The organism is Thalassotalea sp. SU-HH00458 (assembly GCF_040362795.1).
In the GTDB taxonomy this organism is placed as follows: domain Bacteria; phylum Pseudomonadota; class Gammaproteobacteria; order Enterobacterales; family Alteromonadaceae; genus Thalassotalea_H; species Thalassotalea_H castellviae.
The window spans coordinates 115,343-307,956 of the sequence record NZ_BAABWW010000006.1 but is presented as its reverse complement, the minus strand read 5'-3'; the positions used below and the strand labels follow the sequence as shown (position 1 = coordinate 307,956).

Annotated in this window: 169 protein-coding genes, 4 tRNA genes, 1 other RNA gene and 1 pseudogene (1 of these 175 cut by a window edge); 121 read left to right on the top strand and 54 right to left on the bottom strand. The window is 36.6% G+C overall.

Annotated elements, in window-relative coordinates:
* Positions 1-525 precede the first annotated feature (525 nt).
* The 6 genes from tig (at position 526) to ABXH06_RS11645 (ending at position 9,107) form a co-directional block, all read left to right on the top strand.
* Complete coding sequence (gene tig / locus ABXH06_RS11670) at positions 526-1,833, top strand: trigger factor (protein WP_311577289.1); 1,308 nt, start codon at positions 526-528, stop codon at positions 1,831-1,833.
* 127 nt (positions 1,834-1,960) lie between these two features.
* Positions 1,961-2,560 carry an ATP-dependent Clp endopeptidase proteolytic subunit ClpP gene (clpP, locus tag ABXH06_RS11665; RefSeq protein WP_432280205.1) on the top strand — a complete coding sequence of 200 codons (600 nt, stop codon included), beginning with the start codon at positions 1,961-1,963 and terminating at the stop codon, positions 2,558-2,560.
* Between the two features lie 91 nt (positions 2,561-2,651).
* Complete coding sequence (gene clpX, locus ABXH06_RS11660; protein WP_311577282.1) at positions 2,652-3,932, top strand: ATP-dependent protease ATP-binding subunit ClpX; 1,281 nt, start codon at positions 2,652-2,654, stop codon at positions 3,930-3,932.
* A gap of 145 nt (positions 3,933-4,077) precedes the next feature.
* Positions 4,078-6,435: an endopeptidase La gene (lon, locus tag ABXH06_RS11655; RefSeq protein ID WP_353518323.1), complete on the top strand. Its 2,358-nt coding sequence runs from the start codon at positions 4,078-4,080 to the stop codon at positions 6,433-6,435.
* Between the two features lie 289 nt (positions 6,436-6,724).
* Complete coding sequence (gene hupB, locus ABXH06_RS11650) at positions 6,725-6,997, top strand: nucleoid-associated protein HU-beta (RefSeq protein ID WP_184424172.1); 273 nt, start codon at positions 6,725-6,727, stop codon at positions 6,995-6,997.
* Positions 6,998-7,199: 202 nt separating this feature from the next.
* Positions 7,200-9,107 (top strand): SurA N-terminal domain-containing protein, encoded by a 1,908-nt coding sequence (locus tag ABXH06_RS11645; protein ID WP_353518322.1) that lies wholly within the window; start codon positions 7,200-7,202, stop codon positions 9,105-9,107.
* A 212-nt stretch (positions 9,108-9,319) separates the two neighbouring features.
* On the opposite strand, the gene ABXH06_RS11640 is transcribed toward ABXH06_RS11645, so the two are convergent.
* Genes ABXH06_RS11640 through pspF form a run of 6 tightly spaced genes read right to left on the bottom strand, consistent with a single transcriptional unit; the run spans position 9,320 to position 15,739 of the window.
* Positions 9,320-10,102 (bottom strand): peptide ABC transporter ATP-binding protein, encoded by a 783-nt coding sequence (locus tag ABXH06_RS11640; RefSeq protein ID WP_311577269.1) that lies wholly within the window; start codon positions 10,100-10,102, stop codon positions 9,320-9,322.
* 1 nt (position 10,103) lies between these two features.
* Positions 10,104-11,093, bottom strand: a complete 990-nt coding sequence (locus ABXH06_RS11635) for a peptide ABC transporter ATP-binding protein (RefSeq protein ID WP_353518321.1) — start codon at positions 11,091-11,093, stop codon at positions 10,104-10,106.
* Positions 11,093-11,986 carry an ABC transporter permease subunit gene (locus ABXH06_RS11630; protein ID WP_311577263.1) on the bottom strand — a complete coding sequence of 298 codons (894 nt, stop codon included), beginning with the start codon at positions 11,984-11,986 and terminating at the stop codon, positions 11,093-11,095. The genes ABXH06_RS11635 and ABXH06_RS11630 overlap by 1 nt, the downstream gene beginning before the upstream one ends.
* Positions 11,973-13,004 (bottom strand): ABC transporter permease, encoded by a 1,032-nt coding sequence (locus ABXH06_RS11625; RefSeq protein WP_311577260.1) that lies wholly within the window; start codon positions 13,002-13,004, stop codon positions 11,973-11,975. The genes ABXH06_RS11630 and ABXH06_RS11625 overlap by 14 nt, the downstream gene beginning before the upstream one ends.
* Position 13,005: 1 nt before the next feature.
* Positions 13,006-14,634 (bottom strand): ABC transporter substrate-binding protein, encoded by a 1,629-nt coding sequence (locus ABXH06_RS11620; protein ID WP_353518320.1) that lies wholly within the window; start codon positions 14,632-14,634, stop codon positions 13,006-13,008.
* Between the two features lie 10 nt (positions 14,635-14,644).
* Positions 14,645-15,739 carry a phage shock protein operon transcriptional activator gene (gene pspF / locus ABXH06_RS11615; RefSeq protein WP_353518319.1) on the bottom strand — a complete coding sequence of 365 codons (1,095 nt, stop codon included), beginning with the start codon at positions 15,737-15,739 and terminating at the stop codon, positions 14,645-14,647.
* Between the two features lie 188 nt (positions 15,740-15,927).
* Here pspF and pspA point away from each other — a divergent pair, with 188 nt between their 5' ends.
* The 12 genes from pspA (at position 15,928) to ffs (ending at position 25,744) form a co-directional block, all read left to right on the top strand.
* Entirely contained in the window at positions 15,928-16,599 is a 672-nt protein-coding gene (gene pspA, locus ABXH06_RS11610) for a phage shock protein PspA (RefSeq protein ID WP_311577251.1), read from the top strand.
* Positions 16,600-16,648: 49 nt separating this feature from the next.
* Positions 16,649-16,876 (top strand): envelope stress response membrane protein PspB, encoded by a 228-nt coding sequence (gene pspB / locus ABXH06_RS11605; protein WP_303451290.1) that lies wholly within the window; start codon positions 16,649-16,651, stop codon positions 16,874-16,876.
* Entirely contained in the window at positions 16,873-17,325 is a 453-nt protein-coding gene (gene pspC / locus ABXH06_RS11600) for an envelope stress response membrane protein PspC (protein WP_432280199.1), read from the top strand. The genes pspB and pspC overlap by 4 nt, the downstream gene beginning before the upstream one ends.
* Before the next feature lie 208 nt (positions 17,326-17,533).
* Positions 17,534-18,964, top strand: a complete 1,431-nt coding sequence (locus ABXH06_RS11595; protein WP_311577246.1) for a YcjX family GTP-binding protein — start codon at positions 17,534-17,536, stop codon at positions 18,962-18,964.
* Positions 18,961-19,974 (top strand): YcjF family protein, encoded by a 1,014-nt coding sequence (locus ABXH06_RS11590; protein WP_311577243.1) that lies wholly within the window; start codon positions 18,961-18,963, stop codon positions 19,972-19,974. Before ABXH06_RS11595 ends, ABXH06_RS11590 begins: the two co-directional genes overlap by 4 nt.
* A 269-nt stretch (positions 19,975-20,243) precedes the next feature.
* A complete protein-coding gene (phhA, locus tag ABXH06_RS11585) occupies positions 20,244-21,065 on the top strand; it encodes a phenylalanine 4-monooxygenase (RefSeq protein WP_353518318.1) in 822 nt (273 codons plus the stop codon).
* 9 nt (positions 21,066-21,074) lie between these two features.
* Positions 21,075-21,413, top strand: a complete 339-nt coding sequence (locus ABXH06_RS11580; protein WP_311577237.1) for a 4a-hydroxytetrahydrobiopterin dehydratase — start codon at positions 21,075-21,077, stop codon at positions 21,411-21,413.
* Positions 21,414-21,529: 116 nt separating this feature from the next.
* Positions 21,530-23,080 carry a transcriptional regulator TyrR gene (gene tyrR / locus ABXH06_RS11575; protein WP_353518317.1) on the top strand — a complete coding sequence of 517 codons (1,551 nt, stop codon included), beginning with the start codon at positions 21,530-21,532 and terminating at the stop codon, positions 23,078-23,080.
* 158 nt (positions 23,081-23,238) lie between these two features.
* Entirely contained in the window at positions 23,239-23,877 is a 639-nt protein-coding gene (gene maiA, locus ABXH06_RS11570) for a maleylacetoacetate isomerase (RefSeq protein WP_311577229.1), read from the top strand.
* A gap of 250 nt (positions 23,878-24,127) precedes the next feature.
* On the top strand, positions 24,128-24,979 hold the full coding sequence (locus tag ABXH06_RS11565) for a DUF3014 domain-containing protein (protein ID WP_353518316.1): 852 nt from the start codon (positions 24,128-24,130) through the stop codon (positions 24,977-24,979).
* An 8-nt stretch (positions 24,980-24,987) separates the two neighbouring features.
* Positions 24,988-25,569 (top strand): 1-acyl-sn-glycerol-3-phosphate acyltransferase, encoded by a 582-nt coding sequence (locus ABXH06_RS11560; protein WP_353518315.1) that lies wholly within the window; start codon positions 24,988-24,990, stop codon positions 25,567-25,569.
* 78 nt (positions 25,570-25,647) lie between these two features.
* Positions 25,648-25,744: signal recognition particle sRNA small type (gene ffs / locus ABXH06_RS11555), an RNA gene on the top strand.
* 387 nt (positions 25,745-26,131) lie between these two features.
* Here the strand turns inward: ffs and ABXH06_RS11550 are convergent.
* From ABXH06_RS11550 to ABXH06_RS11540, 3 genes are all read right to left on the bottom strand, one after another.
* A complete protein-coding gene (locus tag ABXH06_RS11550) occupies positions 26,132-26,395 on the bottom strand; it encodes a late competence development ComFB family protein (RefSeq protein ID WP_311577220.1) in 264 nt (87 codons plus the stop codon).
* 100 nt (positions 26,396-26,495) lie between these two features.
* Positions 26,496-27,101 (bottom strand): primosomal replication protein PriC, encoded by a 606-nt coding sequence (gene priC, locus ABXH06_RS11545; RefSeq protein WP_311577217.1) that lies wholly within the window; start codon positions 27,099-27,101, stop codon positions 26,496-26,498.
* 11 nt (positions 27,102-27,112) lie between these two features.
* Positions 27,113-27,889, bottom strand: a complete 777-nt coding sequence (locus ABXH06_RS11540; protein WP_311577214.1) for a TSUP family transporter — start codon at positions 27,887-27,889, stop codon at positions 27,113-27,115.
* Positions 27,890-28,483: 594 nt separating this feature from the next.
* Between ABXH06_RS11540 and ABXH06_RS11535 the strand changes: the two genes are divergently transcribed.
* The 3 genes from ABXH06_RS11535 (at position 28,484) to ABXH06_RS11525 (ending at position 34,831) form a co-directional block, all read left to right on the top strand.
* Positions 28,484-31,348 (top strand): TonB-dependent receptor domain-containing protein, encoded by a 2,865-nt coding sequence (locus tag ABXH06_RS11535; RefSeq protein ID WP_311577211.1) that lies wholly within the window; start codon positions 28,484-28,486, stop codon positions 31,346-31,348.
* 96 nt (positions 31,349-31,444) lie between these two features.
* Entirely contained in the window at positions 31,445-33,085 is a 1,641-nt protein-coding gene (locus ABXH06_RS11530; protein WP_311577208.1) for a tetratricopeptide repeat-containing sulfotransferase family protein, read from the top strand.
* 48 nt (positions 33,086-33,133) lie between these two features.
* Positions 33,134-34,831 carry a tetratricopeptide repeat-containing sulfotransferase family protein gene (locus ABXH06_RS11525; protein WP_311577205.1) on the top strand — a complete coding sequence of 566 codons (1,698 nt, stop codon included), beginning with the start codon at positions 33,134-33,136 and terminating at the stop codon, positions 34,829-34,831.
* 17 nt (positions 34,832-34,848) lie between these two features.
* Here the strand turns inward: ABXH06_RS11525 and ABXH06_RS11520 are convergent, their stop codons facing one another.
* Positions 34,849-35,634, bottom strand: a complete 786-nt coding sequence (locus ABXH06_RS11520) for an alpha/beta hydrolase (protein WP_311577202.1) — start codon at positions 35,632-35,634, stop codon at positions 34,849-34,851.
* Positions 35,635-36,048: 414 nt separating this feature from the next.
* On the opposite strand from ABXH06_RS11520, the gene ABXH06_RS11515 reads away from it, so the two are divergent.
* The 11 genes from ABXH06_RS11515 (at position 36,049) to ABXH06_RS11465 (ending at position 44,873) form a co-directional block, all read left to right on the top strand.
* A complete protein-coding gene (locus ABXH06_RS11515; protein ID WP_311577200.1) occupies positions 36,049-36,828 on the top strand; it encodes a DUF3450 domain-containing protein in 780 nt (259 codons plus the stop codon).
* A complete protein-coding gene (locus tag ABXH06_RS11510; RefSeq protein ID WP_311577198.1) occupies positions 36,828-38,177 on the top strand; it encodes a MotA/TolQ/ExbB proton channel family protein in 1,350 nt (449 codons plus the stop codon). Before ABXH06_RS11515 ends, ABXH06_RS11510 begins: the two co-directional genes overlap by 1 nt.
* On the top strand, positions 38,177-38,701 hold the full coding sequence (locus ABXH06_RS11505) for a MotA/TolQ/ExbB proton channel family protein (protein ID WP_311577197.1): 525 nt from the start codon (positions 38,177-38,179) through the stop codon (positions 38,699-38,701). The genes ABXH06_RS11510 and ABXH06_RS11505 overlap by 1 nt, the downstream gene beginning before the upstream one ends.
* A gap of 12 nt (positions 38,702-38,713) precedes the next feature.
* Positions 38,714-39,115, top strand: coding sequence for an ExbD/TolR family protein (locus tag ABXH06_RS11500; RefSeq protein ID WP_303451342.1), 402 nt, complete (start codon positions 38,714-38,716; stop codon positions 39,113-39,115).
* 4 nt (positions 39,116-39,119) lie between these two features.
* Positions 39,120-39,737: an energy transducer TonB gene (locus tag ABXH06_RS11495; RefSeq protein WP_311577193.1), complete on the top strand. Its 618-nt coding sequence runs from the start codon at positions 39,120-39,122 to the stop codon at positions 39,735-39,737.
* A 2-nt stretch (positions 39,738-39,739) separates the two neighbouring features.
* Complete coding sequence (locus ABXH06_RS11490) at positions 39,740-40,999, top strand: tetratricopeptide repeat protein (RefSeq protein ID WP_311577192.1); 1,260 nt, start codon at positions 39,740-39,742, stop codon at positions 40,997-40,999.
* A 166-nt stretch (positions 41,000-41,165) separates the two neighbouring features.
* Positions 41,166-41,288, top strand: coding sequence for a hypothetical protein (locus ABXH06_RS11485; RefSeq protein ID WP_353518314.1), 123 nt, complete (start codon positions 41,166-41,168; stop codon positions 41,286-41,288).
* 27 nt (positions 41,289-41,315) lie between these two features.
* Complete coding sequence (locus ABXH06_RS11480; protein ID WP_353518313.1) at positions 41,316-41,699, top strand: response regulator; 384 nt, start codon at positions 41,316-41,318, stop codon at positions 41,697-41,699.
* 53 nt (positions 41,700-41,752) lie between these two features.
* Complete coding sequence (gene apt, locus ABXH06_RS11475; protein WP_353518328.1) at positions 41,753-42,301, top strand: adenine phosphoribosyltransferase; 549 nt, start codon at positions 41,753-41,755, stop codon at positions 42,299-42,301.
* Between the two features lie 8 nt (positions 42,302-42,309).
* Positions 42,310-44,481 carry a DNA polymerase III subunit gamma/tau gene (dnaX, locus tag ABXH06_RS11470; protein ID WP_353518312.1) on the top strand — a complete coding sequence of 724 codons (2,172 nt, stop codon included), beginning with the start codon at positions 42,310-42,312 and terminating at the stop codon, positions 44,479-44,481.
* A gap of 62 nt (positions 44,482-44,543) precedes the next feature.
* Complete coding sequence (locus tag ABXH06_RS11465; RefSeq protein WP_311577455.1) at positions 44,544-44,873, top strand: YbaB/EbfC family nucleoid-associated protein; 330 nt, start codon at positions 44,544-44,546, stop codon at positions 44,871-44,873.
* A gap of 83 nt (positions 44,874-44,956) precedes the next feature.
* Here ABXH06_RS11465 and ABXH06_RS11460 read toward each other — a convergent pair whose 3' ends face one another.
* Positions 44,957-45,724, bottom strand: coding sequence for a hypothetical protein (locus ABXH06_RS11460; protein WP_353518311.1), 768 nt, complete (start codon positions 45,722-45,724; stop codon positions 44,957-44,959).
* A gap of 299 nt (positions 45,725-46,023) precedes the next feature.
* Between ABXH06_RS11460 and cysB the strand changes: the two genes are divergently transcribed.
* Positions 46,024-46,998, top strand: a complete 975-nt coding sequence (gene cysB / locus ABXH06_RS11455; RefSeq protein ID WP_353518310.1) for an HTH-type transcriptional regulator CysB — start codon at positions 46,024-46,026, stop codon at positions 46,996-46,998.
* A 91-nt stretch (positions 46,999-47,089) separates the two neighbouring features.
* Here cysB and ABXH06_RS11450 read toward each other — a convergent pair whose 3' ends face one another.
* The 3 genes from ABXH06_RS11450 to pabB all read right to left on the bottom strand — a co-directional run bounded on the left by ABXH06_RS11450 (position 47,090) and on the right by pabB (position 50,658).
* A complete protein-coding gene (locus ABXH06_RS11450; RefSeq protein ID WP_311577177.1) occupies positions 47,090-48,466 on the bottom strand; it encodes an L-serine ammonia-lyase in 1,377 nt (458 codons plus the stop codon).
* Between the two features lie 122 nt (positions 48,467-48,588).
* Positions 48,589-49,179: a CoA pyrophosphatase gene (locus tag ABXH06_RS11445; RefSeq protein ID WP_353518309.1), complete on the bottom strand. Its 591-nt coding sequence runs from the start codon at positions 49,177-49,179 to the stop codon at positions 48,589-48,591.
* A 66-nt stretch (positions 49,180-49,245) separates the two neighbouring features.
* Positions 49,246-50,658, bottom strand: a complete 1,413-nt coding sequence (pabB, locus tag ABXH06_RS11440; protein ID WP_353518308.1) for an aminodeoxychorismate synthase component I — start codon at positions 50,656-50,658, stop codon at positions 49,246-49,248.
* A 167-nt stretch (positions 50,659-50,825) separates the two neighbouring features.
* On the opposite strand from pabB, the gene ABXH06_RS11435 reads away from it, so the two are divergent.
* The 4 genes from ABXH06_RS11435 to ABXH06_RS11420 all read left to right on the top strand — a co-directional run bounded on the left by ABXH06_RS11435 (position 50,826) and on the right by ABXH06_RS11420 (position 55,620).
* Positions 50,826-52,349, top strand: coding sequence for a fumarate hydratase (locus ABXH06_RS11435; protein ID WP_311577171.1), 1,524 nt, complete (start codon positions 50,826-50,828; stop codon positions 52,347-52,349).
* 167 nt (positions 52,350-52,516) lie between these two features.
* On the top strand, positions 52,517-52,741 hold the full coding sequence (locus tag ABXH06_RS11430; protein ID WP_311577169.1) for a TIGR02922 family protein: 225 nt from the start codon (positions 52,517-52,519) through the stop codon (positions 52,739-52,741).
* Positions 52,742-52,829: 88 nt separating this feature from the next.
* On the top strand, positions 52,830-54,236 hold the full coding sequence (locus ABXH06_RS11425) for a DNA recombination protein RmuC (protein ID WP_353518307.1): 1,407 nt from the start codon (positions 52,830-52,832) through the stop codon (positions 54,234-54,236).
* Positions 54,237-54,429: 193 nt separating this feature from the next.
* Positions 54,430-55,620, top strand: coding sequence for a GGDEF domain-containing protein (locus tag ABXH06_RS11420; protein ID WP_353518306.1), 1,191 nt, complete (start codon positions 54,430-54,432; stop codon positions 55,618-55,620).
* A gap of 170 nt (positions 55,621-55,790) precedes the next feature.
* Here ABXH06_RS11420 and ABXH06_RS11415 read toward each other — a convergent pair whose 3' ends face one another.
* Positions 55,791-57,128: a sodium-dependent transporter gene (locus tag ABXH06_RS11415; RefSeq protein ID WP_353518305.1), complete on the bottom strand. Its 1,338-nt coding sequence runs from the start codon at positions 57,126-57,128 to the stop codon at positions 55,791-55,793.
* Between the two features lie 228 nt (positions 57,129-57,356).
* Between ABXH06_RS11415 and ABXH06_RS11410 the strand changes: the two genes are divergently transcribed.
* From ABXH06_RS11410 to ABXH06_RS11400, 3 genes are all read left to right on the top strand, one after another.
* Positions 57,357-58,007 carry an MBL fold metallo-hydrolase gene (locus ABXH06_RS11410; RefSeq protein ID WP_353518327.1) on the top strand — a complete coding sequence of 217 codons (651 nt, stop codon included), beginning with the start codon at positions 57,357-57,359 and terminating at the stop codon, positions 58,005-58,007.
* Positions 58,008-58,020: 13 nt separating this feature from the next.
* Positions 58,021-58,854, top strand: a complete 834-nt coding sequence (locus ABXH06_RS11405) for an ion transporter (protein ID WP_432280204.1) — start codon at positions 58,021-58,023, stop codon at positions 58,852-58,854.
* A gap of 127 nt (positions 58,855-58,981) precedes the next feature.
* On the top strand, positions 58,982-61,798 hold the full coding sequence (locus tag ABXH06_RS11400; protein WP_353518304.1) for a tetratricopeptide repeat protein: 2,817 nt from the start codon (positions 58,982-58,984) through the stop codon (positions 61,796-61,798).
* 37 nt (positions 61,799-61,835) lie between these two features.
* Here the strand turns inward: ABXH06_RS11400 and ABXH06_RS11395 are convergent, their stop codons facing one another.
* The 5 genes from ABXH06_RS11395 to ABXH06_RS11375 all read right to left on the bottom strand — a co-directional run bounded on the left by ABXH06_RS11395 (position 61,836) and on the right by ABXH06_RS11375 (position 64,408).
* Entirely contained in the window at positions 61,836-62,048 is a 213-nt protein-coding gene (locus ABXH06_RS11395) for a helix-turn-helix transcriptional regulator (RefSeq protein ID WP_311577157.1), read from the bottom strand.
* 1 nt (position 62,049) lies between these two features.
* Positions 62,050-62,526 carry a hypothetical protein gene (locus ABXH06_RS11390; RefSeq protein ID WP_353518303.1) on the bottom strand — a complete coding sequence of 159 codons (477 nt, stop codon included), beginning with the start codon at positions 62,524-62,526 and terminating at the stop codon, positions 62,050-62,052.
* 226 nt (positions 62,527-62,752) lie between these two features.
* Positions 62,753-63,298 carry a DUF1697 domain-containing protein gene (locus ABXH06_RS11385; protein ID WP_353518302.1) on the bottom strand — a complete coding sequence of 182 codons (546 nt, stop codon included), beginning with the start codon at positions 63,296-63,298 and terminating at the stop codon, positions 62,753-62,755.
* Between the two features lie 66 nt (positions 63,299-63,364).
* On the bottom strand, positions 63,365-63,670 hold the full coding sequence (locus tag ABXH06_RS11380) for an Mpo1-like protein (protein ID WP_353518301.1): 306 nt from the start codon (positions 63,668-63,670) through the stop codon (positions 63,365-63,367).
* 105 nt (positions 63,671-63,775) lie between these two features.
* Positions 63,776-64,408: a LysE family translocator gene (locus tag ABXH06_RS11375; protein ID WP_353518300.1), complete on the bottom strand. Its 633-nt coding sequence runs from the start codon at positions 64,406-64,408 to the stop codon at positions 63,776-63,778.
* Positions 64,409-64,544: 136 nt separating this feature from the next.
* On the opposite strand from ABXH06_RS11375, the gene ABXH06_RS11370 reads away from it, so the two are divergent.
* The 3 genes from ABXH06_RS11370 to ABXH06_RS11360 all read left to right on the top strand — a co-directional run bounded on the left by ABXH06_RS11370 (position 64,545) and on the right by ABXH06_RS11360 (position 67,427).
* Positions 64,545-65,234 carry a pseudouridine synthase gene (locus ABXH06_RS11370; RefSeq protein ID WP_353518299.1) on the top strand — a complete coding sequence of 230 codons (690 nt, stop codon included), beginning with the start codon at positions 64,545-64,547 and terminating at the stop codon, positions 65,232-65,234.
* A gap of 154 nt (positions 65,235-65,388) precedes the next feature.
* Entirely contained in the window at positions 65,389-65,685 is a 297-nt protein-coding gene (locus ABXH06_RS11365) for a hypothetical protein (RefSeq protein ID WP_353518298.1), read from the top strand.
* A gap of 515 nt (positions 65,686-66,200) precedes the next feature.
* The gene (locus tag ABXH06_RS11360) at positions 66,201-67,427 is read left to right on the top strand and encodes a response regulator (RefSeq protein ID WP_353518297.1); all 1,227 of its coding nucleotides are present in this window, start codon (positions 66,201-66,203) and stop codon (positions 67,425-67,427) included.
* 258 nt (positions 67,428-67,685) lie between these two features.
* On the opposite strand, the gene ABXH06_RS11355 is transcribed toward ABXH06_RS11360, so the two are convergent.
* The 3 genes from ABXH06_RS11355 to mfd form a co-directional block, all read right to left on the bottom strand.
* Positions 67,686-67,979, bottom strand: a complete 294-nt coding sequence (locus ABXH06_RS11355) for a DUF1244 domain-containing protein (RefSeq protein ID WP_353518296.1) — start codon at positions 67,977-67,979, stop codon at positions 67,686-67,688.
* 44 nt (positions 67,980-68,023) lie between these two features.
* Positions 68,024-69,625, bottom strand: a complete 1,602-nt coding sequence (locus tag ABXH06_RS11350; protein WP_353518295.1) for a CsiV family protein — start codon at positions 69,623-69,625, stop codon at positions 68,024-68,026.
* A 70-nt stretch (positions 69,626-69,695) separates the two neighbouring features.
* Positions 69,696-73,271: a transcription-repair coupling factor gene (gene mfd / locus ABXH06_RS11345; RefSeq protein WP_353518294.1), complete on the bottom strand. Its 3,576-nt coding sequence runs from the start codon at positions 73,269-73,271 to the stop codon at positions 69,696-69,698.
* 279 nt (positions 73,272-73,550) lie between these two features.
* Here mfd and ABXH06_RS11340 point away from each other — a divergent pair, with 279 nt between their 5' ends.
* The 8 genes from ABXH06_RS11340 to ABXH06_RS11305 all read left to right on the top strand — a co-directional run bounded on the left by ABXH06_RS11340 (position 73,551) and on the right by ABXH06_RS11305 (position 79,379).
* Positions 73,551-74,216 (top strand): YehS family protein, encoded by a 666-nt coding sequence (locus tag ABXH06_RS11340; protein ID WP_353518293.1) that lies wholly within the window; start codon positions 73,551-73,553, stop codon positions 74,214-74,216.
* Positions 74,213-75,196 (top strand): 2-hydroxyacid dehydrogenase, encoded by a 984-nt coding sequence (locus ABXH06_RS11335; protein ID WP_353518292.1) that lies wholly within the window; start codon positions 74,213-74,215, stop codon positions 75,194-75,196. Before ABXH06_RS11340 ends, ABXH06_RS11335 begins: the two co-directional genes overlap by 4 nt.
* 95 nt (positions 75,197-75,291) lie before the next feature.
* Positions 75,292-75,669, top strand: coding sequence for a putative zinc-binding protein (locus tag ABXH06_RS11330; RefSeq protein ID WP_311577121.1), 378 nt, complete (start codon positions 75,292-75,294; stop codon positions 75,667-75,669).
* A 455-nt stretch (positions 75,670-76,124) separates the two neighbouring features.
* Positions 76,125-76,406, top strand: a complete 282-nt coding sequence (locus ABXH06_RS11325; RefSeq protein ID WP_311577118.1) for a DUF3465 domain-containing protein — start codon at positions 76,125-76,127, stop codon at positions 76,404-76,406.
* A gap of 84 nt (positions 76,407-76,490) precedes the next feature.
* Complete coding sequence (locus ABXH06_RS11320) at positions 76,491-76,901, top strand: acyl-CoA thioesterase (protein ID WP_311577115.1); 411 nt, start codon at positions 76,491-76,493, stop codon at positions 76,899-76,901.
* 356 nt (positions 76,902-77,257) lie between these two features.
* On the top strand, positions 77,258-77,620 hold the full coding sequence (locus ABXH06_RS11315; RefSeq protein ID WP_353518291.1) for a GntR family transcriptional regulator: 363 nt from the start codon (positions 77,258-77,260) through the stop codon (positions 77,618-77,620).
* Positions 77,620-78,477: an ABC transporter ATP-binding protein gene (locus ABXH06_RS11310; RefSeq protein ID WP_353518290.1), complete on the top strand. Its 858-nt coding sequence runs from the start codon at positions 77,620-77,622 to the stop codon at positions 78,475-78,477. The genes ABXH06_RS11315 and ABXH06_RS11310 overlap by 1 nt, the downstream gene beginning before the upstream one ends.
* On the top strand, positions 78,477-79,379 hold the full coding sequence (locus ABXH06_RS11305; RefSeq protein ID WP_353518289.1) for a hypothetical protein: 903 nt from the start codon (positions 78,477-78,479) through the stop codon (positions 79,377-79,379). The genes ABXH06_RS11310 and ABXH06_RS11305 overlap by 1 nt, the downstream gene beginning before the upstream one ends.
* Positions 79,380-79,544: 165 nt before the next feature.
* Here ABXH06_RS11305 and ABXH06_RS11300 read toward each other — a convergent pair whose 3' ends face one another.
* From ABXH06_RS11300 to ABXH06_RS11285, 4 genes are all read right to left on the bottom strand, one after another.
* The gene (locus ABXH06_RS11300; RefSeq protein WP_311577100.1) at positions 79,545-79,835 is read right to left on the bottom strand and encodes a hypothetical protein; all 291 of its coding nucleotides are present in this window, start codon (positions 79,833-79,835) and stop codon (positions 79,545-79,547) included.
* Between the two features lie 144 nt (positions 79,836-79,979).
* A complete protein-coding gene (locus ABXH06_RS11295; RefSeq protein WP_311577097.1) occupies positions 79,980-80,183 on the bottom strand; it encodes a hypothetical protein in 204 nt (67 codons plus the stop codon).
* A gap of 4 nt (positions 80,184-80,187) precedes the next feature.
* The gene (locus tag ABXH06_RS11290) at positions 80,188-81,162 is read right to left on the bottom strand and encodes a methylenetetrahydrofolate reductase (protein ID WP_353518288.1); all 975 of its coding nucleotides are present in this window, start codon (positions 81,160-81,162) and stop codon (positions 80,188-80,190) included.
* Positions 81,163-81,338: 176 nt separating this feature from the next.
* Complete coding sequence (locus tag ABXH06_RS11285; protein WP_353518287.1) at positions 81,339-81,590, bottom strand: hypothetical protein; 252 nt, start codon at positions 81,588-81,590, stop codon at positions 81,339-81,341.
* A gap of 288 nt (positions 81,591-81,878) precedes the next feature.
* On the opposite strand from ABXH06_RS11285, the gene ABXH06_RS11280 reads away from it, so the two are divergent.
* Positions 81,879-82,121 carry a hypothetical protein gene (locus ABXH06_RS11280; protein ID WP_353518286.1) on the top strand — a complete coding sequence of 81 codons (243 nt, stop codon included), beginning with the start codon at positions 81,879-81,881 and terminating at the stop codon, positions 82,119-82,121.
* Between the two features lie 9 nt (positions 82,122-82,130).
* On the opposite strand, the gene ABXH06_RS11275 is transcribed toward ABXH06_RS11280, so the two are convergent.
* Entirely contained in the window at positions 82,131-83,078 is a 948-nt protein-coding gene (locus ABXH06_RS11275; RefSeq protein WP_311577085.1) for a tRNA-dihydrouridine synthase, read from the bottom strand.
* 194 nt (positions 83,079-83,272) lie between these two features.
* Between ABXH06_RS11275 and ABXH06_RS11270 the strand changes: the two genes are divergently transcribed.
* The 3 genes from ABXH06_RS11270 (at position 83,273) to ABXH06_RS11260 (ending at position 84,893) form a co-directional block, all read left to right on the top strand.
* Positions 83,273-83,689 carry an HvfA family oxazolone/thioamide-modified RiPP metallophore gene (locus ABXH06_RS11270; protein ID WP_353518285.1) on the top strand — a complete coding sequence of 139 codons (417 nt, stop codon included), beginning with the start codon at positions 83,273-83,275 and terminating at the stop codon, positions 83,687-83,689.
* Positions 83,690-83,847: 158 nt separating this feature from the next.
* On the top strand, positions 83,848-84,528 hold the full coding sequence (locus ABXH06_RS11265; RefSeq protein ID WP_353518284.1) for an SDR family oxidoreductase: 681 nt from the start codon (positions 83,848-83,850) through the stop codon (positions 84,526-84,528).
* Complete coding sequence (locus tag ABXH06_RS11260) at positions 84,528-84,893, top strand: MGMT family protein (RefSeq protein WP_353518283.1); 366 nt, start codon at positions 84,528-84,530, stop codon at positions 84,891-84,893. The genes ABXH06_RS11265 and ABXH06_RS11260 overlap by 1 nt, the downstream gene beginning before the upstream one ends.
* 28 nt (positions 84,894-84,921) lie before the next feature.
* Here ABXH06_RS11260 and ABXH06_RS11255 read toward each other — a convergent pair whose 3' ends face one another.
* Positions 84,922-85,710 carry an SDR family oxidoreductase gene (locus ABXH06_RS11255; RefSeq protein WP_353518282.1) on the bottom strand — a complete coding sequence of 263 codons (789 nt, stop codon included), beginning with the start codon at positions 85,708-85,710 and terminating at the stop codon, positions 84,922-84,924.
* Between the two features lie 140 nt (positions 85,711-85,850).
* Here ABXH06_RS11255 and ABXH06_RS11250 point away from each other — a divergent pair, with 140 nt between their 5' ends.
* Both ABXH06_RS11250 and ABXH06_RS11245 read left to right on the top strand, forming a co-directional pair.
* Complete coding sequence (locus ABXH06_RS11250; RefSeq protein WP_353518281.1) at positions 85,851-86,648, top strand: alpha/beta fold hydrolase; 798 nt, start codon at positions 85,851-85,853, stop codon at positions 86,646-86,648.
* Positions 86,649-86,696: 48 nt separating this feature from the next.
* The gene (locus ABXH06_RS11245; protein WP_311577070.1) at positions 86,697-87,626 is read left to right on the top strand and encodes a hypothetical protein; all 930 of its coding nucleotides are present in this window, start codon (positions 86,697-86,699) and stop codon (positions 87,624-87,626) included.
* 53 nt (positions 87,627-87,679) lie between these two features.
* Here the strand turns inward: ABXH06_RS11245 and ABXH06_RS11240 are convergent, their stop codons facing one another.
* Both ABXH06_RS11240 and tpx read right to left on the bottom strand, forming a co-directional pair.
* A complete protein-coding gene (locus ABXH06_RS11240) occupies positions 87,680-88,135 on the bottom strand; it encodes an Hsp20 family protein (RefSeq protein WP_353518280.1) in 456 nt (151 codons plus the stop codon).
* Between the two features lie 356 nt (positions 88,136-88,491).
* Entirely contained in the window at positions 88,492-89,115 is a 624-nt protein-coding gene (tpx, locus tag ABXH06_RS11235) for a thiol peroxidase (RefSeq protein WP_311577064.1), read from the bottom strand.
* A 175-nt stretch (positions 89,116-89,290) separates the two neighbouring features.
* Between tpx and ABXH06_RS11230 the strand changes: the two genes are divergently transcribed.
* From ABXH06_RS11230 to ABXH06_RS11200, 7 genes are all read left to right on the top strand, one after another.
* Positions 89,291-90,376, top strand: a complete 1,086-nt coding sequence (locus ABXH06_RS11230) for a response regulator (protein ID WP_311577061.1) — start codon at positions 89,291-89,293, stop codon at positions 90,374-90,376.
* A gap of 3 nt (positions 90,377-90,379) precedes the next feature.
* On the top strand, positions 90,380-91,345 hold the full coding sequence (locus tag ABXH06_RS11225) for a GGDEF domain-containing protein (protein ID WP_353518279.1): 966 nt from the start codon (positions 90,380-90,382) through the stop codon (positions 91,343-91,345).
* 276 nt (positions 91,346-91,621) lie between these two features.
* Positions 91,622-92,245, top strand: a complete 624-nt coding sequence (gene psrA / locus ABXH06_RS11220; RefSeq protein ID WP_353518278.1) for a TetR family transcriptional repressor PsrA — start codon at positions 91,622-91,624, stop codon at positions 92,243-92,245.
* A gap of 129 nt (positions 92,246-92,374) precedes the next feature.
* Entirely contained in the window at positions 92,375-93,400 is a 1,026-nt protein-coding gene (nagZ, locus tag ABXH06_RS11215; protein ID WP_353518277.1) for a beta-N-acetylhexosaminidase, read from the top strand.
* A 1-nt stretch (position 93,401) separates the two neighbouring features.
* Positions 93,402-94,784, top strand: a complete 1,383-nt coding sequence (locus ABXH06_RS11210) for an SLC13 family permease (protein ID WP_353518276.1) — start codon at positions 93,402-93,404, stop codon at positions 94,782-94,784.
* Between the two features lie 178 nt (positions 94,785-94,962).
* A complete protein-coding gene (locus ABXH06_RS11205) occupies positions 94,963-96,795 on the top strand; it encodes a protein kinase domain-containing protein (RefSeq protein WP_353518275.1) in 1,833 nt (610 codons plus the stop codon).
* 60 nt (positions 96,796-96,855) lie between these two features.
* On the top strand, positions 96,856-97,230 hold the full coding sequence (locus tag ABXH06_RS11200) for a VOC family protein (RefSeq protein WP_311577045.1): 375 nt from the start codon (positions 96,856-96,858) through the stop codon (positions 97,228-97,230).
* A gap of 78 nt (positions 97,231-97,308) precedes the next feature.
* Here ABXH06_RS11200 and ABXH06_RS11195 read toward each other — a convergent pair whose 3' ends face one another.
* Positions 97,309-98,382, bottom strand: coding sequence for a patatin-like phospholipase family protein (locus ABXH06_RS11195; RefSeq protein WP_353518274.1), 1,074 nt, complete (start codon positions 98,380-98,382; stop codon positions 97,309-97,311).
* Between the two features lie 74 nt (positions 98,383-98,456).
* A complete protein-coding gene (locus ABXH06_RS11190) occupies positions 98,457-99,803 on the bottom strand; it encodes an anti-phage deoxyguanosine triphosphatase (protein WP_353518273.1) in 1,347 nt (448 codons plus the stop codon).
* Between the two features lie 148 nt (positions 99,804-99,951).
* Between ABXH06_RS11190 and ABXH06_RS11185 the strand changes: the two genes are divergently transcribed.
* Positions 99,952-100,746, top strand: a complete 795-nt coding sequence (locus tag ABXH06_RS11185) for a substrate-binding periplasmic protein (protein WP_353518272.1) — start codon at positions 99,952-99,954, stop codon at positions 100,744-100,746.
* Positions 100,747-100,750: 4 nt separating this feature from the next.
* Here the strand turns inward: ABXH06_RS11185 and cmoB are convergent, their stop codons facing one another.
* Positions 100,751-101,713, bottom strand: a complete 963-nt coding sequence (gene cmoB, locus ABXH06_RS11180; RefSeq protein WP_311577034.1) for a tRNA 5-methoxyuridine(34)/uridine 5-oxyacetic acid(34) synthase CmoB — start codon at positions 101,711-101,713, stop codon at positions 100,751-100,753.
* A 12-nt stretch (positions 101,714-101,725) separates the two neighbouring features.
* Positions 101,726-102,460, bottom strand: coding sequence for a carboxy-S-adenosyl-L-methionine synthase CmoA (cmoA, locus tag ABXH06_RS11175; protein WP_353518271.1), 735 nt, complete (start codon positions 102,458-102,460; stop codon positions 101,726-101,728).
* Between the two features lie 139 nt (positions 102,461-102,599).
* Between cmoA and ABXH06_RS11170 the strand changes: the two genes are divergently transcribed.
* The 18 genes from ABXH06_RS11170 (at position 102,600) to ABXH06_RS11085 (ending at position 119,010) form a co-directional block, all read left to right on the top strand.
* Entirely contained in the window at positions 102,600-105,422 is a 2,823-nt protein-coding gene (locus ABXH06_RS11170) for a transporter substrate-binding domain-containing protein (protein ID WP_353518270.1), read from the top strand.
* Positions 105,423-105,588: 166 nt separating this feature from the next.
* Positions 105,589-107,364, top strand: a complete 1,776-nt coding sequence (gene aspS, locus ABXH06_RS11165) for an aspartate--tRNA ligase (protein ID WP_311577013.1) — start codon at positions 105,589-105,591, stop codon at positions 107,362-107,364.
* A gap of 145 nt (positions 107,365-107,509) precedes the next feature.
* The gene (gene ruvC, locus ABXH06_RS11160) at positions 107,510-108,046 is read left to right on the top strand and encodes a crossover junction endodeoxyribonuclease RuvC (protein WP_311577009.1); all 537 of its coding nucleotides are present in this window, start codon (positions 107,510-107,512) and stop codon (positions 108,044-108,046) included.
* A 119-nt stretch (positions 108,047-108,165) separates the two neighbouring features.
* Positions 108,166-108,783 carry a Holliday junction branch migration protein RuvA gene (ruvA, locus tag ABXH06_RS11155; RefSeq protein WP_311577005.1) on the top strand — a complete coding sequence of 206 codons (618 nt, stop codon included), beginning with the start codon at positions 108,166-108,168 and terminating at the stop codon, positions 108,781-108,783.
* A gap of 43 nt (positions 108,784-108,826) precedes the next feature.
* Positions 108,827-109,831, top strand: coding sequence for a Holliday junction branch migration DNA helicase RuvB (gene ruvB, locus ABXH06_RS11150; protein ID WP_311577002.1), 1,005 nt, complete (start codon positions 108,827-108,829; stop codon positions 109,829-109,831).
* Between the two features lie 504 nt (positions 109,832-110,335).
* The gene (ybgC, locus tag ABXH06_RS11145) at positions 110,336-110,746 is read left to right on the top strand and encodes a tol-pal system-associated acyl-CoA thioesterase (RefSeq protein ID WP_311576999.1); all 411 of its coding nucleotides are present in this window, start codon (positions 110,336-110,338) and stop codon (positions 110,744-110,746) included.
* Complete coding sequence (tolQ, locus tag ABXH06_RS11140) at positions 110,736-111,413, top strand: protein TolQ (RefSeq protein ID WP_311576996.1); 678 nt, start codon at positions 110,736-110,738, stop codon at positions 111,411-111,413. The genes ybgC and tolQ overlap by 11 nt, the downstream gene beginning before the upstream one ends.
* 18 nt (positions 111,414-111,431) lie before the next feature.
* Positions 111,432-111,857 carry a protein TolR gene (gene tolR, locus ABXH06_RS11135; protein WP_311576994.1) on the top strand — a complete coding sequence of 142 codons (426 nt, stop codon included), beginning with the start codon at positions 111,432-111,434 and terminating at the stop codon, positions 111,855-111,857.
* 4 nt (positions 111,858-111,861) lie between these two features.
* Positions 111,862-112,761, top strand: a complete 900-nt coding sequence (gene tolA, locus ABXH06_RS11130; protein WP_311576991.1) for a cell envelope integrity protein TolA — start codon at positions 111,862-111,864, stop codon at positions 112,759-112,761.
* A gap of 30 nt (positions 112,762-112,791) precedes the next feature.
* The gene (gene tolB, locus ABXH06_RS11125; protein WP_432280198.1) at positions 112,792-114,138 is read left to right on the top strand and encodes a Tol-Pal system beta propeller repeat protein TolB; all 1,347 of its coding nucleotides are present in this window, start codon (positions 112,792-112,794) and stop codon (positions 114,136-114,138) included.
* Positions 114,139-114,183: 45 nt separating this feature from the next.
* Complete coding sequence (gene pal, locus ABXH06_RS11120; protein WP_311576988.1) at positions 114,184-114,723, top strand: peptidoglycan-associated lipoprotein Pal; 540 nt, start codon at positions 114,184-114,186, stop codon at positions 114,721-114,723.
* Between the two features lie 26 nt (positions 114,724-114,749).
* Positions 114,750-115,529 carry a tol-pal system protein YbgF gene (gene ybgF / locus ABXH06_RS11115; protein WP_311576985.1) on the top strand — a complete coding sequence of 260 codons (780 nt, stop codon included), beginning with the start codon at positions 114,750-114,752 and terminating at the stop codon, positions 115,527-115,529.
* 147 nt (positions 115,530-115,676) lie between these two features.
* Positions 115,677-115,752: transfer RNA gene (locus ABXH06_RS11110), tRNA-Lys, on the top strand.
* A gap of 60 nt (positions 115,753-115,812) precedes the next feature.
* Positions 115,813-115,888: transfer RNA gene (locus tag ABXH06_RS11105), tRNA-Lys, on the top strand.
* Positions 115,889-115,974: 86 nt separating this feature from the next.
* A tRNA-Lys gene (locus tag ABXH06_RS11100) sits at positions 115,975-116,050 on the top strand.
* A 129-nt stretch (positions 116,051-116,179) separates the two neighbouring features.
* Positions 116,180-117,220: a quinolinate synthase NadA gene (gene nadA, locus ABXH06_RS11095; RefSeq protein ID WP_353518269.1), complete on the top strand. Its 1,041-nt coding sequence runs from the start codon at positions 116,180-116,182 to the stop codon at positions 117,218-117,220.
* Between the two features lie 164 nt (positions 117,221-117,384).
* Positions 117,385-117,472 (top strand) — tRNA-Ser (locus ABXH06_RS11090).
* Positions 117,473-117,780: 308 nt separating this feature from the next.
* The gene (locus ABXH06_RS11085) at positions 117,781-119,010 is read left to right on the top strand and encodes an integrase domain-containing protein (RefSeq protein WP_353518268.1); all 1,230 of its coding nucleotides are present in this window, start codon (positions 117,781-117,783) and stop codon (positions 119,008-119,010) included.
* Positions 119,011-119,327: 317 nt separating this feature from the next.
* Here ABXH06_RS11085 and ABXH06_RS11080 read toward each other — a convergent pair whose 3' ends face one another.
* Positions 119,328-120,209, bottom strand: a complete 882-nt coding sequence (locus ABXH06_RS11080) for a hypothetical protein (RefSeq protein ID WP_353518267.1) — start codon at positions 120,207-120,209, stop codon at positions 119,328-119,330.
* 562 nt (positions 120,210-120,771) lie between these two features.
* Complete coding sequence (locus ABXH06_RS11075; RefSeq protein WP_353518266.1) at positions 120,772-121,452, bottom strand: hypothetical protein; 681 nt, start codon at positions 121,450-121,452, stop codon at positions 120,772-120,774.
* A gap of 157 nt (positions 121,453-121,609) precedes the next feature.
* On the opposite strand from ABXH06_RS11075, the gene ABXH06_RS11070 reads away from it, so the two are divergent.
* The 3 genes from ABXH06_RS11070 (at position 121,610) to ABXH06_RS11060 (ending at position 125,358) form a co-directional block, all read left to right on the top strand.
* The gene (locus tag ABXH06_RS11070) at positions 121,610-122,821 is read left to right on the top strand and encodes a hypothetical protein (protein WP_353518265.1); all 1,212 of its coding nucleotides are present in this window, start codon (positions 121,610-121,612) and stop codon (positions 122,819-122,821) included.
* Positions 122,822-122,981: 160 nt separating this feature from the next.
* Positions 122,982-124,475, top strand: a complete 1,494-nt coding sequence (locus tag ABXH06_RS11065) for an ATP-dependent DNA helicase (protein ID WP_353518264.1) — start codon at positions 122,982-122,984, stop codon at positions 124,473-124,475.
* A 223-nt stretch (positions 124,476-124,698) separates the two neighbouring features.
* Positions 124,699-125,358, top strand: a complete 660-nt coding sequence (locus ABXH06_RS11060) for an inovirus Gp2 family protein (RefSeq protein WP_353518263.1) — start codon at positions 124,699-124,701, stop codon at positions 125,356-125,358.
* Positions 125,359-125,393: 35 nt separating this feature from the next.
* On the opposite strand, the gene ABXH06_RS11055 is transcribed toward ABXH06_RS11060, so the two are convergent.
* The 4 genes and pseudogenes from ABXH06_RS11055 to radC form a co-directional block, all read right to left on the bottom strand.
* On the bottom strand, positions 125,394-125,876 hold the full coding sequence (locus ABXH06_RS11055; RefSeq protein ID WP_353518262.1) for a hypothetical protein: 483 nt from the start codon (positions 125,874-125,876) through the stop codon (positions 125,394-125,396).
* 73 nt (positions 125,877-125,949) lie between these two features.
* A pseudogene (locus ABXH06_RS11050) lies at positions 125,950-126,054 on the bottom strand (site-specific integrase); the annotation flags it as partial.
* Between the two features lie 159 nt (positions 126,055-126,213).
* Positions 126,214-126,633, bottom strand: a complete 420-nt coding sequence (locus tag ABXH06_RS11045; protein WP_353518261.1) for a DUF2787 family protein — start codon at positions 126,631-126,633, stop codon at positions 126,214-126,216.
* 196 nt (positions 126,634-126,829) lie between these two features.
* On the bottom strand, positions 126,830-127,264 hold the full coding sequence (gene radC, locus ABXH06_RS11040) for a RadC family protein (protein ID WP_503012495.1): 435 nt from the start codon (positions 127,262-127,264) through the stop codon (positions 126,830-126,832).
* A 219-nt stretch (positions 127,265-127,483) separates the two neighbouring features.
* Here radC and ABXH06_RS11035 point away from each other — a divergent pair, with 219 nt between their 5' ends.
* The 8 genes from ABXH06_RS11035 to ABXH06_RS11000 all read left to right on the top strand — a co-directional run bounded on the left by ABXH06_RS11035 (position 127,484) and on the right by ABXH06_RS11000 (position 141,690).
* The gene (locus tag ABXH06_RS11035; protein ID WP_353518260.1) at positions 127,484-127,801 is read left to right on the top strand and encodes an AlpA family transcriptional regulator; all 318 of its coding nucleotides are present in this window, start codon (positions 127,484-127,486) and stop codon (positions 127,799-127,801) included.
* 195 nt (positions 127,802-127,996) lie between these two features.
* Positions 127,997-128,722: a ribonuclease H1 domain-containing protein gene (locus tag ABXH06_RS11030; RefSeq protein ID WP_353518259.1), complete on the top strand. Its 726-nt coding sequence runs from the start codon at positions 127,997-127,999 to the stop codon at positions 128,720-128,722.
* Positions 128,723-129,012: 290 nt separating this feature from the next.
* Positions 129,013-131,211 (top strand): hypothetical protein, encoded by a 2,199-nt coding sequence (locus tag ABXH06_RS11025; protein ID WP_353518258.1) that lies wholly within the window; start codon positions 129,013-129,015, stop codon positions 131,209-131,211.
* 175 nt (positions 131,212-131,386) lie between these two features.
* Positions 131,387-131,569, top strand: coding sequence for a methylation-associated defense system helix-turn-helix domain-containing protein MAD1 (gene mads1 / locus ABXH06_RS11020; RefSeq protein ID WP_353518257.1), 183 nt, complete (start codon positions 131,387-131,389; stop codon positions 131,567-131,569).
* Entirely contained in the window at positions 131,566-134,448 is a 2,883-nt protein-coding gene (locus ABXH06_RS11015; RefSeq protein WP_353518256.1) for an SNF2-related protein, read from the top strand. The genes mads1 and ABXH06_RS11015 overlap by 4 nt, the downstream gene beginning before the upstream one ends.
* A gap of 76 nt (positions 134,449-134,524) precedes the next feature.
* Complete coding sequence (locus tag ABXH06_RS11010; protein ID WP_353518255.1) at positions 134,525-137,593, top strand: DNA methyltransferase; 3,069 nt, start codon at positions 134,525-134,527, stop codon at positions 137,591-137,593.
* An 11-nt stretch (positions 137,594-137,604) separates the two neighbouring features.
* Positions 137,605-140,946: a DEAD/DEAH box helicase family protein gene (locus tag ABXH06_RS11005; protein WP_353518254.1), complete on the top strand. Its 3,342-nt coding sequence runs from the start codon at positions 137,605-137,607 to the stop codon at positions 140,944-140,946.
* Positions 140,947-141,690 carry a DUF2971 domain-containing protein gene (locus ABXH06_RS11000; RefSeq protein ID WP_353518253.1) on the top strand — a complete coding sequence of 248 codons (744 nt, stop codon included), beginning with the start codon at positions 140,947-140,949 and terminating at the stop codon, positions 141,688-141,690.
* Between the two features lie 4 nt (positions 141,691-141,694).
* Here ABXH06_RS11000 and ABXH06_RS10995 read toward each other — a convergent pair whose 3' ends face one another.
* From ABXH06_RS10995 to ABXH06_RS10985, 3 genes are all read right to left on the bottom strand, one after another.
* Positions 141,695-141,997, bottom strand: a complete 303-nt coding sequence (locus ABXH06_RS10995; RefSeq protein ID WP_353518252.1) for a hypothetical protein — start codon at positions 141,995-141,997, stop codon at positions 141,695-141,697.
* 84 nt (positions 141,998-142,081) lie between these two features.
* Positions 142,082-143,338: a Y-family DNA polymerase gene (locus ABXH06_RS10990; protein ID WP_353518251.1), complete on the bottom strand. Its 1,257-nt coding sequence runs from the start codon at positions 143,336-143,338 to the stop codon at positions 142,082-142,084.
* Entirely contained in the window at positions 143,326-143,739 is a 414-nt protein-coding gene (locus ABXH06_RS10985) for a LexA family protein (RefSeq protein WP_353518250.1), read from the bottom strand. Before ABXH06_RS10985 ends, ABXH06_RS10990 begins: the two co-directional genes overlap by 13 nt.
* Positions 143,740-144,154: 415 nt before the next feature.
* On the opposite strand from ABXH06_RS10985, the gene ABXH06_RS10980 reads away from it, so the two are divergent.
* Positions 144,155-144,925, top strand: coding sequence for a tetratricopeptide repeat protein (locus ABXH06_RS10980; RefSeq protein WP_353518249.1), 771 nt, complete (start codon positions 144,155-144,157; stop codon positions 144,923-144,925).
* A gap of 205 nt (positions 144,926-145,130) precedes the next feature.
* Here ABXH06_RS10980 and ABXH06_RS10975 read toward each other — a convergent pair whose 3' ends face one another.
* The 3 genes from ABXH06_RS10975 to ABXH06_RS10965 form a co-directional block, all read right to left on the bottom strand.
* On the bottom strand, positions 145,131-145,733 hold the full coding sequence (locus ABXH06_RS10975; protein WP_311576861.1) for an MlaC/ttg2D family ABC transporter substrate-binding protein: 603 nt from the start codon (positions 145,731-145,733) through the stop codon (positions 145,131-145,133).
* Positions 145,734-145,879: 146 nt separating this feature from the next.
* The gene (locus ABXH06_RS10970; protein ID WP_353518248.1) at positions 145,880-146,464 is read right to left on the bottom strand and encodes a TetR/AcrR family transcriptional regulator; all 585 of its coding nucleotides are present in this window, start codon (positions 146,462-146,464) and stop codon (positions 145,880-145,882) included.
* 233 nt (positions 146,465-146,697) lie between these two features.
* On the bottom strand, positions 146,698-148,011 hold the full coding sequence (locus tag ABXH06_RS10965) for a M24 family metallopeptidase (protein WP_353518247.1): 1,314 nt from the start codon (positions 148,009-148,011) through the stop codon (positions 146,698-146,700).
* 216 nt (positions 148,012-148,227) lie between these two features.
* Here ABXH06_RS10965 and ggt point away from each other — a divergent pair, with 216 nt between their 5' ends.
* From ggt to ABXH06_RS10925, 8 genes are all read left to right on the top strand, one after another.
* The gene (gene ggt / locus ABXH06_RS10960; protein ID WP_503012494.1) at positions 148,228-149,979 is read left to right on the top strand and encodes a gamma-glutamyltransferase; all 1,752 of its coding nucleotides are present in this window, start codon (positions 148,228-148,230) and stop codon (positions 149,977-149,979) included.
* 77 nt (positions 149,980-150,056) lie between these two features.
* On the top strand, positions 150,057-150,308 hold the full coding sequence (locus ABXH06_RS10955; RefSeq protein WP_353518246.1) for a hypothetical protein: 252 nt from the start codon (positions 150,057-150,059) through the stop codon (positions 150,306-150,308).
* Positions 150,309-150,511: 203 nt separating this feature from the next.
* Positions 150,512-151,822 carry a surface lipoprotein assembly modifier gene (locus tag ABXH06_RS10950; RefSeq protein WP_353518245.1) on the top strand — a complete coding sequence of 437 codons (1,311 nt, stop codon included), beginning with the start codon at positions 150,512-150,514 and terminating at the stop codon, positions 151,820-151,822.
* A 10-nt stretch (positions 151,823-151,832) separates the two neighbouring features.
* A complete protein-coding gene (locus ABXH06_RS10945; protein ID WP_353518244.1) occupies positions 151,833-153,020 on the top strand; it encodes a FecR family protein in 1,188 nt (395 codons plus the stop codon).
* 58 nt (positions 153,021-153,078) lie between these two features.
* Positions 153,079-156,543, top strand: coding sequence for an Ig-like domain-containing protein (locus ABXH06_RS10940; protein WP_353518243.1), 3,465 nt, complete (start codon positions 153,079-153,081; stop codon positions 156,541-156,543).
* Positions 156,544-156,599: 56 nt separating this feature from the next.
* On the top strand, positions 156,600-157,442 hold the full coding sequence (locus tag ABXH06_RS10935; RefSeq protein WP_353518242.1) for an MBL fold metallo-hydrolase: 843 nt from the start codon (positions 156,600-156,602) through the stop codon (positions 157,440-157,442).
* A 38-nt stretch (positions 157,443-157,480) separates the two neighbouring features.
* Positions 157,481-159,673: a CHASE2 domain-containing protein gene (locus ABXH06_RS10930; RefSeq protein ID WP_353518241.1), complete on the top strand. Its 2,193-nt coding sequence runs from the start codon at positions 157,481-157,483 to the stop codon at positions 159,671-159,673.
* Between the two features lie 10 nt (positions 159,674-159,683).
* A complete protein-coding gene (locus tag ABXH06_RS10925; RefSeq protein WP_353518240.1) occupies positions 159,684-161,306 on the top strand; it encodes an HD domain-containing phosphohydrolase in 1,623 nt (540 codons plus the stop codon).
* Positions 161,307-161,447: 141 nt separating this feature from the next.
* Here the strand turns inward: ABXH06_RS10925 and ABXH06_RS10920 are convergent, their stop codons facing one another.
* On the bottom strand, positions 161,448-163,520 hold the full coding sequence (locus ABXH06_RS10920) for a M13 family metallopeptidase (protein ID WP_353518239.1): 2,073 nt from the start codon (positions 163,518-163,520) through the stop codon (positions 161,448-161,450).
* Positions 163,521-163,801: 281 nt separating this feature from the next.
* Between ABXH06_RS10920 and ABXH06_RS10915 the strand changes: the two genes are divergently transcribed.
* Genes ABXH06_RS10915 through lolE form a run of 3 tightly spaced genes read left to right on the top strand, consistent with a single transcriptional unit; the run spans position 163,802 to position 166,975 of the window.
* A complete protein-coding gene (locus ABXH06_RS10915) occupies positions 163,802-165,037 on the top strand; it encodes a lipoprotein-releasing ABC transporter permease subunit (RefSeq protein WP_353518238.1) in 1,236 nt (411 codons plus the stop codon).
* Positions 165,030-165,719, top strand: a complete 690-nt coding sequence (gene lolD, locus ABXH06_RS10910) for a lipoprotein-releasing ABC transporter ATP-binding protein LolD (protein ID WP_353518237.1) — start codon at positions 165,030-165,032, stop codon at positions 165,717-165,719. The genes ABXH06_RS10915 and lolD overlap by 8 nt, the downstream gene beginning before the upstream one ends.
* Positions 165,716-166,975 (top strand): lipoprotein-releasing ABC transporter permease subunit LolE, encoded by a 1,260-nt coding sequence (gene lolE, locus ABXH06_RS10905; protein WP_353518236.1) that lies wholly within the window; start codon positions 165,716-165,718, stop codon positions 166,973-166,975. The genes lolD and lolE overlap by 4 nt, the downstream gene beginning before the upstream one ends.
* A gap of 141 nt (positions 166,976-167,116) precedes the next feature.
* Here lolE and ABXH06_RS10900 read toward each other — a convergent pair whose 3' ends face one another.
* A complete protein-coding gene (locus ABXH06_RS10900) occupies positions 167,117-167,638 on the bottom strand; it encodes a DUF2062 domain-containing protein (RefSeq protein ID WP_311576816.1) in 522 nt (173 codons plus the stop codon).
* Between the two features lie 29 nt (positions 167,639-167,667).
* On the opposite strand from ABXH06_RS10900, the gene ABXH06_RS10895 reads away from it, so the two are divergent.
* The 5 genes from ABXH06_RS10895 to kdsB all read left to right on the top strand — a co-directional run bounded on the left by ABXH06_RS10895 (position 167,668) and on the right by kdsB (position 174,498).
* Positions 167,668-170,241, top strand: coding sequence for a DNA internalization-related competence protein ComEC/Rec2 (locus tag ABXH06_RS10895; protein ID WP_353518235.1), 2,574 nt, complete (start codon positions 167,668-167,670; stop codon positions 170,239-170,241).
* 325 nt (positions 170,242-170,566) lie between these two features.
* Positions 170,567-172,273 carry a lipid A export permease/ATP-binding protein MsbA gene (gene msbA / locus ABXH06_RS10890; RefSeq protein ID WP_311577428.1) on the top strand — a complete coding sequence of 569 codons (1,707 nt, stop codon included), beginning with the start codon at positions 170,567-170,569 and terminating at the stop codon, positions 172,271-172,273.
* A gap of 15 nt (positions 172,274-172,288) precedes the next feature.
* Positions 172,289-173,386, top strand: coding sequence for a tetraacyldisaccharide 4'-kinase (gene lpxK / locus ABXH06_RS10885; protein ID WP_353518234.1), 1,098 nt, complete (start codon positions 172,289-172,291; stop codon positions 173,384-173,386).
* 102 nt (positions 173,387-173,488) lie between these two features.
* Positions 173,489-173,674, top strand: a complete 186-nt coding sequence (locus ABXH06_RS10880) for a Trm112 family protein (protein WP_311576808.1) — start codon at positions 173,489-173,491, stop codon at positions 173,672-173,674.
* Positions 173,675-173,709: 35 nt separating this feature from the next.
* On the top strand, positions 173,710-174,498 hold the full coding sequence (gene kdsB, locus ABXH06_RS10875; RefSeq protein ID WP_353518233.1) for a 3-deoxy-manno-octulosonate cytidylyltransferase: 789 nt from the start codon (positions 173,710-173,712) through the stop codon (positions 174,496-174,498).
* Positions 174,499-174,584: 86 nt separating this feature from the next.
* Here kdsB and ABXH06_RS10870 read toward each other — a convergent pair whose 3' ends face one another.
* The 4 genes from ABXH06_RS10870 to ABXH06_RS10855 form a co-directional block, all read right to left on the bottom strand.
* On the bottom strand, positions 174,585-175,085 hold the full coding sequence (locus tag ABXH06_RS10870; protein ID WP_353518232.1) for a DUF2059 domain-containing protein: 501 nt from the start codon (positions 175,083-175,085) through the stop codon (positions 174,585-174,587).
* Between the two features lie 81 nt (positions 175,086-175,166).
* A complete protein-coding gene (locus tag ABXH06_RS10865) occupies positions 175,167-175,964 on the bottom strand; it encodes a ribonuclease H family protein (RefSeq protein WP_353518231.1) in 798 nt (265 codons plus the stop codon).
* A gap of 2 nt (positions 175,965-175,966) precedes the next feature.
* Positions 175,967-176,752 (bottom strand): prolipoprotein diacylglyceryl transferase, encoded by a 786-nt coding sequence (gene lgt / locus ABXH06_RS10860; RefSeq protein WP_353518230.1) that lies wholly within the window; start codon positions 176,750-176,752, stop codon positions 175,967-175,969.
* A 160-nt stretch (positions 176,753-176,912) separates the two neighbouring features.
* Complete coding sequence (locus ABXH06_RS10855; RefSeq protein ID WP_353518229.1) at positions 176,913-177,809, bottom strand: prenyltransferase; 897 nt, start codon at positions 177,807-177,809, stop codon at positions 176,913-176,915.
* 109 nt (positions 177,810-177,918) lie between these two features.
* On the opposite strand from ABXH06_RS10855, the gene ABXH06_RS10850 reads away from it, so the two are divergent.
* The 3 genes from ABXH06_RS10850 to ABXH06_RS10840 all read left to right on the top strand — a co-directional run bounded on the left by ABXH06_RS10850 (position 177,919) and on the right by ABXH06_RS10840 (position 181,924).
* Positions 177,919-178,836: an aldo/keto reductase gene (locus ABXH06_RS10850; RefSeq protein ID WP_353518228.1), complete on the top strand. Its 918-nt coding sequence runs from the start codon at positions 177,919-177,921 to the stop codon at positions 178,834-178,836.
* Positions 178,837-178,925: 89 nt separating this feature from the next.
* The gene (locus ABXH06_RS10845) at positions 178,926-179,513 is read left to right on the top strand and encodes a MarR family winged helix-turn-helix transcriptional regulator (RefSeq protein WP_353518227.1); all 588 of its coding nucleotides are present in this window, start codon (positions 178,926-178,928) and stop codon (positions 179,511-179,513) included.
* A 185-nt stretch (positions 179,514-179,698) separates the two neighbouring features.
* A complete protein-coding gene (locus ABXH06_RS10840) occupies positions 179,699-181,924 on the top strand; it encodes an ABC transporter substrate-binding protein (protein ID WP_353518226.1) in 2,226 nt (741 codons plus the stop codon).
* Positions 181,925-181,941: 17 nt separating this feature from the next.
* Here ABXH06_RS10840 and ABXH06_RS10835 read toward each other — a convergent pair whose 3' ends face one another.
* A complete protein-coding gene (locus ABXH06_RS10835) occupies positions 181,942-183,195 on the bottom strand; it encodes an MFS transporter (protein WP_353518225.1) in 1,254 nt (417 codons plus the stop codon).
* A 273-nt stretch (positions 183,196-183,468) separates the two neighbouring features.
* Here ABXH06_RS10835 and ABXH06_RS10830 point away from each other — a divergent pair, with 273 nt between their 5' ends.
* From ABXH06_RS10830 to adk, 7 genes are all read left to right on the top strand, one after another.
* Positions 183,469-186,738, top strand: coding sequence for a WD40/YVTN/BNR-like repeat-containing protein (locus tag ABXH06_RS10830; RefSeq protein WP_353518224.1), 3,270 nt, complete (start codon positions 183,469-183,471; stop codon positions 186,736-186,738).
* A 146-nt stretch (positions 186,739-186,884) separates the two neighbouring features.
* Positions 186,885-187,496: a fumarylacetoacetate hydrolase family protein gene (locus ABXH06_RS10825; protein ID WP_353518223.1), complete on the top strand. Its 612-nt coding sequence runs from the start codon at positions 186,885-186,887 to the stop codon at positions 187,494-187,496.
* Positions 187,497-187,582: 86 nt separating this feature from the next.
* A complete protein-coding gene (gene recR, locus ABXH06_RS10820; protein ID WP_311576777.1) occupies positions 187,583-188,188 on the top strand; it encodes a recombination mediator RecR in 606 nt (201 codons plus the stop codon).
* Positions 188,189-188,352: 164 nt separating this feature from the next.
* The gene (locus ABXH06_RS10815; RefSeq protein ID WP_353518222.1) at positions 188,353-189,156 is read left to right on the top strand and encodes a substrate-binding periplasmic protein; all 804 of its coding nucleotides are present in this window, start codon (positions 188,353-188,355) and stop codon (positions 189,154-189,156) included.
* 56 nt (positions 189,157-189,212) lie between these two features.
* Positions 189,213-190,010: a substrate-binding periplasmic protein gene (locus ABXH06_RS10810; protein WP_353518221.1), complete on the top strand. Its 798-nt coding sequence runs from the start codon at positions 189,213-189,215 to the stop codon at positions 190,008-190,010.
* A 138-nt stretch (positions 190,011-190,148) separates the two neighbouring features.
* On the top strand, positions 190,149-192,110 hold the full coding sequence (htpG, locus tag ABXH06_RS10805) for a molecular chaperone HtpG (RefSeq protein ID WP_353518220.1): 1,962 nt from the start codon (positions 190,149-190,151) through the stop codon (positions 192,108-192,110).
* Positions 192,111-192,399: 289 nt separating this feature from the next.
* On the top strand, positions 192,400-192,614 hold the start of the coding sequence (gene adk / locus ABXH06_RS10800) for an adenylate kinase (protein WP_353518219.1). The gene runs 430 nt beyond the window's last position; only the first 215 of its 645 coding nucleotides appear in the window; the start codon lies at positions 192,400-192,402; its stop codon lies beyond the right edge, outside the window.

The window sequence follows — 192,614 nt, the reverse complement described above, 5'->3', positions numbered from 1 at the left end:
ATTTACCATTCTAGATGAGAACTTGCGAAGCAAGTCAACAAAATTGTCTGGAACAATTTTGCACGCATAGCGTCCCGAAGGGCGAAGTACAGAATGTACGAAGTCATCTTGCATCACCGACCACTTCTACAAAAATTGATAATGCGTATAGAAACGTCCGTAATTACTAAACAGAGACTGGATGATAAAAACATCCTACTTTTACAACTAACGCGAATACCTTATATAAAGCTTAGGAAAGAAAAAATATCATAATTTTTCAATCTTTTTATCGAGATATCGATTTTTTTTACGGGTTTCTGAAAATTAATTGCATTCCCCCCTCGACTCTTGTTGAAACCACCGCTATAATTTTGCGTCATTATTTTTTAATCTGAACATCTTTTATTCGCATCTTTATTTAGGAAGCGGGTTCTAAAGCTTTATTGCTAAAGGATTGCGGACATTTAATATTCTATTAATTGTTCACTATAGATAGATGCGTTATTGAAAGCGTAAAAAAACGCTAAGTATTGAGGTAAGTAAATGCAAGTTTCAGTTGAGACTACACAAGGTTTGGAACGTAAATTAACTATTTCTGTTCCAGCAAATAAAATTGATGTAGAAGTGAAAAACCGTCTTCGTCAAATTGCTAAAACGCAACGAATCAATGGTTTCCGCCCTGGTAAAGTTCCACCGTCAGTTATTCAAAAACGATACGGCGCTTCTGTACGTCAGGAAATTGCTGGTGAAGTAATGCAACGTAACTTTGTTGAAGCTATCATTGCAGAAAAAATTAATCCTGCCGGTCGTCCTCAATTTGTTGCTAAAAGCAATGAAGATGGTAAAGATTTAGAATTTGAAGCAACGTTTGAAATCTACCCTGAAGTAGAAGTAAAAGATGTTGAGAAAATTAAAGTTGAACGTCCAGCGGTTGAAGTAACAGACAAAGATTTAGATGAAATGTTTGTAACGTTACAAAAGCAGCATCAAACGTGGAAAGAAAATAAGCGTAAAACTAAGAAAGGCGACAAATTAACGATTGATTTCTTAGGTCGTGTTGACGGTGAAGAATTTGAAGGCGGTAAAGCTGAAGGGTTCGAATTAGAACTTGGTTCAAATCGCATGATACCAGGTTTTGAAAAAGACATTATTGGCATGAAAGTGGGCGAAGAAAAAACGATTACAGTAACTTTCCCAGAAGATTACCATGCTGAAAACCTTAAAGGTAAAGAAGCAGAATTTGATATTAAGATCATCAAAACTGAAGGTCCGGTATTACCTAAAGTTGATGAAGATTTTGCTAAATTATTTGGTGTTGAGGAAGGTGGTGTTGAAGCACTTCGTGAAGAAGTGAAGAAAAACATGACACGTGAATTAAACCAAGCAGTTAAAGCTAAAGTTAAAGATCAAGTGATTGAAGGTTTACTTGAAGCTAATGACGTTGAATTACCTAGCGCTCTAGTTGCTCAAGAAGTTGATGTATTACGTCAACAAGCGATGCAACGTTTTGCGGGTCAAATGGATCCTAAAAACATGCCTGAACTTCCAGCCGATATGTTTGAAGAGCAAGCTAAACGTCGTGTAAAAGTTGGTCTTTTACTTGGTGAAGTGATCAAAACCAATGACTTGAAAGTTGATGAAGCAAAAGTAAATGAGTTGATTGAATCAGCGGCATCTGCTTATGAAGATCCTCAAGAAGTTATTGAGTACTACAAAACGAACAAAGAAATGAACCAACAAATGCAAAACGTTGCTTTAGAAGAGCAAGCTGTTGACGTATTAATTGCTTCAGCAAAAGTAAAAGATAAGAAATCTAGCTTTCAAGATGTAATGAATCCTGAAGGTAAATAAGCTATTTTCATTGACAATAGCTTAAGCAATCGCTTAAATGGCTTATATGGAAACATATGAGCCATTTTTTTATATTAAGGAAAAATAGTTGTTAACTTCTCAAAATAATTCTCAAGATCTTACGAGTATCACTGAAAGCGCATTAGTCCCTATGGTAGTTGAACAAACTGCCAAAGGAGAACGTTCTTATGATATATATTCTCGTCTTTTAAAAGAACGTGTAATTTTCTTATGTGGTCAAGTTGAAGACCATATGGCCAACTTAATTGTTGCCCAGTTGCTGTTTTTAGAATCAGAAAGTCCAGAAAAAGATATTTATTTATATATTAATTCTCCTGGTGGCTCTGTCACTGCGGGTATGGCTATTTATGATACAATGAAATTTATTCGTCCGAACGTTAGTACGGTTTGTATCGGTCAAGCGGCCAGTATGGGGGCTTTCTTATTATCCGGTGGTGAAAAAGGCAAACGTTATTGTTTACCAAATGCACGTGTGATGATTCACCAACCGCTTGGTGGCTTTCAAGGGCAAGCATCTGACTTTGAAATTCATGCCAAAGAAATTCTTTATATCAAAGAAAAAATGAATAAATTAATGGCTGAACACACAGGCCAACCCCTTAAAAAAGTTTCGGAAGATACCGATCGTGATAATTTTTTAAGTGCCGAAAGTGCTGTTGAATATGGATTAGTTGACTCCATATTAGAACAGAGACTCGACAAGTAATTAAGAAAATAATTACTTCACATTGTTATCTGTGAAATTTATGAAATACTTAACAGTATTAGTGTTTAGAATTTAAGATTAGAGGTACCGTATGACCGATATTAAAAAAGGTGACGGTGATAACGGAAAGTTATTGTATTGCTCTTTTTGTGGCAAAAGCCAACATGAAGTGCGCAAACTCATTGCAGGCCCGTCTGTATTTGTTTGTGATGAATGTGTTGAACTTTGTAACGATATTATCAGAGAAGAGATCAAAGAGATTTCACCCAAGGAAGAAAAAGAAAGTCTTCCTACGCCAGTAGAAATCAGAACCAGTTTAGATGATTACGTTATTGGCCAAGATCACGCGAAAAAAGTTTTAGCGGTTGCCGTGTATAACCACTATAAACGTTTACGTAACGGTGACTCACACAATGGGATTGAATTAAGTAAAAGTAATATCTTACTTATAGGGCCTACTGGTAGCGGTAAAACCTTATTAGCAGAAACCTTAGCAAGATTACTTGATGTGCCATTTACTATGGCTGATGCTACCACGTTAACCGAAGCGGGTTATGTCGGTGAAGATGTTGAAAACATCATTCAAAAACTATTACAGAAATGTGATTACGATGTTGAGAAAGCGCAACGTGGTATCGTTTATATTGATGAGATTGATAAAATTTCTCGTAAATCAGACAATCCATCAATTACTCGAGATGTCTCAGGTGAAGGTGTTCAACAAGCATTATTAAAATTGATTGAAGGAACTATTGCTTCCGTGCCTCCTCAAGGTGGTCGCAAGCATCCACAGCAAGAGTTTTTGCAAGTTGATACGTCGAAAATCTTATTTATTTGTGGTGGTGCATTTGCTGGCCTAGATAAAGTGGTTCAGCAACGTTGCGATGTGGGCACAGGTATTGGTTTTGGCGCTGAAGTTAAATCTTCAGATCAAGGTAAAACGTTAACAGAGCGTTTTCAAGATGTTGAACCCGAAGATTTAGTGAAATATGGTTTAATTCCAGAGTTCATCGGTCGTTTACCCGTCGTGGCTACATTAACCGAATTAGATGAAGATGCATTGATTCAAATTCTACAAGAGCCTAAAAATGCGCTGACGAAGCAATTTACTGCGCTATTTGATATGGAAGATGTTGAGTTAGAATTTAGAAAAGATGCTTTGCAGGCTATCGCGAATAAAGCCATGGTGAGAAAAACAGGGGCGCGTGGTTTACGTTCAATTGTTGAAGGGGTTTTACTTGATACAATGTACGAATTACCTTCGATGGATAATGCTGCAAAAGTTGTGATTGACGAAACGGTGATAAAAGGTGAATCAAAACCGATTATTATTTATGAAACACCGCAAGATAAAGCGGCCTCAGATAGTTAAGCACTTACCTTAAAATAAGATGTAAGCAATAAAAAGAGCCAGATTGGCTCTTTTTTTTATTCATTTGTTGAAAGATAATCTATTATCCCCATATAGATTTTAACATCATTATAATTATCTCCTATTGATTTCCAAGAGAGTACCTATGTCTGAAGAATTAGCTGAAGTAACCCATGTTGCTGAAATTCCTGTTTTAGCCTTGCGTGATGTGGTTGTTTATCCACAAATGGTGATCCCATTGTTTGTTGGACGAGAGAAATCTATTCGCTGTTTAGATATTGCGATGGAAAGTGATAAGCAAGTTTTTTTAGTGGCGCAAAAAGATGCCGCGATTGATGATCCCATTGACGACGATGTTTATCGCACCGGAACCGTTGCGACGATATTACAAATGTTAAAACTTCCTGACGGAACAGTGAAAGTCTTAGTTGAAGGCGTACGCCGTGCTGAAATTAGTGCTTTTATTGAAACCGAAGAATATTTTACTGCCGCGATTGATTATTTATCACTTGAATCAGCGGATGTTGAGCATATTGAAATTTTAGTACGTTCAGCTATTTCTCAGTTTGAAGGCTACGTAAAACTAAACAAAAAAATCCCACCAGAAGTTTTAACGTCACTGTCAGGTATTGAAGATCCTGAGCAATTGGCAGATACCATGGCCGCTCATATGCCATTAAAACTGGCAGAAAAACAAAAAGTTCTAGAGATAAAAAATGTCGCAGAACGTTTAGAGCATTTAATGGCTTTAATGGAAGGTGAAATAGACTTATTACAAGTTGAGAAAAAAATTCGTACTCGTGTTAAAAAGCAAATGGAAAAAAGCCAACGTGAGTATTACCTGAATGAGCAAATGAAAGCTATTCAAAAAGAGTTAGGTGACGATGAAGAAGGCTCTAATGAAGCTGAGCAAATCGAGAAACAAATTGATGAAGCTCAAATGCCAAAAGAAGCGAAGGAAAAAACCTTAGCCGAATTGAAAAAGTTAAAAATGATGTCGCCGATGTCCGCCGAAGCAACGGTTGTTCGATCATATATTGACTGGATGATCAGTGTTCCATGGAAAAAACGTAGCAAACTAAAACGTAACTTAAAACTTGCTGAAGAAGTACTAGAAACTGATCATTATGGTTTAGAAAAAGTAAAAGAGCGCATTTTGGAGTACTTGGCGGTACAACAACGCGTTTCACAATTAAAAGGACCCATTCTTTGTTTAGTTGGGCCTCCTGGTGTTGGTAAAACCTCTTTGGGTCAATCGATTGCCAAATCTACTGGCCGTAAATATGTTCGTATGGCGTTAGGTGGTGTTCGTGATGAAGCGGAGATCAGAGGTCATCGACGTACGTATATTGGTTCTCTTCCTGGTAAATTGATCCAAAAAATTGCCAAAGCGGGGGTTAAAAACCCATTATTTTTATTAGATGAAATTGATAAAATGGCATCTGATATGCGTGGCGATCCTGCATCTGCATTACTTGAAGTATTAGATCCTGAGCAAAATAGCAGCTTTAACGACCATTATTTGGAAGTTGATTACGATTTATCGGACGTAATGTTCGTTGCTACGTCAAACAGTATGGAAATTCCTGGACCATTGCTTGACCGTATGGAAGTGATCCGCTTATCAGGTTATACCGAAGACGAAAAACTTAATATTGCTAAGCGTCATTTACTTACCAAACAAATTGAACGTAACGGCTTAAAAGCAAAAGAAATCGAGATTGAAGATAGTGCAATCATTGGCATTATTCGATACTACACCCGAGAAGCAGGTGTTCGTAGTTTAGAGCGTGAGGTTTCAAAACTATGTCGAAAAGCGGTCAAAGCTATCTTACTCGATAAAACATTGAAGAAAATTACCATAAATCAAGACAACTTGTCTGAATATCTTGGTGTACAACGTTTTGATTATGGCAAAGCTGATGATGAAAATAGGGTTGGTTTAGTAACAGGATTAGCTTGGACTTCTGTAGGAGGTGAGCTCTTAACGATAGAAACCGCCTCTGTGCCTGGTAAAGGAAAACTGTCTTACACGGGGTCTCTAGGTGACGTAATGCAAGAGTCTATTCAAGCGGCAATGACTGTCGTGAGAAGTCGAACAGAAGCTTTACGCATTAATGATGACTTTTATGAAAAGCGTGATATTCATGTTCATGTACCTGAAGGAGCAACACCTAAAGACGGTCCAAGTGCAGGGATAGGAATGTGTACCGCGCTTGTTTCAAGTTTAACGGGGAATCCGGTCAAAGCCGATGTAGCCATGACAGGTGAAATTACATTACGTGGTGAAGTATTACCTATTGGTGGCTTGAAAGAAAAATTACTTGCTGCACATCGTGGTGGCATTAAAACGGTTGTTATTCCAAAAGATAATGAGCGAGATTTAAAAGAAATCCCGGATAATGTGAAAGCGGATTTAGCTATTTATCCGGTAAAATGGATAGAAGAAGTCCTAGAAATAGCTCTTGAACATCCAGTGGAAAAATTTAAATTAGCCAAGTAACCACTAAAAATAGCTGTTTTTTTGTTTAAAAAGACAAAAAAAACGAAAAAAATGCCAAAAAAATGAAAATAGGGCTTTTCAAACGCTGAAACTATGGTAAGTTAATGAAGCTTAAAGCCCTAGACCCCAATGTAGATAAGGGATCTAGTTAAGATAAAAAAAATTGTCTGTTTTTAAATTTCTTTAACTCAGTGCTTGATGTTCAAAAAGAAGCTTGATATAAAAGTTTCTGCAGGACGCTAAAAACAGAAGATAGCGCTGAATAATAACAATTGAAGGGGAATACACTGTGAATAAATCTCAATTAATCGAGAAAATTGCTGCGGGTGCTGACATTTCTAAAGCTGCGGCTGGTCGTGCATTAGATTCATTTATTGAAGCGGTTACAGAAGAGTTAAAAAGTGGTGAGCAAGTTGCTCTAGTTGGTTTTGGTACTTTTTCAGTACGTGACCGTGCAGCGCGCACTGGTCGTAACCCACAAACTGGTGCTACTATCCAGATTGCTGCGGCGAAAATACCATCATTCAAAGCTGGTAAAGCTTTAAAAGATGCATGTAACTAATCACAGTTGCTATTAAGTATTTTTAAGACCACCTACGGGTGGTCTTTTTATTTGAAAATTAAAATTTAATAGCTGGCGATGATAAAATAACTAGTTTTTTACGATTATTGTTATCTGTTACTTCAAGGTCGGCAGTACATCTGATAAGATCGCGCGCAATAAAAATACTTTCGTTAAACACACCTAGTGTAAAGAGAAAAAGATGTTAGAAAAGATAAGAGAAAACTCTCAGGGGTTAGCGGCAAAAATTATACTTGGTTTAGTGATTTTAACCTTCGCACTTGCTGGGATTGGTAGTTATACAAATAGCGTAGATACATCCGTTGCTGAAGTGAACGGTGAAAAAATCAGTCAAGCTGATTTTGAAAAAGCCTATCAAAATCAACGTAACAGAATGGCGCAACAGTATGGCGATATGTTTGAAACACTATCAAGTGATGCAAACTATATGGCTAACTTTCGTAAAAGTGTAGTTGAAAGCCTGATTAACCAAGCGTTAGTTGATCAAGCATCGGCAGACATGTCAATTCGCGTTTCTGATGATCGCATTAAGAAAACTATCCTTGAAATGCCTGAATTTCAAGTGGAAGGTGTGTTTGATAATAACCGTTACTTAGCATTAATTAATCAAGCTGGTTTTTATCAGTCTTCTGATTTTCGTGACTATTTAAGAGTTGAAATGACGCGTCGTCAATTAACTCAAGGCTTAGTTGCCAGTGAGTTTAGCTTGCCTTATCAGGAAACACAGTTAACGGCTTTGCAAAACCAAAAGCGTGATATTCGTTTTGCGAGTATTTCAGCTAAGCAGTTTGAGCAAGGTGTTGAGGTTTCTGATGACGAAATTAATGATTACTATCTTGCCAATCAATCTCGATTTGAAAATCAAGAAAAAGTAAAAGTCGATTATATTGCCATTGATGTAAACGATATTGCTAAAACTATCAATGTTTCTGACGAAGATATTAGCACTTACTATCAAGAATATATGGCGAATTACCGTAAAGAAGTACAACGGAGAATTTCTCATATTTTAATCGAAATTTCAGATGACGAATCGGCTGCTCAAACACAAATCCAATCAATTCAAGACAAGATTGCAAAGGGTGAAGATTTTGCTCAATTAGCACAAGAGTTATCAGCAGATACGTTTAGTGGTGAAAATGGTGGTGATTTAGATTGGTTTGAAGCCGGTATTTTTGGTGACGAGTTCGATGCCGCTGTTTTAGCGATGAATGAAGTGGGCGTTGTGAGCGATGTTGTAAAATCGGATGCAGGCTTGCATTTAATTAAATTAACCGATTATCAAGCGGAAGAAGTTCAAGCGTTAGCAGATGTTAAAGATGAATTAACTGAAGCTGTTAGTAAGCAAAAAGCGCAAGATAAGTTTTTTGAATTACAACAAACAGCAGCCCAATTAAGTTTTGAAATTCCAGACAGCCTTGATGATGCAGCTAATGCTACAGGCGTAGAAGTAGCAACATCAGTATGGTTATCTCGTTTTGGCAACCCCGCTCCTTTTGATAATGCTAAGTTAATTGATGCGGCATTCTCAGATATGATCATTGAAGAGCAATTGAACTCTGACATTATTGAAGTGACTGACAGTTTAGCCGTTGTGTTGAGATTAAATGAGTACCAACCGGCACAAGTTAAACCGTTAGAAACGGTATCTGAAGAAATACGAACCTTGTTAATTGCTCAAAAAGCGAGTGATAAAGCACAAGCGATTGCAGATCAATTGTTAACAGCATTTAAAGCGGGTGAAGATATTTCAGCGCAATTAACTGAAAATGGAACAAGTTTTACTGTTAAAGCTGATGTTGCACGATACGGCAGTGACGTAGACGCTAGTATCACAAGAGAAGCGTTTAAATTACCACACCCTATTGAAGGCGCTATATCGGCAACATCCGTCAATTTATCAAACGGCGATTTGGCGATTGTAGAAGTTCAAGCGGTTAAAGCTGGTGAAAGTACATCACAAGCTAATTTTGCTGAGCAATACTCGCAACAGTTAGCGCAATTTGCTTATCAAAATTATGTTGAATCTCTAAGAGAAGAAGCAAAAATTACGCAACGAAGTGTTGTTGACACAACAAGTCAGTACTAATTAGTTTCTCTTGGTTGAATTATGAAGGCACCTTTTGGTGCCTTTTTTGTTGGTTACTTTATCTTGTTTTGAAAAAATTGATTGGCAATGAGTTTTCAGACATTACAGACAACCACGAGAATAGCAATTTAGTGGTTACTAAAAATAAATTAGAGCGTGTAATACATCGACATTATTAAATCTATAATCTTTAAAAGAACACCATGAACAGGTTAATTTTTAGGCAACTTAAAATGCTGATTCATAATAAGCTTTTTAGTATATTTATGTTGAGGATTCCTTAAGAGTTGTTGAGTATCACCCACTTCCAAAACACGCCCTTTACACAGCACCATCATCTTATCGCTGAAATGTCTCACAATACCTAGATTATGGGAGATCAAAATATAAGCTAAGCCCATTTGTTGTTGAAGATCGAGTAATAAGTTGATCATTTGTGAGCGTAACGAAGGATCTAAGGCGGCAAGTGCCTCATCTAAAATAATTACTTGAGGCTTTAATATTATCGCCCGAGCAAGCGAAATACGTTGTTTTTGTCCACCTGAGAACATGTGAGGGTAAAAACTCATGTGCTCACCTAGTAGCCCGACTTTTTGTAACGTTTCCCTAATTAGCTTATTACGTGCTAATTCCGTTAGATCCGTGTTTAATCGTAAAGGTTCATCCAGTAATTGTTGAATGGTTAAACTAGGGTTTAACGTGGTACCAGAATCTTGAAATATCATCCTAATATGTTGACAACGCTGTTTAAAGTTCCCATGTTGTAACCTTTGTCCGTTTAATTTGATATTGCCGGTTGTTGGCTTTTCAGCACCTACCAGTAATTTCGCTAACGTGGACTTACCTGAGGCTGTTTCACCGACAATCGCTAGGGTTTTATAGGCTTGAATTTCAAAAGATAAGGGTTCAAGTGCGGAGACCGATTTTCGGTTAAACCAAAAGCCATCTAGTTTATAAGACTTACTTAAATTACTTACTTGTAATAATGAAGTCATCTTAATAACTACCTTTTAACGAGTAATGACAACTGACTTGGTGACCGTGATAATTTTTTACTTTAGGGGCTTGCACACAAGCTTTTTGGGCTTTAGGACACCTTGGTCCTAATCGGCAACCAATCGGTAAATGTTGTAAAATTGGTATACTTCCTGGCAAGGTCATTAATCTAGACTTCATCGGAATTTGCATATTTGCTTTTGGACTACTATCAACTAACGCTCGCGTATAGGGATGATAAGGTTTATTAAAAATGTGTTGCGTTGTTCCCGCTTCTACAAACTGACCTGAATACATCACAGTGATCGTATTTGTCCAATGCGTGACGTTCTCTAAATCATGACTGATCAATAATATCGACATATTTTTTAGCTGATTTAAACTGGCGAGAAGGCGAAATATTTGATTTTGATTCGTGCTTTCCATAGCGGCTGTTGGTTCATCGGCAATTAATAAAAGTGGTCTTTTTGCTAATGCCATCGCTATCATGACTCGTTGGCATAAAGCTTCAGTTAACTGATGTGGGTAACTCTTAATACATATTTCATGATGTTTAATACCAACCTTATGCAATAAATTCACAGCAGCGAGTTTACGTTGTTGTTTTTTTTGCCAGAAATAACCCGTGAGTTGTTCATGATCAACGGCTTCTTCAAGCTGAGCACCGATCGTGGTCGTAGGGTCCAAACACGCCATCGGCTCTTGAAATATCATCGCGACATCTTTAGAAATTATTTTCTTTCTTTCTTCTATCGATACCCGCATAAGATCGATACCGCGCCAGTGAAAACGATCAGCATCTACTTGCCATTTATCATCTAATACGCCAACAATTGCTTGAGCTAACAGTGATTTTCCAGAGCCCGATTCACCGACTAAACCTCGAACTTCACCTTCTTTCATGGTTAAACTAACCCGATCAACGGCTAAAATAGGTTTGTGCGATGTGACCAGTTTAATAGATAAGTTACGAATATCGAGTATGTTCATTAACTTTCCTTACGAGCTTTAAGTGCGTGTCTCATCCCTTCACCGACTAAGTTAGCAGCGACTACAGAAAAAAGAATGGCCAAACCAGGTAAGTAAACAGTCCAAGGAGCGATATAAAATAAATCAATTCCATTGGCCAGCATAGCACCCCATTCTGGCATTGGAATAGGCGCCCCTAATCCTAAAAAGCCTAAGGTCGCAATGTCTAAAATTGCAGCAGACTGGGCTAAAGTTGCTTGGCTTATTAATTTTTCAATAATGTTAGGGAAAATTGAATAATGCAAGATTCTTAGTGAGTTAGCACCGTCTAATCGTGAAGCCAATACATAGTCTTTATTAAATTCTTCATCGACGGCATTGCGCGTGATATGAATAAACTGAGGTATTAAAACCATGACAATTGCCCACAGGGTATTATTTAAACCAGGCCCTAAAATAGCAACAATGACAATGGCTAATAATAAAGATGGTATGGATAAAATTACGTCCAGAAAATGATTTAAAAAACTTGATTTTACCCCTTTGGTAAGGGCGGATAACGACCCGATAACAACGCCTATCACTAAAGAGATTAATACCACGACAAAGCTTAAACCGAAGGTTAATGATGTACCATGTATCAAGCGGGATAACATATCTCGGCCAAGGTTGTCTGTCCCTAATAAATAACTTACATCGCCATTATCATCCCATGCGGGAGGAAGAAGTAAGCTGTCTAAGTGATTTTCTACCGGAGAGTATGGTGAAATTAAGGATGAAAATACCGCAAGAAAACACAAAAATAGAAAACAACCAAACCCTACTTTAACGACAGGGGATTGGCGAAAGTGAAACCATAATTGCATTAATGGTGATGGAAATTCTTCTTCTTGATAAATATTATCGCGGGCCACGATGAGTCTCCCGGGCAAGAGGGTTTAAAGTTGCATAAATAAAATCAGTCAATATATGAACAATAAATATAAAGCTTGATAACGCTAACAAGCCACCTTGAATCGCAGTGTAATCTCGTTGATATATACTTTCAATCAACCAACGACCAATGCCAGGCCAACTAAAAATGACTTCGGTGACCATGGCTAAAGTCACTAAATTGGCAAACTGTAAGCCAACATCTCTTATCACATTTACTAAAGCGTTTCGAATGGCATGGCGATAGATAATCTGTCGAAAAGTTAACCCTTTTGCCATTGCCGCTTTGATATAGTGAGTATCTAACACATTAAGCATCGAAGTTCTTGCTAAGCGGATAAAGATTGTTGCGGGAGCTAAAGCAACAACAAATGACGGTAAAATAATATGGCTACTAGCATTTTGAAATGCTTGCCATTTGTACGGACTATCACTTAGTAAAATATCAATAAACTGAATACCCGTGACTTGTTTTATTTCATAGAGCAAGCTGATTTGACCGGCAGAAGGTAGCCAACCCAGTTGAATGGAAAAGATAAGAATTGTCAGCAAGCCAAGCCAAAATATTGGAATGGAATAACCTAACATTGCAAATGATAAAATCAAATCATCTGTTTTTTTTCTATGATTTATTGCAGCAAAAAAACCAATCGGAATACCTGTCACCATTGCAAGAAATAAAGCGGTCATGGTTAATTCAATTGTAGCAGGTAAGTGATTTAATATTTCCCCGAAGATAGGTAATTGACTGGTCATTGAAATACCCCAGTCACCTTCAAATAATAGATTTAAGTAAATCCAATATTGAGTGATAAATGATTCATGTTTGCCGTATTGTAAAGCTACAAGTTCAATTCCAGCAGGACCAGTATTTATTTGCCCAGATATATTGATGATTTGTTCGCCAGGAAATAAGAAACTTAAACTAAAGGATAAAATGCTTAATAACAGCATAGTAAACATAAACAAGTTCAGGCGTCTTAGGGTAAAAATTAGCATATTAGTTTTTACTTACCCCGTTAAAGTCGATACCACCAAAAGCATTTAATAAAGGACCTTTTATTTTGGTTGATCTTGCTTGGAACCGTTTCGAATGAGCAATAGGCAATAAAGGTAGTTCTTCTGCGACAATATTTAATGCTTGAGAATAAAGTTGTTTTCGTTCTTTAATATTCGTTGTCAGTAAAGCTCGGTGGATAATATCATCATATTCTTCATCACACCAAAAGGTTCTGTTATTGCCGGTTTCTGCCGAAGCACAACTTAATAGTGGTTTGAAAAAGTTATCGGGATCAGGATGGTCTGCTGACCAACCAAGTAAAACAGCATGATGCTCACCTAATGCGACTCTTCTTAAAAATTCTTGCCAATTAAAACTGATAATGTTGACCGTAATACCAATTTTTTGCAGATCTGCTTGAATAAGTTTGGCCATTGTTACGGCATCTGGGTTATAAGCTCGTTGCACAGGCATTGCCCATAAATCAATCGAAAAACCATCTGGCAATCCTGCTTTTGCCAGTAATTGTTTAGCTTTAGCAATTGAATAGTTGATCACTGGAATTTTATTATCATAAGCCCAAGAAGAAGGAGGTAAAAGAGAGGTTGCTCCTTCAGCTTTAGCGTCACCAAAATACACCGTATCTAAAATTGCTTGTCGATCGATGGCGTGGGCGACAGCTTTTCTGACTAATTTATTATCAAAAGGGTATTTTGTCGTGTTAAACCCTAAATAACCAATATTAAATGCTGTTACATCGTTAAGCGCAAGTTTTGGGTTTTGTATAATTTTTTCATGAGCAATCGGATAAGCAACAATGTCACATTCACCGGCTAACAACTTAGTGAGTCGTCCAGTATTACTGGGAGTAATATCAAAGACTAATTGTTTTAAAGTGGTATTTGTTCCCCAATACTGCTCATGAGGACTGTAGCGAATAAATGAACCTGCTCGATATTCTTTTAATTTAAAAGGTCCGGTGCCAATAGGATAAAAATCAATATTTTCCATTTGATCTTGTTTAATAAGTTGCTCCGCGTATTCTTTTGACAAGATCACGGCAAAATCGGTGGCTAAATTTGCTAAAAATGAACTATCAGCTCTATTTAGCGTGAACCTAATGGTGTAATCATTAATACGTTCAACCGATTGAATTAAATCTGAAAAGCCAACACTTTGAAAGAAAGGGTACCTTCCTCCTGAAACTTGATGATAAAGATGTTTTTTATCTAATACCCGATTAAAACTAAAAAGAACATCATCTGCATTAAGGGGTCTTGTTGGCATAAAATAGTCTGTTTGGTGAAAATTGACATTTTTTCTGAGGTAAAAAGTTATTTTTTTATTATCACGCGTGACATGCCAAGATTTTGCCAATGACGGAGCAATACTGTTATTTTTGGTATTAAAAGTAATTAGTTGATTGTAAAGCTGTTTTGACGTTGCATCTATGGTTACGCCAGAAGTAACAAGTTGAGGATTAAATAATTCAGGCGCACCTTCACTACAATAAATTATACTATTAGCACTTAATGAGGCTTTATTTTCTGAATTGCAGGCGAATAACCCCAAAGACATCACAATGCATAGCAGATATAAAAATTGCTTATGTGAAAAGTTAGACGTCACGGTTAAATCCTTAATCTTCTTCGTTAGCACTGCTTTCTAATAAATTATATTTTTTCAAATACCCTCTTAATTGATGATAGGTCAATTCTAACGCGTCGGCTGTTTTCTTTTGATTATATTGACAATTTTCCAATGCTGATTTTATCAATTCAACTTCATAGTCTTGGGAAAGTGATTTCAGTGATAACGGAAATTCAAAACTTTGTTTCAAGCTTGTCGCTATTTTTTCTGTGGGTTCGCTGGTTGTTACAGGTTCAACGGTTGGTGCGACCAAAGGCTGACTAACCAGCCGAACTTGCGTTTTTATTCGCTTGGAAGGACGATAAGGAGACTCGAATGGGTCAATAACTAGATCATGAACAGGTAAATGAGGATTGTTACAGCGATAGACACTACGCTCAACGACATTTTTTAATTCACGAATATTGCCTGGCCAATCATAGTCGAGCATGGCTCTTTTTGCTTTTTCGGTAAAGCCGCTAAATAATTCAAATTCTAACTCTCGTGCCATATTTATTGCGAAACTTTCGGCCAGCACCATGATATCTTCTACGCGTTCACGCAAGGGGGGTAAGGTTATAACATCAAAAGCAAGTCTGTCTAAAAGATCCGCACGAAATTCACCGGCATCTGCCATTGATGGGAGATCTTCATTGGTCGCAGCTATTAAACGTGCATTCGTTTTTATTGTGCGCGAACCACCCACGCGCTCAAATTCACCGTATTCCACCACTCGTAATAACTTTTCTTGTATTAAGCCCGAGGTATTCGCTATCTCGTCTAAAAACAATGTACCTTTATCAGCTCGTTCAAATCGTCCTTCATGGCGTTTACTCGCGCCAGTAAAAGCACCGCTTTCATAACCAAAAAGTTCACTTTCTAACAAGTTTTCATTCAATGCTGCACAATTTAGTTTTAAGTAATTTTGATCCCAACGTTTAGAGAGATAATGCAATCGAGCAGCAACTAACTCTTTACCAGTTCCACGTTCACCAATGATTAGCACAGGTTTACTAAGGGGAGCAATTTGCGAAATTTGCTCAAGAACTTCTAGAAAGTTATTGGATTGACCAATGAGATTATCTTGTTGATTGAAGCGAGACATTGTTGACCTAATTATTGGTTTATTTGGCTAACAAATAGTGTATTTTATTAAACGTATGGATGAAAGCATTTTTTAAAAATATAATAAAATTAGACAAAACAAGGTATTAGCTTTTAAATTAAAAGTGGCTCAAATCATGAATAGTATTTTTGCAGTATGAAAAATTTAAATTGAATGAGGAAGTAGTTATGGGTGTTTTTTCAAGGTTTACAGATATTATCAATTCTAATATCAATAGTTTATTAGATAAAGCAGAAGATCCTGCAAAAATGGTGCGCTTAATCATTCAGGAAATGGAAGATACCTTAGTTGAAGTGCGTTCTTCATCAGCAAAAACCTTAGCGGATAAAAAGGAACTTTCGAGACAGGCACAACGCTTTGAAAAAGATGCTGAACAATGGCAAGAAAAAGCAGAATTAGCTTTAAGTAAAGGACGGGATGATCTTGCACGAGCTGCGCTGTTAGAAAAGAAAAAATGCACTGAAAGTGCTGAGGCTTTAGTTGATGAGCTTTCTCATGTTGAAGAGCACATCGCAAAGTTGCAAGGTGAAATATCACAACTTCAAGAAAAACTAGCCGATGCTAAAGCTCGTCAAAAAGCGATAATCATGCGTGAAAAAACCGCGAGTTCTCGCTTGAAAGTGAAGAAAAATATCGACAGTGAACGTGTGAATGATGCACTAAGTCGTTTCGATAGTTACGAGCGTAAAATTGATGATATTGAAGCACAAGTTGAAGCGTATGACATGGGGAGTAAGTCACTTGCCGATGAAATTGCAGAGTTGGAAAATGATGAAAATATTGATGATGAATTAGCTCAATTAAAAGCTAAAATGAATAAAGATAAAAAATCTAAATAAGTCATTAACTAAATTCATCGAAGATCTGTAATAAGTAAGGAGAAGTATCGTGGAAGAGATTATCGTAGCCCCAGTCATTATTTTTATGTTAGTTGTCGCACCTATATGGCTGGTGCTTCATTATCGAAGTAAGCGACAAATTAGCCAAGGGTTCAGTGAAGAAGAGTACATTCAGTTGTCTGAGCTTTCTGAATTGGCTGATAAAATGACTGATAGAATCAAAACATTGGAAGCTATCCTTGATGCTGAAACGCCAGATTGGAGGAATAAAGTATGACCATTAAAGGCCGAGGTGAGTTATATCGAAACCCAAGCCAAGGTAAAATAGCTGGTGTTTGTGCCGGTTTAGCCGAATACTTTGGCTGGGAAACATGGTTAGTGCGTATTTTAGTTGTCTCAGGCGTGTTACTTGGTATGGGATGGTTTGTTGTCATTTACATAGCAGCATGGTTTATCTTAGATAAAAAAAATGCCAAAGCCGGTTCAGCACCGATAAAAGATAAAGTGAAACAAGCCGTAGTTAATGCAGCATCTGCAGCTGAGAAGGATTTTGCATCAGAATCGATTAAAGTGAAATCACGTATTTGGCAAGCGGGTGAGCCACCTAAACAAGCTTTTCATGATATCAGACGCAAATTTAATACCTTAGAACGTGAGCTTAGACAAATAGAAAAATATGTGACATCTCCCGAATTCACCGTTTCAAGAGAAATTAATAATTTATAAATTTATCGTGTATTTACCCTTCAATAAAGCGGCATTAGCCGCTTTTTTATTGTATATAGATCAGACATTTATTTATTAATTATTTCCTGTTGAACTACTGTGAAATTTATCAATAAATCGTTATGATACTGATTAGCGCTTAATCTTAACGAATTCAATAATAACGCTAATCAAAAATAATTCTAACCATAGGTGAGCATGTTCTTTTATGGCATTTATTAATAATGAAACACTCAATGTTTTTAAACAAAAAGCCAATCAATTGGTTAATCGTACTTTTGATAAACATATAAACCTTGCAGTAACAGGCTTAAGTCGAAGTGGAAAAACGGCTTTTATCACATCATTCGTGAATCAATTAGTGAATGAGAATAGCCAATCAAAATTAGATTTTTTTAATGTTATTCATCAAGGGCGCTTTATTGCCGCGAAAAGAGTACCGCAAAAGTCTTTACATGTTCCACGATTTGCCTATGAAAAATCATTGTCTGCTTTTACTCAAACGCCTCCAACATGGCCTGAGCCGACTCATGGCATCAGTGAATTAAGGCTTGCCATTCGCTATCAACCAGAAGATTCGTTGTTAAAATATGCCACCGATTCTGTGACTTTATATGTCGATATTACAGATTATCCTGGCGAGTGGTTGTTAGATTTACCTATGTTAAATCAAACGTTTGAAGAATGGAGTGATGCAACTAATTTATTATTAACACAAACAATAAGGCGTGATAAAGCACAACCCTTTCTGGATAAAATAAACCAATTAGACCCCTTTGAAGCGGTTGATGAAGATAAACTTGCTGAGTTATCTGCAGAATACACAGAATTGTTACTGCATTTTCGTCATCAACTTGGTTTATCTGTTATTCAACCTGGACGGTTCATTTTACCAGGAGATCTTCAAGACGCCCCCATATTGCAGTTTTTTCCTTATACCAATTTTAACAATATCGATATAGATCAATACCAAAATGCTGATGATAATTCTTTAATTGGGATGCTTAGAGCACGATATATTGAATATAAAGAAAGAGTCGTAAAAACATTTTATAAAGAACATTTTGTTAATTTTGATCGTCAAATTATTTTAGCGGATTGCCTAACGTCTTTAAATTCAGGGCCTGAAAGTTTTAAAGATTTACAACACGCGTTGAATTTAATCATGGAAAGCTTTAACTACGGAAAGTCTGGTATATTTACCCGATTGTTTTCACCAAAAATTGATAAACTGCTATTTGCCGCAACGAAGGCGGATCATGTTACACCAGAGCAACATGAACAGTTAACGACCTTACTTAATCAATTAGTTCATCAAACACAACATCAGCTTAGTTTCGATGAAATACAAATGGCAACATTGGCAATAGCATCAGTCAAGTCAACTAAGTCGGGCGTTGGAGAGCACCAAGGAAGAAAAATACCTGTTATTCAAGGACGAAGAGTTGGCGATGATAAGCTCATTACTCTTTTCCCAGGAACCGTACCTAATAAAATTCCACATCAAGAGTTTTGGCAAAATAAAACCTTTAATTATGTATCGTTTGCCCCATTAGACGCTGTGGCAGAAAATCAAGCATTACCACATTTACGTATGGACCAAGTGTTGGAATTTTTGCTCGGAGATAAAATAAAATGAGTGAACAAAAAGAAAAATATCAACAACAGATATTATTTGAAGAAATAAAAACAGAAGAAGATAAATCGGACTTACCTTATCCAAGTCAACAAGTGATATTGGAATCTGATGAAATTGAAATTATTGAGCCAAATGAAGAATTAGCAGACCAAGTCATTGAAAAATCTAAGCCGAGATGGCTTTGGCGCATCGCGTTTTTTATCTTTATGGTCTTAGTGACTCTTGAAGCGGTTGAATTTTTTATGCTTGGTTTTTCACAAGAACCCTTCATTGCAAGCTTATATGCCTTGCTTTTAACTATCATCTCTTTAATCGTTGGCGGCACCGTTATTAAAGAATATCGTGGTTTGCGACAATTTAAACGTCGTGAAAAATTGCAAAAATCTGTTAAGGAAAGTTTATTCAGTGATGACCATCACAAAGGTCAACAATTATGTCAAAAAATTTCAGAAGACCTACCTTGTGATCTCCTTGTTCAAACCGGAGAAACCAATATTGACGCAGATTTAACCGATGCAGAACAGTTACGTTTATATTCAAGGCAAGTATTAACGTCCGTTGATAAAAAAGCATTAGATAAAACTTGTAAGTATTCAACAGAGTCAGTGGTTTTAGTGGCTTTAAGTCCTATTGCTATTGTCGATATGATGTTGATGCTCTGGCGGAATTTAAAAATGATTGATGAAATTGCTCATTTATATGGTTTAAAGCTTTCTTATTGGTCACGTATTAAATTACTTAAACAAGTTTTTATTAATATGGTTTATGCTGGAGCTACTGAACTTATTGCTGATGTTGGTACTGATCTAATTGGTGCTGATTTATTAGGTAAACTGTCTGCAAGACTTGCACAAGGTTTAGGTGCTGGTATGTTAACGGCAAGATTAGGGCTGAAAACAATGCATTTATGTCGTCCCATCCCTTTTGAGCAAGATGCCCCGAAATTAAAAGATGTTCGAAAACAACTCATCGGCCAAATTAAGTCGTTGACTAATAAAGACTATGATTAAGCCTGTTAAAGGTGTTTTTTGTTGGTGGAAAAAGTAGTAATTAATGGTTAAAACTATGAAACATAAGATTAATTACTTTTGATGTAAAAAGAGATGTAACAAAATCAATACAAAAAATCATATCGTATAAAAAACAGCCGAATTATGTTTGGTGATTTTTCTTACAACTCTAGCTTATGATGATCTTAACTAAAATAGCTCAACAGCTACAAAATCATTTAACTTAAAAAAACGGTTGAGTTAATTTAAATTTATTTAAGGTTTGAATCATGGCAAAGGCGACAAAATACGTCTCTAGAGTACCAGACGAACAAGGTATCATTGATTGGTCTGAAGAAGAAAATAAAGTTTGGCAAGAATTAATACAGCGACAATTAGCCTGTATTAAAGGCACAGCTTGTGATGAATATCTTGAAGGATTAGAAAAATTAAAATTACCGACTGATCGTATCCCACAACTGGATGAAGTTAGTAGTGTTTTAAAGAAAACCACCGGTTGGGTATGTGAACCAGTTCCTGCGTTAATTGGCTTTGGTGAGTTTTTCAAATTATTATCCGAAAAAAAATTCCCAGTGGCCACATTTATCCGTTCTCGAGAGGAATTTGATTATTTACAAGAACCCGATATTTTCCATGAAATATTTGGTCATTGTCCACTCCTAACAAATCCATCGTTTGCTAATTACACCGAAGCTTACGGTAAAATGGGCTTAAATGCCTCTAAAGAGCAACGGGTATTTTTAGCGAGACTATACTGGTTTACAGTTGAATTCGGTTTATTAGATACTTCTGAAGGTTTAAGAGTGTATGGCGGAGGGATTATTTCATCGCCAAGTGAAACTAAGTATGCGCTACATGATCAAAATGTTGAAAGAAAAACTTTGACTGCTGATAATATTCTTGATGTGTTAAGAACGCCTTATCGAATAGATATTATGCAACCTGTTTATTATATGTTGAGTAAAGTGAGCGATTTAGACGAAATTAGAAAATACGAAGTTGAAGATATCATGGCGTTAGTCGAGCAAGCGAAATTGTTAGGACTATTTGAAGCCAAGTTTCCACCCAAAGAATCAAAAATAGCAAGTTAAGGAATTAGTATGAGTTCTCAATTATCTGCCCAACAATGCGAAGCATGTCATGTTGATGCACCGAAAGTGAGCGAAGAAGAATTAAGCGAGCTAATGTCTCAGTTACCCGATTGGGTGCCAGAAGTTCGCGATGGTATTATGATGTTAGAACGTGTTTATAAGTTTAAAAACTATAAACAAGCATGGGCGTTTGCTAATAAGGTGGCAGAATTAGCCGAAGAAGAGTTTCATCACCCAGCCACCTTATTAGAATGGGGTAAGGTAACGGTTACTTGGTGGACCCATGCTATAAAAGGGCTACATAAAAATGATTTTATTTGTGCCGCGAAAACAGACAAATTATTGTAATATTTAGTTACAACAAATTATAAAAAATAAAAGCCTCTGTAAATCAGGGGCTTTTTTTTATTGTAAAAATTAGTTTACAATAAGCGGCTAATTAAAAAACTTTTGAGGATTGATAAATGCGTTTGGAAATTGGTTGTCAAGACCGTGTCGGCATTGCCCAAGATGTATTAACTATTTTTGTTGAGCGCCAGATCGATTTACGCGGCATTGAGCTAAAGCAACCAGGTAAAATTTATATTAATATTCCAGATCTTGAGTTCTCAGAGTTACAAACTTTTATGCCTCAGTTGAGGTTAATAGAAGGTGTGGTTGATGTCAAAACCACTCCTTACATGCCATCTGAACGTGAAAAAAATGAACTTTCCACTTTAATTAAAACCTTTCCAGACCCCTTTATTTCTATAGACGCTAAAGGTCATGTACGAATTGTTAATAATGTAACTGCATCTATGATGAACTGCAAAGAACATGACATCGTCGGCGAGCATATTAATCAATGGGTTAAAGGGTTTAATTTTAATCGGTGGTTAGATGGAGGCGAAGTCTTTGCACAAACACGCCGTTTAAAATTTATCGACGATGATTATGTTGCCGATATTATCCCGATTCATGTTTCAGATAACATTGGTGATCCCGTACTTGCCGGAGCTGTTTTAATCCTTAAATCTGAAGCTCGCTTAGGGCAACAAATTAGCGCATTTAAACAGGCTAACGAAAACAACTTCGCAGGAATTCAAGCAAGTAGTGGCAGCATGCGTAAAGTGATCAGAGAAGCTAAACGAATGTCACAACTTGATTCTTCCATGCTTATTGTCGGTGAGACTGGCACAGGTAAAGAGTTATTAGCTCATGCTTGTCATGCGGCGAGTGATCGAGCAGAAAAGCCATTTATGACGTTAAACTGTGCTTCTTTGCCTGATGAAGCAGCAGAAACTGAGTTATTTGGTCTTGGAGCGCCTAATACTAAAAATAGTAAAAAAGGATTATTTGAAATAGCTGATGGAGGCACTATTTTTCTTGATGAAGTCGGGGAAATGTCACCTAAATTGCAAATTAAACTTCTACGTGTCATACAAAATGGTAATTTTAGACGAGTAGATGACGAAAATGAAATATCGGTGAATGTTCGCATTATCAGTTCAACCAATCATGATTTATTAACCATGGTTTCACAAGGTGAGTTTCGTGAAGATTTATACTATCGTTTAAATGTCTTAGGTCTTAATATCCCTTCATTACGAGAACGCCGCTCAGATATTATTCCCTTAGCTGAGTTTTTTATTGCTAAGTTCGGACAACGGATTGGAAAAACTAATATTACTTTATCTGACGATTGTCGTGATTTTATTGAACATTATCCATGGCCAGGCAATGTAAGGCAGTTAGAAAACGTGTTGATTCGTGCTGTGTCTTTAATGGAAGGCAGCGTTATCATGACAAATCATTTACAACTCCCTGCCTATACCCGTGAACATGGTTATTTAGAGCAAGAGTTTGAAGGGACTTTAGATGCTGCTGTGAAAGGGTTTGAAGCTGATTTATTAAGGAAGCTGTATCCAGCCTATCCAAGTACGCGCCAGTTAGCGAAAAAACTGGGGTTAAGCCATACGGCCATAGCCAATAAACTTCGCGAATATGATATTAATAAGAAGACAGTAAAAATATAAACATATCGAGAAAGTCTGAAATCTGGTGTGATTGCTTATTCAAACTCATATGTAAAGGATCGCTAACAATAACGGCTAAGCTATTTAGCCGTTAGCTATTGGTGTTCAATTTTCGCTGTCATACCATAGTCAATTAAACTTCTATTTAAGGTCTTGAAATGAAACTTTATGGATATTGGCGTTCTTCAGCGGCTTACCGTGTTCGCATTGCATTAAATTTAAAAAATATCGACGTTGAATTAATTCCTGTGCATTTAATTAACAACGGTGGCGAGCAACATGAGTCAACTTATGTGAACTTAAACCCAACGCATCTTGTCCCAACATTGGTCGACGGTGATCTTGTGTTAAATCAATCATTGGCCATCATTGAGTATTTAGATAATCAATATCCTGTGACGCCGTTATTCCCCAATAACTATGCTGAAAAAGCTATAGTACAAGGGCTAACTTTAGATATTGCCTGTGAAATTCATCCAGTAAATAATTTAAGAGTACAACAATACTTGGTTAATGAACTTCATTGTGATGAGCAAGCTAAACTACAATGGAGTCATTATTGGATGGCAACAGGATTTACAGCGATAGAGAAAAAACTTGCTAAAACAGCCGGTTTATATTGTTTTGCAGATTCGATTACCATCGCGGATTTATGTTTAATCCCTCAAGTTTATAATGCCAAACGTTTTAACCTTGATATGACACCATTTCCACTTATTAATGGCATAGTCGATCGTTGTAATCAATTACCGGCATTTATAAAAGCTCTTCCTGAAAATCAACCGGATGCGGTGTAAATTTATGAAAAACAAATTATTAGCGAATGCTAACTGGCAACGCCTGACTTAGCTGGGTAATAATTGATGACAGTTATCACCATGAGCAATAAAACGGCTTTTTATCCACGGAAATGGCTAAATGTACTTGCAACGATGTAAAAAAAACGTTGCAATAGCCTTAATATTTTCTTCACCTCATCTAGGTATAAACGTTTGTAAAAACGATAGGGTGATTATTTCGTTATAAAGTAACTTACGAAAGGTAATTATGGAAAACTCTCAATCTACATCATCTTCTGTGCCATGGGGCGTCATTGTTGGCATTATGATTGTTATTATCGCGATCCTTTGGTTCGTTCTGTCGGAAGACGAGGTTGAACCTATTATTCACACTCCTGTGGTAGAAGAACCCATTGTAGAACCAACGCCTGAGCCTGAAATTATTGAACCCGAAGTCGTTGAACCTGCTATCGAAGAAGAAGTTATTGAAAAGCCGGCCCCAGAGCCAGCATCTTTACTACCAACATTAGATGAAAGTGATGCTTGGTTAGAAGAAAAGTTACCTACGATTACTTGGCGTAAAGAATTATTAAAATTAGTGATTGATGACGATATGATTCGTCGCTTTGTCGTTTTTACCGATAATTTTTCACAAGGCATTTTAGCTTATGAACATAGCCCATTAATAAAACCTACGAGTCCATTTTCAGGTCGAGAAATCAATGAAAATGGCAATGTGATCATCAAATGGGATGACACGTCATCGAGACGATTTAGCTTATATGTTGATCTACTTCGTTCTGTTGATAGCGAAACATTAGTGAGTTGGTATTTTGAATTAAAACCCTTAGTTGACGAAGCCTACCAAGAGTTAGGTTACCCAGAAGAAGATTTTACCGATATCTTACAAGATGCCATTACTAAAGTGCTTGATATGGAAATACCTAAAGAGCAAATTGAATTAGTTCGTCCAAGTGTCATGTATCAATTTAAAGATGAAGATATCGAAAGATTAGATGACGCCGAAAAATTAATGTTACGCCTTGGTAAAGAAAACTTATTAGTGATTAAATCGGTATTACTAGAAATAAGTGAAAAAATAGCCAGAGAAAATAATTAGGGTTTACGGTGACACCAAAAATACCTGCTGGAATACCACAAACTAACTATCGACTTGTCAGGCGTTTATCAGCTAAGTTGCTGACATTATTTGGCTGGAAAATAATTGGAAATTTTCCAGCTGAAAAAAAGTTTATTCTCGCTGTTGCTCCACATACGTCTAATTGGGATTTTATTGTTTCTGTTTTGGTGATGTTATCTCTCAATTTAAAAGTAACCTTCATGGGGAAAAAAAGTATTTTTGTTTGGCCATTGCGTTGGTTTCTAGAAAAAATTGGCGGTGTACCTGTTGATAGAAAACATCCTCAGGGGGTTGTTGGTCAGATGGTTGACGTTTTTAATAACAGTCAAAGTATGATTTTAGCGCTATCCCCTGAAGGGACTCGTAGCAAAACTAAACAGTGGAAAACGGGCTTTATTATTATTGCAAAGCAAGCCAATGTACCGATTATTCCGATCAGTCTCGATTTTAGGAAAAAAGAAGTCGAGATCCACCGACCTTATATTGTTCAAGATGATATCCAACAAGCTTTAATGGGAATTAAGAGACAATTTGTCGATGTTTGTGCAAAAAATCCACACTTAGTTTGATAATTGCTAGTAGTGCTTGCATCACACATTGGGATTAGCGATAATCCTCACCGCTAATTAGCAGTTCTATGGTGACTTTTTTGGTCCCTTCGCAATGATACTCTGTGAACTCGGCCAGGTCCGGAAGGAAGCAACCGCAGCAGACGACTCATGTGCCGGAGTGTGGCTGGGAAAGTCGCCACCCAATCCTTACTTTTCAATGGCTTACGCATATTTTTAGCTTTTTGCTACATGGCCTGCTACATACGTGCTACCAATTATTCCCTATCTAGATTGTTGTAATAGTATCTATCGTTTCGAATTACATTGACGGGTAATTAGAAAAATAGACTATTGTTCAAACTAACCATGACTGATTCATAAAGGTTGAGCTTAGTAACAAATCAAAAATCAAGTTTGACAGTGTGTTATGGAGTGTTCTTTAAAAAGAAGTCAGGAGCAAAGTGATTAAGTGTTGAAATAAATGGATAAGAATAGGGCAGTTTAAGGTTTATTAAAGAATAGCGATAAACAAGCATATACTTTGTGACACGCTTGCTTATCATTGAAAAAAGTCTAGAAATTAATCGTTATGTAATTTCATAAACTCAAGCGATTTGTTTACAGCTACCTTTACGTTACTTTCCATTTCAAATCGTTCCGAAGCAGGTAAATAAAAAGCCATATCTACTTCATGTCGAATATATCTATTAGGTAATTGGTTTAAAACCACACAAGTTAAGTCTGCAATAAAGTCTGCATCGTATTTTTCTTCAAGTTTTAATGCTGCAAAATGTTGCATAACTAATTTTTCATAATAATTATGGATATCATCTGAAATTTTCATGATTAACCTCTTGAGTTATTTTGTATTAAGCCTAATGCTAGATGAAATAAAAAGCGAATGATTTCCGCAAGTAAAGTAAATTTTTACCTGTGATGACTCGCTACCGTTTTTCACTTATTTCTATTTGCCTTTCAAGTTTAGAGATAGCTTGACGACACCTGCCTAACCGTTGATGTATGATCAATAGCTCATCTGAAATTTTGTTTTTAGTATGTGGTGTTGCTTGTGAAAACTGATTTTGTTTTTGCTCAAGCATATCAAGCAAACGTCTCTCAAACTCATGCGTTTCGGATAATTTTTGATAAAGTGACTGTGTCGGCATAATCAAGGATTGAGCCGCTTGACGATATTTTTTGTTTTTAAGAATTTGTATATGATGTTTTGAAGCTTTATTTTGTGCATCATTGGCATCAATAGCATTTTTGATTGCTGATATTTGTTGTTCGATTATTGCTAATCTTGCATAGGAAAACTGTACTTTTCTTGTTTTGATTAAAAGTGCTAATTCTTGCGTTTTCTTTTTTATTTCATCGACATAATGAGAGAGTTTATCGCTATTGGTATTAAACAATGTTTCAGAAAATATTGGCGAGTCTTTCCTGATGGAAAAGGATTTATTGTTGCTATTAGCCATATCCACATCAACTGCTTTTGCGTGTAAATCAGATAAAATATGGTTGATTTTCGTTATAGCTGAGTTTGACATACTTGTAATATTTATTGGATCCAAGCTTGGTAGGCTAAGTTACAAGACATACCAAGGATTACGATAATAAAAACAGGACGAATAAATTTATTACCAAATTTAATTGCCCAATGCGAACCAACCCATGCACCAAGCATAATGAAAATCCCCATTGCAACGCCTAATAATACGTTTACATAACCAAGATAAATAAAAGTTAATAAACTAAAAAAGTTACTAACAAAATTGGTTGAACGTGCTAATCCGCAGCTCAGAAGAATGTTAATTCTATATAAAACACTTGAAGAAGAAGTCCAGAAAGCACCCGTGCCAGGACCTGCTATGCCATCATAAAAGCCTAAAATTAAGCCTTGTGAAGCTTGTTTTATTTTTAAAGCTTTTGACGGCTTAGGTAAACCTTGGTCACTATAAACTGTTCCTTTGGCAAATAAGGTATAAACAGCGGTAGAAACAATCAAAAGCGGTAAAGCTTTGTCTAAAAATTCAATCGTTAAATATTTTACTATAACTGTGCCAATGATAGCGCCTATTGCGGTGCAAATGATTGAGATGCGCCAAAAGGCAATATCAAATAGCTTTTTTTTATAGAAAGTGACTGACGCAGTAAAAGAGCCAAAAGTTGCTGCTAATTTATTTGTACCAAGTGCGACATGAGGAGGAAGACCTGCGGTTAATAAGGTAGGAACAGTAAGCATACCTCCTCCGCCAGCAATAGCATCAATAAGACCTGCAAGAAAACCTACACTGCAAAGTGTTATCCATAACTCAACATTTAAAACAACTTCCATTAAGGACAATATTTCCTACTAATTAAAATCAAGTTGTGCAGTCTAACATAATGTTTACTGAACAGAACCAGCTATTTTCAGTGAGCAATCGGGCTTGTTACAATTTAATTTAGTGCTTTTTTATTGAACAATGTCTTTTTATCTTTACGTAAAGGTTATGCTTTGAATTATATGCTTGAATTTAATAGGTTTATTTTTTTTAATTTATATGCTTTCTCGTGTAGTTAAAATTCTATTTTTATCACGTATTTTAAGGATGTAATATTATATGTGTTTTGTTATCTTGTTGATTTTTATACTTTAAACCGATTGGTTTTGCTCGCTTTATTTGTAGTTGAAATTTTATAATCTATGATCGATATAATTAATGTGAAAAAGTTAAGTTATTGAAATATAAGTTTATTAAAAAATATCTATGTGTGTAGATTTGTAATTATTGTTACTGAATAGTTACAAATGGTATTGACCATAAATAGATATTAAGTTTACTATCCATATTGACAGATCAGGTCAATGACCAAAATTATAAACAAACGAAGCAATATAGCTTTGATTTTAAACACTAGAATCACGAAAGTGATCCAGGGAGAAAATATGTATAGCAATAGCAAAATAGCTAAAGCTGTTCGTCTTGCCATGATTTTTGGTGCAGGCGCAGCAACAGCGGTTTCAACATCGGCAGTTTCAGCTGAAGAAGAAGAGTCAGCTGAAAAAGTTGAGCGTATTGAAGTTACCGGTTCTCGTATTAAACGTGCCGACATGGAAACTTCTAGCCCAATTCAAGTAACAAGTGCTGAAGATATTGAAATTTCAGGTTTGACTCGTGTAGAAGATATGCTTAACACATTGCCTCAAATTGAAGCATCTTCAACAATTTTCTCATCTAACGGTGCTACCGGTCGTGGTGGTATCGATATGCGTGGTTTAGGCGCGCATCGTACATTGGTACTAATCAATGGTCGTCGTATGCAACCAGGTGGTGGTTCTTCAGGTTCTGCTGATGCTAACAGCATTCCTGGTGCTTTAGTTAAACGTGTTGAAGTAATGACCGGTGGTGGTTCTTCTGTATACGGTGCTGATGCGGTAGCCGGTGTTGTTAACTTTGTAATGGACGATGATTTCGAAGGTTTAGAAATTGACTTCATTGGTGGTGGTTACCAACATAATAACGACAACTCTTACATCCAAGGTTTAATGGATGAAAAAGATTTTGAATACCCTTCAGGTAGTTCAGATATCGAAGGTCAAAACTACGGTATCGAAATTACTATGGGTAGTGACTTTGCCGATGGTAAAGGTCATGCCGTTGCTTACGCAACGTGGAAACGTAACAATGAAATGAAATTTGGTACTCGTGACTACACTTCATGTGCATTGAATGCGACAGCTACTTCATGTGGTGGTTCTGGTAACGCTGTTATTCCTAACTTCTACTTAAGTCCATTAAATGAATCAGGTAGTTTTGACTGGGGTAACTACGAGTATTTAACATTAACTCCTGATAGTGGTTTCCAACCTTCATCAGGTAACGTGTATAACTACAACCCTGTTAACTTCTTCATGCGTCCAGATGAAAGATTCTCATTCGGTTCATTTGTTAATTATGAAATCAATGACAATTTCATGCCATACATGGAATTCATGTATATGCGTGACCAAACTAAAGGTCAAATCGCAGAATCTGGTACATTCTTCAACGAAGAATACAGAATCGATTACGATAGCCCGCTACTTAGCGACGCACAACGTTCATATTTAACAGATGCGTTTGGTTTAGCTTCTGGTGATCAATTTGCAACTTATATCGGTAAGCGTAACGTTGAAGGTGGTGCTCGTGCATCATTAATTCAACATGACTCTTTCCGTATCGTTTTAGGTACTGAAGGTGAGCTTAACGATACTTGGTCTTACGATACAAGCATCCAAGTAGGTTCTACTACAGTTACGAATGCTTACATTAACGATTTCTTCGCTCCACGTATTACTACAGCATTAAGTGCAAACGGCGAAAGCTGTGCGGATACTGCTGATTGTATCCCATACGAAGTATTTACTTACCAAGGTGTTACAGAAGAGTCGGCTGGCCTATTAACAGGTGTTGCAGCTAGATCTGAGCTTTCTGACCAATTTATCTTCAGTGCGTATGTTACTGGTGAATTAGACTTTACTATGCCAGGTGCAGATACGCCTGTTGCTGTAGTATTTGGTACAGAATACAGAAAAGAAGAATATGAGCGTATCGTAGATGAAGTATACGACAAAGGCTTATTATTAGGTCAAGGTGGTCCAACTCATGCCTTAGAAGGTGGTTACTCAGTTCGTGAACTTTACACGGAAGCAAGTGTACCATTACTTGAAGGTAAAGAATTTGCAGAATCTTTAATTCTTGAATTAGGTTACCGTTACTCTGATTACGACACAACTGGTTCAGAGCCAACTTATAAAATTGCTTTAGATTGGACACCTGTTGATGATTGGAAAGTTCGTGCAAGTTATAACCGTGCGGTACGTGCGCCAAACATTGGTGAAATGTTCGCAAGCCAAGGTTTAGGTTTATGGTCTGGTGAAGATCCGTGTGCGACTGATGATCCTTCATTCACAGCAGCACAATGTGCTAACACAGGTGTAACTGCTGCGCAATACGGTAATATTGCTGCAAGTCCAGCTGGTCAATATAATGGTGTTTACGGTGGTAACCCTGACTTAGCACCAGAAATTGCTGATACTTTATCATTAGGTTTAGTTGGTCAATTAACTGATGAGATCGATTTCTCAGTAGATTACTGGAAAATTGAAATTGATGAAGTTATTGGTACGGTTAGTGAAGACGTAACATTAACACAATGTGCTGAAACTGGTAATGCGGCTTTCTGTGATAACATCAACCGTAACAGTGGTGGTAGTCTTTGGGCTGGTACTCAAGGTTATATCACAGCAACAAACATTAACCTTGCGAGCCGTAAATGGGAAGGTGTAGATATTACTGCAGCTTACAACACTGAATTATCAGGTAACCCATTTAGCGTTACTTTAGTTAGTACTTACATGATGACTAAAGAATATGAGCCGCTTCCAGGTAACCCAGATGCGATTTACGACTGTTCTGGTACTATCAGTGCTAAATGTTTCCCTCAACCAGAGTGGAGAAGCGTGATCAATGCTAACTACGACATGGGCGATATTGGCTTAAATGCTAAAATCCGTATCAATGGCGAAGTTACTAACGGCGATTACGATGGCGATGATAAAGATGATTACTTAGTAGGTACAGGTATTGGTTCTCAAACTTACCTTGACTTAAGTGTTCGTTACACAGTATCTGAAAATATTACTACTCGTTTAGGTATTAATAACATTTTAGATGAAGAGCCACCAATGACTGGTAACACAATGGACCCAGGTGCATTCTATGACCAATTAGGTCGTTACATTCACGGTTCAGTTTCTTTAACTTTCTAATAAAAAGTTAAAAAACTAAATAAAGCGGCAAACTGCAAAGTTAGCCGCTTTTTTTTATGGTAAAGTTTGATCAACGTTGTAATTAAATGTAAATCAATGAAACAAGAACTATCAATTAATCATGCCATTACTCTGCTTAATTCGAATAATCAGCAAGCAGGCATCAAAATTATCGAAGAAATACTTAAGTGTGAGCCAAACAATGTTACTGCTCATCAAGTGATGGTGAAGTTTAGCTTTCAACATAAAAATCATGACTTGGCAGAAAAACATTTATTAGCATTAAGAAAAATTAAACCATCTGCAGACAGCTATCTACAACCGTTAATTGAATTGTATAATTTTCAAAAACGTTGGCCTGATCTAGCCTTAATTTATAAAGAATTAGCGTTAAAGCAACCAAAGAATGCTGATCACCATTTTAATTGTGGCTATTATTTAAAGCTTTGTGGCGAATTTACAGAAGCAATTGAGCACTATAATCAAGCATTGTCGTTAGATGTAAGTGATGCTTATGAAGTGTATTTAAATATCGCTATTATTTATAGTGAACATTTATCAGCCCCCGAAAAGGCTATTGAGCTATTATTAATCGCGATTGAAAAGTATCCCAATCAAGACTCACTAAAATATAATTTAGCGAATGTTTACGAACAATTAGGCAAAAAAGCGTTAGCATTTTCAATGTTTCAAAATGCTTTTATTCAAAACCCAAAAAATGTTGATGCACTTGCTAGACAAGCTGATATTTATAAAATTAAATCGAAAGAAGATGAAATAGTTCTGGCGATGAAAGCAGTTTTCTATTCCAAAAATTTTGCCGATAAAGAGAAAGTTAATATTGCTTATGCATTAGGTAAAGCTCATGACGATTGTCAGGAGTACCAATTAGCCGCTTCGTTTTATCAAAAAGCCAATACATTGGATCAGGCCTACTTGCCTCGTTATGAACCAGAAAAATATGAACAATATATTGAAAGTATCATTGCATATTTTAATCAAGATTGGTTTAACAAAGTAAAGGAACACTCAGCACAAGTAACAGAAGAGTCGCCACTCTTTATTTGTGGTATGTTTCGTTCTGGCTCAACACTTTGTGAACAAATACTTGCGAGCCATTCCAAGGTGAGCTCAGGGGGAGAACAAGAGTTTTTTCATCGTTCTATCCTTCATCATTTTCCTGATTTCCCAAAAGATCTCCCTGAGAAATTCGAATCGCTCAGTGGAAAACTTCTTTCAGATTACCGGCAAGAAGTGAGTGAATTTAAGTCTGAAGGAAAATTATTAACAGATAAGCGACCAGATAATTTCTTGTACCTTGGTTTAATAAAAGCATTAATGCCAGAGGCAAAAATCATCTGGACTAAACGTTTTATTTTTGACAATTGCTTATCGGTGTTTTTTCTAAGATTAGGGCCATCAATGTCCTATGCAACAAAAATAGAAAACACGATTCATTTTTACAAACAACAAGAGAAGTTGATGAATCATTGGCTAACTCTATTTGGCGATGACATTTTATCGTTTAATTATGACGATCTTATCAGTGATCCTGAATCTAATATTCGAAAGTTGTTAGCCTTTGCCAAGTTATCATGGGAATCATCATGTTTAAATTTTCATCAGTCAGAAAATCAAGTAAAAACTGCGAGTGTATGGCAAGTTAGGCAGCCTTTGTATAAAGGCTCATCAGGGCGTTGGAAAAATTATCAGCATCATTTTTCTTTTGAGTCTTAATATCAATTTTAATTGAGCAACGAACATTTATAATTTACGGATCTCACCATGCATTTTAATAATCAGCCAACTATAACCCCACAACAGCGAGAAGGGTTACAAAAGGCGGAAAAGGCCATTTCAACCGGTAACTTATCTTTAGCGGAAATTGAATTTAGGAAACTCGTAGAGAGTCACATTCAGTTACCTCAAGTTTATTCACAACTGGCACTTATTTGTGCAAAGACAAATAGAATTGAAGAGGCAAAAAGTTTATGGACGTTTTCGTTAAAAATAGTGCCTAACTTCCCAGATGCTTTACTTGGCTTAGGTGATATATGTAAATTTGAACGTAACTTTAAACAAGCCATTCATTATTACCAACAAGTGCTTAACGTAAACCCTAAAATTAGCCTTGGCCATTTAAATTTAAGCTATTGTTATTTACAAATAGGGAAGCTTGATGAAAGTGAGCAATCGTGTTTAAAAGCGCTAACTATTACGCCAAATTTTTTACAAGGAGAAGAGCATTTAGGGCAAATTTATATCGCTAAAGGCGAACTAGATAAAGCAAAAGCCCTTTGTGCAAAGCAAATAAAAGTAAATAATAGAAATGTTAAAGCAATATACACCCTTGGAAATATCTTAAAATCTCAAGGTAAATTAGACGAAGCAAAAACATATTATCAACAAGCAATCGCAATTCACCCTGAGTATTCTCAAGCTCATTTTACTTTTGCAACGATTAATAAATATGCTGATAGTCAAGATCCGCATATTGCCTTAATGTTAGAACAATACAATAAAACGAATCTACCCGTTGATAATAAGATTCAACTGGCTTTTGCTTTAGCGAAGGCATATGAAGACTTACAAGATTACGCTCAAGCATTTCTGTTTCTTAAGACGGGGAATGACCTTCGATATGCTAGGAATAATTATACGATTGAGTCTGATGAAGCGTTTATTAGCAATATTATTAATACTTTTACAAAAGATAGTGTAGATAAAGCAAAGTTAACCCCTGAAACGTCATCAAAGCCGATTTTTATTATTGGTATGCCGCGTTCTGGCACTACTTTGGTTGAGAAGATATTGGCAAGTCACTCTAAAGTACATGGAGCAGGGGAGTTAGAGCACTTTTTCAAACTATCAACGGAGGGCTTTCTTACCGAAAATAATAATTTTCTATTTTCCCCGTTAGATCAATACCCGAAAGAAAAGTTAGCAAATATCGCACGAGAGTATCTAAAACAATTAGAAAGTATTGATTCTGATGCAGACTATATAACTGACAAACTACCCTTTAACATGTTGATGGTTGGATTTATAAAGCTTGCCTTCCCTAATGCAAAAATTATTCATTGTGTTAGAAACGCTAAAGATAATTGCTTATCAATTTATAAAAAAAATTTCACAACCGACAATTACCGTTTCGCTTACAATTTAAAAACCCTAGGTCAATTTCATCGGTTATATCAAAAATTAATGCAGCATTGGCATGAGAACTTTCCTGAGTCCATTTATGATATTGAATACGAAGCGTTAATAAAAAATCCAGACGTTGAAATTAAAAAATTAGTGCAGGCCTGTGATTTAGACTGGCAAGAAGCTTGTCTGAATTTTCATCGAACGGAAGCTGTGATAAAAACAGCAAGTGCATATCAGGTGAGACAACCAATTTATGATACATCTGTTGGCTTATGGCAAAAATATCAAGAAAACATTACTGAGTTATTAGAAGAGTTGGCGGTTGATGAGAAATAAAAACCACACCCACTTAATTATTTATCAGTTTCGTTGATAGAAAAGAAAGTGGTTAAAACTTCAGGAAGTAAAGGTCGCCAATTGTCCCAATGGTGACCTTTGTTATTTTTTACAAAAGTTACATCATAACCCTTGTCTTCAAGAGTTTGATAAAACTTCTTAATTGCTCGTCCGTTATCGTTATTGCCACCGGAAGACAGAAACATTTTTAAGGGAAGTGTTGAAGACTTTGAATATAAACGACGAATAACTTTCAAATGTTGCTCATTAGCTGGCGATTGCATCACTAGCCCACCAAAATATTTATGGGCAGATAAACCAAAGCAAGCTGCATTTAATCCGCCGAATGAAATCCCTCCAATGACTCTGTCTTCCCGAGCTGAACTAACAGCAAAGTTATGGCTTATCGTTGGGATGAGTTCATTGATGAAAAAACTGATATATTTTGCATTACACATAAATTCATCATTTCTTCTATTTTCAGTTAACTTATGCGGATTCCTACTGTCAATAAAGACGACAAAAATAGGGGAAATCTTTTTTGAAGCAATTAACTTATCTAATGTCTTTTTGATATCGCCACTTGAAAGATACCATTGACCATCAGTTAAATATAACGTGGGCAGAAGACTCTTTCTATTTTCTACATTTGGAGTATAAACTCTATAGTTTAGATCGTATTGTAAAAATTTACTTTTGAATAAATAGTTAGTAGATAAAATACCATTAGCGGAAACGGATATTGAATAAAAAAGACAAACAAACCCAATAAAATGAATAGCTAATGCTTTAATTACAATCACTTAAGCTCTCCTGTATTGACGTTAAGAATAAACTGTCTTGGCTAAATGCACCTTAAATAGATTTAAAACAAGCGATAAAATATTATATAAAATTGTAATAATATTTGACTTACTACGAACAACTTAGTAAAACATGTGTAGCAAATATTTAATACATAATTTAGGGGTTATTTTATAGTCAATTTAAGCGACAAGCGAATGTCTTGTTGGTTGATCGTCACTAAAACAGGTTGATTTTTGTACTTTTTACTAAATTAACCACCTTTTTACTATGTTCAGTTGACATAAACACTGTCGTCTGGGAATATTGCATGGTTTTATTCTAGAGAAATTAAAACTTAAAAATGGCAGATTATTAAATTTGCGTTAACAATAATATTTGTTATCAAAATTAAATAGCAATGGTTGGGAACTATGTCCAAATTAAGCAAAAAAAGCCTTATCGCATCAACGATAATCGGCTCATTAGCATTAACAGCAAGCACTTTCGCTTCTGCTGATGCATTAACTGAACTACATAAAGCGGAAGCAAAAATTTTCAAAGCTTCTGAAAAATCACAAAGCAAAATCGATAATATCTACGAGCAAACGTTAGAATTATTGGCTGAATACCGTAATACGGTTGATGAAGCTGAAATTTTATCTGGTTATAACGATCATGTTCAATTAATGGTTGATGATCAAAATGCCAATCTTAAATCGCTTGAAAAGCAAATTGCTGGTATCGATAAAACAAAACAAGGTGTTGTACCATTAATGTACAAAATGATCGACACGTTGGAAAAATTTGTTGATTTAGATGTGCCAATGAACATTGCTGCACGTAAAGAGCGTATTCAAGCCTTACGTGATGTTATGGGTAACTCAAACGTTTCTGTTTCTGAGCAGTTCCGTTTAGTTCTTGAAGCTTACGAAATTGAAGCTAACTACGGTACAGTGTTTGGTGTTTATCAAGCAGAGTTAGATCTAGGTGGTCAAACACTTACGGCTGACTTCTTACATATGGGTCGTATTTCTTTTGTTGCTCAATCTCTTGATATGAAAAATGCATGGGTTTGGAATAACGAAACTCGTTCATGGGAAGTATTAGATGATGAGTACCTTAAGCCTATCACTGATGGTATCCGTATGGCTCGCAAGCAATTACCATTAGATTTAACTAAATTACCAGTATTTGCAGCAGGAGCTAAATAATGAAAAAAGTATTTAATTTTGTATTGCTTGCTGCCTCGATGACAGCAGGTATTGCTACTTCAGCAAACGCTAATGACTTGAACGAGCTGTTAAAGCAAGTTAAAGCAGACCGTATTTCTGAAGCTAAAATTGACAAAAAACGTGAAGCTGAATTTACTTCTGCTCGTGCTGACAAACAAGCTTTATTAAATAAAGCGAAAAAGCAACTTGCTGATGAGCAAGCACGTAACAAACGTTTAACGAAAGAATATGCAGCTAATGAAATTAAATTAGCACAAAAAGAAGTTGAACTAGATAACGCTAAAGGTACTTTAGGTGAAATGTTTGGTGTAAGTCGTGCAGCTGCTGCAAACGCTTATGGTCAAATTGCTACATCAATTGTAAGTGCTGAATACCCAGGTCGTGGTGAAGCATTAGATGCAATTGCTAACGCTAAAGCAATCCCTGAGTTAGAACAACTTGAAGAATTATGGTTTGCCTTACAAACTGAAATGACTCAATCAGGTGAAATTTCACAATTTACAGCTGAAGTAACTAACTTAGATGGTTCTAAATCAACTGAACAAGTGACTCGTATCGGTACATTTAACCTTGTTTCAGAAAATGGTTATTTAAACTACAACGATGAAGTAGGTCAAATTCAACCTTTAGCTAAGCAACCTGCTGGTTATATTGCTGATACAGCTTCTAGTTTCTTTGGTGAAACTTCAGGTTACTCTCCTTTATATGTTGACCCTTCTCGTGGCGCTATTTTAACGTTAGAAACTCGTAAGAAAACATTAGAAGAGTTCTACCATCAAGGTGGCACAGTTGGTTACGCAATCACTGTATTGTTAATTATTGGTTTATTAATTGCCCTTGAGCGTGTTGTTGTTCTTGGTGCGGTTTCTTCTAAAATGAAAGCTCAACAGAAGAATCTTGACCAACCAAATAGTAATAACCCATTAGGTCGTTTATTAGCGGTATACCAAGAAAATAAAGGCGCTGATGCTGAAACATTAGAGCTTAAACTTGATGAAGCGATTTTACGTGAAACACCAACTGTTGACCGTGGTATTAGCTTAATCAAGATGTTTGCTGCTATAGCTCCGTTAATGGGTCTATTAGGTACAGTAATCGGTATGATCATGACGTTCCAAACGATTACATTGTTTGGTACAGGTGACCCGAAAATTATGGCGGGTAACATCTCATTAGCACTTGTAACAACTGCTTTGGGTCTTATTGCTGCATTACCTTTAATTTTAGTACACAGCATTGTAGCTGGTCGTAGTAAAGCCGTTCTTCATAAATTAGATGAGCAAAGTGCTGGTTTAATTGCTGCAATTGCAGAGAAGGAGTCTAAATAATGCTATTCCTGATAGAGCTTATAGAATCTGTCAGGAGTTTTATTGCAACTGGCGGTAATGTACTTTACTTTGTCGCCTTTGCTCTCTTATTGATGTGGATTATGATGGTAGAACGTTATTGGTTCTTAGCATCAGTTTATCCTAAGATGCGTGATGAAATCATCGCAAATTGGAATGCACGAACTGATACAACATCATGGTATGCACATCGAATTAGAGATACATGGATCTCCGAAACGGCAGAATTACTTGAACGTAATATGATTACGATTAAAACTTTAGTGGCAATGTGTCCACTGATTGGTTTACTTGGCACAGTAACGGGTATGATTTCAGTATTTGAAACTATGGCTCAGCAAGGTACAGGTAACCCTCGTCTAATGGCTTCTGGTATTTCAATGGCGACTATCCCGACAATGGCGGGTATGGTTGCAGCATTATCAGGGGTGTTTTTTAGCACAAGATTAGACGCTAAAGTTAAACTAGCAAAGGCTAAACTGGTTGACAGTTTACCTCATCACTAGAGAGAGATTAGAATGGCACGTAAACGTATTCGTGAAGACGAAGAAGCGGCAATTGATATGACGCCGATGCTAGACATCGTATTTATCATGCTTATATTCTTTATCGTAACCACTTCTTTTGTAAAAGAAGCAGGTATTGAAGTTAACAAACCAAAAGCGGCTAATCAGTCTAAACAAAAGTCAGCTAATATTTTCATTGCGGTGAAAGATAATGGTGAAATTTGGTTAGATAAACGTCGTGTTGATATAGAGCGTGTAGCGGCTAATATTGAAAAATTACTAGCGGAACAACCAAGTGAAGTAGTGATTGTTCAAGCTGACAAAGACGCAAAACATGGCGTAGTTGTTAAAGTAATGGACGCTATTAAAGAAGCGGGCATAGACAGAATTTCTATCGCTGCAGCTAAGGGGTAGTTATATGGTTCGCTTATTAGTATCAATACTACTAGGCGCAGCTGTTACTTTTGCATTATTTTCTTTTATGGCTTTTCTTATATCCAGTGGTGATAGAAGAGAAGAAGAAAAATTAGAAAATATTATTGTTGAAGTTAACACTACGCCACCTAAGTCAGCTGCTGAGCAAAGACGACGTGTGCCACCGCCGCCGCCGCCGCCGCCTAAAACGCCACCTAAACCTCAAGCTCCTGAGCCTGAAGTTAATAATCAATCTGGTGGATTAACGTTTAATATGCCAGGTGTGCAGTTAGCGGGTGCAAATGCAGGTATATCTGCTCCAGGCGCAGGCTTTGGTCGTGATGGTGATGCAACACCAATTGTACGTATTGAACCTAAATATCCAATACAAGCAGCTCGTGATGGTAAAGAAGGTTGGGTAAAACTTTCGTTCTCTATCAATGAGATTGGTGGTGTTGAAGATGTAACGGTTATCGATGCAGAACCAAAGCGTATTTTCGATAAAGAAGCTAAACGTGCTTTACGTAAGTGGAAGTACAAACCAAAGGTTGTTGATGGTAAGCCATTACGTCAAACAGGTTTGTCAGTTCAATTAGACTTTAAAATGGATGGAGGTTCGTAATAATGAATAAGATATTAACATCTTTGACTTTATTGGCTTCATTGGTATTAGTTCAGCTGCCAACATCATTTGATGTTAGCGCAGCTGGTGCAGAAAAGTCAGAAAAGCCAAAACGTAAAACTCGCTTAATGGGTCCTTCTGTTGGTAAAAAAGTGGGTAAAGCATTTGAGCTTTACTCTACAGATGATATCAAAGGGGCACTTGCTTTACTGTTAGAAATCAATGCAAAAAGTGATTATGATAAAGCCATTTTGGCTCGATATATCGCGGTTATGTACGCAACTTTAGGTGATCAAGAAGCGAAAGCGATTGAGTATTTAAAGAAAGCGGTTGAGCCAGATATTTTGAATGAATCTGATCATGGTGAAGCGATTAAGTTACTTGCTGATCTTCAAATGCAAACGAAAGAATATGAAGGTGCTTTAGCCAATTATAAAGCTTGGATGGATTTTACCGGTAAATCTGATGGTGATACTTGGGTGAAAATTGCCCAAGCGAACTATGAGCTTAAACGTTTACCTAAAATGATCACGCCAGCAAATAATGCTATTGCAGCATATGGTGATAAGCATAATAAAAACCCTTATATCTTAAAATTGACGTCTTATTATGAGACTAAGAAATTTAAAGAAGCGGTAAATGTACTGGAAACAGCAGTGCAATTATTTCCAAATGAAAAAGCATTTTGGAAACAGTTAGGGAATTTTTATCTTTTAATTGAAGATTATGACCGAGGCATGGCAACGTTAGAATTGGCTTATAAACAAGGTTATCTTGAAAAAGAGTCAGAAATTAAAACGTTAGCTAGTTTGTATGCGCAAAATAATATGCCGTATAAATCTGCAAAATTATTAGAGAAGCATATCTCTTCAGGCTTAGTTAAACGTGATGATACTAATATCTATTCGTTAGCGAATGCTTGGCATGCTGCACAGCATATTGATAAAGCTGCTAAATATTATGGTGAATTAGCTAAAATGACTAATGAAGCTAAACACTATAGTAAGCAAGGCACTTTATTGGCACAAGATGAACAGTTTGAAAAAGCCGTAGTTGCTTTGAATAAAGCATTAGATTTAGGTGTTTCTAATAAGGGTAGACTTTATATGAGTATCGCTGAGTCTCATTTCTACCTTGCTCAATATAAAGAAGCCTATGCAGCTATTCAAAATGCGATGAAAGACCCTAAAACTCGTAAGGGTGCTAAAGGTTGGGTAAGTTATATTAAAGATACTGCCGCTCGTAAAGGCAAAGCCATTTAATTTAGCTTTCTTATAAAAAACCAGCCGCTTGGCTGGTTTTTTTTTGTGTGGAAACTGGCTTTCAATCATTGCTTTGTTTTTAGGAGTTTAAATATTCCTGTTATTTTCTTCTTATTTCAGCTAGAATTCGCGCCGTTCATTTTGTAGTTTAGTTAGGAAATTGAAGATGTCACAACATGAAAATTTTAAAGATAGTTCATCAAAACGTCACCTATTTGCAGCTTTAACAGCGTTAGTAGCGGCGCCATTATTACCTATGCTAATGGGTTGGTTTACCGTTTTAAACTAAGTTCAATTAAAAAAGTAGTTCAATAATATGCATATTTTAGTCGTTGATGATAAAGCCGCTGTTCGTGAAAAGGTTGGGGGATTACTTGCTCAACTTGGTTACACCTATGAATGTGCGAATAATGGTTTAGATGCGCTTGAAAAAGCCCAAGTTCAAACTTTTAATTTGTATATTATTGATCATTTAATGCCGGTGATGAATGGCATTCAGCTAATCAAAAACTTAAAGTCAAAGCAGGAAACAGCGAATATTCCTGTCATTTTTATGACGACTCAAGATCTCAATTCACTTCATAATGTTAAAGAATTAAAGCAATGTCAGGAGATTATTGCTAAACCAATCAATGAAGAAACTTTCTTTCAATTGATTAACAAGCTGTTGGTTGAAAATTCTCTGGTACATTCACTATAAAATTAGTTCGTTTTCCATTATTCTTTAACATTACCAAATAATGAATATATTGAATAATGACAGAAACACAAACTTTAAAGCTAAAAAACGCGGTTCACACTATTGCTGATTACCCTAAAAAAGGCATTTTATTTAGGGATGTAACAGGCATATTAGACGATGCTGAAGCATTTAAACTGACGATTGATCTTTTAAAAGAAAAATTCCAACACCAAGGTTACACAAAAGTCGTTGGCACTGAAGCACGTGGTTTTTTATTTGGAGCACCATTGGCACTAGCCCTTGGCGTTGGATTTGTCCCCGTACGCAAACCAGGGAAATTACCGAGACCAACCTATGCTGAAGATTATCAACTTGAATATGGTACTGATACGCTTGAAATTCATCAAGATGCGTTAACCAGCGAAGATAAAGTATTAATTGTTGATGATTTACTTGCCACTGGTGGTACGATAGAAGCGACTAGTAAACTTATTAAAAAGTTAGGTGCTCAAGCGCCTCATGCTGCTTTCATCATCTCTTTACCCGATTTGGGTGGTGAAAATAAACTAGAAAATTTAGGATTGTCTGTCACTTCACTTCTTCAGTATGAAGGTGAGTAAGGTTTTTTATGAGCTATCAAGTATTAGCAAGAAAGTGGCGCCCAAAATCATTTCAGGAATTAATGGGGCAAGAGCATGTTGTCACGGTATTATCTAATGCCTTAAAACAACAACGTTTACACCACGCCTACTTATTTACAGGTACTCGCGGAGTTGGTAAAACAACGATCGCTAGAATTTTTGCTAAAAGCTTAAATTGTAATCTTGGTATCACGGCAGAGCCGTGTGGCGAATGTGATACCTGTGTAGATATTGACCAAGGTAGGTTTGTCGATTTATTAGAGATTGATGCTGCATCACGAACTAAAGTCGATGATACTCGAGAAATACTTGATAATGTTCAATATGCTCCAACGAGAGGTCGATTTAAGGTATATCTAATTGATGAAGTACATATGCTTTCTAGAAGCAGTTTTAATGCTTTATTAAAAACCTTAGAAGAGCCTCCGGAGCATGTAAAGTTTATTTTAGCTACAACAGATCCTCAAAAACTCCCCGTAACGGTACTGTCTAGGTGTCTACAGTTTCATTTAAAAGCATTAGCTGTACCACAGATTGAACAACAGCTTAAAACCATATTAACTGCTGAAAATGTGTCTGCAGAGCCATTAGCCATTTCTTTATTAGCTAAAGCGGCGCGGGGTAGTATGCGCGATTCGTTAAGTTTAACGGATCAGGCTATCGCTCAAGGAAATGGTAATATCCTCGCTAGTAACGTTCAAAATATGTTAGGGGGTGTTGATCATCATTGGGTGTATAAAATATTAATAGCGTTAATTAAGCAAGACACTCAAGGATTAATGGCGTTATCGTTGGATATTGCCTCTTATGCCCCGAATTACGGACGTTTAATGGCTGAATTGATTCAGCTACTTCACCAAATTGCCATGGCGCAAGTTGTCGACAGGCATTTTGATTTATCGCCTGAGCATAATCAATTATTAGAAAAGTTCTCTCAGGCATTGAGCCCTGAAGATGTACAACTTTATTATCAAATCGTCTTAACAGGTCGAAAAGACTTACCATATGCTGCAGATGAACAAGCGGCGTTTGATATGGTGTTATTACGGTTATTAGCGTTTAAACCGCAAACCCGTGCGATAGAAATAACAGAGCAGGTTGATAGAGAGCTCGACTTTACAGATCTGGAGCCAAATCTTCCCAACCAGCCAATGACACAGCAAAACTTTGTTAAACAAGAAGACGAAGCCTTAAAAGCAAACGAGCAAACCCTATCTCATGCAAGTGAGTCTAAAGAGCAAAGCCTTTCAGCTGAATTGGCAAGCATCGAGCAGCAAGCTGCCCAGAGTTTAAATGAGCTTCCCCCCATCAACACGCCAAAAAGGAACGAGGAAGACTTACTCTCTATTGAGGCTCAATCTGATGAAGTTGAAGAGAAGAATCAAGCCGGTTTAACAAACAGCAATCAAAGTGCAAAGACTCAAATTTCTACTGAGTATCAAGAAAATGCGCTTAACAATGATCCAAGTCTATCTTCTGATAATAACTTATCTAATGAACAAGCACCTTTGCTCACAGAAGCTGAAATAGCACAAGTAATCAATCCACAAAGTGCCTCACCAATAGATTCTATTTTAGCAAGTAGAAATATGCTGCGTAGTCGTAAAAAAGCTTTGGAGAAAGATGGAAAAAAGCTTAATGACGCCGCTGAGCGTCAGAAAAATACAGAAAAAGTGGTCAATAAACCGGTTATTGAAGACGTACCTGATATCGCGACCATTTCGGAGCAACCTTTTACTCCTGAAGAAATTGACCCTAGTGTGGTTAAAAAAGCGAATCAGGTAGATCGCTGGGCTAATATTATCGATACAATGGCACTTAATGGTCGTTTAAGACAGCTAGCCCTTAATGCGACTATCTCTGAGGCATCGGATGATGAAGTCTTTATATTAGAGTTAAATACGTCGACTAAACATTTAAAATCACCAGTGGCATTGGAACAATTAGAACAGTTTGTTTCGGATTATTTTGACAAACCAATGAAAGTTGAAATAACCGTCGTTGAAGAAACCATTGATGACCCTTTTCAGATTCAAGGAAAAATCAACGATAAACGTTATGATTATGCCAAAGAATTACTTTTGAAAGATGAGATAGTTCAATCTTTCACTGAGCAGTTTCAAGCTGAAATCGATGAAGAAAGTATTATAGCCCGATAAAGTAAACTTGAATTTTAATTCATTAACTACTATCGTGGCGGCAATTTAATTTTGAAGGAGAAATTATGATGAAAGGTGGCATGGGTAACTTGATGAAACAAGCCCAACAAATGCAAGCAAAAATGGCTAAAGCTCAAGAAGAATTAGCTAATATGGAAGTAACTGGTGAGTCTGGCGCAGGTATGGTGAAAGTGACTATGACTGGTAGCCACAGTGTTCGTCGTGTAGAAATTGATGACAGTTTAATGGAAGACGACAAAGAAATGGTTGAAGATTTAGTTGCTGCCGCATTTAATGACGCGGTAAGACGCGTTGAAGAACAAAATAAAGAGAAAATGGGTGCTTTAACAGGTGGAATGCAATTACCCCCTGGGATGAAAATGCCGTTTTAAATCGGAAGGTTATTTTCGTTATAAAAAAGCTCAAGTTAACACTTGAGCTTTTTTGTTGATTCGAAAAGGTGTGTCGATATTTATTACCACTTTTTCTTTGGTTGGAATAACATATCTAAATCATCTTCTTCTGCTTTTGCTTTTTTAGCGGCATCGGCAGCATTAGTATTTTTTAACGCGGCGGTAATTTCTTCAAGTTGATCTTCTAACTCAGTTTTCTTCGCAGCGGTATAGTCGGTTTGTTTAGGGTGATCTGTGATGGTTTGTATTGCTTTTTCATAATACTGTCTAGCCGAGCCGAGCATTTCTTTTTGGTGTGCTTGCATGCCTCGTTTGTGCAAACTTTCAACATTAATTTTTAATTGCATAGCATCAAGTTTTAAATCTTCCATCATAAAGGCTTGAGCATCTAAAGCACCTTTTGATTGCTCAGATTTCAACATTGCTCGTAATTTTTTAATGGTTTGCAGAATAACAACGAGCTGTTGATCATTGTCTGGTAAAATAAAACTTTGCTCTTGGCCTGCATTCGATGAAGCGAGATCAACAGAAGCGTTCAAGCGTGCCTCCATTTCACTAATTCTATTTTTAATGCCTTTCATTTCAGGCATTATTTTTGCCATGTTTTTTACAGCATTTAAACTTCTTTGATTAAGGATCTCTACCACTTTAGGATTAGGGGGTAAGTGCGCTAAGTTTAATAGTAATTCTTCAGTCTCATCTATTATTGCTTTTTGTTTAGCGGCTTTGGCACGTTTTTCTTGTTCTTGTTTTTCTTTGTGTTGTTGAATTGCATTTACTATTACCACAACGATAACTAATGCAATCACTAAACCTATTATTATACCCATAGATAATACTCATTTTATGAAAATATGACTTATACTCCTCAGTCTACAAAAAATGAACTGTTTAGCATAGCGCTAAGTTGAGCTTTTCCTATGAAAGTTCGTTTTGATGAAACTTTATTAGAATTAACGATTCATTGATGCTTTATTAGCCTTTTACTCTATTTTGTGTTGTAATATTACAACAATAAATGGTTTTTTCTGATCTTTACTGAAATTTTTTTACAAATTCGTTAAGTTTCTATGGAATAAATTGTTATTTAAGTATATATTTTTTGCATAAGCCACACTGAACATACATTATGAAGCTGCAACAATTACGTTATATCGTCGAAGTACAAAATAATAATTTGAATGTTTCTGCAACAGCAGAAAGTTTATTTACCTCTCAACCGGGTATTAGTAAGCAAGTGCGAATGCTTGAAGATGAGTTAGGCATTCAAATTTTTGGGCGAAGTGGTAAACACCTTACCCATGTTACTTCGGCAGGTAAAGAAGTGATCAATATTGCCACTGAGATCTTATCAAAAGTTGAAGCAATTAAAGCGGTTGCTCGAGAACACACCCAACCAGACGAAGGTAAGCTTCGAATTGCTACTACGCATACTCAAGCACGATATGCATTGCCTGATGTTATTCAAGGTTTCATGAAAAAATATAGCAAAGTTTCTTTGCATATGTATCAAGGGACACCGGCACAGATTAGTGATGCTGCCACGAAAGGTGATGCTGACTTTGCGATAGCCACTGAATCATTTCATTTATATAACGACTTGATCATGCTGCCTTGTTATCACTGGAATCGCAGTATTATCGTTCGACCAGATCACCCATTAGCTAAGAAAACTAATATTACCATTGAAGATATTGCAAAATACTCATTAGTCACTTATGTTTTTGGTTTTACTGGTCGTTCAGAATTAGACACCGCTTTTAATAAAGCTGGGGTTGAACCTAAAATAGCCTTCACCGCAACCGATGCCGATGTTATTAAAACTTATGTTCGAATGGGCGTGGGTATAGGTGTTATCGCGACGATGGCGATGGATCCAAAACTTGATAGTGATTTAGTTACCATTGATGCTAGCCATTTATTTAATGCAAGTACGACTAAAATAGGTTTTAGACGTGGTACTTTCTTGCGTGGCTATATGTTTGATTTTATTGAGCGCTTTGCACCGCATTTAAATCGTGATCTAGTGACTAGAGCTGTTTTACTCAAAAATAATACCGAAGTTGAAGAATTATTTTCAAATATTGAGTTACCCATCAAATAACGTTTTATTGAGATAATTTTTATTTAAATTTAAAAACCTATGTTGAAATTAACATAGGTTTTTTTTATAGAAAAATGCGTGTTAAAGTGCCTTAACATTCAATAATATTAACCGCTAAACCGCCACGAGAGGTTTCTTTATATTTTGTTTTCATGTCATTGCCTGTTTCCCACATGGTTTTGATCACTTTATCTAATGACACCTTTTGAGTACCTGTACCACGAAGAGCAAGTCGAGATGCGTTGATCGCTTTTACCGATCCCATCGCATTTCTTTCGATACACGGCACCTGCACTAAACCACCAACAGGATCGCATGTTAACCCTAGGTTATGCTCCATCCCAATTTCAGCAGCATTTTCTACTTGTTTAGGCGAGCCTCCCATTAATTCTGTGAGAGCACCAGCAGCCATAGAGCAAGCAACGCCTACCTCTGCTTGACAGCCACCTTCAGCACCCGAAATTGTTGCATTCGTTTTATATAAAATTCCAATTGCAGCAGCAGTTAAAAGGTAACGAATACAATCTTCATCTTTAACCGGTTTAATGAACTTATCGTAATAACATAAAACAGCAGGAATTATTCCCGCAGCGCCATTCGTTGGGGCGGTTACCACTCGGCTACCGGCGGCATTTTCTTCATTAACGGCTAAAGCGAAAAGGTTGACCCAATCCATTGCTGAAAGGGGATCATTATTGCTCTCAACAGAAAGTGAACGATACAAAGCTGGGGCTCTTCGATTGACTTTTAAACCGCCTGGCAGCACACCTTCTGTTGCCATGCCTCGTTCGACGCTATCACGCATCGCTTGCCAGATATTAATTAAATTACGAGTGATGGTTGCTTTATCATTTAAACACAATTCATTTTCCATCATGATAGTGCTGATACTTAGGCCTTTTTCACTCGCTAGAGAGATTAATTCATCCGCACTTGAAAATTTATGTGGGCGATCAATATTACTGTGTAAAGACAGCGCTTTATCTTTTTCTTTTTCGAAATCGCAATCACGAACGATAAAGCCGCCACCGATAGAGTAATATGTTTCTTGAAGCACTTCTTCATTGTCATTGTACGCATATAATGTCATGGCGTTGGCATGAGCAGGCAAGGTTTTGCGTCGATGATAAATAATCGATTCATTCTTTGGAAAACTAACCGTTTTATCTTGTGAAATCGCTATCGTTTCATTGGCGATGACTTCATTGAGAATTTTATCGATTGACTCAACAGGTATGGTTTCAGGTGCTTGTCCAGATAAACCAAGAATAATTGCTTTTCCCGTGCCATGACCAATACCTGTTTGACCAAGTGAGCCAAATAATTCTGCTTTAACACGATCAACTTTATCAATTAATTGTTGCTCAATTAAATGATCAACAAAAAGTTTGGCTGCTTTCATTGGACCAACTGTATGCGAGCTAGAAGGCCCAATACCTATTGAGAACATATCAAATACACTAATCATGCGTTAAACCTGAATTATTATCCGTAATTATACGGTAAGTTAAAATTTTATACGGTAATGATAACTGAAAGTATTCATCTAAATAAACACTTTTATAGCATATGATAGACGGTTCTTAATATTTAGGTATGGTTATTTCTTATATGCAGGCTAAGGTCGTTTAAAATAGCCGCTGTGGCTCCCCAGATATTATATGACTTATAGGGCATAAAGTGCACAGGGTGTTGTCCCGTTTTATTTATTACTTCAATGGTATAGTGTTGCGTTGTTGATAAAAAATGATGAAAGGGGACATGAAATATTTCAGCGACTTCATTTTCATCAATCGTATAAAAAGGACTGCGCTTTAACATAGCCACAACAGGGGTAATAGAAAAGCCGCTCATGGTTTGAAATGGATGTAACTGACCAAGAATCTCGCAATCATCTTTTTCAATACCGACTTCTTCATGTGCTTCTCTTAACGCGGTACAAATATGATTTTTATCAAACGCTTCTACTTTTCCGCCCGGAAAACTAATTTGTCCAGGATGATGTTTTAAATGTTTAGCTCTTTTGGTTAGTACCACATGCAGTTGATTGTTTTTTTCGAATAAAGCAATAAGTACGGCTGATGGTGTGAATATTTTTGGCTGAGTGAGTAAAAATTCCTGATTATTTGATTTTGCTAATTGACTCAAATTAAAACGTTGTAAAAATTCATTTTTAGTCATGTTAATTCACATTCAACTTAGTAACTTAAAACCACTATAATTTAGCAAAATTATCGTGGCCGGTGTTTAAAGTTTTGCTAGAACCGGTAAAATTTTATTTACTTTATCATACGTTTCTTGATATTCAGCGTCGACATTTGAGTCAGCAACGATCCCGCCGCCAGCCCAGCAATGTATGGTATTTTGTTCGCGAGTTTTATCACAAATCAAGGTTCTTATCGTAATACTGGTATCCATATTACCGCAAGCCGAGATATAACCAATAGAACCACAATAGATACTTCTGCGTTGTGGTTCAAGTTCATCTATTATTTCCATCGCGCTTATTTTGGGGGCGCCAGTTATCGAACCACCTGGAAATGACCCTCTTAGTAAGTCGGTAGCATCGAATTGATTTTCCAATTCCCCAACTACCGTACTGACTAAATGATGAACCGCAGGAAAACTTTCTACTGCAAATAGTGTCGGTACTTTTACCGAGCCAGGCAAACAAACTTTACTGATATCATTTCTGAGTAAATCAACGATCATCAGGTTTTCTGCTTTATCTTTTTCTGAATGCTGCAAAGCTTTGGCAAGCTCGTTATCTTGTGCGCTATCTAAGCTTCTTGGCTTTGTGCCTTTTATAGGTTTACTTTGTACTTTATTTTGATTTACCTGTAAAAATCGCTCTGGTGAGATGCTTAAAATACGGTAATCAGCTAAACAAATAAATGCGGAAAATGGTGCTTGGTTTGCGTTCCTTAGTACTTTATAGGCTTGGAATTCTTCACCCTGATAATGGGAACTGAAACGCTGTGTAAGATTAATTTGGTAACAATCACCTGATAATAAATATTGCTGAATTTTCGTAAACTTTTCTTGGTATTGTTGCGCAGACATATTGGCTTGCCATGTCTGTAATAATTTGAAAGGTTCAAGAGGTAATGCGATACCTTCACGAATCATTTTATTTAAGTGATTTTCTATTTCATCTAATTGATTCTCATCAGCAATTAACCAATATTGCTGCTTTTTATTATCATAAATAATCGCGTGTGAATAAATACCAACCGCCATTTCAGGAAGGTGAATGTCTTGGTCAGCTTGGCTAGGAATTTGTTCAAATCGTCTACTTAAATCATAAGAAAAATGTCCTACAGCGCCTGTCATAAAAGGTAATTCACTGGCTTGAATTTCAATGTTTTGGTAGAAGGTTTGTTGAACACGTTGCAAGATAGTTAAAGGGTCGTCGATGCTATTTTCTGAGCGCTTCTCAGAGAGATAATCTACACAGGTATTTTTACCTGTTGTTGTTAAGGTTATTTCAGGTTGCCAAACGATGATGTCATAGCGGCTATCGACATGCTCGCTTTGACATGAATCTAACCACATTGCCCAAGGCTGGTGTGCAAAATGCTCAAATAATGCTTCAGGTTGAAGCTGATGACTAAATTGTAGAGGCTTTGCCTTGATAACGGCGTTATTATTGAGAAGCAAAATGTAACCCTAATTTTAATTATTCTTAAACTTTTAGATAAAAGTTAGCTCGCATTGTGGTGGCGAGCTCGTTATAAGCAGGGTATCATATCGGCAAATTTTTAACTTTCAACGTTTTCGCTCGCAAATGTTGATTTTACATTACCTAACTGTGTAAAGAGATTGTTATGGCTACCATTAAACAAGAAGATCTAATTGAGAGTATTGCAGATGCATTGCAATATATATCTTACTACCATCCACTTGATTTTATTCAAGCTTTAGAAAAAGCCTATCATAAAGAAGAAAGTCAGGCGGCAAAGGACGCTATCGCGCAGATATTAATTAACTCTCGTATGTCTGCTCATGGTAAACGTCCAATTTGTCAGGATACGGGGATTGTTACCTGTTTTGTAAAAGTGGGGATGGCGGTACAGTGGGATAAAACTGACTTAACCGTTCAACAAATGGTTGATGAGGGAACTCGACGTGCTTATTTGAATCCAGACAACCCTCTACGGGCATCTATTGTTAAAGATCCCGCGGGAGCTCGCATCAACACTAAAGATAATACCCCTTCTGTTGTTCATATTGATATGGTTCCTGGTGATCAAATTGAAGTGATGATCGCGGCAAAAGGTGGTGGTAGCGAAAATAAATCTAAAATGGTGATGTTAAACCCCAGCGATTCCATTGCTGATTGGGTCGTTAAAACCTTACCTACTATGGGCGCAGGCTGGTGTCCACCGGGCATGTTAGGCATAGGTATTGGCGGTACTGCTGAAAAAGCTGGCGTATTAGCAAAAGAAAGTTTAATGGATCCTGTCAATATTCAAGAACTTATTGATAAAGGTGCTGAAACAGCCGAAGAAAAATTACGGTTAGAAATCTACGAACGAGTGAATAAACTCGGTATTGGCGCACAAGGTTTAGGTGGCTTAACCACAGTGGTTGATATCAAAATTAACTCAGTACCAACCCATGCCGCTTCAAAGCCTGTGGTGATGATCCCAAATTGTGCTGCAACTCGTCACGTGCATTTTCACCTCGACGGTTCAGGGCCTGCTGACTTGTCACCGCCAAAACTTGAAGATTGGCCGGAAATAACTTGGGAAGTTGGTGAAAATGTCCGTCGAGTTAATGTTGATGACTTGAAAAAAGCCGATATCAGTGACTGGAAAACAGGTGAAACTGTTTTATTAAGCGGTACCATTTTAACTGGTCGTGATGCTGCGCATAAGCGTATTCAAGAAATGCTCGCCAAAGGTGAAACACTGCCGGTAGACTTTACGGATAAATTTATTTATTACGTAGGGCCAGTGGATGCTATTGGTGATGAAGCGGTCGGACCTGCAGGACCTACCACAGCAACTCGCATGGATAAATTCACTGAAATGATGCTGGCTGAAACGGGGTTACTTGGTACGATTGGTAAGGCTGAGCGTGGACCTCAAACGGTAGAAAGTATTAAAAACCATCAATCAGTTTATTTAATGGCTGTTGGTGGCGCGGCTTATTTAGTGTCAAAAGCAATCAAAAAAGCAAAAGTTGTTGCCTTTGAAGATATGGGGATGGAAGCAATTTATGAGTTTGAAGTCGAAGATATGCCAGTAACTGTCGCGGTTGATAGTCGTGGTGAATCTGCTCATGTTACGGGACCAGCAATTTGGCAAGCGAAGATTGAAGATTTAGATAATAAATTATCTAAATAACTTATCTAAACTTTACCTTGTTTTGAATCATTTAAGCGCTCATTTGAGCGCTTTTTTTGTTTATAAAGTCTGTTCAATCGATAGACAGGTCAGATTTATTTACTACACTTGTGATTAAAGTAATGAAACAAAATTGAATGAATTGCCACAGATTAAAAGGATAGAAAGTGGAAACTACAATCAGAAAAGTCACTATTATTTATTACCGTGATATCTCTCTTGAATTGATGCATGAAACGGTTTGTTTTCCACAAAACGATAACGGACGAGTAATTATTTCAAAAGAGTTTAAACAAGGAAAATCGATTATTGCCGTTTGTGAAGGGGAGGTGAACATTCTTAATAAAATTGGCGATAGAGTTGAAAATAACAATATTGAAGATGAAGCTTAAAGCACTCAAGGGTAAAGAAAAAAGTTAACCTTCACCCTGAATTGTGTTTAAATGACTGTTAATAAATACAGTGGTTAGTTGGTGTGTAGTGGTTGATAAAATTTTATTAATGGTAGATTCATTTCAAAATGAACTTATTGTGTCATGTGTGTTAATTGTTTTCTTACTTTTGATTTTAATGTTATCGAGAGTAATATCACTTTCAAAACAGGTTCATGATCAACAATCAGACATTAAACAATTGCTTCACCATTTTGAATTAACGTCAAATTTATCTGAAAAACAGCAACAACAAATAATCAAGCAACAGTTTGAATTTAAACATTATATAGAACAACAATTTGCTGATTTTAAAATAAAGTTTCTTAATCAATTTAATGAACAATCTGCCAAGCAGTTCTCAGCGTTAACTGAGTTTAATAGCAAACTACAAACAACCCTTCACGAACATCAACATTTATTTAATCAAAACCAACGACAAGCAGTAGATCAACTGGTTGAACATTTAAATAAAGCAGCATTAGCGGCGCGTGATGAACAAGCGAAAACCTTAAAACAATCAAGCGATGCCATGGCAATTAAAATCAATGAGTTGACGACTTCTACTGATCTTCGTCTGAAAGAGATCAGCGGACAGGTTGAAAAACGACTTGCTGAAGGTTTTGAAAAAACAACGAAAACGTTTAATGACATCCTACAACGATTAGCTTTAATTGATGATGCACAGAAAAAAATCACTGAATTATCAACGAATGTTGTTAGTTTGCAAGAGGTGTTAAACGACAAACGATCGCGTGGTGCCTTTGGCGAAGTACAATTGAACAGTTTGATCCGAAATGTTTTACCTGAGCAACACTTTTCATTACAACATACCTTATCAAATGGAAAAATTGCTGATTGCATTTTATTTTTACCTGAGCCAACGGGAAATGTGGTGATCGATGCAAAATTTCCGTTAGAAAGTTATAAAAAAATGATGGATGACGTTTTAGGTGAACATGAAAGAAAAGCGGCAGAGCGACAATTTAAGCTAGATATTAAAAAACATATTAATGATATTAGTGATAAATACTTGATTGCGAATGAAACATCAGAAGGGGCGATTATGTTTATTCCGGCAGAGGCCATTTTTGCTGAAATTCATGCTCATCAAAGTGATTTGGTCGATTATGCAAACACGAAACGCGTCTGGTTGGCATCACCGACCACTTTGATGGCTATATTAACCACTTCTCGTTCAGTGCTTAAAGATGAAGCTACCCGTAAACAAGTGCATGTTATTCAAAATCATTTAACGTATTTAGCTCAAGATTTTTCACGATTTAAGGTGCGTTTTGCTAATTTAGCTAAGCATATCGATCAAGCGGCGACGGATGTAAAACAAATTCATACTTCAGCAGAGAAAATTTCAACGCGTTTTGAAAAAATAGAAAATGTTGAACTTAGTCATGATGAAAAGCATTACAAAGAGTTAGCCGAAAGTAAAAATACTTAATTTTGTTTTGTTTGAGTGATCACTCAAGGTATTTAATTAGAGAGTTGGTTGAAGTACCAACCTTTAATTTAAAATTAGTTGATTAGATTTCTCGAGTTGATTACTTTAATCACTGCATAGTTCAAAACGGGGGAGTTATTTTCGTGTTTATAAGTAAAAAACCAATGTCCCTGATTTAATTAAAGGATAAAGTTTGATTCAAAAGTTAGAAGGTTTAAAAACCACTTTATGGAGTGGTTTAGCAGTTAGCTTAATTATCGTGGCAACACTTGCTACTCAACATTATTGGGTGACAAAAGTTAACTTTATTGAACAGGTTTTAATGGGGGGATTTGTTGTTGGTATTCTATTTTCAGCGCAATTTTCGCGTAGCCGTTTTACTTTATTAATTGCACTTTGTTTTGGTTATTACTTACTAAGTAAAAATGTCTTTACTGGCCTAGATTTTTTAAATAAATATCCCCAATGGTTATATCTTTCAACGATATTTATATTAGCTTACCTAACTTTAATTAAAGATCGTGCATTAATTTCTATGCACGGTATAGCGCGACTAGTTGGTCTTGGTTTTTGTATTGCGTTAGCCAAACTATGGTTAATGGCTATGAGTTGGCTACAAAGCTATAGCATTAAAAACAGCCTACCTTATCTAAATATTGAATTAATTATTATTAATTTTCCGTTATTTATTGTGGCGCTTTTGGTGTTATTTAAAAGTTTACGCCAGCCAAATTTATTCGTTTCTTCTTTGTTAACAACGTTAATTGTCGGCAATCTTTATTTTAACGATCAAATATCTTTGCCCCTTAGTATCATGTTTAGCTTACTTGTTTTGCATTATATTATCGTGGTAGTGATTGATTCGTATTATTTAGCTTATCGAGACGAGTTAACTCATTTACCTTCAAGAAGAGCACTGAATCAATATGCATTATCTTTAGGGCGCAAGTATTGTGTTGCCATGTTAGATATCGACCATTTTAAAAAGTTTAATGATAACTATGGTCATGATATAGGTGACCAAGTCCTTAAATTAGTTGCCGCGAAGCTTGCAGAAGTGAAATCAGGAGGAAGAGTTTTTCGCTATGGTGGTGAAGAGTTTACGGCAATCTTCCCGCGTAAAACTGCAGCAGAAGCCCTTGATGAATTAGAAAAGCTTCGACAGTCGGTTGCTGATTATAATATTGTAATTCGTCACCCCATAAGAAAAACAAAAAAATCTCGACAGAATAATCAGGCCGAGTCACTGAAAACCGTGAATGTCACAATTTCTATCGGGGTAGCAACTAGACAAGCAAAACAGAGTTTTGAACAAACCATTAAACAAGCGGATCAAGCCTTGTATAAAGCGAAAAAGAAAGGGCGAAATCAAGTTTGCCAATGATGGCTCTCTATTTGGGTGTCACGTCACGTGCTGTGGTTTCTTAAGGATTGAGAGACTGGTATCGAGTTACTAACACTGACCGTGAATTTAACGTGATTATCATCATTTAGCAGCTTCTTGGAAAAAGCTGCTAAATGAGATTAAACAATCGGTGTCTTGCAAAATGAAGGTTAATTTAGAATGGCGACATTGACAAAAACGACAGTTAACAACACAGGGCAAACATAACGTAAATAATTTCCCCATAAAGCTAACCATTTTCGGTCTTTCTGTAATGATACATCTCGTAATTTATTGCCTCTTTTCCATAACCAACCAACGACAATAAAGTAAAATAAGCAGCTTAGCGGTTGTAATATTGTTGTTAATACTCGAATAACTGCGCCAAATAACACATCAAAAAATGCAATGAGTAAGCCACTGCTACATAAAACAATAATAGAGACTAACCACGTCGCTTTTTTACGACTAAAGCCTTTATCTTCCACCATATAAGCGACAGGAACTTCTGTTGATGAAATGGTTGAAGTAAGTGCTGCAATCGAGAGGAGTAGGAAAAAACCACTAGAGACAATTAAGCCTATAGTGCCCATAGAATCAAACAAGGCCGGAAGAATATGAAATATTAACTGTCCCTCACCAATAAGCTGATTATCTTGAAAAACGTCCAAACCTGCATGTTCTGCGACAAATAACGCAGGAATAATTAACAAGCCGGCTAAAAATGCAATTCCCGTATCTAATGCAGTGATAGATAAGACTAATTTACCCATATCTTTATCTTTTTGCATGTAAGAGCCATAAACCATCATACCTCCAACACCAATTGACAATGAAAAGAAAGCTTGGCCCATCGCTGAGATGATTAATTCAGGATCGGTAACACGAGCAAAGTCAGGAATGAGATACACTTCTAACCCTTTATCAGCACCTGGTTGTTGTAAAATGTAGATAATTAAGCCAATTAGCATAACCAATAAAATCGGCATCAAACGTGCTGACCAACGTTCAATTCCAGCATTAACCCCTTGGTGAATAATCGCCGCACCTAGGAAAATAAATATCGGGGTAAAAAGTATGTTACGCTCGGTGCTTGAATTTGCTAACCAAGCTGAAGCTTGAGTCATTCCAGCTAATTCAGCCATTGAAGAAAGGGTGTGGGCCAACATCCAACCAGCCACTATCGTATAAAAGCTTAGCATCATGATTGCGCCACATAAGCCGATAATTCCTGCTTTTCTACCTATTCCTTCGGAAAAATGACTACAGGCATCACCAAGCGCTGAAACCGGATTTTTTTGTGCTTGGTTACCAATATAAATTTCAGCATAAAGTGCCGGTAACGCAAGTAAAAGCGTGACAAGTAAATAAACAAATAAAAAGGCACCACCACCATTATTGGCTGCTTGAGTTGGAAAGCCCCAAATATTACCTAAACCTATAGCCGAACCGGCTGCGGCTAAAATAAAACCGATACGGGAATGAAATGAGTCTCTAACATTGGTCATAAATTTACTACATTATAGTTTTTATTTTTGTCGAGCTTACCGAGTTCAATCTCTTTAGTGAAGTTATTTTATATTTTCGGTGTATTTTCTTGAAAATAATCGATGAAATTTTGTAAAAAATAGTCAACAGGTATATTTCTCTCTTGAAGTTATGAGCATCAATACCCACATCACTTAAACATATCGAGTGATGCTCAAGTAATAATGAATGAAAGCCGACATAATATGCTGCAATATCAAATAATTCCTGTAACACGATTTCAACAAAACTGTACACTTTTTTGGTGTGATATTACGAAGGAAGCGGCAGTTGTCGACCCTGGTGGAAATGTTGAACTGATTATTAAAGCGATAGAGCAACATGGATTAACGTTAACGAAAGTACTACTCACTCATGCACACATTGATCATGCCGGTGCCAGTCAAATAATTGCTAGCCGCTTTAACATTGCAATCGAGGGGCCGAGTAAAGAAGATCAATTTTGGATTGATTTGATCCCAGAACAAAAAAAGCAATTTGGTTTTTCAGAAGCAGCGTCTTTTTCGCCTGATCGCTGGTTAAATGAAGGGGATACCGTATGCTTTGGCAAAATTGAATTACAGGTATATTTTTGCCCCGGCCACACTCCTGGACATGTGGTGTTTTATCATCCTGAGTCGAAATTAGCGCAAGTGGGCGATGTTTTATTTAAAGGGTCAATTGGTAGAACCGATTTTCCGCGTGGCAATCATGCAACTTTAATAAATTCGATAAGACAGACATTATTTCCTTTAGGAGATGACGTGCAATTTATACCCGGTCATGGACCAATGAGCACCTTTGGTGTAGAACGTAAACATAACCCTTTTGTCAGTGATGCAGTGACTAAAATAGGATAAAACAATGGCTTCAATGGTTTTTCGCTTTCAACGTCGTTTAAAAAAAGTTGATTCAAGTCCGGTCTTTCAATGGGCTGTAATTGCCGTCATTATCATTTCGGCGTTATTGATAGGTGCCAAAACACATGATTTACCAGAGCCTGCGGTCCATTTACTGTCCATATTAGATTCTGCGATTACGGTATTTTTCTTAATTGAAATCATTATTCGTTTTATGGCAACTCGGAAGAAAAAAGAATTTTTCAAAAGTGGTTGGAATATTTTTGATACCGTTATTGTCATCGGGAGTTTAATTCCAGCAGGTGGCTCAGGTGTTTTATTAGCTAGGCTTTTACGTGTTTTCAGGGTATTACGATTAGTTTCGATGGTGCCTGAATTGCGTTTATTGATAAACGCCTTAATTAAAGCGATTCCTCGAATGGGCTATATTGCTTTACTGATGTTTGTGATTTTTTATATTTACGCCGCCATTGGCAGTATTTTGTTTGAAGATATTAATGAAGTGCTTTGGGGAGACGTTTCTATTTCTATGTTGACCTTATTTCGCGTGGCAACATTTGAAGATTGGACTGATGTGATGTATGAAACCATGGCTGTCCATCCGATGAGCTGGATTTTTTATCTTTCGTTTATTTTTTTAACGGCTTTTATCTTTTTAAATATGATGGTCGGCACCATTTTAGAAGTGATGGGTCAAGAGCATGAAAGTTATCGCGCAGAATTACATGGTGAAACGGAAGAAGGCGGTGAACCGGCAAGTCGAGCACAAATTGACAGTCTAGCGCGCGAACTTATGGAAATAAAAACGCTACTTCAACAGGCAAACGTTCAAAATAAGCAAGGATAGATTTACCTTTATTGAATTTTTGTATAAATCACAATAAGCGCGTACTATAAAAATCAACGTTTCTATTTGAGGTTGATTACGCGCTTTTATGTTAGGTTATTTTCAAAAAACTTTACTAGTTTTCGGCTTGTTCATAATTGTTTGTAGTGCTCACACTGAACCGTATCTAGAGCAATCGTCCCAACTATCCATCACTCAAAAAATTTCCTCCATTGAAGCGAAAACAGATCAAGCACTTATCTTATTTGAATTGAAAGAATTGTTAACGGCTTTTAATTTAACCAATAACGAAAGGTTAGACGTATTAAAAGCGATAGAAAAAAACTATCAAAATACTCGCGATTTTATTAATGCCATTGAAACTGTTAATCGCATTATTCTGTTAACTGAACAAAGTGATAACTCGCTGGATTTAGCACAAGCATATAAAAGGTTGGGTATTTATCATTATCTGAAAGGTGAGTACCAACAAGCTATTGAGCATTATCATGACGCTTTAGAGATTATAAATCGTCTCAACCAACCGATATTAATTGCAAATATGAATAATAATATTGGCCTTGCTCAAGCCGCTTTAGGCCAAAATATTCAAGCCATTAATAGTTATCAAGTGGCGGAAAAGATCTATCAAGAGTTTGGCAGCGAGTTAGACAGAATTGATATACGTTTCAATATTGCTGGTTTGTACTTAAAACTTGAACGTTATGATACGGCAATTGAAGCCTATTTAGATGTGATAGAAAGACGAAAAAAAATTCAGGATTTATCTGGCTTAGCCGATGCTTATAGTGATTTAGGTATTGCATATAAGCAGTCAAATAAAGCTGAAATTGCCTTAGAGTTCATGCAAAAGTCGTTAAACTATTATTTAGAAAAAAATGACTTATTTAGTTTAGCCTCTATTTATCACAATATAGCTGAAGTTTATTTTGAATTAAATCAACATGATAGAGTTTTAACTTTTGCAGAAGAGTCGATTGCTATTGCGCAAGAAAATGAATACAAAACGGCCTTGTCTGGCGCTTTGCATACCTACGCAAAAGGACTGTATTATTTAGGAAATGCTGAGCAATCATTAAGTTATTTACTTCAATCTCAAAAAATAGCAGAAGAACTCAATTACGCGAAACAGCTTTTAAATAACTATTCTTTATTCTCATTAGTCTATGCGACGTTAAATCAACCTGCTAACGCATTGAAATATCATAAATTATATATTTTGGCGCGAAATAAAAGAGAAAATGATAATTTCAATTTATTGTTGGCAAGCTACGAGTCTGAGCAACTAAAACAACAGGTGCTTCAATTAAAGCAAAATGAGCAATTACAGCAATTAGAATTGTCTAAAACGGGACAAAAACGAAAGTTTATTATTGTTGCATTTGGCTTATTACTGTTAACTGCGTTTTTTATCTATCGTAGGAATGCCGAACGCCGCTCTAAACTTGAGCTAATCACTAAAGTGAAGCAGCGGACGAAAGAACTTGAATTATTAGCTGATAAGTTACAAGCAGCGAATAAGGTTAAAAGTTTGTTTTTAGCCAATATGAGCCATGAAATAAGAACACCACTTACCGCCATTATTGCCCAAGCAGAGGCTTTAATTTACGATGATATCGATGAAAAAACTTTGCATGCTGATATTAATATTATTCATAGCAATAGCTTACACTTATTAGAATTAATCAATAATATTTTAGATTTAAGTAAGGTAGAAGCGAATAAGCTTGATTTAGATATTCAAACTCAAGACTTACATTGCCTATTACAAGATGTTTCAAATATGTTTACCGAGCAAGCAAAAAGTAAAGGTTTAACTTTTTCGGTTTATCATGCGCTGCCACGTCCTTTTGTGCTGCCCATTGATGGTATTCGAATCAAACAAATTCTTATCAACTTATGCTCAAATGCCGTGAAGTTTACATCTCAAGGTCAAGTTAAAGTCATTGTTAAAATTGAATCACAGCAATTAATTTTTTCTGTCGAAGATACTGGAATCGGATTGAGTTCATCTCAAATCAACAGTCTTTTTGAGAGTTTCACTCAAGGTGACAGTAGTATCAGTCGTCGTTTTGGTGGTACAGGACTTGGTTTGTGTTTATCGCAACAATTGGCACAACTAATGAACGGAAATATTGAAATTTCAAGCGTGTTAAATCAAGGCAGTACGTTTACTTTTATCTTACCCATTAGTGTTGAGTTAGATAATTACCAAAATAGAGAGCTTGAGCTTATTCAACCGGCTATTGAAAAAGATACGGTTAAGGAAAATATTGAAAATATTTCTGGTAGTATTTTATTGGCAGAAGATCATCAAGATAATCGTAAATTAATCAGTCGTTTATTACGTTCATTAGGTTTAGAAGTCTATACCGCAAAAAATGGTAAAGAAGCGGTACAAAAGTTTCTTCAATATCAACCACAAGTTATTTTGTTAGATATACAAATGCCTGAAATGGATGGAATCGAAGCACATACGATTATGAGGCAAAAAGGGGCAACTCAACCCATTATTGCCTTAACCGCTAACGCAATGGCTCATGAGGTGGAAGAATATTTAGCACAAGGCTTTGATGATCATCTTAAAAAACCTATAGAGAGAAAGGTATTTATTCAGACCATTTGTCAATATTATCAGCACAAAGTGTGTTCAGATAAAGTAGCAGAAACTTTAAATCAAGTGGATTTGTCTGATTTGGTCGAACAGTTTAAGTCTAACCTTGCATTAGAACAACAAGATATCATTTTACACATTAAAAATGATGATTATGAACAATTGTCTCAACTGGTGCATAGGATAGCAGGTGCCGCTCAAATGTTTGGCTTCTCTGCACTTTCTCAATATGCGTTAGCATTAGAAACGTCATTAAAAAATAAAGACTATGAAAGGGTTACTGATCAATCTCAAATACTGTTAAATGAGATTGATCAGGTATTATGGTAAATATTTGAAAAACGTCTCTGTTGTTTCCCTTTAGCCATCACTGTTCTTTGTACTGAAAAACGTCATCAAGAGCCATGGTAAATACTTCCGCTATTTTAAAAGCGACTTCTAATGAAGGAGAGTATTTGCCTTTTTCAATAGCAACGATGGTTTGTCTTGACACGCCCACCAGATCAGCTAAGGCTTTTTGTGTCATTTCATCTTGATCAAAGCGTAATCGACGAATGTTATTGGTGATCACTTTAGCCATGTTAAAAACCTCTACGATAGAAGAATAACTGGGTTGAAAACTTGGCTAATTCGGCAGCTAAAGCAAATACGATCACGATATGCATGATTTTATATTCATTAGGTAATGAAATGGTCGTTAATGCTTGTGTTGGCATCATAGAAAACGAGGATAAAGTAGGGAATACCGTATGAAAAACGGTCATTATTATCCCAACTGATAATATGCCGTAAGCATTCCGGCTACCATAAAAGCTTATTAGTTTATCCCTTTCATCGTCAGCGTAATTTGCATCTTTATGATCAATAATTGCTAGCACTATTTGTAGTACTATTTCTAAGACTATTGTTTTCAACACAACGGCTAATAATAAGCTATTCACAGATTCAACATTAAGTTGCTCTGTACCTTGCAATGAAAATAATTGCACGAAATAATCAAACCAAATATAAACAAGTATGGCTAACGAAATCCAAGTACTTCTTTCTTTATAAGACATTATGACTCCTGTAAGTATGTTTTTATATACATGGTGTTAAAGTTATTTGACATGATGGATGTTAAAGAGAATATCACTTTGTGTCAAATATTTTTTACTTAGTGTCACTAATTGTTGTCTTGTTAAGTAGGGGGAAGCAGTGTTTAATTGTAAGGAAATACACTTGATCTTCGTGTAAGTTATTGATATTTAGGTGGTATTGTGGTTTTGAGTACTTGTTCATAAATTAATGACTGAGTATTGAAATAAGTTTATTAATGGTTTTTAAGTTGCGTGTCGTTGCAACCAGTTTTAATTTATTTTCAATAAAATTATTCGATAATTTACTTTTACCGTAACCATTAGGGCAGTGTAAATAAATGATCTGATCAGCAATTGTCAGCTTTTCAGGCGGGTTGACATAAGCTAGCAACTGATCGATTTTATCCTTTTGCGGTTGCTCATTTAAAAAGCTCAATAACACCTGATTCCCTTGGTTTTCAATATCTATTTGTTTGAAAGGAAGGTTGCGATAAGCTTCATTGAGTTCATCTTTAGTTAGAATTATTACCGGTACATCAAAACCATATTGCTGTTTTATTTCAACTTGCAAATGATTTATCAGGTATTGTTTATCGTTATTTGCATGGGAGAAGCAAATATTGCCACTTTGGATGTAAGTGGACACATGGTTAAAACCAATGCGTTGACAAAGCTTTACTAAATCAGCCATGTTAATCTTTTTCTGCCCACTAACATTGATGCCACGTAGAAAAGCGATATATTTTTGCATCCGTCATTAACCTTGTTTTGTGTGAATAATGATTGCTTAACAGCAAAATTGTTCACTGAATGTTTGTTAAAATTTAATTCGACCAGTTAACATATCTTTGAACATAACCCAGTCACCAATTAAGCTATATAAAGGATAAGTAAAAGTCGCGGGCTTATTTTTTTCGAAAAAAAAGTGACCTAACCATGCAAAGCCATAACCTATGATAGGAAGGCTCAAGAGTACCGTGAGATGTTGTGTAACCACAGCATAACTTAGCGTGCATAATACTAGTGCTGAACCAATAAAATGCAACCTGCGACAAACTCGGTTTTTATGTTGGCTTAAATAAAAAGGATAAAAACGTTTAAACGATTGGTATTTTTTTGTCATCAATAATCGGCCTTATAAACGTACCTGAATCTCACTAATTTTAACTAAGAAAGCAGGAATTATTAGGGGGTATCTTACTCAAATAACCTAAAGGAATCTTTTACGCTATTCGTTTAATTTTGATGTTAACACTTTCAGTCCTACGAGGCACATAGCACCTCCCATAATTCTATCTAACCAATGACCCATTTGATGAAATTTTTTGTTGATACGAGGTCTTGATAAAATAAAGACGACGGTTGAAAACCAGGCGAGTTGAATTAGCATCATCCACAATCCATAAATAATAAGGTGTAACATTGGTACTTCAGGCGAGATCACAATCGTAAATAGCGCGACAAAATAAACAGGGGCTTTTGGGTTTAGGGCGTTACATAAAAATCCTTTGCTGATGGTTTTTAATGATGAAGTTCGTTGGATATGGTCGTTTGTATGCATAAATTGCGTTTGCGGTTTTGCGCGTAATCCGCCAATTCCTATGTACAGTAAATAACTACCACCGAGAATTTTGATCAACCATAAGGCCGTTGAAGAGTTTGCAATGATAGTCGCTAAACCAAATATGGAATAAATTATGTGAATTGATAAGCCTAACGAAATGCCTATGCTAGACAATAAACCTGCTTTTTTACCTTGAGTGATGGTTTGCTGGCTCACTAATATAAAATCCGGTCCTGGTGAGGCAGCCGCTAATAAATGAATAGAGGTTATTAGCAGTAAACCAGAAAATAACTCCATTACTTCACTCTTAATTTATTGTTCATGAACGAATCACAACAGGCTATCATTGACGCTAGAAATGTTCAATTCTTGCTTGCTACATTAGTCTATTGTCGGCTAATATCGCGCCTCGCAACACGATTATAGGCTGACTATGCGTTTAGATAAATTCATTTGTAAAAGTACTGAGCTTACGAGAACAGAAGCAAAGCGTTTACTGAAAAGTGGTAAGGTGTCCGTCAATGGTGAAATAAGTAAAAATGCGGCTATGCAAGTGCATGAAAACAACGATATCTCCCTTGATGGACAAAGCCTAGTTGCCCGTCAGTCTCGGTATATTATGTTACACAAACCACTTGATACCATATGTTCTAATGTCGATGAAGGCTATCCATCGTTATTTCATTTAATCGACGTTGATAAAGCGTTTGATATGCACGTTGCTGGTCGTCTTGATGCCGATACAACAGGTCTTGTTTTAGTTACTGATGATGGTCGTTGGTCGCATAATATTATCTCACCTAAAAAACAGTGTGAAAAAGTATATCGAGTATGGCTTAGAGATAAGGTTAAAACCGATAGCGTAGAAAAGTTTAAAGCGGGTGTGCAGTTACAAGGTGAAAATTCATTAACCTTGCCAGCTAAATTAATCATTGTTCACGACAAAGAAGTATTGTTGACCATCACCGAAGGAAAATACCATCAAGTCAAACGTATGTTTGCGGCAATTGGTAACAAAGTTGTTGGTTTACATCGTGAGCAAATTGGCCAAATAAAATTAGCTGAGTTACCTATTGGTGAATGGCGTTATTTAACAAAAGATGAAGTAAGTGAGTTTTGTTAAATGTCTTTGAATATTGTTGCGCTATGATTTTTCGTTCAGTTTATTGTCCTCAGAAAATAAGCGTTATCTTGTCAAAAAATTATTAAAGAATTGTAAAAAACTGCCGATATTTTGATCATGTATTATTCACATGAGTTAATAAGTTAGACAGGCTATGGATCTTTTTACGGAAATATTAAAACCATCAAACAGTTTTAAAACCGAAAATACGGCTAAAGATCGTAAACAAAACGCGCAAAACAAATATAAAAATACGATAAAATTTCGTCAGGAAGTTACGGATTCAGCAAATGAGAATACTGCGGTTCGTAAAGTGTCTAACTGGGATGAAGTAGAACGTCGTTCAGGTAAAGATCGTCGTGAACAAATGGAAGGCCGAGGTCGTTGGCTAGAGTCAAGGGCAGAAAAAGATCGTCGGCAAATTGCCAAGGCAATCCAAATTAAAATTTAGTTACTGCTAAATATTACTATTTCATTTTAATTTGTTTTTTTGCGATCTTGCACCCTTGGTATTTATCTGACAATCAAAGAGAAAGAGCCCCGCCATTATAATTGTTCTCTTACTGTATCATAATCAAGTTAAATAGCTCGCCTTCCTGTTTCAGGCACTTTTCATTGAGAAATGCTGTTTAATTGGATGTGTTATAGCTAAACCTGTATTTTTAGTTGATTCATACCATTAAAATAATTGTTCGTAATCCTACCTATAAATATCAAAAAATAACATATTGTGGAAAGTATGGAGTTTCATTTGAATTTCAAAGTTTAATTCCTATACTTTATTTGACCGTCAAGGTTAATTAGTCATGAACATTAATATGACTGTTTGAAAGGCATTGTTTTTTAACTTTACGTTGTTTATTGAAGTACTTTTTCAATATTTACTTCGTGTAACTTGTTAGGTTCAGAATTCATTTGAAATTAGACAGAGTTGACTCAAATTTTAATTAAAGGGTTATTGATTTTATGAATAAAGCTGACCAAATAGTATTATTTTCCAATGATAAAGATACAGATTCTTTATTGATCTCCACATTAACCAAGCATTATGAAAAGATAAATGTTACGCAGAGTACCGATCAGTTGGTCGCGCAATTAAGTGAACAAACACCTAAAATTATTTTGATTTCTGCGGAAAGGTTTCAAGAAACGCTCTCTATTTTCTATGGGTCACTTGATAAAGTTCCAGATGAGAACTTGTGTGAACACTTTTTCGTTTCACTGGTTTCTAGGCATGATGAGGCTGAAGCCTATAATGCATATCGAAATGGTATTATAGATGATTATTTAGTCGCAAGACCTTTATACGAAATCCATAGACCTATAGTGATTTGTGAACATTTGTTAATTGAACTTGGTTTTGCAAAAAAGGAAAAATCAGGCCTTGAGTATATATATCAGGAAGAAAAATATGCTGATGATGTTAGGGGAGTGGTTTCTAAAGGCTTAGAGCGCAAGGAACAGATGAAACAACAGCTTGAAAGCTCAGTTTCTGTCATTGAATCTGCTTTGGACAATGCTGCTGAAAAGATTCAAAAACAACAAAAAGTCTCATTAGACCTTGAAGCATTAAGAGAAACATTAGGAAAAATAAAATCTGATGAAATTAGACCTGAACTATTAAAAATACAAAGTAAAGTCTTAAACATATTGCAATCATTTGTACAAGATAATGAAAATATTCTGAATAAAATTGAAGGTGATAAAGAGGAAATAGCCAAAGTTGCTAATCAGCATATACATAATAAATTTCAAGAAATGCAAATCCAGTCCGATGATAGTGATATTGTCAAAACCCCAAAGAAACTTAAGGTTTTAATTATTGAAGATGACCCTATAAGTCTTCATTTAACGTCAGACATCCTTAATTTATATAATGTAGAGTGTGATCCAGCTTATAGTGGTAGAAGAGCTTTAGCATGTTTGAAGAGTAAGCAATATGATCTAATTTTATTAGATATCGGCTTGCCAGATACTAATGGTATATATTTACTCGATCAAATATCCCAGAGTGAAAATAATAAAAATGCAAATACCATTATGCTGACAGGTAACAGGCAAAAGAAAACCGCCCTAGAGTGCATTAAATTAGGAGCCAAAAACTATGTAGTCAAACCTTTAAGGCAAAGTAACTTAGTCAGTATGTGTGAAAAATTAGGCTTAGAGTTATCAAAAAAAGCAAAAAGTTCCTGAAATATAATTGTTTTTTAGTAGCTTTATAATTTCATTTTAAATAAAGAGCTTAGATGGTGTTCTAGACCTAATTAATTTAGTTTTACACAAGCCTCTTCAGAGTTGTTATTCATTTCGCTTTAAGTGTAGATATATTGAAATACCGTTAGCTGTCACAAGTTTACTATGAGTGATAATGTTTTTATGAAAAGTGTATTACACAAATTAAATAACGTTAGTTTTTGCGAAAACCTTATTGTAGCGAATATAAACAAAGTGCTATTTCTTTTTTGCTTCTAATTCATTAAATTTAGCTAGTTGCTCTTTTGTTGCAGGTAATTGGTATTTTTCTTTCCAGTCGGCGTAAGGCATACCATAAACTTGCTCGCGGGCATCTTCAATATCTATGTTAACCCCTAATTTCTCTGCCTCAGCCACTGTCCATTTTGAAAAGCAATTACGGCAAAAACCCGCTAGGTTCATTAATTCAATATTTTGTACATCTTTTCTATTATCTAAATGTCTTAATAAACGGCGAAAAACGGCGGCTTGAATTTCAATTTCTTTATCCATCTGACTTCTCTTTAAAGGTTATAAATTGCTGGTAATTAAATACGTTATTGAGACACTTCATCTAAATTTTCAGAAATATCGTCTTCGGGTATTTCTGGCCGTTGGTGACGGCGGATTTGCATGATGATCCCCATATATGGATGATCAAAGTAATGTATTTCTCTGCTGATCATTCGACGGTTTTGTGTCATACGGATCGGGATCACTTGTTCCGAGTTTATTGTCTCACCTAGCATTTGAGATTTTAATTTCAGACTCTCTTGCTCGGCAAGTGTCATGTTTAAAATACTAAAATCGGTGGCAACATGTAAAAAGTTACCAATCAAATAAACGTCAATTAAGCCTTGTAAATACCAAGGTTGTACCGGAGGTAATGGTTTAGGCTGCATTAATTTTGTATCAATTGAGTAACTATCTTGTGTTTCGTTACCAGGGTTACTTAGCGATGCGATAACGTCTTCCACTGTATCTATCTGGTTTATATTCGCTAATATTTCGTTTATTTTTTCAGCCTTTAATTGCTGCGAAATAGTGTGAGCAGAACGTGTATCGTCGGCAATAGGTGTATTCTTACCAAGCGATGATTGCTCCTCAGATAAAGCAAAAATATTGTTGAGCATTTGCTCCTCATAAATATTCGCTTTTTGTTCTTGGTGATAACTTGCAAGGTTTTTAAGATATTGGCCTTGAATATTATCACCGGCAAACACTTTTAGTGGTTGAGAAGTGTTTTTTTCAAATACAGGTTGTCGCCATGCAAAATGTAAAAGCGGGCGAAAATCTCTGCTGCGGCGAAGTTGTGTCACTATATCGTTTAATTGTAATGCGTCGGCATTTAACAGGTAAGGCACTTCGCTATAAATATTGGTGGCAGCATCAAGAACATTCGGTACTTTATTGACTAAAAAGCCATGATAAGAATATAGATCTTCATTGACATTTAATTGGTTAAATTCACTTTCAGGTATTTGACACAGCACTGAGGTATCGTTTTGATGTTGACTTGTTTTAGCATAATGAGGGTAAACATCAATGTTTGGGAATTGTTTATCAGCAAAAACTTGCTCGGCTTCTAAAACAAGGGCTTGTTGTGCTTCGGTGATTATAACGTCGACTTCTTCATCAAGTTCAGGTGTTACAGTGCTATTTGTATTTAATTGCTCACGTTCTAAAATATTATTGTTAGTTACAGGAAAGTCGGTTTGTTGTTGATTGTTATCATTGTCGTCAGTTTGCAGAGGACTTACTGCTGTCAATTCAATATTGTTATTGTTCGCTGTAGTTTGTTGTTCAGCGAGCTGCTCTTCCATTAAGGTAGACAGGGTTTTATTTTGATAAAATCTTGGCCAAATCGCTGATTGCTCAACATAAGTACGTAGATCATTTTGTTGATTACATACCGGAAGTTGTTGTTTTAAACTTGCGATGTCAGGGTTTAATAACGGGGTGAATAAATCGAGTGAATGACGATAATTTATCGAAAAATTTTGCTCAGTAAAAGCTTCTTTGAGTTTCGCTTTATCGTCAAGTTGACTGAGCAGAATGACTTCAATTTCAAACCAATCGCCCAACCATTTACTTGCTGACATAGCAGATAAAGAAAAAAATAAACTGGAAAGTAAAACGAGACTTTGTTTAATATTCATCAATTTCCTAAAGTAAATGATAAGCTTAAGGTATTTTATAAGCTCATCATACCTTGTATTTTATTCGCTGTTAATTAAGTTTTTTACTCAAGTCACTCAGTATAGAGGTGATCATCATAAAACGTGATTTTGCATCTTCTGTTGCTCGGACAAACTTTAATTTATTCGCGCCTGCCATTTTAAAAACACTTGGCTGAGATTGTATCAAACCTATGATGAACATAGGATCAACGTTAGTATTGTCACTAAATTCAATGGAGCCACCTGCAGGTCCTGCTTCTATGCGAGCAATACCAATTTTATGCGCTTTTAGTTTCAATTTGGCGATATGGACTAAATTTTTGGTCGCTTGAGGTAATAAGCCAAACCGGTCGATAAGCTCAACTTGAATTTCGTCCAGCTCGGCTTTGGTTTTTGCACTGGCAATACGTTTATATAAACTTAGTCGTAAACTAACATCAAATATATAATCATCAGGGATTAATGCTGGAACTCTTAGTTCGACTTCAGTTTGTTGAGCTGTCATTTGATCTAATGAAAGTTGTTTACCTTCTTTTAATGCAGCCACAGCTTGATCTAACATTTCCATATATAAACTAAAGCCAACTTGGCTCATTGAACCGCTTTGATCTTCACCGAGTAATTCACCTGCACCACGAATTTCAAGATCATGAGTAGCAAGCGTAAAGCCAGCCCCCAAGTCCTCTAAAGAAGCAATGGCGTCTAAACGCTTTTTCGCATCTTTGGTCATTACTTTTTCGTGGGGAGTCAATAAATAAGCGTATGCTTGGTGATGCGAACGACCAACACGACCACGTAATTGATGAAGTTGTGCTAATCCTAAATGATCGGCTCTGTCCATGATAATTGTGTTGGCACTTGGGACATCAATACCCGTTTCAATAATAGTCGTGCTCACTAGAACATTAAACCGTTGATGGTAAAAGTCACTCATGATCCGCTCTAGATCACGCTCTCGCATTTGGCCGTGTGCGGTAACTATTTTTGCTTCAGGTAGTAAGTTTTGAATATCAGCGGCCACTTTTTCAATCGTATCAACGTTATTGTGTAAAAAGTATACTTGGCCACCGCGCAAAATTTCACGCAAGATCGACTCTCGAATTAAGGCATCATCCCGTTGACGAACAAAGGTTTTTACTGCTAAGCGTTTGGCAGGCGGCGTGGCTATAATCGATAAATCTCTCATGCCGCCCATGGCCATATTGAGGGTTCTTGGGATTGGGGTTGCCGTTAAAGTTAAGATATCAACGTTTGATCTTAACTTCTTAATTTTTTCTTTTTGCTTCACGCCAAAACGGTGTTCTTCATCGATTATCAAAAGGCCAAGATCATGATATTTAATGCTATTTTGTAATAATTTATGCGTACCAATTAAAATATCAATATGGCCTGATTCTACTTTAGCAATGACTTCATTTTGCTGTTTTGTTGTTTTAAATCGCGATAATACTTCTACGGATACAGGCCAGTTAGCAAACCTGTCTTTAAAATTTTCATAATGTTGCTGGGCGAGTAAAGTCGTTGGCACTAAAATAGCTACTTGTTTACCGTCATTCACGGCAATAAAGGCGGCGCGCATCGCTACTTCTGTTTTACCAAAACCCACATCACCACAGACTAGTCTGTCCATGGTTTTATCTGAGAGCATATCGCTTACGACAGCATTTATCGCTTGTTCTTGATCATGAGTTTCTTCAAAACCAAAACTATTGGCAAAAGCAATATAATCGTCTTTATTGCGAGTAAACTGATAGCCTTTGTTATTCGCGCGTTTAGCGTAAATATCCAGTAACTCTGCGGCGACATCTTTAACTTTTTCAGCAGCTTTTTGTTTAGCTTTGGTCCAAGTGTCATTGCCGAGTTTATGCAACGGAGCGTTTTCTGCATCACTTCCAGAATAACGACTGATTAAATGCAGTGACGCTACTGGTACATATAATTTAGATTCACCGGCATAACTTAACGTTAAAAATTCTGTGGTAATACCGCCATTTTCTATGGTTTGTAAACCGACATAACGGCCAATACCATGTTCTATATGCACAACTGGCTGGCCAATTGAAAGTTCAGCTAGGTTTTTAAATATGGCATCAGCTTGAGTATCTTGTTGTTTTTTTCTACGCCGTGCTTGGCGTACTCGATCGCCTAATAATTCAGATTCTGTGATTAATGCAATGGCATTTTTAAGCGACGAACCTTTGCTTTGAAAGATGAATCCAGCGGATAGTGCGTTAACAGTAATACCAATTTGTTCATTGGAATCTATAAAACTTTCTATATCATCAAATTGTTGAGGTACCATTTGATTGCGTTTTAATAATTCTAAAACACTTTCTCTTCTACCTTGGCTTTCCGCTACAAATAATATTTTGTGTGGTGTGGTTTTATCAGCGATAAATACATTTAATAAATCGAATGGTTGTTTTAACTGATGATTTACCGTTAGGTTGGGCAATTCATTAATATCGTAATGAATAACGCCTTTACTTTCTTTACTTTCCTGTTGCTCTTCAGTGTCTACAGTGTTTTCTGTCAACCCTAACAAGGCCTTATCGTCGCTAGCCGTATTTTTGGGCATGTCAGGTATAGAGATGCGATCAAAAGGTTTTAATGCAATATATAGTTCATCTTTATTTAAAAACAGTTTACTCGGTTCAAGTAGAGGACGAGTAGGATCATAGCGTCTATCTTCATAACGATATTCTACATCGTGCCAATATTGCTCGATCGCTTTATCAATATCACCGGTGACTATAAGTAAGGCATTTTCAGAGAGATAATCACAGAGGGTATTAGTTTGTTCAAAAAACAAAGGCAAGTAATATTCAATACCAGCAGGTAAAATACCATCGCTAACTTGATGATAAATTGATTCTTTATTGATCACTCCCGTAAATAATTCACGGTATTGCTGGCGAAATAAATGAATGCCTGCTTGATCCGTTGGAAATTCATGTGCGGGCAATAATTCAATACTTGAAATTTTATCACTTGAACGTTGGTTATCGGGATCAAATAAACGGATTTCTTCTATTTCATCGTCAAAAAAATCTAACCTAAAGGGGGTATTACTGCCCATAGGATAAAGATCTAAAATAGCACCTCGAGCAGAGAATTCACCATGTTCCATAACTTGGTCAACATAGCGATAACCACTCGCTTCTAATTCTTGTCTCAGTTGATGAAGATCTTTTCTGTCGCCTTTATTAATTAATAAACTATTTTTTTCTAAATATTGTTTTGGTGCAAGTCGTTGAATTAACGTTGAAACAGGAACAATAACTATACCTCGTTCCATTCTTGATAATTGATATAACGTTGCCAATCGTTGAGAAATAATATCTTGATGAGGCGAAAAAGTATCGTAAGGTAATGTTTCCCAATCGGGAAATAAACAAATGGGCAGTTCATTATCTCGGTTTATGCTATACAACTCTTGCTCTAACCTAAGAGCAGAAGGGGTGTCATGAGTAATTAATAGTATCGGTTTTTCAGATTGTTTCGCCGCTTGAAAGATAGCGATTGTACTACTAGAGCCCAGCAAGTTATGCCAAGATTTTTTATTCGCCACTTTCCCTCTGCGTGAGGTTAAAACCGGTGAATATAGATGATGTAATTTACTCATGAATAGGTTCGTTCTTTATACTTTTTGTCGTGTAAGTGCTATTAATATCAATGTTACGTGTAATTATCGGTCGTGCTGAAATCACTCAGCTATATGATAACATGCGAGAATTTAAAGTTGGGTATTTTCAACTGAAATAAATAATCACTAAATAGTAAGTGTGACTCAACCGGTTTACCGTAAACTTTACTAAGAATGATAGGAAAACGACTGGTCAAGGTAGTATACTTAACGAAATGAAAAATAGACTTGAACAATCACTTTAATTAGGAGTCCTTAGTGACCAATAATGATGTTTTACGCCGTATTCGCTACACCTTTAATTTACGAGATGAAAAAGTTGTGGCAATTTTTGCTCACGCACAATGCAAAGTGAGTGAAACACAGGTTCAAAACTGGTTAAAAAAGGATGATGATGCCACTATGGTTGAGCTTGCTGATGTTGAACTTGCGAGTTTTTTAAATGGTTTTATCATTGAAAAACGAGGACGAAAAGCAGGCGAGCAACCTAAACCAGAAACAACATTAACAAAAAATATCATGTTGATGAAATTGAAGATAGCCTTACAGTTACAAAATGACGATATTATTGATTTATTGGCTAGTACTGGTTTTACATTAGGTAAATCAGAATTAACGGCGTTTTTTAGAAAACCGGATCATAAAAATTACCGTCATTGTAAATCGCAATTCTTACGTAACTTTTTACAAGCGTTACAAGATAAACACCGTAAACCTTATACGCCAAAAAAATCTAAAAATAAACTCACCGGCGCTGTAGCTTCTGATATTGAAAATGAACTAGTCGATACTTCGTATAAATCTGCCCGAGCGAATGCCAGTAAACTTTATGTGAACCCTAATGCGACTAAAGCAGCCAGTAAAAAATCAACGCGTACGGTTTTAAAATTAAAACCCGAAGATATTTATAAAAACAGTAAATGACTCAACAATTAATCCCGTTTATTAGTCAACTTGCTTTAACGGAACAGTTACTATGGCTTGAGCGCTTAAATACCTTGATATCACAGTCAATGGCCGCTCAACATGACTCCTATAAAAGTTCGTTTAATGTGGTGCTCGCCGACAGTTTGTCTACTCTTGAAAAGTCGCGATGTGAAATTGCGATAGTCGCAAATCCTGACCCTACTACTCTAGCTGATTTCCCTCAATTAGTTTGGGTGCAAAGTTTATGGGCTGGGGTCGAACGTTTAATTGCCGAAATACCATCACCTAGCTTTAAAATAGTTCGTTTAATTGATCCGTGTTTAGCGCAAACCATGGCTGATGCTGTAGTGGCATGGAGTTACTATTTACATCGGGATATGCCACGGTATTTGAGTCAACAACGTAGTCAACAATGGCAACAACATACGGTTGCTTTAACGAGTGAAAGAACCATAGGGATATTAGGATTAGGGGAACTAGGGCAGGCGAGTGCAGCAAAACTAAGGTTAAATGGCTTTAATGTCTTAGGTTGGAGTCGTACAAAAAAATCGATTGATAATTTAACCTGTTTCTCAGGCGCTGATGGTTTGGAAAAAGTTTGTTCTGAAAGTGATATTGTGGTGGTGTTATTACCTCTCACTCAGCAAACGTTGGGTCTTATCAATCAAGGTTTATTTAGCAAAATGAAACCAACAGCAGGGCTAATCAACTTTGCTCGAGGTAAGATAGTTCATCATGATGATTTAATAACTGCATTAGATGAAAACTTACTGTCACATGCTGTGTTAGACGTTTTTGCTCAAGAGCCGTTACCGCAAGATAATATATTATGGCAACATCCAAATATTACTGTTTTACCCCATATTTCTGCGCCGACTAATCGTGAATCCGCTTGTGAAATAGTGAAACACAATATCTTAGAGTATTGTTTAACAGGCAAGATCCCACCTTCTGTTGATTTTCACCAAGGCTATTAGTAATACCCTTACAAAAAGAAAGGTTGATTTAAATCAACACTAAAATTTACCGAGTTGTTAGCATATCTGCACGGTTCAATAACTTGATACTTTTTATGACTGATATACCAATTGTTTATTCATGCTCCGGTTGTTCTAATGTTGCTCGTATTGCACATGATATCGCATTAAACCTTGATTCAGACGGGATTGCTGAAATGTCATGCGTATCAGGGGTCATTGCTAATGTTGCTCCTATTAAAGCAATCGCGACGTCTGGAAGGTCGATTATTGCTATTGACGGTTGTGATCTTGCTTGTACAAAAAACTGTTTAGATAATGCTGAAGTTGCAACGTCACATTACTTTGTGATCACAGATTTAGGGATAGTAAAACGTGACAAATGGCAGGACTCGTTATCTGAAAACAGCAAAGCTATGGTACATATTTATGGTGAACTTTCGAAACATGGCATTAACTTTACTAAACGTTAATCTGCCCGTTAATAAGATTTTATCTTTGGTAGCTTGGCGAGGGTTCGTTATAATACAGTTATTTTAAAAGGCATTAAAATGACGAGGTTTTTTAATCTAATTGCAACTCTGTTTTTTCCGATCAGATATTTTCTTGCTGTTATTAGTTTAATAGCATTTATCGTTATTTTGTATTTATTCGTTTTTTCTTCTCAATATGCTCAAGCAACATATTTGACTCCAAGTTTATTGATACTTTTGTGGAGTTTAATTTTATTTGTCCTTTGTCATAGTTTTTATCTTGATCCACAAGTTGCTCAAACATCTGCTTTACATTCAACAAAAAAATTAACATGGTTTGGTGTCATCAAACGAAAATTATCATTTCTGTTTTTATGGCTTTATAGTCTAATGTTCTTAATACTTATGGTTGTTTCTTTTTATTTTACACTCAAAGTGTGGATGCTATAACTGAAATGAAAGCGACAGGAATTGTGCAAAAAATATTCGCGGACGATTTAGATGGGAATAAGCATCAACGTTTTACGTTACGATTAAAAAACAATAAAACAGTTTTAGTGATACATAATATTGATTTAGCTCCAAGAATAGCTAACTTACACGTAGGTGATAAAGTTGAGTTTATGGGCGTGTATCAATGGAATAAATTAGGCGGAATGGTGCATTGGACTCACCATGATCCTCACGGTAAACATCCATCCGGTTGGATTAAACATCATGAAAAATTATATCAGTAATTAAAATTTTACTTGCTGTGACGTTATTATGTTTCTACCCTTAAGTGTTTCTACGGTTCATTAAATTTTTCAAAAGAGTAGCTTATGCGATTTTTATCTCGACGTTTAGTTATGCCAAGTGACTTAAATTATGGTTATTCATTGTTTGGTGGTCGCGTATTGCAATGGATTGACGAAGAAGCGGCAATTTATGTTATTTGTCAACTTGAAACTAATTGCTTAGTGACGAAACATATTGGTGAAATCAGCTTTGAAGCCCCAGCAATGCAAGGGGATATTGTAGAATTTGGTTTAGAAACCAAACAGGTTGGCAATACGTCAATTACCGTCACTTGCTTGGTACGCAATAAAGTCACTAAAAAAACGATTTGTTTAGCCGATGATATTGTTTTTGTTAAGGTTGATCCTGAAACTCGACAACCTGTTCCCCACGGTAAAACGCTTGAAGCGCTTAAACAGCAAACCATTGATGAAGTGAAAACACTTAACCTTTAACAGTGTTTTGTGCCCCTGTTGAAACTAAGATTTTTACAAGAGGGGGAGATGAAATGAGCCGTTATATTACAGAACTTATGTAATACTGCAACGATGAGCGTATTTAATTCCCTCCTTACATTAATCATTCGTTATTAAATTTATGATTGAGTTACTCTTAATTATAAGTTATTGATTTTAGATAAAAAGTAAAATAATAATATTCAGGGTACTATTTCCTGCTTGTTCACAATTCTTAGAGTTACTTAACAGTATTCATAAATAATTACATTTAGACTAGGTTAATTATTTGCTCATGGTGTGTTGGTGATGTATAACACTATTAATTGTTTGTATTTTCATCACAGGAAATTGCTATGACAACTCAATGGGATGCTGATAAACCTATTTATTTACAGCTTTATCAGCAAGTAATATCGCGAATACTCGACGGTTATATCAAAGAGGGTGAGGCGTTGCCTTCGGTGAGAAAAGTCGCCTCTCAATATCAAATTAACCCGATAACTATTTCTAAGGCCTATCAAATGTTACAAGACGAGCAGATAGTAGAAAAACAACGAGGGAAAGGATTGTTTGTAAAAGATGGTGCACAGAGCCGAATGTTAGCGCGAGAAAAAGAAACTTTTTTAACACAACAATGGCCTCAAATATTACAACAGATCACACGATTACAATTATCGGTAGAGCAACTATTATCCAATGAAAGAGGAGAGAAGTAATGACGCCATTAATTTCTATTTCTCAACTAAATAAAAGCTACGGTGCTAGCAATGTGATCTCAGATATTAATTTATCTGTGCATCCTGGACAAATACTAGGCTTGGTTGGCCCCAATGGCGCAGGTAAAACGACTTGTTTACAAGCCATGCTAGGTTTAGTTGACTATCAAGGTGATATCGATATTTTAGGATTTAACCCTAGAAAGCAACGTGAAAAAATGTTGGAGCAAGTTGCATATATTGCTGATGTTGCCGTGTTACCTAAGTGGTTGAAAGTGCATCAGTCACTGGAATACTTAGCTGGTATTCATCCTCGTTTTAATCGTGATAAAGCAAAAGAGTTATTAGCGAAAACTAATATCAAACTTGAAAGTAAGGTAAAACATTTATCAAAAGGCATGATAACGCAGTTACATTTAGCGTTAATTTTAGCAATAGATGCCAAAGTGTTGATTTTGGATGAGCCAACATTAGGATTGGATATTTTAACTCGCCGTCAATTCTACACACACTTACTTGAAGATTTTTACAATGATGATAAATGTATCATTGTAACTACGCATCAAATCGAAGAAATAGAGCATATTTTAACGGATGTTGCATTTATTCAAGAAGGTAAACTCGTACTGAATGAAAGTACCGACAAGATTAAAGAACGCTTTCAGTTAGTTGCCGTAACTCATGAGAACGTAGCACAAGCAAGTGCTTTGAAACCGCTGTTCTCCAATAGTTTGATGGGAATAAACATGATGTTGTTTGATAACCAAAGCGGCGATGATCTTCAGCCCTTAGGTCAAGTAAGTGTTCCAAGCTTGGCTGATATTTTTGTTGGCGTGCTGGCGAAGGAGGCAATCTAATGAATACTTTGCAATTTACTACTCAAATGAAAAAAGAATTATGGGAGTATAAAAAAATATTTTTATGGATCCCAGTTACATTAGCTATTTTGTTAATATGTGCTCCGTTTATCAGTTTATTATTAAATGATGTTTCCAGCGGTCATTGGTTAACTAGGTTTGAACGTATTTCCGGACTCACTCATTCAGAAGAGTTTTCACAAATAGCCTTTGGTTTTATATCGGTATTATTTTTACCTTTTGTTATTATATCCGGCATTATTCAGCTTTATTATTTTATCGCGTGTTTATTTGATGAACGTCGTGATTTATCCATTATGTTTTGGCGATCATTACCTGTATCTGATGCCATGACTATCGGGGTTAAGCTTTTAGTCGGCGCACTCATTCTACCGGCAATATTCCTAATTGCGGCAACGGGGGTAGTACTGGTCTTTCTTATGATGATTGTCATCTTGAGTATTATTCTCTCACTTGGTTACGATATTTCGTTATGGCAATTATGGGCAAATAGTGACGTTATCTGGCATCTATTTACTTCATGGGGGAGTTTATTGCCTTACTCATTATGGATGTTTCCAATTTATGCTTGGTTAATGTTTGTATCCGCTTTTGCCAAAAAAGCTCCGTTCCTCTGGGCCGTGTTACCTATCATTATTGTCTTATTGGTGGAAAGTTTTTTTGTTAGCTACTTTGATCTCCATACGCGCTTTTTTGCTCAAACTTTGATGGATTATTTTACAATTTCGCATAATGCTTTAGAAATTTATGCTAATCAACACACGAGTATTACCGTGATGCCATTTAATGTCATGAAAGATAAAATTAGCATTGTTGCCATATTATTTGGCGCTGGTTTGATGTATGGCGCATATTGGTTGAGGGTGAATAAAAACCACTAGTTTAAATAAGCGAGCAATGAGATAGATAAAGCGGCTCATGAAAATGAGTCGCTTTTTGTAGAATACAGCGTAAAAAAGTATGAAGTTAAGCGAAGAGAAGTAATGTTTCGTTCGCCGCGTACTTATACAGTTGTGATGAAAAGGGCATTAAATGTGTGATAACCCTTATTGATTTGAACAATTATTACCATTGCCGAACGCTTTAGCCCCTGAAATTCTGTTGCTACTATCAACCATAAAAGTTAATGAACAGAAATGACCGGCAACATGTAATGCGTTGCTTTTATCATACTCAATAATTCTATTACCGTCTTCAAGCTTTAAAAAACTATCGGGCGTGCCATATTGTTCGATTAACGAGCTAAGCGATTCACCTTGCCAATGCGAAACATTTCCGTTTGAAGCACATGAAGCAACGAATATCATGAAAATACTACTTATTACAACATTTTTCATTTTACGACTCTAGATATCAGTTACTGAATAAATTGATTATATATTGAACTGGTAAGAGTTGTAAAACATGTTACAGGTTGGACATGCTTTGAAATGAATTGACGTGTTCATATTACTGAACAACACACTTTTAGCTTGATGATTTTATTCAATTTCATCGGTAATAAAATCTTGATAATTTTTTACGGCAAAATATCGAATAGACTTTTTAAGTTTGACTTTTTTAGCGATAAGCAGGCCGTCACAATAAATTTTAACTACCTGTTTATCACCGTTACTGTCTGCTTCATAATCATGGAAAGGATTGAGCCTTAAGTTATCAAACTCTGTTTTCATGATCAGTTTCATGAGGTTACCTAATTAAGTTAGCAAGTTCTTGTTTGGCTAGATAACTGTCCATCATCGAACGCAATAATTTATAAAGTAAAATAGAGCCGTCTATTTCTTCTTTTCGATTAGTTAAACTTTCAATGTTTAATCCAAGTGGTAAATTATACGGTAATACGGCGTCTAAAATTTGTTGTAAGCTATTTGCACAAATGCGAATCGATTCATAAAGTGGTTTATCTGCATTTAAAATACGTAAAGAAGTAGCTTCTGGCACACTAACGCCTAACCACTCAATAAACTCTAAGGTTTTTTCACTACCACAAGGCGAAAAAGTTAAAATAAAGCGTTGTGGTTTAATATTTAATTTTTTACATTCAATAGCATAGCGCGTCAGCATATCTATGGTAGCTTGCGGGTTATATATTGCTTGAGAGATAAAAAAGTTACAGCCTTGCTGATGTTTCTCGATTAATCTTTCGTGTTCATTGCCTTTTTTCGCATGACGTTCTGCGATAGTTACCCCGCCAATAAAAAACTCATTCTGATTATCCACTAAGGTTTTATAAGCATTAGCCAGAGAGAGTGAAATAGTGTTTTTCTTCGAAGGGCTACCGACTAAAACAATGTCACGAATACCGTACTCTTGCCACGCTTCGTTTGCCCATTGGTTAAAATCTTCAGCATTGGATTGCACGACACTTTTATAAGTGATCACAGGTCGTGCTGATTTTTGATTTAATAGCGCGGAATAATGTCTCGGATCATGCGTGGTTTTAAACGGAAAAGGTCGAGGCTTATTGGTACGAGAGTCTTCATCTTGTATGTCATAAACAATTAAACCATCGAAATCGATATCACTCACACGTTCAAGAAGTTTGCTTGCAATGCTTTCTACTTGTTCAATAGGGGTGTCACTTTTTGGTGGTGTTGTGCCAATAAAATATACGCCACGCGTTACATCGTTATATCTTGCTTTTAGCTCTGATCCGTTATTCACTGTTTTTCTTTCTTAACAATTTTAATTGCTAGTATGATAACCCTTCTCAAATTAAAAATCTTACCTAACGATATGCAAAAAAGTGATTTATTATCACAAATAGCTTGATTTACTGTCATTTACCCTTATTTAAATAAGATAAATATCATTATCTTGTAGTGTTAATAACAGGGAGTTTAAAAAGTGTGGCATCTGTTTTTTAAATGCTTGTTTTTAACCTTTGGTCTTTTATCTTCCAATGCGCTACTTGCCGTACCTCTGATAGATTCTTCGCCATCAAGCTCGAGTTTTGAAGTACTTACTGACAGGAGTAAATCAACGCTCACTGAACTGTCACTAAACAAATTATCAAAGCAAAACTCTCGCTTAGCCATCTCGTTTAAAAATTTAATTTTTGAACCAAGATCAATCGTTAACAGTAACTTCACCTACCATGACTTAACTGACATTCCTCAATCTGTTACTCATAAACGGCTGAATTTATTGACTGAAATCCATTTAACTTTTCAATTTCAAATAATGAAAGAGATTGAATTTGCTTTTCTTTCTCTACATGTCTTAATAAATCGCTTACATCAAACTCCTTTCAATAGCATTTAGTTTTTACTTGGTTTAATTCATTTCGGCTGCACTTCCAGCCGCGTTAACAGTATAAATTTTCTCTATAGTTCAAGCTTATTGATAGCTTACATGGAGCGATCGATTTAGGAATTGAAATGGAATATTATCGTGAATTTTTCATCGTATTATCCCCTTGTTTGATATTAGGTTTTTTAGCCATAGTAGCGAAAATGCTTATTAGTGCAGCAAAAAGCAGAAAAGGAATTGCTGTAGCTTTTGGGGTCATGGCACAAATGTTATTACCGGATCCACAAGTAGAAAAAACAATTGACACTATTATCATTGCCAAACGAAAGGTTGATGAGCAAGAAGAACAAAAGGACAATAAAACAGGCTAAAACGTTAGCTTACTCTATTCTTTCGAGTTGCTTTAATATGTCATCTTTATTTTTCAACAGCTTAATTGCATTAAATAAGGTCTCAGCTTGCGGATATTGTAATTTTAAATATCTTAGCCACTGTTTTAATCGACTAGAAAAATAGAAACTTTTATCACCTTGTAGTTCTAAATAGGCGTAGTGTTGAAATAATTTATTGACGGATGACCAAGGCATTTTATCTTCTTTTCCTTTAACAACATTCGCGAGATTAGGCATAGCTAATGCGCCTCTTCCTAACATAATGTTTGCTGTTTTCGCTTCTTTTATGCATTTTTTTGCATCGGATAGCGACCAAATTTCGCCATTAGCAAATAACTCAATGGCATATTTTTCGCTGATTTTACCAATGTGATGCCAATATGCCGGAGGGTTATACCCATCACGTTTTGTACGTGCGTGTATCGTTAATTGATTGGCGTTTGCACTAGTAATGGCGCTGACTATTTCATCTAAAAGGGATGCATCATCAAAGCCTAAACGAATTTTGGCGGATAATATTTGATCTTGCGGCAACGCTTGTTTAACACTATTTACTATTTGATAAATAGTTTCAGGTGTTTTTAATAAAACTGCGCCACCTTTACTTTTATTGACTGTTTTTGCCGGACAACCAAAATTTAAATCTACGCCATGAGAGCCCAATTCAATAGCTTTAATGGCATTTTCAGCCATCCAATGAGGTTCTTGCCCCAGTAGTTGCACTCGAGTTGGGGTGTTGTTATGCGTAAAGCCACCACGCTTTAACTCAGGTGATATTTTATGAAAAATATGGGTAGGAACCCGCCTATCTACAACGCGAACAAACTCAGTAATACATAAATCGTAACAATTTATCGAGCAAAGTAAATTACGCATAAGCTCATCTGCCACGCCTTCCATGGGGGCTAACGTGACTTTTTTTATTTGATTAATCATTACGTTAAACTGCTTTGTTAATAGACTTTTTAGTGAACTTCACTTAATCTTTTATAAAAATAAGCGAGGAATGAAATTTATTTTTAAACGTCAGGTCTTGTTAATTAGTAGTACTTAATTACTGTTGTGTAGAAAGTGGTTCAATACATAATACTAGATATAGTGTCTAAGTTTACAATTTAAAGGAAAACAAAATGAATATAATTAAAAAATCAGCTGTTGTTTTAATGTTAAGTGCATTTGCTTTAACGTCGTTAGTGAGTGTTTCAGCAAAAGCTGAATCAAACCCATTTGAGTCTAAAGGTATCGTTTCTATCGTCGCAGATAACGATAAAGATCATAAATGTGGCGAAGGCAAGTGTGGCGAAGGTAAAAAAGCCAAGAAAGGGAAATGCGGTGAAGGCAAGTGTGGCGAAGGTAAAAAAGCCATGAAAGGAAAATGTGGCGAAGGTAAGTGCGGTGAAGGTAAAAAAGCCATGAAAGGAAAATGTGGCGAAGGCAAGTGTGGCGAAGGTAAAAAAGCCAAGAAAGGGAAATGCGGTGAAGGCAAGTGTGGCGAAGGTAAAAAAATGAAAAAAGATAAATCAAGTAAATGTGGTGAAGGTAAGTAAGATTACCGACATTTGATTGATACTCTTGAAAGCCACAATTATGTGGCTTTTTTGTTTACTTAGTTTTTTAACGACTTAAAAAGCATTTAATTTTATTATTAATTTGCAAAAAATCATCTAATATATCTTTTAATTTCAATTCATAAAGTAGTTATTTCATGTCTAAAAATATTGTCATTACAGGTGCAAATCGTGGTATCGGTTTTGCGATGAGTAAAGAATTTTCACAGCAAGGGAATACTGTTTTTGCCTTATGTCGTCATTCATCTGAACAGTTAGAAAATCTTGCTAATCAAGCCAATAACTTACAAGTTATCACTGGCGTAGATGTTGCCACTGATGAAGGCTTAGCATTGATGGTTTCAGCGCTCAAAGGTCTTACTATTGATATCCTGGTTTGTAATGCTGGGATCTTAAGAGAAGAACAGTTAGGTTCATTAAATATTGAAACGATCCGTGAGCAATTTGAAGTTAATGCTATCGCACCATTACGTTGTGTTGATTCATTACGTCAGCAATTTATTTCCGGCAGTAAAGTGGCCATGATAACTTCACGAATGGGCTCTATTGCCGATAATGGCTCTGGTGGTCGTTACGGATATCGAATGTCAAAAGCTGCGCTTAATTCTGCAGCAATGTCGCTATCTAAAGATTTAGCTGATAAAAATGTTGCAGTAGGCGTTTATCATCCAGGTTACGTGCAAACAGATATGGTGAATCATGGAGGAGACATTAGTGCCGACGAATCAGCCGGTAAGTTAGTCAATTTAATACTAGATTTAACAATGCAAGAATCTGGAGTTTTTAAACATTCTAATGGCCAACTACTTCCTTGGTAATGCCTGAAAAAACCGATAACTCTCGCTATATTCGTATTTGGCAAACCGTGCAATTAATACCTACAGGCACAGTTGCCACTTACGGACAAATAGCCGATCTGGCTGGTTTACCCGGCCGGGCACGATTAGTTGGAAAAGCATTAGCTAAAGTGCCTGATTTAGGTTGGAAGAATCAAGCTGTACCCTGGTATAGGGTGGTTAATTCACAAGGAAAAATCTCTTTCCCGATCGACAGTGAATCTTTTGTGAGACAGAAAGGCTTGTTACAAGAAGAAAATATTATTGTGCAAGGGGCGAAGATCAAGTTGTTTGAATTTCAATGGCAACCTGATCTTACCGAATTATTATTTAAATTAACCTACTAATTTTTAATTGATTTTAGCTTAATTAGTTCTACAAGCTTGAAGTTCTTCCCCCATCAACAGGTAAGTTAATGCCAGTAATATAACTTGCTGAAGGAGATGCTAAAAAGCCTACTGCTGCGGCAAACTCTTCCGGTTTAGCAAAGCGGCGTAATGGAATTTGAGCTTTTTCATTGAGCGTCGCTTGCTCAAACGAAATATTCTGTTTGGCCGCTTTTCCTTGAATAATGGCATCTAAGCGAGCCGTTGCTGTCGCACCAGGCAAAACATTATTTACCGTGATACCAAACTCTCCTAATTCGAAGGCAAGAGTCTTAGCCCAGCTTGCTACTGCACCACGAATAGTATTAGAAACGCCTAAGTTAGGTAAAGGTTGTTTTACTGATGTGGAGATGACATTGATAATTCTACCGTACGCCTTATTTTTCATGTAAGGAATGAGCGCTTGAACTAAGTGATGGTTAGAGACTAAATGTAAATTGAAGGCGTCATTAAACTCACTTGCCGCAGCTAAATTTGCTGGTCCAGGAGCCGGGCCCCCAGTATTATTCACAAGTATTTCAAAACCTTTTGTTTCTGATACAACTTGATTAATGACCCTATTTACTTGATCCGGCTGACTAAAGTCAGCGACTAGCAATTGATGTTGCTGTCCATTTTTTGTATCTAACTCACCAAGCACCGTTTTTAATGCATCTTCATTACGAGAAAAAAGTGTTACATTTGCGCCTAGTGCAGCTAATTCAATAGCACAAGCTTTACCTATTCCTTGACTACTTCCACATACTAAGGCGTTTTTTGACGTTAAATTAATATTCATAATATTTCAAAATAGCTAACAGATGATGGTATTTAACCATAGAAAGCTATGATTTGTTTTAGCAATTATATTTTATTTTTTGATGATTTATTTTGACAGTTGTCAGATCGTTTATTAAGCTGACTAAAAAGTTTTTAAGCATGGCAAATATGATCGAACAAGGTGTAAGTGTTTCAGGGCAAGGACCAGTCGTTGTGTTTTTACACAGCTCTTTAAGCTCGTCAAAACAATGGGCGAATTTAGCTGCTCAATTAAGTGAGCATTTCACGTGTATCAATATCGACTTATTAGGTTATGGGAATGCGAGTGCAGCTTGCGAAAAAAACTATAATTTTACCATTGAAACCACTCGGATAAACACGATCATAAGTCAGGTTGCTCCGACTGAAAAATTTCATTTAGTTGGCCATTCGTGTGGCGGAGCAATCGCGTTAAAAATTGCGGTTGAACAGCCAGAAAAACTATTAAGTTTGTCTCTGTTTGAGCCTGTGGCATTTCATTTATTAGCACTTTCACACAATGAAAATCACAATGCTTTAGCAAGAGATGTTGAAAATTTTGCTGAAAAACTTGCTTCTGTTAGCCAACAACAAGGGGCTGAAGCCTTCATTGATTTTTGGAATGGCGAAGGATTTTTTGCGAAGTTACCTCACAAAATTCAAACGACAATGATTGAGCAGTTTACAAAAGTGAAATTAGACTTTATCGGGATACTGCAAGAACGTTATTCTTTTGAGGCATTACAAGTGATTCAATGTCCATGTTTGCTTATGGTAGGGAAATACAGCAAAGCGGTCAGTCATGTTTTGAGTCAAGCTATTGCTCAGTCGTTAAAACATGTTGAATATAAAGAAATTTCCTCAGGTCATATGGCGCCAATCAGTCATCCAAACCTTGTACAACCACTGATTTCTTCATTTATTTATCATGTGAAGTGAGTTTTTTTATTACTTCTTTTCATGAATATTGAGTGGTAAAGTAACGGCATGAAATTTTCCATATTTTATTCTTTACTTTTTGCTTCTCTCATCTTGGTTAATGAGGAAGTTTACGCGAATAGTAAAGCATCAAAATCTGCGCAACAAAATATTCATCATATTTGTGAATCTTCTTATGATCTTTGTTTATCTTTGTTACCGCCATATTTAGCCAAATCACCAAAATATAGTCGCTTATGGTACGCCTATAAATTATATCAATTAGAAGCTTTATTTGCGTTAGAACGTGATGAAGAGCTAGAGAAAATGCTGCTGACAGTCGTATCAAGAAAGGATTTACCTGAGAAGTTCCATATCTATAGCTATATTTTATACGCAAAATTAATTCAATATAAAGGTGACACAGAACTAGCCAATCGTTACTTCAACGAAGCAAAGGAACTCTTGTTAGCGGTAAATAAAGAGTGGCCTAAACCGTTTGAGCTGATAAAAGTTGCTAATATGCTGCTTTATATGAATCAGTACCAGATTGGCTACGATATGTTATTAGGATTAGAAGAAAAGTTTAGCCATTTCACCGATGCTAATTTTAAATACCGTTTATATACTAACTTAGGGCATTTTGCTTTACGGTTACAAGATCATCCTGCACATCAGGAATACCGTTTAAAAGCTCTGCAGTGGGCAGAAAAAACGGATAATACCAACATGCAAGCGATTGCAAATTTTAATGTTGCACGTTCACATTATTTTGTTGATAGCTTTGACGTTGCTATCAAATATTTCAATTTGGCGTTAACTGTGTCATTAAAAGCACGTAATCAAAGCTTAGTAGATAAAACGTATTTAAATTTGGCTGATATTTATCATCGTTTAAATAATAGAAATAACGTTAAAGTACTGTTAAAAAAAGTGAATTTTGACGATTTAGATGGAGTATATGCCAAGTTATATACTCAGTTGTCTAATGACAATTAAAAAAGCCCGGTGACAAACCGGGCAAAATAAGGGAAAACATGTCGATTTAGTTATTAACTCGTTTTACTTGTTAATAAACTTTTACCATTAATCGCTATTTTTCTAGGTTTTAACGCTTCCGGTATTTCTCTTTCTAAATCAATATGTAGTAAACCATTTTCCATAAAAGCACCAATAACTTTCACATGATCACCTAGCTGAAATTTTCTTTCGAAATTTCTTTCGGCAATGCCTTGATGCAAAAATTTTCTGTCTGTTTTCTCTTTATCGGCCGGTTTATTACCGGTGACAATTAAATTATTTTGTTTAGACTCAATAGCTAATTCATCTTCAGCAAACCCAGCAACAGCCATAGTGATTCTGTATTGGTCTTCTGCTAGTAATTCAATATTATATGGGGGATAAGACGATTGTTTATCGGCTCTAGAGGCTTTATCTATTAAACCAGCTAAGTGGTCAAAACCAATAAATGAACGGTAAAGTGGGCTAAAATCTGTATTTGTACGCATAATTCATATCCTATTTAGTTAGCAATATGCTGTTTATCTGTTTAATAACTCAATGTTAATTGTCCAGCATCTGCTGCGACGAAACATTTTGCGTGTATTAAACAATCAATGTGCCTTTCATCAAGAACAGGCGGTTAAAGTAGTAGACCCTATCGGCGTCTACAGTTAAATAGATAAGGACGAGAAAATTAATTTCAAGAAAATAAAGCGAATATTTTTAAATTAATTTAAAGTTTAAAGGTAAGTTGTTGAAAATTAGAAGGTAATTTTTATATGTTTTTAATGGGAAATATTGTTTTTGTGAGAAAACTCTTCATGAACTTCCTCACTGAGTTACCATCATTCGACGATATGAGTTAATCTTGTGACTCTTTGACTGAGGTTAATTTGTTCAATTCGGTTAAGGCGAGCTCATAATTAGGGTGATTTGAAATATTTTTAACTAATTCTTTGTAGGCGACTTTACCTTGGTTATCAATAATAAAAATAGCACGAGTTAATAACCCCATATCTTTAATCAATAAGCCATATTGACTGCCAAAATCACGCCAAACCGCGTCAGACAATACCTTAATATTTTCAACTTTTTCGTTTTTGCAAAAACGTTTTTGTGCAAAGGGAAGATCATTACTAATGGTTAACATAGTAACTTGATCTGAAAAATTAGAAACTTCATCATTAAATCGCTTAGTTTGCAGTGAGCAAACTCCCGTATCTAAACTGGGAACCACAGAAATTAATAGGGTTTTATTTGTGAAATCTGAAAGCGAGACAGCAGCAAAAGACTCGTTCACAACTTTAAAAGGGGGCGCTGGTTCGCCAACCGTTACTTGATTGCCTAAAAGGGTGATGTATTTTTCACCCGCCATAACTAAGTTATTTGTTTCAGTGAGACTTGCCGTCGAAACACCATTCGCTAATACAGTGAATGCAAGTAAGAAATTAAAAAATGTAAATGTTAAACATCGAGCTAAAAACATAAGAAAAACTAATTGATAATGAAAATTAATGAAAGCTTAACCTTGGCAAAAAAAAATAGCCATAAAATAGTTTTTTTTTTAATTATTATCTATGGTTATAAAGTACAACATACTATTATGAGTGTGTTTTTTACTAAAACATCGTTGTTTGTAATGAGAAAATTAGAGTGAGTTTATGTCAACACCTTTATTAATTTGTGATGATTCGAATATGGCGCGTAAACAGGTGGCTCGATCGCTACCTGATGGATGGGATGTTGATATTAGCTTTGCAACAAATGGACGTGAAGCAATAGAGTTGATTAAAGCAGGAAAAGGCGATGTATTGCTTTTAGATTTAAATATGCCAGAAATGGATGGCTATCAAGTATTAGAGGCGATTGTTAAAGAAGATTTACCTACTATGGTCGTGGTAATTTCGGGTGATATTCAACCTGAAGCTCATCAACGAGTCACCAGTATGGGGGCTTTAGACTTTATCAAAAAGCCAGTTAATAAGGATAAATTAACGGATATTTTAAAAGCCTATGGTATTTTTTCTGATGAAGAAATGTCCTTTGAACCTGTGGTAAATACGGTTTTAGAAGAAAAAGTTAGCTTATCGCCAATGACAGAGCCTGTTGTTGCGCCAGAAGTCATAAGAGAAGCAGAGCCTGAGCTTGTTGTTCTTGATGCAGACTTAAGAGATTGTTATCAAGAAATTGCCAATGTTGCTATGGGGCAAGCGGGGGATTTACTCGCTAGGTTGCTCGATGTTTTTGTTGTTTTACCTATTCCCAATGTTAACTTAATTGAAGTCAGTGAATTAAGTATGGCATTGTCCGCAGTAGAAGAACATGAAAGCACTTCCGGAATATGCCAAGGTTTTATCGGTGCTGGTATTTCAGGAGAAGCCTTGTTAATTTTAAACGACTCTAGTTTTAAAGACGTTGCTTCTTTAATGAATTATCAATATGAAGTTGATGAAAGTACTGAACTTGAATTGTTAATGGATATGGCAAACTTACTGATTGGCGCATGTTTGAAAGGGGTATCAGAGCAGCTAGATATGACGTTTAGCCAAGGCCACCCCGTTGTATTAGGCCAACATCGGAAAATTTCTGAATTAATTGCGACCAATTCGACAAAATGGAAAAGAACTTTAGCGATAGAGATCAGTTATAACATTGAAAACTATCCAATAAAGTGTGATTTATTGTTGCTGTTTACTGAAGCATCAATGATTACGTTAAATAATAAAATTGCTTATTTGCTGGATTAATTTATGTCGTTAGAAACAGAACAAATGAATGAAATGCATTGGTTGATGGAAATGCTCCACACCATAGATGTTGGGTTAGTTGTTTTAGATCGGCAATATAACATTCAAATTTGGAATGGCTTTATGGAAAATCATAGCGGCTTGCTTCCAAGAGAAGTGAAAGGTAAGGCGTTGTTTGAGCTGTTTCCTGAAATTCCCAAAGAATGGTTTGTGAGAAAATCTGAATCTGTTTTCATGCTAAAAAATAAAGCGTTTACTATATGGGAACAGCGGCCATATCTTTTTAAATTTCAGAATTATCGGCCTATCACAGGTACCGCTGACTATATGTACCAGAACACAACATTTATTCCTTTAATGTCATCTACGGGTGAAGTTACCCATTTATGTTTAATTGTTTATGATGTAACTGATAACGCCACACATAAAAAAGATTTAGAGCAGGCAAATAGTGAATTAGAGGTATTAAGTCAAACGGATGGTTTAACGCAACTGTTTAATCGCATGCATTGGGAAAGTTGTTTAAAAAGCGAATTTAAACGCTGGCAACGTAGTGCGAATCCAAGCTGTTTAGTCATGATCGATATTGATAAGTTTAAAAATGTAAATGATACATACGGTCATGTGCTTGGAGATGAAGTCATTCGCCATATTTCAGAAAAAATTAGACATCATGTTAGAGAAACCGATATATCTGGGCGTTATGGTGGCGAGGAGTTTGCGGTGTTACTCGCCGATACTACCCTAGAAAATGCGCAAGTATTTGCTGAAAGACTGAGAAGGGAAATTGAAAATTCAGTGGTCAAGTATAATGATATTGATCTGAAATATACGATTAGTCTAGGTGTTGCAGAAATCGATGAAAGTATCAATAATTACGAAGCTTGGATTGAATGCGCTGATGCGGCTTTATATCGTTCAAAAGAAAACGGACGAAATAAAGTTTCATTACACCCTAAACAGGGCTGAATTAGCAAAGAGCAAAAAACAACTTAAATCAGTTAAGCGTTGGTAGATTTTCACTTTTCATGCACTCAAAAACCTTAAATGAATCAATGATGGCGTTTTATTATCTGTTAAAACGCCATTTGTTTTTTCTCAGCTCGTGTCGTTCAAACCTTCTTCTTGTAAACCCTTGGTTCGTATTACTTGAATTTTTATTGTTGATTTAACCTAGTTGCGTTATTTAAAACGCTTGTTTAAACTGTCAATATAAATCAAGAAATGAACTGGCAGTAATGACCTATGAGCACTAAAAATAAAATACTGGATGCAGCTGAGAGTTTGTTCGCTGATAAAGGCTTTAACGGTACATCATTACGTGAAATTACCAGTCTAGCGGAAGTCAATTTAGCAGCCGTTAATTACCATTTTGGCTCTAAAAAAGAGTTGATTAAAGCGGTGATGTCTCGTTATATGAACGAACTATCTCCAAATTTACAAGCCTCTTTACTCGTTATTTGCCAACAAGATACTAAACCTACATTACATGAAGTGTTTTCGGCGTTTATTGAACCTTTATTATCTTTAAATGTGTTTAGAGAAAATGGTACGAGTAATTTTTTACAATTACTTGGTCGTGGATATACTGATAGCCAAGGTTTTTTACGCTGGTTTTTAACCACGCAATACCCAGAAGTCATTACTAACTTTGTGACGGCAGTTCAACGCGCTTATCCCGAACTTTCTGCGGAAGATATTTTTTGGCGATTACATTTCACCATGGGAACGGTTATTTTTACCATGTCATCAAGTGATGCGTTAATGGATATTGCCAAGAATGATTTCGAACAAGATGTTGATATTGCTGATGTTATTCGTAAAGTGATCCCGTTTGTCGCTTCTGGAGTTGGCGCTCCTTTAGACTAATACATGCTATAACTCATTTTTGGCTTTAAAAAGTTAAAACGATAAATTATTCAATCATCACTATGTTATTTAAGCTTAATTGGGTAGAGTTACTTCCTATAAAATAACAAAAAAATATGAATCGTTTTTATGGGTCCTATCATGATGGACGTGCTTGGCACGTCACTAACTGAAGAAGATAAAGAACTGCTGAGTCACCCTCTTATCGGTGGCTTAATTTTATTTACACGTAACTTCCAATCTCCTGAGCAATTAACTGAATTAGTTCAAAATATTAGAACGGCTGCCAAAAAGCCTTTATTAATTGCAGTAGATCACGAAGGAGGCAGAGTACAACGATTTCGTGACGGCTTTTCTACTATTCCTGCGATGGGTAAGTTAATTGATTATGCCGAACAAGATATCAAAAAAGCACAGCAATTTGCGAAACAAAGTGGCGCGCTAATGGCGTTAGAAGTTCAAGCCGTTGGTATTGATATTAGTTTTGCACCAGTGCTCGACATCAATGGTATTAGTGAAGTCATTGGACAACGTAGTTTTCATCGTCAACCTGAAATAGTCACACCATTAGCACAATCGTTCATTGAAGGAATGCATTCAGTTGGCATGAAAGCTACGGGTAAACATTTTCCTGGTCATGGCAGTGTTCAAGCAGATTCGCATGTCGATTTGCCGATAGATAATCGCAGTTTAGCTGAGATCACTTGCCAAGACTTAATTCCTTTTCAACAATTGATTGCCTCCAACAATGTTGACGCTTTAATGCCAGCTCATGTTATTTACCCTGATGTTGATAATAAATCAGTCGGTTTTTCGCGTATATGGTTACAAGATATTCTACGTAATCAACTCAAGTTCAACGGCGTGATATTTAGTGATGACTTGTCAATGGAGGCAGCGGGTTCAATCGGAGGCTATGTTGAACGGTCTGAAGCGGCACAAGAGGCAGGCTGCGACATGTTGTTATTATGTAATAATCGTCAGGCCTTGATAAATGTTATTGATAATGCTCGATTAATCCATAATGTGGCAAGTGAAAAAAGAATTGCTCAGATGTTAAAAACTTCTGATTTCTCATGGCAGGCAATGCAGCAGCAACCTATGTGGCAAGAGTTATCTCAACGTAATCAGCAATTATTGATGCGAGAAAAATAGTATGTTGAAAATTAATAAATCATTAATGATTGTTGCAGCACCTCTCATTGCTGTGTGTAGTTATTTTATTTTATTGCAACTTGGGCTTGCAGATAAACCGGCTATTGCAGCAGCTATTACATTATTAACAGTTATATGGTGGGTAACAGAAGCTATTCCTATTCCAGCAACGTCACTGGTGCCTTTTGCATTATTACCTTTATTTGGCATCGTTGATCATAAAACCGTCGCTTCCTCTTTAGGTAGCCACGTTATCCTTTTGTTAATGGGAGCTTTTATGCTCTCCAAAGCAATTGAAAAAAGTGGCACGCATCATCGGCTTGCTGTCTATATGGTTAAGCTTGTTGGAGTCAGTAGTGCAAAACGTTTAGTGTTAGGGTTTATGTTAGCAACGGGCATTTTAAGTATGTGGATTTCTAATACCGCAACAACGCTTATTATGCTACCCATTGCGCTTGCCATTTTAACGCACGTAAATAACCCTCAGTTAAAAGTTGCTTTAATTTTAGGTATTGCTTATGCGGCAAGTGTTGGTGGGATAGGCACTCCTATTGGTACACCACCAAATGTTATTTTTATGGGGATTTATGAAGAGCATACAGGTCAAGAGTTTGGCTTTGTAAGTTGGATGAAAATTGGTATTCCAATAGTGCTGATTGTTTTACCTATTATGGCTTTATGGCTAACACGCAATATAACCTTAGAGCATAAAATTGAATTGCCTGAATTAGGCGCTTGGCGAAAAGAAGAAAGTAGAACGCTTTGGGTGTTTGGTTTAACGGCCTTAGCATGGGTAACCCGTGGAGAACCATTTGGTGGTTGGAGTGGTTTATTTGGTGTTGAGATAGCTGGCGATAGTACTGTAGCTCTTTTGGCTGTTGTGATCATGTTTTTGATCCCAAATGGTAAAGGTTCAAGGATCTTAGATTGGGAATCAGCGAAAGATATCCCATGGGGAATGTTGTTGTTATTTGCTGGCGGTATTGCAATTGCAAAAGGGTTTGTTGCGTCTGGGCTTAGTACGATTTTAGGCGATTGGTTAACGTCTTTAGCGAACTTACCAGCCATTTTAATGATTTTAACTATCTGTTTAGTGGTAACTTACTTAACAGAAATTACTAGTAATACCGCAACCGCTACGTTATTGATGCCTATTTTAGCTGTTGCAGCTGTTGCTTCTGGTTACGAGCCTAGTGTTTTCATGATCCCTGCGGCTATGTGTGCAAGTTGTGCTTTCATGCTTCCTGTGGCAACGGCTCCGAATGCCATCGCGTATGGTACAGGTGAAATTACTATTCAAGATATGGTAAAAGAAGGCGCGATATTAAGCTTTATTGTTTCTTGTATCGTGGCGGGCAGCTGTTATTTATTATTATTATCTTAAAGATAAAAAAATGCCTTAGTGTTAACAAGTTAACCCTAAGGCATAAACTACATCTAAAAAATCTCTGGGGAGAGATATTATTTACAACGAGTATAAATTAAGCATGTTCATCATAGCTAAGCTATATGACCTTTTTATGACAAAATATTCGCGATGAAAAAAAAGCAAAGGTTTAGTTGTGGGCAAGCATAAACTTCAACATTTTTACATTGCTGAAGAACAATCAATTTATTTATTGAGCCATAAAGATGCCACGAAACTGAAACAGTGGGTTGATTTATGTCAGCAACAGTTGAAACTATTAGGCTATTCAGAAATATCTCTTATCGGTAAAGGAGCTTTTGGCTTTGTTTTTGGTGGGATAAACAGCACTGGTTTAGCACAAGTATTTAAATTTTCTCGTATTAATTTACCTCAGCATGTTCAAGATAGGCTTGCGGAAGAAGCGGAAATTCAAGCTCAATTAGCCCACCCTAAAATTCCAAAAATCATCGAATATTATAAAATTAAACGTCAATCCATCGTGCATATGGAGCGAGCACCTGGTATTAACCTCGAGCAATATTCTCATTTACACGGGCCATTGCCTCCTGAGTTAATTGTTCATATAGCTTTGCAATTGGCTGATATTTTAGTGTATTTACGCGATACTTCTTTGCATCAAAATGGTAAGCCGTATGTACACGGTGATATAAAACCGTCGAATGTGGTTTTTCATGAGGAAAGTCAGCAAATTTACTTGGTAGATTGGGGCTCTGCAGTCACGGCACAACTTGATATTCACGGCAATACCACATCCAATAATGTCATGGATTTGATGAGCAGTGATTTACAAAATTCTAATGCACGCTTAGGCGATGTTTACTTTATCGGGCCGGAACAAATCAATGGCAATTTATCCTCTCCTCGTTTTGATGAGCAAGGATTAGCCGCCACTTTATACGCCTTGGCTTCAGGACAATCATGCCGCTACGGACACAATGTAATAACCCCTTGCTCCCTAGGGTTACCTAAAGTTTTAGCTAAAATCATTGAAGCTATGCTCAGTGATGATCCTCAACAAAGAAACCAAGCAGGTGATTACTTTTTTGATCATTTAAAGCTACTAAAAAATACAGTGTTAGCAAGTACACCAACGACACCTGAGATTAAACCTTTAATACCTGTGTGGATCAAAGCGTCAACACAAGAAATAGATACGGTTGTTTATGGCTCTCGAAAATCGTTTTTACGCGAAGAGAGCGACAGCGACTCGTTATCTGATATTGATGATGCTCAGTTAGAAAAATATTACAAAAACTACTTAATGGGAATGGGAGATACCGAAAAAGCTTTTGTGGCTGCGGTTAGTCGTTTAGGTAACTTCCCTGTTGTTGGTGGCTTAGCGATTCGATGGGAAAAAGAAGGGGTTTATATTGATTCGAATTTAACCATGTTTGATCAATCGTTAAAAACATCTTTTCAAAGTGCTGTAAATAATATGATCCGACTCGCACAAGGTATTTTTCGCGTGGGTGTTTTCAAAAGTTGTTTGTTTAATGCTCGTAATACGTTACATGTTGAGCGTGAAGATGAAAACGCACCATTCTCAGTTACGCCGGGACAAAAAATACACTTTGATATCAGTGATGTACCAGAAGTTGACGACATCACCAAATTGCACTCTTATTTTGAAGACGGTAAAGACCCTGATGAATATTTATATTTACCGGATGAAATTATGACGGTGTTAACGCGGTTAAACTCAATTCATCATACCGGCTGTATTATTTTTGAAGTGTTACCAACCCATTTAAAAATTCACAGTTACTTAATGTTGTTAAACCATGATAAAGAGCAAGAGTTTAGGCAGTGTTTAGCTGAAATATTGCAACTTTTACCGACTATCAATGGTCAGGGGATTTCGGGTTTTATGAAATTACCTTATAAAGATACCCGTTTTTTTGAACATATAAATAAATTGCCTGAGAAGTTTTATCCGGCAAATCCTAAACTCAAGACAAGCAAATAAACGACTATACTGATTATTAGCAGCAACTTTTTATGCAATTATCGCCACATGGAGAAAAATATGACTGACAAAATAGGTGAAATGGCTTGGTTAGATCTTTCAGTTAACAATGCTGAACAAGTAAAAGACTTTTATCAACAAGTTATTGGTTGGCAAAGTGAAGCTGTGTCTATGGGAGATTATAATGACCATACGGTTATGTCGCCAAGCTCGGGAGAGGCCGTGGGTGGAATTTGTCATGCACAAGGTTGTAATGCTGATTTACCTCCTGCGTGGTTGCCGTATTTTTTAGTTGAGAATGTTACTGAATCTGTCGCCCAAGTTTTGGCAAATGGCGGTGAAATGGTCACTGAAATTAAATCAATGGGCGATGATAAATATGCGGTGATAAAAGATCCTGCAGGCGCGGTTTGTGCTATTTATCAAAAAGCCTAGCAATAAAATGAGGTAAACGGTATCGAGTAATTCCCGTTTACCTTTAATCGAAAGTTATGCTAATTCTTTTGCTTTAAGTTAAGCCTGAAAAGGCTTTAGTTGGCTGAGGTCTGGTTGTTGGCAAAAAGCATCAAAACGCTCAGCTAAACGTTCTGTTTCAGTTAAAACCGTGCGCCAATATTTGATACGGGTAGTGGCATCCATTTCAGTGAAGTCTTTTCTATCCGGAATTTTGCCAAATGGTATTGACGCAATAAATTGTTGAGACGGCACTATCATCACAACATTTTGATAGTGATTTTCTTGTACTTTGCGAGTTAAATTTTTATCAAACCATCCAGCTTTTGGCTGCGCATTAAAGTGGGGGTATAAAATTAAACCTTCATTCTCACTCTTCTGATTCTCAGCATTTTCTATTTGAATATCAAAATGATAATCAATAATGCCGCCATCTCGGTACATTCCTTTTGATGAGTTTGGAATATCTTTTACCCCTTGCATCACCATAGGAATTGAGCCCGATGCAAGTAAAGCAGCTTTTAAGTTCCGTTCTGTTAAAGGCTGATAAAAGGTGTCAAATTGACAATGGTCAGTAAGTTTTACTCGACTATTGGGATGATGATATACATAACGTTGATATTGGTGTTTTAATAAATTTCGGTCAATTCGATTTAACACAATGCTGCCCAATAAACCTAAAAACTGTAAGGGCTTACTGTCAAAACTTGTTAATCCTTGGCATTTTGCAACTATAAAATGTGCCTTAAAAATAGGGTTGTTAATGATCTCTGCCATGCCATTCTTGCCATAAACAGCGTCTAATAACGTTTTAGCTTTGGTGGTAATTTCAAGCGCATCGGCTTTTTCAGTATAAACTGTTTCACTATAAATTTTAGCTAAGCGAGTAATGGCAGCTACCGGATCTTTTTGAGCTAGGGCACCAAAACGAAATGCACCTGCCGATGAGCCTATTAAGTTGAGTTCAGTTGTTCGTTCTTGAAAGAATTCGCCAAATATATACTTATCTAGCCCAAACAAGGTAAACCATTTAGGTCCACCGCTGGCGCCGAGCATTGAAGTGAATAATTCTTGTTTAAAACCTTGTTGCTGAATGGTTTTTAGCGCGTGGGTTCCGGCATAAATATCAAGCATGACTAATGTTATAACTCTACTTTTTTAAGATTATTATTTATTTTCTTTTTTGGGCGACGGTTAAATCGTACACATTATAAATTCGACCAAGAGTAATGACTTTGATTACTTGGCACAAATAAAGTTTGATATAAATTCGTAGCGTAATCGTCTGTCATTCCCGCAACATAATCTGCAATGATCCGATGACAATTCGTGCCATCAGCTTTTGCTCGTAAATAGCGTGCTTTCGCATTTATCGGTAGTAACCTTTCAGGATCCGACGCTAGTGCTTCGAAAAGTTCCATGACAACTTGTTGGCCACGATATTCAATTTGTTGAATTGCCGTTTGTTTAATAACAAATTGAAGGACAAAATCTTTAAATATTTGTAATGCTTTTTTAGCAATATCAGGATGTTGAGCATTGTACCTTAAAAGCGGCTCCGAAAAGTTGATATTATCAGCTTCATTCAGATCAACTAACACAATTTCCGTGATCAAATAATTGACTAATCCGCCAATTGCTTCTTTTTGCAAGTGATGTTGTTGACTAAATAATTGCTGAGTTAAAGTCTCACTAATTTCCTGTAACCATTCATCATCAAGTACTTTCAGTTGCTTAACAACATGCTTTTCAAAATCGTTTTGGTTAACAACGCCGGTAACGATGGCATCTTCTAGATCGTGAATGCCATAAGCAATATCATCTGCGAGCTCCATGATGGAGCAATCGAGTGATTTAAATAACGTTTTATTGTGCTTATTTTTATGTTGAGTGGTTTGCTGAAATAATGATTTATCTTCTAAGTTCAATGGAGCAAGCACCCAATTTAAAGTCTCTTCATCGTCTAAAAATAATCCCTTGGGTGGATGGAAATCTGCTGCTTTTAATTGACGATGCGATGATAAGGTTTTGACTTGATCTGATGATGATAAACAATCAATGGTTTGAGGGTATTTCATTAGTCCTAATAATGTACGTCTAGCTAAATTCATCCCGTAATTTTCACTATAAGGTTCTAACTTGGAAACTATCCGAAAAGTTTGTCCGTTTCCTTCGAAGCCGCCAAAGTCACGCATCATATAATGTAAGGCAACTTCACCACCATGACCAAAAGGCGGATGACCTATGTCATGAGCTAAACAAATGGCTTCTATTAAGGTGTCATTTTCTGGAAATAACGTTGCCGTGAGATCTGGAAATTTATCTCTTAGTTGAGCACTGATACCTGATCCTATTTGTGCTGCTTCTAATGAATGTGTCAGACGAGTTCGATAAAAGTCACTTTGACCACTGCCCATTACTTGTGTTTTAGATTGCAGTCGACGAAAAGCGGCGGAGTGAAGAATTCTTGCTCTGTCTCTTTGAAAAGGGCTACGGTGATCTTGTCGACGTGTTGCCACTTTAGTAAATTGTCTCGTTAACCAGATATTATTCATAGCAGGCCTAATATATTATTAAAATACATGCTAAACTTCTGTATTGTTGTAACAGATAGTTTCTTAACTTTCACGTTAACATTTTACTTAGTTTATTGTTAGTCACAAACGATATATTGTTGAAAGTTATAGAAAAGCAAGGGTGTAAATGGGGTCTTTTTATAAAATAATTTGTTGTTTAGTTATTATTACGCCATTGTTAAGTAAAGCTGTAGAATATACCGATCTAGCCGTTGAACAAAAAAACATTTTTCCACGAGAATCGATAGTAGACGAACAGACCCTAGAGCTTGTCACTGGTTTAGCAAAGCCTCCTTTTATCCTTGAAGATCAACAACATGGTTTGCAACTCGATTTGATCAGAGAAGCGTTTGCTAGCGAAAACTATAACGTTAACTTTAATGCAATGCCGCTGGGGCGAAATCTTACTGGCTTTCGACGCATGAACGCCGACGGCATCATAACGTTACCGCCAAGCTATGAACATCCTGCACTTTTTATTTCAAAGCCTTACATCATTTATCAAAATGTCGCGGTGAGTCTTTCTGAAGATAACTTTAAAATTGAGCAAATATCAGAACTATCTGATAAAAGCATTATTGCATTTCAAAATGCTAAGAAATTTCTTGGTGACGAATATGAAGGTACCATCGCTTACTCAATGGATTACCGAGAAGTGCCTGATCAAATGAAGCAAATTGAATTATTGTTTTTACGTAGAACGGAAGTGATAATTCTTGATATTAATATATTTAAGTATTTCGTAAAAACACAAAAAAATCCGCTTTTTAATAAACCATATACCGTGCATTATATTTTTAATGAACGCCCTTATTCAGTAGGTTTTAAATCTAATGAGTTAAAGGAAACATTTGATAAAGGCATAGAAACCATTAAAGAAAACGGTACTTATCAGTTGGTAATAGATAACTACCTGAATTAAAAAGTTATTTATTAGCAATGAAAATGGCTCTTTTTGGCGCTGGGTAACCTTCTATTGTTTTTGATTGATCGTCTGGATCAAGGAAGTCTTCCAAAGATTCAGTGTCTATCCAGTCTGTTTTGCGTTGTTCGCCAAGGGCTGTAACATCTGTATTGACCACCCGAATATTGCTAAAGCCACAACGAGCTAACCACGCACACATTGCATCACAACTTGGTAGAAACCAGACATTACGCATTTTCGCATAACGTTCGCCAGGCACTAATACAGTATTTTCATCCCCATCAACCACTAATGTTTCTAGTACTAATTCACCACCTTTTACGAGTTGTGACTTTAATTGATATAAAAAATCAATCGGTGAACGTCGATGATATAAAACGCCCATAGCAAATACACTGTCAAAGGCATGTAATTCGGGTAATTGTTCGACACCTAAAGGTAATAGGTGGACTTGTTTATCATTGACAAAATGCTGGATGGCGTTAAATTGAGTAAAAAATAGCTGGGTTGGATCAATTCCCACGACAAATTCTGCACCTTCACCTCGCATTCGCCATAAGTGATAACCACTGCCACAACCTATGTCTAATACATATTTATTTTTCAATGAACTGATATGAGGAAGGAGTCGATCCCACTTAAAATCAGATCGCCATTCGGTATCAATATGTAAGCCATGAATATGGTAAGGACCTTTGCGCCAAGGTTTGAATTTTTTTAATAAGTTTTCTAAACGTTTATATTCACCCTCTTTAATGTCGCTTTTTTCACCGACAATTACACCATCTTGTAAATTGATGCTTGATGGCTTTGTTTCAGGTAATGCATCGAGTGTTTTTTGCCATTGTAAAAACTCACCATGCAGTTCTTGTTTTTGCCAGTGGGTAAGTTGAGCAGGTAGGGTGTTTAACCAATGAGATAAGCGGTTTTGAGCGATTTCTTGATAAAAAGTATTAAAATTCATTGAGACAACTACTTATTTGATGGCGACTAAAGAGTAAAAGTTAAAACATTGAAACCAAGGCGTTACGTGAGTAAAGCCGGCATTTTTCAAGCGTGTTATTTGAGTATCAACCGTATCAGTGAGCATAACTTTTTCTAAAGCCGTTCGCTTTTGAGCTATTTCTAAATCACTGTATCCGTTGGCACGTTTAAAGTTATGATGTAAATCAGTTAATAAATTTTGACATGTTTGATCGTCAGTAGAGAGTTTTTCAGATAATACCAATGCGCCACCGGGTAGTAAGCCATTGGCAATATTATTGATGACTTGTTCGCGCAGGTTAGGCTCAATAAATTGTAAAGTAAAATTCAAGACAACCATTGAAGCATTGTGAATAGGGTAATCGACAATATTTCCTTCTACAATTTCAGCAGGCGTTTCTCCTTTAAAAGCATTAATATGCATTTTACAACGTTCAACCATGGCTGTGGAGTTATCGACACCTATTATTTGACAATTTTGAGCTGTAATGGCTTTTCGCATAGCTAAGGTTGCAGCACCTAAAGAACAACCTAAATCATAAATATTTGAATTATTAGTGACATATTGCTGACTTAATTGAGCAATCGTTTCTATAATAGTATTGTAGCCTGGTACTGAACGTGAAATCATATCAGGAAAAACTTCTACAACTTGTGCGTCAAAAGTAAAATCTTTCACTTTACTTTGTTTGTTTGAAAAAATTAAATCGGTTTCTGAGCGAGTCATAGCGTAAAGTCATTGTGTAGGAATGCTAATTGCTGGTATTTTAACTGAAAAACAATGATCAATAAAATGGATAAATATTATTTGCCTATACTAATAGTGCTAAAGACAGTTAAATAAATCCCATAAACAGGAGAAAGGCTTGAAATATTGGTTAGTTAAATTTTTATTTATTAATACCTTATTCTTTTGTTGCCAAGTATTTGCTCAAACCAAAGCAGAAATACCACAACCTATTAAAATAGCGTTCAATAAAACTTCATTCCCATTTCATTTTCAAAATCAGCAAGGTGAGGCTGATGGCATTATGGTGGATTATTGGAAACTATGGGCGAACAAACAGAATGTAGTCGTTGAGTTTGTTCCAATGAGTTGGCTTGAAACATTAGCTTCTGTGAGTGAAGGTGAAGCCGATATTCACGCAGGCATGGCCAAAACCGACAATAGAGCAAAAGTGTTTACTTTTACCGACACTTTTTTTAAACAAAAAAGCCACATATATTTACACCGTAATTACGAACATATTGAAACACTTCAACAATTAATACCGCTCACCATTGGCGTTGTTGCTGGGTCAAGTCATATAGAAATCCTGAAAAAATTAAACCCTGATTTTATGATCCGGGAATATAAAAGTAGGTTTGCATTATTTGATGGCGCATTAAACGGTGAAATAGCCGCATTTAGTATTTTAGATCGAGTATTTCGAAATTATCAAAAACGAAAAGAACTATTAACGCAATTTCCAACCTATCGTAGAATTTTATTAAATCAAGATGAATATGTTTCGGCGGTTAAAAAAGATAATACTGTGTTAGCCCAGTTTATTGAGGACGGATTAGCAAAAATAACACCAGAAGATAAAACGATATTAGAGAAAAAATGGTTAGGGTTTAATAAAAGCACCGATAAAGTATTACTTGCGTATACGCCTAATTTACTTCCTTACATGGGAGAGTCTATTAATGGCAAGGCACAAGGTTTATTTATTGATATTTGGCGTTTATGGTCAGAACAAACAGGGTTAGCGGTAGAGTTTATTCCTGAAAAAATGACGGATGCAATTGAATTGATCAAAGCAGGAGAGATTGATGCCCATGTTGCTTACCCCAATAATAAACTCTCTAGTGATAACTTAACGCTCGCTCATCAAATTTATTCTGTACCTTCAAATGTTTATATCTCAAATAATATACCGAATATCTCTGAGCTTTCTCAACTTAATGGCAAACGATTAGGTATTTTTAAGACTGCACCTTACATAGCACAGATTGCAAAAAATCATCCCGACATAAAACTGGTGTTTCTTAAAAACTATAAAGATGTGTTAAAAGCCATTGATAAAAATGATATAGATGCATTTGTTGGCGCAGTTGAAACCACACACGAACAGCTTACACAAGCAAATTTACAACTCGCTTTTTATAAGCTACCTATTAGCCCTTTTAAAACCAATATTTTTGCTTTAACGCAACATAAAAACACGCGTCTTGTCGAAATTATAAAGGAAGGTTTTGATCTCCTACCAACAGCAGCATTAATTCAACTGGAAGAAAATTGGTTGTCAAATAAACAAGAAGGTTTTTATAAGCAAAGCGCTAAAAAAGTGGAATTAACCAAAGATGAAAAAACTTTTTTATCAGAAGTAGACACCATAAAAGTAGGGATTAACAAAAGTTGGCGACCGGTAGAGTTTGTTAATGAAAATGGTAAAGCCGAAGGGATAAATGCTGATATTTTGGCACTGATCAGTCAGAAAACTGGCATCAATTTCACCTTTAAATTTTATGACAGTTGGAGCGAAATGTTACAAGGCGTTATCAATAAAGAAGTAGATTTACTTGGTAGTGCTAATGAATCAGAAGAGCGTAAAAAAGTACTATCATTTACCGACTCATACTGGGATATGCCTTGGGTTGTTATTCATCAACGTCAACAAAGAAGTGGTTTGAAATTAAAAGATTTTTATGGGAAAAAATTGGCGATCGTTAAAGGTTATCATGTCTCGAAAGTCATTCAAAAAGATCACCCCAACATTATTTTAAAATTAGTAGACGATCACGAAGAGGGTATAAAAGCAGTTCAACAAGGAGAAGTTCAAGGGTTAATCGAAAACATAGCCTCAGCTTCTGAACTGATTCGACGTGAAAGTTTGATGACTTTATATATGTCGGTGGTTGATGAATTTAATCTTGATAAGAATAGTTTTGCGATTCGTAAAGATTGGCCTGAATTAACCCGTATTATTAATAAAGCATTATTAACTATTTCTGAAAGTGAGCGTTTTGTCATTTATGAAAAATGGTTTGGCATTAATTTAGAAACAGGCTTTGATAAAGACACGGTTTTAAGACTGTCGGCGCAAATTGGGGTTATTATTATTACTATCATAGTGGTTATTGTTGTGTGGAATAGACGTCTTTATGTCGAAATTCAAACACGAAAATCCCTCGAGAAAAAAATGAAGCATATGGCAACGCATGATGAATTGACGGGGCTAGCAAATCGCGTTTTATTAAAAGATAGAATTAAAACCGCCATCAACTTTCATCAACGCCAGTCATTACAAATGGCATTATTGTTTATTGATCTCGATGGTTTCAAAGGTATTAATGATAACTATGGCCACGATGTTGGCGATGAATTACTGATACGAGTGGCTGACCGATTATCTCAGTGTGTTCGTAAATCTGATACCACGGTTCGCTTTGGTGGTGATGAGTTTGTGCTCTTACTCACAGGACTTCATAATAAAGATGAAGCTGCTTTTATTGCAGAAAAAGTACTACAACTGATGCAAAAGCCCTTTCAATTATCTATCGCCCAAGCCAAAATCGGGTGTAGTATTGGAATTGCAATGTATCCTGGCGATGCTAAATCTGAAACCGACTTACTAAAAGAAGCCGATAGATTAATGTATGAAGTAAAAGCCACGGGTAAAAATCATTTTGCATTTAGTTCATAAGCTGTTTGTTGGTGGCACTCCACATTGTAAATAGGTTTTTTATCATCTCGCATTGAATACTGGTGACTTTAATCTTGATTGCTTTATAATGTCGGCAAATTTTTATCCTAAAAGAAACCTGCGAAAAACAAGTCGCTAAATTCTCGAGTAATCAAGGCAAATTAGTATGCGTACGCTTTATTGTGGTGAGGTCAATGAATCTCATATCGGTCAAGAAATAACATTATGTGGTTGGGTTAACAAACGTCGTGATTTAGGCGCTGTTATCTTCTTAGATATCCGTGACCGTGAAGGCATAGTGCAAGTTGTTTATGATCCTGACTTACCTGAGGTGATCAAAAAAGCCAATACTTTACGCAATGAGTTTTGTGTACAAATTAAAGGTAAAGTTCGTGCTCGTCCAGAAGGACAAATCAACAAAGACATGAAAACCGGCGGTATCGAAGTATTAGGTTTAGATCTAACTATCTTAAATAAGTCTGCGCCATTACCCCTTGATTCAAACCAAACTAACTCAGAAGAGCAACGCTTAAAGTATCGTTATTTAGATTTGCGTCGCGCTGAAATGACAGAGCGTATGCGTTTTCGTGCAAAAGTAACGTCAGCGGTTCGTTCTTCACTTGAATCACAAGGTTTCTTAGATATTGAAACACCAATTCTTACCGCGGCAACTCCTGAAGGTGCACGCGATTATTTAGTACCAAGTCGTACCCACAAAGGGCAGTTTTTTGCATTACCGCAATCACCACAGTTATTTAAGCAGTTGTTGATGATGTCGGGAATGGAACGATACTATCAAATCGTTAAATGTTTCCGTGATGAAGATTTACGAGCCGATAGACAGCCAGAATTTACTCAAATAGATATTGAAACGTCATTTATGTCATCAGATCAAGTGATGGAAGTGACAGAGAAAATGATCCGTGAATTGTTTCAAACCATGTTGAATGTAGATTTGGGCGAATTTCCTCGCATGCCATATTCTGAGGCAATGTCTCGTTTTGGCAGTGATAAGCCTGATTTACGTAATCCATTAGAGATAGTGGATGTTGCAGACATTCTAAAAGACGTTGAATTTAAGGTGTTTTCAGGACCAGCTAACGATGAAAAAGGTCGTGTTGCAATCATTTGTGTTCCGCAAGGCGCTGCGAAATTTTCACGGAAAGGACTTGATGAATTAACTAAATATGTTGGTATTTATGGCGCGAAAGGCATGCCTTGGTTAAAAGTCAATGACATTGATGCCGGCATGGATGGCTTACAATCGCCAATTTTAAAATTTTTAACAGAAGATGCTGCTAAAGCTTTGCTTGCACGTGCAAACGCCAAATCAGGTGATATTATTTTCTTTGGTGCTGATCAATACAATGTAGTGAGTGAATCACTCGGTGCACTGCGCCTTAAATTAGGTGAAGATCTAGAATTACTAACAGGCGAATGGAAACCATTGTGGGTAGTTGACTTCCCAATGTTTGAAGAAGTTGATGGTCATATGCATGCTATTCATCACCCCTTTACTGCCCCGACAAACTTAACCGCAGAAGAGCTTGAAGCGAATCCTGTCGGCGCATTATCTGATGCCTATGATATGGTACTAAATGGTTGTGAATTAGGCGGAGGCTCTGTCCGTATTCATAATCAAGATATGCAAGCAGCTGTCTTTAGAATTTTAGGGATCAGTGATGAAGAAGCACAAGAAAAATTTGGCTTCTTACTTGAAGCATTACAATACGGTGCGCCGCCACATGCTGGTTTAGCGTTTGGTTTAGACAGACTCGTGATGTTAATGACAGGTGCAAGTTCAATTCGTGATGTAATGGCATTCCCTAAAACGACGACTGCGGCTTGTCCGTTAACCAATGCTCCCGGGCAAGCAAACCCTGAACAACTGAAAGAGTTAGGAATTGCTAAAACCGAAGAAAACGCTGCTGCAACTGAATAGTTGTTAACTTAGTTAGCTTTACTTTGAAAGCAGTAAATATGTAAATATTTACTGCTTTTTTAATGGCAGAATATTTTTCAACTTGATATAAAGGGTTGAATAATGAAAATCTTTCACCTTTTAGCAACGCTATAGGAATGTATCTTTGTCTATTATTTTAGGAATTGATCCTGGCTCTCGAATTACAGGATATGGCGTTATTAGGCAAGAAGGCCGTAAACTTTCATATTTAGGTAGTGGATGCATTAAAGCCTTTTCTGTTAATAAAGAAGATGAAAATTTCAGTGACAGACTCCAAACAATATTTGCTGGTGTATCTGAGCTAATTATTCAATTTAATCCTGAGCTATTTGCTATTGAGCAAGTATTTATGGGGGTTAATCCTGGTGGTGCGTTAAAACTTGGTCAGGCTAGAGGAGCAGCGATTGTTGCGGCAACCAATAATGGTTTAACGGTTGCAGAATATTCAGCAAGACAAATCAAACAGTCAGTTGTTGGCACAGGCGCAGCCGATAAAACACAAGTTCAACATATGGTGAAATCTATTTTAAAGCTTCCAGGTACACCGCAAGCCGATGCTGCCGATGCTTTAGCCGTAGCATTGTGCCACGCCCATAGTCATGATTCTTTAGATAAAATGGCAGGACAAGCAACCAAAATGGTTAGAGGACGATTGCGTTAATTACTGGCAAAATAGCCGTTGTTAATAATAATTTTCTCGAACAGCCTAACAGGTACTTTACTGTATAAATATATAGTGTTATGGTTTCTTAAAATAATTTCATTCAAGGTTTTATTGCTGTGATAGGTCGTTTACGTGGTATTTTGGTGGAGAAAATCGCTCCAGAAGTGTTAATTGAATGTGGCGGTATTGGTTATGAAGTGACGATGCCAATGACCAGTATTTATGCTTTACCTGAGTTAAATGAAGAAGCTATTATTTATACGCACTTTGTTGTTCGAGAAGACGCACAATTATTATATGGTTTTGCGAATAAAGTTGAACGTAAACTTTTTCGTTTGTTGATAAAAGTTAATGGCGTTGGTCCTAAATTAGGTTTAGCTATTTTGTCGAGTATGTCGGCGGACCAGTTTGTCAGTTGTGTAAGCCACGATGATTTAACGACTATCGTTAAAATTCCAGGCGTTGGTAAGAAAACCGCAGAGCGTTTATTAATTGAAATGCGTGATCGTCTCAAAGATTGGCAAGCTGGTAGTGATACAAGCTCATCAGAAGGTTTCGCTTTAAATGTTCAGCAAACAGATAGTTATGTTAATAATGCGAAAGGTGATGCAACTAACGCCTTGGTGTCTCTTGGTTATAGTCAACAACAAGCGGACAAAGCGATTAAATCAATATTTAGTGCCGACAAGTGTAGCGAAGATTTGATCAGAGACGCTTTAAAGGCAATGTTATAAATATCTTATCGGTATTTGATAAATTAAAGAATAGAGAAAGTAAATGATAGAAGCTGATCGATTAATTGAGCCTGTTGCGACCTTGGAAGATGAAGGAGTCGATCGGGCTATTCGTCCAAAATTATTAGCTGATTATACTGGTCAAGATCATGTTAAAACCCAAATGGAAATTTTCATTGAAGCGGCAAGAAAGCGTGGTGAGCCACTTGATCATTTACTGATATTTGGCCCGCCCGGCTTAGGTAAAACAACGTTAGCAAATATTGTTGCCAATGAAATGGGAGTAAATATTCGCACAACTTCAGGCCCGGTTTTAGAAAAAGCGGGTGATCTTGCGGCACTATTAACGAACCTTGAAGAAAATGACGTACTTTTTATTGATGAAATTCATCGATTAAGTCCTGTTGTTGAAGAAGTGCTGTACCCGGCGATGGAAGATTATCAATTAGATATCATGATCGGTGAGGGGCCTGCTGCGCGATCTATCAAACTCGACTTACCTGCTTTCACTTTAATTGGTGCTACAACCCGAGCAGGTGCATTAACTTCACCATTACGCGACCGTTTTGGCATAGTGCAACGATTAGAGTTTTATAACACCAAAGATTTAACAGACATCGTGAAACGTTCTGCACATTTTCTAAATTTAAATATGGATGAACAAGGAGCGTTTGAAGTGGCAAAACGTTCGCGAGGTACTCCTAGAATTGCTAATCGATTATTACGTCGTGTCCGTGATTATGCCGATGTGAAAACAGCGGGTGAAGTGGATCAAAATACAGCAAGTAAAGCGTTGAATATGCTCGAAGTTGATAGCGAAGGTTTTGACATTATGGATAGAAAACTTTTGCTAGCGATTATTGAAAAATTCCAAGGTGGACCTGTCGGATTAGATAATGTTGCAGCAGCGATAGGTGAAGAACGAGAAACCATTGAAGATGTGCTCGAGCCTTTTTTAATTCAACAAGGCTATTTACAACGTACCCCACGCGGTCGTATCGTGACAGATAAAGCTTATCAGCACTTTTCCTTACTTAACCCTCAATGACGCTATGTATACATAGCCTATCAATGATTGATTGTTGATTGATAGTGAAGAAATAACTCCCTCTTATTGCATGACGAACTAAAATTTAGTTAAAAAAAAGCCCGCTCAATTGAAGCGGGCCAACTTAAGACTTAAGTTACTAGAAGGAAAAAATGTTTCAAAAAACATGTCAGAGAGAATAAATAACAAGTTACCTATTCAAAATCTAGTTCATGATAAAACCTAGGGGGAGAGTTTTTCATGGGCTAGCTCAGAAAACAAAGCCATTATATGGATGCTAACCAAGAAAAACAAACGAATAAAATTTATAATTCGCATTAGAAAAACTAATGGATTATCAATGGTTGGTGTTTTATCTTTCGTAGAAGATTTTTAGGTTTGAAAATACCGAAAATTAATATTCTCATTTTCTTGCAATCTCCTGCTTTAAACACTTGTTTGCATGGCTATTTTTCTATTACTATATGGGCTTGAAGTTTTAGATTAAAAGCCATACATAAATTCATGCAAACGCTTAGTAATACATTTCAGATCCGGGTTTATTATGAAGATACTGATGCAGGCGGTATTGTTTATTACGCCAATTATTTAAAATTTTGTGAGCGTGCTCGTACTGAATGGTTAAGAACGCTTAAAATTAATCAATCCTTTTTTTTAGAACAAAACTGTGGTTTTGTGGTCAGACACGTTGAAATGGATAACTTAGCTTCGGCTAAACTGGATGATTTACTTACAGTAACTTCAACAATTAGTGAAATTAAACGCGCTAGTCTTAGGTTTACTCAACAAATCACCAATGAACAACAAGTTTGCCTTTGTAAGGTAGAAGTTGTTGTAGCTTATGTTAATTTATTACGTGGTAAACCTTGTGCAATACCAAACACGATATTAGGAGCGTTAAAAGGTGTCAGCTGAACTTTCTTTTTTAGATTTATTTTTACAAGCTAGCTTATTAGTAAAAGCGGTGATGTTAACCTTATTAGGTTTTTCAATTGCTTGTTGGGCGATGATTTTTCAGCGAAGAAAAACGTTACGTGCCGCGCGAGAGCAATTACAAAATTTTGAAGATAAGTTTTGGAGTGGCGCAGACTTAACAAAATTATACAACGAAGTGTCAGCTAGATCGCATATACATGGTATTGAAAGTCTCTTTGTGGCAGGTTTTAAAGAATTTGCTCGTTTACGAAAAAGTCATATTAGTACGCCACAAATTATTGTTGATGGAACACATCGAGCCATGCGTGTTGCATTGTCTCGCGAAGTCGACGAATTAGAAACCCACTTACCCTTTATGGCGACTGTAGGTTCAATCAGTCCATATATTGGTTTATTTGGTACTGTTTGGGGCATCATGAATTCATTTATTGCCTTAGGTGCTCAAGAGCAAGCAACATTAGCGCAAGTAGCACCAGGTATTGCAGAGGCGTTAATTGCTACCGCTATGGGCTTATTTGCCGCAATTCCAGCCGTCATGGCTTATAACCGATTTACCCATCATGTTGAAAAACTCGAAAATAGTTACGGTAACTTTATGGAAGAGTTTTCTAGTATTTTACAGCGTCAAACCACGAGTGAGTCATAACGTTAGGTAGGGTTAATTATGTATAATCGCGTAAGGCGACGTAAAGTTGCTGAAATAAATGTAGTGCCTTACATTGATGTGATGCTGGTCTTACTCATTATTTTTATGGTAACGGCTCCTCTTATTACACAAGGCGTAAAAGTTGAATTACCTAAAGCTGATGCTGAGCCGTTGAGTAAAGACAGTAAACCTCCTCTTGTTGCTTCGGTTGATGCAGACGGCCAATATTATTTAGCCGTAGGTACCAGTAAAAATGAACCTATGTCGGCTGAAGAAGTTGCTACTTTAGTTGCTGCGCATCTGAAAGTTGAACCAGATACACCTGTGGTCGTTAATGGTGATGGTGCGGTTTCGTATGATGCAGTTATTCAATTAATGGTGTTGCTTCAACAGGAAGCCGGTGTGCCTTCTGTTGGGTTAATGACTGATTCGTTGGAGAAATAAATACGTGAATCATAAGTTGTTAAGTGCGATTGCTTTAAGTTTAGGACTACATATTTCGTTATTGTTAGTGCTAGTGCTTGGCGACTTTTCAGCGCATCCTCCTAAACCAACGCCAACTGCCGTTCAAGTTCAACCTATTCAAGCTGTTGCCGTGGATAGAAGTAAGATAGAAGCGCAAGTAAATAAGCTTAAGCAAAAAAAACTTGATGAAGCCAAACGTATAAAGCAGCTTGAAGATCAGGCTGTTGCGGCAAAACGCAAACGTTTGAAAGAAGAAACTCGTATTAAGAATCTAGAAAAACAACGTCAGAAAAAAGAACGCGAGAAAAAAGCCGCAGATGATGCAGCTAGAAAAGCTAGAGCAAAAGCTAATGCAGCTGAAAAACTGCGTAAGAAAAAAGAATTAGAGAAAAAGAAAGCGGAAAAAGCGGCTGCAGATGCCAAAGCAAAACGTTTAAAAGAAGAGAAAGCTGCAAAAGAAGCTGAGCGTTTACGTAAAAAACGAGCGGAAGAAAAAAAACGTAAAGAATTAGCAGCGAAAGAAAAGGCGGCTCAAGAACAAGCGCTTGCAAATCAAATGGCGGAAGAAATGGCCGCTCGTCAAAAAGCAAGACAACAACAAATGATGACCGAAGTTGGTCGTTATACCGCGTTAATTACACGAGCGATTCAAAGTAATTTAATTACTGATAAAGCTACAATGGAAAATAAATCGTGTAAATTAACCATTAAATTGGCTCCATCTGGCTTCGTTATTAATGTAGTATCGGGTAACGGCGATCGAATCGTGTGTGATGCTGCAAGCAAAGCGGTTTATAAAGCCGGAAAACTTCCAGTATCAAAAGATCCAGAAGTATTTGAAAAAATGCGTACGATCAGTTTAACTGTAGTACCTGAATTTTAATCAATAAAAGTAGTAATAAACCTTATCCTTATGATGAAAATTAAATTAATTTTAGCTGTTTGTTTATCTTTATTCACTCACCAAGCATTCGCCACCTTAGAAATTGTGATCACAGAAGGTATTGATGGTGCAAGACCTATCGCCGTTTTGCCATTTAAGTGGGCAGGCAATAATACTTTACCTGAAAATATCAGTAATGTGATAAGTGAAGATTTACTACGTAGTGGTAAGTTTAGTCCGATCAATCAAGTTCGTTTTCCACAACATCCACAAAATGCCAATGAAATTGACTATGCGGCATGGGCAGCCGCTGGTGTTGAAAATATTGTTATTGGTCAAATTGCTCAAGCAGCCGTTGGTCGCTATAAAGTAAGCTATCAATTAATAGATGTTATTCGTGGTCAAATTACGGGTGGTCAAACACAGATGCTCAGCAATGGCCAATTAGTGAAAACCTCTGATCATATTCTTGCAGAAAGTTCTGTGGAAATTAGTAGTGATCAATTTAGACGCTATGGTCATCGTATAAGTGATGAAATATATCTTAAATTAACCGGTACTCGCGGCGCATTTTTAACGAAAATTGCTTATGTGATTGTGCGCGACCAAGGCAATTACCCATACCAGCTTGTAATAGCTGATTACGATGGTTACAACGAGCATGTGCTATTAAGTTCAAAAGAGCCATTAATGTCGCCATCTTGGGATCCAACCGGAAACAAACTTGCATACGTCACCTTTGAAAATCATCAAGCGCAAATATTCACCATTGATATCTATTCTGGCAAACGAAATTTAATCAGTTCATTTTCAGGCATAAATAGTGCGCCACGCTGGTCTCCAGATGGTAAGAGTTTAGCGATGGTGTTATCGAAAGATGGTAATCCAGAGCTCTATGTGATGAACGTTAACACGAAAAAATTACGCCGAATTACCCGTCATCGAGCAATCGATACTGAGCCAAGTTGGTCTCCAGATGGTAATTCATTGATATTTAGTTCAGAACGGGGTGGAAAAGCTCAGCTATATCGCGTAAATTTAGTGGACGGTAAAGTAAGGCGACTAACTTTTGATGGAGAAATGAACCTTGGTGGCTCATTAACTCCTGATGGTCGTCAACTCGTTATGGTAAATAGAACACGTGGTCAGTATCATTTAGCGAAACAAGAGTTAGATTCTGGTATTTTTCAGGTATTAACTAAAACTCGTTTAGATGAATCTCCCAGTATTGCTCCAAATGGTGGCATGATTATCTACAGTACTTTGCATAATAATCGCCAAGTATTAAGTTTAGTCTCTGTTGATGGTCGATTTAAGGCTCGTTTACCTGCACTGAATGGGCAAGTAAAAGCACCTGCTTGGTCACCGTTTTTATAATAAAATTGAAAAATTTAAAATGTTGAAACAATAAGGAAAACCGAAATGCGCTTGAATAAAACTGTTAAAGCTCTTGCTATTGCATTACCAATGATGGCATTAGCTGCATGTAGTTCAAATTCTGAAACTGATGAACAAAGCCAAGTTGATACCAATGCACAAACGCAAACATCAACTGAACAAAATAATGTTCAAGTGACTGCTGCACAACGTGCTGCTGAAATTGAAGAGCAAAAACGTCAAGAAATTGAGCGTTTACGTTCTGAACATATCGTTTACTTTGATTTTGATAAATCTTCAGTAAGCGGCGAGTTTTCAGCAATTTTAGATGCTCATGCTAAATTTTTAAATGAAAATTCAAACGTTAGTGTTTTAGTTGAAGGTCATGCTGATGAACGCGGTACACCTGAATATAACATTGCTCTAGGTGAACGTCGTGCTAAAGCGGTTGTTACTTACTTAGAAAACATGGGTGTCGCTTCTTCACAATTAACGGTTGTTAGTTATGGTGAAGAAAAACCTATGGTTAAAGATCGCTCAGAGAGTGCTTTTGCTAAAAACCGTCGTGCTGTTTTAGTATACTAATTCAGACAAAAAGGTTAGGTAATTAAATGAAACTGAATAAAGTTTTATTTGGCATAACTTTCGCTGCTATTACACATACTGTAATGGCAGCAGAGCCAGCCCCTGTAGTAGATGTTACTCGCGGTAATACTTCTTTTAAATCATTGTCAATTCAAGAAAGACTTGACCAATTAGAGCGTAAGCTTGACGCGAGAAATCGTGCTCAAATAAACGTTCAACGTCAACTTGATGAATTACAAAACGAAGTGAATGAGTTACGTGGTGTCACTGAGCTACACACACATCAATTAAGCCAAGTACTTGAACGTCAACGTGAATTGTATCAAGAATTGGATCGTCGCGTCTCACAAGCGCTAAAACCTACTCATTCTGTGCCAGCATCAATAGAAGCACCTGCGAATTCGGTTCAAACAAATTACAGTAGTAATTTAACTGAAAATGAAGCGTATGATCGTGCGGTAAATATGGTGTTAAAAGAAAAACAGTATGATAAAGCCATCCCAGAATTTCGTGCTTTTAATCAAAATTTTCCTAATTCAACCTATGCAGCGAATGCTCATTATTGGTTAGGGCAATTATTGTTTAATAAAAATGAATTGGTAGAAGCAAAACAAGAATTTGATATTGTTGTTTCGCAGTTTCCAAAATCAACTAAACGAAGTGATGCTTTACTTAAATTAGCAACGGTTGAACAAAAGCAAAATAACAAAGCGAGAGCAGTTAGTTTGTATCAACAGCTGATTAAAGAATACCCAAATTCTAGTGCGGCAAAATTAGCCCAGCCTAGGCTATCTAGTTTATTGTAATAATTTTGTTGATAACTTGTTCACAATGTTGGCTTTTTATACAATTACAAAGATATCCTAAAAAAACTTAATTTTGTTGTTGCACTCAACAGAATTATCAGTATCATATGCGGCGCGTTGAACGAGACGTTCAACGCGCATAAATGTCGGTCGTTAGCTCAGTTGGTAGAGCAGTTGGCTTTTAACCAATTTGTCGAAGGTTCAAATCCTTCACGACCGACCACTTCTTTTTTATTCGATATGAAAGAATGTGTGGTTCGCCCATTTATACAATAAATTTAATCGGTCGTTAGCTCAGTTGGTAGAGCAGTTGGCTTTTAACCAATTTGTCGAAGGTTCAAATCCTTCACGACCGACCACTTTTATTTCCCTGTTCGGGATAGCAAAAGTGAAGATCTTATCTAAAGTATATGATCTTTATTTAAATTTATTCACCACCTACAATCGGTCGTTAGCTCAGTTGGTAGAGCAGTTGGCTTTTAACCAATTTGTCGAAGGTTCAAATCCTTCACGACCGACCACTTTTACGCTTTATTTGCTTTTCTGTTTTATCATTAAAATTCAATTTACCTTGCTATTTGTAGGTACACATTTGCCCTTTATTCACGTATAATTCCCGCGATTTTTCTTGGAGTTTAATAGAGTAAATAATGGCGCAAAGTAATTTAGCGGTAGAATTCGATTTCACCTTTCCAGCAAAGCCTGCTCGTCTTACTGAAGATGAACAAGCGCAATACAAATCACGCATCAAACAATTACTTGTTGAAAAAAATGCTGTTTTGATTGCTCATTATTATACTGATCCTATTATTCAAGCATTAGCAGAAGAAACAGGTGGCTGTGTCGCTGACTCGCTTGAGATGGCCCGCTTTGGTAATCAACACCAAGCACAAACCTTAATAATCGCTGGTGTTAAATTTATGGGCGAAACTGCTAAAGTATTAACACCAGAAAAAACAGTCGTTATGCCGACTTTAGAAGCGACTTGTTCGCTAGATTTAGGTTGCCCAATAAAAGAGTTTAATGAATTCTGTGATCAGCATCCCGACCGTACAGTTGTGGTTTATGCTAATACTTCTACGGCTGTTAAAGCGCGTGCTGATTGGATTGTTACGTCTTCATGTGCCCTTGAAATAGTTGAACACCTTGACGAACAAGGCGAAAAGATTCTTTGGGGACCTGATCGCCATTTAGGTAACTATATTCAAAAGCAAACAGGTGCCGACATGATCATGTGGCAAGGGGCTTGTATAGTACATGACGAGTTTAAAACGAAAGCGCTAGAAGACATGAAAGCGCTGCATCCTGATGCCGCTATTTTAGTACACCCTGAATCTCCCGCTGAAATAATTGAATTAGCTGATTCGGTTGGTTCAACTAGTCAATTAATTAAAGCGGCACAAGAATTACCGAATCAAAAGTTTATAGTGGCCACCGATCGCGGTATTTTTTACAAAATGCAGCAGGTGTGTCCAGATAAAGAGTTTTTTGAAGCTCCTACGGCTGGTGAAGGCGCAACATGTAGAAGTTGTGCTCATTGCCCTTGGATGGCGATGAACGGTTTAAAAGCGATAGAAGAAGCACTTATCGATGCTAAAGGTAAAGAAGTCTTTGTTGATATGTCATTACGCGAGGGTGCACTTAAATCGACAAATCGAATGTTAGAATTTTCAGCAAGCCTACGTAAATAACATAATCTTCTGAAAACGCTTAAATCTTAGACAACTAAAACACTTAGCTTTAGTTTTTATTGCTTAATCTCGTGGTATTGCCTAACATAGCGCAGCTTTTAAAAAGTGATGTAAAAAAGTGAAGATGACACTTACATAAAACATCATAATACAGTTCAAACATAGGTGACGTGTCCGAGTGGCTGAAGGAGCACGCCTGGAAAGTGTGTAAAGGGCAACCTTTCGAGAGTTCGAATCTCTCCGTCACCGCCATCTTCTCTTCCAATAATATCCAGCAACATCCTAAACCCTTTGCTATATCTACTTTTTTGCTTGTGTTTTCGTCCATTTTAATTCATATGTGTTTTACACTATCCAAAGTTTTTAGTAACATCCGTAGTAACACTGGAAGTCGTTCAATGTCGGCAGTATTACTAAAATACAAGTTTTTACTTTCTAATTTTTCAATGGTAAATGCTGAAGCCTCTGTTTTTATTGGTCTTGAGTTAGTGTTACTACGTCTATTTTGATGGTTTTACCAGTGTTACTAAAACATAATGTTATTTCATGATGGTGTTACTATGGCGAGAAGAACAAATCCTTTAACTAATACGGAAGTTAAACAAGCAAAGCCTAAAGATAAAGAATATAACCTTGCTGATGGTGATGGTTTACATCTTAGGATTAAGCCCAGTGGCTCTAAACTTTGGCTGTTTAATTATACTAGGCCGTTTATTAAAAAAAGAGCCAATATTAGCTTTGGTTCTTACCCTGCTGTTTCTTTAGCTAATGCAAGAGAGAAGCGTAAAGAAGCCCATGAGTTACTTGCGCAGGATATCGATCCCAAAGAGCACCGTATAGAAGTACAAACTCAGAAAAAAGGTTTGTTAGAAAACACATTGAAGTCAGTCGCAGTAGATTGGTTTGATATTAAGAAAAATTCGATTAAACAAGATTATGCAAAAGACATCTGGCGCTCTTTGGAAATTCATGTATTCCCTGCTTTGGGTAAATATCCAGTTTCTAAACTTACTGCGCCCATTGCTATTGATGCGTTGAAAAAAGTATCTTCAGCTGGAAATTTAGAAACAGCTAGACGTTTAACCCAGCGATTAAACGAAATCATGACTTTTTCGGTTAATACAGGACTTATTCATGCAAACCCTCTAAGTGGTATTAACGCAGCGTTTGAGAAGCCTAAACGACAGCATATGGCAACAATAAAGCCAGATGAATTGCCAGAGTTTATGCAAACGTTAAATGCGGCTAACTTAGTTGTGGTCACAAGAGCATTAATAGAGTTTCAGTTGCATACCATGACGCGTTCAAACGAAGCTGCAAAGGTTTGTTGGGAAGAGTTCGATCTAGAAAATAAATTATGGATAATACCAGGATCTCGCATGAAAATGGGGAGGGAACATATCATTCCATTAACACCACAAGTACTGGATATCTTAAAAGTATTAGAACGATTTAGAAAGCCGTTTACTGATTTTGTATTTCCATCTCGCTACAATCCAAAAAAACATGTTAATACTGAAACTGTAAATAAAGCTTTAAGGCGAATCGGTTATAAAGATAGATTGGTTGCTCATGGTTTTAGAGCTTTAGCCAGCACAACGTTAAATGAAAAAGAATTTAACCCTGATGTTATTGAAGCTTCTTTAGCACACGTTGATAAAAACGAGGTTCGTAAAGCTTACAATAGGGCCAATTACTTGGATAAGAGAAGAGAAATGATGAACTGGTGGTCTGATCATATCGAAATGTGTTCTGTAGGGAATATGAGTGTTGCTTCTAATATAATCTAGATTGAACAAAACCGAAATTGAATAAGCCTTAACTTGTTTTCCAGACTTGGTTACGATGGCTTGAACTCAAGGCCAAGAGCAGACCTTCAGACTCTTAGCTATTAAGATAGCAATGATAAGATACCAGACGTTAGCCTTTGCATATCGAACGACAAGTGATCCGACTTTGCGGCCATGATTTCAATTAATTATCTATGGTAATTTCAGAACGAATAACAGACGTTAATGGTAAATCTCTTTAAGGTAAATATAATCTTCCACTGCCATAATTGATTAATTCTGAGAGATAGAATCGATACTTATTCAAGCAGATAAACTTAATGAATATCTTCATTTCCAAAATCATCCGCATAATCAAAAGAGTCCATATCATCAAAAGAGTCCATATCAGCTCCTACTCCACCACCAGGATCATATTCTGTATAACTACCGCTAGAGTACTCATAATCACTAGAGCATTCAAAATCATCCTGAACACCTGCTGTGGTATTTTTTACTTTCGGGGTAATAGTTTTCTTATAATCATTAAATTGCCATGATCTATGTTGGTTTATCATTGTATATAACGGTTGCTTAGTACCATTAACGTAACTTTTAGCCAAGCTATTAAGCCTAAAGTTAGTACATGTGATACCTTCATTTTCTAATTGCCTATAAATAGCTTCCTTTACGGCATGATGATTACTTTGATCTTCATCCTGGAGATTTAATCCATTAAAGCTGACCATATCACCATTTTTATCTATGATCGTTTTTAAGTACGGGATTTCATCGAGGGTAAAGATCCCATGTTCTTTGTACCTAATTATCGCGTCATTGAGTTCGCTGTTAATTTCAATTTCTGGCAGTTCGCCTAATTCGCGATATAAACTTTCAATAACACCATCAGAGACTTCAACATTATGCAGAATTAGATAATTTTTTATTTTAGCTTGGACAGCAAATTTACTACCTATGACTACTTCATGTTTTACTGTTTCTTTTAGTACACAGGAAGGTACAGGTTCACTCTGTTGGATTTCAATAACTTTAATTGGCAGTTCGATCACAGATTTTTTTTCTGTTGACTCAGATAGCTGATGTTCATTAGAGTCATTTAGATTTACTCTCTCAGTAGCATTATCCTTTCCACTTATTTTGTCATCTACATTGCGTAAAAGTTCAATTACCCAATTAATCATCAAACTAATTACGTTCACTTACACTCCAGATCATTAATGCAAAATTTGCTTCTACTTCCAAAAAAGGCCTTTGTATTGCAATAGCCCTATCTAAGCCATCTAAAATTATACGTTCCATCATTGGAAAATATCTCAGCTTCTAGATATTTTGAAAATCCTGATTCATCAAATTTATAGAGGTAGTAAATCATGCTACCAACAGCTTTAGATTCATTAAATGCGCTTAAAGTTTTTTTGATAATATTTAGTTATATAACGCATCGCTCTCAAGTTAACATCAAAAGATAATAAAACCAACGGCAATGATGTTCATAAATTAGAAAATTAGTTGACCACTACAATGTCAGCTATTGGCTAGTTGCTGCCGTTAAAATTTTAATAGGAAACGTCCGTTGTTCGCTCGAAGCTGACATTAATGACAACAAGTAGCGAATATCAGCGATGCATTAGGTGTCAGTTTTAATAAAGTTCTATTCTAAAGTGTCTACGATCAGATCCTAACTAATCCAAATAAGTAATATTTAATTTTATGTTATATTTTAAACTTGAGCTTAACCTCACTATACAAATATATAAAAATTTAATCCATTATAATTAGGTTTAAAAGATTCAGGTTGTTACAAAGATTGTTATATCGCTTCACCTCTTCATCTTGAGCTACTTTAAGCTCATTTTCACTTTTTTTACCATCAAGGCTTATGTACTCAAGCTCTAAAATATGTCTTTCATAAGCTTCCTCGGAAAAAGCTTCAATCAATGATTCTTTTGATATTTGTTTAGATGGTGAGTCATTGAATATATCGCTTATTAATTTGTTTTTTTTGATAACATTCTTTCTTAAAGAGTTAGTAATTAATTTCCTTTTATCTAAATTGTCAGCATCTTTAGCCAATTCACATCCTTTTTTTAGCAACTCTTCTACAGCCAGCGTAATAGGAATATTGTGTTTCTTTGCTACTCTGACTATTTCCTTGTAGATGTTTTTTTCTATTTCAAAAGAAGATGTAACATGAGTGTTTTTACGCTTTAGTCTTCTTGTATGTTGGTTCCAAGCTGCACGGGCTTTTATATTGAATAATTCTAATGTATCGCCAGACATAGATTCTTTTATTTGGTGTACAACAACATTAACAACATCATCATTAGTGTCTTTAAAATTTATCCATTTAAATCCACTTATTCTTGCTTGTAAATAAGTATTTAACCATTCAAGTTGAACCCTATTATTTTTAATCCATTTAAAGCTATTTTCTGATTTCATGACTTACACCTAAAACCTTTTGTTTAAATGAGTTTATTACATGAAAGTAATAATTTGTAGATACATGTATCGATTGTATAGATATTAGTTGTAAAATTACATGTATTAGATGCATTATAATACACTATATTTATATCCAATTTTATTAGGATTTATAATGAGCGGTGAATTTAAATATGTACCAGTAAAAGAAAATAAAATTTTAAATAAATTGTCATATACTTCGAAATATTTATTGATGCATTTAAGTATGTTGACAGATGGTTTAATTAATAACGTTGTAAGTTTTAAAACAATCAAATATTTGAAAGGCATAACTTCTTTATCAGAGCGAACAATATCCTATGCGTTGGTTGAGTTAGAAGATAAAGGTGCTATTAAAGTTGAGCGTGATTTTATTTTTGGAAAAGGGCGTGGTGTTAACTCTTATTTACTATTCGAAAGATATGATTTGGCTGCTCAAATTAAGCAAAAAAAGATCTTCGAGCATGTACTTAAAATTAGCGATTTAAATTATCTGCAGAAGCTGATTTTTTTTATTCTTTTGAAAAACTCTAATGCACTAGGGGAAGTTCAAAAAATAACTTTTAAGGAGTTAGCTAGAGAAGTTGGCGTTAATGAGCGTACTTTAAAGCCAAACCTTAGAGTATTAATAGATAAAGATTTTTTGTATAACTTTCTGTCTGGCGGCAGTTTGTCAGTGTTTTCAGGTAGAACCATTAGTCGTTTTTATATAAATAATTCAAGATTTGAATTCACAGATGTTCAGAGTCAAAAATTATGTTCTGATACATTTTATTATGATGCGTACGATTACTTTATGGATAATGAGGAATTAAGTGGCACCATTCAATCCTACATTGGATCGCTAACAAAGCAGTCTCTTATATTTTTTATAAGTACTGTAGTGGCAATTGCTGATCATTATACTGGACAATTATTGTCAAAATTAAATAAGGATACTTTAGACAAAGGTCATTTTATAACTGGTTTTATCAAGCACCTGGAAAGAGAAGTATTTGAAATAAAAATTGGGCGAAAGCTAGGTAAAGTGGACTATGCCCAGTTGGCTGGGCTTATAAAGAAAACACCTTATTATACGAATATTATTTATGAGATAAAAAAAGAGTTTTTTGAAGAGAGAGAAGTATCGAATAGTTTGCTTCTTAAAGAAGAGTTGACTAATGCACTTGTTTTTTTGGTTTTTAATAACGCATATATTTTTTATGTGAAACAAATTTTTGATTCATATGAGGTCGTTAATTTTGCAATAGTGCGACAATATTTAAAAATTAACAATGTAGATGACCTTAAGGAAAGAAAGGGGATTTTAATTAAGAAAAAGACGTCTACTGAAAAGGATCGTTGACTTAACCAAGTAATTTAAGTTTTATTGCTAAAGCTTAAAGCTATAGTTATAAGCTTTAGCATACTTAAAACTGTATACAAAACCTTTATTGGGTTATGAAGCAGTTAAATATTTAATGCTTTCCCTCATGTTGTGACTATTCAGACATGAGATAAACAGAATGAAGATTTCAGACTATTTTAAAGGTAATGAATTAACAAAAGGGCAGAGTGACTTAGTAGAAGAGTTAGAGCAGTTTTTAATCGAAGATGATTGCTCTGTGTTTTTGCTTAAGGGCCATGCTGGCGTCGGTAAAACTTTTCTTACTGCTGGGATTACCAATTATTTACAAGCAATTCAAAGGCATTTTGTTTTAATGGCTCCTACAGGAAAAGCAGCAAAGGTTATAGCGAATAAAACCAATAAAGAAGCCAAGACTATCCATAGAATTATTTATAGTTATTTCGATAGTGACAATATAGATGTTGAAAAAGAGGTTGAAGGTGAGCCTCCTGTTATGAGGTCAAAATTAAAAGAAAATCAAGATTCGCCTGATACAGTTTATTTGATAGATGAGGCTTCTATGGTATCTAATAAATATAACAAATCAGAGTTGTGCTTTTTTGGGTCGGGTTTTTTATTAGATGATTTATTGGAATATATTAATTTAAATAAAGGTAACAAGAAGATTATCTTTATTGGTGATGATGCTCAATTACCCCCAGTACGTAACAGCTTCTCACCTGCACTTAGCACTAAATATGTTAAAGAGACTTTAGGGTTAAATTGTTGGCCTTTTGAGCTAAGCCAAGTTGTACGCCAACAACTGTCAAGTGGCGTAATAACCAACGCAAATAGGTTGAGGCGTGCTATGACAGAAAATAAATTCGAGGGTGTATCCTTTGATGTTTCTGCGTCAGATGTAGAGGTATTATCCGGCACGGACTTTCTAGAGCAATATCTTCATCTTTGCGCCAATCAAGTAGAAAAAACATTTTCTTCAATAATTATTGCTCACACTAATGTTCAAGTAAGGGATTATAATAACAGCATACGAGCTAATCTATTTAGTTTAGAGGCCCCAATACAAATCAATGAAAGAATCATATGTGTCTCTAACTTCAATCATGATGATAAATTTATATCTAATGGTGAGTTTGGTAAAGTTGTTAAAGTATTATCTAATCCAGAATTACGTACGATTGAGGTAGGTCATAAAACTCACAAAGGTCGCAAACTAGAGTTTGTAGGGCTTTCTTTTGTAGATGTTGAAATTGAGTTTATGAATGATAATGGTAAACCTATATTAATAAAAACAAAAATATTAACTAACCTCTTGTATGATTCTTCATCAAAAATAAGTCACCTCGAATATAAAGCGCTCTACGCAGATTTTTTACAGCGAAACCCCAAATTAAACCGTAAGAAGGACCCTGTAGAGTTCCAAAAAGCAAAATATTCAGACCCTTACCTAAATGTTATGCAGATAAAGTTTGGGTATGCAATAACTTGTCATAAATCACAAGGGAGTGAATGGTCTAATGTTTTTGTTGATGCATTTTTTTTCAGGCCTGATAAGAAGTTTTACCTCAGGTGGTTGTACACTGCAATAACAAGGACGTCAAAAAATCTTTATATTAATAAAAATCTCAATTTTGGTCTTATGTTACCTTAAAGTCATAGGGTTTTTCGAGCTTGATTGGTGGCTTTTACTCAAAATAACTCCAGAGTAAAATAGTGTGGGGAACTCAACCATGATGGCTCATAAAATTTTAAATCGAACTGTGTAAAGGGATTACTAAATTGGTGTAGCTATATTAATAGAACAATCCCTTTATTAATTAATAATTACACATTGTAACTTTATGTAAACAAACAACTTTACATAAGGATTAATAATGAAAGACAATCAATACCTACCACATCTAGAGCTACACACATCTGAATATTTTAACGGGTATCCTGTTCAGGTTAAATACCAACCTTTAATAATGAACTACTTGCTAATTAATGAGCAAGTATTGATGAAGGCGTTATCTCATCATAAGCGTACCTGCGCGATGAGGTTTGAGTTGAAGTACCCTAAGGGATGGGATATTCAACATTATGCTATTTCACGGTTTATTGATTCACTGAGGGTGCGGATAAAGTCTGATTTGGCTAGGAAGAATAAACATACAGGAAGAAATGATACTTGTATTTTATCTTATATTTGGACTCTTGAACGCTCAAGCTCTTTGGGTTGGCATTATCATGTAGTTATCTTTGTTAACCGTGATATATATTTTCGTGTTGGTAATCTATTGAATACTGAAGGCAATATGTACTCGAGAATAAGGGCAGCATGGGCTAGCGCGTTAGGACTAAGTTTTGAAAAATCTTCAGGACTAGTACATATACCTAATAACGCAGTATATAAAATTAAGACCAACGACGATAATTATCATCAGCAGGTACAAGATGTTCTTTATCGACTGAGTTACTTCGCTAAGGTTGATACAAAGCAATTTGGTGATGGAGTAGGGAATCGTTGTTTTGGGTACAGTGCACTCAATTAACTAAAAAAGAAAAGGATTACCCTTTTCTTCAATCATTAGTAATGATTACTATCCCATTGACGCCAAGTAGTCGCTTGAATGCACTTCTTGGCTTCATCTTTTAACATCCACATAAATGAATGAGCATTACTAAAATCTCCGCCTAGGCAGCCAGAGGTGAATATATGGCAGTTTTCTAATAATACATTATATCGAATGCTTTCATAAAGTTTTGATTGTGCCATAACAGCTACGAACTCTCCTCCTACGGGGTATAGGCCATTACATGATACGTAAATGTTTAACGCAGTAGTGTTTGACATGAAACCCTGAGGGGAGACAGCTTCTATATCACCTTTACCATTAAGGTGAATAATTTGATTGTTGCCAATGTAAACACCTGAATGCTCAGCATAGCCAAAAGCGATGTCACAATAAACGATACTTCCAACTATGGGTATTACAGGGTCTCTACATGAATCAACCATACCTTCCAGTATATTAATAATTGGTGTAGAAAACGGTAATAATTTCCACATGATTATTTTTCCTTAGCTGTTGTTCTTGCTGTATTTCAAGGTCGACAAAGTCATTATCAATACCTTCTTGTGTTAAACCGATATTCCACACATCAGCCATTTGCTTGCTAAAGCGAACTTCTAATAAATGGCTAATTAAGTTTATGGTATTTGTATCTTTTATTGCTTGTACTTCCATAGCTGGTTCCTTTTTTGTAGTGAAACGCGTTTATAGGTACTTCAAACGATGTCTTTTTCTACAGCCCTTGATATACCTAGCTTCCCTGGGTCTCGCTTTACCTAATTGGGAGCCAGAGATGTTTATGCGTTGTTTGGGGGATTTGGATGACTTATAGCTTTAATTAAAGCTAATTTGTATGGTGTAAGAGCCACTGTTGTAATATTCAATAAAGTTATTGATAAACATCGTTAGTAAATCATTGCCATCTCTATTGTTTAGCCATCCTCCGTATAAGCTAAATACTCGTTTGCTGTTGAAGCACACATCAATCTCTTTCACTAATTCAGGATAAGGGCCACCTGAAAAAGAGAAGTCGGTAATATAAATGCAAAACCATTTTTCATCGTGTTTTTCAAAGCGTATTTCAACAGGGTGATACCCACCAGATTCAGATGAGTATCCTTCATCTCGAAAGTTTAAGGTGAACGCAATGATAGTGTTTTTATCGCTATTATCATTGTTAAATTCAGTTTCGATGACTCGATAAAAAGCATCGGGCAGCTTAAAGCACTGCGCTTTATTAAAGATCAGTTTCATAGCTTGTCTCTCAGTTAATAAATGTGGTTTAGATGAAGTAGTAGAGGGTCAATGTAGTCACTCAATCGCCTCGTTTTATCTTGGTGCTGAAATTTGAAATCGCCATGCTATAAGGGGATTTAGTACTAAATAAGGGGGGCGACGCTCTCAAGGTGTTGTGCCTGAATTAACAAAAAATAATTTTAATTCCAAGTAACTAAATTAAGCCCCGCTCTGCAAACGATGTACACGACTTTCCAATAACTACGTGATCTAGCACAGGGACGTCAATTAGCGCCAGCGCTTCTTTTAATCGTTTAGTAATCGCAATGTCAGCTTGCGATGGTTCAACCTCTCCTGAAGGATGGTTATGAGCTAAAATTACTGCGGCTGCGTTTTCTGTAATTACTGTTTTAACAACCTCTCTAGGGTAAACGCTGGCGGCATTAATGGTGCCGAAGAATAGCTCTTGGTAATCAATTAGCTGGTGCTGACTGTCGAGTAACATCACCGCAAAAACCTCACGTTCATATTTCCCTAACTTGAATTTCAAAAAGTCTTTAGTTGCCTCGCTACTGGTGAATGCATCTTTACGAACATACTTGCACGCTAATATCTCTGCGGCAGCTTCAAGCACCTGATTCTCTGTCATAGGCTCATTGTTGCTGTAAGAATTAGTTGTGTTTATATCTTTATTTTTAGCCATGTTTAACTCCATTACTTTAATTAAAGGGGTTGCGATGTATATGCATAAAAATGATATATACCTTAAACATTTTGGGATCGTGTTTTGATGGCTAATTAAAGGTTAAATCTCAGTAATTTTTTACAAGCCCACCTCATGTTGTGAACCAACACAGAGGAATGAAAAATGAGATTAATTAGATTAAAAGAAGTTATGGAAATCACAGGGCTAGGCCGTTCATCAATTTATAAATTTATTTCTGAAGGGGCATTCCCTCAGTCAATATCACTTGGAGAAAGGGCGGTTGCCTGGGAGCTGAGTGAAGTAGAAGAATGGATATCAATTAAAATAGAAGAGCGAACTAATAATAACAAAGGTGAACCTAAAAAGAATCTAACGAGTTTTGTAACCGAGGCTGACGTCATTAGTTTTATAAACAACAAGTTCAAGGGGAGTAATGTTAGCGAGGCTATTGCGTGGTTAATAGGACTCTTTAATAGTTAAGTTAGGTGTTAAATATCGTAAATTGCCAATTATGGTGCCACTAGGATTCTGCTCAACTCATCAGTAAAAAAATATTGAGCTAGTCAATCATTTGAACAATGTGGTTCCGATAAATTAACAAGTCGAAACTAAATGCATCCTAAGTAACCAAAACAATTTTGATTACTGTCAAGCCAAGATAAAAAGAGATAACACATGAAATATTACGTGGTTTTTAAAGGAAGAACACCAGGCATTTATCAAAACTGGACTGAATGCCAAAAGCAAATAAATAAGTTTAAAGGTGCTGAGCATAAAAGTTATTTGTCAGCAGAAGCTGCTGAAGAGGCTTACTATGGCATTGACTATATGGCTAATGCTGAAAATAATAAAGAAGAACAAGAAAGTAACTTATTACTCAATTATTTTGATTACACCATCTTCTGTGACGGAGCATGCCGAGGTAACCCCGGACCAGCTGGCTCTGGTATAGCTATTTATCAACGGGAGGAACTTGACCTTTTACTTTATGGAGTATACAACAGCTTCTCAACCAACAATGCTGCGGAGTTACTGGCACTACATCAATCTCTACTATGGGCACAAACCTATATTAGTAATGGTTTAAGCGTACAAATTTATTGTGATTCTATCTATGCAATCAACGCTGTAACTGATTGGTCATTTAGCTGGGCGAATAATAACTGGAAAAAGAATAAAGGGGTAATAGAAAACTTGCATCTAATACAATGTTGTCATCAGCTATTCGTATCTTTACAAGGGCAGTTAGCAATTAAGCATGTTAAAGCACATGCAGCCATCGAAGGGAATGAACTTGCAGACAGAATGGCAAATTACGCTATAGATTCAAAGATGGCTAGTTTTGCTCAATTTCACGAGACGTTGAGTATTAGCCAGCTACTTGAAAAGAGTGAAAGTTAATTAAAATAAGGTACTTTATTGACTCCGGATGATAATTAGTAAAAAAAATATCATCCGGAGTCATGACTATAAGTGTAAGTACTTGAAATGTAAGGTTACCCATGTAGACTCTTGCATGAACTTTACCTCGAAAAGGAAATTAGCGATGAGTTTTAAAAACGGAAGCGATAGTTCAAAAGTAAACAGGTACTACCTAATAACGTAATACTTGTATCTTCCACCAAAAAAACTGAAAGAATAAAAAGTTAAGTTAGCAATTAAAAACAGAATAACAGGACAATGAATAGGTTATGGATAATCACAACTACTACGATAAAAGCTTCAAAAACCACCTTGCCAGTGATAAATCTGAAACTGAATCAGCACTAATAGTCATAAATGCTTACCTTGATAATAAACCATCAGGCACTAAAAATAATAAGGTGTCACCAAATGAAAGGCATCAGTTATTTTGGTACAGTGACTTCTGGCAAGAGATCGTTTTGGAAACCTTTGATACAGAGCTGTTGTCTTTCGCGCTTACGCGGTACTTTAGTCAGGAAGATGTTAGTAATTTTCCCTTACTTCAATCTATCGCCTCAAAATCACCTTTATCTGTGAAGAATGCGGCTCGTTATTCTCAACTAGCAATAAAGCCTAATGCTAATAAATGGCAAGAGTTACAACAATTAGCTGAAACCAGCCCAAATGAGTTCGATGAGTTAATCGCCATCATTAAACTAATGCACAAAGAGCATAAGCGTTTACTAATAGATTTAGAGCAAACTCAAAATGAGTTAACTTCTTTAACTCCATTAAGCTGCTTAATTTATATCAGCTTATTTGCATTTGAATACCTACTCGAGACCAATAGTGCTAAAAGTGATGAACTACCTGTAAATAATAATATGGAAGAGGCTTGGTCAGCTTTTAAAAATATATTGGCTTGGAAATTAGAAAGTAGCGACTTCAAAGAACTTGATTTAACTGAAAATGCACTTCTTGCAACAGTGAAGGAGCACTTAATACCTTTTTTGTTTCCTTCTGCAGAAGAAGTGGTTCATACCCACACTTACCAAAAAGTTTCAGAACTAATCATCAAACAGATTTCACTTAATAGCTTTATTTCGCAATCAGCCGATGCATTTTGTTTTGATGACACCATCGCATTTAAAATAGAACAGGGTATCGCTGTTATTAAAGATGTTGATGTGGCCGCTAAACTTGCTTGGCAGCAAAATGGTAATAAATTAAAGTTATTGCACGGTTATTGGTTTAATAGAGGAGTTAATAAACTTATCGTTTCCGGCATGGCTGAACAACCAATTGGCTCTAAAGATAACCATGAAGCGAATCAACTTGCTCTTATTAAAACATATTCAACTCAGTTACGTTTAATGGAAGTGTACGGTTTAAATGAATATTTAACGGCTGATTCGGGCTTGCGAGTAAGCCTTTATGAATCGTTATTGTCTCTGAACCTGGTGTCAGCTTTTTTTAATAAAGACTTTATCGCTCCCTACCAACAATATTTGTTAGAAGAAAAAAACTGGTTATCATCAATTAGTCGCTTAGCCTTTGAAGGTATGAAACAAGGTGAAAACCGATTTCCAATTACCTGGTCATCTAAAAAAGACAAAATCACAAGAATTAAAGCTTGGACCGTTAATAAAAGTTTCCCGAATGGTAATCAAAAAGCAGCTGAAGCAATAATAGATTTTTGGACTTATGATATAAAAGCCACTGCAAAAAAATTACAAAGTGAAAAGTCACAGCAAGTACTAATACCTGAGCTTTATGAGCGTCCTATATTTTCATTGGGTAAACATATTTTTCAATTTCCTTGGATGGTGGCATTTCAGAACAACACTACAGCAGCGTTAAATAACCTCAGGCGTATTGGTGCTGGTAGAAGTGATGCTCGTAATGAGACAGCAGCTATTGAGCTAAGATTAGCTGAGTGTTTCAAAACCAGAAACTTTACAGTTCTACTTAATCATAACCCACCAAAAACACCTGAATATAATCCTGGTGAAATTGACCTTATATGTGCTTTAGAAGGATATGTTCTTGTGCTTGAGGTTAAATCAACCTTTTTACGCAGTACTAAAAAAGATGCTTGGTTTCATAAAAGTAGAACACTGAGAAAGGCTGATCAACAAATTAGCGGAAAGGTTAATGCGGTTAAGCAAGCACTATTGACCGATGAAAATTTTAAATCATCACTTGGTTTTGATAACACTGATATAAACCCATCAGTAACTGGTTGGATAGTAGATTCATCGTTAGAGTATGACCATGAGTACTTCTCTGGTTTCTTAAAAGTATCACTTGAAGAAATAATTATAGCACTAAGGGATGATAACCACCTGCTATTTGAGATTGAAAAGTTTTCTGAAAACCAAATACTACAGGGTGATGATAACTTCACTTTGTATCCTACAGGCTTCACGGCTAAAAACTTCTTACGTGTTATTGAAGAGCAGCAAGTTTGGCAGGTCGATAAGTAAACTTATCAAAGAAAACTCACACCCACTTTGATAGGTCATTAATGCTGTTTAAATATTTTACATCAAATAGTTATCACAATTACTTTATAACAATTTCATTGATTGACCATTCCTCAATTTTCTCATATTCTCTCATTATCAATTTAAGTTGAACCATAACGAGATAACACTCTAGATGGCAGACCAAATATTAACCTTGAAAGAGGTAGCCTCTTATTTAAAACTGGCGGAGAAAACAGCTTATAGATTAGCGAGTGAAGGAAAGCTACCCGGCTTTAAAGTTGGTGGAAGCTGGCGATTTAAAGCCGAAGATATTGAGCATTGGATTGAAAAACAAAAGAACAAGGAAGTAAAATGAATATCACTCCATATCACACAAAATACTTTGCGCACGAACTATCTATTCTTCATGCAAACAACGGCGTTGATAGACTTTCACAATCGTTATTCGACGCAAGTGTTGACTTAAACCCACACCAAATTGAAGCAGCCTTATTTGCACTTGATAACCCTTTAAATAAAGGTGTAGTTCTAGCAGATGAAGTTGGGTTAGGTAAAACAATTGAAGCTGGTTTAGTGCTATGTCAGTACTGGGCAGAGCGAAAACGTAAACTTCTTATTATTTGCCCAGCTTCTCTTCGTCGTCAATGGGCACAAGAACTACAGGAAAAGTTTAACCTTCCGTCGCAAATACTGGATGCTAAAACTTATAATCAACTTCAAAAGTCAGGTATATATAATCCATTAAATAATAAGCAAGTAGTGATCATGTCATATCATTACGCAGCAAGGCTTGAAGAAAAACTCGTAGGCCAAATGTGGGATCTGGTCGTTATTGATGAAGCTCACAAATTACGTAACGCCCATCGTGAAAGTAATAAAATGGGACAAGCGCTCACGCGAGCATTATTTGGCAGAAAGAAACTCCTACTTACAGCAACACCTCTGCAAAACTCCTTGATGGAGTTATACGGTATGTCAACGCTGATAGATGAACATATCTTTGGTGATGACAAAGCCTTCAGAAAACAATTCATGCAAGGTGATAGTGACCAGCAAGAATTAAAAGAACGTCTTGCTGCTTTTGTTAAACGCACACTACGTAAACAAGTACTCGAGTATGTAAAGTATACTCAACGAAAAGCATTAACCGTTCCTTTTACGCCATCAGATCAAGAACAAGCCTTATACGATGCTGTTTCAACGTTTATTGAAAAAGACGACAGCTACGCATTACCTAAACGACAAAAGCACTTAACAGGCCTAATATTACGCAAGCTACTTGCCTCAAGCTCCCATGCTGTATTGAACACACTTCAAGTCATGAAGCGCCGCCTAGAGCAGTTGAAAGAGCAACGAGATGATCACGAAGATGATTTGCTGCGCACTATCATTGAAGATGACGATTTAGAAACTGACTACTTAGACGAAGAAGACATCGATGAGTTGCTTGATGAAGACACAGCGAAAGAAGTTATTGATGATAAACGCTTAGAGAATGAAATAAAGGAACTTGAAGGTTTTATCTCACAAGCGCAAGGCATTAATAACGACGAAAAAGCAAAAGCCCTATTACAAGCCTTAGAGCTTGGTTTTTCACAAATGGCTGAAATGGGCGCGGCCCAAAAAGTTATCATATTTACAGAATCCAAAAGAACACAAGCCTACCTTGCAGCGTTCCTTGCACAGCATGGTTTTAAAGACAAAATAGTCACATTTAGTGGTTCCAACACTCACAGTGAAGCAACCGAAGTATATAAATCATGGCGCGATAAACACGCAGGTTCAGATATAGTCACCGGCTCCCCACAAGTAGACAGAAGAACAGCGTTAATTGAGCACTTTAGAGATAGTGCCGAAGTAATGATAGCTACAGAAGCTGCCGCAGAAGGTGTTAACTTACAATTTTGTTCATTACTGATAAATTACGATTTACCATGGAATCCACAGCGCGTAGAGCAACGCATAGGTCGTTGCCATCGTTACGGCCAAAAGTTTGATGTGGTTGTTATTAACTTCATGAATCAACGTAACTATGCGGATCAACGAGTACTTGAATTGCTCACTCATAAATTCACTTTATTTGATGGTGTATTTGGCGCATCTGATTCAGTGCTAGGTAGCCTTGAAAGTGGTGTTGATTTTGAAAAACGTATTCAGCAAATTTATCAAGAGTGTCGCTCGCCAGCAGAAATTGAAGCGGCTTTTGAAACATTACAAAAAGAACTTGAAGCCGATATCAACGTTAAAATGCAGCAAACACAAGAGGCGCTACTAGAGCATTTTGATGAAGATATACATGATTTACTCAAAATAAAGTTAGACCAAGCAAACGAGCGCCTTGATAAAGTATCTCGGTGGTTTTGGGCCGTGACTCAGCACCAGCTTCAAGAGAAGGCTTATTTTAACGAGCAAGACTATACCTTTACCTTAACTAACCAAGTAGCCGAACAAGCTCAAGGTAAGTACCAGCTTATTCGTAAAGGCACACAACCTGAAAACACAGCTAAACAAGCTATTGACAGTCATGCGCACAAATACCGTATTACACACCCCTTAGGTGAGTATGTAATCGATAATGCAAGAGTGACTGGCACGCCTAAGAGTGAGATAATATTTGACTATCAAAACCACCCTACAAAGGTATCGGTAGCAGAAAAACTACAAGGCCAATCAGGCTGGCTATCATTAAACTTGCTAAGAATAGAAGCTTTTCAAACAGAAGAGCACTTAGTCTTTACTGGTATTACCGATAAAGGCCAGTTAATTGATGCAGAAGCGTGTAAAGCGCTGTTTAATGTTGGTGCTACAAGTGGGGGGAGTATTGAATCTGCTACTCCTGAAAAGCTCATTGAAAACCAAGCAAGGCAACTTGATGCCAAGCTTGCAGAAGCAATGGATTTGAATAACCAATACTTTCAGGAAGAAAGAGATAAGCTTGAAAAGTGGGCAGACGATAAAGTACTGGCAGCAGAACAAGCCCTTGTAGATACTAAAAACCAAATAAAATCTCTTAAAAGAGAAAGCCGTCATGCTGTCTCAGTAGAAGAGCAACAACAAATGCAAAAACAACTAAAGGATTTAGAGCGTAAGCAACGACAGCAACGCGCTGAAATATGGGATGTTGAGGATGAAATTGCAGAAAAGCGTGATGCACTTATTACCGCATTAGAAGTACGAATGAAGCAAAAAACAGAAGTTAAAGAATTGTTTACGGTGCGATGGTCAGTGGCTTAACCGGCTTTTAGAGTATTAAAACAGCAGCACTGAATCAATTTACCGTTAGTTAAAAAATTAAAGAGCAAAACCTAATATGAGCAAGTACAACGAACTAGTAAAAAAATTAAAAGAGATTTTTCAGATTGACCGTCCAGAGTTGGACTTTGGCATTTACCGTATCCTTAATGCAAAAGCTGATGAAATAAATAACTACCTAGAAAATACACTTAAACAAAAAATAAGTGATGCGTTAGCAACAGCAGGCAATGCCAATAAAGCAGAACTTGAAAAACAATTAAGCTCAGCTATTAAGGCCGCAGAAGATGCGGGTTTCAATCCTGAAGATAGCCCCAAAGTAAAAGACTTACGCCAGCAAATTATTACTACATCACAAGGCGCTAACGAGCACGAAAATGCAGTGTTCACCCACTTACTGTCGTTTTTCTCTCGCTACTACGATAGTGGAGACTTTGTGAGTAAGCGTCGTTATAAGGGCGATACATACGCTATTCCCTATGCGGGTGAAGAAGTGATGTTACATTGGGCAAACAAAGACCAGTACTACATAAAAAGTGGTGAAAACTTCGCTAATTACTCGTTCAAACTAGATGATGGGCGAAAAGTTAGTTTTAAGTTGTTAGCGGCTGATACAGCAAAAGATAACCGAAAAGACAATGACGCAGATAGGCGCTTTGTTTTAATTGAACCACATACTCGTACTAAATTTGACGAAGAAGGCAATGAGTTCGAAGAAGAGTACCAACCAGTTACCGTTGTTAAATCAGAAGGTACCGAAGAGCTGGTTATTCAGTTTGAATACAAAACCGTTAAAAAAGGTACCAAACAAGATGTGTTAGTTACAGACGCACTAAAAACAATAATGAGTAATCAGCTAGTACAAAGTACTTGGGCAGATATAACCAAACGTGAGCCTACCGAGAAGAACCCTAATAGAACGCTGCTTGAAAAGCACTTAACGACTTACACTCAACGTAATACCGCAGATTACTTTATTCATAAAGACTTAGGTGGCTTTTTATCTAATGAGCTAGATTTTTATATTAAAAATGAAGTGATGAATTTAGATAATGTACAAAACGCTGAGGTTTTTGCTGATATTGAAAAGCAGCTACGTATGATTCAATGTTTGCGTTCAATTTCGAAGGATATTATTAGCTTTCTATCGCAGTTAGAGAATTTTCAAAAAAAGCTTTGGACTAAGAAAAAATTTGTTATTAAAGCTGACTTTTTAGCCACGATCGACATAGTTCCTGAAGAGTTATATACAGATGTTGTCAAAAATGATGAGCAATGGAACGAATGGGAAGGGTTAGGTTTCACATTCGAAAGTAAAGATAAAAACACCTTGTTAAACAGTCCTTATCTGATGTTAAACACCCGGTTATTTGATTCTGAATTTTATGAAAAATTACTAATTTCTATAAATAACCTTGAAGAAAAAATAGATGGCTACCTTTACCATAGTGATAATTATCAAGCTCTAAATCTTTTAAATAAAAAATATAATGAGAAAATTAACTGCATATATATAGATCCGCCTTATAACTCCCCATCTAGTGAAATTGCATATAAGAATAGCTTTAAACACTCATCATGGTTAACACTCATGGATAATCGATTAGAAAAGAGCAAGTCGCTTATTTCAGAAGATGCGGGGGTAGTTATTGCTATAGATAAATATGAACAAAATGGGTTAGAGCGACTATTAAAACAAAATTTCTCTAGTTATAAAGTTACTAATATTCCTGTAGAGCATAATAAGAAAGGCGTTCAAGGTGATGGTTTCTCATTCACGAATGAATTTGCAGTTTTTGCTGTCCCCGATTTAAAAGGCATTGTAAATCGAAAAACACTCCCTGAAATTGAGTGGGAGTATGATAACTTACGAAATTGGGGCGGTGAATCTCTGCGTACGGACGGTAAAACTTGTTTTTATCCTATCATAGTAAAAAATGATAAGGTAATTGGATTCGGTGATGTATGTGAAGAGAGCTTTAGTCCTGACTCTGCAAATGTTCACCAAGCCGATGGTAGTGTTTGGGTTTACCCTATAGATAAAAAAGGAATTGAAAGAAAGTGGAGATTTGCACGGGATACTGTAGAAAAAATTATTGATATTTTAAAGGTTAAGGTATCTAACGACGGGTTAATTCAAATAGAAAAAGCTAAAGCTGATGCCCCCTATAAAACTGTTTGGTACTCATCTCTTTTCAATGCAGGTGATTATGGTACTAAAGTACTTACAGACATGGGGTTTGACAAAAAATTATTTGATTTCCCTAAATCAGTACATACAGTTATTGAGTCAATTTCAGCTATATGTAAGCCTCACAACGATAACATAGTCCTAGATTACTTTGCTGGTTCAGGAACTACTGCACAAGCAGTTAAGAATATTAATTTAAAAAACAATACTAAAATGAAATTTAAGCTTGTTGAGCAAGGTGAGTACTTCAACACTGTTATTATACCTAGAATCCAAAAAATGAGTTACACACTAGATTGGAAAGGAGGCAAACCAGTTAATAATGAGGGGGGGTCACAATTAGTCAAAGTCGTTACTTTAGAAAGTTACGAAGACACACTGAATAACCTCGAAATTAAGAAAACTCAGCAAACATCTGATTTGTTTGAAATGATGAATGAAGAAGCAAAGTCTAACTATCTGCTAAACTATATGCTTGAAACTGAAAGCAAAGGCTCTTTATTAAGTACAGATGACTTTAAAAAGCCGTTTAATTACAAGATGAAAATAGCGGTTGATTCAGCTGGTGCGAGCGAAGAGCAGAATATAGATTTAGTTGAAACCTTTAACTACCTGATTGGTCTTCACGTTAAAACTATTGAATCAAACCTAGATAAAGGTTATGTGCGTATTGAAGGTACACTCCCCTCAGGTGAACGCGCGTTAGTTTTATGGCGTGACTGCGAAAAAATTCAATATGATGATTTTACTAAATTTGCGATCCGTTTTGATTTATTTGCCAAGCAAAAAACTTTTGATGTCATTTATGTAAATGGTGATCATAACTTACCTACAGCTTTTACTAATGATGAAGATGACGTTACGCGCACACTGAAGCTACGCCAAATCGAACCTGAATTTTTAGAGCAAATGTTTGCTCCTGACGAATTAGCGTAAGGAGTAAAGCTATGGCTATAGGTAAAGCAACTAAAAAGAAAACTAATAAAAAGCTCAGTTTTCATCAACAACTGGTGTTAAACCGATTTATGTATCGTTTTTTTACTGATGGTACATTACAAGGGTTAAAGTCTCGTTTGGGTGAAGACCGCTTTGAAGGCATTCATGATGATGGGCAAAGTAATTACTTTCATGAATTATGTAACAACTACTTTAACGCTGAGCTTATTAATAGTGATGACTTAAGGCGGTATGACTTAAATATTGTTAATCATTGGCAGCAAATTACTGAGCACCGCAATCGTAAAGAAGACACTGTGATGAATATGAAGTATTTTCAGTATTTGTCACTGCTGTTTACGGAAATTTATTTAGACTTTTACTTTAATAAAAAGCAGTTACTACTTGATGGCTTAAACCAGGAGCTTGCTGTATTTAATAAAGAACAAAAAGCGGCTGATAACTTTCAAGAATATATTTTAGACGAGCTAAACAAGCTTGCTTTTTGGAATGCCACAGGCTCAGGTAAAACACTGCTGCTACATGTAAATATTTTACAGTATTTACATTACTATCAAGCAGGTAATTCGCACAACTACCCGGATAAAATAATATTACTAACCCCGGATGAGCGCCTATCCGCACAGCATTTAAAAGAGTTACATGATTCAGGCTTTGATCATGTAAGGCTGTTTGACAAAAACGGTAACACGCCATTCAGAGGCACAATAGAAGTTATTGATATTAATAAGCTTGCCGATGATATGGGTGATAAAACTGTTGCAGTAGAAGCCTTTGAAGGTAATAACCTGGTACTTATTGATGAAGGCCACAAAGGTACAGGTACGGCTGCAGGTGCTTGGATGCGACGCCGCGACACCTTAACAAAAGACGGTTTTGCGTTTGAGTACTCAGCAACCTTTGGCCAAGCAGTCGCTGACGGTAAAACCGTTGAAGCTGTAAAAACAGACATTCAAAAGAAAAAAGCTAAAATGCTTTTTGAAACAACTGCGTTAAACAAACTAGACGAAGACCAATTAGCTAAGCTTGAGCTAGATTATGCAGAGCTCCGTGATGCACGTATTCAAGCAACACGAGAAGTGTATGGTAAGTCTGTACTGTTTGATTACTCATATAAATTTTTCTATGAAGATGGCTATGGTAAAGAGTCGTTAATACTCAACTTAGGCGATGATAAAAGCGAAGAGCGCCGCTATGAATATTTTACTGCTTGTTTGTTAAGCTTTTATCAACAGCAATTTTTGTATAGTAAAAGCGAAGAGCAGCTAAATGAGTTTAATATTGAAAACCCGCTTTGGGTTTTTGTGGGGAGCTCGGTTTCTAAAGAAGATTCTGATATTCAGCAAGTGGTTAAGTTTTTAGCGTGGTTTTTAAATAATGAGAACCAAGCTAAAGCGTGGATTAAGGACCTAGTTGCCAATAAAGCACGAATACTCGATACCAAAGAACGAAATATATTTCACAACCGCTTTACGCCGTTAATGGGTACAGGCAAAGACGAGTCGCAAATCTATTTAGATATTTTAAACCGGTTGTTTAATACCACTTATACTGGCCAGCGTTTAATTGTTGTTAATTTAAAAGGCAGCAAAGGTGAGTTGGCACTACGTGTAGGTACATCGGAGCCGTTTGGCCTGATAAATGTTGGTGACTCATCCGCCCTTTATAAGGCTCTAGAAAAAGAGCAGTCATTTGATTATATAACCGATGACTTTGCTAAAACTTTATTTAACACCATCAATGATAAAGATTCTAAGCTAAACATTTTAATTGGCTCTCGTAAGTTTACCGAGGGGTGGTCTAGCTGGCGCGTATCAACAATGGGCTTGCTTAACATAGGCCGTGGCGAAGGCTCACAAATAATTCAGTTATTTGGCCGTGGTGTGCGCTTAAAAGGTAAAGATTATTCTTTAAAACGCAGTACACCTTCGCAAAGACCTAAAGGTTTGCACCTTGAGAAGCTTGAAACACTTAATATTTTTGGCGTGCGTGCTGATTATATGGCGACTTTCAAGCAGTACCTCGAAGCGGAGGGCATCACGCCTAGCGATGAGATCCTTGAATTAGATTTTGAAACCAGACCAAGTCTACCAAAAACTAAGCTGAAGACTTTAAAACTTAAAGACGGTTATAAAGATAACCAAAAGAAAGGATTTAAACGCGTACACTTCCCTAATTTATACGAAGTGCCAGCAGAGTTTAAGGGGAAAATTAAAACGCCTCATATTAAGCTTGATTTGTATCCAAAACTTGAGGCATTAAGCACTACTGACACGGGTGATAAAACGCCAGCATCTGATCGCATGCCAAGAAACATAGATTATAAGGTGATAGCGGCGTTTGACTTTGAGCGTATTTATTTAGCACTTCAAGATTTTAAATTGCAACGAGGCTGGAGTAATTTAAGGCTCGACAAAAAGCGTTTAGAAAACTTTTGCTTAGGGAAAACTGATATAGGTAATTCTTGGTACACTTTGCTTATCCCCGCTCAAGATCTTGAGATAAAGCTCTATAGTGATATTCATAAGCAAGAAAATATTATGATCCGTTTGCTAGAAGATTATACAGATAGGTTTTATAAAGCTCTAAAAAATGCCTATGAGGGTCAGTTTTTTGAAGTGACTCATGTTCATGAAGACGATCCTGGTATGCTCAAAGTTTATAATTTTGAAATAGATGAATCAGATGATGGATTTGAGTATTCCGCTAGGTTGGAAGAGCTACAAAAAATAGTTGCAAGTGGTGATGTTGGTGAAGCTAAAAAATGGGAAGCTCCTGGGGTAGTTGCTGTGACATTTGATAAGCACTTGTATTACCCCCTAATGTCGATCGATAAAGATGCTGGCCTACCATTAAAAATGCGTCCGATGGCGTTTGATGCGCCAAGTGAAATTCAGTTTGTAACAGAGCTGCAAGAGTTTGTTGATTCAAAACGAGGCCAGGAAGTAATTGGCGACAAGAGTATTTATTTGCTCCGTAATGCTGATACTAAAGCCAAAGGTTTAGGCTTCGCGTTAGCAGAGAACTTTTATCCTGACTTTTTATTATGGCTGGTGGACGACTCAACGGGCGAACAATGGCTTAGTTTGATAGACCCTAAAGGTATACGCCAAATTGATTTAAACAGCGGTAAATTTGGCTTGTATAAAGAGATCAAGAACTACGAGCAAGACAACCTGAACCTCAGTTCATTTATTCTATCAGGTACATCGTTTAATGATTTATTAAATGTCAGTTTATCTAAAGACGAGCTAGAAGATGCCAATGTGGTATTCATGGAAGATGGAAAGGATGTTTATTTAGAGAAAATAATTAGGGGTATGGTTGCTTAAATGAGCAAAGAAAACTGCATAGGGTTTGATGAAAGCAAGTCGCTAGAAAATAAAAAATTATATAGAGTTTTTTCAATTGAAAGGCTATTGGAATTATTTACAAAAAAAGAACTGACTCTCGTTAAACCAAGTGCATGGGATGACCCATTTGAAAACTACATATTAAACGCTACTGCTGTCAACGAGAATGGTACAACATTCACATTTGACGTGCGAGAACATATTTATGGGCAATGTTGGTCTGAAACTCGTGAATCTGATGCCATGTGGCGAATATATTCGCCCAACATCACTGGTGTCAAAATACGTACTACGATAGGAAAGTTGAATGATTCGTTTAAACTCAATTATGAGATTAACCCACAACAAATTTTTATAGGGAAAGTAGCTTATCAAAGTCAAAAAGATTTAATTCTTCGTGCTGAAAATCGCATTGAAATGCAGAAACAACTTGTAAGCAATAAAACGGTAGGGTTCGCCAAAACATTATTATTTAAGAGAAAAGAGTTCTCTCATGAAAATGAAGTAAGAATAATATGTATATATGAAAAATCATCTCAAGGGGAACCCTTATACAGTGTAAAAATAGACCCTTACAAATTAATAGATCAAGTTGTATTTGATCCACGAATAGACCAGGAACTATTTAAAGTGTATCAAGCTCATTTAAAGAAGATTGGCTTTGAGGGAAGTGTAATACGTTCTACCCTGTACGAATTACCTCAATTAAAGGTAAATATATAATTAACTACTGCCAATGCTCAGGTATTGTTAATTCAAATGAGTTTGCAGCGTACTTGAGCATTGATAATATTTCTTTATGCCTAGACTGATCGTAAGTCTGATTTTTATTCTTCAGTTCTACAAGCCCTTGTAATTCAGGCAAGTTGAACATATTCAATTTATAAAAGTTACCCCAGTTAGCGACACCAAATAAGTTGTAAATGGTCTCTGTTCCATCTCGCTCACTAGCAAGACGCTTCTCACCAGTAATCAACGTTTCAGCTTTTTCAGCTTCGTTACGATCTTCGTAGGAATTTAGTAGTTGCATTTAATAAAGTGGTACTTTTTAGGTGTTTTTTTAAATATATAAAATGATAATATAAAGAACATGTATTTTATATTAATTCTTCAACTAACAATTTATCTTAGGTATATCTCGCCAGCAACTTGTATATTTCGGAGATAGAAAACTACGGCGCATTTGCCATTTTTCTGCTTTTCCTTCACTCGCTAATGTCATAGCGCCTTGACCATAGCGTTGATTCACTTTGTCAAAGCAAGTCATTATTAAAGGGCTTGGTTGCAAAGGCGTGAATAAATCAGGTTGTTGGTATTGTTGACTTTCAAGGCTGATAGCACCAATACCACAACGATAAAAGCAAATTCCTGTTTGAAAAATGTCATGTAATGCAATACTAATAGCTGATGCTATTTGACTACTGTTATTTGTTGCTATAGGAAAGTCATACACAATAGACTTTTTATAGTACTGGTTATCATGTGGTGAATTTGAAGCGAAGATAAGTAGGCGTTTAACCAATGAATGTTGCTGGCGCAACTTCCTACCAACAGTCGAACCGTGTGTAACTAGTACATACATGAGTGATTGATAATCCGTTATTCTTTGACCAAAACTACGTGTTGAAAATATCTCTTGTTTAGGTGCTTTTACTTCATCCCAAGATAAACATGGTATGCCGTTTAATTCATTAACTGTTCGCTCTACAACGACACTAAATTGTTTTCTCATATTATGTGCTGATTGCTGCGCGAGTTGCTCTGCCGTGTTAATCCCCAATAGATTAAGTTTCTTACCTAATCTGCTTCCAATCCCCCAAACATCAGTAATTTCCATCCGTTTAAGTATTTTCTTACTTGATTCGTTGTTATCAATAACAGCAACACCATTAAAACCACTAAGCTTTTTTGCAGCATGATTAGCCGCTTTAGCTAGGGTAGGGGTTGTACCAAAGCCTACACCCACAGGTAAGCGAGTTTCCTTCCAAATAGCCTTGCGGATCTCATGTCCGTATTTATGCCAGTCACGAATTAAACTATCGTAATTTTTAAACGCTAAAAAAGATTCATCAATAGAATAGATGTATTGATCATCACAGTACCTAGCAATGGTGTTCATCATGCGCTCACTTAAATCAGCATATAACTCATAGTTAGATGACCTTACAACAACGCCATGTTTATTTAAGAAGCTTTTAATTTGGAAGTAGGGCACAAACTTAGGAATACCTAAACGTCTCGCAATTGGGCATACAGCGCAAATACAGCCATCGTTATTGGTTAGTACAACAACGGGCTTATTTCGTATGCTGGGGTCGAATACTTTCTCTGCGCTGGCGTAAAAAGATACGGCATCTACTAATGCGTACATAAAGATATTTCAGGTGACTTCTGATGTAATCTAATTGAGCGAGTGACTACACCTTCAAGTTGAAACTCGTCTTCAGGTTTTATATGAACGGGAGGGTAGTGAATTGAAGCTGAAAGCAAAAGGGCTTGTGTTTTATCAATTAACTTACATACAAAACAACCATTGTAATTGGCGACAATAACGTCGCCATTTTTTGCCGTTAATGACCTATCTACTATTAATAGGTCTCCATTAAAAATACCAACATCCTGCATAGAGTCACCGTTAGCCTGACCAATAAAGGTAGCGTTTGGGTGTTTAATTAATAATTGGTCAAGTGATAAACCTAGTTCTTTGTACTCAGCTGCTGGCGATTCAAAACCACTGATGCCAGCTTCTGCAAATATTGGGATAACTTTCATAATGCACCTATGCTGTAAATGTATACAGTATAAATAATGATTGTGGTTTTGTTAAGTTATTTAACAGCATTGTTATTGATAGTAATTGAAGTACGAATGATAGTTATTTGTTTTTAATTGTTGGTTCTATGTTTGATATTTTTAATTGTAGTGATTGGTTCTTTTTTTGATACTATAGCTAGAGTAATGTAGAGAGGGATATTAGGTTTTATTTAAATCGGTTTATATCGAAATAGAGGTGACTTTGTTTTTTGGTTACACTGGATGTAACACTGGGCTTTAATTTTTTTATATTATTCGTTTTAAATCAATATATTGGCTTTATTTTACGACTGTCTCCGTCCCGCCATTCTTTTTCTAACCCTCGATTTCTCTAGGGTTTAGTAAATTCAAACGTCGCGCCAGCGCTTTACAAATGCTGAGTTACACGACGCAATCTATACCTGCAAATAAACTAGTACCTTATCTCACAAACAGTGAAGCACTATTACGTTTAAGTGCAGCAAAAGTTGGGTTGTTACTATCGCCAGTTGAGAGAGAAAAACACCTTAGCCCGTTGTTAAACGATAAGTTAAAAGCAATTAGGGTGGCAGCAGCGAAGAGTTTGGTGTCAACGACAATTTCCAGCGAAAACCAAACTTCATTTTCAAAAGCGTTTGAAGAATTAACTAAAGCAAGCGAGGTAAACAGTTGGAGAGGAGAAGGACGCATTAATCAAGCCGTGATAGCGTTAGAAGTTAACGATACCTTAGGCGCAGAAGCTTCACTCAAGCAAGCAATAAAGATAGAGCCATATTTTGATGTGGGCTATATAAACTTAGCTGATTTATACCGAAGTCAACAACGCTCATCGTTAGTGAGTTCAGTGCTTCGTCAAGGAATGAAGAATAACCCGTTATCTGGTGCGCTTACTTACTCTTATGGCTTACATCTTGTTCGCCAACAAAAGCTTGCTAAAGCGATTGAATACTTTGCTAAATCAATTCACCTTGCTTCACAAAACCCACAGTATGCCTATACCTATGTACTTGCAATGGATGGCACAGGGGATAGTCAAAAAGCATTGACCGAACTTAAAAGATTAACACCTAAGTATTCTAATAAAAGTCAGCTCAAAGAACTCGGCCTTTATTTATCACAAAAATTACGGAGTAAAGCAGATTACGATTGGTTTATGAATATTTAAAATGCTCTACCTTACTTTGCTAGAGAAAGTGAGGTATCACCATTTTACCGTGATCTCACACACCAGACTTTCGTTCTTAGTATTTCAATTTTCAATAGACGCTAAAAAATAACCGTAATGAAAAGCCCACATTATAAATTGTGGGCTTGTAGTGGTTAAATTTAATAGTTTATTCTTTGTTTAAAGGCCTAATTATCGTCAAAACTTACTTAGTAATTGACGCTAATTCTAGCGTTACTTGGTCAATACCATATTTGGCGATTCGGCCTTTAAATTCAGCTTGCTTACTGCTTAATAATGAAATGCCTTCAACAATTAAATCATATGCTTTCCATTGACCTGTTTTTTTGTTTTTTCGCATTTGAAAAGTCAGGTGAATATCTGGCTTGTTATTATCTACTATGGTTGCATTAACTGAGGCCATTTTGGCGGTGCTTTTGATAGTGCCTTTTTCATAAATAACCTTCTGATTTTTATATTGATTTAAGGCGTTTGCGTATGTTCTAACTAAGTAATGACGCATAGATTCAGTAAAGTTCTTTCGTTGCTCTTTGGTTGAGCTTTTTAAGTGCTTACCCAAAATTTTGTATGAAGCATATTTGTAATCCACAGAAGGGATTAACTCTTGTTCTACAATTTCACGCATTAATTCCGGAAATTTTGTCAATTCTTGCTGACTACTCGCTATGCGCCCAAATAACTTTTCACCTACCGATTTAATTTCTTGATAGGGCGATAATTGTGGTTGATTAGCTGCTTGTAGATTGAAAGCTAACAATATAATAACTAGAGCCGTAAATTTTTTCACAATGTGACCTTTGAAATTGCAGTGAGTTAATATAGTGCATTCTACATACCGACCATTCGGTCTGTAAATGTTTTTTTCATATTTAATTTCTACTTTGTTATTCGTAAAGAGAATATAGCTATCTAGGTGTGACTATAAGATGGAAGTTATTTTTTTAATTGACGGATGTAATTGCACAATTCGGCATTGACCTTACTAAACAACTCCTTGTTTTTCGCACTCTTGCTCAAACTTGACGAACCATGGAAACAAGAAACAATAAAATAAGCCACTTGATTAAAATCTAAGTTGTCTCTTAATTGGCTTGCAACCCGTTGCAGGTTTACGGCAATTAAGTGATTGAGCTGTTGTTGCATATTAAGAATTCTTAAACGAAATCCTTCATCGATCCCCGACATTTCTTGGCACAAATTATTGAGAGGACAACCACATACAACTTCGTCGCAGCTCATTTCTTTAGACATATTTTCAAAAAAATCACAAAGGCTTTCAATAGGATCGTCAGTTTCAACAGCTGGTGCCCACATTGATAGAAACATCGGCGTATAGATCTCTTCAAAGACGGCATAGCCCAGCTCCATCTTGTTTTCAAAATGGTGATATAAACAGCCTTTAGAAATATTACAGCGTTTAAGGATGATAGAAAGACTCGTAGCGGTGAATCCATTGTGATGGATTTCATCGGCACTAACTTCTAAAATTTTCTGACGTGTTTGCTCTGCATCTCTCATAACGAAAACCTCTTCATCCGATAAAGCTATATTAACCAACCGAACGGTTTGTGACTAGCGTTATTTTTATTCATTTGTATATAAATCACTTTAAAAAATTAGATATGTAGTTGTTTATAAATTGATAAATAACATATGACCCAAATTATTGAGCCATATGTTTTAGTGAGTTGCTGCTTCAGTGTGAAATATTGGCTTTACTAAGTTAACCGTTAAAACTGGCTATCTTTAGCTTATTTTACGGGCTGTAGTTTTGCTAACTTGCCAATTGGCGCATCAATTGAATCTGGCGGAATAGTAAACCATTGAGGGCCTGTTTCTGTCATGTACAGACAATCTTCAAGTCTTACGCCAAACTTTTCTGGTAAGTAAATCCCCGGTTCATTTGAAAAACACATGCCTTTAGCCAGTTTAGTTTTTTCACCATGCACAAAATTAATGCCTTCATGGCCTTTCATACCTATACCGTGGCCTGTTCGGTGTGATAAACCGGGTAATTTATAATCTGGCCCTAATCCTAAAGTTTCATAATATTGGCGCACGGCATCATCGACTAAACCGGCTTCTGTGCCAAGTTGTGCTTTTTCAAAAGCAATGCTTTGCCCTTGTCTAACGGTTTGCCAAATTTTCTTTTGCTCTGCACTCGCGTCACCAAAAACAAAAGTTCGGCTGATATCCGATTGATAACCATGAACACTGCAGCCGCAATCCATTAATACTACAGAGCCTTCCGTTAATGTTTGTTTCTGTTTGGTGCCATGCGGATAAGCACTGGCTTGGTTAAATAAAGCCATATTCCAAATACCACTACCGCCTAAGCTTGCTTGAGCTTTATGCATCAAGGTTTTAACATCAGCTTGTGTCATGCCTAATTCAAGGTTTGACCAAACGTGTTCATAAGCAGAAAGGGTAATTTCATTGGCTTTATGCATTAATTGTAATTCATGATCACTTTTAATCATTCGACAACCACGTGTAATAACATCGGCACTAACATCATGCATGGCTGGCAATAACGACATCACTTCTTGTAATACAAAGTATCTAACAGAATGTTCAAAGGCGACATTGCCGGCTTTAATGTTTCTATCGTTTAAAATTTGTTTGACGCGTTCAAAAGGACTTTCGTGTTCTTGCCATACTCTGACATCATTCCCAACAGCTAAAGTTTCACGAATACTGGGCTCTTCAAAAAATGGACAGACAACCGCAACATCACCGACTTGAGGGATAACTAACGCTGTCAGTCGCTCACTTCTCCACCATTGAATACCTGAGAAATAATCCATCGTCGCCCCAGGTTCTATGACCATTGCCGATATATTATGTTGCTTCATTAACTGTTGCGCTTTTTCGATACGTTTTAAGCGCTCTTTAACAGTAATAGGGGAAACAGTATCAGTGATATTGGTTAGCGTTTTTTTTCCAAAATCATTACTCGCTTGATTCGCCGTATTATAAGGCGATGAACTGGCCACCTTTCCTATTGATAAGGTGGCCATTGCCGCTGTGCTGAGCTTGAGAAACTTTCTTTTACTGATTGTCATTTTGTCTTCCTAGCTTACTATTTTTGATATGATTTATATTGCTTACGCTATAATTTTTCTATGGCCTGAGCAAGGCTTTATCAGATGAAAACCATTATTTTTAAGATGAAGCTGCTTTACATATAGTAGCGGGATTTATATGGTAATTTTAGTAGAGTAACGTAACGGCTTAGTTAAAATAATAATTTGAATTGCTACCAACTGATGAGATAACTAATGAGAAATCGCACATTAAGTAAAATAATAACACGGGTATTTGTCTTTATTTCAATTGGTAGCGGGCTACCTATAACAACTGTCATGGCAAATGCAGATAGAGTCACGGGTAAAACGTTTGCCACGCGTTCTGAAGTTATTGCACAGCATGGTATGGTGGCAACAAGTCAGCCGCTTGCGAGTCAAATTGGTCTCGAGGTATTAAAAAAAGGTGGTAATGCTATCGATGCTGCCATTGCTGCGAATGCCGCGTTAGGATTAATGGAACCCACTGGTAATGGGATTGGTGGTGATTTATATGCCATTGTTTGGCATGCCAAATCACAAAAACTTTATGGTCTTAATGCCAGTGGCCGATCACCCAAATTATTAAGTTTAAAACAGTTAAAATCTGACATTAACGCGTTAGACCGAGACACTATTCCTCCTTACGGCATGCTGCCTATCTCTGTGCCCGGAACAGTTGATGGTTGGTTTGAATTGCATAATAAATTTGGTCAAATGCCAATGAAAAGCCTGTTAAAACCTGCGATCGATTATGCCAATAAAGGCTTTCCAGTCTCTGAATTAATTGCCCATTATTGGAACTTAAGTGTGCCGCGTTTATCACCTCAAGCAGGCAGTTTTAAAACGACTTTTACTATAAACGGTAAAGCGCCTCGAAAGGGACAAGTATTTAAAAATCCTGAACTTGCCAATACTTTGTCGATGATAGCAGAGCAGGGCCGAGATGCTTTTTATCAAGGTGATATAGCCAAAAGTATTGATACCTTTATGAAAGCTAATGGTGGATATTTAAGGTATGAGGATTTTGCTTCACATACCTCAACGTGGGTTGAGCCGCTATCAACCAACTATCGTGGTTATGATGTGTTTGAATTACCACCTAATGGTCAAGGAATTGCTGCGCTGCAAATGTTAAATATTTTGGAGTTGTATGATTTACCAGCGATGGGGTTTTTAACGCCTGAAACTTTACATGTTATGACAGAGGCTAAAAAACTCGTTTTTGAAGACAGAGCGAAGTTTTATGCCGATCCTGACTTTGTTGATATTCCACTGAAAGGGTTAATTAGCAAACAATATGCGATAGAACGAAATAAACTCATTGGTGAAAAAGCGGCTAAGCGCGTTGATGCGGGCAATCCTGCAATGTATCAAGGAGATACCATATATTTAACCACGGCTGACCGCGAAGGCAATATGGTGTCACTCATTCAAAGTAATTATCGAGGTATGGGCTCTGGAGTCGTTGTGCCAGGTTTAGGCTTTGTTTTTCAAGACCGAGGCCAACTATTTTCGTTAGATGAAAATCATGCCAATGTTTATGCGCCTAATAAACGTCCTTTTCATACCATTATTCCTGCATTTGTGATGAAGGATAATAAACCCTTTATGAGTTTTGGTTTAATGGGGGGCGCAATGCAACCTCAAGGTCATGTGCAAATTATTACTAATATTGTTGATTTTGGTATGAACTTGCAAGAAGCCGGTGATGCCACGCGCTGGCAACATTATGGTTCTACAGAGCCTACTCAACTAAATGGCGACCAACTTACCAGTCGAGGTGAATTAGTGATTGAATCTGATATACCTTATCAAACCATTCGTGCACTGATGGATAAAGGCCATAAAATTGGTTTTGATCGCGGAGGTTATGGCGGTTATCAAGCGATAATGTGGGATGATAAGGAAAAAGTATATTATGGGGCATCAGAGTCTCGTAAAGACGGACAAGCTGTAGGTTATTAATATCCACATTATCTTTCGCTTTATCAAGCCCATGTTTGCAATTTATTGCTTACATGGGGTTCGACACATTTGTTAAAATGGCAAAACCTAATAAAAAAGGCCCAACACAAACAATCGAGGTTTTTTGCCGACAATGTAAAACGCTGTTATATAAATATCGAAAAGGTGGAAAAGGAGCCTTGGTGAAATGTTTCAAAGAGCGGATCATTTCTGACTATACTCTAAGGCCTTGTCATTGCCCTAATTGCCAACAATTATTCGCCAGAGAATTAATCATTCAAGGAGTTGGTGCTTATAAAATAATCAGTGCTAAAGTATATATAAAGTAAATAAATTAGTTTTTTTTCTTATTTTATATTAAATTACCCCTTTGGGTAATGTGAATTTAGTTTGTCATAAGGGAAGAAAAAGTTTAACTAACGTATGAATATTGTCACGAAAACGCGGTAAGTTTAGTGATATTTTTCGTGATGTACTAGTTATATAGTTTTAATCTAAGTCGTATAAAATTAAAAATTAGACAGGGTTTCGAATGAATAGATATGGTTTATTAATCTCCGCACTCCTTCCATTTTCGCTGATTACTCATGCGAATAATTACAGCGAAAAAGATTTACTTGATACATTAAAGTCAGAAATTGATAATCAAAATTACGCTAATGTCCTGTCTATTGCACAAAATTATCAAGATGAGTATTTAGGTGTTCCAGAATTTGATTTTCTTTTAGGTATTGCCGCCTTAGAAAGTGATCAAGTTGATGTGAGTGTCTTTGCCTTTGAACGAGTAGTCGCGAATAAACCAAACTGGTTAGATGCCAAGTTATATTTAGCAAAAGCATATTATCAATCATCAAATTACCAAGCCGCATTGGAACAATGCAATAGTATATTAGCCAGTGAAAAAATCGCTGAAAACCTCAACCAATTGGCAAATGCTTTATGTTCGAGCACGCGAGATAAGTTAGCGCAACAAGCTACCAGTACTAAACATCAATTATCGGCCAATATTGGTTTTGATGGCAATATAAATGCTGGTACCAACGAAGAACGTATTTTTCTACCATTTTTAAATGATTACGTTAATTTAGATGAGAATAGCCGTGAATTAAGCGATGAATATCTTAAGTTAAATTATCAGTTTCGTCGTAACACGGCTTTAACACAAACTTCAAAGTTCAGTATTAATAGTCAAATAAGCGCACAACAATTTGCCGATGAAACCGACTACAATCGTTTATCAGCGCAAGTTGGCGTGCAATACATGCAATCATTTGATGCTTTTGATTTTAATATTGGTGGACGTATTACGCCACTTTGGTTTGATGGCGATTATTACCGTCTTCAATCGTCTCTTTTAACGGGGGTACAAACCTCACTATCTGATAATTTTACTCTTGGCGGTCGGTTAATGCTGAGAAAAACCAGTAACCAAAGGCAAGCGTTATTAGATACCGATGATTATTCTGTTGCTATTACAAGTCATTATTATCAAAACAATTCACGCTATTCTTTGAGCATTGAGAGGCTTGAAGAAGATGGTGAGGTTGATAGTAACAGCCGAACGATTGATATGATTTCATTAAGTAGTTTATGGTTGATTAATCAGCAATGGTTAGCCGCCGTTGATTTGAGTTATCAAATGCAAGAGTATCGAGGACAACATCCTTATTACCTTGCGCAACGAGAAGATGATGTCTGGTTAGCGTCATCTTTCGTGCAATATCAAATGTCAAAGTCTTTTTCGTATCGGTTATCTGTCAATATGCAGGATAAAAACAGTAACTTAGATTTGTTTTCTTATCGACGTACAGACATTAATTTGTCAGCAACGATGAGTTTCTAGGGGAGTTAATATGATTAAAAGTAAGATGAAAAATTCAAGACCAATGCATGATAAAACGGGTATATCGAGCAAAATAAAATCGCTGATATTATTTACCTTGTCGTTTTGTTTGGTGTCTTCTAGTTACGCAAGTGTTGCCGGTAAAACTATTCTTGCCAAAGGTGAAGTACTAGCGATCGGTGAAGAAGGCACAGAAGTTCGGGCATTAAAACGTCGTTCGAAAATTTTTGATGTCGATGAGATTACCACTGGAAAATCTAGTAAAGCTCAATTTAATATGACAGATGGTGGTTTAATCACCTTAAAAGAAAGTACTAAAGTTCTGATCAGCGATTATCAATATGACGGTGAAACAGAACAAGGTTCAGCCACGCTTGAATTAGTGAATGGTGGTTTGCGATCAATCAGTGGCTTAATCAAAGCAAAAGGTGGCGATTATAAAGTAAAAACCCCCGTTGGCAGTATTGGTATTCGCGGTACACATTTTGTCGTGCAAGTCGTTGATGACAATGTGACCTTTGGCGTTTACAGCGGCAATATTGATGTGGATTTAACCGGTAGTGACCAAACTTTATCATTAGGTGAAACCGAAGATTTTGCCTTCGCGACTGTCGATGGCTCAGGTCAAGTTACTACGTTTACTCAAGCCCCCATCGCTTTATCAAAAGGTTTTGTCAGCGATGCTGTAGAAACGATTAGCGAAAGTACACAGCAAACAGATCAGCCATCCTCTCCAACTGTTGTTGACGAAGAAGTGAATGTAGCCTTCGATGCATCTGTTTATCAAGAGGAAGCATTACAAGCGATAAGTGATGAATCTATCGCTGATTTAATTAGTCAACGAAGTGGCTCAGTGACTTTTGATCAAATTGTAGAAAGCTCAATTAATTCATCGGTAGGTGATACGAGTAACTTTCAAATGAATATGACGGTTGATTTTGATAATGCTTCAGTGCCAGGCGGTTCATTAAGTTTTAATGATGCTCAAGGTGAGTGGTTGGCAACCTTTTCAGGCTTGATTAATATTGACCAACTTTCATTAGGTGTTAATTATGCTTCACATGGCAATAATAAAGCGCAAGGTAATATTTCAGCGGCATTTTCAAATGGACTCGATGAATTGTTAGGCAACTTTAACTTGTCTGAAATTGATGATGCTAGTGTCAATGCAGATGGCACATTTAAAATAAAACCATAAATATTAGTATTCAAACGTGTTGTTATCGTTTGAATAAAACCGAACAAGAGGTAGCTTTATGCGTACATTAAGTATCATTACCCTTACATCGTTAGTCTATTTAGTGGGCTGTGGCGGCTCGTCTGAAACTGCACAAGAAAATAATATTCAACCTGAGCCTCCAGTGACTGTAGCACCGGTAGAACCACAAAATACTGTGTCATTAGCTGGCATGTCAGGACAAGATAAACCGGTTAAACAACAAGTAGAAGGACAGGCGCTTACCAAAAGTGCGGTAGTTAAAACTAGTTTTGCGAATGCACAAGGCACGATTAGAAGTGCAACTGGCTCTGCAGCTGTGGTAGGAAATTTAACCTTAGGGGTCACAGCGCAAGATCCAGATGGTATTAAACAACTCTCTTTATATCTTCCTAAGATCAATCGATCTTTTATTTTATGTACTGATTCTTGTCTTGAAAATTCAGAAATTACCGTGACAGGATTAAATCCTCAATTATCAGGTGAGCAATCTGGCGATTTACGCATTGAATTAATTGTAAAAGATAGTCAAGACAATGAAACGTTAGCGGATACGCTCAGTGTTAATTGGCAACCTATTATTATTCCCTCGTTAAGTGCGGTGAGAGAAAACGGGACTATCTCTTTAACTTGGGGGGCTGCAAATTCAGCTCAACGTTATAATATTTATGCAGCAACTGATGCAGAACTTACTCGAGCCAATGTCCTTGAACTCGATAATGGCGTGCAATTTTTATCTCAAACGGCGACCAATATTCAGCTTACGGATCAAGATGAAAATAAACCTTATTATGTTATCGTCACGGCAATTAATAATGGCGGTGAAAGCGGTATGACAGCGCCTATCGTGATCCCGAGTCAATTTGTCGAAGTGAATTTACCGCCGATAGCAAGGGTAGATTCATTTCAAGTTAATGAAGATGAATCGTTATCGGGCAATGTGTTAATTAATGATGAAGACCCTGAAGGGGGCGAATTAACCGTTGAACTTGCCGCAACTCCGCCAACACAAGGCGAACTTGAATTAAATGCATCTGGGGAGTTTACCTATACCCCTAGAGAGAACTTTTTTGGCAATGACTCATTTCGCTATATTATTTCTGATGAACAAGGGTTAGAAGGTGAAGCTTTAGTAACCTTAACCGTTAATTCGGTCAATGACCTTCCTGTTGCACTGAACGATGTTTATACCTTATCAGCCAATAATAATATTGCTGTTAGTAGTCCTGGTATTTTAAGTAATGATAGTGATATTGATGGCGATACTTTAGTCGTTGAACCGACGCCCATTACTGCTCCTGAGTTCGGTAGTCTTAATCTGAATGATAATGGTAGTTTTACTTATGTTGCTAATAGCAACTTTGATCTCAGTGATAGCTTTGAGTATCAAATCTCTGATGGACAAGGGGGGACTCATAGTGCCACGGTAACTATTTTATCTTCAGCAGAATTTGCTGCGCCGATTGCCAACAATGATAGTTATCAAACCAATGAAGATATCACTTTAGTGGTGAACACAACAACTAATGGCATTTTAGGTAATGATCAAGAGCCGAATGGATTTGAATTTCAACTAGATGACACGCTTATTACTGAACCTCAGCATGGGCAATTAAATTTATCGCTAGATGGTACATTTACTTATATACCGGAAAGTAATTATGTAGGGGCTGATCAATTTCAATATCAAATAACCAGTACTACAGGTAAAACGGCACAAGCGACGGTGTCGATTAATATTTTATCTCAGCCTGATGCGCCGCTTGCAAATGATGATAATTATCAACTTGAAGAAGACCAAACTCTCTTTGTAGATGCTGAGCAGGGTTTGCTGATTAATGATTCAGATCCAGATGGTGGCACTATTTCTGTGGATCCTGTCGTTGTTAATCTACCTAGTCAAGGAGTCGTGGTGCTTCATGAAGATGGTAGTTTTGAATATACGCCAGTAGCAAACTTTAATGGTGTCGATTCATTTACTTACCAAATTATTAATGAGAGTCAGTTAACGAGTCAGGCGCAAGTGACCTTAACGGTGAGTGCTAAAAATGACGCACCGCTAGCACTGGATGATTTTGCTTCAACCGATCAAGGCGTTTCAATCACTATTGATGTATTAGCTAACGATATCGATATCGATGGTGGGCAACTGACCATTGAAAGTGCTGTAGCAGATACAGGGAATGTGTCCATCGTCGATAAAAAATTAGTTTATCAACCAGAAGATGACTTTTCAGGTATAGCGAACATTACATATATTGTGGCTGAGCCTGATGGATTAACTGCTTCTGCGTCAGTAACCGTAACGGTGAAAACGACAATAGTAGTCAATACTCCTCCTGTAGCGCTTAATGACAGCTTCAACTTAAATGAAGACACGGTATTTGATGGTGTTTCTGTTTTGGCTAACGATACCGATCAAGATAATGATGTTTTAACGGTTCAAACAACACCGGTAAATGATGTAAGTCATGGTGCATTGACGCTTTTTTCTGACGGAAACTTTGTTTACACACCAGCCAGTAACTTTAATGGCAATGATAGTTTTACGTATAGCATCAGTGACGGTCAAGGTGGTTTTGCTCAAGCAAGTGTTAGTTTAGTGATTAATGCGATAAATGATTTACCAGTTGCAGTTGGTGACAATATCAGTGTGAATGAAAATGAAACTCTTGAGAGAATAAATGTCTTATTAAATGATACTGATGTGGATAATGATACCCTGTCGCTTTCTACTACACCAATTTCTGACGTCACTAAGGGTGATTTAACTTTAAATAGTAATGGTGTCGTAAGCTATACGCCAACTCCTAGTTTTTTCGGTGCAGACAGCTTTATTTATGAGGTAAATGATGGGCAAGGTGGAACGGCAAAAGCGGGCGTTAATATCAACATTATTTCTACTAACGTTGCTCCTATCGCCAGTAATGATAGTTTTGAAATGGATGAAAACAGTATTTTACAAGGTATTTCTGTTCTTGAAAATGATACCGATAAGGACAACGATCACTTAACTGTTGTTACTACACCGATAACAGATGTTAGTAATGGTAGTCTTCAATTATATGAAGACGGTACATTCACCTATTCGCCAAGCCTTAACTTTGATGGTGTTGACAAATTTACATATCAGATTAAAGACCCTGAAGGGGCGACATCGCAAGCAACAGTGACGATAAAAATTTTAAATAGCTATACATCGCCCATTGCCTTTGATGATATTTATGCCATTATTACGGTACTTGGTATTGGGGATACATTAAGAGGTAATGTCCTAGATAATGACTTTGAACCAGAAGGTAGTGATTTAAAAGTCACTGAAACACCTATTACGAATGTTAAATATGGTGAGCTTTCTAAATTAGATGAAAATGGTAGTTTTGAATACACGCCTAACTTTGGTTTTTTAGGAACAGATAGTTTTGTTTATGAAATTTATGACGATAAAAACCCTAGTGCTGGAAAATGGACAGCAACCGTGACAATTGCTGTAATATCGCTTTAATATAATGATAAGTGATACGTCTACCTATAAAATGAGTAATTAGTCTAAGGTAATGTATGAAAATAACATTTTATGGTGTCAGGGGATCTACACCTGTTTCAGGCGTAGACTCACTAATTTTTGGTGGGCACACTTCTTGCGTTTATGTTACCGCTAACAATGGCGATTCTATCATTTTAGATTCTGGGACTGGGATTATCGCCTTAGGCAATGAATTGCTCAGCAACTGTCATGATATCAATATGTTAGTGACCCATAATCATTGGGACCATATTCAGGGTTTCCCTTTTTTTCGTCCTATTTATCAAGATAATAGAAATATTTCTATTATCGTTGGTAATGTCGATTATAACGATAAAGATGCCATTCTTACTCAAATGTCTGGTTCTAATCATCCGGTAAAATATCAAGATTTACCTTCAATTATTCAGCTAGACACGGAACTTGCAAAACAAGATGCTTTTTCGTTAGCATCTTTTGAAATAACGACCCAGCCGTTATCTCATCCCGATGGTGGCACCGCTTATTGTTTACATGCTGATAATCAAAAAGTGGCGTATGTCACCGATAATGAACTTTCTCCGGTTAACCCGCCCGTTACAAGCTGGCAAGAGTGGCTAGCATTTATTGATCAAGCAGACGTGCTTATTCATGATGCGCAATATTTAGCTGAAGATATGCCGTTAAAACAAGGTTGGGGGCATAGTACCGTTGATCAAGTTGTTGAATTGGCATTGCAAGCGAAAGTAAAACGCCTTTATTTTATTAGTCATGATCCTGCAAGAAAGGATAGTGATCTATTAACAATTGAAGCAAGCCTTCGCACAAAATATCAACATCAGTTAGCGATAGAGTTTGCTCGTGAAGGTACTCATATTGAGTTAATTGCTAGTTTATGATTGCGAGTAAAGGCTATAAGCATTTTCTAAACGGATTAATGATTACCGCAATAGTGATCAGTTTAGGGTTTATAGCGATAAAAGATGTCCAAGAACTTTTTCAAAGAATCGAAGGTATTTTATACGATATTAGATTGCTGGCGACTTTGCCCGAAACACCTCGCCAGTTTGATGAAAATGTTATTATTATCGATATTGATGAAAAGAGCTTAGCTGAACAAGGACGATATCCTTGGAGCCGTAGCAAAATTAGCCAGTTAGTCGATAATTTAATGGCAAATGGCGTTGTTGTTGTCGCGTTCGATATTGTATTTCCTGAGCCAGAAGACAATCCTGTCGATGTTATTACTGACAAAAATAAACAGTTAACACCCCAGTTCCTCAAAGAAATCATTACGTTAAAACAAAGTGTTGATGCTGATTTACAGCTGTCAAACTCTATTACGAATGCGGAAGTTGTACTTGGAATGATGTTCGATGATGAAAATGCATCAAACTCACAGACAACTGAAAGAACAGACAGTATAGCCAGTCATGTGAATTGGGAAATTCCAGTAGATGGTGTTAGTGATATTGCTCAATATAATAAGGTGTTGAAAAATATTGATGTCCTTAGTCAAAATGCATCTGGCTCGGGTTTTATAAATTCTGTACCTGAAAGTGATGGTTTTATTCGTAAAGCCTCACTCGTGATTAATTACCAAGGTAAATTATACCCGTCACTCGCACTAGAGGCGGCGAGAGTGTATACCTTAAGTGATCATATCAATACAGAAAGTGAATTAAACAACCGTAATTATTGGCTACAATCATTGAGTTTCGGTGACCATAAAATTCCGACCAATGAAAAAGGGCAAGTGTTGATCCCTTTCAAAGGGGGGCAAAAGAGTTTTGAATATATATCTGCCACCGACGTCATTGAAAATCGGGTACCCGCTGAAAAGTTGGAAGGGTCGGTGGCATTTGTCGGTACATCTGCGATAGGTCTTGCTGATCTTAGAGCAACATCGGTTGGTATTCAGTATCCCGGGGTAGAAGTACATGCCAATGTTTTTGAAGGGTTAATGCACCCTGAAATTATTCCTGTCGAGCCAGATATCACTTTAGCGATACAATTTATTTTATTGTTTATTACTGGGTTAGTTTTATCTATTTTAATGAATAACCAAGGGCCAATGCGCATTTTTTATATTTGCTTTGCTGCGTTAATTATTCATTTGGCTTTGAATTGGTCATTATGGCTCTTTTTTAAAGTCAGTTTGCCGCAATCGCAATTATTACTTGTCATTATTTGGTTAACTTTATATTTTGGTAGCGTTGGCTTTTTTCTCGAAAACTATCGTCGTAAACATATAAAAGGGGTGTTCGATCAATACGTGCCACCCGCTTACATTGATAAGTTATTAGCGACAGGTAAGGGCATTTCATTAACGCCAGAGCGAAGGGTGATGTCAGTATTATTCGCGGATATTCGAGATTTCACCCAATTATCAGAAAATTTTACTCCTGATGAACTCAGTGAATTTATTAATGAATATCTTTCAGAAAATACGCGCATTATTTTTGAAAAGCAGGGAACCATAGACAAATATGTCGGTGATATGGTGATGGCATTTTGGAATGCTCCACTTGATGATGATCAGCATGAAATACATGCCGTGGATACAGCACTTGCAATGATTGCAACAACACAGGCCATGTCGAAAAAGTTTAAAGAACGAGGTTGGCCTGCAATTAATATTGGTGTTGGAGTGAGTACCGGCGATATGATAGTCGGTGATATGGGATCTACATACAGAAAAGCCTATACTGTACTAGGTGATGAAGTTAATTTAGGCTCTAGAATAGAATCCTTAACTAAATTTTATGGGGTAAGTCTCTTAATTTCAGAGCAAACCTATCAGGCCGTGACAAAACAGGGGATGCTGTGCCGACAGGTTGATACCATCAGAGTAAAAGGTAAACAAAAACCGACCACTATTTATGAACCTATCGGATTGAAAGCAGATCAATCTAACGAAATGTGTTTAATGCTCGACAAACACCAAGCAGGTATTCGAGCCTATTTAGCCCAAGAATGGGATAGTGCGATAAAGATATTTTCTGAATTAAAAAATAAGAGCCTGTTATCAAACCATTTATATGATATTTATATCAATAGGATTTCAGAATTGAAGGAAAGTATCTTAGATACAAAGTGGGATGGTACTTATAGCCATCTAACGAAATAGCGAGTTAGTTATGAAAAAGAATAATCAATATCAATCAGCACACGAACAGTTAGTTGATATTTGCGTACAACTTAACGGTGAAAAAGATACTCATTTGCTGTTAGAAAAAATTCTTTTAGCGGCATTAGATGTTTCTAATGCCGATGCTGGCACCATTTATTTAGTGAATGGTAATGAATCGTTAGAGTTCCAAACGGTGATTAATCACACCTTAGGCTTACATTTAGGCGGTAGTTCAAATAACCCGGTTAATTTTTCGGGCATTCCTTTAATGGTTGATGGAAAACCAAATACTGCTGCCATCGTGGTTAATGCGGTGACGAGTGGCAAGGTTATTAATATTGACGACGTGTATGACACCTTACCGTTTGATTTTAGTGCCGCAAGAAAAATGGATAAAGAAACCGGTTATCGCACCCAATCAATGCTAACTTTTCCTTTAAAAGATCATGCCAATGAAATTGTCGGCGTTATTCAATTGATTAACGCACAAAATGAGCATGGGATCGTGCCTTTTTCAAAAGAAATTGAACATCAATGTCTTTCATTTGCTTCTGTTGGCGCGATAGCGTTAACGAATAAATCGTTAGTTGAAAACCTAGAAGAACTTTTTCAATCATTTATTCAGACGCTTGCCCGCGTGATTGATGAAAAATCTCCACACACCGGAGAGCATTGTAAACGAGTACCTGAGTTAACATTAATGTTTGCTAAAGCAGTGCATGAAGAAACGGAGGGACCACTGGCTTCGGTATCTTTTTCTGATAATGAAATGTATCAGCTTGGGATCGCCGGCTGGCTTCATGATTGCGGAAAAGTGGCGACACCAGATCATGTCATTGATAAATCAACAAAACTTCAAGCGATTTTTGATCGAATAGAGTATGTCTTAGCAAAACTTGAAATCGTCAGTCGTGATATTGACATTAAATATCAACAGCAAGTTATTAATGCACTTAAAGCCGGTAAAACAGACGAATTAGCGGCATTAGAACAAGCACAAGCCACAGAGCAAGAGCAACTAAACCGTGATCGTAACTTTTTACAAACCGTGAACATTGGTGGAGAATTTCTACATGATGAAGATGAAGAGCGCATATTAACCCTAGCTAAGCGATATCATCTAAGTATTAACGGTGAAACTCAGCCATTATTAAATGAAGACGAAAGTTACAATTTACGGATAAAGCGTGGCACGTTAAATACCGAAGAACGATTAGTTATTCAAAGGCATATGGATGTAACCCTTGATATTTTAGAAGGTTTACCATTTCCAAAATACATGCAAAATGTTGCTGAATACGCGTTAGGTCATCATGAAACCATGGATGGCAAAGGTTATCCTAGAGGGTTAACGAAAGAGCAGTTATCGGTGCCTGCAAGAATAATGGCATTGGCAGATATTTTTGAGGCGCTTTCATCTGCGGATAGACCGTATAAGAAAGCAAAACAAGTTAGTGAATGTTTAACTATTATGGGAAATATGGTGAAGAGAAATTGCTTAGATCCTGATTTATTCGATATCTTTGTTCATTCAAAAGTGTATGAAACCTATATTAATAAGTTTTCTTCACCAGAACAGATCGATGATTTTGATCTTGCCGATATTCCCGGCTTGACTCGCCTAAAATAATTTCAACGTTGAATTGATCATTTCACACGAATTCAGTTGAGTGTTAAATTAAATTCAGTTGAATATTAAATTAAAAGTGAAAAATAAAAATGCCAGCTTCATGCTGGCATTTTTATGGAAATGTAGCCGTTCAGTCATGAACTACCAAATTTTCACTCGTTTCTCAGGGGCAATATACATAGCATCACCTTCTTTTACGTCAAAGGCTTGATAGAATTCAGGCATATTCGACAAAATACCTAAGGCTCTATAATTACCGGGTGAATGAGGGTCAGTTGCAATCAAGTTACGTAATGATTTTTCAACCATTTTAAAACGCCATACTTGAGCCCACCCCATAAAGAAGCGTTGATCACCCGTTAATCCGTCTATTACTGGGGCTTCATTCCCCTTTAATGAGGCTTTATAAGCTTTATAGGCAATGCTTAAACCGGATAAATCACCAATGTTTTCACCTAAGGTTAATTTGCCATTTACATGTAAATCATCGAACGCTTGATAAGCATCATATTGAGCAACTAAAGCATCTGTACGCTCTTTAAAGGCAGATAAATCATTATCAGTCCACCAGTTTTTTAAATTACCTTCCGCGTCATATTTGCTTCCTTGATCATCAAAACCATGACCCATTTCATGACCGATAACTGCGCCTATACCGCCATAATTGACCGCATCGTCAGCAGACATATTAAAAAATGGTGGTTGTAAGATAGCCGCAGGGAAAACTATTTCATTTACAGTAGGGTTGTAATACGCATTTACCGTTTGAGGTGTCATGCCCCATTCCCATTTTTGAATTGGACCACCTAATTTAGCCACTTCTTTATGATGCTCAGCGGTGTTGGCGCGAATGATATTGCCGACAATATCGTCTGCTTTAATTTCAAGCGAGCTATAATCTTGCCATTTGTCAGGATAACCAACTTTAGGCGTAAAAGCGGCTAATTTAACTTGAGCGGCTTGCTTAGTATCCGCTGACATCCATTCTAGGTCATTGATGCTATTTCCATAAGCGGAACGTAAGTTTTCAACCAGCTCACTCATTCGTGCTTTAGCTTCAGGTTTGAAATGTTTGGCAACATACACTTTACCAATCACTTCACCTAAATTACGGTTTACAACAGATACGCCTCGTTTCCACAACGGGCGTTGTTCATTACGACCACGAAGCTGTTTTGAATAAAAATCAAAATTTTCTTGGTCAATTTCGTTAGATAAATACCCTGCGAATCCACTGATGGTGTGGAAGGTTAAATATGTTTTGATATCAGCTAAAGAAGCATTAGCAAATACTTCACCAAAACCTTTAACAAAGCTTGGTTGATTAATAATGATTTCTTGTTGTTGAGCAACACCTTGCCCAGCTAAATATGCTTGCCAATCAAAAGCATCGGTTAATGTTGATAAATCAGTTACGGCAAATTTATTATAGCGTTTATTACTGTCTCTTGACTCAACACGTGTCCAATGGAAACCAGCAAGTTTTGTTTCCATATCCATAATAGTGGTTGCCGCCGTTTCACCATTGTCTAAACCTGCTAAGGCATACATTTTTGCGATATGTTTGGTATAACCGTCACGAATTTGGGCAAAACGTTCTGCTTCATTAAAGTAATAATCGCGGTCAGGTAAGCCTAAACCACTTTGCCAAATATGGCTGGCATAGTTACTTGAGTCTTTTGCATCAACACTAATATAAAATGCTAACGGGCTAGCCACGCCTTTAGCTTGATATTCACCCATAAAACGCGCCACAGCACTTTTGTCTTTCAAATTATTGATGGCTGTTAAAAGAGGAACAATAGGTTGAATACCCGCGGCATTTCTTGTTTCAGTGTCCATATATGAACGGAACAAGTCAGCGACTTTTTGCTCATCACTGCCGTGTACTAAATTAGCCGTTGAGGCTAACTCTTCAATTATCACTTTTACGTTACTATCAGCCTCATCACGTAAATCCATAAATGAACCAATGGATGTTTTATCGCCAGGAATATCATTTGCTTTCAACCAGCCGCCATTGACGTACTGATAAAAGTTATCTTGTGGGCGAACAGAGGTGTCCATATTGGCTTGTTCAATTCCAGAGGCTAATACTGTTTTTTTCACGGCAGGCGCTTCAACTGAAGCGGTTTCAGTGACTTCTGACTTTGTGCTACATCCAGCAACAAACAATAGAGAAGAACAGACGGCACTTGTTATTATTTTTTTCATTGTTTTTACTCTTTTAATGGGCAAATAAAATTGAATATTTGTATCTTTGATAGGAAAATAGCGCTAAATAATAAAGGGCTATAAACATTAAAGCTACCTTGTGACATATCTAGTTACATATATGTTTGGTCGACATGTACATCAATATTTACAAAACTTTCAGCCAAATATAAAAATCTCGCTAAACGAATAATTCGTTAATAAATGTTGGTTTGTGATATGCTTTTGTCATCAAAAATTTGTATTAAAAACACAACGTTAATAAAGTAAAAGATTACTCAATGTTTCATCCTGTTAGTTTTTTTATTGGTCTTCGTTATAGTAGAAGCAGAAATCCTTCTGGTTTCGTTTCTTTTATCACCTTTTTTTCTATTATTGGTATTTTGCTTGGTGTGGCTGCGCTTATTACTGTTGTCTCAGTGATGAACGGTTTTGAAGGTGAACTTAAAAAGCGAATTTTAGGCATAGTGCCTCATGTTATTGTGAGTAATAAAGAAGCTCATAAACCTATTGAACAATGGCAAACGGTCAAACAGCAACTTTCCACTCTTTCGCATGTTGAACGTGTCACGCCTATTATTGAAAATGAAGCATTAGTTTTATCTAATAACACATTACAAGGTGTGATAGTCCAAGGCGTTTTCCCCGAGCAAGAAATTCACAGTCTTGTTAGTCAAAGTATGATCGCAGGGGCGTTTTTATCTCTAGAAAAATCACCTTACTCTGTGGTGATTGGCCAAGCATTAGCCCGTAAGTTAGGCGTGGTTTATGGGGATAAAATACGAGTGGTCTTACCGAATAAAACAACGTTTACCCCAATGGGACGTATTCCAATGCAGCGCACATTTACTGTAACAGGCCTATTTAACGTGGGTTCGCAAGTTGATGATAGTGTCGTTTATGTTCATGGCCGTGATTTGGCTAAGCTTTTACGAAAGCAGCCTGATGAAATCAGCCAATTAAGGTTGTATTTAGATGATGCGTTTCAAGCAAAGCAAGTGGTTGATAATATTTTGCCACCGTTAAGTCAGTTTAATTTTACTACCTGGAATGAAAGCCAAGGGGTGTTATTTTCTGCTGTAAAAATGGAAAAAAATATGATGTGGCTGATGTTAAGCTTAATTATCGCCGTTGCGGCATTTAATATTGTATCTGCTTTAGTGATGGTGGTGATTGATAAACAAGGTGAAATAGCTATTTTACAAACCTTTGGCATGAACAGAGCCGGCATTGTTAAAATATTTATTAGCCAAGGTGTGATCAATGGTGTGTGGGGCGTTTTGTTAGGGACTGTAGCTGGCATTTTAATTACGTTGAATTTAAATTCACTGTTATCCTTTTTGGGCATGAATGTCCTAGGTGCAGGGTATACCACGCAAGCATTACCCATAGATTTACAAGTTAATCATGTCATTATTATTGCTAGTTCGGCGCTATTAATGAGCTTTTTAGCAACTTTATACCCGGCGTTTAGAGCGTCCAATACTCAACCTGCCGAGGTACTTCGTAATGAGTAACGGTTTACATTGTAAACAATTGAAAAAATCCTATTTTCAAGGAAAAGTAGAAACGCCTGTTTTACATGGCCTTGATTTAACCGTTAAAAAAGGTGAGTTACTGGCTATCGTCGGCAGTTCAGGTTGTGGTAAAAGTACTTTTTTACATTTAGCGGGCGGCTTAGATAGCCCAACATCTGGTGAAGTGTTTATCAACGATATCAATATTCACCAGTTATCTGAGAAAGAAAAAGCGTCTTTTCGTAATCAGCACATTGGCTTTATTTATCAGTTTCACCATTTAATGATGGAATTTTCTGCCTTAGAAAATGTTGCCATGCCTCTATTAATCAGAGGAGATAGTGTTAAATCGGCGCAAGCTGTAGCTGCTAATATGTTAGAAAAGGTTGGTTTGGCGCATCGAAGTCATCATCGTCCAGCTGAATTATCTGGAGGAGAAAGACAGCGTGTTGCTATTGCTAGAGCATTAGTGACTGAACCTGCCTTAGTGTTAGCAGATGAGCCCACAGGTAATTTAGACTTTGATACTGCAGAGCAAATTTATCAATTATTAAAAGAGCTCAACAATACGGTACAAACCAGTTTTGTTATTGTTACTCATGATTTAACGTTAGCGGCAAAAATGGACCGACAGTTACAACTCGATCACGGTCAGCTAAAACCATTAGTGGATAATGAATGATGTTTAAGCCGTTAAGTGTTTTTGTCGGGCTAAGATATATTGCCAATAGACAAGGAAAAGGGTTCACCTCGTTTATCTCCGCCTCGTCAACGTTAGGTATTACCTTAGGTGTCATGATTTTAATATTAGTGCTTTCCGCTATGAACGGTTTTGAAAGAGTATTGGCACAACACCTACTTTCTATTGTACCGCACAGTGAATTAATTTCTGTCAATGACCCGATGGAAGACTGGCAAAATGTGATTAATAACGTCAATGAAAATCCTAACGTGCTCGGCGCTGCACCTGTAATTAAAATGCAGGGGATGATGCAAAAAGGGGCACATTTAAAAGGGCTGGAGTTAAGAGGGGTAGATCCTCAGTTAGAATTAACTGTTTCAAGTATCGGCCGTTATATTGTTGCAGGCACTTGGCAAGATTTAAATAAAGAAAACAGTGTGGTAATTGGTGCAGGGATCGCGAAGAAGTTAAACGTTGGACTTGGCGATAATGTACAAATGTTATTACCGCCACTGAAACAAGGCAAACAGAGCAATCAACAGGTAAGTGCACTGACCAAACGAAACTTAACCATCGTTGGAATATTTAAATTTGGTGGTGAAATAGACAGTAATCAAGCTTATGTATCCTTAAAGCTAGCCAGTGATATTCTTCATTTTAAAAATGGCGAAATACAAGGTATACGCATAAAAGTTGATGATGTTTTTAATGCGCCCGTCATTGCGCGAAATGTTGCTTACAGCCTTGATAATTATTTATATATTTATGATTGGACTCGCACGCAAGGGCATTTATATAACGATATTCAACTGGTTCGTATGGTGATGTTTGTGGTGTTAGTGCTAGTGATAGCGGTGGCAAGTTTTAATATCGTATCAACGTTGATCATGTCGGTTAATGAGAAAAAAAGTGATATTGCTATTTTAAAAACCATGGGAGCACGCTCTTCTACTATAATGCTGACTTTTATTTTACAAGGCATTACCAATGGCATACTCGGTTGTGTTGTAGGTGGTAGTTTAGGGGTGTATTTAGCGAAAAATTTAACCGAATTTTCGACGGCGATTGAAAGCTTTATTGGTGTAAAATTTTTATCTGGTGATGTTTACTTTATCGATTTTCTACCTACTTATGTTAATCAAAGTGATGTGATGATCACCATTTCAACCGCACTATTTTTAACTTTCATAGCGACGCTTTATCCAGCATGGCGTGCTACAAAAGTAGATCCCGCGCAAGTGCTAGGGCAGCTCTAACTATTTTTATCTATTTGCAGGACAGTTCAATAACGAAATGAATCAGAGTTCATTAAAGCGCCTCATGCTAGGGGCTAGTTTTATGCTGGTTGAAAATTAAAACTCGCTAATTTTTATTGTGAGAATTTACTTGGATGCTTATTACTTGGTCACTTTTCGAGTGAGTCGTTTTTTCCATTCTTTGACTACTGAATAACGCCAAAGCGCATGTATTCCAAAGTAACCAATAATAGAAAACAAGGTAGCGAGCACACCACACCCTAAGATAAAAGCAGGGCCAATGGTTGAAACGCTTTCAACAAGCCATTGCCAACTTGCTTCAAAAACAAAGGCTTTTTCTGATGCGCCTAGGATCCAAGTGCCCACTACGTAGCAAAAATAAAAAATTGCTGGCATTGTCAATGGGTTAGTGATCCAAACTAAGGCAATTGAAAGGGGTAAATTTGCATGTACTATAATGGCTATGCCTGCGGCTAAAACCATTTGAAACGGTACCGGAATAAAAGCACAGAACAAACCGACAGCAAAAGCTTTTGCGACTGAACGTCTGTTTAAATGCCATAAATTTCCGTTGTGGAGTAGATCGCCAAATATCTGTAAATGCTTATTATTTTTGATTGTATGGTGATCAGGCATAAACTTTTTAATGATTTTTTTAGGCATACACTCACAAATTATGGAAAGCAATCACTATGGATTGGTGGTTAATCACATTTTTTCTTGGTGCGCTATTGTCACTGTTTTTGACAACAGTGCCAACTATATTTTGCGTTGTTTTTAGTTTAGTTGTTGCTAGCATATTATTTTACTGGCCAAAAACACGTAAATATACAGGATTATTTTTAGGTTTAGCTTGGTTATTGTATCACGGGACTATTTATCAAGAGCGTAAACTGAGCTTTTATCCCACAAAAACAAATAGTGCTCGTGCTGCACTAATTGTCAAAGGAACCGTCTCTACCATTCCTCGACTTAGTCACAACACACAACGTTTTAACTTTGATATTTCACATATAAATAACGAAAGGCTAGCAGATAAATATAAGGTTAGACTGGCTTGGAAAAATGCGACTGATCGTCACGCTACTATTTTGTCTCAAGGGCAACAATGGCAATTAAAAGTTCGACTGAAACCCGCTCATGGTTTAGCAAACACTGGAGGGTTTAGTTATCAAAGCTGGTTACGAAAAAATAAATTGGCTGCCACGGGTTATGTGTTGAACGATAAGATCATTGCTAAAACTAAATGTTTGCATAAAACAAACCATTCTAAAGTACCATTAACCAATAATGTTGCGATCGAAAAAAATATCTTAATCGACAACAATATTTCGCTTCGCCATCGGCTTTATCAAAAAATATCATTGCTGATGCCTTCGCATAAATTATCTCCAATTGCTTTGGCATTAATGTTTGGTGAAAGAAGCCAGCTGAGCAGTGCACATTGGCAAGTTTTAAAAAATACCGCAACACAACACCTTATTGCTATTTCTGGTTTACATTTAGGTTTAGTGGCAGGGGGAGGCTATCTGCTTTTTAGCGGGCTAATTACTCTTTTACCGTTAGCTTCAATGCTGCCGTTAAAGCTGAAACGAAAAGTTTTATTGCTCAATTATCAATTCATCGTTATTTTTCTTACCTTAATATTGGTCTTTTTTTATAGTTATTTAGCCGGTTTTTCTGTACCTACCTCACGGGCTTTAATCATGCTTTTGTTATATTGGGCGGCAAAAGTATTAGCTATTAGATTAAGCGTTACAAGGCTCATTCTCTTAACTATTTTCATCATTATTCTACTTACGCCTTTTAGCTTATTTTCAAGTAGTTTTTGGTTATCTTTATATGCGGTAACGACTATTTTTATTTTGTTATGGAGGTTTCGGGAGGTTTTTTTAAAACAGCGAGAAAAACAGACAAAGCAATTAACGAAAGGTAAACAATGGTTCTTTTCGCTGTTTTACTTACAAGTTGGCCTGATCTTTTTGATGATACCTATAACGGTTCAGTTTAATCATCAATTATCAATATTAGCATTGCCGGCAAATTTAGTTGCTGTGCCTTGGATGAGCGTAACCTCGATCCCTTTTAGTTTATTAGCGGTGGTGTTTGCGCCGTTTAGCGAGCTAATCTCTGAGTTTTTCATACATGCTTCATTGCTTAGTTTATCGTTACTTTGGCAATACTTAACTTGGCTAAGTGATTTTTCACTCGCAGCTATGAATGTTTCAGTGACACAATGGAGTTATTTATTGGTATTTATCTGTTTTATTTTCTGTTACTTGATTGTTGATATTCACAAGCAACTGGTTCGGGTTTTTTGCTGTATCTTCATCCTGTTAGGATGTATCACTTTTGCAAAACAAGGTGAAAAAGATGAATCTTGGCAAGTTAATGTCATGGATGTAGGACAAGGGCTTTCAGTGATCATTGAAACCAATATCGGCCAAAAAAATGCCATTTTTTTGCAACACGAAAATAGCAAAGAACAAGAGAAACAAAACCAAGTGATGGTTTACGACACTGGCGCTAGTTTCCCAAGTGGCTTTTCAATGGCTGAGGCTGTGATTGAACCGTTTTTAATCAGCCAAGGTTATCAAACTATAGATAAGTTGATTATCAGTCACGATGATAATGATCACGCAGGTGGCTTACCTGTTCTAACAGATAAGTTTGTCATTAAAGAGCTTTATTACAATAAAGAAAATAATAGCGTTGAGCAGGTTAAAACGCTCAGCAAAGCGTTTAATACGTCCAAGATTAGCATTCATAGAAATCGCTGTTTGGCGGGAGAAACGCAGAGATGGCAGCATTTAACCCTTGAATTTCTATGGCCTAATATTGTAAAAGCAAGAGATAATGATGATTCATGTGTGATCAAAATATCTGATGGTAAAACAAGTGTGTTATTAACCGGTGATATTTCCCAAAAGATTGAGCGTGCGTTAATCAGCGCTCATGCATCAAAAAATACGGATAACAAAACATCGCTCGATGCAGATATTTTGATCGTGCCACATCATGGCTCAAAAACATCCTCCTCTCGAGCTTTTATTAAAGATGTGTCACCACAATATGCTGTTTTTAGTGCTGGTTTTTTAAATCGCTGGAATATGCCCGTTGCAGATGTGGTAAAACGATACCACCAACAAAATATAACTACCTTCAATACTGCCGAACTTGGCATGATCCAATTTGTTATTACACCAGAGAAGGTAACCGTGAAAACGCAACGGCAAGATCTATGGCCTTTCTGGTTTGCTAACTAAGGTTTTCTATATAAGGTTGTCTAAATAAGGTTTGCGGTATCGATCTCTGCGGCAAAATGCACAGTAGTAAACTTATGTAGTTTATCTGCATGAGTGTTACATCATGTATATTACGGCATTTTTGATAAATTTACTGATCACAGCGAAATCTTGCCTTGGTTGCAGCAGCAATTAAGGCTAAAATAGCTAAGTAATTAATATTTAAGTCATTGAGAATTGAATGTCGAGTCAAGCTGACACTAAATTAGAAAATACTCACTCAGAAAACACGAGTAGTCACCTACAAAATACCCAAGAACATACTTGGCAAAATTTTAAACGCTTAATGGGCTATGCCAAAGCGTATAAAAGTGCCGGTATTTTTGCTATTTTCTCCATGCTAGGTTATGCCTCAATTGATGTGTATTTTCTTTCCAAATTACCGGCACTAATTGATGAAGGTTTATCTGGGGCTAACCCTGAATTTATGAAATGGGCACCGGTTTTCGTGGTGGTGTGTTTTATTTTTCGCGGCATTTTTCATTTTTTAAGTAATTATTGTTTAGCTTGGGTGGGGAATAATGTAGTGACCGACCTAAGACAAAGTATATTTGAGCATGTGATGTCAATGCCGGTGGCTTATCATGACAAAGTCTCAACCGGAACGCTGATCTCCAAACTTACTTTTGATACAGAACAAGTCCTTCAAGCGAGTAGCAAGTCACTATTAACCTTAGTTCAACAAGGGGCATTTGTCTTTGGCCTTTTAGTCTTAATGTTTTGGCAAAGTTGGCAGTTATCTGCGATCTTTTTAGTGATAACACCTATTATTGCGGTTATTGTCACCATAGTTTCTCGTCGTTTCAGAAAAGTCAGTAAGAATATTCAAAATGCCATGGGCGAAGTCACCAAAGCTGCCGAGCAAACATTTAATGGTCATAAAGTGGTGCTGACATTTGATGGTCAAACACGTGAAAATGAACGTTTTGGTCAAATTAATAAACACAATCGCCAACAACAAATGAAAATGGTAGCGACTAAATCTGCTAGTGTGCCACTGATCCAAATTATTGCGTCGTTTGCCTTAGCCTTTGTACTTTATTTAGCAAATCTTGATGGGTTTGTTGAAAACTTAACGGCAGGTGTTTTTATGGGCGTAGTCACTTATATGACTATGTTACTTAGGCCACTAAAATTACTCACGAATGTTAATAGCGAATTTCAAAAAGGAATGGCAGCGTCAGAAAGCATTTTTGCACTTTTAGATGAAGATAAAGAAAAAGATCGTGGCACTATCGCCATTCAAAAAGCCCAAGGTAAGTTAGTGTTTGACGCGGTTAATTTTGCTTACCCTGGCGATGAAAAACCAGCGTTAACGGATATTAACTTTGCTGCAAATGCGGGGGAAACTATCGCGCTAGTGGGGCGTTCTGGTAGTGGTAAATCTACAGCAAGTGCCTTATTGTTGCGCTTCTATGATGCGACATCAGGTCGAGTATTGATTGACGATACCAATATTATTGATTATCGCTTAAAAGATTTACGCAAACAATTTGCTTATGTGTCTCAACAGGTCGTTCTGTTTAACGATTCTTTGGCCAATAATATTGCATACGGTAAACCACAAGCCACGATAGAAGAGATAACGGCAGCAGCTAAAAAAGCACATGTCTTAGAATTTGCTGAAAACTTACCGCAAGGTTTAGACACTAACATTGGCGATAATGGCGCATTATTATCTGGCGGGCAACGTCAACGAGTCGCTATTGCAAGAGCCTTGTTATGTGATGCACCTTTTTTAATTTTAGATGAAGCCACCAGCGCATTAGATACTGAGTCAGAGCGACATATTCAAGATGCACTGACAGAATTACAAAAAAATCGCACTTGTTTGGTAATTGCTCATCGCTTATCAACCATTGAAAGTGCCGATAAAATTATTGTCATGGAGCAAGGTAAAATCATCGAACAAGGCGATCATAAAACCTTGTTGGCAAAAGATGGTGCGTATGCACAATTGCACCGTTTTCAATTTGGCTCAGCGGATGACTAAACGGATAATAACTTTATGCGTTTAATAGAAAAAGTTTGGTTTCAAGGTCACGCCGCCAAATGGTGGTTAGTGCCGTTAATGTTACCGCTCAGCATACTTTTTTGGGGGGTGTCAGTTTTTCGTCGATTATTATTTTCCCTCGGCATAAAAAAAAGTATTCGAATTAATTGCCCAGTCGTGGTGGTGGGCAATATTGGTGTTGGTGGTAATGGCAAAACGCCGGTTGTGTTATTTTTGGTTGAACAACTTTTAAAGCAAGGGATTAAGGTAGGGGTGTTAAGTCGTGGCTACGGCGGTAAAGCGCCTTATTATCCTTATTTGTTAACAGAGCAAAGTACTGCACGTGAAGCAGGCGATGAACCAATACTTATTTATCAACGTTGTCAGGTACCTGTTGTGGTGGGGGCTGATCGAATAGCAGCAGCAAAGCAATTAATCGAGCTAGGTTGTCAAATCATCATAAGTGACGATGGTTTGCAACATTATCGATTAAAACGTGATTACGAATTATTAGTGGTTGATGGCAACCGCTTGTTTGGTAATGGTTTATTATTACCTGCCGGACCTTTACGCGAAACCACACAACGATTAAATAGCGTAGATGGAATTATCGTAAACGGGGTTAAAAGTCTTGATGGTTGCGAACGCATAAATGATAGTTTGATAAAGAGTAAAACCGTTAAACACTTTATGCAGCTAAGTGCGCGTCGAATAGTCAATGTGAAAAGTGGTGAAGTGATAGAACTAGCGAACTTTATTCAAGCGCAACCCAAGGTTAATGCTCTGGCGGGAATTGGTGATCCGCAACGTTTTTTTAGTTATGTGGCTGAGCTGGGTTTTTCGCTTAACAAACAACAAGGTTTTGTTGATCATCAAGCGTATCAGCCATCGCTGTTTGATGACATTGATCAGCCAATATACCCAGAAAATACTGAACAAATAGAAAACGACCACCATAAAATACCGCTGTTAATGACGGAAAAAGATGCGGTAAAATGTACTGAATTTGCTCAAGAACATTGGTGGTATTTACCCGTTGATGCATGTTTTACCGAGCAATCTAAAGCGTTATTGATCACTGAGTTGATGGGTTTATTGAACCCGACTAAATGATGAATACTGTGTTTATTACCTTAAATTTAAATATTGATAATCACCTTAAGCGACTCGATGTTTAAACATGAAATAATTGAACCAATAAAATGAGAAAATATAATGGCTTTTGATATTAAATTAATGGAAATATTAGCGTGTCCTGTTTGCAAAGGTAAACTCGATTATAAAAAAGATCAGAAAGAGTTGATCTGTAATTTTGACCGTTTAGCATACGCCATTGTTGACGATATTCCTGTGCTATTAGAAAGCGAAGCACGCCGAGTGAGTGAAGATGAAAACGTTTAATCGTTTTCTCGCCAATTAATAAAATAGGAATAATTATGTCATTTGTTGTTGTGATCCCTGCACGCTATCAATCTTCTCGTTTACCAGGAAAAGTGCTGGCTGATATTCAAGGTAAACCGATGATCCAGTGGGTTGTCGAAAAAGCTGAAAAAAGTGGCGCTAAAAAAGTGATCGTTGCAACGGATAATGACGAAGTTGCTAAAGCTGTGACAGGTTTTGGTGGTGAAGTCTGTAAAACCCGTGCAGATCATCAATCAGGTACAGAGCGTTTAGCTGAAGTGATGGATCACTATCAATTTGATGATGATCAGGTGATAGTTAATGTGCAAGGAGATGAACCATTTATTCCGGCAGAAAACATTGCGCAAGTGGCTAAAAACTTAGCTAATCAACAAAGGACTAACCAACAACAAGCTAGAATGGCTACTCTTGCTGTACATATTAGTGATGTTGAAGAAGCATTAAACCCTAATGCGGTTAAAGTGTTATGTGATAAAGATGGTTATGCTTTGTATTTTAGCAGAGCCACTATTCCTTATGATCGTGAGCGATTTTTAAATAATGACCATATCACCGACATTGGCGATTTTTACTTAAGGCATATTGGTATATATGCTTATCGTGCTGGCTTTATTAAAGATTACGTAAACTGGCCTGCAAGTCAGCTAGAGCAAATTGAGTCACTTGAGCAGTTACGAGTACTTTGGCAAGGCGAGAAAATACATGTTGATGTTGCCCAGTCGCGGTTACCGGTAGAGGGGGTTGATACACCTGAAGATTTAGAAAAAGCGCGAGAGTTTGCTAAAAACTTAACAAGCAGCTAATGAATAGTGTTAAGTGATTAAAGCTAAAAAACGGTTACCGATAAAGGTAACCGTTTTTATTTTTTTTATTTTGATTTTGTCAATGATTAATCTGCAGAAGCACGAGATTGTTGTATCTCGCTTTTCATATCCATGGCTAATTTTTGAATTTTAGGCATTAAATCTTTCATTAATGTTTGTGATACCACCATTGAGTCTTGCATGACCAAAGGCATTTTTTTGGTCATACTTTTACCAATATCAGATTGATAAAATTCAATTAAGCCTTGCACTTCTTTTTCTGAAAAGTGTTTAGTATAAATATCAATCATAGGCTCTTTGAATGTTGACCATTTCATATATTCAGACATAAGCTCTGAAACCTTATTCATATATTTATTAAACTTAGGTTTCTCTTTTTCAGATATGCCCAATTGTTGTGACATTCCTCTAAACATATTATTAACTTGATGTTGCATTGCATCCATCATTTTAGAAACTTCGGTTAATTCCATTAATTTTTCAACCGATGCACGAGAAGATGTGTTGTTTGCATAAGAAGGTATTGAAGTAAGTATTAGTAATAATGCGAGTGAGTAAATTTTCATTGTTTAATCCTTTAATTAATAAATTTCCTAGAGAGTATATTATATCGTTAAGTTTCTTTTTAATAGTGAACGTTTTGAGTTTTATCCTGAAGGCATAGCTAATATTGCTTTAATATCTAGATTGCCGGTAAATTTGAGAAACTTCGTTTCTTGTTTCATTCTCCCTAACACCGCCATTCTGTCAGACAATTCATTGCCTTCGATATTGGCATGTCCTTTTACGTGCTTGATAATGATGTTGTTTTTTATTTCTTGATAAAGGCTATAACAGGCTTGAACGAGTTCTGGATTTTTAATTGGTTGGCCATCGGCTTTTTTCCAACCTTTGTTTTTCCAACCTGCTGCCCATTTGGTAATACAATCAATTGAATATTTGGAATCTGATAACACTTGTACACTCTTACCTTGTTGAATAAAGGTTTTCGCGAGTTTAAATGCTTCAAGCATACCGTTTAATTCGGCAGTGTTGTTTGTGCCATTAGCTTCATATAAACCATACCAAAGCTCAGTCAGCGTTGTTTGTTGATAAACAGCTATACCAGTGCCTGACTTTCCTGGGTTAGGCGAGCACGCGCCGTCACAGTATATGTTGATATCGGCATCGTTACTGACATTTCTTGATGAGCTTAGTGATTTATTTACCGTCGGTTTATTCGATGCAGGTTTACTGGTTGCTGGAGAACTGCCACCTTTTGATAATGAGCGTTTCATTAACGCTTTAGTATAACTTTCTGCAAAGGCGGCTTTTGCTTCTGCTTGAGAAGGAAAACCCATAAATTGGGCATCGCTGCGACCTGCGGTGACACTTTGAACTGTGCCCCAATTATCGAATACGCCCGTTTTAGCGCCTTTCCATACCACATAGTATTTTTTTGCCATTTTTAATCATTAACCTTATGTTTTATCGACCAAATAACAAGCACAACGCCAACAAGGAAAAACGGCACACTAAGCATTTGTCCGGTATTTAATGAGCTTTCAATGGTGTATGCGGCTTGTTGCTGTTTAAAAAACTCGATAACGAATCGAGCCGTAAAGGTCATGATCAAAAACACACCTAATAACATACCTTGATAGTTTTTCGCTTTGGTCAATTTATACATTATGGTTAAGCTGATAAATATTAAGCTGTAAGCGAGTGCTTCATAAAGTTGAGCAGGATGCCTAGCAACATTATCAACACGTTGAAAGATAACCGCCCAAGGTACATCGGTTGCTTTTCCGATTATTTCTGCGTTGACAAAATTAGCGTTGCGCACAAATATACCGAAAAGGGCTGTTGCTATGGCTAATCGGTCGAGTAACCAAATAAAGCTTATTGGATTTTTTTTCGTGTAAAAATAACTGCCAATGATCGCGCCTAAACCACCACCGTGACTTGCTAAACCACCTTCCCATATTGCGAGTATTTTTAATGGATTAGCAAAATAATAACTCGGCTCATAAAAGAAACAGTGGCCAAGACGAGCACCTACAATTATACCAATAACCACATAGACTAATAAATTGTCGAGGGATTCAACATTTTGATTTTCTTGTTGATATATCCACTTCATATAAGATAAGCCCGCAAAAATTGAGCTTGCGAAAATTGCACCGTACCAATGAATAGTAATAGGTCCAAGTGCGAGCATAACGGGATCTATGTTCCAAACAAAATGTTCCACAATACAGCCTTTTAAAAAGTGTTTTATTTTAATGGCGGCTAATATATCAAGCTATTCATGCGATGTGCAGGACTATCTTGGCTAACCATGAAAAAAACTTAAAATATAGAAGGGATTTTAAACTTAACCAGAGTTTTTCGAATCACTAAATCGCATAACATTAACTGGCAATCAATAAGCTGATGGCTAATAACAAGGGGGTGATATTGGCGGATAGAACATTTAAGATCATTGCGTTTGGATGTTCTGCAATCTTTTCACCGAATAAATAATAGTGAGGAAAAGCGATAAAATTTAATAATAGCGGAAGAAAACAAACGGCTGAAATGAAAGGTAAGACTTTTTTCATTATCAATACACCTAAAAGAATGGCAGAAAATATCGCAAATAACAGGTAAACAACGCTGGCGATTTTAGTGCCATATTTTATTGGCAAATGATTTCTACCAGATTTTTTATCTGCCTGTATATCTGGAAATTGATTAATTAATAGTAAATTATTAATTAAAAAGAAGGGGATAAGTGAAATTAGCCAAACGTCATTTGAATAGTTTAATGTTTGCGTTAAATAGCTTCCGTTGACTATTAACAAACCAAACCCCAAGCCGGGCGCTATTAGGCATAAAAAGGGTGTTTTATTTAACCATTTGGTGTAAGTGAAAATGATCACGGCCCCTAACATTCCTAAAGGTATCACTTTACTACCAATGACCAGCGTAAAGTATAAACCAACGAGTAACACTATTGTGGCTGCAAAGTTAGCTATCTTTAAAACGTTACTGGCTAAATGAGGACTTGTTTTCAATAAACCACTGCCACCACTAAAAGGCGTTGGCGTCGTGATTAAATCTAAACCACTATGAAAATCTTGATATTCATTTAAACAATTTACCGCAATCGCTGAAAATAAGGCGGCAATCAAAGTTAAAATAAAACTTACCAGTTGAAACTCAACGTGATGATAATGTGATATCGACAAACCTAAGAACACGCAAATTGGTGCCAGTAATAAAAAAGGGGCTCTTATTGCAGGAAGACAAGCAATTAAATTTTTCATACGTATAGCGTAACCTTGGTTATTTACGTTAATATGTGATTGTTTTATTGAGATAACTTTATCAAAACACTTTACACAAAAATTCGCCACAAAAATATCAAGGATTGTCATGCAATTTAAGCATTTAAAACATACTGAATTTACTTCATCAAGATTGATTTATGGTTGTATGCGTATCACAGGAGAGAATAGTGAGGCGGATCGTAAAAAAGGAAAAGCGGCAATTTATAGTGCGATTGAAGCCGGTTATAACCATTTTGATCATGCTGATATATACGGTGGTGGCGAGTGTGAAAGTTTATTTGGCGAAATATTAAAAGAATCTCCGAGTCTAAGAGACGATATTCTGATTACATCAAAAGCGGGTATTAGACCGAAAAAAAAACACAGTGATTATTCGCCAACACGTTATGATTTTTCTAAGCAATACATTTTAGAAAGTGTGAATGGTTCGTTAGGTCGACTAGGGGTTGAACAGCTAGATTTATTTATGTTGCATCGCCCTGACTTTTTAATGAATGTGCATGAAGTTGCTGAAACATTTGCTATTTTAAAAGCCAGTGGCAAAGTGAAACATTTTGGCGTAAGTAATTTTAAACCTAGCCAAGTTGAAAGTTTACGCTCGGTTATGTCGATGCCTTTGGTGGCAAACCAAGTAGAAATTAATATACATAACATTGATACGTTACTCGATGGTACGTTAGATCAATGCCAACAACATAAAATAACGCCTATAGCCTGGTGCCCTTTAGGTGGAGTAGCCTATCCTGCGTGGGGAAATACTTTTACTACTGAAGATGAACAACGTATTGAAATTGAATTAAAGCAACAAGCGCAAAAATATCAATGTCAACCTTGGCAGGTGATATTAGCTTGGTTGTTATTACATCCAGCGGGCATTTTTCCAATTATTGGTTCCACTACACCGTCACGTATTGCTGCTGCGAAAGTTGCTTTAGATTTGCAATATTCGCGTGAAGATTGGTATCGATTATTCGAAGCAAGAAATGGTGAAACGGTTCCTTAAATTAAGGCGACATATAAGGTTATTCATGAATAACTGAGCGGATTGTTTCGCTAATACAGTACAAACGTTTAACAACAAAGTAATGAAAGGTGATTATTATTAAACCAACCGCTAGAAGTCAGGCCTTTGAATTAACAAAAGAAAATGATAATCCCTTAGATCTGTCTAATCATTTACCTTTTCGAATTGCTGTTGTTAGTAACTTACTTGCCTTAAACCGTGATTGGAAAATCAGAAACCTTTGTGAACTTGATCCAAGGGAAATGCGTGTGTTACTCAATATCGGTTCTTATATGCCGATTAAGTCGGCTGATATTGCTTATCAATCACGGTTAGACTCTTATACCGTTAGCCGCGCAGTAAAAAAACTCTTGGCATTAGACTTAATTAAAACTCAAGCAGATTCGCATAAAAAAAATGTTAAAAATTTACTTTTAAACAATAAAGGTAAAGCGATTTATCATCAAGTTGTCAGTGCAATGGATGCACGTTCAAAACAGTTAGAAAGCGTTTTATCTGAAGATGAGTTACGGCTTTTGTATAGCATGCTAGAAAAAGTGGAAAATAAAGCAGAGCAACTGCTAGCACAGCAAGCTACAGAGTTGATCCTTGAAGGTTTTGATGCCCCGGCTGATCAAAAAGAATTAATTCGATGGTATAAAAAAAGCTCTAGTTAATGAAAGCTTTGTACATAAGGTTTTCATTGATAAGAAACTAAAGTTATAGCTAAAGCTAAAGCTAAATTAAATGATGATTAATGCGGGCTTTGTTCTATTATTTAGTTACTGTGAAATTCTAATTAATCTGGAAAGTTGTTTTCATGCTGAAAAACCTGATTTTCATTCTCTTTATACTTCTCTCAATGAAATCTTCCGCTAATGATCCTGTGGTCTTGCAATTAAAATGGAAGCATCAATTTCAATTTGCCGGTTTTTATGCGGCCAGAGAAAAAGGTTATTATCAGCATGCTGGCTTCGATGTTGAAATCAGAGAGCATGTTCAAAATTCTTCTCCTGCACAAGAAGTACTAAGTGGGCGCGCTACATTTGGTATTTCTGATTCAAGTATTGTTTTATATCGAATGAAAAATAAGCCAGTGGTGGTACTTGCCGGTATTTTTCAACATAGCCCACTTGTTATTTTATCGTTATCTTCATCAGAAATAAGATCACCAGAAGATCTAATTAATAAACGAGTGATGTATCAAAAAGGGATTGATGATGCGCCATTAACCGCGATGTTTTCAACCGTAGGAATAAGCAACGAACAATTTACTCATGTCCCTCATACTTTTAAGAATGAAACTTTATTGGAAGGTGAAATAGATGCACTTTCAGTGTATTTAACGAATCAACCTAAGTGGTTTGAAGAAAAAGGCATAGAAGTGAACATCATGGACCCCGTGAATTATGGTGTCGACTTTTATGGTGATCTGCTGTTTACCAGTGAGCAATATATTCAAGACTCGCCTGAAAAAGCACTCGCATTTAAAGAAGCCAGTATTAAAGGTTGGCAATATGCCTTGAATAATCAAGATGAAATCATCGCCTTAATTAAAAGTAAATATCAAAACCAACAATCTATTGAACATTTAAAGTATGAGGCAAAGCATACTACGCGTATGATCAAACCGTTAACCATACCTATTGGTACTACTTTCCCTGAAAGGTTTCAACGGATTGCCAATATTTATCGAGATTTGAATATGGTCCCAAATGACGCGTCGGTATCGGGGTTATTAATCGATGACTATTTAAAAGCAAGCGCAGATAAAGATCGACAACTCTATTACTATTTATTGTTTTTTATCATATTTTTAGCGTTATCGCTCACTTTTGTCTTGTTCTTTAATAAACGTTTGAGAAAGTTGGTTATTTATAGGACAAATGAACTTAAGCAATCGAATGATACGTTAGCAAATAAAATTGAAGTCATCGCTTTGCAAAATGAAGCATTGCAAATTGAGAAATCAAATGCTGAATCTGCAAGCAAAGCTAAAAGCGACTTTGTTTCTAATATGAGTCATGAAATTCGTACTCCGTTAAATGGGATATACGGCTCATTGCAATTATTAAAACAAGAGAAGTTATCTGAAAAAGGGCAAGAATACGTTGAAAATGCGATCTCTTCAGGAGAAAGCTTACTTGTGGTTATCAATGATATTTTAGACTTTTCAAAAATTGAAGCTGGCAAATTAATGTTAGACATTAAGCCATTCGATTTTGCTGCATTATTTGAAACAACTATTAAAAATGTACAACACATTCCAAAAGATAAAGGCTTGAATTTTTCTTGGTCGATAGGTGATATGCATTCATATTGGCTGGGCGATGATATTAGAATTAAGCAAATTTTAATTAACCTGTTATCTAATGCCTTTAAATTTACAGAAGAAGGTAGCATAAGCATTCAGTGCCAAGAGCAAATAAAAAACGACATCCCAAGTATCATAATTGAAATAACTGACACAGGTATAGGGTTGACAGAAGAAAGCCAAAAATCGCTTTTTACTCGTTTTGAACAGCAAGATTCATCAATCACTCGAAAATTTGGTGGTACTGGACTTGGCCTTTCTATTGTTCAGTCGTTAGTTGACTTGATGGCAGGTGAAATATCTGTTGCTAGTAAAGTAGGTGAAGGTAGTACCTTTACTGTTATATTACCTTTGAAAAAAACCACAAACGTTAAAGAAACTACTGTAGAAATAAATACCCCAAATCTATTAAATAAAACTATTCTAATCGTTGAAGATAATCGAATTAATCAAACGATAATTAAAACCATGTTAGCGCCAACACAAGCAAACCTTGTACTGGCTAATAATGGAAAAGAAGCGGTAGATAAACATAAAGCCTGTCAGCCTGATGTGATATTTATGGATATTCAAATGCCGGTATTAGATGGTATTAGTGCTTGCCAGCAAATAAGAGAGCAAGATCATACAACGCCAATTATTGCCTTAACCGCGAATGTAATGACAACCGATGTTGAAGTCTATTTACAAAAAGGCTTTAACGCCTATATCCCCAAACCGACTGAGCAAAATATGCTATATCAAACGCTTTATGAATTTTTACTAAATAAATAACCCGTAATATCTGTGGTTTATGTTGAGTGGGGATTTTTGTTATGACGATAAAACAACCAGGTCACTACATATAAAATAATAATAAACGGGATGCTAGATAAAACCACGCCATGCCAACCTGCTTGAAATAGCATCCAACCCGCGAGTAAAGAGGCGATGGCTTGAAAACCGAAAATCACAAAATCATTAAGCGCCTGAACTTTGTGACGTTCCCAAGGATGATAACTTTGTGGTAATAGGCTAGTCCCCGTTAAAAATAAGAAATTCCAACCAATACCTAATAACAATAAAGCCCACCAGTAATGCACGACTTGTTCGCCAGAAAAAGCAATCATAGTAACTATGCTGTATATCAAAGTTCCGAGTAATAAAATCTGTTGTAGCCCTATTTTCTTCACCAACCAAGCGGTAAATAAGGACGGAATAAACATCGCAGCGATATGACTTTGTATCACCCATTTTGTATCCATTAAACTATGACCATGCATATGATGCATACTTAATGGCGTTGCGGTCATTAAATAACTCATTAAGGCAAAACCAATTGCTGCGGTTAATATTGAAATAATGAAAATAGGTTGTTTAATGATTTCAGGTAATGGGCGAGCATCACCTCGTTGTGTGGTTTGCACTTTTAGTGGATTTTGAAAGAAAAGCAATACTGCCATGGCAACTAAGTTAAGCCCGGCAATAAAAGCAAATGATCCGGTATAGCCATAAGGTGAAGCAAGCCAGTCTTTCGCAACCACGGCAATTTCAGGTCCTAAAAAAGCAGAAAAAATGCCACTTAACATTAACATAGATAATACCGTTGGGATTTCGTTTTCATCGTTAACACTTTCAATTGCAGCAAAACGTAATTGTTGGATAAATGCTGTACTCATTCCAAAAAATAAACTTGCTAAAGTAAATAACTTAAAGTCGGCTTGTTGTGTGGCAATCATTGCAATGAATGAACCGAGCAGTCCGAGCGAAAAACCTACATAAGTAGCTAGCTTTCTGCCGAGTTTTTTAGCTAATAAAGCCGCCGGTATTGCGGCACTTGCGACACCTAATATCATAACAGTTACTGGTAGCGTCGCTAATGAAGGGTTTTCAGCTATTTCACTAGAAAGTATTCCGCCAATAAATACAATCACAGGGGATGCCGCCATCACTAAAGGTTGAACTAAAAACAAAACCCAGACATTTTTCGGCAATGAAAATATTCGTGATAATACGACTGTTGTCAGTATTAATAAGGCTAAGGTGATGACAATATTAATGAGCATGTTGGCCGGCTATTTTAGTAAAACAAAGATATTACCTCATAAATATTTATTTATTCAGTCATTTATTAGTAAAACTTTACTTTCTTGATAGGTGTTCCCTTTAGATTGATTGGCAGCGACATTTTTCAGCACTATTTATGAGCTATCTTTTTAACATGCTATACAAAGTTTTCTCAGAGTCTTAAACTAACTATAGAGTTTTATCAGCCGTAAACTTAAACAACTGTTCATTGTTCAGTTTAATGTAATAAAAATAAACAAAGGCATACTCACATGATACAAAAATTTAAATACCTTCCTTTACTATTTGCTAGTTATTTAATCTCAACTTTAACATATGCAGAGATTGATACCGACTTATTAGCCGGAATGAAAGCACGAAATATTGGACCAGCAACTACCAGTGGTCGAATTTCTGATATAGAAGTGGTTATCTCAAACCCAAGTATTATTTATGCCAGTGCGGCATCAGGCGGTGTTTGGAAATCTGTCAATGCCGGTTTGAATTGGCAAGCTATTTTTGATGATCAAGATTATGCCTCTACTGGCGCTTTAGCTATTAATCAACAAATTCCTGATATTGTTTGGCTTGGCACTGGTGAAGGTAATGTAAGAAATTCAACGTCGATTGGTGGTGGTATTTATAAATCGATGGATGGTGGAAAAACTTGGCAGAAAATGGGCTTAGAAAAAACTGAACGGATCAATCGAATCGCTTTACATCCAACCAATCCAAATATTGCATATGCCGCTGCTTTAGGCACGCTTTGGTCAAAAAATAAAGAGCGGGGGTTATTTAAAACCGTAGATGGGGGTAAAACATGGCAGAATATTTTATACGTGGATAACACGACCGGCGCTAGCGATATTAAAATGGATCCAACAAATCCTAATAAGCTATATGCAACCATGTGGGAATTTTCACGGTTACCTTATCGTTTTGAGTCAGGAGGACCGGGCTCTGGTTTGTACATATCTATCGACGGCGGTGAAACATGGCAGCGAAAAACACAAGAAGATGGTCTACCTGAAGGTGACTTAGGGCGTTTGACAACGGCAATAGCACAAAGCGATCCGAATGTTGTTTACTTATTAGCCGAAGCGGATAAAAGTGCTTTGCTTCGTTCTAATGATGGCGGTAGTTCTTGGCAAACGGTTAATAGTGATTTTAATGTTGCCGATAGACCTTTTTATTATTCAGAAATTGAAGTTGATCCGAACGATCCCGATACCATCTATAATATTGCGACTTTACTGCGTCGCTCCATTGATGGTGGTAAAACATTTTCTGTGCTCGACAAAGTCAATTGTTGTGCAACAGGCAATACCGTTCACATTGATAATCACAGCTTGTGGATTAATCCTAAAAACTCTAAACACATTGTTTTAGGGAATGATGGCGGTGTTCAAATCACACAAGATGCTGGCGATAGCTGGCGTTTTGTTCAAAATTTACCTATCTCACAGTTTTATCATGTGCGTGTTGATAACGCTCATCCTTATCATATATATGGTGGTTTACAAGATAATGGTTCATGGCGTGGTCCAGGGGAAATATGGCAAACGGCTGGCATTCGAAACCTACATTGGCAAGAAATAGGGTTTGGTGATGGTTTTGATGCCATGCCTTTTCCTAATGATGTGACAAAAGGCTATAGCCAATCGCAAGGTGGTGCGTTAAGTCGTTATGACTTAACGACCGGTGAAGAACGCTTAATTATGCCGAATCCGCCAAAAGGTGAAGAATTACGTTTCAATTGGAACGCAGGTTTAGCGCAAGACCCATTTGATGAAAATACCATTTATTACGGTAGCCAATTTGTTCATAAATCAACAGATAAAGGTGATACTTGGCAAATTATTTCTGACGATTTGTCGACGAATAAAAAACAATGGCAACGTTACAAAGATTCAGGCGGTATTACCCCTGATGTCACCGCAGCAGAAAATTATACAGCGATAATTACCATTGCCCCCAGCCCACTAAAGCAAGGCGTTATTTGGGTGGGAACCGATGATGGTCGCATCCATGTTACTCAAGATGGCGGAAAATCATGGAAAAGTGTCGAAAATAAAGTAAGAAAAGGACCTAAAAACGCATTTGTTCCTCATATTACGCCTTCTGAGCATGATGCAGGAAGTGCTTACATCGTTTTAGATAATCATCGTAAAGGTGATATGAAACCTTATGTGTATAAAGCGGAAAAATACGGTAAAAAATTCAAAAGTTTAGTTGATAAAAATTTACGCGGTTATGCCTTGTCAATTCAGCAAGACCATGTTGACGAAAACTTATTGTTTCTGGGAACAGAATTAGGCTTGTATGTTTCAACAACACATGGCGAGCAATGGTTTAAGTGGGATCAAGGTGTTCCGACGGTTTCGGTTATGGACATGGCCATTCAGAGTCGAGAAAATGATTTAATATTAGGAACACATGGTCGATCTATTTTTATTATTGATGATTATAGTGCTTTACGAGGTTTATCAGAAAAATCATTTAACGCTGATTTAGCGCTACTAAGTGTTACTGATGGACAACAATATAGAGCAAGTCGTGCTCCTTCAACTCGTTTTTGGGGAGACGCTGCTTTTGTTGGTGAAAATGAAGAATACGGTGTTGTTTTAACAGTCATGGCAAATGGTGACTTTTTAACACACCCTGATGCCGAAAAACACAAAACACAACAAATTGCTAAACGTGACAATCGTGCTAAAAGAAAGGCAGCTTCGAACCAACAAAAAGACGAGCAGGAGAAAAGCGTAAACAAAGCGCGCGTTGAAGTGAGAAATGCCAAAGGTCAGTTAGTTCGCACCTTTACCCACGAATTAAAACAAGGCGTAAACCGTATTGTTTGGGGATTAGAAAGCGATGGTGCTAAACGTATGCCAGGTAATGAGCCGAAAGAAGATAAAGACATTTTACCTGCCGGTTATGAAGTCGTGCCGGGCGAATATCAGATAACGGTTCGTTTAAATGAGCATAAAGTGGCGGCTAATGCCAAAGTCATAGCCGATCCTCGCTACAAGGTTAGCCAAGCAGAGCTGGAAGAAAACTTTGCTATGCTCAGTGAAGTTACTCAATTATGGAATGTGTTGTCAGATGCCGCAACGGCGCTTAGTGACAGTAAAAAAGATGTCGAATTAATTCAAAATGTTGCTCAACATACCTTAGATAAAATTGACGGTGACAAAAAAGGGCATGTTGCAAGTAAATTAGTTGACTCCGCCAAGGCTTTATTAACACAAATTAAATCACTGGATGAGTTATTGCGCTCGCAACCTAAAACGAAAGGAATTGTAGATGATAGTTTTAGAGTTCAAAACCATATTGGCATAGCAGACTGGTATATCAGTACCGCTTATGGCAAACCATCCGCCACTGCTCAAGCTTATTTAGCTATTGCTAAAACAAAACTGTCTGAAGGGGTAGAAAAAGTAAATAACTTTTTAGCAAAAGACATGGCTGAATTTAAACTGTCTTTTGCTGATTCAGGCTTAACGTTATTAAATCAAATACAGCCTATCGATTTAAGTAAATAATGATATCGACACTTGATTTAAGTAAAATACAAAGTTAAGTGTGATAAGCCAATACCAAATAATTAAAGAGCTGTTTACCAGCTCTTTTTATTTTTAAATTACAAGCATGAGAGTTATCGGCGGTAGCCTTCAATGAAAGAGGAAACATGAACAGTATTTTACTTGAGAATAAATCTATCATACCAAGCAAAGTGGTATGTGTGGGACGCAATTATGTTGAACACATCACTGAACTGGGCAATGAGGTACCTGATGAAATGGTTGTTTTTTTAAAGCCTAATTCAGCGATTTCAACCACTTTAAAAGCCTTTCATCAAGAATGCTTACATTATGAAGCAGAAATTTGTTTTCTCTATCAACAAGGTCGATTTTCGGCGGTTGGCGTGGGGTTAGATCTAACAAAAAGAGCTTTGCAGAGCCAGCTAAAAGCTAGCAAACTACCTTGGGAACGAGCTAAAGCCTTTGATGGTTCGGTGGTTTTTAGTGAATTTATTGCCATCGACAAAATAGCACCAACTTTGTGCGTACAACTTAAAATCAATAACCATATAATCCAACAAGGTGGTGTTGAACTTATGATGATTAAACCGAATGAAATTTTATCTGAAATTCAGACGTTTATGACTTTACAGGATGGCGATATAGTGATGACAGGCACGCCAAAAGGCGTTGGTGTTGTTAATCAAGGTGATACGTTTGAAGGTAAAATACTTGTTGAAGATAACATACTCGTTTCGAAAAAGTGGTTGGCTCAATAAAGATCGATTACACCAAGTAAAATGATTAATATTATCGTCAAACTCAGTTAGACTATCGACTTTTCTATCAAACGTTGTTGATGTTTATGAAATTTAGTCCTTTGGTACAAGAGCTTATCCATTCCTTTAAATGTTTACCTGGCGTTGGTGCAAAGTCTGCACAACGAATGGCGTTTCATTTATTGGAAAGAAATCGTATTGGTGGTAAAAAACTTGCGGAGTCTTTAGCTTTAGCTATGGATAACATTGGCCATTGTCAACAATGTAGAACGTTTACCGAAGCCGACTTTTGCGATATTTGTTTAAGCCCCAAAAGAAAAATCAGCGAACAACTTTGTATAGTGGAAACGCCGGCTGATGTTATTGCGATAGAACAAACAGGCGAATTTCAAGGGTTATATTTTATTTTAATGGGGCACTTATCTCCGTTAGATGGGATAGGCCCCGATGATTTAGGGCTTGATATTTTGGAATCTCAGCTTGCGAAAAACCAATTTAAAGAGGTTATTTTAGCGACAAATCCAACGGTAGAAGGTGAGGCTACTGCACATTATATTGCTGAATTGACCAAAAAATACCAAGTGAATATATCACGTATAGCCCACGGTGTGCCTGTAGGTGGTGAGCTAGAATATGTTGATGGGAATACACTTTCACATGCGCTGTCTGGACGGAAAAATTATCATTTTTAAGTGATTTTCTTTAACTTGCAAATGTTGGCTAGCAAGGTAAGTTATTTTCCCGTTAATTTCACTACGTTGACCTTTGATAATGTGAATTTACTTCAGTGTTAAGCTTTGTCTTTACGGCAAATTATTCTATGATTTAAAGATGAGATTGTACATAAATGTTGTGTATGCGTTTAAAATACTGTTTTTTACTAATCTTTTTATTAACTACATCGAGCCAAGCGTGTGAAATGTTGATGGGGTACCGAACCTCAGAACGTTCACCTTTTATTGCCGAAGCGCCGAATCATCAAGGACTTTACTATGCTTTATATAGCAAAGCATTAGCAAATATTGGCTGTCAACTTAAAGTCATTCGAGCGCCTAAAAAACGTATTTTACATATGCTTAAAACAGGTGAAGTCGATTTTTATCCAGGGTTAGGGTTTTCCGATGAAAGGGAAACGTATCTGCATTTTATTGACAGCGGCTTGAAAAGCCGATCTGCTGTGATTTCACATCTTGATACTAAGTCTGTGCAATCGTTAGCTGAAATGAAAGGAAAAACCTTACTCATTGCACATGGCGCTAAACCGATTGATGGTGAAAAATATGGCGTATTTATGCGCTCAGGTTACGATTTATCGATTGCACAAGTTGTAGAATTAATTAGTAAAAAACAAGTAGATTTTTATTTTTATAACGAAGATGCTATTCATTACTATTTAGCACTTCACCCTTATGAAAATATTAAAGTGTATCCTTTGAACGAAAGTTATGAGGCTCTTCATTTAGGTTTTTCAAGAAAATCTAGCTTTGCTGATGAACGTTATAATGATGATTTTGATGCTAAGCGAGCAAAATCACTCGACAATCGCGAATATATATTAAGCAAACAAAGTAAAGCGTATCAGTTCCAACAAGCTTTAAAACAGTTATCAAGCCAAGGTGTGACGTCTCAGTTAAATAGTCAATTTTTCTTACTGAATTAACACAATAATGAGCATCACAAACTTGAGTAAAACAAAATAAGTATAAAAGGTATCCTTTGCAAAAAACACCGAAAATCAATAAGCAGATAAAAATCCAAACTATTCAACAACTGTTTTGGCGTTATGCTGTCTTAACTTTAATGCTTTTTGTTCAATCTAGTTTTGGACATGAAGAAACTCACGAAAATCAAGTTGATGATTATACTATATCTGTTGTGACAGAAACTTGGTTTCCATTTAATTATTTTGATAAAAATCAAGAGATTGCTGGTACCTCTACAGATTTAGTCAAAGCGATTTTAGATCATGCTAATATCGACTATGAAATTAACCTTTATCCTTGGCAACGGGCTTTTTCTTATGCCAGAACCCATAAAAATACGTTAATTTACTCTATTTTTCGCACGCCATTACGAGAAGATTTATTACATTGGATATGTCCAATTGCTAAAAGACCGGTTCACTCTGTATATAAACTAGCCAAACGAAAAGATATAAAAATAGACGCGGCTAATGATCTGGCAAATTACACTATTAATTTAACCAGAGGCACTTTTCCTCATGAATTTTTTATAAGTAAAGGAATGAAAGAAGGGGTAAACCTTCAGCTAACCGCAACTAATGACTCGAATATATTGATGCTTCTTAAAAATAGAGTGGACTTGATTGTTGAAGCAGAAATGGCTATTTTTCAAATAGTAAAAGAAAAAGGTTTGCCTGAAGACACAGTTGAAAAAGTTTATACTTTTGATGAAATGAACCAAGCGCCCATCTGTATGGCGTTAAGTAAAGAAACCCCTGCCTATATCGTCGAGAAAATTAGACAGTCACATAAAGCTTTGTATCCACATTAATTTTAAGAAATTAGCTAAATACCTATAATTTTTCCTTGAAATAACTTTCCTAAACCCCACATGTTAACTATCAACGCGTTTAATAACTTATTCGCGCTAACCAATCGTTTAAAATAGTTAATGTAGGAAGTTTTACATATGTCAGACACAGACCAAAAAGAAGTGCATGGTTTTCAAACTGAAGTGAAGCAATTGCTTCAATTGATGATCCACTCATTATATTCAAATAAAGAGATTTTCTTAAGAGAATTAGTGTCAAATGCTGCCGATGCTGCTGATAAACTTCGTTTTAAAGCGCTATCTCAAGCAGATTTATATGAAGGAGATGGTGATTTACGTGTTCGTGTCAGTTGCGATAAAGAAAATAATACCATTACCATTTCAGATAACGGTATTGGGATGACCCAAGAGCAAATCATTGAGCACTTAGGGACGATAGCTAAATCTGGTACTGCTGAGTTTTTCTCACAACTTTCTGGCGACCAAGCGTCTGATTCTCAATTGATTGGTCAGTTTGGTGTTGGTTTTTACTCGGCATTTATTGTTGCTGATCATGTCACCGTTCGTTCTCGTGCTGCTGGCGTGGCTGCAAGTGAAGGTGTTGAGTGGACAAGTGCTGGTGAAGGTGAATTTACTACCGCTAAAATAGAAAAAGCAAACCGTGGTACCGACATTATTCTTCACTTGAAAGAAGAAGAGTCAGAGTTTGCTGATGATTGGCGTTTAAAGTCTATTGTGACTAAATACTCAGATCACATTTCAGTAAAAGTTGAAATGTTAACGCCTGAGGTTCCTGCGGTTGAAGCGGTGGAAGAAGTTAAGGATGAAGAAGGTAATGTAACTACACCTGCCGTTGAAGCGCGAGAAGCTATCCCAGCTACTTGGGAAGCGGTTAACAAAGCAACTGCATTATGGACACGTGAAAAATCAGAAGTATCTGATGATGAATACAAAGAATTCTACAAGCATGTTTCTCATGACTTTGGTGACCCACTTTTATGGGAGCACAATAAAGTAGAAGGGAAAACTGAATATACTTCTTTGCTTTATATTCCAAGTAAAGCGCCATTTGATATGCATAACCGTGAAAAACAGCACGGCTTAAAGTTATTCGTTCAACGTGTATTTATTATGGACGACGCTGAACAGTTTATGCCAACTTACTTACGTTTTGTTAAAGGGTTATTAGACTCAAATGATTTACCATTAAACGTTTCTCGTGAAATTTTACAAGATAATAAAATTACTCAAGCTATCCGTAAAGGCTGTACAAAGCGCGTACTTAAAATGCTTGAGAGATTAGGTAATAAAGATAAAGAGCAATATCAAATCTTTTGGAATGAATTCGGTCAAGTCCTAAAAGAAGGTCCAGCTGAAGATCACGCAAACAAAGAACAAGTTGCTAAGCTTTTACGTTTTGCTTCAACAGAGACAGATACAGCCGTTCAAAATGTTTCAATTCCTGAATATATTGAGCGTATGAAAGAAGGCCAAGACAAGATTTATTATGTGGTTGCAGACAGCTTTGAAGCGGCTAAAAACAGTCCGCATCTAGAAGTTTTCCGTAAGAAAGGCATTGAAGTGTTATTAATGTCTGATCGCATTGATGAATGGTTAGTAAGCCACTTAACAGAAGTAGACGGTAAGCAATTACAATCAGTGACTCGTGGTGGCTTAGATCTTGGTGACATGGAAGATGAAGCTGCAAAAGAAGCACAAGAAAAACTTGAACAAGAGTTTGATTCCGTTGTTTCGCGCATTAAAACATCATTAGAAGGTAAAGTGAAAGACGTTAAATTGTCGCAACGTTTAACCGACTCGCCTGCTTGTATTGTTGCTGATGAGCATGATATGAGTAGTCAAATGATTAAATTAATGCAATCGGTAGGTCAGGAAGTTCCGGAAACCTTGCCTATTTTTGAAATTAATGCTGAACACGAATTGGTTAAGCACGTTGCTGATGAAACTGACGATGACAAATTCAAGCAATGGACTGAAGTATTATTTGAGCAGGCAATGTTAGCAGAAAGAGGTAGTTTAAAAGATCCCGCTAGCTTTGTTTCTCGCTTAAATAAATTAATGTTAAGTTTAACGAAATAATCAAGCGTAAAACTATTCATTTTTTAGCTAAAGGATTAAAAGTAAAAATCAAACAAATGTTTGATTAGACTTTAGTAGATAAAAGGGGCTTTTTTGCCCCTTTTTTGTTGTATACCATGAAATGCTACTTGTTAGACAACAAGTGAATATGTATAGTGTGGCAACTTTTAAAAAGAATAAAGCATACTGATTTGGCTGTTAAATTATTAGGTAAAAATACCTGAGTATTTTCTTCTTAAATTTAGTTTTACAGCCAAATAAGTATATTAAACATATAGGGTAACATTCTATGCGAATAATTTTGTTAGGTGCTCCAGGCGCTGGTAAAGGTACTCAAGCACAATTTTTAATGGCTAAATTTGGCATTCCACAAATTTCAACTGGCGATATGCTTCGTGCGGCCATTAAAGCAGGTACAGAACTTGGTCAAAAGGCGAAAGCCGTGATGGATTCAGGTCAATTAGTTTCTGACGAATTAATAATCGGTCTTGTAAAAGAACGTAT

What these genes read in the sequence shown, in the direction of transcription:
- tig (WP_311577289.1), top strand. Translation starts at nt 526, where the DNA reads ATGCAAGTTTCAGTTGAGACTACACAAGGTTTGGAACGTAAATTAACT.
- clpX (WP_311577282.1), top strand. Translation starts at nt 2,652, where the DNA reads ATGACCGATATTAAAAAAGGTGACGGTGATAACGGAAAGTTATTGTAT.
- lon (WP_353518323.1), top strand. Translation starts at nt 4,078, where the DNA reads ATGTCTGAAGAATTAGCTGAAGTAACCCATGTTGCTGAAATTCCTGTT.
- ABXH06_RS11645 (WP_353518322.1), top strand. Translation starts at nt 7,200, where the DNA reads ATGTTAGAAAAGATAAGAGAAAACTCTCAGGGGTTAGCGGCAAAAATT.
- ABXH06_RS11640 (WP_311577269.1), bottom strand. Translation starts at nt 10,102, where the DNA reads ATGACTTCATTATTACAAGTAAGTAATTTAAGTAAGTCTTATAAACTA.
- ABXH06_RS11635 (WP_353518321.1), bottom strand. Translation starts at nt 11,093, where the DNA reads ATGAACATACTCGATATTCGTAACTTATCTATTAAACTGGTCACATCG.
- ABXH06_RS11625 (WP_311577260.1), bottom strand. Translation starts at nt 13,004, where the DNA reads ATGCTAATTTTTACCCTAAGACGCCTGAACTTGTTTATGTTTACTATG.
- pspF (WP_353518319.1), bottom strand. Translation starts at nt 15,739, where the DNA reads ATGTCTCGCTTCAATCAACAAGATAATCTCATTGGTCAATCCAATAAC.
- pspA (WP_311577251.1), top strand. Translation starts at nt 15,928, where the DNA reads ATGGGTGTTTTTTCAAGGTTTACAGATATTATCAATTCTAATATCAAT.
- pspC (WP_432280199.1), top strand. Translation starts at nt 16,873, where the DNA reads ATGACCATTAAAGGCCGAGGTGAGTTATATCGAAACCCAAGCCAAGGT.
- ABXH06_RS11595 (WP_311577246.1), top strand. Translation starts at nt 17,534, where the DNA reads ATGGCATTTATTAATAATGAAACACTCAATGTTTTTAAACAAAAAGCC.
- ABXH06_RS11590 (WP_311577243.1), top strand. Translation starts at nt 18,961, where the DNA reads ATGAGTGAACAAAAAGAAAAATATCAACAACAGATATTATTTGAAGAA.
- phhA (WP_353518318.1), top strand. Translation starts at nt 20,244, where the DNA reads ATGGCAAAGGCGACAAAATACGTCTCTAGAGTACCAGACGAACAAGGT.
- ABXH06_RS11580 (WP_311577237.1), top strand. Translation starts at nt 21,075, where the DNA reads ATGAGTTCTCAATTATCTGCCCAACAATGCGAAGCATGTCATGTTGAT.
- tyrR (WP_353518317.1), top strand. Translation starts at nt 21,530, where the DNA reads ATGCGTTTGGAAATTGGTTGTCAAGACCGTGTCGGCATTGCCCAAGAT.
- maiA (WP_311577229.1), top strand. Translation starts at nt 23,239, where the DNA reads ATGAAACTTTATGGATATTGGCGTTCTTCAGCGGCTTACCGTGTTCGC.
- ABXH06_RS11565 (WP_353518316.1), top strand. Translation starts at nt 24,128, where the DNA reads ATGGAAAACTCTCAATCTACATCATCTTCTGTGCCATGGGGCGTCATT.
- ABXH06_RS11550 (WP_311577220.1), bottom strand. Translation starts at nt 26,395, where the DNA reads ATGAAAATTTCAGATGATATCCATAATTATTATGAAAAATTAGTTATG.
- priC (WP_311577217.1), bottom strand. Translation starts at nt 27,101, where the DNA reads ATGTCAAACTCAGCTATAACGAAAATCAACCATATTTTATCTGATTTA.
- ABXH06_RS11540 (WP_311577214.1), bottom strand. Translation starts at nt 27,889, where the DNA reads ATGGAAGTTGTTTTAAATGTTGAGTTATGGATAACACTTTGCAGTGTA.
- ABXH06_RS11535 (WP_311577211.1), top strand. Translation starts at nt 28,484, where the DNA reads ATGTATAGCAATAGCAAAATAGCTAAAGCTGTTCGTCTTGCCATGATT.
- ABXH06_RS11530 (WP_311577208.1), top strand. Translation starts at nt 31,445, where the DNA reads ATGAAACAAGAACTATCAATTAATCATGCCATTACTCTGCTTAATTCG.
- ABXH06_RS11525 (WP_311577205.1), top strand. Translation starts at nt 33,134, where the DNA reads ATGCATTTTAATAATCAGCCAACTATAACCCCACAACAGCGAGAAGGG.
- ABXH06_RS11515 (WP_311577200.1), top strand. Translation starts at nt 36,049, where the DNA reads ATGTCCAAATTAAGCAAAAAAAGCCTTATCGCATCAACGATAATCGGC.
- ABXH06_RS11510 (WP_311577198.1), top strand. Translation starts at nt 36,828, where the DNA reads ATGAAAAAAGTATTTAATTTTGTATTGCTTGCTGCCTCGATGACAGCA.
- ABXH06_RS11505 (WP_311577197.1), top strand. Translation starts at nt 38,177, where the DNA reads ATGCTATTCCTGATAGAGCTTATAGAATCTGTCAGGAGTTTTATTGCA.
- ABXH06_RS11500 (WP_303451342.1), top strand. Translation starts at nt 38,714, where the DNA reads ATGGCACGTAAACGTATTCGTGAAGACGAAGAAGCGGCAATTGATATG.
- ABXH06_RS11495 (WP_311577193.1), top strand. Translation starts at nt 39,120, where the DNA reads ATGGTTCGCTTATTAGTATCAATACTACTAGGCGCAGCTGTTACTTTT.
- ABXH06_RS11490 (WP_311577192.1), top strand. Translation starts at nt 39,740, where the DNA reads ATGAATAAGATATTAACATCTTTGACTTTATTGGCTTCATTGGTATTA.
- ABXH06_RS11485 (WP_353518314.1), top strand. Translation starts at nt 41,166, where the DNA reads ATGTCACAACATGAAAATTTTAAAGATAGTTCATCAAAACGTCACCTA.
- ABXH06_RS11480 (WP_353518313.1), top strand. Translation starts at nt 41,316, where the DNA reads ATGCATATTTTAGTCGTTGATGATAAAGCCGCTGTTCGTGAAAAGGTT.
- dnaX (WP_353518312.1), top strand. Translation starts at nt 42,310, where the DNA reads ATGAGCTATCAAGTATTAGCAAGAAAGTGGCGCCCAAAATCATTTCAG.
- ABXH06_RS11460 (WP_353518311.1), bottom strand. Translation starts at nt 45,724, where the DNA reads ATGGGTATAATAATAGGTTTAGTGATTGCATTAGTTATCGTTGTGGTA.
- cysB (WP_353518310.1), top strand. Translation starts at nt 46,024, where the DNA reads ATGAAGCTGCAACAATTACGTTATATCGTCGAAGTACAAAATAATAAT.
- ABXH06_RS11450 (WP_311577177.1), bottom strand. Translation starts at nt 48,466, where the DNA reads ATGATTAGTGTATTTGATATGTTCTCAATAGGTATTGGGCCTTCTAGC.
- ABXH06_RS11445 (WP_353518309.1), bottom strand. Translation starts at nt 49,179, where the DNA reads ATGACTAAAAATGAATTTTTACAACGTTTTAATTTGAGTCAATTAGCA.
- ABXH06_RS11435 (WP_311577171.1), top strand. Translation starts at nt 50,826, where the DNA reads ATGGCTACCATTAAACAAGAAGATCTAATTGAGAGTATTGCAGATGCA.
- ABXH06_RS11415 (WP_353518305.1), bottom strand. Translation starts at nt 57,128, where the DNA reads ATGACCAATGTTAGAGACTCATTTCATTCCCGTATCGGTTTTATTTTA.
- ABXH06_RS11405 (WP_432280204.1), top strand. Translation starts at nt 58,021, where the DNA reads ATGGTTTTTCGCTTTCAACGTCGTTTAAAAAAAGTTGATTCAAGTCCG.
- ABXH06_RS11395 (WP_311577157.1), bottom strand. Translation starts at nt 62,048, where the DNA reads ATGGCTAAAGTGATCACCAATAACATTCGTCGATTACGCTTTGATCAA.
- ABXH06_RS11390 (WP_353518303.1), bottom strand. Translation starts at nt 62,526, where the DNA reads ATGTCTTATAAAGAAAGAAGTACTTGGATTTCGTTAGCCATACTTGTT.
- ABXH06_RS11385 (WP_353518302.1), bottom strand. Translation starts at nt 63,298, where the DNA reads ATGCAAAAATATATCGCTTTTCTACGTGGCATCAATGTTAGTGGGCAG.
- ABXH06_RS11380 (WP_353518301.1), bottom strand. Translation starts at nt 63,670, where the DNA reads ATGACAAAAAAATACCAATCGTTTAAACGTTTTTATCCTTTTTATTTA.
- ABXH06_RS11375 (WP_353518300.1), bottom strand. Translation starts at nt 64,408, where the DNA reads ATGGAGTTATTTTCTGGTTTACTGCTAATAACCTCTATTCATTTATTA.
- ABXH06_RS11370 (WP_353518299.1), top strand. Translation starts at nt 64,545, where the DNA reads ATGCGTTTAGATAAATTCATTTGTAAAAGTACTGAGCTTACGAGAACA.
- ABXH06_RS11365 (WP_353518298.1), top strand. Translation starts at nt 65,389, where the DNA reads ATGGATCTTTTTACGGAAATATTAAAACCATCAAACAGTTTTAAAACC.
- ABXH06_RS11360 (WP_353518297.1), top strand. Translation starts at nt 66,201, where the DNA reads ATGAATAAAGCTGACCAAATAGTATTATTTTCCAATGATAAAGATACA.
- ABXH06_RS11355 (WP_353518296.1), bottom strand. Translation starts at nt 67,979, where the DNA reads ATGGATAAAGAAATTGAAATTCAAGCCGCCGTTTTTCGCCGTTTATTA.
- ABXH06_RS11350 (WP_353518295.1), bottom strand. Translation starts at nt 69,625, where the DNA reads ATGAATATTAAACAAAGTCTCGTTTTACTTTCCAGTTTATTTTTTTCT.
- mfd (WP_353518294.1), bottom strand. Translation starts at nt 73,271, where the DNA reads ATGAGTAAATTACATCATCTATATTCACCGGTTTTAACCTCACGCAGA.
- ABXH06_RS11335 (WP_353518292.1), top strand. Translation starts at nt 74,213, where the DNA reads ATGACTCAACAATTAATCCCGTTTATTAGTCAACTTGCTTTAACGGAA.
- ABXH06_RS11330 (WP_311577121.1), top strand. Translation starts at nt 75,292, where the DNA reads ATGACTGATATACCAATTGTTTATTCATGCTCCGGTTGTTCTAATGTT.
- ABXH06_RS11325 (WP_311577118.1), top strand. Translation starts at nt 76,125, where the DNA reads ATGAAAGCGACAGGAATTGTGCAAAAAATATTCGCGGACGATTTAGAT.
- ABXH06_RS11320 (WP_311577115.1), top strand. Translation starts at nt 76,491, where the DNA reads ATGCGATTTTTATCTCGACGTTTAGTTATGCCAAGTGACTTAAATTAT.
- ABXH06_RS11315 (WP_353518291.1), top strand. Translation starts at nt 77,258, where the DNA reads ATGACAACTCAATGGGATGCTGATAAACCTATTTATTTACAGCTTTAT.
- ABXH06_RS11310 (WP_353518290.1), top strand. Translation starts at nt 77,620, where the DNA reads ATGACGCCATTAATTTCTATTTCTCAACTAAATAAAAGCTACGGTGCT.
- ABXH06_RS11305 (WP_353518289.1), top strand. Translation starts at nt 78,477, where the DNA reads ATGAATACTTTGCAATTTACTACTCAAATGAAAAAAGAATTATGGGAG.
- ABXH06_RS11300 (WP_311577100.1), bottom strand. Translation starts at nt 79,835, where the DNA reads ATGAAAAATGTTGTAATAAGTAGTATTTTCATGATATTCGTTGCTTCA.
- ABXH06_RS11295 (WP_311577097.1), bottom strand. Translation starts at nt 80,183, where the DNA reads ATGAAACTGATCATGAAAACAGAGTTTGATAACTTAAGGCTCAATCCT.
- ABXH06_RS11280 (WP_353518286.1), top strand. Translation starts at nt 81,879, where the DNA reads ATGGAATATTATCGTGAATTTTTCATCGTATTATCCCCTTGTTTGATA.
- ABXH06_RS11275 (WP_311577085.1), bottom strand. Translation starts at nt 83,078, where the DNA reads ATGATTAATCAAATAAAAAAAGTCACGTTAGCCCCCATGGAAGGCGTG.
- ABXH06_RS11270 (WP_353518285.1), top strand. Translation starts at nt 83,273, where the DNA reads ATGAATATAATTAAAAAATCAGCTGTTGTTTTAATGTTAAGTGCATTT.
- ABXH06_RS11265 (WP_353518284.1), top strand. Translation starts at nt 83,848, where the DNA reads ATGTCTAAAAATATTGTCATTACAGGTGCAAATCGTGGTATCGGTTTT.
- ABXH06_RS11260 (WP_353518283.1), top strand. Translation starts at nt 84,528, where the DNA reads ATGCCTGAAAAAACCGATAACTCTCGCTATATTCGTATTTGGCAAACC.
- ABXH06_RS11255 (WP_353518282.1), bottom strand. Translation starts at nt 85,710, where the DNA reads ATGAATATTAATTTAACGTCAAAAAACGCCTTAGTATGTGGAAGTAGT.
- ABXH06_RS11250 (WP_353518281.1), top strand. Translation starts at nt 85,851, where the DNA reads ATGGCAAATATGATCGAACAAGGTGTAAGTGTTTCAGGGCAAGGACCA.
- ABXH06_RS11245 (WP_311577070.1), top strand. Translation starts at nt 86,697, where the DNA reads ATGAAATTTTCCATATTTTATTCTTTACTTTTTGCTTCTCTCATCTTG.
- ABXH06_RS11240 (WP_353518280.1), bottom strand. Translation starts at nt 88,135, where the DNA reads ATGCGTACAAATACAGATTTTAGCCCACTTTACCGTTCATTTATTGGT.
- tpx (WP_311577064.1), bottom strand. Translation starts at nt 89,115, where the DNA reads ATGTTTTTAGCTCGATGTTTAACATTTACATTTTTTAATTTCTTACTT.
- ABXH06_RS11230 (WP_311577061.1), top strand. Translation starts at nt 89,291, where the DNA reads ATGTCAACACCTTTATTAATTTGTGATGATTCGAATATGGCGCGTAAA.
- ABXH06_RS11225 (WP_353518279.1), top strand. Translation starts at nt 90,380, where the DNA reads ATGTCGTTAGAAACAGAACAAATGAATGAAATGCATTGGTTGATGGAA.
- psrA (WP_353518278.1), top strand. Translation starts at nt 91,622, where the DNA reads ATGAGCACTAAAAATAAAATACTGGATGCAGCTGAGAGTTTGTTCGCT.
- nagZ (WP_353518277.1), top strand. Translation starts at nt 92,375, where the DNA reads ATGGGTCCTATCATGATGGACGTGCTTGGCACGTCACTAACTGAAGAA.
- ABXH06_RS11210 (WP_353518276.1), top strand. Translation starts at nt 93,402, where the DNA reads ATGTTGAAAATTAATAAATCATTAATGATTGTTGCAGCACCTCTCATT.
- ABXH06_RS11200 (WP_311577045.1), top strand. Translation starts at nt 96,856, where the DNA reads ATGACTGACAAAATAGGTGAAATGGCTTGGTTAGATCTTTCAGTTAAC.
- ABXH06_RS11195 (WP_353518274.1), bottom strand. Translation starts at nt 98,382, where the DNA reads ATGCTTGATATTTATGCCGGAACCCACGCGCTAAAAACCATTCAGCAA.
- ABXH06_RS11190 (WP_353518273.1), bottom strand. Translation starts at nt 99,803, where the DNA reads ATGAATAATATCTGGTTAACGAGACAATTTACTAAAGTGGCAACACGT.
- ABXH06_RS11185 (WP_353518272.1), top strand. Translation starts at nt 99,952, where the DNA reads ATGGGGTCTTTTTATAAAATAATTTGTTGTTTAGTTATTATTACGCCA.
- cmoB (WP_311577034.1), bottom strand. Translation starts at nt 101,713, where the DNA reads ATGAATTTTAATACTTTTTATCAAGAAATCGCTCAAAACCGCTTATCT.
- cmoA (WP_353518271.1), bottom strand. Translation starts at nt 102,460, where the DNA reads ATGACTCGCTCAGAAACCGATTTAATTTTTTCAAACAAACAAAGTAAA.
- aspS (WP_311577013.1), top strand. Translation starts at nt 105,589, where the DNA reads ATGCGTACGCTTTATTGTGGTGAGGTCAATGAATCTCATATCGGTCAA.
- ruvB (WP_311577002.1), top strand. Translation starts at nt 108,827, where the DNA reads ATGATAGAAGCTGATCGATTAATTGAGCCTGTTGCGACCTTGGAAGAT.
- ybgC (WP_311576999.1), top strand. Translation starts at nt 110,336, where the DNA reads ATGCAAACGCTTAGTAATACATTTCAGATCCGGGTTTATTATGAAGAT.
- tolR (WP_311576994.1), top strand. Translation starts at nt 111,432, where the DNA reads ATGTATAATCGCGTAAGGCGACGTAAAGTTGCTGAAATAAATGTAGTG.
- tolB (WP_432280198.1), top strand. Translation starts at nt 112,792, where the DNA reads ATGATGAAAATTAAATTAATTTTAGCTGTTTGTTTATCTTTATTCACT.
- pal (WP_311576988.1), top strand. Translation starts at nt 114,184, where the DNA reads ATGCGCTTGAATAAAACTGTTAAAGCTCTTGCTATTGCATTACCAATG.
- ybgF (WP_311576985.1), top strand. Translation starts at nt 114,750, where the DNA reads ATGAAACTGAATAAAGTTTTATTTGGCATAACTTTCGCTGCTATTACA.
- nadA (WP_353518269.1), top strand. Translation starts at nt 116,180, where the DNA reads ATGGCGCAAAGTAATTTAGCGGTAGAATTCGATTTCACCTTTCCAGCA.
- ABXH06_RS11085 (WP_353518268.1), top strand. Translation starts at nt 117,781, where the DNA reads ATGGCGAGAAGAACAAATCCTTTAACTAATACGGAAGTTAAACAAGCA.
- ABXH06_RS11075 (WP_353518266.1), bottom strand. Translation starts at nt 121,452, where the DNA reads ATGAAATCAGAAAATAGCTTTAAATGGATTAAAAATAATAGGGTTCAA.
- ABXH06_RS11070 (WP_353518265.1), top strand. Translation starts at nt 121,610, where the DNA reads ATGAGCGGTGAATTTAAATATGTACCAGTAAAAGAAAATAAAATTTTA.
- ABXH06_RS11065 (WP_353518264.1), top strand. Translation starts at nt 122,982, where the DNA reads ATGAAGATTTCAGACTATTTTAAAGGTAATGAATTAACAAAAGGGCAG.
- ABXH06_RS11060 (WP_353518263.1), top strand. Translation starts at nt 124,699, where the DNA reads ATGAAAGACAATCAATACCTACCACATCTAGAGCTACACACATCTGAA.
- ABXH06_RS11055 (WP_353518262.1), bottom strand. Translation starts at nt 125,876, where the DNA reads ATGTGGAAATTATTACCGTTTTCTACACCAATTATTAATATACTGGAA.
- ABXH06_RS11045 (WP_353518261.1), bottom strand. Translation starts at nt 126,633, where the DNA reads ATGAAACTGATCTTTAATAAAGCGCAGTGCTTTAAGCTGCCCGATGCT.
- radC (WP_503012495.1), bottom strand. Translation starts at nt 127,264, where the DNA reads ATGACAGAGAATCAGGTGCTTGAAGCTGCCGCAGAGATATTAGCGTGC.
- ABXH06_RS11035 (WP_353518260.1), top strand. Translation starts at nt 127,484, where the DNA reads ATGAGATTAATTAGATTAAAAGAAGTTATGGAAATCACAGGGCTAGGC.
- ABXH06_RS11030 (WP_353518259.1), top strand. Translation starts at nt 127,997, where the DNA reads ATGAAATATTACGTGGTTTTTAAAGGAAGAACACCAGGCATTTATCAA.
- ABXH06_RS11025 (WP_353518258.1), top strand. Translation starts at nt 129,013, where the DNA reads ATGGATAATCACAACTACTACGATAAAAGCTTCAAAAACCACCTTGCC.
- mads1 (WP_353518257.1), top strand. Translation starts at nt 131,387, where the DNA reads ATGGCAGACCAAATATTAACCTTGAAAGAGGTAGCCTCTTATTTAAAA.
- ABXH06_RS11015 (WP_353518256.1), top strand. Translation starts at nt 131,566, where the DNA reads ATGAATATCACTCCATATCACACAAAATACTTTGCGCACGAACTATCT.
- ABXH06_RS11010 (WP_353518255.1), top strand. Translation starts at nt 134,525, where the DNA reads ATGAGCAAGTACAACGAACTAGTAAAAAAATTAAAAGAGATTTTTCAG.
- ABXH06_RS11005 (WP_353518254.1), top strand. Translation starts at nt 137,605, where the DNA reads ATGGCTATAGGTAAAGCAACTAAAAAGAAAACTAATAAAAAGCTCAGT.
- ABXH06_RS11000 (WP_353518253.1), top strand. Translation starts at nt 140,947, where the DNA reads ATGAGCAAAGAAAACTGCATAGGGTTTGATGAAAGCAAGTCGCTAGAA.
- ABXH06_RS10995 (WP_353518252.1), bottom strand. Translation starts at nt 141,997, where the DNA reads ATGCAACTACTAAATTCCTACGAAGATCGTAACGAAGCTGAAAAAGCT.
- ABXH06_RS10990 (WP_353518251.1), bottom strand. Translation starts at nt 143,338, where the DNA reads ATGTACGCATTAGTAGATGCCGTATCTTTTTACGCCAGCGCAGAGAAA.
- ABXH06_RS10985 (WP_353518250.1), bottom strand. Translation starts at nt 143,739, where the DNA reads ATGAAAGTTATCCCAATATTTGCAGAAGCTGGCATCAGTGGTTTTGAA.
- ABXH06_RS10980 (WP_353518249.1), top strand. Translation starts at nt 144,155, where the DNA reads ATGCTGAGTTACACGACGCAATCTATACCTGCAAATAAACTAGTACCT.
- ABXH06_RS10970 (WP_353518248.1), bottom strand. Translation starts at nt 146,464, where the DNA reads ATGAGAGATGCAGAGCAAACACGTCAGAAAATTTTAGAAGTTAGTGCC.
- ABXH06_RS10965 (WP_353518247.1), bottom strand. Translation starts at nt 148,011, where the DNA reads ATGACAATCAGTAAAAGAAAGTTTCTCAAGCTCAGCACAGCGGCAATG.
- ggt (WP_503012494.1), top strand. Translation starts at nt 148,228, where the DNA reads ATGAGAAATCGCACATTAAGTAAAATAATAACACGGGTATTTGTCTTT.
- ABXH06_RS10955 (WP_353518246.1), top strand. Translation starts at nt 150,057, where the DNA reads ATGGCAAAACCTAATAAAAAAGGCCCAACACAAACAATCGAGGTTTTT.
- ABXH06_RS10950 (WP_353518245.1), top strand. Translation starts at nt 150,512, where the DNA reads ATGAATAGATATGGTTTATTAATCTCCGCACTCCTTCCATTTTCGCTG.
- ABXH06_RS10945 (WP_353518244.1), top strand. Translation starts at nt 151,833, where the DNA reads ATGATTAAAAGTAAGATGAAAAATTCAAGACCAATGCATGATAAAACG.
- ABXH06_RS10940 (WP_353518243.1), top strand. Translation starts at nt 153,079, where the DNA reads ATGCGTACATTAAGTATCATTACCCTTACATCGTTAGTCTATTTAGTG.
- ABXH06_RS10935 (WP_353518242.1), top strand. Translation starts at nt 156,600, where the DNA reads ATGAAAATAACATTTTATGGTGTCAGGGGATCTACACCTGTTTCAGGC.
- ABXH06_RS10930 (WP_353518241.1), top strand. Translation starts at nt 157,481, where the DNA reads ATGATTACCGCAATAGTGATCAGTTTAGGGTTTATAGCGATAAAAGAT.
- ABXH06_RS10925 (WP_353518240.1), top strand. Translation starts at nt 159,684, where the DNA reads ATGAAAAAGAATAATCAATATCAATCAGCACACGAACAGTTAGTTGAT.
- ABXH06_RS10920 (WP_353518239.1), bottom strand. Translation starts at nt 163,520, where the DNA reads ATGAAAAAAATAATAACAAGTGCCGTCTGTTCTTCTCTATTGTTTGTT.
- ABXH06_RS10915 (WP_353518238.1), top strand. Translation starts at nt 163,802, where the DNA reads ATGTTTCATCCTGTTAGTTTTTTTATTGGTCTTCGTTATAGTAGAAGC.
- lolD (WP_353518237.1), top strand. Translation starts at nt 165,030, where the DNA reads ATGAGTAACGGTTTACATTGTAAACAATTGAAAAAATCCTATTTTCAA.
- lolE (WP_353518236.1), top strand. Translation starts at nt 165,716, where the DNA reads ATGATGTTTAAGCCGTTAAGTGTTTTTGTCGGGCTAAGATATATTGCC.
- ABXH06_RS10900 (WP_311576816.1), bottom strand. Translation starts at nt 167,638, where the DNA reads ATGCCTAAAAAAATCATTAAAAAGTTTATGCCTGATCACCATACAATC.
- ABXH06_RS10895 (WP_353518235.1), top strand. Translation starts at nt 167,668, where the DNA reads ATGGATTGGTGGTTAATCACATTTTTTCTTGGTGCGCTATTGTCACTG.
- msbA (WP_311577428.1), top strand. Translation starts at nt 170,567, where the DNA reads ATGGGCTATGCCAAAGCGTATAAAAGTGCCGGTATTTTTGCTATTTTC.
- lpxK (WP_353518234.1), top strand. Translation starts at nt 172,289, where the DNA reads ATGCGTTTAATAGAAAAAGTTTGGTTTCAAGGTCACGCCGCCAAATGG.
- ABXH06_RS10880 (WP_311576808.1), top strand. Translation starts at nt 173,489, where the DNA reads ATGGCTTTTGATATTAAATTAATGGAAATATTAGCGTGTCCTGTTTGC.
- kdsB (WP_353518233.1), top strand. Translation starts at nt 173,710, where the DNA reads ATGTCATTTGTTGTTGTGATCCCTGCACGCTATCAATCTTCTCGTTTA.
- ABXH06_RS10870 (WP_353518232.1), bottom strand. Translation starts at nt 175,085, where the DNA reads ATGAAAATTTACTCACTCGCATTATTACTAATACTTACTTCAATACCT.
- ABXH06_RS10865 (WP_353518231.1), bottom strand. Translation starts at nt 175,964, where the DNA reads ATGGCAAAAAAATACTATGTGGTATGGAAAGGCGCTAAAACGGGCGTA.
- ABXH06_RS10855 (WP_353518229.1), bottom strand. Translation starts at nt 177,809, where the DNA reads ATGAAAAATTTAATTGCTTGTCTTCCTGCAATAAGAGCCCCTTTTTTA.
- ABXH06_RS10850 (WP_353518228.1), top strand. Translation starts at nt 177,919, where the DNA reads ATGCAATTTAAGCATTTAAAACATACTGAATTTACTTCATCAAGATTG.
- ABXH06_RS10840 (WP_353518226.1), top strand. Translation starts at nt 179,699, where the DNA reads ATGAAATCTTCCGCTAATGATCCTGTGGTCTTGCAATTAAAATGGAAG.
- ABXH06_RS10835 (WP_353518225.1), bottom strand. Translation starts at nt 183,195, where the DNA reads ATGCTCATTAATATTGTCATCACCTTAGCCTTATTAATACTGACAACA.
- ABXH06_RS10830 (WP_353518224.1), top strand. Translation starts at nt 183,469, where the DNA reads ATGATACAAAAATTTAAATACCTTCCTTTACTATTTGCTAGTTATTTA.
- ABXH06_RS10825 (WP_353518223.1), top strand. Translation starts at nt 186,885, where the DNA reads ATGAACAGTATTTTACTTGAGAATAAATCTATCATACCAAGCAAAGTG.
- recR (WP_311576777.1), top strand. Translation starts at nt 187,583, where the DNA reads ATGAAATTTAGTCCTTTGGTACAAGAGCTTATCCATTCCTTTAAATGT.
- ABXH06_RS10815 (WP_353518222.1), top strand. Translation starts at nt 188,353, where the DNA reads ATGCGTTTAAAATACTGTTTTTTACTAATCTTTTTATTAACTACATCG.
- htpG (WP_353518220.1), top strand. Translation starts at nt 190,149, where the DNA reads ATGTCAGACACAGACCAAAAAGAAGTGCATGGTTTTCAAACTGAAGTG.